Raw genomic sequence first — 225,866 nt, 5'->3', positions numbered from 1 at the left:
GACCGGCCACCGACGGCGAGCCGGCGCCGCTACGACGACACCTCCGCGCGCGCCTCGTGCGTCCGGTCCTTCCACAGCTTCGACGGCCACCAGATCCCGCGCCCGATGTCGTACGAGGCGGCCGGCACCAGCAGCGTCCGGACGATCACCGTGTCGAGCAGCACACCGAACGCGACGATGAACGCGATCTGCACCAGGAACAGGATGGGGATCACCGCGAGCGCCGCGAACGTCGCCGCCAGCACGACGCCGGCCGACGTGATGACGCTGCCGGTGAGGCCGAGCCCGCGCAGGATGCCGGGCCGCGTCCCGATGCGCAGCGACTCCTCCCGCACCCGGGTCATCAGGAAGATGTTGTAGTCCACTCCCAGTGCGACCAGGAACACGAACCCGAACAGCGGCACGGCCGCGTCGGCGCCCGGGAACCCGAAGACGTCGTTGAAGACGAGGGCGGAGACGCCGAGCGCGGCCGCGTACGACAGCACGACGCTGCCGATGAGCAGCACCGGCGCGAGGATGGACCGCAACAGCAGCATGAGGATCACCAGGATCACCGCGAGCACGATCGGGATGATCCTGGCCAGGTCGCTCTGCGCCGTCTCGTTCGTGTCCAGCGCGATCGCGGTGACGCCTCCCACCAGCACCGAGCCGTCCGTCGACAGCGAGCTGCGCAGGTCCTTGACGACCGCCTCGGCCTTGGCGGAGTCCGGCTCCGCCGCGAGCGTCGCCTGGATGAGCACGTGCCCGTCCTTCACGACGGGTTCCGCCTCCACCCCGGGCTGAGGGCGCCCGCCGCCGGTGTAGAAGTCGGCCGAGGCGATGCCGTCGGCCTCCTTGGTCGCAGCGAGCACGGCTTCCCCCTGTGCTTCGGGGGCGACGATCAGGACGGGAGATCCGGACCCGGCATCGAAGTGCTTCGCGACAACCGCCTGGCCGTCCACGGCGTCCGACTGCGACAGGATGACGTCCGTCTGCTGCACGCCGTTCGCCTTCAGCTGGGTCAGCCCCAGAGCGCAGGCGGCGAGGAGGACCAGGGAGACGATCCACGTGACCCGGGGACGGCGGGCGATGAGTCTGCCGATCCGCCTCCAGAGTCCGTGCACACCCTCGAGACCGGCGAGCGTCGCTCCGGTCTCGCGCGGGTGCGGCTTGCCGCCCACGACCGGACGGAACGGCCAGAACGCGGCGCGCCCGAAGATGCCGAGCAGGGCAGGCAGCAGGGTCAGCGCCGAGAGCAGGGAGAACACGATGCCGATCGCCGCGATCGGGCCGAGGCTCTTGTTGGAGTTCAGGTCCGAGAACAGCAGGCAGAGCAGGGCCAGAATGACCGTGGCACCGGAGGCGACGATCGGCTCGAGCGCCGCCTTCCACGCGCGCAGGATGGCGACCCACCGCGATTCCTCCTGCTCCAGCGCCTCGCGGTACCGGGCGACGAGCAGCAGCGAATAGTCGGTCGCGGCGCCGATCACGAGGATGGACAGGATGCCCTGGCTCTGGCCCGACAGCTTGATCCAGCCCCACAGCGCGAACAGGTAGACGATCAGGATCGCGGCGCACAGCGCGAAGATCGACGTGAACAGCACGAGGAACGGCAGGAGCAACGCCCGGTAGACCAGCAACAGGATGACGAACACGGCGGCGACGGCGACGAGGAGCAGGATGCCGTCGATTCCGCCGAAGGCGTTGACGAGGTCGGCGGTGAGCCCGGCCGGTCCGGTCACCCAGGCCTGCGTGCCCTCCGGGACGTTCTGGTCCACCACCGAGCGCAGGTTGGCGACGACCGTCTTCACCTCGTCCGTGTGGGAGATGGGGACGATGTACTCGATCGCGAGACCGTCCTGGGAGGGGATGGGCCCCGCCACGCTGGTGCTCGCGCCCTCCGCCGGCGCCTGGACGCCCTCCACCTCGCCGAGCTTGGTGCCGAGGTCGGCGTAGGTCGTGGCGAGCTCGCTCTTGGGGATCGCGGTCTCGGACTCCACCACAACGATCGCCGGGATGGACCCCGAGTCGGTGAAGCGCTTCTGCCAGTCCTGGACCTCGGTCGACTCAGCACTCGCGGGCAGGAAGGCCGCCTGATCGTTGCTCGAGACGCCGGAGAGCTTGCCGAACGTCGGTCCGCCGAGGCCGGCGAGCACGAGCCAGACGAGGACGAGCAGCGTGGGGATGAGGATGCGAAGCCAGCGGGCCGGTGGGCGGACCGTCTTCTGCTGGTCCCCGACGTTTCTCGACACTTCGCCTCCTGATTACTAGATGAGCTAGCAATCAGGATAGCCTGACCGGCGGAAGGCGTCCACGCCCCTCCTCGCCCGTGCGGCGTGGAACCAGGGCTCAGTCGACGAGCTCGGCTCCCGCCGCAGCCAGTTCCGCGAGAGCAGCGTCCGAGGTCTCCGGTGCCACCCCCGCGACAAGCCGTCGGAGCACGCGGACGCGCCGCCCGTCGGCCAGCGCGTCCAGGGCGGACGCCCGCACGCAGTAGTCGGTCGCGATGCCCGCCACATCCACCTCGGCGATGCCGTGACGATCGAGCACCTGCTGTACCGTGTCGCCCGAGCCGGTGCGGCCCTCGAACAGCGAGTAGGCCGGAACGCCCTGGCCCTTGTGGACGTGGTGGGTGACCCGCGAGGTGTCGAACGCCGGGTGGTAGTCCGCACCGGCGCTGCCGGCGACGCAGTGCACCGGCCAGCTGCTCTGGAAGTCGGGCTCGCCGTCCGCCGCGAAGTGGCCGCCGTTGTCGTTGTCGCCGTCGTGCCAGTCGCGGCTCGCCACGATCACGTCGTAGTCGTCCGCGTTGGCCGCGAGGTAGTCGCTGATCGCCTGCGCGACGGCGGCGCCTCCCGTGACCCCGAGCGCGCCTCCCTCGGTGAAGTCGTTCTGCACATCCACGACGAAGAGCGCCCTGCCCATGCTGTCCTTCCGATCGTCACGAGGGCCGGCCGTCCGGCTCAGCCGTTGGAGAGATTGTCTCCGCACTTGTAGAACCCGGCGACGAGGCTGTCGATCGCCTGCTTGGCGTTGTCGCCGACGTTCCCCAGGGCGAACACGGCGAACGTGAGCGGTGTTCCGTCCGCCGCGTTCACGATCCCGGACAGCGTGTACCCGTGGTCGATCCAGCCGGTCTTCGCGAACACCGCGCCCCGTGCGACGCTGCTCGACCCCGTGAAGCGGTTGTAGCCCGGCCCGAGCGTCCCCGACTTCCCGGCGACCGGCAGACCGTCGTAGACGACGCCGAGCCCGTTCTGGCGGTTCAGCACCTTGATGAAGAGCTGGGTGAGGTACGAGGGCGGAACCGCGTTGTCGGCGCTGAGCCCGGAACCGTCGGCGATGTGGATGCCCGAGGTGTCGATCCCGTAGCCCTTGAGGCCCGCGAGGACGCCGGCGTTCAGGGCGTCGAACGTGTTGCCCGCGCCGTTCTTGATCGCGACGAGGCGCGCCAGCTCCTCCATGATCGTGTTGTCGGAGACGCGCATGGCCTGGTCGATCAGGGTGGTGACCGGCTGCGACTGCACCACGCCCAGCTGGCGCGCGCCGGCCGGGGCGACCCCCTGGCTGACTCCCACGCTGGTGCCGAGGTACTGCTGGAAGTACTGCACCGCGCGCGACACCGGGTCGGTGCTCCGCGGCGACTCGACGGCCGTCGGGTCGTCCCGGTCGCCGTCGACCATCAGCGCCGTCATGTACGGGGTCGAACCCTCGACGACGCGCTCCTCGCGCTCGTCCCAGCTGGGCTGCCAGAACGGGGCGCCGAACAGGGTCGCGTCCACGACGATGGAGGTGATCGGCTGGCCGCCCATCGCCTGCTTCACCTGGTTGGCGAGGTCCTGGATCTTCGGTGCTCCGGTGTAGAAGGACGCCTGTCCGGCGGGCAGGCGCGACAGGGTCACGTCTCCGCCGCCGACGATCACGACCTGGCCCGGCGTGCTGCCGGCGACGACGGTCGTGGGGACGCGGTAGTCCGGCCCCAGGGTCGCCAGCGCCGCGGCCGACGTGAGCGTCTTCAGCACCGAGGCCGTCGGCCCCGGCTTCACGCCGTTGCGGTCGAAGAGGGTCTGGCCGGTCTTCGCGTTGACGACCTGCGCCTCCAGCGATCCGAGGCGTCCGTCGGCGGCCAGCCCTGCGACCGAGCAGGTGCGCACGCGGGTCGCCGCGGCCTGGTTGGCGGGGACCGGGCGCGCGGGATCGACGGTCGGCGTCGGGGTGGGCGTGGCCGACGCGGTGCGCGTGGGGGTCGGCGTGCCGGTCGGCGCGATGCCGACGGCGGCGGCGGGCGCCCCGATCGTGGCGCCCAGCGCGACGCTGCCGGTGCCCAGCAGGACGAACGCGACGGCTCCCGCCGCGGCGATCCACGTCTTCGGGTGCTTGCGGATGGCCGTCATCACACCCGCTCCGAATCCGGCGACACCCGCGGGCCGCGCGGCGGCGCGGCGACCGGACCCCGTGGTCGTCGGCGGCTCCGACGCGGCCGAGCTGTGGGCGGGCAGAGCCGAGCTGTCAGCGGGCGGAGTGGGAGGGATCGGCGTGGTGGACGGGTCGGGCCCGACGTCCGGCTGGTCCGATTCGTGCATCCGGGTATGTTACCCGGGCTTTCTGAATGCTGCTACGAGCGCTTCTTCTTGTGGAGCGCGTCCGGTTTGTGCACAGCCTCCTTGCCGCTCTTGTCGCTCTCCACGAGGTACTGCGGGTCGTCCTTCGACGCCTTCACCGTGCGTCCGGCCGCCTCGGTGTCCGAGGTGATCTTCTTCTCGACCTCGCCCGGCACATCGACCCCGTGCGAGGACCACTCGACGTGGTCGCCGCGCTTCAGTTCATCCGCCATGCCCGCAGCCAACCACGAGTCGGCAGCCGGCGCGAGGGATCACGGGACGGCGGAGACGAGGAAGTTGTCGAAGCGGACGGTCACCGGTGTGCTCGTCGCCGCTGCCGAGAGATAGGCGCGCAGGCCCGGGCTCCCAGCACTCTGCAGGCCCGCCGTGGAGTCGGTGGCCGTCACCTGCCATCCCGTCGGCTCGGCCTGCGTGGCCGACCACACCCGCGCCCGCAACGTCGTCGGCGAGGATCCGACGGCTTCCACGCGCAGCGCCAGTTGCTGGCCCGGAGCGTAGGTGAGCCCGCTCACGGTGACGGCCTGCAGCGCGGCTCCGTTCGCGAGCAGCTGGATCTGAACCGCTCCGCTCGACGTCAGGAGCACCCGCCCGTCGTACGTGACGGAGCCGACCTGCCGGGGAATCGCGGACACGAAGATCCCTCCGCCGGTCGCAGCCAGGTCCGTGGTGAACGTGACGGTCACATCCGACCGGCTCGTCGAGACCCCGGTGAGAGTCTGCGTCTTCGTCGACCCGGCCGGGTCGATGATGCGCCCGGTGCCCGAGGCGACGGCGTACGACGAGCCAGTGCCTGCGCCCGTCCACGCGCCGCCTGTCTCCGCCGTGCCCCATCCATTGCTCACGGTGCGCTCGAAACCGTCCTTCGCGAGCGTCGTCCCCGATGCCGCGGTCACGGTCACCGAGCGCGTGGTGGTGGCGGTCGCACCCCGGTTGTCGGTCACGACCAGGCTGACCGTGTAGGTCCCGGCGGTCGCGTAGGTGTGGCCCGCCGTCACGCCTGACGCCGTCCCTCCGTCGCCGAAGTTCCAGGCCCAGGATGCGATGGATCCGTCCGGATCGCGGGACGCGCTGCCGTCGACGGCGACGGCGAGGCCGTTCGCACCGACCGTGAACGAGGCGGTCGGCGGCTGGTTCGTGCCCCCTCCGGCGATGGTCACGCTGTTGCCGGTGCGTGTGATGGAGTTCCCATCGGGATCGGTGACCGTCAGCGTGTACGTGTGCGCACTGCCGCCCGCCAGCCCGCTGTCGGTGAACGACATCGCGGAGCGGCTCCAGAAGGTGGAGGTGCGCGTCACCGTCGAGATGGGATGCGCCGTGTCACCATCCCGGGCGAGGGCGTACCTGAGCGACACGTTGTCCTGGTCGTAGGTCGCCGTCCAGTTCACGGTGGCCTGACCGGCCGTCCCGGAGGTGGCATTGGGTGTGAGCGCGGTGTTGTTGTTGGGGCCGGTCGTGCTGCGGACGACGCTGTCGAATGCGAAGCGCGTCAGACCGTACTGGGCCGTACCGTTGACCACCGGGAACTCGCCGCCGACGACGAGATACCTGCTGTCGCCCGCCAGGCTCCATGCCGCTTGCCCCTGCCCGGTGTACGTACCGGTCGCGTAGTTCGGGAACCAGTTGAGGAGGGTGGGCGACGGCTGCCCGCGGAAGTTCGCGTAGGCGGTGTTGCCGTCGTTCGTGAGAGTTCCGGTGCGGGCCTTCGAGAAGGCGATGGTGTGGTGGAACGTGCGCGGGTTCGTCTCAGGGAATCCGCCGACGTTGCGGCAGTCGTGCGGATGGCCCGCCACATACAGGGCATCCCCGACTGGCGCGACGGAGTAGGTGTCACCGTGGCAGTCCTCGAGCCAGATGAGGGCACCGGTGACCCCGTCCGCGGCGAAGCTCCCCTCCAGGTTCCCTCCCGAGCCGAAGACGTAGCCCGACCCGTAGACCCGGTCGCTGGTCGCCTTGAGCGAGGTGATGCCCGCCTGTGTGCCGGCATCGCGGACGACGCTGTTCGCCGGGAACGGCAGGATGGAGCCGGTCGAGCCGGTCAGCATCGCCAGGCCGTAGTGAGCCGAGCCGTTGACGTTCTTGAACCGGCCACCCGCGTAGACCCGGGCACCGTCGGGGCTCACGGCCATCGCATCCACCACCGCGTCCGCCGACGCCGCCCACGACTGCACCAACGCGCCGTTCGACGGATCCAGACGGGCGAGGTATCCACGGGCCACGCCGTTCACGCTCGAGAAGGTGCCGCCGGCGTACACCGCGGTATTCGTCACCGCGATCGCGCGCACCTCGCTCTCCATGACGGGACGGAACGAGGAGATCGGCTGTCCGGTCGCGGTGCTGATCGCCACGATCCGGTAGTAGCTGGCCCCGCCGGCGGTCGTGAAGTCGCCGCCGACGTACACCCGCGTGCCGTCGGGCGAGGCGGCGATCGTCAACGCCTGCGCGTTGAGCGGGACGTTGAAGGTGGAGATCAGCGCACCGGTGGTGATGTTGTACGCGAGCAGATTGCTGCGCGGGGTCGTGTTCGCACCGGCGGGTGAACCCGCTGGGCGGGCCGTCCCGAACTTGCCGGCCACGTACACCGTGTCGCCCACGACGGTCTGCGCCCAGGCGACGCCGTCGATCTGCACCGTCGGCAGCGCGGTGGCGCCGACCGTCGGCGGCGAGGCGGGATTGGTCGGATCGGGCGGCATCGTATCCGCCGACGATGGTGCTGCCAGAGCCAGCGACGCCGCGATCAGCAGCAGCGCGGACAGTAGCGCGGTGAGCGGGCCGAACGCGTGCGCTCGACGGGATCGTGTCAATGCATCCATGACAGCCTCGGGCAGACTTGATTGATCCTCGACTTTTCGCCAGGCTACACCGGCGGCTCCCGGAGTGCACGGGATAACGCGTGTGCGGTTCGGAACAGTGCGTGTCCAGCACTGTAAAAGTCAGCCCGGATGGAGGCCGTCAGGCTGCGGGACGCAGACGATCCACCAGCTCGCCTCGGCTATGGACGCCCACCTTCGAGAAGATCGACTTGAGATGATCCTGGACCGTGTACGGCGAGATGAAGAGGCGATGACCGATCTCCAGGGTCGACCGCCCCGACGCCACCTCCCGGACGATGTCCCGCTCGCGGTCGGTCAGCCCGTAAGCCGCGAGGAGCACTGCGCCCACATCATCCGCCCCCGCTCCCGAGATGAGGACGGCGACCTCGGGTTCCGCCCCACCGACGAGCGGGCTCGCCTCGAGAACCGCCCACCTCGCGCGTCCGTCCCTCACCCGGACACGGTAGCGGTGACCGGTCGACTCCCGACTACCGACCCACATCAGTCGCATCAGCAGCTCGAACCGGTGCGGCGCGATGGCGTCGAAGCGTCCGCGCCAGGCCTGTGCCGCCGAAGTCGCGCTCCGCAGCTCGCCGTACCCACCCAGCACCACGATCGCCGGGGCCGTTCCGCCGTCGGGAAGGGCCGCCTCCCTCAGCGCGGCAAGCCGCGACACCGAGGCGATCGCCGGAGCGACGGCACGCAGGAACTCGAGCTCCCGTTCGTCGAAGTCGCGGCCGGAACGCACCATCCCGGCGGCGCCCCAGCACGCGCCGTCCGTCACGAACACCGTACGCGCTTCCTGATCGAGCCCCAGCGGACGCCACACCTCCCGAGCGCGCAGGCTGGCATCGCGCTCGTGCGCCGTCAGCTCGGACAGTTGAGCGACGCTGCGACGGCGCCGAGCCAGCTCCGCGAAGGTGTGCGGCTCGCTCGCCGAGCACTCCGCCTCGGCCAGCAGGGGCTCGTACTCGACCGGGATGCGGACCTCGCCGCTCACCATGGCACTGATCGTCAGGGTGTCCGGATCGATCGCGGCCCAGCACGTCAACTCGCTGCCGACGGTCCGGCCCACGACGGCGATGGCCTCGCCGTAGACCTGGCTCAGGCCGCAGTCGCCCGCTGCGAGATCGAGGATCTGGCAGCGCGCTCGGTGGGCACGTTCCTCCCACATGCACCCAGTATCGGGGTCGCGTGCCGATTCGTGAATCCCAGAATCGCGGGATGGAGTCCGCGCGAACCGGCCTCCTAGCCTGGCGTCGGAAGAAGGAGGCGGCAATGAGTGCGGCTCTGTGGATCGTATGGATCTTCGCGCTGCTCACCGCGGCGATCCACGTCATGGTGTTCGTGTGGGAGGCGCTGCTCATCCAGCGTCCGGCGATCCATCGGAAGATCTTCGGGCTCCACGCGGAGGACGTACCGGCGGTGCGTCTATGGGCGTTCGGCGTGGGCTTCTACAACCTGTTCCTCGCGTGCGGCCTGATCATCGGGGTCGTCTCGTGGTGGAACGGCCAGGAGACCGTGGGCCGCACGCTCGTCACCTACCTGTGCTGGATTCTATTCCTCGCCGGCATCGTGCTGCTCATCGCGGATCGGATCGGGCTCTACCGGGAACGCGGAAAAGGCATCATGGGTGGGATCAGCCAGGCCACGCCGCCTCTGGTGGCCTTGGTGGCGATGCTCTTCATCTGAGCTGGGAGGGAGTGGAGCCGCCCAAGGGAATCGAACCCTTGACCTTCTCATTACGAGTGAGATGCTCTGCCGACTGAGCTAGGGCGGCGTGGGCCGGGCTTCCGCCCGGCGCACAGTCAGATAGCTTACCCGATCCGGGGCGGCGTCACGAACAGTGGCGCCGAGCGTCTCAGCGGACCTGCGTGCCGAGCGCGGAGAGCTGCTCGAACGAGCTGCGGAGCCGGTCGGACAGCGGCTCGACGCCGCCGTGATCCGCCCAGCACGACCAGGCGTGCCGCATTCCGGCGAAGGCGACGTAGGTGACGAGCCGGGCGCGCTGGTGCAGCGTCTCCGGGTCGTCGACGAGTGACGGATCGTCGTGCGCGAGCCGGCGCTGCACCACTCCGCTGAGCGCATCCTCGAAGCTGTGCATGCTGGCCATGCGGAGGGCGAACAGCTCCGGGTTGTCCTTGAGTAGCGCCCGGCGGAGGGTGTGGAGGCGCTGCATGTTCTGCGCGTCGGCCAGGGTGTCGCTGCGGTCTCCGCCGCCCCCCACCCCGGCGTCGTCCACGTCGATCGCGGCGATGAGCAGCGTGCTGATGCCCTCGAGGATGGGCTCGTCGGGGCCGGCCGTGACGAAGCGCTCCACCGTCTCCGCGTCCGGGAGCTCGGGGAGCTCGCCGATGATGGCCGACTCCTTCGACGGGAAGTAGTTGAAGAACGTGCGCGGCGAGACGTTTGCCACATGGCTGATCTCGTCGATCGTGACGCGGTCGAAGCCGCGCTCCCCCGCGAGCTCGACGGCGGCGAGCTGGATGGCACGGCGGGTGGCGATGCGCTTGCGCTCGCGCAGTCCCAGCTCGCTCAGCGTGGTTTCGGGGGCCGCAGACACGATCACGATTATTTCACTCTCTGCAAAATTGCACCACTCGTCAGCAGGTCTTCCCCGTCTCGGGGAGAGTCCCCTTCACGAGGTAGTCGTCGACGGTGTCGTTGACGCACGAGTTGGACTTGTTGTAGGCGGTGTGCCCCTCGCCCTTGTAGGTGAGGAGGTGGCCGTTCTGCAACTCGGAGGCGAGGTTCTTCGCCCACACGTACGGCGTGGCCGGGTCGTTGGTGGTGCCGACGACGAGGATGGGCGCCGACCCGTCCGCCGAGATGGGTCCGCGCTGACCGGTGGCCTTGTACGGCCAGTTCGCACAGCCGATGTCGCCGTATGCCATGTACGGGCCGATCACCGGAGCGGCCTTGGCCAGTTCGGCGGCCTGCTGCCGCATCAGGGCCGGGTCGGCGTCGTAGGTGTAGTCGAGGCAGTTGATCGCGACGAAGGCTTCGGTGGAGTTGTCGGCGTACGTGCCGTCCGCCGACCGGTTGTTGTAGGTGTCGGCCAGGGTGAACGCCACCGAGGCGCTCCCCTTCATCACCGAGTCGAAGAGCTTGTCGAGGTACGACCACGCCGTGGCGTCGTACAGCGGGGTGATGATCGCGGTCACCAGGGTGTTGGCGCCGAGTTCGCGTCCGTCGGAGTTCTGGATGGGGCTCTTCTCGACGGCGGCGAGCAGCTGCGCGACCGTCGACATCGCGTCGTCGACGGTGCCGCTGAACGGGCAGGCCTTCTGCGTCAGGCAGTTCGTCAGGTAGGCGCGCAATGCGCTCTCGAAGCCCTTCGCCTGCACCTCGGTGACCTCGAAGTTCGTTGCCGCGGGGTCGAGCGCCCCGTCGAGCACCAGGCGGCCGGTCTTGCCCGGGTAGAGCCCCGCGTAGACGGCACCCAGGTAGGTGCCGTAGGAGTAGCCGAGGTAGTTCAGCTTCGTGTCGCCGAGGGTGGCGCGGAGCAGGTCGAGGTCGCGGGCGGCACTCACCGTATCGACCTTCGGCAACGGAGCACCGGTGTTCTTCTGGCAGGCTTCGCCGAAGTCCTTGGCCACGGTCGTGTTCTCGGCGATCCACTGGTCCGATCCCCGCGCCCCCGGCGTGATGCCGTAGAGGTACTGGTCCATCTGCTTGGCGTCGTAGCACTTGACGGCGGTCGACCGGCCGACACCGCGCGGGTCGAAGCCGACGATGTCGAAGTGGTCCTGGAGCGTGGCGTCGGCGACGTAGTCCACGGAATCCTTGACGAAGTCGAAGCCGGAGGCGCCCGGGCCGCCGGGGTTCGTCAGGAGCGACCCCTGCTTGGTGCCCTTGGCCGGCTGGCGGATGAGCGCGAGCTCGATCCTCCCGGCACCCGGGTCGTTCCAGTCGAGCGGAGCCTTCACCGTGGTGCACTGCTTGCCGCCGTCGCACGCCGTCCAGTGCAGCACCTGGCTGTAATAGGGCTGCAGCTCCGCCGAGACCTTGTCCGGAGCCGGCGTCGAGGTCGTGGGAGCCTTCGACGGCAGGAACCAGGTCACGCATCCGGTGAGGGTGAGGGCCACGACGGCCGCGACGGCCACGGCGACGGTCCGGATCGCTCGACGGTCGCGCGCTCCACGGGCGCCCGACCGGGCGGCGCCCGACCGGGCGGCGCCCGGCCGTCGGGTGCGGGTGATCACAGGTCGCTCCCCTTTCGCGCGTTCGCGCCGCGCAGGATCGTGGTCAGCATGGCCTCGAGGGCGAGGGCCGGGGCGACGTTGCCGTCGATCCGCTCCCGGGCGGTGGCGACGGCATCCATCGCCGCGAGCGTAGCGGCCGGAGTGGTGTGGGTGCTGAGAGCATCCAGCTCGCTCCGCAGCTCCTGGTTGACCAGTTCGCTGTCGCTCCCCAGCTGCAGCATCATCACGTCGCGGTAGAGCGAGAGGAGGTCGACGAGGATGCGGTCGATGCCGTCCCGGAGGCTGCGGGTGGCACGTCGCTTCTGGTCCTCCTCGAGCTGGCGGAGCTGTCCGCGGAGCGCCGGCGGGATGGTCCCCCCGGGCTCGATGCCGAGGGAGCGGAGCGCGTGCTCCCGCTCCTCCGCGTCTCGCTCCTCGGTGATCGCCTTGGCGTCGGCGCCCGCGATCTCCAGCAGGGTGGCCGCGGCGAGCACGGCGTCGGAGACCGAGCGGATGCCGAGCGCGAGCTCCAGCGTCTGCTCCCGGCGGCGGCGGGCCTCCTCGTGGGTGGCGAGGCGATGCGCCATCCCGATGTGGCTCTGCGCGTGACGCGCGGCACGCTCGGCGGTCTCGGCGTCGACGCCGTCGCGACGCCGGATCAGCTCGGCGACGTCGCCCACGCTGGGGACGCGCAGTCGCACCGTGCGGACGCGCGAACGGATGGTGGGGAGGAGGTCGGCGTCACTGGGCGCGCACAGGATCCACACGGTCCGCTCCGGCGGCTCTTCGAGCGCTTTCAGCAGCACGTTGGAGGTGCGCTCGGTCATCCGGTCGGCGTCTTCGATGATCATCACGCGGTACCGGCCGACCGACGGCGCGAACTGCGAGCTGGCCACCAGCGAGCGCACCTCGTCGATGGAGATGATGACGCGTTCGGTGCTGAGCACGGCGAGGTCCGGATGCGTGCGCGCTTCGACCTGGCGCCGGGTGGCGAGGTCGCCCTCCGGGGTGCCGGGGCTGAGCAGGGCGGTCGCGAACGCATAGGCGAGGTTGGAGCGGCCGGACCCGGGCGGACCCGTGATCAGCCACGAGTGGGTCATGCCGCGGCCGGTCGCCGACCCCGTGGATGTGGGCGCAGCCGAGCCCTCCGCGGCGGCGCGGACGACCTCGATCGCCTCGTCCTGCCCCGTGAGCTCGTCCCACACCGTCATGCGTCCAGGCTAACCGTCACCGGGGACACGCTCGTGCACCGTTCCGCCGCCTCGTGCCCGGTCAGACGCGGTCGGCGAGCCGGTCGCGGATCTCGGCCGCGATCTCGTCGACCGGCCGTGCGGCATCCACGACGAGGAACCGCTCGGGCTCCTCCTCGGCCAGCCGGAGGAACGCCGCGCGCACGCGCGCGTGGAACTCCGAGCGCTCCGCCTCCAGCCGGTCGTACCGGGTGCGCGAGGTGTCGAGCCGCGCGCGTGCCGAGTGCTCGTCGAGGTCGAGCAGGATGGTGACATCCGGGAGCAGTCCCTCGGTGGCCCACAGGGAGAGGTCGCGGATCTGGCCCGCGTCGAGCACCCGGCCGGCACCCTGATAGGCCACGGACGAGTCGATGTAGCGGTCCTGCAGGACGATCTCTCCGCGGGCGAGCGCGGGACGGACCACCGTGGCGACGTGGTGCGCCCGGTCGGCGGCGTACAGCAGCGCTTCGGCACGCGGGGCGATGTCCCCGCGGTGGTGGAGGACGATCTCGCGGATCTCGACGCCCGCGTCCGTCCCGCCCGGTTCGCGCGTGCGGACCACCGTGCGGCCGCGACCGGTCAGCCACTCCTCGAGGAGGGCGGCCTGGGTGGACTTGCCCACGCCGTCCCCGCCCTCGAGTGTGATGAAGAGGCCGCGGCTCACTCGGCCGACTTCTTCGCGGCCGAACGCGTGGCGGCCGGCTTCTTCGCGGCCGGCTTCTTGGCAGCCGTGGTCTTCGCCGCCGTCGTCTTGGCCGCCGTCGTCTTGGCCGCCGTGGTCTTGGCCGCGGTCTTCCGCGCCGGCTTCTTGGCCGGACCCTTCGCCCGCTTGTCGGCGAGCAGCTGGACGGCGCGGTCGAAGTCGACCTCGTCGACGGTCTCACCGCGCGGGATGGTCGCGTTCGTCTCGCCGTCCGTCACGTACGCGCCGAAGCGGCCGTCCTTGATGCGGATGGGCTTGCCGCTGACCGGGTCGGCGTCGAACTCCTTCAAGGCGCTGGACGCCCGGCGGTTGCCGTACTTCGGCTGGGCGAACAGCTCGAGCGCGCCGGGGAGGTCGACGTCGAAGATGTCGTCCTCGCTGGGCAGCGACCGCGTGTCCGTTCCCTTCTTGAGGTACGGGCCGTAGCGTCCGTTCTGCGCCTGGATCTCGTCGCCGGACTCCGGGTCCAGCCCGACCACGCGCGGCAGGTCGAGCAGCTTCAGCGCGGTGTCGAGGTCGATGGTCGCGAGGTCCATCGACTTGAACAGCGATGCGGTGCGCGGCTTGGCGGCTGCGGCCTTCTTGGTCTTCTTGGCCGGCTCCGCCACTTCGCCGGTGTTCGGGTCGACGGCGCCCTCGTCTTCGGGGTCCGCTTCGGTGACGTACGGGCCGAACCGGCCGTCCTTGGCCAGCACCAGCTTGCCGTTCTCCGGGTTGGTTCCGAGCACGCGGTCGGTCTGCACCGGGGCCTCGATGAGCTCGTGCGCCTTCGCGGGCGTGAGCTCGTCGGGTGCGAGCTCCGGCGGGATGTTGACGCGCCGGGGCGGAGCGTCCGGGCCCGCCGTCTCGTCGGGCACCTCGAGGTACGGACCGTACTTTCCGATCCGGAGCGTCACACCGTCGTCGATCGCGATCGAGTTGATGCTGCGCGCATCGATCTCGCCGAGATTGTCGATCACGCGGCGGAGTCCTTTGTGCTTGCCGCTGCCGAAGTAGAAGCTGTTGAGCCAGTCGACCCGCTCCGCCTCCCCGTCCGCGATGCGGTCGAGGTCGTCCTCCATCTCGGCGGTGAAGTCGTACTGCACCAGGTCGCCGAAGTAGTCCTCGAGCAGGCGCACGACGGAGAACGCGACCCAGCTCGGGACCAGCGCCTGTCCGCGCTGGGTGACGTAGCCACGGTCGATGATGGTCGAGATGATGCTGGCGAACGTCGACGGCCGGCCGATGCCGAGCTCTTCGAGCGTCTTGACCAGGCTGGCCTCCGTGTACCGCGGCGGAGGGGTGGTCTCGTGCCCGTCTGCCGCGACATCCTGGACGGTGAGCGGCTGCTTCTCGGTCAGCGGCGGGAGCTTCGCCTCCGCGGCGTCGGAGCTGTTGCGCTCCTCGTCCTTGCTCTCCTCGTAGGCGTTCAGGAACCCGCGGAAGGTGATGACCGTGCCGCTCGCGGTGAACTCCGCGACCGTCCCGTCGAGCGGACCCTCGGTGATGCGCGCCTCGACGGTCACGGAGGCGGTCTGCCCCTTCGCGTCGGCCATCTGCGAGGCGACGGTCCGCTTCCAGATGAGGTCGTAGAGCCGCAGCTCGGGACCGCGCAGCGAGCGCTCGAGTTCGGCGGGCGTGCGGAAGGTCTCGCCCGACGGGCGGATGGCCTCGTGCGCCTCCTGGGCGTTCTTGCTCTTCGACGCGTAGGTGCGCGGCTTGTCCGGCACGGTCTCCGGACCGTAGAGCTTCGCAGCCTGGGAGCGCGCCGCGTTGGTCGCCTGCTGCGAGAGCGAGGCGGAGTCGGTGCGCATATAGGTGATGTAGCCGTTCTCGTAGAGCGACTGCGCGACGCTCATCGTCTGCCGGGCGGAGAACCGCAGCTTGCGGGCCGCCTCCTGCTGCAGCGTGGAGGTGGTGAACGGAGCGGCCGGGCGGCGCGAGTACGGCTTGGAGTCGACCTTGGAGACCTGCACGTGCGTGCTGGTCTGACGGATCGCGTCGGCCAGGGTCGTCGCCGACGCCTCATCGAGGGTCCGCGCCTCAGAGGTGAGGCGACCGTGGTCGTCGAAGTCGCGTCCCGTGGCCACGCGGGTGCCGTCGAGCCGCGCCAGCCGCGCGTCGAAGGCAGACGCATCCTCGGGCGCGAGCTGAGCCGTCAGACCCCAGTACGACGCGGGCACGAAGGCCAGGCGCTCGCGCTCGCGATCCACGACCAGACGGGTCGCGGCGGACTGCACGCGACCGGCCGAGAGTCCTGGACCGACCTTCCGCCACAGGACCGGCGAGACCTCGTACCCGTAGAGGCGGTCGAGGATGCGGCGGGTCTCCTGGGCGTCGACCAGCGCGGTGTCGATCTCGCGGGTGTTGTCGCGCGCCTTCTCGATCGCCTCGCGGGTGATCTCGTGGAAGACCATCCGCTTGACCGGAACCTTCGGCTTCAGCACCTCGACGAGGTGCCACGCGATGGCTTCGCCCTCGCGGTCCTCATCCGTCGCGAGCAGGAGTTCGTCGGCGTTCTTGAGGGCGCGCTTGAGGTCGGCGACCGTCTTCTTCTTCTGATCGGAGACGACGTAATAGGGCTCGAACTCGTTCTCGACGTCGACGGAGAACTTGCCCAGCGAGCCCTTCTTGAGCTCCGGGGGCAGGTTCTTGGGCTCGATGAGGTCGCGGATGTGCCCGACCGAGGCCATGACCTCGTAGCCGTCGCCGAGATACTGGGCGATCGACTTCACCTTGTTCGGAGACTCGACGATGACGAGTTTCTTCGTGTCAGGCACCTGACTCCTCTTAATATGCACACGCTGTGTCGTCCACAGCTGTCTGTGTCGTCCATGACCGGACCGGCGTTGCGCGCTCCCCCGCGGCGACGCTGTCCCCGTGCGGGGCCGGTCGTCCGACAGGCAAACCATACACACCTTCGCCGCTTGTCCGCCTAATCCGTCCCACGACGTTCGCCGTGGGCGCAGGAACGCGATCGGCCTCGGGACCGCCGCGTGGCGCCGTCGCCGACCTTTGCCACCGCCCTCCTCGGGAGGACAATGACGGTATGTCAACGACGACGATGTACACCGCCAAACTGATCGACGGCCCCCTCGAAGGGAAGACGATCTCCACCGGTTTCCTCGACTCCGGGGACGCCCGGCCGCGCCTCGAGATCTCGGCACCGGCCGGCTCGAAGCACTACCTCTATGTCCGGGCATCCGGGGCCGAGGTGGAGTACGCCTCCGATGACGGACGGGGTTCGCAGCCGACCGCCGTCTCGTACCGCTATCTCGAGACGGTCTTCGACTGACGCACCCAGCCGCGCCGGCCACGGCGCCGCTCCCCGGCCGGATCATCCGCCCGGGCCGGGTCCGGCCCGGGCGGACGCGGCCGCGCCCAGGCCGAGCCACGGGCTGACGGCCGTCACGTCCACCGTCGCCCCGGACTGCGCGCAGGACGCGATCGCGGCGCCGTTCGCCCGTGCGACGTCGTCCGCCCTGTCGCAGGGGACGCCCGGTATCCGGCCGGACGCCGCGTCGGCCGCGGCGAGCGCCGCCAGATCGGCAGCGGCCGCAGCGCGCGCGTGCGCGGACACAGCGCCGACCGCCGTGAGCACCCCCGCCGCGACGGTCAGCATCGCGGCGACCATCCCGATCGCGAGGATGCTGCCGGAACCGCGCTCGGATCCGCGCTCGGAGCCGTGCTCGGATCCGTGCTCCGGGCCGCGCTCGGGTCCGCCGACCCGACGGACTCGTCGAGCGCGCAGGCGTGCGCCTCGAGCCGGATGCCCAGTCTCGCCAGCACCGTGCCGGCCGTGTCGGTCAGGGTCACGCATACCATCTCTCCCTCGTGGTCGATCGATCGAACGGCTCCCCCCGCTCCGATGGAGCCGGGGTCGTCGCCGCGACCGGCGAGCCGCGCGGCCGCCGACGCACTGCCGGCGAGCCCCACGTAGCGGGCGGCGCCGAACACCGCGCCCAGGCACAATGCAAGGCACACGACGACCGCCGGCAGCGCCACGGCGAACTCCGCCGTGACGCTTCCCCGCTCACCCTCCGGCGAGCGCACGATGCACCAGCTCCGACAGGATCGCCTTCACCTCGTCGCCCTTGAGCAGCGCGACCAGCACACCGGCGAATCCGACGGCCGCCAGGATCGTGATCGCGTACTCCGCCGTCGCCGCGCCTCGGTCGCTCGCGAGGCGTCGTCTCACCCGCGCGAGCGCTGACCTGAATGCACCGCTCGTGACCCTCTCCATGGGACGCTCCTTCCTTCCGAGTCCGCTCGACCCGTCGGTTCCATCCTTCGGCGGGGGCGTTCGTTGCGGGCGGGATCGCCCCGATCTGTGGAGAACTCACCGAAGCACCGCCGCTGTGGAGGAGACGAGAGAGAGCAGGAGAGGGACGACCGCCAGCAGAAGGAAGCTGGGCAACACACAGACACCGAGCGGCAGCATGAGCCGCACACCGAGCGCGGCAGCCGCCCGCCGCCGCTCCGCGCGGTCCGACCGCCGTCGCTGTCGAGCGGAAGCCGTCAGAAGCTCGGTCGCGGGCGCTCCAGCGGATTCCGCCAGCCGCAGGATGCGCAGCGCGGGACCGTCGCCGCCCCAGGGCAGCCCTGCAGCGTCCGACGCGCGCCGGGCCGCGGCCACCGACGCTTCGACGGACGAGCCTCCGGCCAGGCCGACCGCGATGAGCTCCTCGGCCAAGCCGGCCATCGGAACGCGGCGCAGCGCGCGACGCACGAGCCGACGCATCCACCAGCGGCCCAGCAGCATGAGCGTGGCCCCGGCGGCGAGCGTGCACGCCCCGGGGACACTGGCGACCGTCGCGGCGAGGTCGGTTCCGAGCGCGACGGCGAGCACGGCTCCGCCCGCCGGCAGCCACGACATCAGCCGCGCGGTCGCCCGGGGGCCGCTGAGCGCCACCTCCGCCTCGCGTTCGGCCTCTGCCGCCTCTCGAAGCGTCTCGGCGACCACCCTCAGGACATGGCCGAGAGGAGCGCCGGCGTCTTCGGCCACGCGCCAGGCGGCAGCGACGACGCGAAGGTCGTCCGACGAGGCGGCACGAGCGAGTGCACGAGCGCACGACGGGTCGGTCTTCAGGGAGGACGCGACCTCGGTCGCGACAGCGTGTCCGCCGTGCTGCGCGACCGCCTCCCATGCCGTGCGCGGCGGCAACCCCGCGTCGAGCAGGACCGCGACCGCCTCGACGACCGCCGCGACGGCGTCCGCGTTCCGATCGGGCGCCTCACGCCGATTCACGGCGCCTCACCCCGCGACCGCGCTTCGCGGCTCACGGCCATCCTCCGCTCCGCGGCATCCGCTCGATCACCAGCCGGCCGTCCGCGCCGCTATCGAGGCGCCCGAAGCCCGCGAGCCGCCGCATCCCCTCGACCCGCTCCAGATGCACCACCAGACCGATGGCGCTGACCGCCTGCCGCGCCAGCGCCCGGTCGCCCAGTCCGGCGAGCGCTCCCAGAGCTTCCAACCGCGCCGGAACGTCCTCCAGCGAGTTGGCGTGCAACGTGCCGGCACCCCCGTCGTGGCCGGTGTTCAGCGCCCCGAGCAGGTCACGCACCTCCTCACCCCGGCACTCGCCGAGCACGAGCCGGTCGGGACGCATCCGCAGGGCTTCGCGCACCAGCCGTCGCAGATCGACCCCGCCGACACCCTCGAGGTTCGGCTGCCGCGTCTCGAGGCCGACGACATGCGGATGCGGGATGCGCAGCTCGGCGACATCCTCGATCACGACGATGCGCTCGGTCGGCGGGGCGTTCGCCAGCAGGGCGGCGAGCAACGTGGTCTTGCCCGCTCCCCCGGCGCCCGTGATGAGCAGGTTGGTACGCGTCTCGACCGCTCGGATGAGCAGCGCGCGGTCCCCCTCCGACAGTGTTCCCGCTGCCACCAGCTCGCCCAGCGCCGGCTGACGGCGGGCCGGGATCCGGATCGACAGCAGCGCACCGCCCGTCGACACCGGAGGCAGGACCGCGTGGACCCGCACTCCGCCGCGGAGCCGGACGTCCACGAAGGGCGACGCCTCGTCGAGGTGCCGACCTCCGGCCGCGACGAGGCGGACCGCGAGCTCCCGTGCCCCGGCCCGGTCGGTCCGCCAGCCGTCCTCGCGCCGGAGCCCGTGGGGCGTGCCGTCGCTCCAGAGCTCTCCGTCTCCCAGCACGAACAGATCGCTCACCCCCGGCCGGAGAAGGTAGGGGGCCAGCGGCCCGAACGTGCGCCAGAGCCCCGGCTCGCTGCCGGCCGGAGAGGATGCGATGGCCTCAGAAGATTCGTCAGTCGTCATGACTCGACGGTAAGAAGCCGGACCGCTCCGCCGGGCGTCACCCGTCCGATCCGTGGACAACAGCGTCCAGGACCGATCGGTGGAGGAACGACCGGATCACGGGCGTCCCGCCGGTTAAAAAAGGGGGGCCGCACCTATTGGGGGGAACAGGTGCGGCCACTGCGGCGCAGGATTGGGGGGAATCGATTGCGCCGCACGCACGAATTTACATTCGGCCGGGCACCAGTTTACGCAGAATCGATGCAAACGCAAGTCTCCTGCAGGCGGCTCCCCGCCAGGTTGTAGAGTCAGGCAGTGTCGCGCCACGACCGTTTCGACCGCATCGCAAAGGAGCGAAGAGCCTCCCCATGAGCAACACCATCGACAACCTGCTCCACGAAGCCCGCCGATTCCCGCCGACCGAGGAGTTCGCCGCGCAGGCGATCGCCGATGCCGGCCTCTACGAGCGCGCTGCCGCGGACCGCCTGGGCTTCTGGGCGGACCAGTCGCGCGAGCTCCTGCACTGGCACACCCCGTTCACGCGGACTCTGGACTGGAGCGAGCCGCCCTTCGCCAAGTGGTTCGACGACGGCGAGCTCAACGTCGCGTTCAACTGCCTCGACCGGCACGTGCTCGCGGGCAACGGCGACCGGGTCGCGATCCACTGGGAGGGCGAGCCGGGCGATACCCGCACCATCACCTACGCCGAGCTCACCGCGGAGGTGAAGAAGGCGGCCAACCTGCTGACCAGCCTCGGCATCCGCGCCGGCGACCGCGTCGCGATCTACCTGCCGATGATCCCCGAGGCCGTCGTGGCGATGCTCGCGGTCGCGCGTATCGGCGCCATCCACTCGGTCGTGTTCGGCGGCTTCAGTGCCGAGAGCCTGCGCTCGCGCATCGACGACGCCGAGGCGAAGCTCGTCATCACGGCGGACGGCGGCTGGCGCAAGGGCCGCGTCTTCCCTCTGAAGGATGCGGTGGATGCGGCGCTCACCGGCGACGCGACCAGCGTCGAGCACGTGCTCGTCGTGAAGCGCGGAGAGAACGAGGTCGCCTGGACCGAGGGCCGCGACCTCTGGTGGCACGACGAGCTCGCGCTGGTCGACGCCGACCACGTGGCCAAGGCGTTCCCCGCCGAGCAGCCGCTGTTCATCCTGTACACCTCCGGCACCACCGGCAAGCCGAAGGGCATCCTGCACACCTCCGGCGGCTACCTCACCCAGGCCGCCTTCACCCACAAGAACGTCTTCGACCTGCACCCCGAGTCGGACGTCTACTGGTGCAGCGCCGACGTTGGCTGGATCACCGGGCACACCTATGTCGTGTACGGGCCTCTCGCGAACGGCGCGACCCAGGTGATGTACGAGGGGACCCCCGAGACGCCGCACCCCGGCCGCTGGTGGGAGCTGATCGAGAAGTACGGCGTCTCGATCTTCTACACCGCGCCCACGGCCATCCGGTCCTTCATGAAGCTCGGGCGCCAGCACCCCCAGAAGTTCGATCTCAGCAGCCTGCGCGTGCTCGGGTCGGTGGGCGAACCGATCAACCCGGAAGCGTGGATGTGGTACCGCGAGGTCATCGGCGGCGACACGACCCCGATCGTCGACACGTGGTGGCAGACGGAGACGGGCGCGATCATGATCTCGGGGCTCCCCGGCGTCACGACCCTGAAGCCCGGCAGCGCGCAGGTTCCGCTTCCCGGCATTTCCGTCGACATCCTCGATGAGGCGGGCACGCCCGTCGGCAAGGACCAGGGCGGTCTGCTGGTGGTCACCGAGCCGTGGCCGAGCATGCTCCGCGGCATCTGGGGCGACCCGGACCGCTTCCGCGAGACCTACTGGTCGAAGTTCGGCGACAAGTACTTCGCCGGCGACGGCGCGCGGTACGACAAGGACGGCGACATCTGGCTGCTGGGCCGCGTCGACGACGTCATGAACGTCTCCGGTCACCGCCTCTCCACGGCGGAGATCGAGTCGGCGCTGGTGGCGCATCCGTTCACGGCGGAGGCCGCTGTCGTCGGGGCCGCCGACGAGACCACCGGTCAGGCCGTGGTCGCGTTCGTCATCATCAAGCAGAACCAGCTGGAGCAGACCGAGGCGCTGGATGTGGCGGCCGAGCTGCGCAAGCACGTCGCCGAGCAGATCGGCGCCATCGCCCGGCCCCGCGACATCTTCATCGTGTCGGAGCTGCCGAAGACCCGGTCGGGAAAGATCATGCGGCGACTGCTGCGCGACGTCGCCGAGGGCCGCGAGGTGGGCGACACGACGACGCTGGCGGACACCGCGGTGATGAGCTCGATCCAGGCCAAGCTGTCCTGAATCCGTCCGTACGACGAAGGGGCGGTGCCGTGCGGCACCGCCCCTTCGCGCATCCTTACCTGGTTCAGTCGACGGCGAGGATGAGCTCCACCTCGACCGGAGAGTCGAGCGGCAGAACCGCGACTCCCACGGCGGACCGTGCGTGGACGCCGGCGTCGCCGAAGATGTCGCCGAGCACTTCGGAGGCACCGTTGATGACACCGGGTTGGCCGGTGAACGCGGGGTCGGAGGCCACGAAGCCGACGACCTTGACCACGCGGCGCACGCGGTCGAGCGAGCCGAGCACGCTCTTCGCGGCGGCGAGCGCGTTGAGCGCGCAGGTGCGTGCGTACTCCTTGGCATCCGCGGCGGGGACGAGCCCGTGGCCCTCGCCGACCTTTCCGGTCGCGGGGAGCGCTCCGGCCACCATCGGCAGCTGACCGGACGTGAAGACGTACTGCCCGTCGAGCACCGCCGGCGTGTAGGCGGCCACCGGCGGCACGACGGCGGGGAGCTCGATCCCGAGCTGCGCGAGACGCGCTTCGACGTCCGCCATCAGGCCTGCTCCTCGCCCTGCAGAGGCCGCTTGAGGTAGGCGACGAGGCCGCCCTCCGGACCGGTCACCACCTGCACCAGCTCCCATCCCTCGGACCCCCAGTTGTTCAGGATCGCGGCGGTGTTGTGGATCATCAGCGGGGTGGTCAGGTACTCCCAGCGCGGCATCGTGCTCCTCGTGTTGTGGGGTTTTCGCAGGTTCATCACCTAGCCTGATCCTATGTCTGCGCAAAAACCACAGGCTAGAGGTGTGCTCGGTGCCGCCGGTGCCTTCATCGGCATGAGCGTCGTGGCCGGTCTTCTGGTCACCGCCGCCGTCACGCCCGCGATCGCGGTCACGGGGATGGCCGCGAACAACAGCATCGGCGTCTTCGAGGGGCTCCCGGAGTACCTCAACGTCGACCAGCTGGCCCAGCCGACCACCATCTACGCCAAGAACGGCGACCAGGATGTTCCGCTGGCGACCTTCTACTCCCAGAACCGCCTCCCGGTGGCGTTCAACCAGATCTCCCAGGCCGCGAAGGATGCGGCGATCGCGGGTGAGGACCCGCGCTTCTACAGCCACGGCGGTGTCGACATCCAGGGCACCGTCCGCGGTGTGCTCTCCACGGTCGCCGGCGGCGGCGTGCAGGGCGGTTCCTCGATCACCCAGCAGTACGTGAAGAACGTGCTGCTGCAGAAGTGCGAGGCGCTCCCGGTCAAGACCAAGGAGCAGAAGACCAAGTACCAGGAGTGCGTCACCGACTCCACGGGCGTCTCCCCCGACCGCAAGGTCAAGGAGATGAAGTACGCGATCGGGATCGAGAAGAAGTACACCAAGGACCAGATCCTGGTCGGGTACCTCAACATCGCCGGTTTCGGCGGAACGGTCTACGGCATCGAGGCCGCGGCCAAGTACTACTACAACACCACCGCCGCCGCGCTCACCCCCGCCCAGGCGGCCAGCCTGGTGGCGATCGTGAACGAGCCGACCAGCCTGAAGATCGACGACCCGGAGTCGAAGACCAACGGCGCTGCGAACGGCTACGCGAAGAACAAGGAGCGCCGCGACTACATCCTGGGCAAGATGTACCAGTACAAGCGGCTGACGAAGGCGCAGTACCAGGAAGCGGTCAAGACCCCGATCCAGCCGGTGATCACGCCGTCCGTGCGCGGCTGCCAGACGGCAGGCGGCTCCGCATACTTCTGCGACTACGTCCAGAAGACCATCCTGAACGACCCGACCTTCGGCGCCGACGAGGACACCCGCGCATCCAACTTCAACCGCGGCGGGTACAAGATCTACACGAGCCTCGACCTGCAGCTGCAGCAGGTGGCGGAGTCGACCATCCAGTCGTATGTGCCGGCGTCGTACTCGCGGGCGGACATCGGCGGCGTGCTCACCGGCGTCCAGCCGGGTACGGGCCGCGTGCTGTACATGGCCCAGAACAAGAAGTACAGCCAGGACCCGGATGTGCTGAACACCAGCACGGACTACTCCTCGGTCAACCTCGCCACCGACCAGAAGTACGGCGGCTCCGGCGGCTTCCAGGTCGGCTCGACGTACAAGGTCTTCACCCTCGCCGAGTGGCTCAAGCAGGGTCACTCGCTCAACGAGTCGGTGAACGCGAACATCCGCACCTACCGGTCGTTCAAGGACTCCTGCACCGGAGGCTGGGGCGGCACCTACACGCCGCAGAACGACTCGCCGGGTGAGACGGGCATCCGCAACGCCCAGAGCGCGACCACGCTCTCCATCAACACCGCCTTCATCTCGATGGCCAGCCAGCTGGACCTGTGCGAGATCAAGAAGGACGCGGAGGCGTTCGGAGTCCACACCGCCAAGGGCGAGCCGCTCGACACCAACCCGTCGGCCGTGCTCGGCACCAACTACATCGCGCCGCTCACCATGGCGACCGCCTTCGCGGGCATCGCGAACAACGGCATGACCTGCACGCCCATCGTCATCGACAAGATCGTGGATGCGAGCGGCAAGGACGTGAAGCCGCCCGCGAGCACCTGCACCCAGTCCGTGGACCCCGCGGTGGCCAACACCATGGCGAAGGCCCTCAAGGGCCCGCTGCAGGGCGGCGGAACGGCCTCGGGCATGAACACGACCGGCAAGGACATGCTGGGCAAGACCGGTACCACCGAGTACAACGACCAGCTGTGGCTCGTCGCGGCGACCACCAAGGTCGCGGGCGCGTACTGGGTCGGCAACATCCAGGGCCACGTGGACTTCCGCAAGGTCTTCCCGACGCACGGCACCTCCCCCGCGAGCGCCCGCGTCTCGGTCATGCGCACCATGATGAGCGCCGCGGTCGGCAAGTACGGCGGGGACGACTTCCCCACCCCGCCGAGCAAGCTGACGCAGGGCATCCAGGTCGCCGTGCCGGACCTCACCGGCAAGTCGCCCGACGAGGCGAAGTCCATCCTGACCGGCCTGGGTCTCGACTCGGCCGACGGAGGACCGCAGGATTCGGTCGCCCCGGCCGGGACCATCGCGTCGACCAACCCGCCCGCCGGGTCGCAGGTCGGCAAGGGCAGCGTCATCACGCTCTTCACCAGCAACGGCAGCCTCGTCGCCGTGCCGAACGTCGTCGGGCAGAAGTTCTCCGACGCCGCCGCGGCGCTGCAGGCGGCCGGATTCACCGCCAAGAGCGCGGGTGGGAACAACCCCAACGGCATCGTGCAGGCACAGGATCCGGCCGCCGGGACGCCCGCGAAGCCAGGAACAGCGGTGACCCTCGCGCTGGCCGCCGCTGGACCGAGCGCCCCGCCGAGCCCGGGCGCCGGCGGCTAGTGGCCGGCCGAGCTCTGCGCCCCGCGGCGTCCGTCCTGGCCCTTCTGGCCGGCGCGGGCGCCGCGGCGTTCGCCTACGGATCCCTCGTCGAGCGCCGCGCGTACGTGCTGCGCGAGGTCAGCGTGCCGGTACTGCCGGCCGGGGCTCAGCCCATCCGGGTGCTCCACCTCTCCGACCTGCACATGGCGCCGTGGCAGCGCGACAAGCAGGAGTGGATCCGCTCTCTGGCGCGTCTGAAGCCGGACCTGATCGTCGAGACCGGAGACGTGCTCGGTCACACCGACGGCCTCGAGGGCGTGCGTGCTGCCTACGCGGGCTTCCAGGGCATCCCGGGCGTCTTCGTGCACGGCTCGAACGACTACTTCGGCCCTCAGGCGAAGAACCCGCTCAAGTACTTCCTCGGTCCGTCGTCGAAGCGGAAGCCGCCGACGGCGGCTCGGCTCGATACGCCGGCCTTGACGGCGTTCTTCCGCGACCTGGGCTGGGTCGACCTGGACAACCGGGCCGCCGCGATGGAGGTGCGCGGCACGCACCTCGAGTTCTTCGGCGTGAACGACCCGCACATCCGGTACGACCGCGTGGAGGCCATCCCGGGCGCGCTCGACGAGCTGCGCGAGAACGATCCGTTCTCCGACGACAACACCTGGCCCGACCAGGGCCCGCGCTCGGAGCGCCAGGCGGTCACCATCGGGGTGACGCACTCCCCGTACCGCCGCGTGCTCGACGCGTTCGTGACCTACGGCGCCGCCATGATCTTCGCCGGGCACACGCACGGCGGCCAGGTCTGTCTGCCCGGCTTCGGCGCCCTGGTCACGAACTGCGACATCCCCCGCTCGCAAGCCAAGGGGCTGAGCGTGTGGCGTCACGCCTTCCGTTCCGCCTACCTGAACGTCTCGGCGGGACTCGGCACCTCGATCTACGCGCCGGTGCGCTTCGCGTGCCGTCCTGAGGCGACGCTGATCACCCTGACCGCGGCTCCCTAGCCCGTGTGCGGCCGGGGCCGTGGTCATGAGCACCGCCCGGCTCGTGTATCCTGGATGAGGCCTTCGGGCCACCGGGGTGTGGCGCAGCTTGGTAGCGCGCTTCGTTCGGGACGAAGAGGCCGCAGGTTCAAATCCTGTCACCCCGACGCGGTCATGAAGAAGGGCCCCGCCAAGCTCGCGCAGCGAGCAAGGCGGGGCCCTTCTTCATGCCCGCTCGCGGTGACTATTGGGGTCCCCGCGCGCGAGGGGCCCCAGGCGACGCCCCGCGCGAAGCGCGGAGCGGCGTCTGGGGTAGCGCGTGGGGCGCACCCCGCAGCTTCAGTGGAGAAGCCGAGAGGGTCGCCTTCCGCGCTCGCGTCAGCGGCGCCGAATGGCGCGGCGCAGAACGCCCCTCCTAAAACGCATCCGGCCGCGCGAACTCCCGCGTGGCCAACCGCGCCTGCGGGTCGATGTTCGCCCGGATCAACGGCAGCGTCCGCGCCACCGCCGTGTCGATCCGCGCACGCAGGTCTTCCGACCGGATCTCGTAGTCGGCGAAGTCGTTCTCGCTGGCGTAGATGCCGAGCGGCACGGTGAGCGACTGGAAGAACCCGAACAGCGGCCGCATCTGGTGCTCCACGAGCAGCGCATGCCGGTCGCTGCCGCCTGTCGCGGTCAGCACCACCGGCTTGTCGATGAGGGCGTACTGGCCGATGTGGTCGAAGAACAGCTTGAACAGCCCGGTGTAGGTGGCCCGGTAGGCCGGCGAGCCGACGACGAGGATGTCCGCGCCTTCCACCGCCTCCAGCGCCTCCGTGACGATGGGGCTGAGGCTGTTGCGGAACGGCCCCGCCCCGAGCTCCGGGAGCAGCGGAGCGAGCTGGATGGTGCGGGAGACCCCTCCCGCCGCTTCCGCGTAGGAGCGCGCGACGTCGTCCACCAGCACGGTGGTGCGCGACGGGTGGGTGGGGCTTCCGCTCACTCCGACCACGGTGAGTGTGCGCGACATGGGTTCCGCCTTTGCCTCGGGGTCCGGGTTGAGGCCCAACGGTACCTCGCGTGGACGGCCACCGCGCGGGTGGCCGTCACGGTCCGTCATGCGGCGGGGTACAGCTCCCGCACGATCTCGAGCGAGCGGATGCGTCCCTCCACGGTCGCGGCTCCGGACGACACCATCAGCTCGTCGGTCTGGGTGGAGGCGAGGAGCGAGTCCAGGCGCGCCTTCACCTCGTCCGGCGTGCCGACCGCCTGGCGTGCGTTGCGGGAGGCGATGAACTCCTCCTCGAGCGGCGTGAACTCGTGCGCGAGGGCCTCCTCGATGCTCACCGGCTCGGGCTTGAGGCCGCGGCGCAGGCGGAGGAAGGAGAGCTGGCCGGGCAGCGACTGCGCGCGTACGGTCTCCGGGTCGTCGTCGGAGACCACGTTGACCGCGATCATGGTGTGCGGCTCGGTGAGGATGTCGCTGGGCTCGAAGCGCGACCGGTACAGGTCGAGCGCCGCCTCGGTGTTCTCGCCGGCGAAGTGGTGGGCGAAGGCGAACGGCAGACCGAGTGCCGCGGCGACCTGGGCGCTGAAGCCGCTCGATCCGAGCAGCCAGACCTGCGGGGCGTCGCCCAGCCCGGGCACCGCCGTGATGCCATGCAGCGGGTTGGCGTCGCTCATCCCGCCGTAGAAAAAGCCGAAGAGGTCGAGGAGCTGCTGCGGGAAGTCGTCGACCCCGAGCCCCTCGGGGCTCCGCCGCAGGGCCATCGCCGTCGCGCCGTCGGTGCCGGGGGCCCGGCCGATGCCGAGGTCGATCCGGTCGCCGTAGAGGGCGCGCAGCGTGCCGAACTGCTCCGCCACGACGAGCGGTGCGTGGTTGGGCAGCATGACGCCGCCGCTGCCGACGCGGATGCGCTCGGTCGCGGCCGCCACGCCGGCGATCAGCACGGCCGGCGCGCTGGAGGCGATGGCCGGCATCCCGTGGTGCTCGGCGACCCAGAATCGCCCGTAGCCGAGGCGTTCGGCCGCCTGCGCGAGCCTCACCGTGCCGGCGACGGCGTCGGCGTTGGTGCCGCCCGCGGGACGGCTGGCGAGATCGAGGACGTTGAGGGGGATGCTGGTGGCGCTCACCCTGACACTAACGCGGGCCCGTGCACGCCGATTCCCGGCCGGTCCTCAGAGGTCCGGCCGGGAATCGGCGCAGGGGGCGATATGGGGGTCAGGACGTGGTCTTCACCTTGCGGATCCAGGCCACGAGCGCCAGGGCGATCAGGCCGAGGACGATCAGCGAGCCGCCCATCCAGGCCGCCCAGGTCGCGACGACCGAGCCGGTGTGGGCGAGGCCGTCACTGCTGCCGGGGTCGACCACCGTGCTCGCCGCGTCGGCGGGCAGGACCGTCAGGGTGGCGGGGCACTCGTGCCCGCTGGTCTGGCCGTGCCCGACCACGCTGTACGTGCCGGAAGCGCTCGCGGGGAGCGTCACCGACAGCACATCGCTGCCGTCCGCGTTGGCGTGCTTGACGAAGTGGAGGCTGCTGTCCGCCGTGGCGAACGAGGCCAGCTTGAAGGAGGCGCCGTTCTGGCCCGTGACGGTCCAGTCGATCGCCTCACCCGGCGACCAGGTGCCCGGGATGCAGATGAGGGTGGCGGAGCCACCTGACTCGACGACGCTGACGTCGAAGGAGCACTGTGCACCGTTGGTGTAGTCGACGGCATTCGCAGCCGCCGGTGCCGCTACCAGCAGCCCCGCGGTCACAGCGATCGCCGCCAGTATCTTCTTGAACATCGGCCCGCCCTTTCAATTGGCGCCCCGGCTCACGTCGGGAGTTGAGTAATACTCACTTTACGACCGAAGCGCACTGCACGACAATGGGGCGAACGGCGTTGCGTGCCCCCAAGACGGGGGTGGTCCCGTCGCCGGGGAGGGTCGGCGTGGTCACCACGTCGAGGTTGGCCGCGGTCTGGCCGGCGTTCAGGAACTGGACCGAGACCGTTCGGGACTCCCCGGGCGCGAGCTCCACGGTGAACAGGCTCACCGGGCGCGTGGCGTCGACCCCGGCGACCGTCGCGTAGTTGGTTCCGTCGCTCTGCGTCGCGGCGAGGAAGCCGCCCGCGGGACCGTAGACGGCGACCCGGGTGCGGATGTTCCCCGGCGTCACGCCGTACGACCCGCCGCCGGTCACGTACTTCGGGAGCGAGGTGCCCGCATCCGCCGGCGCCCGGTTGGTGAGGGTGACGCTGACCATCGTCGATGGCTTCCCGTCCGCCCGGCAGACGGCGGCACCCGCTGCCACGGAGGTGCCCAGGTAGTAGTCCATCTTGGAGCCGGTCGCATCGTTGAAGTAGACGCCGATGCCCGCGGCGGACAGGTCGGAGCGCGGCAGGCCCCCGGCGAGCGTGGTGCGCCCGAGAATCTTCTGATCCGAGCCGTGCTCGCTCCAGATGAGCACGCGGCGGGACTCCCCCGCCGCCGCCAGGGCGGTGACCAGCTTCTTGCCGTCCACCCCGCCGCCGGACAGCCGCGCGAAGACCGCACTGGCGGCGGACGCGAAGAAGCCGTCCTGCTGAGCGGGATCGCTGTAGCGCTGATAGACATCGCTGAGCAGCAGCTTGACCGCATTGTCGGACGTCAGCCGGTCGCCGGTCGGGAGCGTGACCGGGCCGGTCGCGGACAGGAGGCCGCTGAGCACGACGGGGTCGACGGCCACGACGCCGTCCACGGTGCCCCCGTAGGTCGTGGTCCACATCCGGGCAGCCGTCGCAGCGGCAAGCGGGAAGTGGGGCGTGAGATTGACGTCCTGCAGGTAGCGCCCCACCAAGGGGCCGTAAAGACCCTGGGTGCTGAGCGGCACGTCAGCGACAGGTGTCTCCCACGGGCCGATCGCCGTTCCGGCCGACTGGCGCTGCAGCGAGACCGCTCCCTTGTCCGCGTGAACGAGCGCGACGGCGCCGATGAGCCCGCCGGTCGAGCGCAGTTCTGCCGGATTCTGAGCGACCAGGAGGTAATCGCGCGGTCCCGCCGCTCCGAGCATCGAGGGCAGCAACCGCACGGTGTTGTTGAGCGCCTCGACATCCGGGGCCGCCCGGTCGAGCACATCGTGCAGACGGTCGATGCCGCCTGCGACCGGGCTCACGAGAGCGCCGGTCTCGATGGATGCGACGCTCGCCCGCGCGGCCGAGAAGGCGACAGCGGCCTTGGCCACCGCCGGCTGCGCCTTGATGATCGGATCGAGGTCGATGCGGCCGTTGGTCATGGCGAGGGCGCGGAGATCCACGGCACCGCCCGCCGCGACGAGTGGCTGCACGACCTTTGCCGCGATGGCGTCCGATGCTGCGGCAGCCTCGCGCACCGCGGTGAGGTTGGGACCGATCCACGGAACGGCCTCCGCGGTCACCCAGATGGGGTCGGAGGTCAGCGCGGCTGCATCGGCCGTGCGCCGGTGCAGTGCGTCAGCGGCCCGGGCCGCCGCGGGGATGTCTCCCGAGCCGATCGCCGTCTTCACGGTCTCGGCCGATGGGACGGCGTCGTTGAGCGCGCGCTGCGCGAGATAGCCGCGGACGCCGATCCAGACGATGGCGAAGAGCAGCACGAAAGCGATCGCCGCCAGCACCGTCGTGCCGACAGGATGGCGCAGTGGACGCCTCCGCCGGACGCTCGGCGGCGTCGGGGTTGCGGGACGCGGCGGCGCGTCCGGCACGGTCAGACCTGTCGCCATGCGACAAATCTAACAAATCCTCACTTTTTTGGCGGCCCCCAAATCGGGGTGGCGTCGTAAAGCGGCCTCAGCGTGTTTCCCGCCTCAGCGGCCGAGACCCCGGTACGTCCATCCGGCGGCCCGCCAGCGCTCGGGATCCAGCGAGTTCCGGCCGTCGATGACGACGCGCTGCGCGACCAGCTCGCCGACCGCCTCGGGGTCCAGCCCGGTGAACTCCGGCCACTCGGTGATCAGCAGCACGACGTCCGCATCCCGCACAGCCTCCTCCGCCGAATCCGCGAAGGTCAGCTGCGGAGCGCGGCGCCGCGCATTCTCCACGGCCTGCGGGTCGGTGGCCGTCACGATCGCCCCGGCGTCGGCGAGCCGCATGGCGATCTCGAGCGCCGGGGAGTCGCGGATGTCGTCCGAGTGCGGCTTGAACGCCAGGCCCAGCACACCGACGCGCACACCGTCGAGCCCGCCGGAGATCTCGCGCACCAGGTCGACGACGCGTGCGCGCCGCCGGAGGTTGATCTTGTCCACCTCGTCGAGGAACTGCACGGCCTCACCGCGGCCGAGCTCCCGTGCCCGGGCGCTGAAGGCGCGGATGTCCTTCGGCAGGCAGCCGCCGCCGAATCCGACGCCCGCATTGAGGAACCGGCGGCCGATGCGCGCGTCGTGCCCGATGGCGTCCGCGAGCTTCGTCACGTCGGCACCGGTCACCTCGGCGATCTCGGCCATCGCGTTGATGAAGGAGATCTTGGTGGCCAGGAAGGCGTTCGCCGACACCTTCACCAGCTCCGCGGTCGCGTAGTCGGTGACGATCACCGGCGTGCCGGCCGCCACGGCGGACGCGTAGACCTCGTCGAGAAGCCGCGCGGCCCGCTCGCCGCGCTCGCCCTCGGGCACGCCGTAGACCAGGCGGTCCGGGCTGACCGTGTCCTTCACGGCGAAGCCCTCGCGCAGGAACTCGGGGTTCCAGGCCAGGGTCGCGCCGGGCTGCTTCGCGGCCACCGATTCGGCCAGCCGGGCGGCCGTGCCCACGGGCACGGTGCTCTTGCCGACGATCAGGTCGCCGTCCTTGGCGTGCTCCAGCAGCGACGCGAAGGCGGCGTCCACGAAGCGCATGTCCGCTGCGTCGCCGTCGGCGACCTGCGGAGTCCCCACGGCGACGAAGTGGATGTCCGCCTCCCGGGCAGCGGCGAGGTCGGTCGTGAAGCGCAGGCGGCCGGACCGGGTCCCCTCCTCGAGCACCTCGGGCAGGCCCGGCTCGAAGAACGGTGCACGGCCCGCGGAGAGCGCGGCGATCTTGGCCTCGTCGACGTCGATGCCGACCACGTCGTGGCCGAGGTGAGCCATCGCGGCCGCATGAACGGCCCCGAGGTAGCCGCAGCCGATCACGGAGATTCTCATGGTGTCCGGTTCCTTCGAGTGGAGGGGGCGCCTAGGTGAAGTCCGGGTCCGGTTCGTCCACGTACGCGGGCGCCGCATCCACGGGCCAGTGCCTGCGGCCGTTGTTGAGCACGCCGCGGCTTTCCTGAAGGTAGCAGTTGCCGCACAACGATTCGTAGGAGACCGATGCGCCGTCGATGGCGACCTGGTCGCCGTCGAAGACGAAGACGCCGTCGATCTTGCGCGCGTTGAAGATCGCCTTGCGGCCGCAGCGGCAGATCGTCTTGAGCTCCTCCAGGCTGTGCGCCACCTCCAGCAGACGGCGGCTGCCGGGGAAGGCGACGGTCTGGAAGTCGGTGCGGATGCCGTACGCGAGCACGGGGACGCCGTCGAGCAGCGCGATCCGCAGCAGGTCGTCCACCTGCGCCTCGGTCAGGAACTGGGCCTCGTCGACCAGCAGGGCGCTGACGTCGGTGCCGAAGCGCTTGACGGTGCGCTCACGATGCCGCTGGAACGCGCCGTATGCGTCGGTCTCCGGGGCGATCAGGAAGTCGACCTCCCGGGTCACACCGAGCCGCGACAGGATGCCGAGGTCGCCTTTGGTGTCGATGGACGGCTTGGTGAGGAGGACACGATGGCCGCGCTCTTCGTAGTTGTAGGCGGCCTGGAGCATGGCCGTGCTCTTGCCGCTGTTCATCGCGCCGTAGCGGAAATACAGTTTTGCCACGAACCGATCCTATGCGGCGCGCGGCATGCATCGCCGTGACGCCACGTCAGGTGAGGTAGCCGTCCTCGGCCGCGCGGCGGATCAGGTCGGCGCGCGAGCTGGTGGGACGCCCGGCCTTTCCGTACTTCTCGCGGACGCGGCGGAGGTACGTCTTGGCCGTCTCGTACTGGACATTCATCGCCTGGGCGACCTCGGACGTCGTCCTGCCGTCGGCGTAGAGCACGAGCGCCTGGCGCTCCCCGTCGCTGAGCCGCGGCCGCGCTGTCTCCGGGATGAGCGGCTTCGGCCGCCATGCGGGCGGCGAGGACGCGGCGCGGCCGGCGCCGCGTCCGGCGGCGGACAGAGCGGCCGCGACCAGTTCGGCCATCGGCTGCGACTTGGTGATGTACGCGACCGCGCCGGCCCCGAGGGCGGCCTCGCGGTCCTCCGGGGTGTCGACGGCGCTCAGCACGACCACCTTCGCCCCGGCCGCGCGACAGGTGCGGACGCGCGCGCCGATGGACACGGACTCCTTCAGCTGCAGGTCCATGATGACGACGTCGGTGGGGAACGCGTCGCTGTGGACGAGCTCGAGCCAGCTGCCGGCGCGCACGACGAGGTCGAACTCGGGAGCGTTGCGCTCGATCCAGGAAGCCAGGCTGTCCAGCAGGATCTCGTGGTCGTCGAGGATGGCGAGACGGATCGGCGGCTCGGCATGGCCGGGAGAGCCGCCGGTCGCGGTGGGGTCGTGGTGTGCGGATGTCATCGGCGTCTCCCTCCAGGGTAGGGGAACCCGGCCTCCGGGTACGCGAACCGGACGACCACCTCGCCGCCGCGGACCCGCATGGTGGCGCGCATGACGACCGCGTTGAGCGAGCTGACGAACGGCAGCAGGTCGCGGCGCAGCTCACCCCGGTGGCCGTCGACCCGGGCTCGCAGCACGAAGACGGGATGCTCGGGATCGCGGGCGGTGATGCTGAGGGATGCGGGGTCGAGGCCCGGGAAGCCGGCGACGGTGGCGATCAGCGCGCCGACGATCGCCCGCTGGTCGGAGGTCAGAACGCGCTCGAGGCGGTCCGGGTCGTCCACCCGGTCGGAGCCTCCGGCGAGGGGGCGCCTCGACGCCGCCAGCCGGGATCCGAGCGCCAGCTCGATCGTGTCCTCGAGCCACGGGCTCGCCACCGCCCGCACCGAGTCGGCGCGCAGCCGTTCGGCGATCGCCCGGGCCGTCTGCGCGTCCTCCGGCGTCACGGTGCCGCGCTGGATGAGTCCCGTGAGGAACGGGACCGCCTCGGCGTTGAGCGATGTCATGCGCTCCTGCGCGACCATCCGCTCGGCCGCCTGCCGGAGCTCGCCCTCGAGCCGCGCCTGGCCGTCCCGCGCCACCTCGCGCCACCGCAGCGTCTCGCCGGTCAGCGTCCAGGCGTACCCGGCGCCACCCGCGGCCAGTGCCAGGATCGGCGTCGCTGCCACGGTGGCGTACACCAGCGGCGAGTTCGCGATGGTGACCGAGTCCTCGGCCGCCGCCAGCGCACCCAGCACCAGCGCCGCCACGACCGCCGAGCCGGCCACTTCGCCGACCGGGCGGTACAGCGGCATCAGCACGAGCAGCAGCGCCACGGCGATCTGGCCCCAGTCGTCCTGGATGCGGTCGTTGTGCCCCCACACGGACGCCGTGAACAGGCATGCGGCGGTGACGACGGTCGCGATGATGCAGAAGTGCGACCACCGGCCGAACGGAGCGAACGCGGGATGCGTGCGGATGGAGACCACCACCACCGCGATCAGGAGCACGACGAGAGCGAGCACCGCCAGGGCCGGGTCGTGGATCCCGCGCGCGTGGCCGATGGTCGAGAACACGGCGTACACGACCGCGACGGTGCCGAGGAGGGGAACCAGGAGCCAGGCGGACTGCGCGCCGAGGGGGTCGAGCCGCTGCGGGGTGCGTTCCACGACCACCGAGCGTGCCCCGACGATCGTGCGGGGGCTGAGCGCGGTCATGCGGCTCCGCCCTCCCCTGCCGCCGCCCGCGGTCCGGTCGGCACGGTCAGGATCACCGTCGTCCCCACATCCGTCGTCGAATAGATGTCGACCGTCCCGCCGACGCGCGCGATCCGCTCGTGCACCGACTGGCGGAGGCCGAGCCGGTCGGCGGTGGGACCGGTCACCGGGAAGCCGCTGCCGCCGTCCACCACCATGACCGACAGCGAACCGGACCCGGCGGAGAGCGCGACCTCCGCGGTCGGGCTGCCCGAGTGGCGCACCACGTTGACCAGGCACTGCCGCACGGCGAGACCCACCGCCCGGCGGACGTCCTCGTCGAGTCGCACGAACGATGCGCGGTCCCCCGAGATGTCGACGGTGAGGCCCTCGTCGCGGGCGTCCTCGATGGCGCGGTGGAGCTCGCTGTCGTACCAGGGGTCGGCACCCGGCACGGCTGCCCCGGTCGTGCCCTGGTCGGTGCCTGCCGCGACGGCCCCGGGCCCCGCTTCCGCCCCGGACACCCGGGTGCCGAGCCCGTGCAGATCGGCCTCGATGCGCTTGGTGAGGCGGGCGTCGAGAGGGCCGGGTCGGGCCCCGGCCACGGCGATCAGCTCGCTGAGCACCGTGTCATGGAGATCGGCGGTCGCCTCCGCCAGGATCTCGCGTCGCAGGTCGACGAGCCGGGCGTCGCGCACCGCCCGGTGCAGGGTGGTCTGCGCGCGCGACCGGGTGCCACGGGTCAACCCGTCGTAGGCGAGGATGCCGACGAGCAGCAGGTAGGCGCCGAGTGAGATCGCGTCGGGGACGTAGATGCGATCGGTCGTCGCGGCGCCGAGGATGACCGCGGCCTCGGCGAGCGCGAACCCGAGGGTCGCCCAGAGGATGCCCGCGAGCGCGCCTGTGCCCGTTCCGCCCACCAGCGTCATGGCGACGACGGGGAGGGCGACGACGAACAGGTTGGTGTCGCGGTAGGCGGGCGTGCTGGTGAACAGGGTGACGACGTAGAGGTAGGTGCAGACGGCGCCGACGAGCAGGTACGCGACCGTCAGCGCCGCGGTGCGCCCGCGAGCGAGGAGCAGGAGGAGCCCGGCCATCGGGACGAGGACGAGCAGGGTGATCCACGAGGAGGGACGGTCGGAGCCGACGAGGGTCGTGGCGACGTTCACCGCCGCCGCGGCGAGGCAGACCAGGCCGGCCCAGCGGGCGGCCGCGGCGAGGGCGCGCGAATTCGCCGGTCGTGCCAGATGGCTGGGCAGACCGAGCGACATGAGTCCCGCCCTTCCGGATCCGAGCGCGCCTCGGTCCCTCCGGGATTATGGCACCCCGAGTCGCGGGAGTGTACCCCGCGGTGTGTACCCCTCGCCCGGACGTCACCCGGCGGCGATCAGAACAGCGTCGGTTGCACCCCCAGGCCGGTCAAGGACGCGGACACCAGCGATGCCGCGTCCGGAGTCTCCGTCGCACCCCCCGCTCGCACCGCCGAGCCGACGGTCTGACGCTCCCCCTCGTCGTCGCGCATCATCCCGAGCGCACTCGACCGCACGCCGCCCGTCAGCGGATCCTCCTGTCCGCGCTCGAGTCCGTGCGAGCGGATCAGCGGCTTGATGCGTGCCGCCAGCCACTTCCGGTACTCCTGCGGCGCATAGGTGCCCCGCCCGTACATCTGCCGGTACCGCGGGAGCAGTTCGGGATGCTCGCGACCGAGCCAGAGGTAGAACCACTCCTTCACGCCCGGCTTCAAATGCAGCGCCGAATAGAGGACGGACGTTGCGCCCGCCTCCTTGGCCTGTTTGAGCGCCTCGTCGAGATGGGCCCGCGTGTCCGTCAGATACGGGATGATCGGCATCAGGAACACGCTGCAGTCGAGCCCGTGCTCGCGCACCGCCGTCACGGTCGCGAGGCGCGCCTTCGTGGTCGGAGTGCCGGGCTCGACGGACTGCTGCAGTTCGTCGTCGTAGACCGCGATCGACATCGCGAGGTCGACGGGGACGCGCCGGTTCGCCTCGGCGAGCCGGTCGAGGTCGCGCCGCAGCAACGAGCCCTTGGTCAGGATGCTGAAGGGCGTGCCACTGTCGGCCAGCGCGTCGATGATGCCCGGCATGAGCGAATAGCGGCCCTCGGCCCGCTGATACGGGTCGGTGTTGGTTCCGAGAGCGACCGGATGGTGGCCCCAGCCCGGCTTGGAGAGCTCTTTGCGAAGCACCTCCGCCACGTTGACCTTCACGATGATCTCGTTGTCGAAGTCCTTGCCCGAGTCGAGGTCGAGGTAGGTGTGGGTGGGCCGCGCGAAGCAGTACACGCACGCGTGCGAACAGCCGCGGTAGGGGTTGATGGTCCAGCCGAACGGCATCGGCCCTCCCCCGCCGGGGATGCGGTTGAGCGCCGACTTCGCCAGCACCTCGTGGAACGTGATGCCGGCGAAGTCGGGCGTGCGCACCGAGCGCACCAGATTGTTCAGCCGGGCGAGACCCGGCAGAGCGGACGGCTCATCGGCCGACAGCTCCTGACCACTCCAACGCATGCCTCCATTCGAACATATGTTCGAACCTTAAGCAAGGTGCACGACGTCGCCCGTCCATCCCGACCGCAGCCAGCGGTCGTGGCTGGCCACCACGACCGCTCCCGGGTACGCGCCCAGCGCCTCCTCCAACTCGGTGGCGAGGGAGAGCGACAGGTGGTTCGTCGGCTCGTCGAGCAGGAACAGGTGCGGCGGCCTGGCGACGATCAGCGCGAGCGCGAGCCGGCGCTGCTGCCCGACCGAGAGTGCGCCGACGGGCCGGTCGACGTCGCGCGGAGCGATGATCCCGAGCGACGTGAGCGGCACCGCCTCGGCCCTGCGCTCCCCCACCGACGCCTGGTAGATGCGGCGGGGGGTGGAGTTCGGGTCGGCGAACCGCACGTCTTGCTCCAGCAGAGCGATCCGCACGCCTCGGCGGCGTTGCACCGCGCCCGACTCGGGGTCGAGCCGGCCGGCGAGCACCGCGAGCAGGGTCGATTTGCCCGCTCCGTTGGCGCCCGTCACGAGGATGCGAGCATTCGCGGGCACGGCGAACTCCGCCATGCTCAGGCGGCCCGGGATACGGATCCCGCGGGCGTGCACCAGCACGCCCGCATCGTCCCCGAGCGCCTGGAACCCCGACGGGATCCCGGCGAACGCGAGGTGGGCAGGCGGCTTCGCCACCTGGGATCCACGCAGATCGTCCAGGCGGCCCTCGGCGTTCCGGATGCGGCGGCTGATCTGCCGATCGAGCGCGTTGCCCTTCACCGACTTCACGAACTTGTCGTTGTCGCGCACCTTCCCGGACCAGGCGATGGAGCGCGCGGTGACGTCGACGGCGTGCTTCAGCTCCTTGAGCTCCTGCTGCTCGTCGGCGAACTGCTTCTCCCAGCGCGCCCGCTCGGCCGCCTTCTCCGCGAGGTACGCGCTGTAGCCGCCGCCGAACACGGTGGTCCCGGAGCGTGCCGGGTCGAGGTCCAGGAGTCCGGTGGCCACGGCGTCGAGGAAGGCGCGGTCGTGGCTGGCGAAGATCACCGGCCCCGCCCATCCCTTCAGCTGACGCTCCAGGAACGCGGCGGCCTCGTCGTCCAGGTGGTTGGTCGGCTCGTCGAGCAGGAGGGCGTCCGGCCGGCCGAGCAGCAGCGCCGCCAGGGCGAACCGGCTGCGCTGGCCGCCGGAGACCTCGCTGAGCCGCCGGGCCAGCGGGATGTCGCCGACGCCGAGGCCGGCGAGCAGCTCGTCCCGCCGTGCGTCGACGCTCCAGAGCTCCGCCCGCTCGGCGGCCGCCAGCGCCGCGTCGTACCGAGCGGCGGCGGACGGGTCGTCGCCGCCGAGCGCGACCGCGGCTTCCTCGAGCTCGCGCTCGATGGCGCGGACGTCGGCGAGCGCGTGCTCGAGAAGGGCAGCCAGCGTCTCCCCCGGCTCGAAGCGGACCTCCTGCCAGAGGAAGCCGGTGCGCTCGGGACGTGACAGCACGCCGCTGTCGGGGGTCTCGTTGCCGGAGAGGACGCGGAGCAGCGTCGACTTGCCCGCTCCGTTCTCGCCGATCAGGCCGAGACGGTGTCCCGGCGCAACGGTGAGCGAGACGTCGGTGAGCACCCGGCGAACGCCGTAGACGACCGAGACGCCGTCGGCGCGCAGGGGTGCGAGAGTGATGGTTGGCATGGGAACCGCCTTTCCGGGCGCTCCGATGAGGAGCAGGTTCCCGCCGGGCGATCTCCGTCGTGAGGTGCGCCGGAGCGCCCAGGTGCCTGACCGGGCAGCGCGCTAGACCAGTGGGTCCTCAACTCACATCGACGGCGCCTCAGGCGCGGGACGTCAGGAGATTCTCACTTCATAGCGGGGACGACGATAACAGGCCGCCCACGCGTTTGTCCAGCGTTCGACGCCGGTGCGTGCGCCTGTTACTGCTGCAGGTGCAGGGTCTCCGCCGTCGTGGCCAGCACCCGCTGCGCCTCCTCGGGGCGGTCGTTCAGCGTCGAGCCGACCGTGGGGATGAGCTCCTTGATCGTCGGCAGCCAGCCGGCGAACCGGTCCGGGAAGCAGTGCTTGAGCAGGTCGACCATGATCGGCACGGCGGTGGATGCGCCCGGCGAGGCGCCGAGCAGGCCCGCGATGGAGCCGTCCTCCGCGGCGACGACCTCGGTTCCGAACTGGAGCACGCCGCCCTTCTTCGGGTCCTTCTTCATGACCTGCACGCGCTGGCCGGCGGTGATCAGCTCCCAGTCCTTGCCGTCGGCCGTCGGCATGAACTCCTGCAGCGCCTTGAGCTTCTTGGCCCGGGAGGCGAGCAGCTCGCCGACCAGGTACTTGATGAGGTCGAAGTTGTCGCGAGCCACGGCCAGCATCGGGCCGAGATTGCCGGGGCGCACGGAGCCGGGCAGGTCGAACCACGAACCGGTCTTCAGGAACTTCGGGCTGAACCCGGCGTACGGGCCGAAGAGCAGCGAGGCCTGTCCGTCGACGACGCGGGTGTCGAGGTGCGGCACGGACATCGGCGGGGCGCCGACGGCGGCCTTGCCGTACACCTTCGCCTGGTGCTGCGCCACGATCTTCGGATCGGTGGTGCGCAGGAACTGACCGGAGATCGGGAACCCGCCGAAACCCTTGATCTCGGGGATGCCCGACTTCTGCAGCAGGTGGAGCGCACCGCCGCCGGCGCCGACGAAGACGAAGCGGGCGGTGGCGACGTGCGAGGTGCGACCGACGTCGTGGCGCACGCGGAGGCGCCACAGGCCGTCCTTGGTGCGCTTGATGCCGCGCACGCTGTGGTTGAGCGCCAGCTCCGCGCCGTTCTCGACCAGGTTGTCGATGAGCGCGCGCGTGAGCGCGCCGAAGTCGACGTCGGTGCCGGAGGTCTGGCGGGTGGCGGCGATGCGCTGCTTCGTGCTGCGCTTCTTAGTCAGCAGCGGGGTCCACTGGCCGATCACGGCCGGGTCCTCCGAGTACTCCATGCCGGCGAACAGCGGCTGGTCCTTGAGCGCCTCGTAGCGCTTGCGCAGGTAGCGAACGTTGTCGCGGCCGCGGACGAACGTCATGTGCGGCGTCGAGTTGATGAATGTGTTCGGCTCGGGCAGATCCCCGGCCTCCACCAGGCTCGCCCAGAACTGCCGGCTGAGCTGGAACTGCTCATTGATGCTGATCGCCTTAGCGGGGTCGACGGTGCCGTCGGACGCCTCGGGCATGTAGTTGAGCTCGCAGAGGGCGGCGTGACCGGTGCCGGCGTTGTTCCACGGGTTCGACGACTCCTGGGCCACTTCGCCCAGGCGTTCGTAGATCCGGATGCTCCAGTCGGGCTGCACGCGCTGGATCATGGCCCCCAGCGTGGCACTCATGATGCCGCCGCCGATGAGGACGACGTCGATGGGAGAATTGCTCACCCGTCAATCCTATGATGCGGGCACGCCGGACCCACCCCGCGGGTGCCCCCGATCTCTCGATATCGAGACATCGGGGGCCGCGGAGACGGGCCGGGAGTCAGACCGTGACGGGGTTGCCGAGGCGCTCGGCGACGAGCTCCGCGATCTGCACGGCGTTGAGCGCCGCGCCCTTGCGCAGGTTGTCGTTGCTCACGAAGAGTGCGATGCCGCGTCCCTGCGGGGCGCCCTCGTCGGCGCGGATGCGGCCTACGAAGCTGGGGTCGCTGCCCGCGGCCTGCAGCGGGGTCGGCACATCCGTCAGCTGAACGCCGGGGGCATCGGCGAGCAGCTCGGCCACGCGCTCCGGGCTGATCGGACGGGCGAACTCGGCGTTGATCGACAGCGAGTGGCCGGTGAAGACGGGGACGCGCACGCACGTGCCGCTGACCAGGAGCTCCGGCACGCCGAGGATCTTGCGCGACTCGTTGCGCAGCTTCTTCTCCTCGTCGGTCTCGTTCAGGCCGTCGTCGACGATGGAGCCGGCGAGCGGGATGACGTCGAACGCGATCGGGCGCACGTACTTGACCGGGTCGGGCATCGTCACGGCGGAGCCGTCGTGCACCAGGTCGAGCAGGTGCTCGTCGGCGACGGCGGCGCGCGCCTGCTCCGCCAGCTCCTCGGCGCCGGCGAGGCCGGAGCCGGAGACGGCCTGGTAGGTGCTGACCACGAGACGGGTCAGGCCGGCCTCGTCGTGCAGCGGCTTCAGGACGGGCATGGCCGCCATGGTGGTGCAGTTGGGGTTCGCGATGATGCCCTTGCGCGCCTCGGCGATGGCGTCGGGATTGACCTCCGAGACGACGAGCGGGACATCCGGGTCCATGCGCCAGCCGCTCGAGTTGTCGATCACGATCGCACCGGCCTCCGCGAAGCGGGGGGCGTGGGCCTTCGACCCGGTGGCTCCGGCCGAGAACAGGGCGATGTCGATGCCGGAGACGTCGGCCGTGGCGACATCCTCGACGGTGATCTCCTGGCCCTTGAACGGCAGCGTGGTGCCGGCCGAACGGGAGGAGGCGAAGAAGCGGATGCTCTTCACCGGGAAGTCGCGCTCCTCGAGCAGGCGGCGCATGACCGCGCCCACCTGGCCGGTCGCGCCGACGACGGCGATGTCGAAGCCCGTGCTGTCGGTATCGGTGAACTCGCTCATGTCAGCCCCTTCGGGTCGTTTGTGGAGTCAATGCCACGGTCGGCGCGGCTATTCCCTCCGGGTGGATCTGCGGTGGTCGTCTTCGGGTCAGCGGCCGGTGCCGGCGTAGACGATGGCCTTCTCGTCGCCGTCGAGGCCGAAGGCGGTGTGCACGACGCGAGCCGCCTCGGCGACCGTGTCGGCGCGCGTCACGACTGAGATGCGGATCTCGCTGGTGGAGATCATCTCGATGTTGATGCCGGCGTCGTACAGGGCCTCGAACAGCTTCGCCGAGACTCCGGAGTTGGTGCGCATCCCGGCGCCGACGAGGGCCAGCTTGCCGATCTGGTCGTCGTACTGGAGCGACTGGTAGCCGACCTCGTCGCGCTCCGCGGTGAGGGCGGTGAGCACGCGCTGGCCCTCCGACTTGGGCAGCGTGAAGGAGATGTCGGTGAGGCTGGTCGCCGCGGCGGACACGTTCTGCACGATCATGTCGACGTTGGCGTTGGCCTTCGCGACGATCTTGAAGATCTGCGCGGCCTTGCCCGGCACGTCCGGAACGCCGACGACGGTGATCTTGGCCTCGCTCAGGTCGGTGGCGACGCCGGAGATGATGGGCTCTTCCACGGTTCCATCCTTCTGGGCGGCTTCGGCCGCCGCTGCTTCGTTGAGGACGTAGGTGCCCTCCTTGTTCGAGAACGACGAGCGCACGTGCAGCGTCACGTTGTGCCGGCGCGCATACTCCACGGCGCGGATGTGCAGCACCTTGGCGCCCGCGGCGGCGAGCTCGAGCATCTCCTCGCTGGTGATGCGGTCGATCTTGCGGGCCAGCGGCACCTGCCGCGGGTCGGAGGTGAAGATCCCGTCGACGTCGGTGTAGATCTCGCACACCTCCGCCTGGAGCGCGGCGGCGAGAGCGACCGCGGTCGTGTCCGAGCCGCCCCGGCCGAGGGTCGTGATGTCGCGGGATTCGCGGCTGAAGCCCTGGAAGCCGGCGACGATCGCGATGGCGCCCTCGCTCAGCGCATCCTGGATGCGGCCGGGCGTGACGTCGACGATGCGCGCGGCACCGTGCTGGGCGTCGGTGATCATGCCGGCCTGGCTGCCGGTGAACGACCGGGCGTCGTATCCCATGCTCTTGATGGCCATCGCGAGCAGCGCCATCGAGATGCGCTCGCCCGCGGTGAGGAGCATGTCGAGTTCGCGCGGCTCGGGGATCGGGGTGACCTCGTGCGCCAGATCGATGAGCTCGTCGGTGGTGTCGCCCATGGCCGAGACCGCCACGACGACCTCGTTGCCCGCCTTGCGCGTCTCGACGATGCGCTTCGCGACGCGCTTGATGCTCTCAGCGGTCGCGACGGACGATCCGCCGAACTTCTGGACGATGAGGGCCACAGACACTCCTGAACTCACGGGTTTCCCATCCTACCGGCCGCGATATGTCGGTTCCCTTATGTGACAGCGCCTGTGGACAACCCGCCTCCTGTGGACGATGATGCCCCGCTCACGGCGCGAAGCCGGTGAAGATTTGTGCCAAATCGTGGGAAAGGCCGCCCGATAACCGCGATTTGTGCCAAATCGTGGAAGCGGGTGGTGGGCGGGTCAGGAGACCTGGCGGCGGCCCTCGAACGCGCGGCCCAGGGTGACCTCGTCGGCGTACTCCAGGTCGCCTCCGACGGGGAGGCCGGAGGCCAGGCGGGTGACCCGGATCTCGAGCGTCGTGAGCAGGCGGCTGAGGTAGGTGGCGGTCGCCTCGCCCTCGAGATTCGGGTCGGTCGCGATGATGACCTCCTGAACCGTGCCGTCGGCCAGGCGCTGCATGAGCTGGCGGATGCGGAGGTCGTCCGGTCCGACGCCGTCGATCGGGCTGATCGCCCCGCCGAGCACGTGGTACAGCCCGCGGAACTCGCGGGTGCGCTCGATCGCGACGACGTCCTTCGCCTCCTCCACGACGCAGATCAGCGTCGGCGTGCGGCGCGGGTCGCGGCAGATCGAGCAGGTCTCCTGCTCGGACACGTTGCCGCAGATCTCGCAGAACCGGACCTTGTCGCGCACCTCGAGCAGCACCTCCGCCAGCCGGGTGACGTCGAACGTCTCGGTCTGCAGGATGTGGAACGCGATGCGCTGGGCGGACTTCGGGCCGATGCCCGGCAGCCGCCCGAGCTCGTCGATCAGCTCCTGGACGATGCCTTCGTACACCGGTTACCTCATCCCCGGGGTCGGAGGCGCGGGCTGCTCCTCGATGAAGGTGGCGCCGAGGATCTCGCGCACCACCGCCTCGCCGTAGCGCTGCGGCTGCTGGAAGGTCGGGGTGCGCGACCCCGCGGCGGGGGCCGAGGCCGGGCGCGCGCCGCGGGCGCCGGCGGCGGAGCGGTCCGCGGAGGACGGCGACGCAGGAGCGGAGGGCGACGAGGCGGGCGGCGCGGCGGCAGCCGGGCCGGCGGACGGCGTCGCGCCGGGCGTCGGGGCGGCGGCCCAGTCGCCGGCGGGCTCCTCCGGCACCGGCGGTTCGAACGGCGGCTCGGTCTCCGGCGGCGGGACGTCGTCGAAGGGTGGCTCGTCGGCGGACGGCGCACGGGTGGGCGCGACGGCGGGCGTCGGCGTCGTCGTCGCAGCCGGAGCGGGGGCGACGACCGCGGGTGCGGCGGCCGGCGCGGGGCGCTCGAGCGTCACGACGGCCGCGGTCGTCGCGATGGCCGTCTGCGCCTCGTCGGCGGCCGACGACGGGATGGCGACCGTCGCCCACTCGGTGACGACGGCGGCCTCGACCGGGGCGGACCCGGCGGCGGAAGCCGGAGTCGCGACCGAAGGAGTCGCGACCGAAGGAGTCGCGGCCGCAGGCGCCGCGGCCGCGCGATCCGCACCGCGCGACGGGGCGGAGCCGGACGCGGCACGAGCGGCTCCCGCGGGCGCAGGTGCGGCGGTGGGAGTACCGGACGGCGCAGGCGCAGCCGACGACGGCGCGGCGGCCGGCGCCGCTGCGTCGGCGCCCGGCCAGGTCTCGGCGGTCGGAGCGGAGGGCGCACCGGCAGACGGACGCGGCGAACCGCCGGATCCCGGAGCCGAGTCGGCGCGCGCGATGAACTTGACGCGGATGCCGAGCACCTCGACGATCGCCTGGCGCAGGTACTCGCTGACACCGGGCGCTCCGCCCGCGTCGGGCTGCCGGAAGCTCTGCACGTCGTTGTCGCTCGGGAACGACAGCGTGAGCACGTCGTCGTTGAGCGAGCGCACCTGAGCGGTGAAGACGACCATCCACGCGCTGCGCTTGGCCTTCTGGACGGCGTCGAGGATCTGCGGCCACGAGTCCTTGACCTGCTGCGTGGTCACCGGCCCGACCGGCGCGGCGGCGGCGCGTGCGGCCTCCGCGGCGCGGACGACGTCGGCGGTCGCTGCCGGCTCGGAATCGCGTGATGTGTCGGACCCCGCACCCTCTGCGGGACCGGCGTTCGGCGCGGTTGCAGCGGGCGAAGGCGCATCGGCAGCCGGCGCGACGGCAGGCGCGCTCGCACGCTCGGCCGCGGCGGCAGGCTCTGCGGGAGCAGCCGGAGCAGACGGAGCGGCCGCTGCCGGCCGTGCGGCGGCCGGACGCTCCGGCGCCCGCGCAGGGACCGCGCGCTCGGCGGGCGCAGCCGCCCGCTCGGCGCGCTCCACACCCGCCGCACGCTCGGCGCCGACCGCGTCGCTGACGCCGACCCGGCGCTCCAGCCGCTCGACGCGGGCTAGCGCGCCGCGCTCGCTCTCGTCGCTCGACGGGACGAGCACGCGGGCGATCATGAGTTCGAGGTGGAGGCGCGGCGACGTGGCGCCGGTCATCTCCGTGAGGGCGGCGTTGACGATGTCGGCCGAACGGCTCAGCTCGGCGGCGCCGAACTTCATGGCCTGCACGCCCATCCGGTCGAGCTCGTCCTGCGGGACCCCGCGCAGCACCGCCGCGGCCCCTTCGACGCTGGTCGCCGCCACGACGATGAGGTCGCGCAGCCGCTCGAGCAGGTCTTCGACGAAGCGCCGCGGGTCCTGTCCGGTCTGGATGACGCGGTCGACCGCCGCGAACGCGCCCGCTGCATCCCGTGCCGCGATCGCGTCGATGACCTCGTCGAGCAGGGCGGCGTGGGTATAGCCGAGGAGGGCGACCGCACGCTCGTACTCGATCGCGCTGCCCTCGGAGCCGGCCATCAGTTGGTCGAGAAGCGACAGGGTGTCGCGGGGCGAGCCGCCGCCCGCGCGGACGACGAGCGGGAGCACTCCGGGCGCGACCGTCATGCCCTCGCTGTCGCACAGGCTCTGCACGTACTCGAGCATCTGCGCGGGGGGCACCAGCCGGAACGGGTAGTGGTGGGTGCGCGACCGGATGGTGCCGATCACCTTCTCGGGCTCGGTGGTCGCGAAGATGAACTTCACGTGCTCCGGCGGCTCCTCCACGATCTTGAGCAGAGCGTTGAAGCCCTGCGGCGTGACCATGTGCGCCTCGTCGAGGATGAAGATCTTGTAGCGGTCGCGGGCCGGGGCGAAGATCGCCCGCTCGCGGATGTCGCGCGCGTCGTCGACGCCGTTGTGGCTGGCCGCGTCGATCTCGACGACGTCGAGCGAGCCCCCGCCGTCGCGGCTGAGCTCGATGCAGCTCGCGCACTTCCCGCAGGGGGTGTCGGTCGGGCCCTCGGCGCAGTTGAGGCAGCGCGCCAGGATGCGGGCGGACGTCGTCTTGCCGCAGCCGCGCGGACCCGAGAAAAGATAGGCGTGGTTGACCCGATTGGTGCGCAGCGCGGTCATCAGCGGCTCCGTCACCTGGGACTGGCCGATCATCTCGGCGAAGGTGTCGGGCCGATAGCGGCGATACAGGGCGGTTACCACTCACACATGCTACTTGTCGCCGCCGACATTCGGGTGGGAGCGGACGCTCAGGGACCGCGTACGTCCAAGGCCCGCGCGATGGCCGACCACAGCGTCACCCGGGCGTCCTCCGTCGCCTGCGCCGCGGGCGGCGGAGGCAGGTACAGCGGGGTGTACGGCGGCACGTAGAACAGGTGGGTCGCATCCGGGGCCCGCACGTAGGCGTCGCCCCCGTGCGGCGGCCGCACCTCGGCCGCCGCGTCCATCCACTCGCACGCGTCGTCGAGCTGCTCGTCCTGCCCGGCGCAGCCGAGCACGACCGGTCCGCGGATGCGGGTGAGATCGAGCACGGAGGCCGCCGTCGGGTCCCGCGTGCCGCTCACGCACGGCACCCAGGCGCCGCCGACCGTGACCGCCGGTCCCGGCACGGGCGACGGGCAGACCAGGCCGGTGGTCCCGGCGGGGGCGATCGCCCCGTAGACGAGTTCGGGATGCGCCACGGCGGTCCACAGTGCCAGCTGCGCCCCACGGGACGTGCCGAAGACCGTCACGCGCCGTCCGTCGACGCCCGGCTGCGACCGCAGCCAGTTGAGGGCCGCCACCACGCGCTCGGCGGGCAGGGTGCGGACGACGTTCAGCTCGCCCGCCGACCCGTAGGTCGAGAAGGCGAGTGCCGGGTAGCCCATCGCGGCCAGGGTGGATGCGGCGAGCACGCCGGTCGGGGCGCCCGGGTCGGTGCCGTCGAGCACCAGCACCGCGGGCCGCGGAGCCGGCGACGACCGGCGCGGCTCGAAGAAGTCTCCCGTGATCCCGTCGTCGAAGACGGCGCGCGACGGCGCGACGGAGGTGAGGCCGACGCGGTGGATGCGGCGCGCCGCCACACGCCGGCCGTCGACGAGGGCGTCGAGGTCGATGGACACGCTGGCGCCGCCCCACTGCTGCGACGAGGTCGCCGACGCCCCGGAGGCGGTGCCGAGCGACCAGAACAGCCCCATCCCGTCCGGTCCGGTGAACGGCGCCTCGATCGGCGCCTCGGTGTCGAGGTCGACGATCCCCGAGGCGGGGACGAGGTACGTCGCCTGCGACGTCCAGTCGGCGCCCACCTGCGCCGCCGCGCGGACCGTCACCCGCGCCCCGGGCGGGAGTGCGACGACGCGCACGTGGATGGGCTCCCAGACCCCGCTGGGCTCCTCGCTGATCTGGAACCGGGGACCGACGGCGGTGGGCGTCTGACCGCACCCCACCAGGGCGCCGAGCACCATCGCCAGCGCCGCGAGCACAGCCGCTGCCCGCCTCATGGGCGGATCGCCCCCGCCAGCTTGCCCACGATCAGCGTCCAGAACGCCACGCGGGCCCGCTCCGTCGCCTGGGCGACGCCCGGAGACTGGTCGCTCAGCCCGATGGGCAGCAGCGGCGGCGTGGCCACGTCGTGCCCGGCGCCGTCCGCGTAGAGGAAGGCGTCGCCGTCCACGCTGCCGCGGACCGACTCGCCCGCGCGCGCCCAATCGCACGCCGTCGGCAGCAGGCGGTCCGCCGTCCCGCAGGCGAGCACCAACGGACCGGGGATGCGCTGCAGCGGCAGGATGTCCGTCCCCGCGATGGTCCGCTCCGGGTTGGCGCACGGCAGCGCACGTCCGTGCTCGATCAGCAGCGGGCTGCCCGCCGCGGAGGTGCACTGCAGCGCGGTCGCGCCGCTCGCGGCGAAGGCGCCGTGGATGCGGGAGGGGTCGTTCGCCGCGAACCAGAGGGCCAGCGACGACGCCCGGCCCGTGCCGTAGACGAAGATGCGGTCCTCGTCGACGGTCGGCAGGGTCGAGAACCAGCTCAGGACCGCGTCGAAGGTCTCCACGGACAGGGCGGCGGAGCCGGGGATCTGCCCGGCCGGCACGAACGCCGGGAGCACGACCACCGGGAAGCCCGCCGAGGCGATCGTCCGCGCGGCGAACGGGCCTGCCGCTCCCCCGTCGTCCCCGTCGATCACGATGACGCCCGGGCGCAGATCCACCGGCGTCGGCACCGGCTCGACCAGGGCGCCGACGCGGGCGGTCGGGGCGATGGCGGAGGCGTCGGGGTCGCCCGAGCCGATGAGGTCGCTTCCGAGCACGTCCCGGTCGATGGTCCCCGCGGCGAGCGCGGCCCGGTGCAGGGGCGCCGACGCGACGGGACGGCCGTCCTGCTCCGCCGTGAACTGCACCTCCATGCCGCGGTACACCCACTGCTGCTCCAGCTGCTGCTGGCTCATGGACGGACCGGTCAGGCTCCAGAGCAGCCCGGTCCCGTCGGCCTGCGGGAACGGCGCGGCGAGCGGCTCCTGCGACCACAGGCGCACCCGTCCGTCCGGCGGGACGGCGTAGACGGCCTGTGACGAGTACCAGCCCGTGACCGTGCGGGCGCTGGCTGTCACGACGACCGGATGCCCGGGCTCGAGGCCGGCGAGCTGGATGGCGACCGGCGCGGTGACCGCGTCCCCGCTGCGGCTGAAGACGAACCGCGCCCCGCCGCGGGTGGCGCCCGCGCTGCACGCCGACACCAGGAGCGCCGCCGCGACCGCCACGGCGACGGTGCGGACCAGGCGGGCGACGCCGCGGCCGGTCATCCGAGGTCCGCCTGGAGCAGCGCACGGCCGACCGCGTTCCAGAACGCGATGCGGCCCTTCTCGGTCGGCTGGCCGCCGGCCGCGGGCAGGCCGATCGGGAGCCCCGGAGGGACGGAGACGGCATGCCCGGCGCCGCCCGCGTAGACCACCGCGTCGCCCGGCCGCGCGAGGCGGGTCGCGGCGAGCACGCGCTGCCAGTCGCAGGCGCTGGGGAGGACGGTGTCGCTCTCTCCGCACGCCATCACGACCGGGCCCTCCACGCCGTCGAGCGGAGGGACGGTCGACGGGACGACGGTGCGGGCGTCGTCCAGGCACGGCAGCCCGGCCGAACCCTCGAACGCCGGCGGCACGCGGGTGCCGGGAAGGCAGAGCAGCGCGGGGGTGCCTGCCGCCACGAACACGCCGTGCACGCGCGACGGGAACCGGGTCGCAGCCCAGACCGCCAGCTGCTCGCCCGCCCCGGTGCCGTAGACGAACACGCGGTTTCGCTGGATGTCGGGACGCTGCGCCATCCAGTCGAAGACGGCCTGGACGGTCGCGGCCGAGATGATGCCCGTCGAGCGGATGCCGTCGCTGGCGGGCGTCACCGGGATGCGGAGTACCGACGCGCCGAACTGCGCCATCAGCGGCGCCGCGTACTCGGCGGACGCCCCTGGAGTCGCGTCGTCGAACATGAGCACGGCCGGGGTCTTCGGATGCTCCAGCGTCGCCGCGCTGAAGAAGGTGCCGAGGGCCACGTCCTCGTGCGTCTGGTGCGGAAGGCGGGGATCGATCAGCGGGCGGAGGTCACGCGTGTAGAGCGTCCGCACCGACTGGGCGGCGGCCAGCCCCTGGAGCTCGAAGCGGCGGGAGGCCACGACGCGTTCGCCGTCGGAGGCGGTGAGCGTGAGGTGGAGGGTGTCGAGCATCCACTGCCGGGCGGCGTCGTCGGCGGGGATGCGCGGCCCCCGCAGCGACCAGAACAGCCCGGCGGAGTCCGGCTCGGTGAAGGGCGCGAACTGCGGCTTCGCCCGGGCGAGGTCGAGCGTCCCGGTCGGCGGGACGGTGTAGGTTGCCGCCGACGTCCAGGTGCCGTGTCTGGTCACCAGCCGTGCGGTCAGGCGCAGCCGGGCTCCGGGCTCCGCACCGACCAGCTGGAGCGGCACCGGCCAGAGGACCGCGCTGTACCGCACGAGCGGTGGGGTGACGAAGTGGGCGCCGGCGCCGCTCACCGGAGCCGTGCATCCCGTGAGCGCGGAGACGACCAGCAGCGGGAGCGCGACGAGCGCCGCCAGCATCGCGCGGAGGGAGGCGCGGCGGGCGCGATGGAACCGGTGCAGCGCCCGCTGCATCCCGCCCTCGCCGCGTCGTCGCCGCATGGCACGCTCCTGTCAGCTCCCGGTCGACTCCCGGACGGCCTGCAGCGACTGCCGGGAGATCTCCAGCTCCTCGTCGGTGGGCACCACCAGCACGGTGACCCGGGAGTCGTCGGCCGAGATGACGCGCGCCTCGCGTGAGGCGCTCGCATTGCGTTCGGGGTCCAGCCGGATGCCGAGCACCTCGAGCCCGGTGAGCACCTCCGCGCGCAGCGCCGCGTCGTTCTCTCCGACGCCGGCGGTGAACGTCAGCACGTCGAGGCCGCCGAGCAGCGCGGTGTAGGCGCCGATGTAGTGCTTGAGCCGGTGCACGGTCACGTCCAGAGCGAGGCGGGCCCGCTCGTCACCGCGCCCCGCGGCCTGCCGAACGTCGCGCATGTCACCGCGGCCGGAGAGGCCGAGCAGGCCGCTGCGGCGGTTGAGGAGCTCGTCCAGGTCGTCTGTCGACAGCTGGGCGCGGCGCGCAAGATGCACGAGGACGGCGGGGTCGAGGTCGCCGGACCGCGTCCCCATCACCAGTCCCTCGAGAGGCGTCATGCCCATCGACGTCTCCACCGAGCGGCCGCCGTCGATCGCGCAGGCGGACGCCCCGTTTCCCAGGTGCAGCACGATCTGGCGCAGGTCGGAGAGCGGACGGCCGAGGAACGCCGCGGCGGTCTCCGAGACGTACTTGTGCGAGGTGCCGTGGAACCCGTAGCGCCGAACCCGGTGCCGCTCCGCGAGACCCGCGTCGATCGCGTAGGTGTAGGCCTCGGGCGCGAGGGTCTGGTGGAAGGCGGTGTCGAAGACGGCCACGTGCGGCACGTCCGGGAACGCCTTCTTCGCGGCGCGGATGCCCTGCAGGTTGGCCGGGTTGTGCAGCGGCGCCAAGTCGGAGAGGTCCTCGATGTTGATCTCCACGAGAGGCGTCACGATGGTCGGCTCGAAGAAGCGCTTGCCGCCGTGCACCACCCGGTGGCCCACCGCATCCAGCGGGTTCTCGTCGAGGCTCGGCCCCTCGGCGGCGAAGGCGTCCAGCATGGCGCGGAAGCCGGCCGTGTGGTCGGGGATCTCCAGGGTGCGTTCCGTGGTGCCGTTCGGCCCGCGGTGGGTCGTCCGACCGTTCTGCTCCCCGATCCGCTCCACCAGGCCGGAGGCCAGCGACTCCTCGCTCTCGCTGTCGATCAGCTGGTACTTGAACGACGACGAGCCGCTGTTGACGACCAGGACGGCGCTCATGAGAGGGCCGCCTGGATCGCTGTGATGGCCACCGTGTTCACGATGTCGTCGACCGTCGCTCCTCGGGAGAGGTCGTTGATCGGCTTGCGGAGGCCCTGCAGCACCGGCCCGATCGCCACCGCGCCGGCGCTCCGCTGCACCGCCTTGTACGTGTTGTTGCCGGTGTTGAGGTCCGGGAAGATGAACACGGTCGCCCGGCCGGCCACCTCCGACCCGGGCATCTTGGCCGCGCCGACCGCCGCATCCGCCGCCGCGTCGTACTGGATGGGCCCGGCCACAGCGAGCTCCGGCGCCCGCTCGCGCACGAGCTCCGTCGCGGTCCGCACCTTCTCCACATCCGCGCCCGCCCCCGAGTCGCCGGTCGAGTAGGACAGCATCGCGACCCGCGGGTCGATGCCGAACTGCTGCGCGGTCATGGCCGAGGAGATCGCGATGTCGGCGAGCTGCTCGGACGTCGGGTCCGGGATGACGGCGCAGTCGCCGTAGACGAGCACCCGGTCGGCGAGCGCCATCAGGAAGACGCTGGACACGACGGAGACGCCGGGGGTCGTCTTGATGATCTCGAATGCCGGGCGGATGGTGTGCGCGGTCGTGTGCGCGGCGCCCGACACCATCCCGTCGGCCAGCCCCAGGTGCACCATCATCGTGCCGAAGTAGGACGCGTCGGTGACCGTGTCCGCGGCCTGGTCGACGGTGATGCCCTTGTGCGACCGCAGCCGCGCGTACTCCTCCGCGAACCGCAGCCGCAGCACGTCGTCGAACGGGCTCAGCACCTCGGCGCCGGAGAGGTCGAGCCCCAGCTCGATCGCCCGCGACCGCACCTCGAACGGCTCCCCCAGGATGGTCAGCCGCGCGACACCGCGCGACAGCAGGGTGTGAGCGGCGCGCAGGATGCGGTCGTCCTCCCCCTCCGGGAGCACGATGTGCTTCTTGGCGGCGCGCGCACGCTCGATCAGGTCGTACTCGAACATGAGCGGCGTGACGACGTCGTGCCGCGAGACGTTCAGCCGCGCGAGCAGCGCGTCCGCATCCACATGCCGTTCGAACAGGGCGAGCGCGGTGTCGTACTTGCGCTGCGAGTCGGCGGCGAGCCGTCCGCGCGCGTGGGTGATCCGCACGACGGTGTCGTACGTGTCGAGCCGGGTGCGCACGATCGGCAGCGGCGAGCGCAGGCCGGCGAGCAGGCGCTCGATCGGCTCGGGGAGCTCGAAGCCGCCGTTCAGCACGATGCCCGCGATGGACGGGAACGTGCCGGACGCATTCGCCATGAGCACGGCGAGCAGCACCTCCGTGCGGTCGCCGGGGACGACGACCACGGCTCCGTCGACCAGCCGGGGCAGGACGTTGTTCATCGACATTCCCGCGACCACGACGCCGAGCGCCTCACGGGCCAGCAGCGCCTCCTCGCCCGCGATCAGGCTGCCGTCGGTCTGCTCCATGATCGAGCGGATGCTCGGCGCGACCAGGAACGGATCCTCCGGGATCGCCCACACCGGCGGACGGTCGCTGCTGCCGGCGGCGACGGCCGCGGCGCCGACGGCCGAGCCGACCGCGGCGACGATCTCGTCGAGCCGGGACGCATCCGCCCGGTTCGCCACCACCGCGAGGAGGCCGGCATGCTCGGCCCGCAGCTCGGCGACGGCGAGCTCGGCGAGCTGGCGGAGCTCCTCCGGCGAGCGCGGGTCGGCCTGCCCCAGGCGCTCCCCGAAGCCCTGGCCGATCCGCCCGCCGAGCACGAGCAGGACGGGCGCGCCCAGGTTGGCGGAGATCCGCGCGTTGTAGGCGAGCTCCGTGGGGCTGCCGACGTCGGTGTAGTCGGAGCCGAGGATGACCACCGTGTCGCAGCGCGCCTCCACCGCCCGGAACCGTTGCACGATCTCCGCCAGCGCCGCATCCGCGTCGGCATGGACGTCGTCGTAGCCGACGCCGACGGCCTCGTCGTAGGTGAGGTCGACCGTCGTGCGCTGCAGCAGCAGCTCGAGCACGTAGTCGCGCTCCTCGGTCGACCGGGCGATCGGGCGGAACACCCCGACGCGGCCCACCGAGTGCCGGAGCGCCTCGAGCACGCCCAGCGCGACCGTCGACTTGCCCGTGTGACCCTCCGCGGAGGTGATGTAGATCGAGCGCGCCACGTCAGCCGATCCGCTCGATGGCGGGAGCGGCCCAGCGGCCGTCCATCACCTCGTCGCCCGGGGCGTAGAGCCGCAGCACGGGCCGGAAGGCTCCGGCGGGCGTCGGCAGCCAATTGGCCGCCGCCCTCTCGTCGGTGGGTCGGGTGGCGCTCATCGTGATGGTCAGTCCTCCGTCGTCGTCGTACACGAGTCCGCGGGTCCGGTCGCCGATCGAGTAGCGCTCGATCGGGTTGCGGACGAGGTAGAAGTTCGGGACGTCGTACATGGTGATCGACCAGAACGCCCCCACCGGCGGAAGCGGGTGGAGCCGCAGCCGGTAGGAGTGCTCGCCGGAGAGCGGCTCGCCGTCCTGGTCCTCGTACGTCATCAGATAGGCGGCCTCGTAGGCGTGGTTGCCCCAGAGTCCGCCGAGCGCGGCGGCCGCGCGGTGCGCATACCGCGTCCGCGGTTCGGGCAGCGTCCACTCGGGCCCGTCGAGCGTCCCCAGCTCGAAGAAGTCGAGGTTGTAGTCGAACATGTGCAGGTTGGCCTGCCAGTGGTCGACCAGCGCGATCGCCGTGCTCAGGGACGACTCCAGGGCCTCCTTGCCGAGCGCGTAGCCCGCGGCCAGCGCATCGCGCACGCCCTCCGGCTGTTCGGCGATCGGGTAGGGGCTCACCAGCCCGAGCGGCGCGTACGAGTCGAGCGCGGGACGGTCGCGCTCCGCCGGCGGGAACGCCTGCGACCAGACCCGCAGCTTCTCGAAGAAGTCGAGTGCCTCCCCCTGGCCGGTCGCGACCACCGGGACGCCCTGCGCCGGAGCGAGGCTCTCGCGCACCTGGGTCAGCGTCAGCGCATCCTGAAGGGCGTGCACGGCGGGGAGGTCGTCGTCGCCGTCCACCGCCCAGCGGCCGACGATCGTCGCGACGCGCGTGGGGAAGCGGATGGCGGGGATGCCCGCCTCGGCTCCGGCGTCCGGGTCGCCCTCGCTCTCGGGCGGCAGGAGCAGGTACTCGCCGCCCGCTCCGCCGGTCGCGCGGGTGCCGATGTAGGCGAAGTTGTTGGTCCACGCATCCACGAACTGCAGCACGTGGTAGCGGTCGCCGGCGGCGGGGACGCTGAGCCGGAGCGGCCCGACGCTCAGGTCGATCTGGGCGATGGAGTAGACGGTGTCGTTGTTGACGGAGACGAACGCGTCATCGGGCCCGGCCAGCCGGCGGGCGTGCCCGAACACGTTGTACGGCGTCGCGGGGATGCTGCCGATGCCCTCCTCGGTGAAGCGGACGACCTGCTCGAGGTCGAACACCAGCGGAAAGCCCACGACGAAGGCCTCCGTCGCCAGTTCGGTCAGCTCCTCGGTCACCTGCTGCACCCGTCCCTCCATCGCTCCACGGAAGACACGGGTCATTCTACAGGGCGTAGAAGACCCGGCACTGCTGGGGTCAATATACGCGGAGCCGGTGACGGCGGGCTGACAAAAAAAGACCCCCCACGCACCCGCCAGAGCCCGGTTACCCTTGCTGCGTTTCCGCCCTGGGGGAGTTGGCCTGGATGGCGCCACGTGGGGAGCCGGGAACCAGTGTAGCGGGTCGCGCTGGAAGGCGTGTGCGTCGGGGGGTCCGCGGATCAAGTAAGATACTGTGAGCCGCCGGCCGCGAGAGCGGAAGGCAGCGCCAGGAGAATTCGCCTAGTGGCCTATGGCGCACGCTTGGAAAGCGTGTTGGGTGCAAGCCCTCGGGGGTTCGAATCCCCCATTCTCCGCCATACAAGATCCGCGACGGGTGCGCGCCCGGACGGATTGCTCAGACTTCCCGGCCTAGCACCTCTTCGGTGACGCTCCACGAGCCCAGGGGAGCCGCGAAGAGCGCCGCGCGGATACCGGCCCGCTCGAAGGCCCGTTCCGTTTCGGCGGGCCCGTCCGCGAAGTGCGCCCACCCGTCCTGATGCGCGACCACCACATGGCGTGCGTCGAGGACCTCCGCGGCGGCGGCCGCGCGTTCTGCCGTGAACGTCAGGGGCCGATCGTCGTACTTCGCGGGCACATGAGCCGCTCCCGCGTTCAGCAGGGCGACGTCGATGCCGGGGAACCTCCGGGCGACCTCCGCGACCGCCCTGAGCGAAGCATTGTCGCCGCCGACGTACACCGATGGCGCATCGGGGGCCTCGATGACGAATCCGCTCACCTCGCAGTTGACGTAACCCTCGGGGGTCACCTCGTCCGCCGGGCCATGAAGAGCCGGTGTCGCCGTGATCCGCACGCCCGCCGGGTGGGAGAAGCGCTCCCAGGCGACCAGGCCTCGCGCCGTTGCTCCCAGCTCCGACGCGCTGCTCGGAGTGGTGAGCACCAGCGGCGACTCGAGGGCGACTCGGCGACCACCGGCATCCAGGTTGTCAGGATGCTGCGCGTGACTGACCAGCACCACATCGATGCCGCCGAGCGCTTCGGCGGCGATCGCCGGGCCGGCCGTCTTCTGCAGATAGCCGTAGTCGCCGGGTGGGTCGAAGGTCGGGTCCACGACGATCCGCAGCCCGTGGACGTCGATCACCGTCGTCGGCCCGCCGATCACGCCGACGCCGAAGCGCCTCCGATCCGCCGAGATCCGCGTCATGAGGTCCTCACCAGACGGTAGCCGGCAGCGTGAAGTGTCTCTGCCATGTGCCGGGCGTACCACTCCGGCCACTGCTCGTCGAACACTCCGCCCAGATCCTCCCTCTCATGGATCCCATGCGCGTCAGCCGCTTGCCGCAGATGGTCCAGGATGACGGCGACGGTGTCGTCCGCCTTCCCTCCGGTCGTCGCGCTCATCGTCCGGGCAGCCGCTTCTTGATCTCCTGAAGGATCCACCCGTTGCCGTCGGGGTCCTCGAAGGAGGCGAACGTCGAGTAGTCGGCGCGGTCCGGGTGCGGCCCGGGCACCCGGCCGGCGGTGCCCGCGTGGTGGAAGATGCCGGTCTCGTCGTGGAAGAGTTCCGAGACGCCGACGCCTGCAGCCAGCAAGGCGTCACGGGCTTCCTCGATGTCGTAGACCGTCAGCTGCAGACCCTGGACGGATCCCGAGGGCACGTTCGTCACGCCGGTGCCGAAGATGATCGACGCCTCGGATCCGGGCGGGGTGAACTGCACCACCCGGTACCCCTCATCGATGGTGAAGTCCGCATCCTCCCGCCAGCCGAGCGATTGGTAGAACGCTTTGGCGCGATCCACGTCGCTGACCGGCAGCACCACGACTTCCAGTTTCATGTCCATTCTCAGTGCCTCATCTTCTTCTCTACGGTCTGGTCGATTCATCGCCAGTTCGAGTATCGGTCGGCGGGGCCGCCCGCTACAGGTTCGAAGGACACGTCCTCCGCGTCGACGGCGCGTCCGTCCGAGTCGATGAAGGCCACATCGATCTGCTCCCCCGTCGCGGTGTTCCGCCGGACGACCGTCGGCCCGTCGCTCCGCGGCGCGTACGTGTCGCCCCACTGCTGAAGCGCACCCAGGACGAGTTTCAGGCCGGCGCCCTTCGGGGTCAGGTGATAGGAGGCGCGCGAACGTGCGCCGTCATCCCGGTACTCGCGCTTGACGAGGATTCCCGCCTCCACCAGGGAGGTGAGACGGGCGGTCAGGATGTTCGGTGCGATTCCCAGCAGGTCCCGGAAGTCCGCGAACCGGGTGACTCCGTTGTGCGCTTCGCGCAGTATCAGGAACGACCAGCGGTCGCCCACCAGTTCCAGCGTGCGGGCGATCGAGCAGTTGGGCTCGGGGCGGACCGTCGATGGCATCTAGCTCTCCCGTCTAGTTGCGCGACCGACTGTACCGGCCAGCACGAGTGCGCCGGTTGCCAGGACGCCGATCACGATCGCGCCCACGAACAGCGCAGCGCCGAGACTAACCGCTGTGGCGATGCCGCCGAGGCTGAACGCGATCACTCCTTGGAACACGTAGGCGACGAGGTAGACCGCGGAGATCGTCCCGCCTCGATGCCGCTGGGGGGCGTGCGTCGCGATCAGACCGAGCCCTCCCGAGAACAGGAGGCCGTATCCGGCGCCGCTGAACACCGTGGTGATCATGAACAGCGGCAGCGAGTGGAACTGCGCCGACAGCACGAGCAGCACCAGGTCGACCAGGGTCAGGCCCGCTCCGCCGATCACGAGACGGCCCGGGGCGAAGCGCCGGCCTAGCACCGCACTAACCCCGATCATGACCGACATGATGGCGAGCACCGAACCGGTGACCAGGACGTTCGTCGAGCCGATCAGATCCTTCGCGACATCCGCGCCCAGTGCCAGGAAGACCGACCCGAAGGCGTAGGCGCCGGTGACCGCCGAGGCGGCTGCCACGTACAGCAGGCGGATCCCCCGGGGGATGCTGATGGGCCGCGGCCGCCACGTCCCCGCTGACGACCGAGCGCGGTTCCGGGGGAGGAAGTAGACGAGTCCGAGCACCGCTGTGACGGCGACGAGCAGCACCCAGTAGTCGAGGTGGAGCGGCAGCGGTGCGTATTGGATGAGCCCGCCGCCGACGACCGTGGCGAGGGCCAGCCCCGCTGCCGTCGCGGCGGTGACGGTGGACGAGGCACGGCTTTCCCGGCCGCGGGGGCTGAACTCGACGGCTGCTGCTGTCGCCGGTGCCAGGGCGAGCGCCACGCCCGCCCCCATGAACGCCCGGCCGGCGAAGACCCAGCCGACGGAGGGGGCGATCGCGAACAGCAGAACGCCGACGAACAGGGCGCCGACCCCGATCAGCATGGCGTTCCGGCGGCCGATGAAGTCGGAGACCTGACCGAAGATCAGCAGGAACACCACGAGAACGATCGGGTAGACCGCGAAGATGGCGGTGGTCACGGCAGAGGTCAGGTGCCACGTGCTCGCATAGAGCGGGTAGCTGGTCGTCGGCGCGGCGCTGGTCCACAGCGCGAGCCCGGCGACGGCGGCGGCCGTCCAGAACCGGGCCCGGGCCGGGAGCGTCAGCGGCGCGGTCCTGCGGGCCGGAACGGCCAGTGCGCCAGTATCCACGGTCATGTCTTCTCTCACATCTCGGTTCTGGCGGCGTGACCGGAGTCAGGCCGGCTCAATGGTGATCGCTCAGACCATACCCGCCTGAGTATTGTTTTGCAACCCAGGTCGGGCGTCATCCATTCCCGCTCTAACGACGGCGACTTCGCCCCAGGGAATAGATCGCGACGGGCTCAGTTAAGTGACATGTCAATTACTTGATTGACACGTCAATCAATCGGCCGCCATCGCACGGCCCGGTTCGACCCGAGAGTTCAGAGAGGCCAAGTGCCATGCAATTCGGAATCTTCAGCGTCGGCGACATCGCACCCGATCCGACCACTGGTCACACGCAGTCCGAGGCGGAGCGCATCAGCAACATCGCGCGCATCGCGGTTCGGGCCGATGAGGTCGGGCTCGACGTCTTCGCGCTGGGCGAGCACCACAACCCGCCGTTCGTCCCGTCCTCCCCGACGACCCTGCTCGGCTACATCGCGGGTCTCACCCGCCAGATCACGCTGAGCACCGCCGTTACCCTGATCACCACCAACGATCCCGTCAAGATCGCCGAAGACTACGCGATGCTCCAGCATGTGGCGGGCGGAAGGCTCGACCTGATGATCGGCCGCGGCAACACGGTTCCCGTGTACCCGTGGTTCGGCAAGGACATCCGCGAGGGGGTCGCCCTCGCACTCGAGAACTACAACCTCCTGCATCGCCTCTGGCGTGAGGACGTCGTGGACTGGGAGGGAAGGTTCCGCACCCCGCTTCAGGGATTCACCTCCACCCCGCGACCGCTGGACGATGTGCCTCCCTTCGTCTGGCACGGCTCCATCCGCACCCCGGAGATCGCCGAGCAGGCCGCCTACTACGGCAACGGATACTTCGCCAACAACGTGCTGGCCCCCAACCTCCACTTCAAGCCGCTCGTCGACTTCTATCGCGAGCGATTCGAGCACTACGGCCACGGCACGCGGGAGCAGGCCATCGTCGGACTCGGCGGACAGGCGTTCATCGCGCGACGATCGCAGGACGCGTGGACGCGCTTCCGCCCGTACTTCGAGAACTATCCGCTGTTCCGCGGCAGCTCGCTCGACGACTACGTCAAGAGCACCCCCCTGAGCGTCGGGAGCCCCCAAGAGGTGATCGACAAGACGCTGACCTTCCAGGAGGGATTCGGCGACTACCAGCGGCAGCTGTTCGCGCTCGATGGTCTCGCTCTTCCGGTCGAGGTCGCACTCGAGCAGGTGGAGCTCCTCGGCACCGAGGTGGTGCCCGTCCTCCGCAAGGAGATGGCTGCGCGACGATCGGCAGGTGCGGCGGCAGCGCCGACGCACACCGACCTCGTCGCACGCAAGTACGGAGACTCCGAGCCCCGACAGCCGCGGCCGAACCCGAATCGCGGAGACAACCTCTCCGGCACGTCCCCCTATCAGGACAGCGACCCGTCGACCGAAGCACGGTTCCCGCTCGCCACCCGATCGTAAGGAGCAGTCATGAACACCCGTGGAACCACCCCGAGCGAAGGCGACGTGCGGCCGCCGGTGCAGCTCGTGATCGTGAGCGCCGGCGTGAGCGACCCGTCGTCCACCCGGCTGCTGGCGGACCGTGTCGCTCAGAAGAGCGCCGACCTGGTGCGGCGATCCGGAAGGGAGGCGAGGATCGCGGTCATCGAACTGGGCGCGATCGCGGTCGATGTCGCTCAGACGATCGTGTCGGGGTTCCCGAACGAGCGCGTTCAGGCGGCGATTCAGCTCCTCGCCACGGCGGATGGCGTGATCGTCAGCACACCGGTCTACAAGGCCGGGATCAGCGGACTGCTCAAGTCGTTCGCCGATGTGCTGGACAACGACCTCCTCATCGCCAAGCCCGTCGTGCTCGCCGCCACGGCAGGGACCGCGCGCCACGCCATGGTGGTGGACGATCATCTGCGCCCGCTGTTCGCCTTCCTCCGAGCCCTTCCGGTCCCGTCCTCGATCTTCGCGGCACCCGAGGATTGGGGGTCCTCGGCCCTCAGCACACGCATCACGCGTGCGGCGCAGGAGCTCGTCCACCTGATCGGAAGCAACGTGACCGCGGCCATCACCGACACCGCGTGGGCGGACTACAACCACCAGTTCTCGGGGAACGCCGCCCTCGCTCAGAGAACCGCGTCGGACGTGGACTTCACCACCGACCTGATGCGTCTGGCGGCGGGCGGGGCGGCCCGGGCGGACTGACAGCCTCCAGCCGTCACCGGTGCAACCGCGCTTCGCATCGACGGATCACAACAGCGCCGAGATGCCCGTCGCGACGGTGTAGATCGCGAGGCCGGCCAGCGCGCCGACCACCGTGCCGTTGATGCGGATGAACTGGAGGTCGCGGCCCACCTGGGTCTCGATCTTCTCGGTGGTCTCGGCCGGGTCCCACGCCTGCACCGTCTCGGTGATGACGTGGGAGATGTCGCTGCGGTAGCTCGTGACGAGGTGCATCGCCGCTCCGGTCAGGCGCGCGTTGAGGGATGCGCGGAGCTCGTCGTCCGCCAGGACGCGGCGGGCCACGTCGGCCACGAACGCTTCGGCGCGGCGGCCCAGCTCGCCCTCCTCGTCGGCGAGCGCATCCATCGCCGCGGTGCGGGCGGCCGTCCAGGCGGACGCGGCCAGCTCGCGGATCCGCGGGTCGTCGAACGCGCGGCCCTTCGCCGCCTCCAGCCGTTCGATGGTCGCGTCGTCGTGCTGCAGCCGGTCGGCGAACTGGGCGAGGTACTCGTCGAGCGAACGGCGGAGGCGGTGGTCGGGGTCGTCGCGCATCTCCCGGACGAAGCGCCGCGCCTCCGAGTGCAGGCGCTCGTCGATGACGCGGTCCACGAACGACGGCATCCACGACGGGAGGCGCCGCGACACCACCGGGCCGAACACGTCGGGGTTGGCCGCGAGCCACTCGTCCAAACGGTCGAGCAGCAGGTCGACGGCCTCCTGGTGACCGCCCGAGCTGAGCACCCGTTCGCCGAGCCGGCCGAGCGGCGGTCCCCAGAGGGGCGCCACGAGGTGCGTGCGCACGACCGCCTCGATCGCCTCCCGCATCCGATCGTCGTCGAGCAGGTCGGCGAGCCCGGTCACGCCGCGGAACGTCTCCCTCACCACCCGGCGCGAGTTCTGCGGCTCCGAGAGCCAGTCGGCCGCCGCCCCGGCGAGGTCGATGGTCGCGAGCTTGCCGGCGACCACCTCGTCGGAGAGGAAGTTGGTCTCCACGAACTCGCCGAGGCTGGCGCCGATCTCGTCCTTGCGGGTCGGGATGATCGCGGTGTGCGGGATGCGCAGCCCGAGCGGATGACGGAACAGCGCGGTCACCGCGAACCAGTCCGCGAGGGCGCCCACCATCGCACCCTCGGCGGCGGCGCGCACGAATCCGAGCCAGGGATAGCGGTCCTGCAGCGCGTACGCGACCGCGAACACCACTGCGGCCGCGGCGAGCAGGCTCGTCGCGAGGGCCTTCATCCGCCGCAGGGCGAGGCGGCGCTCGGCGTCGGTCGGGAGGACGGTCACGCGACGAGGGTGGGCCGGTGGCCGGCGTGGAGCCGCGGTGCGCCTGCACGATCGGCGGCGACGGTGTTCTGGATGCGCACTCCGAACCTCCCCGGGACGTGTGTCGAGCGATGTCCACCGTACTCGCGCGGTGCCGGGCGCATCCCGAGATCGATCGTCGGAGAAGTGTGCCGGAATCTCCGACGCAACGCTCTGGGGAGGGAGATCCGGACGGTTTCGGGCGAAATCTCCGACGAACGGCGACGGATCTCCGACGATCGATAGAGAACGCAAGGTGCGGCGGCGGAGGCGAGCAGTTTCGGAGAAGCGCGACCGGGGTCGCCGGGCCTAGCCTCGGACGCATGACGAAGAACAGCGGCACCACTGACACCACCACCGGCTCCGCGGCGTTCACCGACGAGGAGCGCGCCGCCATGAAGGAGCGCTCCACCGAGGTCAAACGCGCCCGGCGCGGCAAGACCACGCGCGAGGACGATACGCGCGACCTCCTGGAGAAGGTCTCGGCACTCCCCGAGCACGATCGCCGGCTGGCGGAGCGCATCCACGCCATCGTCACCGAGAGCGTCCCCGACGTCTGGCCCAAGCTCTGGTACGGGCAGCCGGCGTACGCGCTCGGCGGCAAGACGTTCTGCTTCTTCCAGCCTGCCTCCAAGTTCGGGACGCGCTACTCCACGCTCGGGTTCAACGACCCGGCCCGGCTCGACGACGGGACGATGTGGCCGGTCGCGTTCGCGATCCTCGACCTGACCGACGCGGACGAGCAGCGCATCCGGGAACTGGTCACCGCTGCGGCGGGATGACCCGCCGGCAGCGGGGACACCCCTGTACGGGTGTCCCCCAAAATGCCGCTACCGGAACGATTGCGAATCGGCAAGGCTCGATGGGTGAGTGAGCAGACCGACGTGGACCGGGAGGCGGCGATGGCCCGCGAGACCGTCCTGCGCCCGCACCGTCACCTGTTCCTGCGGGGAATCGTCGCGGTGCTCGCCCTCACGACCCCGGTCTTCGCCGTCCTCTACTGGCTGACGATCCCCGGGCCGGGCTGGCCGTACGTGCTCGTCGCTCACCTCGTCGTCATCGGGGCCACGGTGGTCGGTGTCGCGTCGTTCCTCAACACCACCATCGTGCTGCGGCCCGACGGAGTGCGAGAGCGTGGCTTCTTCGGCCGCACCGTGCACGTGGCGCCGGGTGAGGCCGGCGCGGTGATCCTCGTGCACGTGTACGAGAGCAGCACCCTGGAGGCGCTCCCCCAGCTCTTCGTCGCGACCGGACAGGGGCGCCTCCTCATCCGGATGCGCGGCCAGTTCTGGTCGCAGGCCGATATGGAGCGGGTCGCCGAAGAGCTCGATGTGCCCGTCACGCGGCCTGAGGAGCCCATGACGATGAACCAGCTGCGCCGGGCCTGGCCGCGGCTGCTCTACTGGTTCGAGCGCCTGCGCTTCGCCCGCTGACGGTAACGCTCCGCATCCACCGCACCGCGCATCCGGCCCGCGCCACAGTGCCGCACCGCGTGCCAGGATGACGGGGTGACCGCGCGCACCGACGTCGAACCGCGCAGCAAGGGGCTGCTGACCCCGAGCCGCGAGGCCGGTCCTGTCGCGATCGAGCGACGCGCAGCCGACGGACGGGCAGCGCTGTTCGTGCGCCACTACTGGCTGCCGCGCTGGTCCCTGCCGCCGGGCGACTCGCTTCGGCAGGAGGTGCTCGAGTACCCGACGGCGAACCTCGTGGTGGAGCCCGCATCCGCCGGTCTGTTCCGCGCCTCGCGCGGGCTGAGCGTGCGCACGCTCACCGGGACGGGCTGGGCGTTCGGGGTGCTGCTGCACCCGGGAACCGCACGCGGGTGGACCGGCGCATCGCTGCGCGGATTGCCGCCGGTCGTTCCGCTCGACCGCCTCGCCGCGCCCGGCGCGTCCGGGATGGATGCGGCCGTGCGGGAGGCGATGGCCGGCGGCGACGCTGATGCGGCGATCGCCGCCTTCGAGAACTGGCTGGACCCGCTGCCGGAGCCGGACCAGGATGCCCGGCTGGTGGGCCGCATCGTCTCGGCCGTCGAAGAGGACCGCGGCCTGCTGCGGGTCGAGCAGCTCGCCGAACGGTTCGGGATGGGCGTGCGGCGGCTCCAGCGGCTGGTCGCCGGGCACATCGGGTTCGGGCCCAAGTGGCTGATCCAGCGCTACCGGCTGCAGGAGGCGGCGGCCGCGCTGCGGGCGGCCGACGCGCCGTCCCTCGCACTGCTCGCCGCCGAGCTCGGCTACGCGGACCAGGCGCACTTCGGCCGGGAGTTCGCCGCCGTGATCGGATCGACTCCCGGCGCGTACGCGGCGACCCACGGAGACGCCGGGCGCAAGGCGCGCTAGCGGCGCTTGCGCGTGCCGAAGATCCCCTCGACCACGCTGCCCAGGATGTCGCGTGTGGCCTTCGAGCCGAGCACCTGCTCCAGCACGGTCTGCTGCGACCGCGACGAGCTCCGCCGCGTCGTCGTGCGCGGGGAAGTCTGGCGCAGGATGCGCTCGTACTCCTTCTGCGCGGCCTTGGCTGCAGCATCCTGCGCCTTCGCGTCGGCCTTCGCCTGCGCCTCGGCAGCCTTCTGCGCCTCCGCCGCGGCCTTCGCGGCTGCAGCTTCGGCCTCGGCCTGCGCCGCCGCGGTGGCGGCCGCGTCGAGCTTGCGGCCGAGCATCTCCCGCGCGGAGTCGCGGTCGAGCGCGGCGCCGTACTTCGCCTGCAACGGTGAACCGGCGATGGCGGCCTGCACCTGGTCGGCCGGCGCCGGCGACATCGAGCCCTGCGGGGCGCGGAGCCGCGTCCATGCGACCGGCGTCGGTGCGCCCTTCTCGTTCATCACCGTCACGACCGCCTCGCCGGTGCCCAGCGATGTGAGCACCTGCGCGAGGTCGTAGCCGGAGGTCGGGTAGGTCGACACCGTCGCCTTCAGCGCCTTCGCGTCGTCGGGGGTGAAGGCGCGCAGCTGGTGCTGGATGCGGGAGCCGAGCTGCGCGAGCACGTCCGACGGCACGTCCTTCGGCGTCTGAGTCACGAAGAAGATCCCGACGCCCTTCGAGCGGATCAACCGCACGGTCTGGGTGATGGATGCCAGGAAGTCCTTCGACGCATCCCGGAACAGCAGGTGCGCCTCGTCGAAGAAGAACACCAGCTTCGGCTTGTACAGGTCGCCCACCTCGGGCAGGTCGTTGAAGAGGTCGGCGAGCAGCCACATCAGGAAGGTGGAGAACAGCGCGGGCTTGTCCTGCACGCCCGGCACCTCGAGCAGGCTGACGATCCCGGACCCGTCCGGCGCCAGCCGCAGGAACTCGGCCGTGTCGATCTCCGGCTCGCCGAAGAAGGCGTCGGCGCCCTGGTCCGCGAAGGCGATCAGCTCGCGCAGGATGACGCCGACCGTGGCACTCGACAGTCCGCCGAGTCCGACCAGCTCGTCCTTGCCCTCGTCGCTCGTCAGATAGGTGAGCACCGCGCGCAGGTCCGCCAGATCGAGCAGCGGCAGCCCGGCCTGCTCGGCGTAATGGAACACGAGCCCGAGGCTGGACTCCTGCGTGGCGTTGAGCCCGAGGACCTTCGCGAGCAGCAGCGGACCGAAGCCCGCGACCGTCGCACGGACGGGGACGCCGGAGCCCACGCCGCCGAGCGAGAAGAACTCCGTCGTCGCGGCGTGCGGCGCCCAGTCCTGGCCGATGCCCCTGGCGCGCTCGAGCAGCTTGTCGTTCGGCTCCCCGGGCGCGGCGATACCCGAGAGGTCACCCTTGATGTCGGCCGCGAACACGGGGACGCCGGCGGCCGACAGCTGCTCGGCCATCACCTGGAGGGTCTTGGTCTTGCCCGTCCCGGTCGCGCCGGCCACGAGGCCGTGCCGGTTGGTCATCGCGAGCGGGATGCGGACGGGCACGTCCGGACGCGGATCGCCGTTGACGAGGGCCCCGAGCTCCAGGGCGGGTCCGTCGAAGCCGTAGCCGGCACGGACGGCGTCCACCTCGGCCGGGTCGAGAGGGCCGGTGGCCGGGGAAGCGGGTTCCGCCGCCTGCGCCTGTTCCGCCGCCTGCGCCTGCTCAGCCGCCGCGCGGAGTGCCGCCGCCCGCGCCTCGGCCGCCGCGGACGCCTCCTGGGCCTTGCGCACCGCCTCCGCCGCCTCGGCCTGCAGCCGCTCCGCCTCGTCCGCCGCCGCCCGGGCCTCTGCCTGCGCCGTCGCCAGCGCCTCCGCGTCGCTCATGCGGCACACTCTACTGGCGCGACTGCTCCTGTCGAGCCGCCTCCTGCGGCGACCGCGCCAGGAAGAACGGATGCGGTTTCGTCGCCTCGATCGCGAGCCTGTGCGCGAGCGGCGTCCAGACGATGACGGCCACGCCCGCCCCGAGCAGCAGTCCGCCGATGGTGTCGCTGATCCAGTGCGCTCCGAGGTAGGTGCGGCTCATCGCCATCAGCAGCGCCCATGCGACGCCCAGGCACCAGACCCACACCCGGGGGAACAGGATGCCGAGCACGACGACCATCGTGGCCGCATTCGCGGTGTGCCCGGAGGGGAAGGAGCCGGTGTCCGCGTTCACCAGGATCTCCGTCGGGCGAGCCCGCCCGACCGTGTGCTTGATGAGCTGCACGCAGACCACCGAGAGCACGCTGGCGACGGCGAAGAAGGTCGCGCCCCAGGGCCTTCGGAAGGCCAGCAGCAGCAGGAAGATGACGACGGGGACGACGACCGATCCGACGATCCCGCCCCCGGCGTAGTTGAAGAACAGCGCGGGCCCCAGCCACAGCGGCGAGCGGTGCTCGACGATCTCGCCCATCCACTCGGTGTCGATCCCGAACGGCAGCCGCGGGCGCAGCGCGATGATGATGCCGAGCACGACCACCAGCCCGACCGCGACGGACGCGGAGACGACCGGCCAGCGCCGGGCGACCCGGGCGGCCTTGACGACGTCGTGGCCTTCCGCATCCGCCTTCGGGCCCGGGACGTCGTCTGCACTCATGCCGCCACCGTACCCGCGCCCGGCGGGACGTCGATCGTCAGGTCAGTGCGCCAGTTCGGGAACCGTACGGGGGCGCACCACGAGCCAGAGCGACGCGATGGAGACGAGCGCGCAGACCGCCATCACCGCACCCATCGGGGCGGCGCTGCCGACACCGAGGATGCCCACGATGGGCGACACGATGCCCGCGATGCCGAAGTTGAGCGCGCCGAGAAGGCTCGCGGCGGTGCCGGCCTCATGGCCGTGGCCGTTGAGCGCGAGCACCTGGACGCAGGGGAAGCCGAACCCGCACGCCGCGATGAAGAACCAGAGCGGGATGACCGTGCCCCACAGGCCGACGTGCGCCTGGTCGAGCACGACGATCGTCACCGACGCGGCGAGCATCACCACGGTCGAGCAGGCCAGGATCCACTGGGGACCGACGTACTTGGTGAGCCGCGCGGAGGACTGCACGCCGATGATGATGCCGATCGAGTTCACGGCGAAGAGCAGGCCGTATTCCTGCGCGTTGAACTGGTAGATCTCCTGGAAGATGAAGGAGCTCGACGACAGGTACGAGAACAGCCCGGTGAAGTTGGCGGCGCCGACGATCGCGATGCCGACGAACACTCGGTCGCTGAGCACGGCCTTGTAGCGCTGGCCGACGGTCGAGTGCCCGGCGTCCTGACGGCGCGCCTTCGGCAGCGTCTCGACGATCCACAGGGCGACGCAGGTGACCACGAACAGCCCGTAGACGGCGAGCACCACGAAGATGCCGCGCCACGGCATCACGAGGAGCAGCCACGACCCGAGCACCGGCGCGAGCACCGGGGCCAGGCCGTTCACGAGAGCGAGGCGGCTGAGCATCCGCACCAGGGGGCGTCCGCCGAACAGGTCGCGCACCATGGCCATCGCGACCACACCGCCGGCCGCTGCCCCGATCCCCTGCAGCGCGCGGGCGACGCCGAGCAGCTCCACGTTCGGCGCGATGGCGGCGGCCAGGCAGGCGATGATGTGGACGCCGGTCGCGACCATCAGCGGGACGCGGCGCCCGATCTTGTCGGACCACGGCCCCACCAGCAGCTGGCCGACGCCGAAGCCGATGGTGGTCGCCGTCAGCGTCAGCTGGATCATCGCGGTCGAGACGCCGAAGTCGTTCTGCAGCGTCGGAAGGGCGGGGAGGTAGGTGTCGATCGTGAAGGGGCCGAGTGCGGTCAGGGCGCCCAGGATCAGGATGTAGGCGAGGCGCTGGCGGCCGGAGAGCGAGTCTCCGGGATGCACGACGGTGGTCACGAGGGAAGTCCTTGGCGAGTCGAGAGGTGGATGGACCGCGCCCGCCGTTGGACGCAATGAGAACAGCACCGCGGATCACGCGGTGCCGGGGAGCCGATTCGGAGCCGATTTCGAATCGATTCGATCGATCGGATGAGATCGATTCTATCCCCAAGAAGACGGGAATGTGAACGTGCGCATCGCATTCCGGACACGAGGGATGTTCGTTCGGGGAACGCATCCCCCGCACGCCCTGCCTCAGGAGGCCGGCGACGCCAGCAGCGGGCGGAACGCGAGTTCGGCCGCGCCGATCATCAAGATGTCCGAGCCGAGCGCGGCGCGCACGATGGACAGCCGCTCCGCGCTCGCCGACAGCGCCTGCGCGGCCACCAGCGACTGCAGCCGCGCGGGGTCGATCGCGTGCAGGGCCCCGAGGAACCCGCCGAGGACGATGAGCTGCGGGTCGAACACGTTCGTGGCGTTGCGCAGGGCCGTCGCCAGGAATCCGATCTGCCTGTCGACCTCGGCCACGACGTCCGCGTCCCCACGCGTGACGGCCGCCAGGAGGCTGCGCTCCAGCTCGTCGGCGTCGGCCGCGTCCATCCCGAGCACGCGCAGCAGCGCGCCCTGGCTCACCTCGGTCTCCAGGCACCCGATCGCGCCGCAGTGGCAGCGCACGCCGGACGAGTTGACGAGCGTGTGGCCGAGCTCCCCCGCGTAGCCGCTGATGCCCGTCAGCGGCCGGCCGCCGACGATCACCCCGGCGCCGATGCCCGACGCGCCGCCGTTCAGGTAGACGAGGTCGCTGGCGCCGCGACCGGCGCCGAAGAGCCGTTCGGCGTCCGCGCCGAGGCTGGCGTCGTTCGCCGCCAGGACCGGGTAGCCGGTGGCGTCCGCGAGCGCCGCCGCGAACGGCTCCTCCGACCAGCGCAGGTGCGGCGCGAGGCGCACGACGCCGTCCTCCTCGCGCACCAGACCGGGAACCGCGACGCCGATACCGACGACGCGCGAGGCGGCTCCGAGGTCCGGGCGCAGCCCCTCGATGACGGCCGCCGCGATCGAGGCGGCCTCGGCGGCGGAGGGGATGCGGCCGGTCGGGTACCGCACGCGGCGGTGGACCGTGGCGTCGAGGCCGACCACGCCGACCGTCACGGCGTCGATCTCCGGGTTCACGGCGAGCGCGACGACGCGCCCGTCCGCCGCGATCACGGGAGACGGACGCCCGACGCGGTTGCTGACCTGGGGCTCGCGCTCCTGCACCAGCCCGAGGTCGGCCAGCTCGGCGACGAGCGCGCCGACGGTGGACCGGTTCAAGCCGGTGGCCTGGGTGAGCAGGGACCGCGAGAGCGGCCCCTCCCGGTGCACCAGCCCGAGCACGGTGGCGAGGTTGTGCCGCCGCACCGTGTCGAGGTTGGTCCCTGCTGTCGCGCCGTTCATTTTCCCCGTAACTGTACCGTCAGGCCGGCACGGCGACGCGTCCTCAGCCGAGCGATGCCGTGCCGTCCGCCGATGCGGTCTCCCGGCCGGTGGCCGCATCCCGCAGCGTGAACGCGTGGCCCTCGGGTCCGCTCGCCGTGAGCGCTCCGCCGCGGCGGGTCACTGTGTACTCGGCGACCTCCCCGGCGGGCGTGGTCACCGTCACGGTGCGGGTCCCGTCGGGGCCCGGGTAGGCGACCAGCGTGAGCCCGTCGCGGTAGTCGTAGTCCGGCCGGTCGTCGCGGGCGCCGATCGGCAGCACCGCGCCTTGGCGCACGTACAGCGGGAGGCTGTCGAAGCCGTGCCGCTGCCTCATCCACCGGCCGCCGGAGACCGCGAGCCCGGAGAAGTACTCGGTCCAGGTGCCCGACGGGAGGTAGAACTCCACCTCCGACGGCGAGAAGACGGGCGCGACGAGGAGGTCGGCCCCCAGCATGTACTGCCGGTCGAGGTAGTCGACGGCCGGGTCGCCGGGGAACTCGAGCTGCATCGGCCGCATCACCGGCGTGCCGGAGGTGTGGGCCTCCTGCCCGGCCGCGAAGAGGTACGGCATGAGCCGCAGCTTCAGCTTCGTGAACCGGCGCGTGACCTCGACGGCCTCGTCGTCGAACGCCCACGGCACCCGGTACGAGTCGCTGCCGTGCAGGCGGGAGTGGCTCGACAGCAGGCCGAACGCGGTCCAGCGCTTGAAGACGCCCGGGTCCGGGGTGCCCTCGAACCCGCCGATGTCGTGGCTCCAGAAACCGAACCCGCTCAGCGCCAGCGACAGCCCGCCGCGGAGGGTCTCGGCCATCGACTCGTAACTGGACGTGTTGTCGCCGCCCCAGTGGACCGGCAGCTGCTGGCCTCCCGCCGTCGCGGACCGCGCGAACAGCACCGCCTCGCCGACGCCCCGGGCCTCCTGCAGCACCTCGAAGACGGCCTCGTTGTAGAGCTGCGTGTAGAGGTTGTGCATGCGCTCGGGCGACGAGCCGTCGAAGTAATCCACCTCGAGCGGGATGCGCTCGCCGAAGTCGGTCTTGAAGCAGTCGACGCCCTGCGCCACGAGCCCGCGGAGCTTGTCCTGGTACCACCGGGTCGCATCCGGATTCGTGAAGTCGACCAGGCCCATCCCGGCCTGCCACAGGTCCCACTGCCAGACGTCGCCGTTGGGACGCTTCACCAGGTACCCGGCCTCGGCCGCCTCCGCGAACAACGGAGACCGCTGCCCGATGTACGGGTTGAGCCACACGCAGACGCGGAGGTCCTTGTCGTGCAGCCGCGCGAGCATCCCCTCCGGGTCGGGGAAGGTGCGCGGGTCCCACTCGAAGTCGCACCAGTTGAACTCGCGCATCCAGAAGCAGTCGAAATGGAAGACCGACAGCGGGAGGTCGCGCTCGGCCATCCCGTCGATGAACGAGGTCACCGTCTCCTCGTCGTAGTCGGTGGTGAAGCTGGTCGACAGCCACAGGCCGTACGACCACGCGGGCACCGATGCCGGGCGGCCCGTCAGCGCGGTGTACCGCTCCAGGATCTCCTTCGGCGTCGGGCCGTAGACGACGTAGTACTCCAGGCTCTCGCCGGGCACCGAGAACTGGACCCGCTCGACGGCCTCCGAGCCGATCTCGTACGAGACGTGACCCGGGTGGTTCACGAGCACGCCGTAGCCGCGGTTGGTGAGATAGAAGGGGATGTTCTTGTAGGCCTGCTCGCTGGAGGTGCCGCCGTCGGCGTTCCAGACGTCGACCACCTGCCCGTTCTTCACGAGCGGGCCGAACCGCTCCCCCAGCCCGTAGACGAGTTCGCCGACGCCGAGCGACAGCTGCTCGTGCACGAACGCGCCCTCGCCCTCCACCGTCATGTACCCGAGCGACTTGTGGCCGCTCGACGTGAGCATCCGGTCGCCCGCCGAGAAGGCCAGCGACCACGGTGCGCCGCGCTTCACCGTCGCGGTCAGCCCGCCGCTGGTGAGCACGCCCGCCGCGCCGTCGACCGACACCTGCGCGTGGCCCTCCTCGACGTGCAGGTCGAAGCCCCGCTCCGGGCGCGTGCCCTGCCAGTGGTCGACGCGGACCCCGACGACGCCGGGCAGCGGCGAGCTGAGGGTGACGGTCAGGGTCGGGCGGTTGAGCGTGTCGCCACGCCGCTCGATGACCTTGCCGGGCGCGGTGATCGTCAGGGTGCCGTCGCCGGCGACCACGTCGTACGCCTCCTGGGCGTAGACGGGAGTGACGCCGTCGCGCAGCATCCAGAAACCATCGGTGAACTTCATGCGGTGACTGCTCCGGTTACTTGACCGCGCCGGCGGTGATGCCGCGGGTCAGGGTGCGCTGGAAGATGAGGAAGAAGACGAGCGTGGGGATGAGGCCCAGCAGCGCCGACGCGGACGTGGTGGTCACATCCATCAGCCGATCGCCCTGCAGGGCGCTGATCGCCACGGGGACCGTCTGGTTGTCGTTCGACACCAGGAAGGTCAGCGGGATCAGGAACTCGTTCCACGTCCAGATGAAGAAGAAGATGAGCAGGACGCTCAGCGTCGGGCGCGAGATCGGCACGACGACCCGCCACAGGATGCGCCAGCGGCCCGCGCCGTCGAGCGACGCGGCCTCCAGCACCTCCTTCGGGAAGGTGCCGTACACGCTCGACAGCAGGTAGGTGCCGAACGCGCTCTGGATGACGGTGAAGATGATGATGACCGACCACGGATTGTCGTACAGGCCGACCTGCTTGAACATGAAGTACAGCGGGTAGAGCAGCGACTCCTGGGGCAGCATGTTCGCCAGCAGGAACAGGACGATGATCCAGGTGCGGGCCTTCACCCGGCCGATGCCGAGCGCATACGCGTTCAGCACGGAGAGGACCACCGACAGGACGGCGACCATCCCGGAGATGAAGAACGAGTTCCAGAGCTTCTCCGGGAAGTCGACCCGGTTCCAGAAGTTCACGATCCCGTCGGTGTAGAACGACGTCGGCAGCTGCAGCGGACCGCCCGCGTTGTAGTCGGCGGGGCTCTTGAACGAGTTGATCAGGATGAGCAGGAACGGGAAGGCGATGCCGATCCCGACCAGGATCGCGACGACCAGGATGACCCAGTCGGTCGCTGTCTTGCGGGGCTTCTGCCGCTTGAGCCGGCGCGGCTCGGCGGGTGCCGTGCCGGTGCGCGGACGCTCGATGGTGGTCGACATCAGATCTGGTTCTCCCTGCGCTCCGCGCGGTTCTGCGCGACGATGAAGAGGATGGACACGGCGACGATGACCACGGTGAGCGCGGTCGCGATCGTGGCGCCGTATCCCACCTGCTGGCTCTGGAAGAACTCGCTGTAGGAGTAGTAGCTGGGCACCATCGTCGCGGTGCCGGGGCCGCCGCGGGTCAGCGTGTACACCGGGCCGAACACCTTCAGCGCCGCGATCGTGCAGGTCAGGGTGACCACGAAGATCTCCGGCCGGATGATGGACACGGTGATCGAGCGGAAGCGCTGGAACCAGTTCGCGCCGTCCAGTTCCGCCGCCTCGTACAGCTCGGGGTCGACGCGCTGGAGGGCGGCCATGAAGATCACGACCGGGTAGCCGATCTGCACCCAGACCATCACCGCCATGATCGACGCGAGCGCCGTGTCCGGGCTCCCCAGCCAGTTGTGGGCGAGGCCGCCGAGCCCGACGGTCTGCAGCATGGTGTTCAGCGCGCCGTTGTCGGGGCGCAGGATCCAGCCGATCACGATCGCCGCGATCACGACGGGCAGGATCTGCGGCAGGTAGTACGTGGCGCGGAGGAAGCTGGCGACCTTGCCGCCGAACTTCTTGCCGACCAGGTCGAACAGCATGGCCGCGAGGATCAGGCCGACCAGCGTCGGGATGACCACCATCGCGACGATCATCGCGATCGAGTTGCCGAAGGATGTCCAGAACTTGTCGTCGCCGAGCAGGCGGACCCAGTTGTTCAGCCCGATGAACTTCGGCGGCCGGATGCCCCGGTAGCTGGTGAAGCTGAGGTAGATGTTCCAGACCAGCGGGACGAGGACGATCACCGTCAGCAGGACGAAGCCCGGCAGCAGGTACCACCAGAACCGTCCGTGCCCGCGGCCCGGCACCAGTGCTTCGCTGCGCGCCTTCTGCGTGCGCCTTCCCGGCGCCCGCGCACTCACGTCGACCATGCGTGCTCTCCTTTGCATGCCCTGCCCCTCCCCACCATCGGTTCCTCACTTAATCCGCCGACACGCCGTGCCGGAGCGGATTAACCGAGGAACCGATGGGTGGGGAGAGGGGTCAGGGGGTGGTTACTGGTTGACGATCTGGTCGACGCCGTCCTGGTACTCGGAGCCGAGCTCCTTGTTTACGGCGGTCGGAGTCTTGGTGCCGTTGATGAGCTCCTGCAGACCGGCGTTCAGCTGGTCGTAGAAGGTCGGCGTGGGCCAGTCGGGGTAGTACGCGATGCCGTCCTCACCCGTGAGGGTGTTGAAGTTCGCGATCAGCTCCTTCGACTTCTCGTCGGTGATGTCGCTCGTCTTCGCGGCCACCGGCACGCCGCCGTTGTTGCCGATCAGCGCCTGGATCTTCGGGGTCATCGTGATGTCGATGAACTTCTCCGCGAGGCCCTTGTTCTTCGCCTTCTCGGGGATCACCCACATGTTGCCCGCCGATCCCGGCGAGAGCTTGGTGCCCGGGAACAGGAACGTGCCCCACTGGTAGTCCTTGATCTCGGTCTGGAAGCGGCCGTACCACCAGCTCCCCGAGAAGAAGATCGGGTACTTGCCGGAGATGAACGCGGTGCCGGCGTCCTCGGCCTTGAGGCCTGAGGCGTCCTTGGAGATGTAGCCCTTCTGCACCCAGTCGTCGACGGTCTTGGTGGCGGAGAGCAGCTCGCTGCCCTGCCAGTTCACCTTGCCCTTGTAGAGCTGGTAGTCGTCCACGAAGGAGCGGTCCGCCTTGGTGAGGGCGAGCTGGTACCAGAGCTGCCCGAGCGGGTACTCGGCGGCCGACTCGGCGAGCGGGGTGACCCCCGCGTCCTTGAACTTCTGCAGCGCGGCGACGAACTCGTCCTGGCTCTTGGGGACCTCGATGCCGTACTTCGCGAACATGTCCTTGTTGTAGTAGACCTCGACGTACTCGCCGTAGTTCGGGATGCCGTACCAGGAGCCGGAGCCCATGATGCCCTTGTCGTCGTAGCGCGAGGTGGTCTGGAGGCTCGGTGCGAGCTTCTTGTCCCAGCCGTACTTCTTGACGGCGTCGTCGAGGTTGCTGAGCAGGCCCTGGCTGGCGAGGAGGCCGGCGGTCGCGTTGCCCTTGTTGTACTCGAGGATGTCGGGTGCCTGGTCCGAGTTCAGGACCTGGGATGCCGTGGAGCGGATCTGCTCGAAGGCCTTGGCCTCGAACTTGACCTTCGCGCCGGTCTCGGCCTCGAACTCCTTGATGGCCTCGTTCCACGCCTTGCCCATCGCGGAGTCTTCGCTCTCGAAGTGCCAGAGGGTGAGGGTCTTGCCCTTCCCGTCGGTGCTGTCGGACGACGAACCGCTCGTGCCGGAGCACCCGGCGAGCATCAGGGCACCGGCGGCCAGAACGGCGCCGATTGCGAGGTGCCTCTTGCGCATCTGTTACCTCCTTGTAGTGGAGTGGACGCGCGTGTGCAGGCCTCGCAGCCACTCCGATGCATTTTGTTGGTGAACACAACATAAGCGACGCAAGCGGCGGGATGCAAGTTCTTTCTCGTGGATAGAAGCCGAGATTGCGGGACAGAACGGTTAGTTCTCGTCAACAACATAGGCGCGCTAGCGGCACCGTATGACCCGGAACGGCGGGAATCTCAGGCCGCAGCGAGGGCGCGCGCCGGGTCCGCGATGAGGTCGGCCAGCACGAGTTCCGCCGCCCCGATCAGCAGCTGGTCGGCGCCCAGCTGGGCCTCGACCACGGTCACGCCCTCGCGGGCCGAGTGCACCACGTCGCCGAGGAGGTCGGGGGCGCCGTGGGCGCGGCCGCCGCGATAGAGGGCGGCGAGGAAGCCGCCGAGCACGAGCACCGAGGGGTTGAACACGTTCACGGCGTTCCGCGCGGCGATCGACAGCAGGCCGTAGTCGCGCTCGATGACGGCGAGGGCGGCCGGGTCGTCGGTCTCCACGAGCCGGTCGGCGAGGAAGGCCGCGTCCGCCGACGCGAGACCCACCGACGCGAGCAGCTCCGCCTGGGTCACCTCGGCTTCGAGGCAGCCGCGGGACCCGCACGAGCAGTCCCGCCCGTGCGACTGCACGAACGTGTGGCCGAACTCTCCCGCGTACCCGGCGGAACCGGTCAGCAGCCGTCCGCCGCCGACCGCGCCCCCGCCGATCCCGGACGCTCCGCCGATCATGTACACCAGGTCGTCGACGCCGCGCCCCGCCCCGAAGGCGCTCTCCGCCCTCAGACCGAGGACGGCGGCGTTCGCCGCCCAGACGCGGTACCCGGTCGCGGCCGCGAGCATTTCCGCGAGCGGCTCGTCCACCCAGCCGAAGTGGGTCGCCTCCCGGACCATGCCGTCCGACAGCCGCACCTGGCCAGGGACCGCCACTCCGATCCCGGCGACGCGCACGCGCGACTCCCCCGCGAGCATGCCGGCGATCCCGGCGGAGGCGAGCGTCACGGTCTCGGCCGCCGACCGGACGGACGGGGTCTCGATCCGGATGCGCTTCAGCACCCGGCCGCCGAGCCCGACCAGGCCGACGATGACCGCATCCACCTCGGGGTTCACGGCGACGGCGGCGACGCTGCCCGACACCCGGACCACCGGGCTCGGCCGGCCGGCCCGACCACCGCCGGGCGTCTCGTCCACCTCGACCAGGTCGAGCGCGGCCAGCTCGGCCACAAGGTCGCCGACGGTCGACCGGTTCAGACCGGTGAGCCGCGTCAGGTCGCTCCGCGACAGGGCGCCGTCGCGATGCACCAGGCCGAGCACGGTCGCGAGGTTGCTGCGGCGCAGCACGTCCGTGGCGCCGCCCGACGACGGGCGCACGGTGCTCAGGTCGGATGCGGACATGGAATGACCATAACGCCCGGCGCACGGCCACCCGGCCAGCGCATCCCGCCGGTCACCACGTCTCGGGGCGCGCCCCCAGCGGCACGGGAGCGGGACGCTCGACAGTCGAGTTGAGCTCGACGACGGTGTGCGTCTCTCCGGCGCGTAGCACCGCCTCCATGATCTCGAGCACGTGGAACGCCAGCTCCCCCGACGCCCGGTGCGGCCGATCGGTCTCGATCGCGCGCGCCATGTCGGCGAGGCCGTAGCCGCGCCCGGCGTCCGCGTATCCCGCCGCGGGCGGCACGTCGCGGAACTCCCGGTCGTCGGCGGTCGCGATCCGGACCGTATCCGAGAACATGTTCGGGTCCGGCACCGCGATGGTGCCCGCGGTGCCGTACACCTCGAACTTCGGGCTCTCCGTCGCCCACACGTCGAACGACACCGTCACCGTCGAGATGACGCCGGAGACGTGCTCCAGGATGGCGGTGACGTGCGTGTCCACGTCGACGGGGATGCTCGACCCGGCCAGCGGGCCGGTCGCGACGGTGCGCTCGCGCGACGAGCGCCGGGTCGCGCCGGACACCCGGGCGACCGGACCGAAGAACGTGACGAGGCTGGTCAGGTAGTACGGACCCATGTCGAACAGCGGTCCGCCGCCCGGCTGGTAGTAGAACGCGGGGGCGGGATGCCACAGTTCGTGCCCCGGCGCGCTCCACGCGACGGCGGCCGCGACCGGGTCGCCGATCCGGCCGTCGTCGAGCAGCGCGCGGGCGGTCTGGACGCCGGTGCCGAGCACGGTGTCGGGGGCGCTGCCGATCCGCAGGCCCAGCGCGTTCGCGCGCTCCAGCACGGGAGCCGCCTCCTCCGTGGAGAGGGCGAGCGGCTTCTCGCCGTACACGTGCTTCCCCGCGGCGAGGGCGCGCAGGGCGACCTCCGCGTGCGCCTGCGGGATGGTCAGGTTGAGCACCGCATCCACGTCGGGATGCGCGAGCAGCTCGTCGACCGACAGGCCGAGCACGCCCTGTTCGGCGGCCACGGTCGCGGCGCGGTCGACGTCGAGGTCGGCGACGGCCGTGAGGCGCAGGTTCGGCAGGTGGAGGAAGTGCTCGAAGTACTGGCGGCTGATGACGCCGACACCGATGACTCCGACGTTCAACGGGACGCCCACAGCAGACCCCTCTCGATGATGGTGCGGACGGGCTGGCTCTCGACGATCTCCAGGCGGTGGCCGGGCGCCGAGACGAAGATGCGGCCCTTGCCCCACTGCCGGGTCCAGATCGCGGGCGACGTGACCGGACGGTTCCACGCGTCCCAGGGGCGGACCTCCTGGGTCGTCGTGGCCAGCACGTCGTTGTACTCGTCGCTGAGCACCCAGTACTGCTCGGTCACCAGGTCGAAGTCGTCGATGCCCTGGGTGATCGGATGCGTGCGGCCGAGCTCGGTGATGTGCACCGTGTACGGGATGTAGTTGTCGGACTGGTCGCCGACGCGCTCGGCCGGGTCCTTGCCCGCGTGGTGCGCGAACTGGCCGCCGATCATGTGCAGGTAGTCCGCGTTGTCCCGGTAGGAGTCGGCGATGCCGCCGTGCCAGCCGGCCATGCCGGTGCCGTTCAGGACGGCCTGGCGCAGTCCGCGGAACTCGGCGTCCTCGATCCGGTTCATGGTGTTGACCTGCACGATCAGGTCGACCGTCTCCATGTAGGCCTCGTCGGCGTAGACCGTCGTGCCCTCCTCGATGCGGACGTCGAACCCGTTGTCGCGGAGGAACGGGACGAACAGCTCCGTCGTCTCGACGGGCATGTGCCCGTCCCATCCGCCGCGCACCACCAGTGCGTTCTTGCTCATGCGTCCTCCTCGGTCGCGTCGATCGGCGTCCACGCGCTGCCGTCGGCGGCGCTGCGCTCGACGGCGTCGAGGACGCGCTGGATGTGCAGGCCGTCGGCGAACGACGGCTCCGGGTCGGTGCCCGTGGCGATGGCCGTCACGAAGTCGACCACCTCGTGGCTGAAGGCATGCTCGTAGCCGATGGCGTGTCCCGTCGGCCACCAGTTCGCCATGTAGGGATGCTCGGGCTCGGTCACGATGATGCGGGTGAACCCCTGCTCCCCGGCCGGGGCGGTGGCGTCGTAGAACTGCAGCTCGTTCATCGACTCGAGGTCGAAGGCGATGGCGCCGCGCGAGCCGCTGAGCTCGATCCGGAGGGCGTTCTTGCGGCCGGTCGCGTAGCGCGTCGCCTCGAAGGCGCCGATCGCTCCCGCGGCCGCGCCGCCGCTGAGCCGGGCGGTGAACCAGGCGGCGTCGTCGACGGTCACACGTCCGCGCTCGGTGGATGCTGTGCCGGACAGCCCGACGGTCTCCCCGAGCAGCGGGCGCTCCTCGACGAAGGTGGCGAGCGTCCCGGAGACGCCGCTCAGGCGGGAGCCGGTCAGGTGCTCGACCAGGTCGACCGCGTGCGCGCCGATGTCGCCGAGCGAGCCGGAGCCGGCCGCGGCCTTGTCGAGCCGCCAGGTCATCGGGCCCTCCTCGTCGCGCAGCCAGTCCTGCAGGTAGAGGGCGCGGACCTGGCGGATCTCGCCCAGGCGCCCCTCCTGCACCAGGTTGCGGGCGAAGCCGATCGCGGGAACGCGCCGGTAGCTGAAGCCGACCATCGAGCGGACTCCGTCGGCGGCGGCGCGCTCGGCCGCCTCCGTCATCGCCTCGGCCTCCGCGACCGTGTTGGCGAGCGGCTTCTCGCAGAGCACGTGCTTGCCGGCCTGCAGCGCGGCGATCGCGATCTCGGCGTGGCTCTCGCCGGGGGTGCAGATGTCGATCACGTCGATGTCCGGGTCCTCAACGGCCGCGCGCCAGTCGGTGACGGCGTTCTGCCAGCCGAAACGGCGGCGCGCATCCTCGACCCGGGCGGCGTCGCGGCCGACGATCGTCGCCATCACCGGCTCCGCCGGAAGGTCGAAGAAGCGCGGGGCGGTGCGCCAGCCCTGGGAGTGCGCCGCGCCCATGAACCCGTAGCCGATCATGGCCACGCGGAGCTCTGGGGTGTCGGTCATCGTCGGCCTCCTTGTCGTGCGAACGCGCGTCGTACCCGTGCGACGCTAGATCGCCTCCGCCCCGAGGGACAAGTTTCCGCGTCGGGTTGGAAAACTTTCGCTGGGCACGATGCGATGCTGCTCCCGGCTCAGCGGCGCGGCGGAGCCGTCGAGCCGCGCTCCACCAGGGAGGTCGCCAGCTCCAGCCGCGTGTTGTCGACGTCGGCGGTGCGCAGCCGGAGCGCCAGGCGGGTCGCCTCCTCCGCCATCTCCTGCAGCGGCTGGCGGATGGTCGTCAGCGGCGGACGCGCCCACGACGCCGACGGGGCGTCGTCGAAACCGACGACCGACACATCCCCCGGCACGTCGAGGCCGAGCGAGAAGGCGGCGTCGTAGACGCCGAGCGCCTGCATGTCGTTCGCGCACACGATGGCGGTCGGCCGGTCGTCGCCACTGAGCAGGCGACGGGCGGCGCGCTCCCCGTCCTCGCGGGCGAACCCGCCGCTCTCCACGCCCGGGACCGGCAGCCCCGCCTCCTGCATCGCCGCCTGGTAGCCCGCGACCCGCGCCCGCGAGCACAGCAGTTCGACGGGGCCGCCGATCGCCGCGATGCGCCGGTGACCGAGCGCAAGCAGGTGGCGGGTGGCGGCCAGTCCGCCCGCCCAGTTGGTGGCTCCGATCGCCGGGACGTCCGCGGGAGGGTCGCCGGCGGGGTCCACGACCACGAAGGGGATGTTGCGGGTGCGCAGCTGACGGCGGTGGTCGGCGGTGAGGTTCGAGAACTGCAGCACGATCGCGACGGGCTTCCGCCGCAGCACGCCGGTGATGAGCTCATCCCCGACCGCGTGGTAGTCGCCGATCGTCGACAGCGTCATCGCGAGGCCGTTCTCGCGTGCGGCCCGCTCGACGCCGCGGATCACCTCCACGGACCACTCGCTGGCCAGGTTCTCGATCACGAGCTCCACCGCATCCCCGCGCTCGGTGTCGACGCCGCGCCGGGCGTACCCCGAGTCGTGCAGCAGGTCCTCGACGCGGCGGCGGGTCGAGGGCGCCACACCGGGGCGCCCGTTCAGCACCTTGGACACGGTGGCCAGCGACACGGACGCCTCGCGGGCGATCGCCTCCAGGGTGGGTCGGGTGGGACCGGGCATGCAGCCACTGTCGCATATCGGTCGCACGGTCGAGCTGTGCCAAAATGTCCGCCACGCGCCCGTGCCGACCCGTGGTGCTTCGAAAACCGTGCCGAAAGCGAGACCGATGCCGCTCACCGACCTGACCCACGCCGAACTGCTCGCCTTCCGCCCGGAGGTGCAGGAGCCCGCCGACTTCGACGCGTTCTGGAGGCGCACGATCGCCGAGGCGCGGGCCGCCGGCGGCACCGCGGAGCTGACGCCGGCGGACACGCCGGTCACGCAGCTGATCGTCGAGGACCTCGTCTTCCCCGGGTTCGGCGGCGAGCCGGTCCGCGCCTGGGTCTCACGCCCGCTGCACGCCGACGGCCCACTGCCCGCGGTCGTCCAGTTCCAGGGCTACGGCGGAGGGCGCGGCCTCGCCGGCGAGAACGTGGCCTGGGCGCTGGCCGGGTACGTCCACGTCTTCGTCGACACCCGCGGCCAGGGCAGCGGATGGGGCAGCGGGGGCGACACGCCCGACCCGCACGGCTCCGGGCCTGCCACACCTGGCGTCATGACCCGCGGCATCCACTCGCCGGAGACCTACTACTACCGCCGGGTGTACACGGACGCGGTGCGCGCGGTGGATGCGACGCGCGACCTGCCGTTCGTCGACGCCTCCCGGATCGCCGTGACCGGCGGCAGCCAGGGCGGCGGGATCGCGCTGGCCGCCGCCGCGCTGTCGGACGGTGTCGCGGCGGCGATGCCCGATGTGGCGTTCCTCTGCGCGTTCCGGCGCGGCGTCGAGGTCGCAGGTGGCGGGCCCTACCTGGAGCTCGCCACCTACCTGTCGGTGCACCGCGACGAGGTCGCGGACGTGTTCCGGACGGTGTCATACTTCGACGGGGTCAACTTCGCCCGCCGCATCCACGTGCCGACGCTGTTCTCGGTGGCACTGATGGACACGGTGGTGCCGCCGTCGACGACGTTCGCGGCCTACAACCACCTCGCCGCCGAGGACCGCGCGATCGAGGTCTACCCGTTCAACGACCACGAGGGCGGCGGCGCGGCGCAGTGGCGCGCGCAGGCCGGGTGGCTGGCGGCGCGCTTCGGCGCCTGACCGGCGCTCGCGCGCATCCCGACGCGCCCTCGCGGTGCGCGATTTGCGCCAAATCGCGGTAATGGCGCGCCCGTAACCACGATTTGGCACAAATCGTATGCGCCGCCGCGACGACATTCGTGCCGAATGTTGGTTCTCGCGCCTCGCTAGCCGCCATTCGTGACGAATGTCCCTCAAGCGCTGAGACGACATTCGTGCCGAATGTTGGTTCTGGCGACCTGCAAGGCACCATTCGTGAGGAATGTCGCCCGGGGCGGGACGAGAATTGTGCCAAATCGTGGGATTGGCGGCGCCATAACCGCGATTTGGCACAAATCGTGTGCAAGAACAGCAGCGCGGGGCGCGTCAGGCGGGAGGCGCCGTCGTTCCTCGGCGGACGAGCCTCGTGGGCAGGCGGAGGTGGGTGCGCTCGGGCGTCTCGCCGCTCATCATCGCGGTGAGCAGGTCGGCGGCCGCCGCGCCGAGGCCCTGCATCGGCTGGCGGACGGTCGTGAGCGGCGGGGTGTACTGGGATGCCTCCGGCACGTCGTCGAAGCCGATCACCGACAGTTCGCGGGGCACATCCAGGCCGATCTCCGCCGCCACCTCGATCACCGCGAGCGCCGAGACGTCGTTGGCGGCGAAGACGGCCGTCGGGCGGTCCGGACGCGTGAGCAGCGGCAGCGCCACCTCGCGGACCGTGTTGTGCTCATAGCGGCCCACTGCGACCAGCGACGGGTCGAAGGGGATGCCCGCCTCGCCCAGCGCGTGGCGGTAGCCGGCGTCGCGGAGGTTCGACGAGCGGAGGTCGGGACGTCCGGCCACGAAGGCGATGCGCCGGTGGCCCAGCCCGATCAGGTAGGCGGTCGCGTTGCGTGCGCCGCCGAAGCTGTCCGACTCCACGGTCGGCACGTCGGCGCGGCCGGTGTGGGGGTCGATGGCCACCATCGGCACGTCGGCGTTCGCGTTCACGACGGTCGGGGTCACCATGATGACGCCGTCGATGAGCGTGCCGCTGAGCCGGCTCAGCGAGCGGCGCTCCCAGCCCTCGCTCGACGGCTGGCGGGATCCGCTGTAGGCGAGGAGGTCGTAGCGGGAGTCGTGCAGGGCCGCGCCGACGCCCTTGAGCACCTCGGCGGAGAACGGCTCGAAGTCCGCGACGAGCACCCCGATCACGCCGGTGCGCCGCGACCGCATCGAGCTGGCGACCAGGCTCGACTCGTAGCCGAGCTCCTGCACGACCTGCAGGACGCGCTCCACGGTCTCGACCGCGACCCCGTACCGACCGTTGACCGCTTTGGACACGGTGGCGACGGAGACGCCGGCCGCTTCGGCCACATCGTTGATCGTCGGACGCCGTCCCATGCCACCGGAGCCTAGCGTAGAAAAGGTTTTCGAAAACGTTTGACACTCTCAGCTCGGCTTGCGACACTTCCCTCGTCCCCACCTCAACGAAGAGAACAGGTTGGAATCACATGAAAGGCACCAAGCTCCTCACCGGGGCCGCCGTCGTGATGGCCGGCGCGCTCGCCCTCACCGGGTGCAGCGGCGGCTCCGACAGCTCCAGCAGCAACGGCAAGGTCAGCATGACCCTCTGGCAGAACTCGACGACCGGTCCCGGTCAGAAGTTCTGGAAAGACGCCGTCGCCGCTTTCGAGAAGGCGAACCCCAACGTCACCATCAAGGTCCAGTCCATCCAGAACGAGGACCTCGACGGCAAGCTCCAGACGGCGCTCAACTCCGGCGACGCTCCCGACATCTTCCTGCAGCGAGGCGGCGGCAAGATGGCGGCGATGGTCAACGCGGGTCAGCTGATGGACATCACCGACAAGGTCTCGTCCGAGACCAAGAAGAACATCTCCGAGGGATCCTTCAAGGCGGAGACCTACCAGGACAAGGTGTGGGCGATGCCCATCGCCGTGCTGCCGGGCGGGCTCTTCCACAGCCAGGACCTGTTCAAGGCCGCCGGCATCACCGAGGCACCGAAGACGATCGACGACCTCAACGAAGACGTCACGAAGCTGAAGGCCACCGGGGTCGCCCCGATCGCCCTCGGCGCCAAGGACGCCTGGCCGGCCGCCCACTGGTTCTACTGGTTCGCGCTCCGCGAGTGCGCCGGTTCGACCATGGAGAAGACCGCCGACTCCAAGTCGTTCAGCGATGGATGCTGGCTGAAGGCCGCCGAGGACCTGCAGAAGTTCTCGGACACCAAGCCCTTCAACGACGGCTTCCTCACCACCTCCGCCCAGCAGGGCGCGGGCAGCTCGGCCGGCCTCGTCGCGAACCACAAGGCCGCGATGGAGCTCATGGGCGCCTGGGACCCGGGAGTGATCGCATCGCTCACCCCCGACCAGAAGCCCCTCCCCGACCTCGGCTTCTACCCCTTCCCGGAGGTCTCCGGCGGTAAGGGCGAGCCCGGCTCGATCATGGGTGGCGTCGACGGCTACTCGTGCTCCGTCAAGGCCCCCAAGGAGTGCGCCGACTTCCTCAACTTCGTCGCCACCACGGACCAGCAGGAGGCCTACTACAAGGCCTTCAACGCCCCGCCGGTGAACGCCGAGGCGCAGAAGGTCGTCACCGAGCCCTACCTGAAGGATGTGCTGGCCGCCTACAACAAGGCGCCGTACGTCTCGCAGTGGCTGGACACGGTCCTCGGGCAGAACGTCGGCAACGCGCTCAACGTCGCGGTCGTCGACATGCTGGCCGGCAAGAGCGACCCGAAGCAGCTCATCCAGGCGGCCAACGACGCCGCCAAGAAGGGCTGAGGACAAAGCTCGTGAGCAACACCCGCGAGAACACCACCACCGGCCTCCTGCCGAAGTCGGGTCTCGCGCAGCACGGCGGGAGCGGCGCGGTCGCGTCGCTCCCGTCGCCGCGGCGCCGCCGGCGGACCGGCTGGGCCATGCGCCTCGAGATCCTGCTGCTGGCCGGACCCGCGGCGATCATCTTCCTGGCGTTCGTCATCTTCCCGGTCGTCATCGCCGCCTACTACGGCTTCTTCCGGTGGCAGGGATACGGTCCGGCGACGGACTTCATCGGCCTGCAGAACTACGTCACCATCCTCCAGGACTCGGCCTTCCAGCAGGCTCTGATGCACAACGGGCTGATCGTGATCGGCTCGCTCGTGCTGCAGGGGCCGGTGGCGATCCTGTTGGCCCTCCTGCTCAACCGCAAGATGCGCGGCCAGTCCGTCATCCGCGTGCTGATCTTCGTGCCCTATGTGATCGCCGAGGTCGTGGTCGGCACCGGGTGGAGCCTGATGCTCGCCACCAACGGGGCGTTGAACGGCTTCCTCAAGAACGTCGGTCTCGGCTTCCTCGCCAACGACTGGCTGTCCAACCCGAGCATCGCGATCTGGACCCTGCTGGCCATCCTGACCTGGAAGTACGTCGGCTTCGCCGTCATCCTCTTCCTCGCCGGCCTCCAGGGCATCCCGGAGGAGCTGTACGAAGCGGCCGCCCTCGACGGCGCCTCCTACTGGCAGATCCAGCGCAGGATCTCGCTGCCGCTGCTCGGCCCGACGCTGCGGATCTGGGCGTTCCTGTCGATCATCGGCGCACTGCAGCTGTTCGACCTCGTCTACATCATCTGGGGCCAGTACGTGGCCTCGACCGCCGGCACCTCGACCATGGCGACCTACATGGTCGCCAACGGCCGCAACGCCGGCAACTTCGGCTACGGAAACGCCGTCGCCGTCGTCATCTTCCTGATCTCCCTGATCGTCGCGCTGTTCTACCAGCGGTTCGTGCTCCGTCGCGACACCGAGGGCGCGATCACGGGTGACAGGCGCACCGGAAGGAAGAAGCGATGAGCGCGATGGTCGTCATCCCGGACGCTCCCGACGCCCCCGGCGTGCTGGATGCGCCGAGCCGCAAGACGGCGAAGAACCTGCCCTGGGGCTCCCCCAGCGTCTACTTCATCGCCCTCGTGGTGATCGCGCTGATGCTGACCCCGATCGTGTACATCGTGCTCGGCGGCTTCCGCACCAACTCCCAGATCACCGTCGACCCCGCCGGGTTCCCCAACCCGTGGAACGTGCAGAACTACATCGGCGTCCTCACCGGCGGCACGTTCTGGGCCGAGGTCGGCAACTCGACGATCGTCGCGGTCGTCACCACCGTCGGCGTGATCGTGCTCGGCCTCATGGCCAGCTACGTGCTCGCCCGGTACAGCTTCCGCGGCCGCGGTCTGCTCTACGCGCTCTTCGCCGCTGGTCTGATGTTCCCGATCACGGTCGCCATCACGCCGCTCTACATCGTGGTGCGCAACCTGGGGCTGATGAACTCGCTGGTCGGCGTCATCCTGCCCCAGATCGCGTTCGCCCTGCCGACGACGATCATCATCCTCGTCCCGTTCCTGCGGGCGATCCCGGATGAGATCCAGGAGGCGGCGTTCATCGACGGCTGCAGCCGGCTCGGCTTCTTCTGGCGGATGGTGCTGCGGCTCTCGATGCCCGGCGTCATCACCGTCGGCATCCTCGCCTTCATCGCCAGCTGGAACAGCTACCTGCTGCCCCTGTTCCTCCTCAACAACGAGGCGACGTTCACGCTGCCGCTCGGAGTGCAGGCGTTCTCGTCGCAGTACTCCGTCGACACCGCCAAGGTGCTCGCGTTCACGTCGCTGTCCATGATCCCGGCGCTGATCTTCTTCAGCCTGTTCGAACGACGCATCGTCGGCGGGCTGACCGGCGCCGTCAAGGGCTGACGCCCGACCATCTCGAGAAGTGTGAGATCGACATGACCGAATCCCTTCCGCGCTCATCCGCGCCCTCCGAGCGCGTGCGGGAGCTCCTCGCCTCCATGACGCTGGACGAGAAGCTCGCCCAGCTGGTCGGCTACTGGGTCGACAAGGGCGACGAACTCGTGGCTCCGATGGCCGGCGAGATGGGCAACCCGGGCGCCTATGCGGATGTCACCGCGAACGGCCTCGGGCAGCTCACCCGCGTCTACGGCACGCGCCCGGTCGAACCGGTCGAGCGCGCGGCGTGGCTGTGGGCGGAGCAGCGGCGACTGAAGGAGGAGACCCGGCTCGGCATCCCCGCGCTGGTGCACGAGGAGTGCCTGACGGGCCTGGCGGCCTGGAAGGCGGCGACGTTCCCCACCCCGCTCGCCTGGGGCGCCTCCTTCGACCCGGAGCTGGTGGAGGAGATGGCCGGGCTGATCGGTCTGTCGATGCGCGAGCTCGGCATCCACCAGGGCCTGGCGCCCGTGCTGGATGTGATCCGCGACCCGCGCTGGGGACGCGTCGACGAGTGCATCGCCGAGGACCCGTACGTCGTCGGCACCATCGGCACCGCGTACGTGCGGGGGCTGCAGGACGCGGGCGTCCACGCTACGCTCAAGCACTTCGTCGGATACTCGGCGTCGCAGGCGGGCCGCAACCACGCCCCGGTGCACGCCGGGCCGCGCGAGATCCGCGACACCCTGCTGCAGCCGTTCGAGATGGCGGTCCGCGACGGCGGGGTGCGGTCGGTCATGAACTCGTACGCCGAGCTCGACGGCGTGCCCGTCGCGGCGAGCGCCGAGTACCTGACCGGTGTCCTGCGGGACGAGTGGGGCTTCGACGGGACGGTCGTCTCCGACTACTTCTCCGTCGCCTTCCTGCACACCATGCACGGCGTGGCCGCCGACCTCGGCGAGGCCGCGGCGCTCGCCCTGGCCGCCGGCATCGACGTCGAGCTGCCGACCGGCGACGCGTTCCTGGAGCCGCTCGCCGCGCGCATCCGCTCGGGCGAGACCGACGAGGCACTCGTCGACCGCGCGGTGCTCCGCGTGCTCGCGCAGAAGGAGGAGCTCGGCCTGCTCGACGCCACCTTCGACGCACCGCCCACCGCCATCGACCTCGACACCCCCGCCCATCGGGATGTCGCCCTGCGGCTCGCCGAGGAGTCGCTGGTGCTGCTCACCAACGACGGCGCGCTCCCGCTGGCCGGTCCCCCCGCACGCATCGCCGTGCTCGGGCCGAACGCGGACGCGCCGGAGGCGCTGATGGGCTGCTACTCGTTCGCGAACCACGTGCTGGCCCACCACCCGGAGGTCCCGCTCGGGTTCGGGCTGCCGTCGGTGCTGGACGCCGTCCGCGGCGAGTTCTCCTCGGCCTCGGTCGTGCACGAGCGCGGCTGCGACGTGGAGGGCGACGACCGCTCCGGCATCCCCGCCGCCGTCGCCGCCGCGAGCACCGCGGATGTGGCCGTCGTCGTGGTCGGCGACCGCGCTGGCCTGTTCGGCCGCGGAACGGTCGGCGAGGGCAACGACGTCGAGAGCCTCGAGCTGCCGGGCATCCAGCGCGAGCTGGTCGAGCGGGTCGTCGCGACCGGCACCCCCGTGGTGCTGGTCGTGCTCTCCGGCCGCCCCTATGCGATCGGCTGGGCCGTGGAGGGCGTGACCGCCCCGGCGGCCGTGCTGCAGGCGTTCTTCCCCGGCGAGGAGGGCGGGACCGCCATCGCCGCCGTGCTCTCCGGCCGGGTGTCTCCCTCCGGACACCTCCCCGTCTCGCTCCCCCGCTCGGCGGGCGCGCAGCCGTACTCGTACCTGCACCCGCTGCTCGGCGGCCCGAACGAGATCACCAGTGCCGACAGCACCCCGGTGCTCCCGTTCGGCCACGGCCTCTCGTACACCACGTTCGAGCGGTCCGAGCTGACCGTCGACCCGGAGGTGCAGGCCGGTGGAGCGTTCACCGCCGCGCTGCGCATCCGGAACACGGGCGAGCGCGCGGGCACCGACCTCGTGCAGCTGTACGCGCGGGATGTGCACGCGAGCGTCACGCGCCCGGTCGCGCAGTTGCTCGGCTACCGCCGTGTTGAACTGCAGCCGGGCGAGGAGGCCGTCGTGCGGCTCACCGTGCCGACGACGCGGCTCGCGTTCTCGGACCCGGGGATGCGCCGCATCGTGGAGCCGGGCGCCATCGACCTGTGGGTCGGCCCGTCGTGCGACGTCCGCGAGGCGTCGGCGAGCCTGACGATCACCGGACCCGTGCACGAGGTCACCGCCGCCGATGCGCGGCTGGTGACGTCCGAGGTCGAGGCGGCTACCGTGGGTGCCGTCTTCACCGACGCGCTCTGAACGCGGTTTCTCACCTCCCGCACTCGCGCCGCACCCCCGTGATGCGGTATAAGTTTATCGAAACAACAAATCACCGACGACGCTGAAGGAACATCATGAGCCTCACCCCCACCCGTGCCGACAAGTTCTCGTTCGGACTGTGGACCATCGGCTACAACGGCACCGACCCGTTCGGCGGCCCGACCCGCCCGCAGCTCGACGTGGTCGAGGCGGTGCACAAGCTCGACGAGCTCGGCGCCTACGGCCTCACCTTCCACGACGACGACCTGTTCGCGTTCGGCTCGACCGACGCCGAGCGCCAGACGCAGATCGACCGCCTCAAGCAGGCGCTCAGCGACACCGGCATCATCGTGCCGATGGTGACCACCAACCTGTTCTCGGCCCCGGTCTTCAAGGACGGCGGCTTCACCTCCAACGACCGCGCCGTGCGCCGCTTCGCGCTGCGCAAGGTGCTCCGCAACATCGACCTGGCCGCCGAGCTCGGCGCCAAGACGTTCGTGATGTGGGGCGGCCGCGAGGGCGCCGAGTACGACGCCGCCAAGGACATCCGCTCTGCGCTCGAGCGCTACCGCGAGGCCGTCAACCTGCTCGGCGACTACGTCACCGACAAGGGCTACGACATCCGCTTCGCCATCGAGCCGAAGCCGAACGAGCCGCGCGGCGACATCCTGCTGCCGACCGTCGGCCACGCGCTCGCCTTCATCAACTCGCTGGAGCGCCCGGAGCTCGTCGGCCTCAACCCCGAGGTCGGCCACGAGCAGATGGCGGGCCTCAACTTCGCCGCCGGCATCGCTCAGGCGCTGTATCACGGCAAGCTCTACCACATCGACCTCAACGGGCAGCGCGGCATCAAGTACGACCAGGACCTCGTCTTCGGTCACGGCGACCTGCAGAACGCGTTCGCGCTGGTCGACCTGCTCGAGAACGGCGGCCCCGACGGCGGCCCGGCCTACGACGGCCCGCGCCACTTCGACTACAAGCCGTCCCGCACCGAGGACATCACCGGTGTCTGGGACTCGGCGGCCGCGAACATGCGCACCTACCTCCTGCTGAAGGAGCGGGCGCAGGCGTTCCGTGCCGACCCCGAGGTGCAGGAGCAGCTGGAGGCGTCGCGCGTGATCGAGCTGTCGCGTCCGACCCTCGGCGACGGCGAGTCGTACGACGACCTGCTCGCCGACCGCAGCGCGTACGAGGACTTCGACCCGAGCGCGTACTTCGGCGGCAAGGGCTTCGGCTTCGTCCGGCTGCAGCAGCTCGCGCTCGAGCACCTGCTCGGCGCGCGCTGACCCTCCCTCCCTCCCTCCCCCCTCTTCCGCTTCGCTGAGGTGCACGTAGTTGCGAACCCGACCGGCGTGTCGACCGCAACGACGTGCACCTCAGCGGCATGAAAGGAGACCGGCGTGACTCTCGTCGCCGGCGTCGACTCCTCGACGCAGAGCTGCAAGGTGGTCGTGCGCGACCTCGAGACCGGCGAGCTGGTGCGCTCGGGGCGCGCCGCGCATCCCGACGGCACCGAGGTCGACCCGGCCGCCTGGTGGGCCGCGCTTCAGGAGGCGCTGGCGGCGGCGGGCGGGCTGGACGACGTCGACGCCATCTCGATCGCCGGCCAGCAGCACGGCATGGTGGTGCTGGATGCGGAGGGCCGCGTCATCCGCGACGCCCTGCTGTGGAACGACACCCGGTCGGCGCAGGCCGCCCGCGACCTGATCGACGAGGTCGGCGCCGAGGAGTACGCGGCGCGCGTCGGCGTGGTCCCGGTCGCCTCCTTCACGGCGACGAAGCTTCGCTGGCTGCGGGATGCGGAGCCCGCGAACGCGGCGCGCGTCGCCGCGGTGGCGCTCCCCCACGACTGGCTGACCTGGCGCCTGCTCGGCTACGGGCCGGCGGACGAGAGCGAGCTCGGACCGGACCTGGAGGCGCTGACCACGGATCGCTCGGACGCCAGCGGCACCGCATACTGGGGCGCCGCGAGCGGGGCGTACGACCTGGAGCTGTTCGAGCGGGCGCTCGGGCGTCCGGGGCGCGAGGCGGCGGGAGCGGGTGCGGAGGGTGTTTCCGGTGCTTCCGGTGACGGCTCTCTCGTGGTGCTGCCGCGCGTGCTGGGCCCCTCGGAGGCCGCCGGACGGACATCGTCCGGCCTGCTCGTCGGCCCGGGAGCGGGCGACAACGCCGGCGCCGCCCTCGGGCTCGGCGCCGGAGAGGGAGACGTCGTCGTCTCGATCGGCACGTCCGGCACCGTCTTCGCCGTGACGGATGCGTCCATCGCCGATCCGTCGGGAACCGTCGCCGGCTTCGCCGACGCGTCCGGGCTCTCCCTCCCCCTCATCGCGACCCTCAACGCGGCACGGGTGCTCGGCTCGATCGCCGGGCTGCTGTCCGTCGACCACGACGGGCTCTCGTCCCTCGCGCTCTCGGCCGAGCCCGGTGCGGGCGGCGTCGTGCTCGTGCCGTACTTCGAGGGCGAGCGGACCCCCAACCTGCCGGACGCGAAGGCCAGCATCCACGGCCTCACCCTCGCCTCGACGACCCCGGCCAACCTGGCACGGGCCGCGATCGAGGGGATGCTGTGCGGGCTCGCCGACGGACTCGACGCCGTGCGCGCGGCCGGGGTGCGCGAGCGGCGCATCCTGCTGATCGGCGGCGCCGCCCAGAACCCGGCGGTCGCGCAGGTGGCCGCGCAGGTATTCGACGCCCCGATCGAGGTTCCCGCCCCCGGCGAGTACGTCGCCGACGGCGGAGCCGTCCAGGCCGCGTGGGCCCTCACCGGCACCCGCCCCGCCTGGAGCGTCGACACCGCCGCCGCCCTCCCCGTCGACACGCGTCCCGCCATCCGCGCCCAGTACGCCGCCGCGCGCCCCTGACCCGAAGCCCCTCTCCGCCCTCCGTCGAGTACACGATTAGTGCACGCCCTCGCGGCGTGTCGCGTGCACTTTTCGTGTACTCGACGGAGGGGGGCCGGGGGCCGGAGTTAGAGGCGGCGGGCGAGGGCGGCGCCGGCGGCGCGCGCCCAGCGGGCGGGGTCCGCGATCGCGGCGGAGGGCGAGCCGGCGAGGTCGGCGAGCGCGACGGCAGCCGCGAAGTCGTGGGTCGGCGCCTGGATGCTGCCCGCCGCGAGCATGACCCGCGCGCCGGCGCGGCGCGCGAGCCCCGACACGTAGGCCGGGACCTTGCCGGAGGCGGACTGGCTGTCGAAGCGGCCCTCCCCCGTGATGACGACATCCGCCGACGCGATGGTGGCCGGCAGCCCGAGGGCCTCGCCGACAGCCTCTGCTCCGGGCGCCATCCGCGCGCCCCACAGCAGCAGGCCGAATCCCGTTCCCCCGGCGGCGCCCGCGCCGGGAGCGTCCGGGTCGGTCGTCGCGCCGGCCGCACCGACGACCTCGGCGAAGCGCCGCAGGGACGCCTCCAGCGCCGGGACATCGCCCTCGGTCGCGCCCTTCTGCGGCCCGAACACCGCGGCGGCACCCGACGGACCGAGCAGCGGGCTCGTCACATCGCTCAGGATGCGGGCACCGCCCGGCGGCAGCGGAGCCAGTCTCGAAAGGTCGGCCGTCGCGACGGCGGCGAGGCCTGCGTTGCCCGGCGGGATGTCGCGACCGTCGGCATCCAGGAATCGCGCGCCGAGCGCCGTGAGTGCGCCCGCGCCGCCGTCCGTCGATGAACTCCCGCCGATCGCGAGGAGCAGACCGGTGGCGTCTGCGGCGAGCGCGTCGGCGATCGCCAGTCCGAAGCCGACGGTGTGCGCCGCGAACGGCGCCGGCGACGTGAGGCGCCCGAGTCCGCTCGTCTCGGCCAGCTCGACGAGAGCCGTGCCCCCCGGCAGCATGAGCCACGTCGCGTCGACGGGCTCCCCGGTCGGGCCGGGAACCCGGACCGGATGCCGCACGGCGCCGGGCACCGCAGCCTCGAACGCGTCCAGCGTCCCTTCGCCCCCGTCGGCCATCGGGACCGGCACGATCCGGTCGGCCGGACGCTCATCCTGCCAGCCTGCTGCGAGCGCGGCGGCGATCTCTGCTGCGGACGCGGACCCTTTGAACGAGTCGGGCGCGACGACGACGACGCTCACGAGACCACCTTCGCATGGATGCCGCGCCCGGGCCGGTCACACGGCGCGCCGGAGGCCTGCGCCCTGGACGCCTGCGCCCGGGTCACCGCGCCGCCGGAGCCGTCGCCCCGACGCAGCGCTCGAACGCCTCGGCCGTCCGAGCGACGACGCTCGCCGGATCCTCCGCCCAGATGGACTCGTTGAAGATCTCCACCTCGATGTCGCCCGTGTACCCGGCCTCCGCGACCGCGGCCGTGATCGGGGCGAAGTCGATGTGGCCGTCGCCCATCATCCCCCGCGCGAGCAGCACGTCCGCGGGCAGCGGGGTGACCCAGTCGCAGACCTGGTAGCTCGCGATCCGGCCACCGGCGCCTGCGCGGGCGATCTGTCGGAGCAGGTCGGGATCCCACCACACGTGGAAGGTGTCGACGACGACGCCGACCGACGCGGCGGGGAATCGCTCCGCGATGTCCAGCGCCTGGCCGAGCGTTGAGACGACGGCACGGTCGGCCGCGTACATCGGGTGCAGCGGCTCGACCGCCAGCGCGACGCCGGCGGCGCTCGCCTCGGGCTCCAGCTCGGCGAGCGCATCGACGACGCGCTCGCGCGCACCCACCAGATCGCGCGAGTCCGCGGGAAGTCCGCCCGCGACGAGCACCAGCACCGCCGCGGACCCCTCCGCGCCGGCGGCCGCCAGCGTCGCGGTCTCCTCGATCGCGCGCCGGTTCGCATCCAGCGCCGCCCGCCGCTCCGCGCCCTCCGGGGCCGTGAAGAAGCCGCCACGGCAGAGGCTCGAGAAGCGCAGACCGGAGTCGGCCAGCATCCGCGCCGCCCGGTCGAGCCCGACCTCGGCGACCGGTTCGCGCCAGAGGCCGATGCTCTGCATACCGGAGTCGCTCATCACGCGAAGCGCGTCGGCGAGCGACGCGTACTTGATCGTCGCCTGGTTGATCGACAGGCGCGGGTCGGGCCGACTCACGCGTCCACTCCGTTCAGGCGGAGGAGCGACGTCCAGCGCTCGGCGGCGAGGTCCGGGCGCTCGAGGGCGCCGCTGCGCGCGGCGAGCCGCACGATCTCGGAGAGGTGCGGCAGGCTCCGCGCCGAGTGGAGGCCGCCGACCATGGCGAAGGCGTCCTGGTGGCCGTTCAGCCAGGACAGGAAGGCCACCCCGGTCTTGTAGTAGAAGGTGGGCCCGGCGAAGATCTGCCGGGACAGCTCCTGCGTCGGCGTGAGGATGCTGCGGTAGCGGTCGTGGTCGCCCTGGTCGAGGGCCTGCAGTGCCGCGGATGCGGCGGGACCGATCGCGGCGAACGCGCCCAGCAGCGCATCCGAGTGCGCGGGTGCGCCGGCCTCGCCTCCCGTGTCCTCGCCCTCGTCGTCGATCAGCTCGACGTAGTTGAAGTCGTCGCCGGTGAACATCCGCACGCCCTCCGGCAGCCGCGACCGCAGCGAGCGCTCGGCGTCGGCGTCGAGCAGGCTCATCTTGATGCCGGACACCCGGCCGTCGGCCGCCTCGATGATCCGCAGCACCGTGTCGGCGGCCGGCCCGAAGCCGGCCGATCCGAAGTACCCGGCGAGGGCAGGGTCGAACGCGGGCCCGAGCCAGTGCAGGACCACCGGCGCCGACGCGGCCCCGATCACGGCACCGTAGACGCGCTCGTAGTCGGCGGCCGACTCCGCCGCCCGGGCCAGATGCCGGCTGGCCATGAGCACGACGCCGGCCCCGGCGTCCTCGGTGGCGTGGAGCTGCCGTGTGTAGGCGTCGATCACCGCATCCAGCGGGATGACGTCATCGTCGACGTGGTCGGTGTTCACCCCGGCGACGACCGAGCCGCCGACGGCGCGGGCATCCGCCGCGCTGCGTGCGATGAGCTCGCGCGTCGCCGCCGCGTCGAGCCCCATGTTGCGCTGGGCGGTGTCCATCGCGTCCGCGACGCCGAGCCCCCACGAGTAGAGGTGGCGCCGGAAGGCGAGCGTCGCATCCCAGTCGATGTCGGCCGGGGCGCCGGGGACGTTCTCGGCCCACGGCTTGGGGATGACGTGAGCCGCCGCGTAGGCGACCCGCGACCGCAGCGGCGCGGTGGGGCGGCGGAACGCGGGGGCGGTTCCGAGGTCGGTGGTGGAGGTGGTGCCGTCGGCGTGCAGGAGGGTGACGGGCGTGGAGGGGGGTGCCGCGGTCGCGCCGGTAGAGGTGGGAACGGCTGTCGCAGTCGGGCCGCTCATCGGGCCGCCGCCTGCAGGTCGGCGGACGCGGGGACCGGCGTGCTGTCGAGCGTCACCGGCGGCAGCTCGATGCGGCGGCCCTCGCGGGAGGAGCGGAGGCCCAGCTCTGCGAGCTGCACGCCGCGGGCGCCCGCCAGGAAGTCGAACCGGTGAGGCGCATCCTCGAGCACATGCCGGAGGAAGTCCTCCCACTGGGTCTTGAACCCGTTCTCGAACACCTCGTTCGCCGGGGACTCGATCCAGTCGGAGGCGTAGTCGTGGTCGTCGGCGAGGTCGGGGTTCCACACCGGCTTCGGGGTGGCGTTCCGGGGCTGGATCTTGCACCCGAAGAGGCCGACGACCGCGCTGCCGAGGGTGCCGTCCACCTGGAACTCGACCAGCTCATCCCGGTTCACCCTCGTCGTCCAGCTGGAGTTGAGCTGGGCCGTGATGCCGCCCTCCAGCTGGAAGATCGCGTAGGCGGCATCATCGGCCGTCGCGGCGTACGGCTCGCCGCGCTCGTCGACCCGCTCGGGGATCTCGGTGGCGGCCTGCGCGTAAACGGACTGGACGCGGCCGAACAGGTTCTCGAGCACGTAGCTCCAGTGCGGGAACATGTCGACCACGATGCCGCCGCCGTCCTCGGCCCGGTAGTTCCAGCTCGGACGCTGCGCCTCCTGCCAGTCGCCCTCGAACACCCAGTAGCCGAACTCGCCGCGCACCGACAGGATGCGGCCGAAGAAGCCGGAGTCGATGAGCCGCTTCAGCTTGCGCATCCCGGGCAGGTAAAGCTTGTCGTGGACGACGCCGTTCTTGACGCCCGCGTCGTCCGCGAGCCTGGCCAGCTCGAGCGCCTCGGCGAAGCTGTCCGCGGTCGGCTTCTCCGTGTAGATGGCCTTCCCGGCGGCGATCGCCTTGCGGATGGCGGCCGACCGCGCCTGCGTGACCAGGAAGTCGGCGTAGATCTGCCAGCGGTCGTCCGCGAGCGCGGCGTCGAGGTCGGTGGTGTAGTCGGCGATGTCGTGCCGCTTCGCCAGCTCGGCGAGTTTCTCCTCGTTGCGGCCGACGAGGAGCGGCACGACCTGCACGCGCCGGCCGTCCGACAGCTCGACGCCGCCCTGCTCGCGGATGGCCAGGATCGACCGCACCAGGTGCTGGCGGTAACCCATGCGCCCGGAGACGCCGTTCATGATGATGCCGATCGACGACACGTGTACTCCTTTGTAGTGGTGCGGGTGGGGTGGGGTGCGTGTGCGGCCGTGGTGCGGGTGGAGGTCGTAGTGCGGGTGGAGCAGTAGTGCAGGTGGAGGGCGGGGCGCAGCGAGTGCGTCATGCTTCCAACTTGGAAAGCGCTTACCGAAAGAGTAGGCGGTCATGCCTGGAATGTCAACGCGGGGGCCTCCGCATCGCACCGCACGATCGTCGGTGGAAAGCGCATACATCTCCGACGGAACACTCCCCCGGCGGAGATCCGACCCGATCCGGGCCGAATCTCCGCCGTTGGGTGCCGAATCTCCTTCAATCCGGGCCAGATCTCCACCGCTGGGGGCCGCATCTCCATCGATCCGCGCCAGCCGTCCACCGACGAGAGCACCCGCTTCATTCGTGCCGAATGCGCGCATCCCGCCTGGGATTCCGAGGATTCGTGCCGAATGAGCCCCCGACCGACCTCACTCATTCGTGCCGAATGTGGGCCAAACGGCGGGGATTCCCACGATTCGTGACGAATGTGCGCCACGCCGCGAGGCCCCGCCGCCGCGTGAGCGACGGTCACGCGCTCAGCGCCGGGCACGCCCACGCCCGGGCGCACACAGCGCCCACGCGTCAGCGCCGCGCGCGCACCGCCGGCTCTGCCGCGGGCGTCGCCGCGTCGGCGCGGGTGAAGTCGATCCCGTGCGCCTGCTTGCCGAACGCCGTCAGCAGGATGACCGCGATCGCCGCGATTCCGACCGTCGACGCCATCGCCCAGCCGTAGCCGAGCTGCGGCGCCAGCGCCTGCTGGATGGGCAGGTTGAAGGCGGCGATCACGTTGCCGAGCTGGTACGTGACGCCGGGGTAGAACCCGCGGATCGCGTTCGGCGACATCTCGTTCAGGTGGGCGGGGATCGCTCCCCAGGCACCCTGGGTGGTGAACTGGATGAGCGCGGATCCCAGGCACAGCAGCCCGGCCGTCTGCGAGAAGGCGAAGATCGGGATGATCGGGATGGTCAGCGCCGCGCCCAGGATGATCGTCGCCTTGCGGCCCCACCGGTCGGAGAGCGATCCGAGCACGATGCAGCCGACGATGGCCCCGATGTTGTAGACGACGGCGATCCAGCCGGCCGTCGCGGCATCCAGCCCCGCACCCCCGTTCTCGGTGGACTTCAGGAACGTCGGATAGATGTCCTGCGTGCCGTGGCTCATCCAGTTGAACGCCGCCATCAACAGCACCAGGTAGACGAAGCGGCGCAGCACCTTGCCGTCGAAGAAGACGCGGCGGATGGACGTGTCGGCCTTGCGCATCTTCTCGCGGGTGTTCTCCCACACCTCCGACTCCTTCACCCGGGAGCGGATGATGAGCGTGATCAGGGCGGGCAGGATTGCTGAGCGCGAACATCCAGCGCCAGTTGAGGCCGAAGACCGAGTGAACCAGCAGGAAGGCGAGCGAAGCCAGGAGGTATCCGGCCGAGTAGCCGGCCTGCAGGATGCCCGAGTACAGACCACGACGGGTGCGCGGCACCTTCTCCATCGTGAGGGCTGCGCCGAGTCCCCACTCGCCGCCATGCCGATGCCGTAGAGCAGCCGCAGGATGAAGAGCACCGTGAAGTTGGGGGCGAACGCGCACAGGAACCCGACGATCGCGTAGAAGCACACGTCGGCCATCAACGGGATGCGACGGCCGACCCGGTCCGCCCACAGGCCGAACAGGTAGGCGCCGACGGGCCGCATGATCAGGGTGACGGTGGTCAGGTACGCCATCTGCTGGAGCGGGACGCCGAACTCCGCGCCGATGTCCGCGTAGACCAGGACGATGATGAAGTAGTCGAAGGCGTCCATCATCCAGCCGAGCAGCGACGCGATGAACGCGTTGCGCTGGTCGGGGTTGAGGCGGGTGGAGCCGAGAGCGGTGTCTGTCACGGGGGTCCTTTCCGATCGACGGTGATCGGCCGGCGCGAGAAAGCGCTTACCAGGCCTCAACGATAGTCGGTCGCCGAGATCTGTCAAGCGGACGGTTGAGCGCGTGTCCGCCGGTCAGCGCCGCGGCGTCGAGGCCCGCAAACGCACCTCGGCGGCGACCGGGGCCGCGTCCTCCGTGCCGCCGTCGTCGGAGAGGGCGAGCTCGAGGGCGCGTGCGCCGATGTCGGCCAGCGGCAGCGCGACGGACGTCAGCGCCGGGGTCACGTCGGCCACCAATGGGATGTCGTCGAAGCCGGCGACGGCGATGTCCTCCCCCGGGCGGATGCCCGCCTCCCGCAATGCGGCCATGGCGCCGATGGCCATCACGTCGCTCACCGCGAAGACGCACTCGGGCCGCGCGCCCGAGGCGAGGAGCGCGGACATGGCGCGGCGGCCGCCGTCGCGTGAGAACTCGGCGTGCTCGACCGGCACCTCGCCCGCCACCGAACGGAACCCGTCGACCCGGTCGCGCACGGTGACCAGCTCCTCCGGTCCGGCGATCACCGCGAAATCCGCATAGCCCAGGGAGCGCAACTCGTGCGCGAGCCGGGCCGCGCCCCCGGTGTTGTCCACGGACACGGTCCGCAGGCCCGGAGCGCCCGAGCCGACGACGGCGACCCGCTCGCGCCCGGTCGTCGGCGGCTCAGCGCCGACGACGCGGCTCCCGGCGAGCACGACGGCTCGGGGACGCTGCCCGCGGAGCGCGGTCAGCGCCGCCTGCTCCCGCTCGACCGACGCTGCTCCCGCGTACAGCCCCGTGGCGGTGATGGTGACGATGAGGCCGCGCTCGTCCGCGACGCGCACGACGCCCGACGCGATGGATGCGAAGTACGGGTCCGCGATGTCGCCGACGACGAGTGCGACGACGTTGGTGGTGCCGCGCGCGACCGCCTGGGCCTGCACGTTGGCGCTGTACCCGAGGGCGCTCGCCGAGGCGAGCACCCGCTCCTGCAGGGCCGGGTTGACCGTGCGGGCGCTGCCGTTGAGGGCGCGCGACGCGGTCGCCAGCGAGACGCCCGCGTGCGCGGCGACGTCGGACAGCGTGGGGACGTTCTCGCTCACACGCCCAACCTACCGGCGCGCCATGCGACCGCGCTGCTCAGCGCGCCGCACGCACCGCCCGCCGGCGCCCGCCTCGTCCGCCCGCGCTGCTCAGCGCGGCGCACTCCCCAGCGCGCACCGCCCGCCGACGCCCGCCTCGTCCGCCCGCGCTGCTCAGCGCCGCCGCCCCCGCCGGCACGCACCGCCCGCCGGCGCCCGCCCCACTCAGCCGCGCCGCACCAACCGCGACCCGATCACCCAGGACAGCCCGCACAGCACCGCCGTGACCGCGAACGCCCCGGCGAACGGCCACCCGCCCGGCAGCCCACGCATGGCCGCGAAGACGATCGCCGTCGCCGCGAGGGCGACGGCCGAGCCGGTCGAGTCCGCGATCGACAGCGCCGAGCTGTTGAAGCCCTGGTCGTCCTTCGTCGAGTACTGCAGCGTCAGCACGCCCAGCCGCGGGTACAGGAAGCCCATGCCCGCTCCCGCGAAGGCCCAGCCGACGACCACGACCAGCGGATCGAGGTGCAGGATCGCGGTCGCGATGAGCGACGCGAGCGCGATGCTGAGTCCGCCGGCGGCCAGGCGCGCTGCCGCCTGGTGGCCCAGCTGCGGGAACCTCCCCTGCCACCAGGACGCCGCCGCCCAGCTCAGCCCGGCCGCCGTCAGCGCGAGCCCCGCGATCGCGGCGGACACGCCGTACTCGGTCACCATGAGCAGCGGCACGTAGACCTCGGTCGCGAAGAAGGTCGCCGCGACGATCGCCCGCATCAGGATGACGCTGGGCAGCCCGCGACGGGCGAGCAGCGTTCCGCGCGGAACGAGCGGCCGGATCGCGAGGCCGGCGGCCACGGCGGCCACCACCGGCACGACCCACTGCACCGGGCCTCTCGCCTCTGCGGCCAGGGTGAGCGCGAGCACGGCCGCCGCGAGCAGCACTGCCCAGAGCAGCCGGGACACCCGGAACGGCGCCGGCTCGCCGGGCGCCCGCAGCACGCCCCGCATCACCGGAACCACCATCAGCATGGCGAGCCCGGTCAGCGCCACCACGCCGAGGAACACCCAGCGCCAGCCGACCGTCTCGGTCAGCACCCCGGCGATGAAGGGACCGATCAGCGACGGGATCACCCAGGCCGCGGCGAAGCCGGCGAAGATCCGCGGGTGGAGGCGCGGCGGATACACGCGGGCGACGATCACGTAGAGCACCACCGTGAGCGCGCCGCCGCCGAGCCCGTGCACCAGCCGGCCGATGACGAACAGCCCCATCGTCGGGGCGAGCCCGGCGGTGAGCAGACCGGCGACGAAGAGGGCGACGGATGCGATCAGCGCCGAGCGCGGATTGCCGCGGTCCGCCCACGCGCCGGCGGCCACCATCCCGACCACGCCGACCGCCAGCGGACCCGCGAACGCGAAGGCGTACAGGGCGGCGCCATCGAGTTCCCGGCTCACCGCCGGCATGATCGTGGTCACCGCCAGCGCCTCGAACGCCGCGAGCGTGACGAGGAGGCACATCCCGATGCTCGTCCACCGGTAGGGGCGGCTCAGCACACCGCCGACAGCCTCGGCATCGCGGGGTGCGGCGGTGGCCGACACCGCATCCACGTCGCGCGAGCTCATCACCTCAGACTAGGCCGACCCGCCGACGTCCGGGGAGGCGTGCAGTCCGGCGCCCGCAGAGCCGACCGGTGCGGTGGATGCCCGCACGACCAGGTCCGGCATCAGGCTGACGGCGGTCGGCTCCGCGCCGCCTTCGATCTCCGCCACCAGGTTCTCGACGCTCCGGCGGCCGAGCTGGGTGAAGTCCTGCAACACGGTCGTGAGGGGCGGCCAGTAGTGCGCAGCCTCCGGGATGTCGTCGAATCCGATGACGCTCACGTCTTCCGGGATGCGCCGCCCCAGCTCGTGTGCCGCGTGGTAGACGCCGAGGGCCATCTGGTCGTTGGAGGCGAACACCGCCGTGACCTCGGGATCCGTGAGCGCCGCGAGCGCGAGGCGGTACCCGGACTCCGCGGTCCACGCGCCTTCGGGCGCCGGCAGGGGCTCGAGTCCGGCGCTCTCGAGTTCGGCACGGTAGCCCTGCACGCGCGCCTGCGCCTCGAACCAGTCGAGCGGCCCCGAGAGGTGCACGATGCGGCGGTGCCCGGCCGAGACCAGGTGCCGGGTGGCCGCCCGCGCGCCCGCGACCTGGTCGACGGAGAGCTCGCGCGCGGTGGACGACGGACCGCCGAGCAGGGTGACGTACGGCACGTCCAGGCGTGCGCGCTCCAGCTGCTCGAGCACGACCTCCTGCGGCGCGATCACGATGAGGCCCTCGACGGACTGCGCGAGCAGGTGGTCGAGACCGGCGGCGATGGATGCCGGGGTCAGGTCGGAGAGCTGGGCGACGGCGATGTAGTACCCGGCCGTGCGCCCCGCATCCTGGATCGCCCCGATGCTCGAGACCGGCCCGTACAGGGCAGCGGCCGACGTCGAAAGGATGCCGATGGTGCGCGACCGGGACGTCACGAGCGCGCGGGCAGCCCGGTTCGGGCGGTAGTGCAGCTGCTGCATCGCATCGAGCACCCGCAGCCGGGTCGACTCCCGGATGCTCGGATGCCCGTTGATGACCCGCGACACCGTCTGGTGCGAGACGCCGGCCAGTGCGGCCACGTCGCGCATGCCCGGGGCGCGCGGGTGCTCGGTCATGGGGCGCCCGCTCCGGTCGCACGACCCCGCGCCCGGCGGGAGACCGCTCCGACGCCCACGGCGATGACCGCGGCGACCAGGGGGAAGACCAGGTGCCAGCCGGCGAGCACGAGCAGTCCGGCGGCCAGCACGCACGAGATCACGGCCATCCACCAGCCGAGCGACCGCGCCGGCAGCAGGCGGACCGCTGAGGCGACGCCCAGGCCGTACACGGCGGCCGCGATGCTGGTGTGGATGAGGATGAACGGCTGCAGATCACCGCTCGACAGCACGATGACCGAGTACACGGCCATGACCACCGCCGAGAGCAGCAGCCCGCGCCGGGCCACCGCGCCGTTCTCGACCCCGCGGCCGAACCACGCCGGGAGGTCGCCGTCGCGGCCCATCGCCGCGCCCAGTTTGCTGAAGGCGGCGAGGTACGCGTTGAACACACCGGTCACGACGATCGCCGCGATCACGGCGACCACCACGCCGCCGCCCGCTCCGGTCGCCACCCGCACCAGGTCGAGCAGCGGCACGTCGCTCGTGGCGGCGTCCCCACCGAGCACGACGACCGTGACCGTCTGGATGGCCAGGTAGGCGACCGAGACGATGACGAGCGCGAGGGCCGTCGCGCGAGGGATGTCGCGCCGCGGGTTGCGGAACTCGCCGCCGATCCCGGCCACCGCCTCCCATCCCGCGAACGCCCAGATGTACAGGCTCATGGCGAGCCCGACGCCCGCCCAGCCGTGCGGGAGCAGCGGCTGGAGGTTCTCGGGTCGCGCGTGCGGGGCGGCGGCCGCGAGCACGAAAACCAGAACCGCCACGAGAGCGCCGGAGAGCACCAGCTGTACGGAGGCGGCGAAGCGGACGCCGAAGGCGGTCACCACGACCGGGATGACCATCAGGCCGACGGCGATCAGGGTCGCGGTCCGTGCGTCGCCGCCGATCACCGCGACGACGTAGCGCGCCGTCATCAGCGCGGCGATCGGGGCGCCGATCGGCGTGCCGAAGAAGAACCAGTAGCTGATGACCCGTGCGGCTCCCGGCCCGAAGGCGCGGCGCGCGAAGGTCGCCACGCCTCCCGCGTCCGGATGCCGGCGGGCGAGGGCGGCGAAGGTGCTCGCGAGCGGCACCGAGATGAGCGCGAGCGCCGCGACCGCAAGGATGGCGCCCGGACCGGCGGCCGCCGCGGCGAGCGCCGGAAGCACCAGGATGCCTGTCCCGAGGACCGCGGCGATGTACAGGGCCGTCCCGCCTGCGACGCCGAGGCGCCCGTGCGGCGGCGCGGGCACCCGCGGGTCGGGCAGCTCGGGCTCCGCACCGCGGGCGCGCGTGGTCGAGGGCCCGCGTTCCGTCATGTCCCCATGATGGCGCGGACCCCCGACACCCGTCGAGTCGTCTCCTGGGGACTTTCTATGCGCTCACTCTCAGCCGCCCGACGGTTCCGCCGGGGCGCCCGGCGCGGGAGGATGACGCAGGAGGTCCCGTGCTCGCACTCGAACTGCTCGTCGTGATCGGCGTCATCATCCTGCTCTCGCGGGTGATCGCCGGCCGCATCGGCGTCGCCCAGCCGCTGCTGCTGGTCGCCTTCGGCGTCGTCATCGGCCTGGTGCCGCTGTTCCGCGGGGTCGAGCTCGCGCCCGAGGTGGTGCTGTTCCTGTTCCTGCCGGCGATCCTGTACTGGGAGAGCCTCACGACCTCGCTCCGCGAGATCCGGTCCAACCTGCGCACCATCATCCCGATGAGCACGGCGCTCGTCGTGGCCACCGCCGCCGCCGTCGCGGTGCTGGCGCACACCATGGGCCTCGGCTGGGGACCGTCGTGGGTGCTCGGCGCCGCGATCGCCCCGACGGACGCCACCGCCATGACGTCGTTCACGCGCGAGCTGCCGCGGCGCAACGTGACGATCCTGCGGGCCGAGAGCCTGATCAACGACGGCACGGCGCTCGTACTCTGGTCGATCGCCGTCGGCTTCACCGTCGGCGACGCCGACGTCAGCTTCGGCGCGATCACGGTCACCTTCCTCTTCGCCTACCTGGCTGCGGCGGCCGTCGGCGCCCTGGTCGCCTGGCTCGCGATCCTGGCGCGCCGGCGCCTCCGCGACGCGATCACGCAGAACATCGCGATGCTGCTCACCCCGTTCACCGCCTATCTGGTGGCCGAGGTCATCCATGCGTCGGGTGTGCTGGCGGTCGTCGTCGCCGGGCTCATCATCAGCCAGGCCGGCCCGCGCATCGGCGTCGCGGAGGGACGGCGGCAGTCCGACGCGTTCTGGTCGTTCTCGACCTTCCTGCTCAACGCGAGCCTCTTCGTCCTGGTCGGCATCGAGCTTCCGCGCTCGGTCGGCGAGCTGGCCACCCGCGACCTCGGGATGGGGCTGGTCGCCATCGTCGCGGTCACGGTCGTGATCGTCGCCGTGCGGTTCGTGTTCCAGTTCATCACCGTGTTCCTCATCCGCACGCTCGACCGCCGCCCGGAGCAGAAGGCGCGGCGGATGAGCAACCGCTGGAGGGTCGTCAGCAGCCTCTCCGGCTTCCGCGGCGCGGTGTCGCTCGCCGCGGCGCTCGCCGTGCCGGCCACCATCGGGTCCGGGCAGCCGTTCCCCAGCCGCGACTTCATCGTCTTCGTCACGACCGGCGTCATCATCGTGACGTTGGTGGTGCAGGGCCTCGTGCTCCCGGCGGTCGTGCGCTGGGCGAACCTCCCGTCGGACGAAGCGGTCGGCCACGAGATCCGCCTCGCCGAGACGAACGCCACCCGCGCGGCTCTCGACGAGCTCCCGCAGCTGGTGCGCAGGCTGCAGGTCGATCCCGAGATCGGCGAGCGCATCCAGACGGAGTTCGAGGAGCACCTGGAGCTGCTCGAGGCGGAGGACGAGTCCGAGGGCGGCGAGGATGCGGTGGAGCGCAGCCGCCAGGACAGGGAGCTGCGGCTGGCGCTGCTCGCCTGCAAGCGCGAGGAGGTCGTCCGCCTGCGCGACGAGGGCGAGATCGACGACATCGTGCTGCGGGACGTGCAGCGGCGCCTCGATCTGGAGGAGGTGCGGCTCACCGGCCGCGAGCCCGGCGAGTGAGCGGCCCTCGGGCGACCGGGGCCTTCTGCGGGCGCCGTCACCCGTCTACGATCGCGCTCAGAAGCATCCACGAAAGGGGTCCGTCATGTCCGACGCCAAGGAGAACTGGCCGGAGACGCCCTCGGGCGAGCCGATCGACACCGACGCCATCGCCGAGGGCGGCGACGAGGGTCCCTACGACGCCGACGGCGTCTTCGAGCCCGAGCACGACGAGTTCGACCCGCTGGAGGACGACAGCGGCAACTGAGCGTCCGCGGGTCTTGTCCCCCGGTCCTGTACCCCGCTAGGGTCGGTGGTGAACAGGCGGCACAAGGGGGAGGGGTGCAGCGTGACGACACTGGACGCGCCGATCGGGAACGTTCCGAAGCCGGGGCAGGATGTGCACCTCGTGCGCTGGATCCGCTCCGCCGACGGCTGGACGAGCGAGACTCTGCTCTGCACGTACCTGGCCTGCACGCCGGAGTCGTGGATCGTGGATTCGCGGGGCGAACGGATGTCGCTGGCGCGCGACGAATGGGCGCAGTTCGCCTTCTGAGGTCCATGCGCAGGCATAGACTCCCAGCAGGAGTGCGCCGGCCATGCCGTGAGGATGCGCTCGGCGAGGAGCCCGATGCCCGGCACGTTCTTCACCCGTGACGAGGCGGCGGATCCCGAATCGGCCGAGGAGCTGCTCCGGCGCAGCTACGGCGACGTGTCGTTCGGCTCCGACGTGCGCACGAGCGGGTTGACCTACCTCGAGGAGCTCCGCGGGGACGAGCGGATGCTGCTCGGCCGGCACCGCTTCGGCGGCGACCTCTCGCTGTCGTTCGATCTGCCGTTCATCGCGGTCGGCCTCGCGCGCGGCCGCTACCGCTGGCGCTCCGGCGGCGACGAGGGCGACCTGGCGGCCGCTCCCGCGCTGTTCCAGCCCGAGGCCGGGGCCCATGGAGTCATGGACCACGCGGGCGTCACGGTCGTCGCCTTCGACGTTCGGGCGCTCGCCCGCACCGCCCGCGCGCAGTTCGGCGACGAGGTGGGGGCGCTGGAGTTCGTCTCCGCCTCGTCCGTCTCCGCCCACGCCGCCCGGCACTGGCGCGCGGTGCACGATCACGCCTGGCGGCAGGTCGCCGCCGGCGCCTTCGACCACCCGCTGCAGCGCGCCTCCCTCTTCCGCCAGCTGGCGGTCGCGACCCTCGAGACCTTCCCTCTTGCGGGCGACCACGAGGCGCGGCGGACGACGGTCGCCGCCCGAGCCGCCGCCTTCAAGCGCGCGGTCGCGTACATCGACGAGCACGCCTCCCTGCCGATCACCGCCGACGACATCGCCCTCGCCGCCGGGACGTCGGTGCCGGAGCTGACGCGCGCGTTCGACATGCACCTGCCCTTCGCGCCGCTGGACTACCTGCGGAGCGTCCGGTTGAACGCGGCACACCGCGACCTCATCGACCCGCAAGGTGACGACGATGCTCCCCTGACGGTCGCGGACGTGGCCGCGCGGTGGGGCTTCCCCGACGAGGCGACCTTCGGACGGCTCTACCGCGAGCGGTTCGGCGTGGCACCGGAGGTCCAGCTGCGCCGCAGCGTCGGCTGACGGCCGCTAGAGTCCCGCCTGCCCCGCCAGGATCTCGACCGCCACACGCCAGTCGCGCGCCGGGATGCCCTCGCCGGCCTCCTCCTCGCCCGGAAGCCGCGCGACGAACGCGGGCCAGAGCTCGCCGGTGCTGTGCAGCTCCTCGATCAGCCCGAGGTACTCGCCGCCGTAGTAGACCTCCCATGCCGCCGTCGCGGTGGGGCTGTACATCAGGGTCAGCGGCAGCGAGCCGTAACTGTAGACGGCGTGCTGGTGCGCGAGCTCCTTCTCCGTCATGACCGCAGAATAGGCGCGATCGTGAGCGCACGGAAGAGCAGGTGACGCCGCGTGGACGACTCTCAGGCGACCACCAGGTCGTCGTCCTCCGACTGCTCGTGGGTGGCGACTACGGCGTGGGCCACGACGTCCCGGATGCGGCCCCGGCGCTCGAACGCCGCCCGCTGCCGGCCGGCCCCTCCCCCGGTCGCGTGGATGCGCGCGATGCCCCGCTGCACGAACGCGAGGTCGCCGTTCGCGGCGAGTGCCGCCGCGGTGTGGTTGACCAGAGCCTGGACCGCGTCGACGGCCGACGCCTCCCGCCAGGTGACCGGATGCGGCAGCGATCCGGCGACGCCGGTGAGCGCGGCCTGCCACTCGGCGAGGCGGAGCGCGGCGGACGGCACGGCCGCGGGCTCGACCCCGGCGTGCCACTCCGTGACGGCGGTGTCGACCAGAGCACGGACGATCGCCGCGATCACGGCGGCGTCGCGCGCGTCGAGGCACACGTCGGCCACGCGGATCTCGACCGTGGGATGCTTCCGTGACACGCGCGCATCCAGATAGAGCATGCCCGTGTCGAGGATGACGCCGGTGTCGACGAGGAACCGCTCGAACCGGTCGTACGCCTCGACCGACCCGAACACGTCGGTCGGTCCGGCGCTCTGCCACTGGTGCCACGCGACGAAGCGGTAGCTGGCGTGCCCGGTGTCCGCGCTGCCGAAGAACGGGGAGTTGGCGCTCAGCGCGAGCAGGGTCGGCAGCCAGGTGCGGATGCGGTCCAGCACCGCGACGCCCTCCTCGCGCGACTCGATGCCCACGTGCACGTGGGATCCGCAGACCAGGGTTCCGCGGGCCGTCAGTCCGTAGCGCTCGATCATGGTCGCGTAGCGCGGATCCTCGGTCACGTGCGGGCGCAGCCGCATCGGCGACATGGCCACCGCGATCGCGCGCGCGCCGTGCCGCTGTGCGAGGCCGTCGGCGAGCTCCCGCCCGGCGATGATGTCGAGCAGCAGCTCGCTCGTCAGCAGCTGGGGACGCGTCTGCGTCTCGATCATCTCCTGCTGGATCTCGGCGCTGACCGAGGGCCCGTCGATGACCGGCGGGGCGTCGGCGAGCACCAGCGGCGCCACCGGCGATGCGGTACCGCGCGCGTCGACCAGGAGGAGCTCCTCCTCCACCCCGAAAGTCCTCACCTCTCAACTATCGGTGGCATCCGGCGCCCGAACAAGACCCACTTCCCCGCGCCGCAACACGGCGACGCGGGGTGGATCCGTTGCATCGACGGGTCGCTCCGCGATCGATCGCGTCGTATACCATTTGTCGCCCGCCGGGCTCTGCCCTATAACGGACGGAGCGATGCGACGATCCGCCGTCGCGGAGGCCGAGCGCGAGGAGTCGCCATGTGGGACACCACGACCCGGGTGCCGTTCAGCGCGTCCCTCCTCGGCGAGCGCAGCGACGCGGACGGCAGGCGCCGACTGCTCGCCCTCATCGCCGAGTGCCCGGGCATCACGGTCGACGAGCTCGCGGCCCTCGGCCTGCCCAGCCTGTTCTCCGACCTCCGGTCCTTCCACCGCGACGGGCTCATCGCGACCGAGCCGTCGCCGCCGCGCTTCTTCGAGCGCGCCACGCGCGTGTACCCGGCGCCCGCCTGACGGCATGGCTTCCCGCGGCGCGCCTCAGCCGACGGTGAGCGTCCCGTCAGCCGCCAGCGTCCAGCCCGGGTTGTACGCGACCTCCCAGACGTGACCGTCCGGGTCCGCGAAGTACCCCGAGTAGCCGCCCCAGAACACGCGCTCCGCGGGCTTCAGGATGCGCGCGCCCGCCGCCTCCGCCGCCGCGAGGACGCCGTCGACGTCCTCCTCCGATCGCTGGTTGCACGCGAGCGTGATGCCGCTGAACGTCCCGTCGACCGGATGCCGGGCATCGGCTGCCAGCTCGTCGCGCCCGAACAGCGCGAACGCCATCCCGGGCAGCTGGTAGAAGACGACGCCTTCGGGGGCGTCGGCGGGCGTCCAGCCCAGCCCCTCCTCGTAGAAGGCCCGGCTCCGCGCCAGGTCGGCCACACCGAGCGTCACGAGACTGATGCGCTGATCCATGGTGCCGACGCTAGCGCGGGCTACCGACGGAGCGCCTGCTCCACATCCTCGAGCAGGTCGTCGACGTCCTCGATGCCGACCGACAGGCGCACGATGTTGTCGGGCACCTCGAGCGCGGTGCCGCGCACCGAGGCGTGCGTCATCTCCGACGGGTAGCCGATCAGCGACTCCACGCCGCCGAGCGACTCCGCCAGCTGGAAGACCTGCGTCGACTCGGCGAACCGGCGTGCGGCCGGGGCCCCGCCCGCGAGCGCGACCGACAGCATCCCGCCGAAACCGCTCATCTGGCGCGCGGCCAGCTCGTGCCCGGGGTGGTCGGGAAGGCCCGGGTAGTAGACCGCGTCCACGCCGTCGTGCCCGACGAGCGCCTCCGCGATGGCCTGGGCGTTCGCACTGTGCTGGCGCACGCGCACGTCCAGCGTCTTGATGCCGCGGGTCGTGAGCCACGCATCCATCGGGGACGACACGGCGCCTGCCGCGAACTGGATGAACTGCGCCTTCTCGGCGAGCTCCTCGTCGGCGAAGACCAGCGCGCCGCCGATCACATCGGAGTGGCCGCCCAGGTACTTCGTGGTCGAGTGCACGACGACGTCCGCGCCGAACTCCAGCGGCTGCTGCAGCGCGGGAGAGGCGAACGTGTTGTCCACGACGACGACGGCTCCGACCGCGTGACCGAGCTCGACGAGCGCGGCGATGTCGCTGATCTTCATGAGCGGGTTGCTGGGCGTCTCGATCCACAGCATCCGGGTGCCGTCGGTGCCGAGCGCCGTCCGGACCGCGTCGAGGTCGGCCAGGTCGACGGTGGTGTTCCGGATGCCCCACTCGCTGTGGATGCGGTCGATCAGCCGGTGCGTGCCGCCGTAGGCGTCGTTGCCGAGCACGATGTGGTCGCCCGGGCGGAGCGCGGAGCGAAGCAGCGCGTCCTCGGCGGCGAGGCCCGACGCGAACGACAGGGCGCGCACGCCGCCCTCGAGCGAGGCGAGCAGGGTCTCGAGCGACGTCCGGGTGGGGTTGCCGGCGCGGCCGTACTCGTAGCCGTTTCGGAGGCCGCCGATGCCGTCCTGCACGAACGTCGAGGTCTGGTAGATCGGCGGGATGATCGCGCCGGTGGTGGGGTCGAACTCCTGACCCTCGTGGATGGCGCGCGTGGCGAAGCCGTGTGTCATGGTTCCCTTTTCCTGAATGGAGCGGCCCGGTACGGGTCAGTCGCTGAAGTAGTTGAGGAGGTCCTGCCGGGTGAGCACCGCGACGGGCTTGCCGCCGTCGGTGACCAGCAGTGCGCTCGCGGTGGCGAGGGCGGCGCGGGCCGCGGTCACCGACTCGTTCACGCCGATGAGCGGCAGCGGCTCGCCGAGGTGGGTGCCCACGGAGTCGCTCATCTCGGCCTGGCCGCTGAACACGGCGTCAACGAGCGAGCGCTCGTCCAACGCGCCGGCCACCTCGCCCATCATGACGGGCGGCTCGGCCGTCAGCACGACGAGCTGCGAGACGCCGTAGGTGTTCATCGTCTGGATGGCGTCGCGCACCGTCTCGGAGGGGTGCGTGTGCACCAGGTCGGGGAGGTCGCCTCGCTTGGTCTTGACGATGTCGTGCACCGTCGCCTCGTGCGGCACCTCGCTGAAGCCGTAGGACTGCATCCACCGGTCGTTAAAGATCTTGGCCAGGTAGCCGCGTCCGCCGTCCGGGAGGATGACGACGACGATGTCGTCGGGACCGAGATCCTTCGCGGCCCGGAGCGCGGCCACGACGGCCATGCCGCTCGACCCGCCGACGAGGATGCCCTCCTCGCGCGCCAGCCGCCGCGTCATCCGGAACGCGTCGGCGTCGCTCACCGCGATCACCTCGTCGACGACCTCCGGGTCGTAGGCGCCCGGCCAGAAGTCCTCGCCGACGCCCTCCACCAGGTAGGGACGGCCGGTGCCGCCCGAGTAGACGGAGCCCTCGGGGTCGGCGCCGATGATGCGGACGCGGCCGTCCGACACCTCGCGCAGGTAGCGTCCGGTCCCGGTGATCGTCCCGCCCGTGCCGACGCCGGCCACCAGGTGGGTGACCCGTCCGTCGGTGTCGCGCCAGATCTCCGGACCCGTGGTCTCGTAGTGGCTGCGCGGGCCGTTGGGGTTGAAGTACTGATTGGGCTTGAAGGCGCCCGGGATCTCGGCGGCCAGGCGGTCCGACACCGAGTAATAGGAGTCGGGATGCTCGGGCGGCACCGAGGTCGGCGTCACCACCACCTCCGCTCCGTAGGCGGTGAGGACGTTGATCTTGTCCTCCCCCACCTTGTCGGGGAGCACGAACACGCACCGGTACCCGCGCTGCTGCGCGACCAGGGCGAGCCCGACTCCGGTGTTGCCGCTCGTCGGTTCCACGATGGTGCCGCCGGGCTTCAGAAGCCCTTCCTGCTCCGCAGCGTCGATGATGCGGGAGGCGATGCGGTCCTTCGACGAACCTCCGGGGTTCAGGTACTCGAGTTTGACGAGCACCGTCGCCGCGATCCCGTCGGTCAGCCTGTTGAGCTTCACGAGCGGGGTGTCGCCGACCAAGTCGATGATGGTCTGTGCGTACTTCACCCGACCCACCTTAACAGCGCGGCTCCGCCCGGACGAGCCTGTGACGCCCGCCCTAGAATCGCTTCATGCCCGTGTCCGACCTGTCGCCCGTCGCACAGGACTACCTGAAGATCATCTGGTCGGCGACCGAGTGGTCGGACGAGCCGGTCACCGTGAAGCAGCTGGCCGAGCGGATGGGCGTGCGCGCGGCGACCGTGTCCGACGGCATCCGGCGGCTCGGCGAGCAGGGTCTCGTGGCGCACGAACGGTACGGCGGCGTCGAGCTCACCGAGGCGGGCCGGCGGCACGCCGTGGCGATGGTGCGCCGGCACCGGCTGATCGAGACGTTCCTGGTCGAGGAGCTCGGCTACGGCTGGGACGAGGTGCACGACGAGGCCGAGGTGCTGGAGCACGCGGTCTCCGACGAGCTGGTCGAGCGGCTGGACCGCCGCCTCGGCCACCCCGCGCGCGACCCGCACGGCGACCCGATCCCGACGGCGGACGGCACGCCGCGCCGCCCGGACGCGGTCCCGCTGCTCGACGCGCCGGACGGGGCGCGGCTCACCGTCGTGCGCATCTCCGACGCCGACCCCGCCGTCCTCCGCTACCTCGGCGAGCGCGGCATCGGCCTCGACACCGCCCTGACGGTCGACGAGCACCGCCCGTTCGCGGGCGACATCACGGTCGACGTCGCCGGCGAGCGCGTGGTGCTCGGCGCGACGGCGGCGTCCGCCGTCTGGGTGGCGGCGCACCCGCGTCCGTAGCGCCGCCGAGCGTCTGCCGCGGTTCGGAACGTCTGCCGCCGGTCGAGCAGGCGCAGACGTTACGCGGCGCAGCAGTCACCGCGTGCGGCGGTCAGGCGCCCGCGACCGTCAGGCCGACCAGCAGCAGGTTCAGCACCACCACGAGACCGGCGACCGCACCGCCCAGGATGCGCACCCAGAGCCGGTCGGCCGACTCCCCCATCACCGCACGCGAGCCGGTCAGCCGCAGCAGCGGGATCATCGCGAACGGGATGCCGAGGCTCAGGAACACCTGCGACAGCACCAGCGCCCAGGTCGGGTCGGCCCCGAGGGCGAGGATGACGACGGCGGGGACGAGCGTGGCGATCCGGCGGGCGAGCAGCGGGATGCGGAGCTTCAGGAGGCCGCCCATGATGGTCGCACCGGCGTAGCTGCCGACCGACGAGGAGGCGAGCCCCGACGCGAGCAGTCCCACGGCGAAGATGACGCCGATCGCCGGTCCGAGCGCCGACGAAATGGCATGGTAGGCGCCCTCGATGGTGTCGGTCCCGTCCACGCCGCCGAGGGCGGACGCCGCGACGAGCAGCATCGCGATGTTCACCGCGCCCGCCAGCACCAGGGCGAGCGCCACATCCACCCGGGTCGCGTGCAGCAGCGTCCGCACCCGTCCGGGGTCGCCGGGAGGGCCGTGCCGGTCGCGCGCCAGCGCGGAGTGCAGGTAGATGGCGTGCGGCATCACGGTGGCCCCGAGCATGCCCGCCGCGAGGAGCACGGTCTCGGCGCCGTCGAAGCGCGGGACCAGGCCGCCCACGGCCGCGCCCCAGTCCACGGGGCTCACGAACAGTCCCGCGAGGAACCCGACCGCGATCACGCCGAGCAGCCCGAGGATGACCGCCTCGAACGGCCGCTGCCCCCGGCGCGACTGGATGGCGAGGATGCCGATGGCGACGATCCCGACGACCAGACCGCCGATCGGGAGCGGGAGCCCGAACAGCAGGTTGAGGGCGATCGCGCCGCCGATCACCTCCGCGATGTCGGTCGCCGCCGCCACGAGCTCCGCTTGCACCCAGTAGGCGCGTCGCGTCCCGGTCCCGAGCCGCTCCCCCAGGAGCTCCGGCAGGCTGCGTCCCGTGACGATGCCGAGCTTTGCGGACTGGTACTGCACGAAGACCGCGATCGCGTTCGCGGCGACGAGCACCCACACCAGCAGGTAGCCGTACCGCGCGCCGGCCGTCAGGTTGGCGGCGACGTTGCCGGGATCGACGTAGGCGATCGCCGCGACGAACGCCGGGCCGAGCAGCAGGAGGACGCGCGCGCCGACCGCCGGGCGCACCCGTGCCGTCGTCGCCTCACGTTCCCGGACCCGTGCCACCCCCGAACTCTACGCCAGCGCGAACGGAAAAGTTAGCCCGGGCTAACTCCGCCGCCGCCTGTGCCCCGAGAACGGCGCGTCAGGCGAGCAGCGTGCGCAGCGCGACGATGCGATCGTCGCGCACCTCGATGACGTCGATCCCGCGGGCGACCGGCGCCCCCTCCGGCCCGAACGTCCAGGCGAGCGCACCGCTCGACGGCCCGAGGTACACGGGACCGTCTTCCGCGAAGGCGAACGACTCCGGCGCTCCCGCGAGCAGCCCCGCGGCCTTCGCCTCCAGTGCATCCCACCCGGTGACCGCGCCCTCCGGATCGGTGAACACCACGTCCTCGGCGTACACGCGCTCGATCGCGGCGCGGCGTGAGGCGGCGTCGCGGTTGCCGAAGACTTCGCGCAGGTTGGCGGACAGCAGTTCGGTGGTCGTGGGCACGGGGTTCCTCTCGCCGATGGATGGGCGCCCGTCCGGGGCGCCCGGGGGGCGCTACTCCTCGAGCACGCTGCTCTCGGTCTGCTCGCGGTAGAGCCGCGAGTACACGCCGCCGAGGTCGAGCAGCTCGCGATGCGTGCCCTGCTCGACCACCTGGCCGTGGTCGATGACGAAGATGACGTCCGCGGAGACGATCGTGGAGAGCCGGTGCGCGATCGCGATCGTCGTGCGCCCGCTGGAGGCCGCATCCAGCGCCTGCTGCACGACCCGCTCCGAGATCGTGTCGAGCGCGCTGGTCGCCTCGTCGAGGATGAGCACCTCGGGGTCCTTCAGCAGCACCCGGGCGATCGCGATGCGCTGCTTCTCGCCGCCGGAGAGGCGGTAGCCGCGCTCGCCGACGATGGTCCGGTAGCCGTCGGGGAACCCCGCGATCGTGTCGTGGATGTTCGCCTGCCGGGCGGCCTGCTCCAGCTCCTCGTCGGTCGCGTCCGGCCGCGCGTAGCGGAGGTTCTCGGCGATCGTCGCGTGGAAGAGGTAGGTCTCCTGGCTGACGACGCCGATATGCGACACCAGCGACTCCTGCTGCAGGTCGCGCACGTCCGTGTCGCCGAAGCGGATGCTGCCGCTGGTGGCGTCGTAGAACCGCGGGATCAGGTACGAGACCGTCGTCTTGCCCGCGCCGCTCGGGCCGACGAAGGCCGCGAACTCGCCCGGCCGGATGACGAAGGAGACGTCGTCGAGCGTGTTGCGCTCGCCCTCGCGCGCGTCCGGGTAGCGGAACACGACGTGGTCGAACTCGATCCGCCCGAGGTCGCGCGCCGGGTCGACCGGGGCGGCGTCGGGGCGGTCGGCGATGGCCGGCTTCAGGTCGAGGTACTCGAAGATGCGCGCGAACAAGGCCCCGGAGGTCTGCAGGTCGAGCGCGACGCGCATCAGCGCGAGCAGCGGGAAGAGCAGCCGGGCCTGCACCGTGGTGAAGGCGACGATGGTTCCCGCGGTGATGTCGGGCGCACCGCCCAGGATCAGCCAGCCCGACACGAGGTAGACGATCGCCGGGATCGCGGAGAGGAACACGTTGACCATCGCGAAGAACCACTGGCCGCTCATCGCCTGCGACACCTGCAGCCGGATCTGGTTGCGGTTCTCGTCGGAGTAGCGCTCGACCTCGGCCGCCTGGCGGTTGAAGCTCTTCGACAGCAGGATGCCGGAGACGCTCAGCGTCTCCTGCGTGATCGCCGTCATGTCCGACAGCGACTCCTGCGTCTTGGTGGCGATGCGGGCGCGCACCTGCCCGACCCGGCGCTGCGCGATCACCAGGATCGGCATGAGCACGACGGCCACGATGGTCAGCTGCCAGTTGAGCAGCAGCATCGCCACCAGTGCGGCGATCACCGTGACGGTGTTGCCCAGGATGCTCGACATCGTGTTGGTGAGCACGCTCGCCACCCCGCCGACGTCGTTCTGCAGGCGCGACTGGATGATGCCCGTCTTGGTGCGCGTGAAGAAGCTCAGCTCCATCGCCTGCAGGTGCGAGAACAGGCGGACGCGCAGCGCACCCATCACCTTGTTGCCGACCGACGCGGTCAGGTACGTCTGCCAGACGCCGAGCAGCGCCGACGCCACGTACACGACGAGCATGAGGACGACGATCTCGACCAGCACGGGGAGGTTCGGCGTGCCGCCGGGCGGGAACAGCCCGTGGTCGAAAGCCCGCTCGGTGAGCAGCGGCGGGATGACGGTCAGCGCGGCCCCGACGAGCACGAGGACGATGGTGACGCCGATCGCCATCCGGTGCGGCGCGAACAGTTCGACGATGCGCCGGAAGAGGTGCGGGATCTTCGGAGCGGTGGCGTTGAGCGCCCGCTGCGCGTCGGCGTCCCCGCCGCCGAGGCGGGGACGGCCGCCCGGTCCGCCGCCGCCCGCCATCCCGCGCATCCCGCTCATGGATTCAGCGTAACCCTCTTGCGGGGGCCGCCCGACGTGACGGAACCGTGATGCAAGCGCTTGACGTAAACGCTTGCATGTCGCTGGAGGGTCGGGGTACGGTGAGGCCGGGCGCACCCGCGCCCAGCACCAAGAGCTCAACGAGGAGTGAAATGAAAGCAGCACGTCTCTCCGTGATCGCCGGTGTGGCCCTGGTGGGTCTGACACTGGCCGGATGCACCGGTGGCGGCGGTTCGGGAAGCGGCGGCGGCGACGCCGGCGCCAACACCGACAGCAAGGGCCCGATCACCTACGTGCAGGGCAAGGACAACTCCAACGTCGTCCGGCCGCTGATCGAGAAGTGGAACAAGGCTCACCCGAACGAGAAGGTCACGTTCAAGGAGCAGACCGACCAGGCCGACCAGCAGCACGACGACCTCGTGCAGCACTTCCAGGCCAAGGACCCCAACTACGACGTCGTCGACGTCGACGTGGTGTGGACCGGCGAGTTCGCGGCCAAGGGCTGGCTCCAGCCGCTGACCGGCACGTTCAAGATGGACAACTCGTCCCTGCTGGCCCCGACCGTCAAGTCGGGCACCTACAACGGCACGCAGTACGCGGCGCCGCAGACCTCGGACGGCGGCATCCTGTACTACCGCAAGGACCTGGTCCCGACCCCGCCGAAGACGTGGGACGACATGCTCAAGGACTGCGACATCGCCAAGGCGAAGGGCATCGGCTGCTACGCCGGTCAGTTCGCTCAGTACGAGGGCCTGACCGTGAACGTCGCCGAGGCGATCAACACCAACGGCGGCACGATCGTCGGTGAGGACGGCAAGAAGGTCACCGTCGACAGCAGCGAGGCGAAGGAGGGCCTCGGCCGCCTGGTGGACGGCTTCAAGAACGGGCAGATCCCGGCCGAGGCGATCACCTACCAGGAGGAGCAGGGCCGGCAGGCGTTCGAGGCCGGCAAGCTGATGTTCCTGCGCAACTGGCCGTACGTGTACAACCTGGCCAAGACCGACGGCTCGTCGACGGTCAAGGACACCTTCGGGATCGCGCCGCTTCCGGGCGTCTCCGCGGACAAGCCGGGCGTCTCCAGCCTGGGCGGCCACAACGCGGCGATCAGCGTGTACTCGAAGCACAAGGCGACCGCGTTCGAGTTCCTGAAGTTCCTGCAGAGCGAAGAGACCCAGAAGTTCTTCGTGACCCAGGGCTCGCTCGCTCCGGTGGTCGCGTCGCTGTACGACGACGCCGCGCTGAACAGCCAGCTGCCGTACCTGTCCACCCTGAAGACGTCGATCGAGAACGCCGTGCCGCGTCCCGTCTCGCCGTTCTACCCGGCGATCACCAAGGCCGTTCAGGACAACGCGTACGCAGCCCTGAAGGGCGACAAGACGGTCGACCAGGCGCTGAAGGACATGTCCTCGGCGATCCAGACCGCAACCGCAGGCTGATCGAAGCCTGAAACGGTCGCCGGGCGGCGGGAACCACTCCCGCCGCCCGGCCCCACACCTACTTGAGACTCCTCCGGAGGCACACATGTCAACGTCGAACGTCGTCGCCCCCTCATCCACGAAGGCCGGTCGCAACGGAACACCGCCGGTCCGCGCCGGTGTGAAGAAGAACCGCCAACAGCAGAGCCGCTGGGCGTTCTACCTCATCATCCCCACGCTGGTCCTCCTCGCCATCGTCATCGGCTACCCGGTGGTCAGCGCCATCGTCATGTCCTTCCAGAAGGACGCCGGCCTCGACCCGGCGACCGGCCTGTTCGTGCAGGGCGGTTTCGCGGGCTTCCAGAACTACGCGCACTGGCTGTTCCAGCAGTGCATGGGCCCGAACGGCACCACCATCAGCTGCCCGCCCGGCAACCTGGGCTCCAGCTTCTGGAGCGCCGTCTTCGTCACCTTCTTCTTCACCGTGACGACCGTGGTCCTCGAGACGCTGCTGGGCCTCTGGTTCGCGCTGATCATGAACCGCGCGTTCCGCGGCCGCGGCTTCGTCCGCGCGGCGATCCTCATCCCGTGGGCCATCCCGACCGCCGTCACCGCCAAGCTGTGGTTCTTCATCTTCTCGGTCGCGGGTGTCGCCAACGCCGTCATCGGCGCGCACATCCTCTGGACCAGCGACGAGTGGGCCTCCCGGTTCGCGGTCATCATCGCCGACACCTGGAAGACGACGCCGTTCATGGCGCTGCTCATCCTCGCCGGCCTGCAGGTGATCCCCGAGGATGTCTACGAGGCGGCGAAGGTCGACGGCGCCGGCACCCTGCAGCGGTTCTGGCGCGTGACGCTCCCGCTGCTCAAGCCCGCGCTGATGGTCGCCATCCTGTTCCGCGTGCTCGACGCGCTCCGCATCTACGACCTGCCGCAGATCCTCACCGGAGGCGGTGGTGGAACAGGCCATGCCACCACGACCCTGTCGATCCTGGTCGTCGACCAGATCAGGCAGGGCTTCAACAGCGCAGCGGCGCTCTCGACCATCACGTTCATCATCATCTTCCTGGTCGCCTTCATCTTCGTCCGATTGCTCGGCACGAACGTGGTCCGAACGCAGGAGACTCAGCAGAAGGGGGCGAAGTGATGACCGCCGTCGCCGGACAGGCAGCAGCGACCGCCGAGGCGGGCGCGCTCCCCCGTACCCAGACCAAGAACCGCTCGAAGCGGCGCCGCCGCAATGCGAGCGCCCGCACGGGCATCCAGGCCATCGTCATCGTCATCTGGTGCCTGCTGCCGTTCTACTGGATGGTCGTGACCTCGTTCCGCGAGGTCGGCTACACGAGCGACAACACCCCGTGGTTCACCCACGTGACGCTCGACAACTACGTGACGGCCCTCTCGACGAAGCTCGGCAACAACCTGCCGGGCGCGCTGCTGAACTCGCTGTTCATCGGCGTCTGCGTCACGGCCATCTCGCTGGTCGTCGGCATCTTCGCCTCCTATGCGCTGGCCCGCCTGGACTTCAAGTTCAAGGGCGTCGTGCTCGGCATCATCCTGGCGGCTTCGATGTTCCCGGGCGTCGCGCTGATCACGCCGCTGTTCCAGCTGTTCACCAACATCGGCTGGATGGGCACCTACCAGGCGCTGATCATCCCGGAGATCTCGTTCGCACTGCCGCTGACGGTGTACACGCTGAACTCGTTCTTCCGGGAGATGCCGTGGGACCTCGAGGAGGCCGCCCGGATCGACGGCTGCACGCAGGCGCAGGCCTTCCGCAAGGTGATCCTGCCGCTGGCGGCCCCCGCCGTGTTCACCACGGCCATCCTGGCGTTCATCTCGTCGTGGAACGAGTTCCTGATCTCCAGCCAGCTCTCCAGCGACGCGACCCAGCCCGTCACCGTGGCCATCGCCTCCTTCACCGGCAGCCAGCCGCACCAGGAGCCGTACACCGCCGTCATGGCGGCCGGGACGATCGTCACGGTCCCGCTGATCATCCTGGTGCTGATCTTCCAGCGCCGGATCGTCGCGGGTCTGACCGCCGGTGGCGTGAAGGGCTGATCTCATGCGGTTCAGCGACTCCCGGGAACTGGTCGACGTCGGTCTCGGCTTCGTCGGGTTCTTCGCCGTCGCGTTCCTGGGGATCACCGTCTTCTGCGAGCTGACCGGCGAGCCGGCGCTCGGGTGGGCGCTGACCCTGCTGGTTCTCGTGCTGGCCTTCATCGGCCTCCTGCAGTTGCGCCGACGCATCCTGGCGCGGCGGCAGGAGGCCGAGGAGGCGCGGCTGCGCGAGACCCAGGACAGCTGAGCGGAGCACGCCGATGCCGGGTATCGAGGAGGTCGCGCGCGCGACCGGGGTCTCGACGGCCACCGTCTCCCGCGCGCTGCGCGGCCTGCCGAACGTGTCGGACAAGACCCGCGCGGCCGTCCGCCGCGCCGCGGACGAGCTCGGCTACGTCGCGTCGTCGAGCGCGTCCGGGCTCGCCAGCGGACGGACGCTCGCGATGGGCGTGGTGGTCCCCTCGGTGAGCCGGTGGTTCTACACGCAGGTGCTGGAGGGGGTGGATGCGGAGCTCCGGTCGGCGAGCTACGACATGATCCTGTTCAACCTCGGCGGCCACCGCGGCGACCGGGAGCGGGTCTTCCACCGCAGCATCCTGCGCAAGCGCACGGACGCGCTCCTCGCGCTGTGCCTCGACTTCACCACCGAGGAGCGCGAGCAGCTCTCGACGCTCGGTCACCCCACCATGGTGGTCGGCGGCCCGGTGAAGGGACTGCGCAGCGTCGGCATCGACGAGACGTCGACCGCGTACACCGCCACCTCGCACCTGATCGCCCTCGGTCACACCGACATCGCGCATCTCGGCGGCGAGGACGAGGAGGGCCTCAACAGCCAGGTGCCGATCGGGCGCCTGCACGGCTTCAAGGATGCGATGCGCGACGCGGGCCTGCCGGTGCGGCCCGAGTGGGTCATCCCGGGCGGGTTCTCGCTGCCGGAGAGCCGCGCGGCGATGAACCGGCTGCTGGACCGGCCCGGCCCGCGGCCCACCGCCGTGTTCGCGGGCTCCGACGAGATGGCGTTCGGCGCCATCCTCGCCGCCGGCGACCGCGGCCTGCGCGTGCCGGAGGACCTGTCCGTGATCGGGATCGACGACCACGACTACGCGGCGGGCTTCGGCCTCACCACGATGGCGCAGGATCCGTTCGAGCAGGGCGCGACGGCCGCGCGCATCCTGCTCGACGAGCTGGCGGGCGCGGAGCCGCGGGCGACGTCGGTGCGCTCCCCGGTGAGCCTGGTGGTCCGTTCGTCGACCGCACCGCCGCGCTGATGGCGACCGGTCGCGCTGCCGTCTGAGACAATGGAAGCGCGATCATCCAGTCGAGCGCGCCTTTCGGGTAGGCACGACCGATCAATGGGGTCGCCCGTCGGGCTTTCGGGGCCCGGATGACGGGAAGAGCCGCCCTGGCTAGGTCAGGGCGGCTCTTCGCGTTTCTGTGGGATCGTTCCCGGCCAGGAGGCGTCGTCAGTCGGCGTCGGCGAGGGCGAGGACCTCCGCCTCCTGCTGCACCGACTCGTGGGGCGCATCCACACGCTTCAGGTGCTTGTGGCCGATCATGATCAGCGCGGCGGCGACGAGCACCGAGATCCCTCCGGCGTAGAACGGCATGGCCGGGCTCACGGTGTCGGCGAGCAGGGTCGCCGCGGGCGGCGCGATGGCCCCACCGAGGAAGCGCACGCCCGAGTACGCGCTCGACGCGACCGACCGCGGCAGGTCCGTGGCCTCCATGACGCACTCGGTGAGCACCGTGTTCAGGATGCCGAGCAGCAGGCCGCCGACGACGACGCAGACGATCAGGGCGACGAGCGACCGCACGAACAGGCCGGCGGCGAGCAGGTCGAGCGCGAGCAGCGGCATCACCAGCCACAGCACCCGAGTGCGCGGGAGACGCGCGGTGAGCAGCGGTGCGACCCACACCGACGTGATCGCGAGGGCGACGCCCCAGCCGAAGAAGATCAGGCCGAGCGAGATGGCGTCCTCGACGCCCAGCGGCACGAGCGCGAACGGCGTGTACGCCAGCAGCACGAAGAAGCCGATGTTGTAGAACAGGGCGGCCGCGGCGAGGAACCCGAGCGCCGGGCGTCCGAGCGCACGGAACGGCGCGGACAGGCGGGTCGGCTCCGGCTTCTCGGGGTTCTTCTTGAGCAGCGAGACGATGGCGATGAAGCCGATCGCCATCAGCGTGGCCGTTCCGAAGAACGGACCGCGCCAGCTCCAGCTGCCGAGCAGGCCGCCGAGCAGAGGGCCGATCGCGATGCCCAGTCCCAGGGCCGCCTCGTAGAGGATGATCGCCGAGCTGGTTCCGCCCGAGGCGGCACCGACGATGGTCGCGAGCGCGGTGGAGATGAAGAGCGCGTTGCCGAGGCCCCATCCGGCGCGGAACCCGATGATCGACTCGACGTTCTGCGAGAGCCCGGCGGCGAGCGCGAAGACCACGATCAGCGCCAGGCCGATCAGCAGCGTCTTCTTGGCGCCGATGCGGCTGGAGATCCAGCTGCTGAAGAACATCGCGATGCCCGTGATCAGCAGGTAGCTCGTGAAGAGCATCTCCGTCTCGGTCGGCGTCGCCTGCAGGCTCTTCGCGATCGCCGGCAGGATCGGGTCGACGAGACCGATGCCCATGAAGGCGATGACGGAGGCGAAGGCCACGGCCCAGACGGCGGTGGGCTGTTTCAGGATGCTGGTGGGGCGTTCATGCGACATGGAGGTGTGTCGACTCCTTGGGGTCGTGAGGTGGTGGGAGGAGGATCGTGCGGGTCAGCGGCTGCCGGCCAGAGCGGCCGAGGCGGCGTTCGAGAGGTCGACGCGCGACCCGATGATCTGCACGGTGGACCGCATGGCCGCGAGCTCGTCGTCGCTGAGGTCGGAGAACATCGGCACGAGGGCGGCGGACAGCTCGTCGCGCCACTCCTGCAGCGCCTGCGCCCCCTTGTCGGTCACGGCGATCTGCCAGGCGCGCGCGTCGTCGGTGTCGGCGATGCGCTTGACCCACTCCGCGTCGACGAGGTTGCGGACGATCTTGGTCATCGTCGGCTGCGAGACCCGGCTCTGCGTGGCGAGCTCGCCGAGGCGCATGGGGCCGCTGGTCTGGAGGACGCTGAGCGTGCGCCACGTGGCGGGCGACTCGGTGCTGCCGGTGACGCGGGCGGCGAGCCGGGTGAGACGGTGCGCGGCGACCACGAGGTCGCCGAGGATCTGGTGGAGTTCGGGGGTCTCGGGCATGAGAACAATTATATATAGCTTGCCTATGTTTATCAAGCGGCGGCCGCCGCCAGAGCGCGGGCTAGCGGATGCGGCGGGCGAGCACGTACCCCTGCGGCGACTTCTCCGGCGCGACGGGCTCGCGGATCAGCTCCGCGACCGTCTCGAACCCCGCCTCCTGCAGCCGCTGCCGCACCCGTTCCGGGTCCTGCCGGCGGGTGCGCAGGTCGATGTCGTGACCGTACGCGTGCGTCAGGTGCACGACGTCCTCCCCCACCTGGAACGCGAGCAGCAGCAGCCCGCCCGGCCGCACCGCCCGGGCGAACTCGCCGTAGAGCTCCGGCTGTCGCTCCTCGGGGGTGTGGATGACGGAGTACCAGGCCAGCGCGCCCGCGAGGGATCCGTCCGCGAACGGCAGCGCCGCCATCGACCCGACCTCGAAGCGCAGACCGGGATGCTCACGCCGCGCGACCGCGACCATCGCCGGCGAGAGGTCGACCCCCACGACCTCCAGCCCGAGGCCGGCGAGGTGCCCGGCGATCCGTCCGGGACCGCAGCCCAGGTCCCCGACGAGGCCGCCGCCGAGCGCGCGGACCTCTTCCGCGAACACCCCGAGCATCGCCCGGTCGAACGGACTGCCCGCCAACTGATCGCGCAGCAGCTCGGCGTAGTCCTCGGCGACGGTGTCGTACGCGACTCGCGTCTCCGTCACATCAGCGGGCTCGGTCACGCGAATCATCGTAGGGCGTGAGACCGCCGCCGTCCGGGGCGTCCGCGAGCTCCCGGACGAAATCGGACCAGCCGAGGCGGCCGCGCGTCGCCGCGGCACCCGCGAGGTTGTCGCCCGCCCGGTACGCGCGCCCGACGGCACCCGGGATCCGGACGGGGAGCACGCGCCTGCGCCGTCCGCTGTATCGGCGCACCAGCTCGGGCACGTCGAGCACCTCCGGCCCGGCGAGGTCGGGGACCCGTCCGGCCGGCGCCGACAACGTCAGCTCGGCGAGGCGCTCGGCGACCTCCGCCCGATGCACCGGCTCGAACCGCAGACCCCGCGGCGCCGGGGTGAACGGAAGCCGGGACAGGCCGCGGATCATCGGCAGCAGGAACTCGTGAAGCTGGGACACCGCCAGGATGGTCCACCCGACGCCCGAGGCGGCGACCACCCTCTCAGCCTCGGCCTTCGCCCGGAAATAGCCGATCGGCATCCGGGCTGCCCCGACCACGGAGATGAGGAGCAGGTGCTCGACCCCGGAGCGGCGTGCCGCCTCCGCGACATTGCGGGCCGCCCGGTCGTCGCCTCTCGCTCCTCCGGCCAAATGGAGCACGGTGTGCGCTCCCGCGAAGGCCCGGTCGAGCCCTCGCCCCTCGACGGTGTCCGCGCCCACCTGAGTGATCCGCGGATCTGTGGCGGATGCGGCCTCCGGATGCCGGCTCAGCACGCGGACCTCCCGCCCCGCAGCGCAGAGCAGAGGGACCACGCTGCGCCCGATCCTGCCGGTCCCACCGGTCACCACGACGATGTCATCCATGTCGGTTCTCCTGTCGACGTGTCACACGGGCCGTCTGCGACCCGTCGATAAGGTGACGATCGAGAGACGGAGAACGTGACATGACCGACGCACGCGCGCTCGCGCAGCACTTCGAGGAGGAGCGGCCCCGGCTCACCGCCATGGCCGCGCGGCTGCTGTCGTCGCACGCCGAGGCCGAGGACGCCGTGCAGGAGACCTGGCTGCGGCTGAGCCGGGCCGACACCGCGCTCATCGAGAACATCGACGCCTGGCTCACCACCGTCCTCTCCCGGGTGTGTCTCGACCAGCTGCGATCGCCCCGGCGTTCGCGCGAGCGGTCCTGGGAAGCGGCCCCCTGGTCGGAGGAGCCGATATCGGGCCGCGGCGACCCCGCGGCGGAGGCGGAGGCCGGCGATCGCATCGCCGCGGCGCTGCTGGTCGTGCTCGACCAGCTCAGCCCCGCCGAACGCATCGCGTTCGTCCTGCACGACGTCTTCGGCCGTCCGTTCGACGAGGTGGCGGCCGCGCTGGATCGCTCCCCGCAGGCCGCACGGCAGCTGGCCTCCCGCGCGCGCCGCCGGCTGCACGGCTCTCCGGACGGGGGCCGGAGCGACGTGCGGCGCGCGCGTCCACTCGTCGACGCCTGGCTCGCTGCGGCTCAGCAGGGGGATGTGCGCCGCCTCCTGGACCTTCTCGACGACGACGCAGTCCTCGACGCGGACTACGGCACGAGCCGGCAGCACCTTGCCGGCGCTCAGGAGATCGCCGCTCAAGCGGTCATCGCCGCCCGGCTCGCCGCGCACTCGACACCGGTCCTCCTGGGAGGGCGGCCGGGCGTCGCGGCGGTGATCGGCGGCCGGGTCGTCTCGGTGATGGCGTTCGAGATCGCCGGTGACCGCATCGTCCGGCTCGACGTGCTGGCGGACCCTGCACGTCTGGCGCGACTCGACATCGCGGGCGCGCTGGGACTCCATTGACGACGAAGCGCCCCCGGCCGGTGGCCGAGGGCGCTTCAGAGAGGTGTTACCGCAGGTACCTGTCGTAGAGCAGGGTCCTGCGGCACAGATCCGGCGGGTGACAACCGCTGTCGCGGTCCTCACCGTGGAGCATCGCGTGACCGAAGTCACGCAGGCGCGAGGCGTATGCACGCCACGAACTGGTATTCATCGTGGTTCTTCTTCCGGTAGTGCGTCCTTGCACACCGATGCACGCTGGCGGGCGCGATCGGACGCGGGGATGGGTGAGCATCCGCGTCCGTGCGCCGCTTAACGCACGGAGGGCGTCGCCCCGTTACGGGGGCGACGCCCTCCGCAACGCGGACACTCTCTATAAAGGGGGAGTCCGCGTCACGCAGCGACGGTCAGCCGTCAGTAAGAAGAGCCCCGATGGGGCGCTGATTACTTGAGGGTGACGGTGGCGCCAGCCTCTTCGAGCTGGGCCTTCGCCTTGTCGGCGGTCTCCTTGTTGGCGCCCTCGAGCACGGTGCTCGGTGCGCCGTCGACGAGGGCCTTCGCCTCACCGAGGCCGAGGCTGGTGAGGGCGCGCACCTCCTTGATGACCTGGATCTTCTTGTCACCGGCGGCCTCGAGGACGACGTCGAAGGAGTCCTTCTCCTCGACCTCTTCGGCAGCGGCGCCCGCACCACCGGCGGCCGGGGCGGCCACGGCGACGGGGGCGGCGGCGGTGACCTCGAAGGTCTCCTCGAACTTCTTCACGAACTCGCTCAGCTCGATGAGCGTGAGCTCCTTGAACGCGTCGAGCAGCTCGTCAGTCGACAGCTTTGCCATTGTTCTCTCCTTAGTGTGTGTGGTTACTCACCGCTGGCCTGGTCCTTGCGGACTCAGGCAGCGGACTCCTGCTTCTCACGCAGCGCGTCGACCGTGCGAACGGCCTTCGAGAGCGGTGCGTTGAACAGATATGCGGCTCCGAACAGCGAGGCCTTGAAGGCGCCGGCCAGCTTGGCCAGCAGAACCTCACGGGACTCGAGGTCGGCGAGCTTGCCTACCTCTTCTGCGGTCAGGGCGTTACCGTCGAAGTAACCGCCCTTGACCACCAGCAGAGGGTTTGCCTTGGCGAAGTCACGCAGCGACTTCGCGACGGCGACAGGGTCACCGTGCACGAAGGCGATCGCGGACGGCCCCGCGAGCTCGTCGTCGAACGACGAAATGCCCGCGTTGTTGGCCGCGATCTTGGTCAGCGTGTTCTTCACCACGGCGTAGGTCGCGTGCTCACTGATGGACTTGCGCAGCGTCTTGAGCTGAGCAACAGTGAGACCGCGGTACTCGGTCAGCAGAACGGCGGTCGAGCTCTCGAACAGTCCTTCGAGCTCGGCAACCGTGGCTTCCTTGTTCGCCATGGCCTACTCCTCAATCATCTTCGTCGCACATCGCGGGAGCGATGTGCCCGCCAGAGGCCGCTGGGCAAAGAAAAAAGCTCCGGCGCAAGGGCACGGAGCTGGCGACGCAGAGGACTGCGGAACTTGCTTCACACACCTGCGCGGGCGCCCACCTGAGTGGATCTTCGGTCGTGCACGCACGACGACCAGCGGTCTTTGGCTCCGACAAGAGTACGGGATGGTCGGCCCCGCACGCAAATCGGCTCAGCCCACGGGCACAGGAGCGAGCGGCAGCGTGACGGTGAACACGGTACGGCCCGGTTCGCTCGCGACGGTCACCTCTCCCCCGTGCGCCTGAACGACGGCCTGCACGATCGCCAGACCCAGACCGGTCGAACCGGTGGCGCGGTTGCGGGAGCCGTCCCCGCGGGCGAAGCGCTCGAAGAGCGTCGTCTGCAGGGCTTCCGGGATGCCCGGTCCGTCATCGGCGACCGTGATGACGGCGGTCCCCGCTTCGGTGTCGGCGCGGAGGCCGGCCGTCACGGTGGTGCCCTCCGGGGTGTGGACGCGCGCATTCGCCAGGAGGTTCATCAGCACCTGGTGCAGCCGGGGCGCGTCGCCGATCACCTCGACCGGCTCCTCGGGCAGATCGAGGACCCACTCGTGGTCGGGCCCGGCGGCGTGCGCGTCGCTCAGCGCATCCACCAGCAGTAGGGTCACATCCACCGGGTCGCGGTCGAGCTCGCGGCCCTCGTCGAGCCGGGCGAGCAGGAGCAGGTCCTCGACGAGCGACGTCATGCGGGTCGCCTCGGACTCGATGCGGCCGAGCGATCGCGTCACATCGGGCGGGAGCTCGTGCGGAGCGCGCCTGGTCAGTTCCGCGTAGCCGCGGATCGAGGCGAGGGGCGTGCGCAACTCGTGGCTCGCGTCGGCGACGAACTGGCGCACCTTCTGCTCGCTGGCCTGCCGCGCGGTCAGCGCCGAGGCGATGTGGCCGAGCATCCGGTTGAGGGCGAAGCCGACCTTTCCCACTTCGGTGTGCTGGTCGGTGTCGGCGTCGGGGACGCGGACGGAGAGCGCGACATCGCCGCGATCGAGTGGCAGCGACGCGACCTGCTCGGCCGTGCCCGCGACCCGCTCCAGCGGGCGCATGGCGAGCCGGACCACAAAGTTGGCGATGAGGAACGCGAACACGAGTCCGGCCAGCGTGACCAGCGCGATCACCAGGGCGAGCCGCGCGACTGTCGCGTTCACATCGCTGAGCGGGAGGCCGATGATCACGCTGTCGCCGTTGGACAGCTGCGCCGCGGCCACGCGGTACGAGCCGAGGGTCTCGCCGAGGTCGACCGTCCGCGGATGCTGGTCGGCGGGGACGCTCAGCAGCGCGAGACCATCGATGGTGACCGGCTTGGGAGCGAGCGGCTGGTTCGTCTGGGAGGTCGGCCGGTCCGCCAGGATGACGGGCGGGAACAGCAGGCCGCCCTCCGCACTCCGCACCGCCCCGAGCGTTCCCGTCGGCTGTCCGGGCGTCTGCACGACGCCGGCAGCCTCGGGCACGGTGGGACCGCCCGCGTTGATGCGGTCGGCGGCGTGCTGGCCGCGCTCGAGCGCGGAGGTGAGCTGCCCATCCAATCGCTGCATCAGGTAGTTCTGCAGCGCGAAGACGCTGACCGTCCCGATCACGGCGCCGAGCACGGCGAGCATCGCCACGACGACGAGCACGACGCGGCTCCGCAGCGTCCACGAGCGGAACGGTCGGATGCGCGGAGAACGGCGGGTCGCACCGCCGTGCGGTTCCGCGACCCGCGGGGCGCCCGCGACGCGGGCTGAGGTCATTGCGCGGCCTTCACCATGTAGCCGGCGCCGCGGACCGTGTGGATCATCGGGGCACGTCCCGCGTCGATCTTCTTGCGGAGGTAGGAGATGTAGAGCTCCACCACGCTCGACGAACCGCCGAAGTCGTAGCTCCACACCCGGTCGAGGATCTGCGCCTTGCTGAGCACGCGGCGCGGGTTGCGCATGAGGAAACGGAGCAGCTCGAACTCGGTGGCGGTGAGCTGGATGAGCTGACCGTCGCGGTGCACCTCGTAGCTGTCCTCGTCGAGCACCAGGTCGCCGACGATCAGCACCGGGTCCTCGTGGTCCGCGACCGCGGCCCGGGAGCGGCGCAGCAGCCCGCGCAGGCGGGCGACCAGCTCCTCCAGGCTGAACGGCTTGGTGACGTAGTCGTCCCCGCCCGCGGTGAGACCGGCGATCCGGTCGTCGAGGGAGTCTTTCGCGGTGAGGAAGAGCACCGGCGCCTCGTTGCCGTCCGCGCGCATCCGGGAGAGCACCTGCATCCCGTCGATGTCGGGGAGCATGATGTCGAGCACCACGACGTCCGGCTTGAACTCGCGCGAGAGCTGAAGCGCCTGCTGTCCGGTGGAGGCGGTCTTGACCTCCCAGTCCTCGTAGTGGAGGGCCATGGCGAGCAGATCGGTGAGGGTCGCCTCGTCGTCGACGACGAGGACCCGGATGGCGCTGCCGTCCGCACGGCGCAGCAGGCTACGGGACTGGCTGGAGGGGCCGGAGGCGGCGCGAGTGTTCATGGTCACCTTTCTCATTATGAGGAGGGCGATGGATGCGGTCTTTGCACAACCTATGAACTGTCTGAGCGCGCCCCGGCCCGACCTCAGCGAAGGGACAGCGGCAGCTCCTCCCCGAGCCACGAGAGCTTCTGCGGGTTGCGGACGATGTAGAGCTCGGTGATCCGCCCGTCCTGGACCCGCGCCGTCAGCACCCCGTCGAACTCGCCCGACACGTGGAGGGCCAGGGCCGGGTTGCCGTTGACGACCGCCGGCTCGATCGCGAAGTCCGGAGCCTTGCGGATCCCGCCGGCGATGAAGCGCGTCACCTTGTCGGCGCCGATGACCGGCCGGAGCGCGGCCTGCTTGAGGCCGCCGCCGTCGCTGATCAGCACCACGTCGGGGGCGAGCACGTCGAGGATCGCCTGCACATCGCCGGTCTCGACGGCGACGCGGAAGGCGTCCAGCGCCGCCCGCGCCTCATCCGCCGTGACGCTGACGCGCGGGCGTCGCGCCTCCACGTGCTGCCGCGCACGGTGGGCGATCTGCCGGACGGTCGCGGGCGACTTCTCGACTGTCGCCGCGATCTCGTCGAACTCGAAGCCGAAGATCTCGCGCATCACGAACACCGCGCGCTCGGTCGGCCCGAGCGTCTCCAGCACCACCATGAGCGCCATCGAGACGCTCTCCGCGAGCTCGGCGTCGTCCGCGACATCGGGCGAGGTGAGCAGCGGTTCCGGCAGCCACGGACCCACGTACGCCTCGCGGCGCCGCTGGGCGCTCCGCAGGCGGTTCAGTGCGAGCCGCGTCGCGATCCGCACGAGATAGGCCCGGGGCTCCCGCACCTCCGCCTGGTCGACGGCGCTCCACCGGAGCCAGGTCTCCTGCAGCACGTCCTCCGCGTCCGCCGCCGAGCCGAGCATCTCGTACGCGACCGTGAAGAGGAGGTTCCGGTGCGCCACGAACAGCGATGTCGCCGTGTCCGACCGATGCGAGTTCATGCACCCTCCCGTCCGCGATTCGCGCCTGCGCCGACGGCGTCCGACGCGTCCACAGCGAGCATACGGCGGCGCTCCCGGTCGCCGAAGGCGGCGGGGAGCCGGGTCGCTCCCGGATGCCGTGCCTCGAGGACGAGCTGCTGCACGGTTCCCCGGCACACCAGCTCCTTGACCGCCGCGCCGGCGCGCCCGCCGATGTGCGCCCGGGTCGCCGTGTCGTTCCTGTGCTCGAACTGGAAGATCCCGTGACGGCGGCCGAGGCTGATGCAGAGTCCGACGAACGCCATCACGAACGGCTCGGGCTGCCGTCCGTCGACCCGGCGGAGCACCGTGTCGGCCGCGTGGCCGCCGAGCGGTTCGGCGGCCTGGCAGCTCATCCGCAGCGGGAGCCCGGACGGTGCGGCGGAGTCGCCCGCCGCGACGATGCGGTCGTCGTCGATGCTGGTCAGCGTCTCATCGGTGAGGAGGCGGCCGGCGGCATCGGTGGTGAGCCCGCTGAGCCGGGCGAGGTCGGGTGCCACGAAACCGGCAGCCCAGATGGTGAGCGCGGTGGAGCGTGTGCTTCCGTCCGCCAGGACGACCGCATCCCGCTCGACCGCCGCCACCCGCGACGCGGGGCCGTCCACGACGGCGACGCCCAGTGCGTCCAGGCGCCGGGCGACCGATCGCCGGCCTCGCGGATGCAGCGACGGCCCGAGCGGTCCGCCGCAGTACAGCGTGACGGAGCGGCCCTGCTCGGCGAGCTCCGAGGCGACCTCGATGCCGAGCGGACCGCCGCCCACGACGGCGATGGGGGCCGTGGGGGCGAGCGCGGCGAGCTCCTCCCGCAGCCGGTCCGCGTCGCCGAGCTGCGCGATCGCGAGGGTGTGCTCGGCGGCGCCCGGAACGCCGGCCGGCGCACGGACACTGCCCGCGGCGTAGACGAGGTGGTCGTAGCCGAGCCGGTCCCCGGAGGCGAGCTCCAGCCGCCGGGCCGGTGCGTCGATGCGCTCGACGACGTCGACGACGAGGCGGACCGACGGCGCCAGAACCTTTCCGAACTCCACGAGGGCGTCGTCGGTGCCCGCCGCCAGCTGGTGGAGCCGGATGCGCTCGACGAACACCGGTCGTGAGTTCACCAGGGTCACGGACACGCCGGGGTGCCCGCTGAGCCGGTTGGCCGCGGCGACACCCGCGTACCCGCCTCCGATAACCACGACCTGGGCCTGCTGCTGCATGGGATTCCTCCTTCTCATGTGCTTCAGCCATAGGACACAGGAGGGCCGGAGGATGTGACATCGCACAGGAAGATCGGCACTCGGCGGATGCATAGCTTCGCCATAGCGCGCCGAAAACGCCGGTCCTTAACCTCCCGCAAGAAGTTCATCCGACAGCACAGTTTGGAAGCCAATGTTCGGGACCTACCTGCGGCGCGAGCTGCTCAACCGCCGCAAGCAGACGATCATCATCGCGATCGGGATGGCCCTCGCGATCGCCCTGGTCATCATCGTCAACGCCGTGTCCGCCGGCGTCCGGCAGGCGCAGGAGAGCGTGCTGCAGTCCGTCTACGGCGTCGGCACGGACATCACGGTCAGCCAGCCGGCCACCACGCAGAACGCCACCGCCGAGCAGGGCCAGGGCGGCGGACCGCGATTCGACTTCGGCGCGCAGGCGGGGACCGACACGGGCACGGCCCGGCAGGTCAACACCTCGCGGCTGCAGACGACGCGCGGCGCGACCGTGATGGACGCGTCCACGCTGACCACGGTGAAGGGCGTCAAGAACGTCGCGTCCGCGGCGTCGGTGCTGTCGCTGACCAACACGAGCTTCAGCGGCACGCTGCCGAACTTCCAGCAGCTGCGGCAGGAGCGGGAGAGCGGTCAGGCGGCCGCCCCCACCGCGCCGCCCACGGGGGGCGCGGACGGCGCCGGCGGCAGCTCGTTCACCGTCGACTCGTTCTCCGTGCTCGGTCTGGACCCGGCCGGCAAGTCCGTCGGACCGCTCGCCTCGGTCACGCTGACCGGCGGGCGCAGCTTCACCGCGGCCGACGCGGGCAAGGATGTGGTGGTGCTCGACGCGAGCTACGCCAAGACGGCGAGCAAAGCCGTCGGCGACACCGTCACGATCGGCGGGACGGACTTCTCCGTGATCGGGATCGTCGCGGCCACGGGCTCCGACGCCACCACCGCGGCCAACGCCTACATCCCGCTGGATGTCGCCCAGACCCTCTCCGGGCAGACCGGCAAGATCTCGTCCGTCTACGTGAAGGCGGCATCCTCGGGCGACATCGACCAGATCAAGACCGACATCAGCAAGGCGGTCTCCGGCGCGACCGTGAGCACCCAGGCCGACCTCGCGTCCACGGTCTCCGGCTCACTCGGCAGCGCCGGGGAGCTCATCGCGAACCTCGGAACCTGGCTCTCGGTCATCGTGCTCGCGGCGGCGTTCCTGATCGCCATCCTGTTCACGATCTCGGGCGTCACCCGGCGCACCCGCGAGTTCGGCACGCTGAAGGCGATCGGGTGGTCCAACGGCCGCATCGTCGGCCAGGTGGCCGGCGAGTCAGTGGTGCAGGGCGTCATCGGAGGGGTGATCGGCGTGGCCATCGGCCTCCTCGGCGTGCTCATCGTCAACGTCATCTCGCCCACCCTCACCGGCAGCGTCGCCCGCGGCACCACGAACGCGGCGCGCACCGGATTCGGCGGCGCGGGCGGGGCCGGGACGGGCGGGACCGGGACGAGCGGAGCAGCGGAACGCGGCTTCGGCGGCGCCTTCGGAGCGGCGCGCGAGGCGGCCACCACCTCCGCGAACATCGCCCTCCACGCACCCGTGACCCTCTGGGTCATCGTCGGAGCGGTCGCCCTCGCGGTGCTCGGCGGCCTGCTCGCCGGCGCGATCGGCGGCTGGCGTGCCTCCCGCCTCCGCCCCGCCGCCGCCCTGCGCTCGGTCGCCTGACCGCCCCTTCGACCCCAAGGAGTCACGATGTACACCCTCACCGACGTCACGAAGAAGTACAGCCAGTCCAAGCGCCAGGTCGTCGCCCTCGACGACGTGAGCCTGGAGATCCCGGACGGCCAGCTCGTCGCCATCCAGGGCCCGACCGGCGGCGGCAAGTCGACGCTGCTGCAGATGCTGGGAGCGCTCGACCGGCCCACCGCCGGCTCCGTGCAGCTCGGCGCCGACAGCCTCTCGAAGCAGCGGGACGGCAGGCTGGCGAAGATCCGGGCGAAGGAGATCGGCTTCGTCTTCCAGGGCTTCAACCTGATCCCCACCCTGACCGCGCAGGAGAACGTGGAGACGGCGCTCGCGCCGCTGAAGGTGAGCGGCGCCGAGCGCAAACGCCGCGCGGCGGAGGCGCTGGCCTCGGTAGGGCTCGCGGACCGCGGCAACCACCTGCCGTCGGAGCTGTCCGGCGGCCAGCAGCAGCGCGTCGCCATCGCGCGCGCCCTGGTCAAGAACCCGGAGGTGCTCCTCGCCGACGAGCCCACCGGCAACCTGGACGAGGAGACCCGCGACGAGATCATGGACCTGCTGGAGGGGCTGTGGCGCGATCGCGGCCTGACCGTGGTGATCGTCACGCACGACTCTGCCGTGGCCAAGCGGGCTCAGCGCCGGCTGCACATCAAGCACGGGCGGGTCGACGAGGTGGCCTGAGCCACCGGCTCAGCCGAGGGGGACGACCACCATCCCGAGCGCCTCGGCGAGCACGACGGCCTGGCGTTCGTCGATCACGGTCCCGCGCAGCACGACGTCCGACGGGTCGACGCCGGTCACATCGCTTCCCGCGATGCTGGCGGCGGTCAGGTCGGCGCCGGTGATGAGCGCGGCACTGAGGTCGCATCCCTCGAACCGCGCCTCCTGGCAGCGGGCCTCCGAGAGGTCGGCCTCGCGCAGCCGGACGCCCTCGAAGGTCGCCCCGCGCAGTTCCGCGCGGCGCAGGCTGACGAACGACCAGTTGCCGCCCTCCACCTTCAGCAGCGGGAACTCGCAGTGGTGGAAGGTGCTCCCGGTCAGCTTGCACCGGCGGAACGTGCTGTCGAAGAAGTTGCACGACTCGAACCGGCAGTTCACGAACGCCGACTCGTCGTGCTCGCTGACGTTGAAGCGAACGGTGCGGAACACGCACTCGGTGAACGTGGCGCCGGTGCTCCGGAGCTCGGTCATGTCCACGTTGTCGAACACCATCCCGGTGAACTCGACGCCGTCGAGGTCGCGCCCGTACCAGTCCTCGCCTGTGATGGTCTCGCCCGCGCTGGTCACGGGGCGAGCCTAGCCTGTGCCCGGGATGCCGCGCGGAGTAGCATCCTGCCCACAGAAGGGGGCACGATGACGACTCTCGACGGGCGGAACGCGACGGCGCTGCTGGTGATCGACGTGCAGAACGGGGTGATCGGCGAGGCGTACCGGCGGGACGAGATCGTGGAGAGGATCCGCGGCCTGGTGGATCGGGCGCGCGAGGAGTCCGTGCCGGTGGTGTGGATCCAGCACTCGGACGAGAACCTGCCCTACGGCAGCGAGGCCTGGGAGTACGTCGCGGAGCTGCGTCGCGCCGACGACGAGCCGCTCGTGCCCAAGCAGTACGCGGACGCGTTCGAGGACACGACCCTGGAGGCGGTGCTGGCGGATGCGGGCGTCGGACGGATCGTCGTGACGGGCTCGCAGACCGACGAATGCATCCGCGGGACGATCCACGGCGCGGTCGTCCGCGGTTACGACGTCACCCTGGTGGGCGACGCGCACACGACCGAGGACCTCTCGCCCTGGGGTGCGCCGCCTCCCGAGCTGGTGATCGCCCACACGAATCTGTACTGGTCGAACCACCGCGCTCCCGGCCGGACCGCCGAGGTGGTGGACGCGGCGGAGGTCGCCTTCGGCTGAGCGCCGCCATCGTCACCCGCTCCCGGTTCGGGTCCGGGCTCGCCCGGTACCCTCGGAGCATGGCCAACGACCTCGCGAACTTCTTCGGCGATGTGGGGCCGTTGGTGTTCTACCTGGCCGTCTGGGGGCTGGTCTTCGCCGGGACGGCGCTGTTCGTCGGGGTGTTCATCCCGTTCATCACCGGTGACTCGCTGCTGTTCGGCGCGGGCATCCTCACCGGGACGAACCCGGAGCTGTCCATCTGGGTGCTCGCCATCGGCGTCGGGGTGGCCGCGGTGCTCGGCGACCAGGTCGGCTTCTGGCTCGGCCGCCGGTTCGGCCGTCCGTACCTGACCCGCCGCGGCGGGCGCTGGGTGCAGGCGGGCGTGCGCCGGGCGGAGCGCTTCTACGAGCTCTTCGGCTGGTGGTCGGTGGTCATCAGCAGGTACATCCCGTGGGGACGCGTCTTCATCCCTCCGATCGCCGGCATCAGCGCGATGCGGTACTGGCGCTTCCTCACCGCGAACATCGTCGGAGCACTCAGCTGGGGCGTGCTGATCACCGTGATCGGGTACTTCGCCGCCGTGAACCCGAGCGTGCGCCCGCTCGCCTACGTGGTCGCCGGGGTGGTCATCCTGGCCTCGATCGTCGCGGGCGTGCGCGCCTGGCTGCTCGATCGCCGGGCGCGCCGCCGCGTCAGTCCTGGTTGCTGAAGGCCGCGTCGAACGACGCTGTCGGCTGCTTCCACAGCAGGGAGCGGATGTAGCCCACCGCCTCCTTCGCGCCGTGGAGGCGGTCCATCCCGGCGTCCTCCCACTCGATGGAGATCGGACCGGTGTAGCCGATGGACTCGAGCGCCCGGAACGCGTCCTCCCACGGCACGTCGCCGTGCCCGGTGGAGACGAAGTCCCAGCCGCGGCGCGGGTCGCCCCACGGGAGGTGCGAACCGAGCACCCCGGCCCGGCCGTTCTTCGGCCGCAGACGCGTGTCCTTGCAGTCCACGTGGTAGATGCGGTCCTGGAAGTCGACGATGAAGCCCACGGGGTCGATGTCCTGCCACATCATGTGGCTGGGGTCCCAGTTGAAGCCGAACGCCTCGCGGTGGTCGATCGCCTCGAGCGTCCGCACGCTGGTCCAGTAGTCGTAGGCGATCTCGGACGGGTGCACTTCGTGCGCGAACCGCACGCCCTCGCCGTCGAACACGTCGAGGATGGGGTTCCAGCGGTCGGCGAAGTCCTGGTAGCCGCGGTCGAACACCTCGGCCGGGACGGGCGGGAACTGGGCGACGTAGGGCCAGATGCTGGAGCCGGTGAAGCCGACGACCGTGTCCACGCCCAGCTTGCGGGCGACCTTGGCGGTCAGCTTGAGCTCCTCGGCCGCGCGCTGGCGGACGCCCTCGGGGTCGCCGTCGCCCCACACCTTGGAGCCGACGATCGCCTGGTGGCGGAAGTCGATCGGGTCGTCGCAGACGGCCTGACCCTTGAGGTGGTTGGAGATGGCCCACACCTTCAGCCCGTACCGATCGAGCAGATCGAGGCGCTCCTGCAGGTAGGCGTCGTCCTCCGCGGCGCGCCAGACGTCGAGGTGCTCGCCGGAGCAGGCGATCTCGAGGCCGTCGTAGCCCCACTCGGAGGCGTACTTCGCGACCTCCTCCAGCGTGAGGTCGGCCCACTGCCCGGTGAACAGGGTGACCGGGTGCGTCCGCCCCGACTCCGTCGCGGGGGCTTCACGTGTCTCGTCCGTCATGGGTTCGTTCCCCTCGTTGTCGTTCTCGTGTCTACTGTGCGATGTCGACCCAGGCGCCCGACTCGGCCGAGTCGATCACCGCGTCGGTGACCCGCACGGCCCGCAGGCCGTCGGCGAAGCGCGGGAGGCCGTCGGGGCTCTCGCCCGCGACGGCGGCGTACGTGTCCGCCACGAACGCGTTGAACGCGTCCTGGTATCCCTGCGGGTGCCCGGACGGGACCACGCACAGGCGCGCCGCGTCCTCGCTGAGCTGGTCGGCGTCGCGCGGCACGATCAGGCTGCCCTTCCGCCGGCCGATCCACAGCGTCTCCGGCTGCTCCTGGTCGAAGGCGACGCTCTCGGCGCTTCCGGCGATCTCGAGCCAGAGCCGGTTCTTACGGCCCGGCGCGACCTGCGACACCAGCAGGGTGCCGAGTGCGCCGGAGTGCGTCTCGACCACGACGGCGACCGCGTCCTCCGTGGTGATCCCGCTGTGCGAGGCCCGCTCGGCGAACACCGTGCGCTTCGTCGCGGACACCCGGCTGACGCGGTCGCCGCTGACGAACTCGACCAGGTCGACGAGGTGCGACCCGATGTCGGCGAACGCCCGGGAGCGACCGCCCTGGCGCGCATCCACCCGCCAGTTGTCATCGCTCTCGCCGAGCAGCCAGTCCTGGAGGTAGGACGCGTTGATGCTGAGCACGCGGCCAGCCTCACCGGAGGCGAACCGCGAGCGCGCTTCACGCACCATCGGGTGGAAGCGGTACACGAAGGGCACCGTGGCCGTGCGTCCCTCCGCCGCGGCCACGAGGCCTTCGGCGTCGGCGACCGTCGTCGCCAGCGGCTTCTCGCACACCACATCCTTGCCCGCGGCGAGCACGGCGGCGGCCTGCTCCGCGTGCAGGGCGTTGGGCGTGGTGACGTGCACCAGGTCGATGGTGTCGTCGGACAGCACCTCCTCGAGCGAGGAGTACGCCCGGCCGATTCCGAGCCGTTCCGCCGCCGCCACCGAACGCTCCGGCGTGGAGGAGACGATGCCCGCCACGTCGGCCCGTGCGGCGCGGGCGGCGCGGGAGTGCACCTCCGCCATGAAGCCGCCACCCACGATCGCGACGCGGAGGTTCGCGCCCGCCGCGGTTCCGTCCCGGCGGGTCAGCCCGCCGTTCGTCGCCGCCGTCGCCATGGCGGTCGGCTCGTTCCCGTCCGTACCCTCGCTCATACCGTCAGCCTCACGCCAGGGTCGCCGCGCGCGGGTCCCAGTCCTCCGGCAGGGCGGGAGCGACCTCGACGGTGCTCTCCACCTCGACCGGCGTCCGCGACTCCCCCGCCTCGATGGTCGACACCATGATGTCGAGCACGTGGTACGCCTGCTCGCCGGACGCCCGCTCGGGCACGCCGGCCCGGATGGCCCGGGCGAGCTCCACCACACCGATGCCACGCGTGGCGGTGGTTCCGGTCGACGGAACCGTGTTCACGCCGTCGGCGTCGTGCACCAGCAGCTCGCCTTCGAAGGTGTTCGGGTCGGGAACGACGACCGTGCCGTCGATCCCCGCGACCTCGAACTGGGTGCGGCCGAGCTTCGAATCGAAGCTGAACACGGCCTGCGCCGTCTGCCCGCTCTCGAACTCGTACAGGGCGCTGACGTGGGTCGGGACCGTGACGGCGAACTCCTCGCCGGCGCGCGGACCCGATCCGATGATGCGGCTCTCCCGCGCCTTCGACGCGACGGCGCTGACCCGTGCGACCGGTCCGAAGAGCTGCACGAGCGCGGTCAGGTAGTACGGGCCGATGTCGAACAGCGGCCCCGCGCCCTCCTGGAACAGGAAGTCGGGGTTCGGGTGCCACGACTCCGGCCCCGGGCTCTGCATGAGCGTGAGCGCGGTGAGCGGCGCTCCGATGTCGCCGTGCTCGATCAGTCGCCGGGCGGACTGGATGCCGGAACCGAGGAACGTGTCGGGCGCGGTCGCGACCCGGAGGCCCTTGGCGTGGCCCGCCTCAAGCAGTTCGCGTCCGCTCGCGCGGTCGAGGGCGAACGGCTTCTCGCTCCAGACGTTCTTGCCCGCGGCGAGCGCCTGCAGGGCGACGTCGACATGCACCTTCGGAATGGTCAGGTTGACGACGATCTCGATGGCGTCGTCGGCGAGCAGCTCCTCGACCGTCCCGGACCCGGGGACGCCGTACTTCTCGGCCTGCGCCTGTGCGCGCTCGAGGTCGATGTCGGCGACGAACCGCACGTCGAGGTCGGGGAACGAAGTGAGGTTGCCGAGGTACTCGTTGCTGATGACACCGGCGCCGATGACGCCGACTCCGACGCGCCCGGCGCTCACGCGAGGCCCTTCGAGGTGAGGAAGGCGAAGCTGTCGGCGACGGCCTGGAAGCGGTCGCCGCGCGAGTCGTCGAGTTCGATCACGCGGAGCGCCTCAGGGGCCGCGGCGATGATCTGCTCGATCGGCAGCGAGCCCTGGCCGACGGCGACCTGGTCCTTCGTCTCGTGCGTGCCGGGGCCGTCCTTGATGTGCAGCGCGACCACGCGGTCGCCCAGCTTCGGCAGGAAGGACACCGGGTCCGCGCCGCCCACGGCGACCCAGTACGTGTCGACCTCGAGGACGACCTCGGGCGCGAGCCGGCCGGCGAAGAACTCGAGCGCCGTGACGCCGTCGATGGTGCTGGAGATCTCGTGATCGTGGTTGTGGTACCCCACGCGGATGCCGTACCTGGCGGCGACCTCGGCGGCGGCGTTGAGCTGCTCCGCCGTCTTCGCGACGTCGTCGGCGCTCTGCCACTTGTCGGGAGCGACGAACGGGTCGATGACCGTCTGGATGCCGAGGGCCTTCGCCGACTCGAACACCCGGTCGAGGTCGCCCCCGATGAAGCCCTGGTGCGTGGTCGGCGCGGAGAGACCAGCCTCGGCCAGGCCGTCGCGAAGCGCGTCACCGAAGTCGAGGAAGGCGAACGGCTCCACCTGGGTGAACCCGATGTCGGCGATGCGCTTCAGGGTTCCGACCGTGTCTTCGGTCAGGAGTTCGCGGACCGTGTACAGCTGCACGGAGACTTTTGACGTCGACACTGTTCTCCTCGTCGAGTTCTTGGGTGAAGGCTTCTTGGGATGGAAGCTTCTGGGGTGGAGGCGCCGAAGGGGCGCGGGAACCATTCAATCGGCACTTCTGCCGGATGTCAAACAAAAGTCGACGTATGCGTGCATGACTTTGAGCACCGCGCCGTCACTGTGGTTCAATACCCTCATGACCGACAGCGCGCGAGACTCGGTGCTCGTCGCCGCAGACGCCGCGGAGCTGCTGGCGATCCTGCGCGACGGCATCCCGCGCACCCGCGCGCAGCTCGCCGAGCTGACCGGGATGGCGCGGTCGACCATCGCGTCGCGGATCGACACCTTGACCGGAGCGGGCCTCGTCGCGCCCGCCGGCGACGACGTGTCGTCGGGCGGCCGCCCTCCGGCGCGCATCCGCTTCAACCCCGACTCCCGCGTCATCGTCGCGATCGATCTGGGCGCCACCCACGGCGTCGTCGCCCTGGCGAACCTCGCCGGCACGATCGTGGCCAGCGAGTCGCGCCGCCTCCGCATCGCCGAGGGGCCGGAGGTCATCCTCGACTGGGCGCTCGAGACGGCGAGCGAGCTGTACATCGCCTCCGGCCGCCAGCCCGAGGAGCTCATCGGCGTCGGCGTGGGCGTCCCCGGCCCGGTCGAGCACTCGACCGGGCTGCCGGTCAACCCGCCGATCATGCCCGGATGGGACCGGTTCGACATCCCCGCCTACATCCGCCGGGTGTTCGACGTGCCCGTGCTCGTCGACAACGACGTCAACCTGCTGGCGCTGGGCGAGCAGGCGCTCATGTACCCGGACGAGACCGACCTCCTGTTCGTGAAGGTGGCGACGGGCGTCGGCGCCGGCATCATCAGCGGCGGCCGCCTGCAGCGCGGGGCCCTCGGCTCCGCCGGCGACCTAGGCCACGTCCGCGTCCCCTTCGGCACCGACACACCCAGCCACGGCGAGCAGGACGCCGACCTGGAGTCCCTGGTGAGCGGACCGGCCATCGCCCGGTCGCTCGCGGCGGCCGGCTTCCCCGCCGCGACCAGCGACGACGTCGTCGAGCTGGCACGCAGCGGCAACCCCGCCGTGCACAACGCGATCCGTCAGGCGGGCCGCGACCTCGGAGCCGTGGTCGCGACCTGCGTGAACCTCCTCAACCCGTCGACCATCGTGGTCGGCGGGAGCCTCTCCCGCGTCGGCGAGCAGCTGCTCGCCGGGATGCGCGAGGTCGTCTACCAGCGGTCGACACCGCTCGCGACGCAGCATCTCACCATCACGCAATCGCGCTCCGGCGAGACCGGCGGCGTCATCGGCGCCGCCATCATGGTCGTCCAGCGGGCGCTCGATCCCGAGGCGGGCATCCCGCGCACCCTCTTCCGCTGACACGCGGGAGCGGACGGGCGGAACGCCGCAGCACCGCATCCTGAACACACTCGAATCGATTCGAAGACGAAGACGCAGCACAATGACCACCGAACAGCACACACCATCTGAAAGGAGTGCCGTGAGCACCCGCAGCGAAACCTCCGGCCGCCCCCTCCGCGCCGGCGTCGTCGGCCTCGGCTGGGCCGGCCAGCAGCACATGGCCGCCTACGACGCCCTCCCCGGCGTCGAGCTCGTCGCCATCGCCGGGATGGAGGACGGCCCCCGCGCCGAGCTCGGCGAGCAGTACGGCCTCGAGCGGCTCTACCGCGACTGGAAGGATCTCGTCGCCGACGGCGACCTCGACGTCGTCAGCGTCGCCGTGCCGACCTTCCTGCACGCCCCGATCGCCGTGGGCGCGCTGGACGCGGGCATCCACGTCCTCAGCGAGAAGCCGATCGCCCGCACCGCGGCCGAGGCGGAGACGATGGTGGATGCGGCGCACCGCGCCGGCCGCGTGCTGGAGGTCGCCTTCAACCACCGGCGCCGTGGCGACATCCAGGCGCTCAAGGCAGCGATCGACGCCGGCCAGATCGGCCGGCCGTACCACGCTCGCGCCGTCTGGCTGCGCCGGGCGGGTATCCCTGCGCTCGGCAGCTGGTTCACCAACCGCGAGATGGCCGGCGGCGGTCCGCTGATCGACATCGGCGTGCACGTGCTCGACTACGCGCTGCACCTGTTCGGCGAGCCGCGGGTCGTCGCGGTCTCCGCGGTCACCCACTCCGAGCTCGGCGTGCGCGGCCGCGGCGGTGCGACCGCGTCGAAGCAGCACGTCGGCTCGGCCTACGAGGTCGAAGACCTCGCGAGCCTGCTGCTCCGCCTCGAGGGCGGCGGCTCGATCGTGCTCGAGACCAGCTGGGCGGCGTACCGTCCGGCCGGCGACGAGTTCGGCATCACGCTGTACGGCACGGAGGGCGGCGCGGACCTGCGCGTCGTCGACTACGCGCCCTCCGGCGAGCTCACCATCTTCACCGGCGACGGCGAGCAGATCGAGGACATCAGCGTCACCGCCGACCCCGGCCGCGGCCACCTGGCCGTCGTCGAGACGTTCCTCGAGCACGTCGCCGACCCGTCCGGCTGGGCGAACTGGGACGGCGCCCTCGCCCTCGAGCGGGCGCGCGTCATCGACGCCGCCTACGAGTCCGCGCGGATCGGCGCCGAGGTCCGGCTCGCCCCCTCCCACGCCGCGACCGCCCCGGCGCAGCCGGATCGTGCCGCAGCCGGCGCCACCACGAAAGGAGCATGACCATGACCCTGCGCGTCACCGTCTGGAATGAGGGCGTCCACGAGGCGACCCAGCCCGAGATCGCCGCGATCTACCCGCACGGCATCCACGGCGCCATCGCCGAGGGCCTGCGCGACCTCCTCGGCGACGATGTCGTCGTGCGGACGGCCACGCTCGACGACCCCGAGCACGGGCTCGACGAGCAGTCCCTCGCCGAGACCGATGTGCTGCTGTGGTGGGGGCACATCGCTCACGACCGCGTCTCGGACGAGGTCGTGGAGCGGGTCCGGCAGCACGTGCTCGGCGGGATGGGCCTGATCGTGCTGCACTCCGGCCACTTCTCGAAGATCTTCATCCGGATGCTCGGCACGACGTGCTCGCTGCGCTGGCGCAACCCGGAGGGCGGCGAGCGCGAGCTCGTGTGGTCGGTCAACCCGACCCATCCGATCGCCGAGGGTGTGGACCAGCCGATCGTCATCGAGGCGCAGGAGATGTACGGCGAGTTCTTCGACATCCCCACGCCCGACGACCTCGTTTTCATCAGCTCGTTCACCGGGGGCGAGGTCTTCCGTTCCGGCGTCACGTTCACGCGCGGGCGCGGCAAGATCTTCTACTTCAGCCCGGGCGACCAGGAGTATCCGGTGTACTTCCACCCGCAGGTCCGCCGGGTGCTCGCCAACGGCGTCCGGTGGGCGGCTCCGGTCCCGAGTGCGCGCCAGGCGCCCGAGGTGTCGAACCCCCAGCCGGTCTGAGCCCGTCCGCCCGACCCCGCCATCCCGACCATCGCCACACCGAGGAGACGAGCCCCATGACCGACGCCCTCGCGACGCTCCCCGAGCCGCGCCACCCCGACCCCGCGGACGCCCCGCCGCTGCGCTGGGGCGTGCTCGGCCCCGGCGGCATCGCCGCCGACTTCACCGACGCGCTCCACCGGCACACCCGGCAGCGGGTCGTCGCGGCCGGGTCCCGCTCGGCCGAACGTGCGGCGGCGTTCGCGGCGGCACACGGCGCCGAGCGCTCCTACGGCTCGTACGAGGCCCTGGTCGCTGACCCGGACGTCGACGTGGTCTACGTCGCGACCCCGCACAGCGAGCACCTGGAGCACTCCCTCCTGGCCATCGCCGCAGGGAAGCACGTGCTCATCGAGAAGCCGATGGCCGTCACGGCCGAGCAGGCGCGCCGGATCGTCGCCGCGGCGCGCGAGGCCGGCGTCTTCGCCATGGAGGCGATGTGGACCCGCTACCTGCCGCAGACGGACATCGTCCGGCAGCTGCTGGAGCGCGACGCCCTCGGCGAGCTGCGCGTCGTGACGGCCGACTTCGGCGGCCGGGCGGCGTTCGACCCCACGAGCCGGCTCTGGGATCCAGCGCTCGCGGGCGGCGCCCTCCTCGACCTCGGCGTCTACACCGTCTCGTGGGCGTCGTTCGCACTGGGCGCCCCGGCCGGCATCATCGCGACGGGCGCCCTGGCGGAGACCGGGGTGGATGCGCAGGCCGCGCTGCTGCTGTCGTCCGCCGACGGCGCCCAGGCGCTGCTGAGCACGAGCCTTCTCGCCGGCACGCCGTCCCTCGCCACGATCTGCGGCAGCGACGGCCGGGTCGAGACCGACAGCCCGTTCTGGGGGCCGAGCGGCCTCCGTGTGTTCCGGGCCGACGGCACGCTCGCCGCGCACTGGCGCGACCCGTACGGCCGCCCGCATCGGGACGGGATGGCCTACGAGGCCGCCGCCCTCGCGCGCTTCGTGGCGGAGGGACGGACCGAGTCGCCGCTGCACCCGCTCGCGGAGGCCGTCGACACGCTGGCGACCATCGACGAGGCCCGGAGGCAACTCGGCGCGACGCGCGTGGAGTGACGGCGAGGGTCGGCGGGACGCGGCACAATGGAGAGGTGCTCGACTCCGCTCCGTACCGCACCGCCGACCTGTACCGGCCGGCCGTCCTGGCGGATCTGAGCCCGGCGCGTCCGGCCCCTGTCCCTGTGGTTCCGGCCGTTCCCGGTCAGACCGGGCATCTGGCGCGCGTGGTGGCGCGATCGAGCGACCGCGTCGGCTGGCTGCGGGCACGCAGCCGCGGCATCACCGCCACCGACGTCGCCAAGCTGTCGAGCCCCCGCTCCATCCGCGCCGCGGCCTACGACAAGCTCCACGGCACCGGATTCAGCGGCAACGTCTTCACGCAGCACGGACGCTCCCGCGAGCCCGAGATCGCCGCGTGGGTGGCCGCGACGCACGGCATCGAGCCGTCCGAGCTGCTCTTCCACGCCGAGCGCGACCGCCGGCACCTGGCCACACCGGACGGGCTGATCCTCCGCACGGGCGGACGCATCGAGCTGGCCGAGATCAAGACGACCAACAAGCCGTTCCGCAGCATCCCGCGCCCCTACCTCCGCCAGATCTGGTGGCAGCAGTACGTGCTCGGCGCCGAGCGCACCCTCTTCGTCTGGGAGCAGCACGACGGCTTCGTGCCGCTCCGCGACGAGCCGGAGTGCCGCTGGGTGGACCGCGACGACGCGGAGATCGCCAAGCTGGTCGCGCTGGCCGCCGACCTCATCGAGGTGCTGCGTCAGGCGACCTCGGCGCGTCCGCCTGCCGCTCCCACCACCGGGTCCGCCTCGGTCCCCGCAGCGACCTCCGTCGGGACGGCGACGGCACCGACCGGGATGCGCGTCAGCGCCACGGCGTAGACGGCGATCCACGCGACCGCCACTGTCGTGCCGATCAGCTCCAGCCAGGCGCCGACGTCCGCGCCGACGCGCACGATCGCCAGCAGCCCGCCGACGATGGTGATCACGGCGACCGCGGCGCAGCTGATCCGTGAGAGGCGCGAGATCCGCGGGAGGCTGCGGCTGAAGCCGACCTGCAGCATCGCGAAGCACGCCGCCGCGAATCCGAGCACCGCCGAGACGGTGTGGATGAGGTCCTGCGGCGTCGACCGCGGATCGGCGAGCGGCACCGGGCAGTACGCCGAGCAGGTGATCTGCGAGGCGAGCACGAAGCACAGCGCGGCGAAGCCGAGGCTGAGCGCAGGCGACCAGCGCCCCAGCAGCGGGGCCGTCGACCGCACATGGCCGCTCGCCAGCGCGATCGTGAAACCGCCCGCCGCGATGAGCAGGAGCGCGACGGCGAACGGGCCGGCCGTGGCCGCGCCCCGGGCGCCGAGCTCGCTGACGTACACCGGGTACGGCACCGTCAGGCGCGCGGCCCAGATGATGGTCAGCCCGCCCAGGACGCAGAAGGTGCCGATGGCGAGCAGGATCGGGACGGCGCGCTGCCAGCCCCGCGCGAACGCCGGGACGGCGAACGGCTCGCGGGCGATCCGCAGCAGTCGTCGCACGGGGCCTCCTCGGTCCGGGGTCGATGAATCCTACCCGGCGCACCGCTGGGAACGTACTGGGGGTATCCGAAACAGATTGTTCACATGCGGTGACCCGTCCGTAACACCGGTGACGCATGGCCGGGATTGACTGGACGGACACCGCCCGGCGCGGCGGCACACGGATGAGGGGATGACGAATGCCGAAGACGATGCGGGCGGCGCTGCTCGACGAGGCCGGTGGGCCCGACACCCTGCGCATCGGCGACACCGCCTACCCGGACAAGGTGAACTCCGAGTTCCTCGTCAAGGTCGTCGCCTCGAGCGTCAACCCGATCGACGCGAAGACGCGCGCCGGACGCGGAGTGTTCGACGCCATCCACAGCTTCCCCGCCGTGCTCGGTCACGACTTCAGCGGCGTCGTCGTGGAGTCGCCGTACAGCGCGCATCCCATCCGTCCGGGCGACGAGGTGTTCGGGATGGTGATGGTGCCGCGCTACGGCGGCAGCTACGCCGAGTACCTGTCCGTGCCCTCGCTCAGCGTGGTGCGCAAACCTGCCACGCTCTCGCACATCGAGGCGGCGGCCGCCCCGCTCGCGGCGCTCACCGCGTGGGGCATGGTCGTGGAGGTGGCGAAGGCCCACGAGGGTCAGCGGATGCTCATCCACGCCGGCAGCGGCGGTGTCGGGCACTTCGCGGTGCAGTTCGCCTCGTACTTCGGCGCCCACGTGATCGCGACCGCGTCGGGCAGCAAGGCGTCCTGGCTGCGCTCGCTCGGCGCCGCGGAGGTCGTGGACTACACGACCACCCGCTTCGAGGAGGTGGTGCACGACGCCGACGTCGTGATCGACCTCGTCGGCAACGTCCACGACGACACCGGCACGCGATCGCTCTCGGTCGTGCGGCCCGGCGGGCTCATCATCAACGTCCCCACCGGCAGCTGGCCCACGTTCATGGAGGACGTGGCCGGCGCCGGGCTGCGCGGCACCCACTACAAGGTGGCTCCGGACGGCAACACCCTGGCCGTCATCGCGCGACTGCTCGAGGCGGGCAATGTCCGGGTGCACGTCGACCAGATCTTCCCGCTCGAGCGGATCGCAGAGGCGCACGAGGCGATCGAGGCGGGCCACACCCGCGGCAAGGTGGTCGTGAAGATCGCCGAGGGTTAACCGGCGACCGGCTCGAGCGGCCGCTCCATCACCCAGTCGTCCTCGTACCGGTCCCCGACCAGGAAGCGCTTCGACCCCACCCGCTCGAAGCCGTGCTTGCCGTAGAACCGGTGCGCGCGGTCGTTCTCCTCGTTGACGCCCAGCCAGATGCCGGCGGCGCCCGCCTCGGCGGCGACGCGGAGGCTCTCCGTCATCAGCCGGCCGGCGACGCCATGACCGTGGTGGCCCGGCATCACGTAGCACTTGCTGAGCTCGGCGCTGGGCCGCAGGCGGATGCTGCCCCGCACATCCTCATCGCTCGGCTCACCGAGGTTCACCATCGTGTAGCCGATCGCGCCGCTCTCGTCCTCGGCGAGCAGCAGCCGTCTCGCCGGGTCAGCCAGGTACTCGGCGAAGCGCTCCTCGGAGAGCACGGCGGCGATGAACGCCGCCTTCGCCTCCTCGGTGGTGTGCGGCGGACAGGCGAGCGGGAAGGTCACGGCGGCGACGGCGGCCAGGGCGGCCTCGTCACCGGCGGAGGCCGGGCGGATGGTGATGGTCACCCCTCCAGCCTAGACAGCGGAACGGCCGCCTCCCGAGCGGGAGACGGCCGTTCCGGGCGGGATGCGGCTAGTGCCGGCCCTGGGCGACCCAGCTGAGCAGGTCGAAGGAGACGCCGCCGAGTCCGGTGACGTCGTCGTAGCCCTTCGCGGTCTTCAGCGAGGTGTCCTGGTCCAGCGTCACCAGGTAGGTGTTGCCGCTGATCTTGCTGGTGTAGACCAGCGCCTGCGGCGGGTTCTGCGGCAGCACGTCGCGGAACGCGTTCGGCAGGATGCGCTTCACGCCGTACAGCGTCGGGTTGGCGAACCCGATCGTCGTGCGCGTCGCCTGCTGCACGATCGCGATCTGGGCGGCGACGATCGGCGAGGCCAGCGACGTTCCGCCGTAGGTCTCGTTGATGTAGTCGCCGGTCGCGAGCGTCGTGTCGTCCACGATGGGCCGGATCCCGATCGAGAAGCCGGTGTACGGGTCGGCCAGCGCCGCGACGTCGGGCGAGACGCGCTTGCCCTGGGCGAGAGCGGCGGGGACGATGCCGCGTTGGTAGTCGGGCTGCGCGAAGACCGCGCTCACCCCACCGCCGGCGCCGCCCACGAACCGGGTGCCCGGCAGGGGCTGGGCGTAGCTCAGGGTGCCGTCCGCGTTCTTGACGATCTGGTCGAACTGGTCGCCCCAGCCGGTCTCCCACGCGATCTTGCCGTTCTTGTCGATCCCGGTGCTGGTGCCGCCGACCGAGGTCACCCACGGGGAGGACGCCGGGAAGTCCGGAGACGCGTAGCCGAGGTTCGCGACCTCGTCGCCGTTGTCACCGCTCGAGAAGTACAGGCCGATTCCTTCGCCGGCCGCCTGCAGCTGCAGGTTGACCTCACCCTGGATCACATCCGACGGCACAGCCTCGCCGAGGTTGCCGTAGCTGTTGCTGACGATGTTCGCGAGCTTGTTGTCGAGGATCTTCGACATCGCGATGTCCAGGCCGCCCGAGCAGTCGGTGCCGCCGACGTAGAGGATGCGCGCACCCGGTGCGATGCCGTGGACGGACTCGACGTCGAGCGTCTGCTCGCCCTGCCATCCGCTCGGCTGCTGGCAGAGGTCCTGGTCGGTGAACTCGCTCGGCTTGGGGACGAGCTGCTGGTAGCTGGAGTTCGTGAGGCCCGGCTCGCCGTTCTGCTGCGAGTACGTGTTGACGTCCTTCAGGATGCTGGGGCTCGCGTAGGCGTCGATGATCGCCACAGTCTGCCCGGTGCCGTTGATGCCCTTCGCGGCGAGGTCGTTCAGCCCGTAGGCGCTGCGCAGCTGCTTCGGCGTGTAGCCGCAGTTGTTGGTGCTGTACTGCGTCTGGCCGTTGTACGCGGGCGGGACGGTCACCGTGTGCTCGCCGATGTAGTTCGAGCACGGGGCGTCGATGACCGGCGCCGCGGCGGCCAGCTTGCGCGAGACCTGCGGGTCACCGGTCGCGCCGAGATCGCCCTGCTTGATCGAGTCGGGGCGCGTGGTCGTGCGCGACTGCTCGACGCTGATCGCCGAGACCTTCGCCGCGATCGACGCCGGCACCGACGGGGCGGAGGCCGGAGCGATCAGCTCGCGGTCGCCGTGCTTGAACGAGTGCAGCGACGTGCCGAAGACGGACCCGAGCTGGTCGGGCGTCCCCCGGAAGACGACGTACTGACGGCTGTCCGGGACGCCCTGGATGGTGAGCCCCGCGGCCTTGATGAAGTTGACCACCGAGTCGAAGTCCGCCTTGGTCGGCGAGAACCGGTTGATCCACTGCTGCGGCGACAGCGCCTTGCGGTAGCCGCGGTCGAGCGGGCTGGAGACCGCCTTGGCGAGCGCCTCCGCGCCCTTCTGGTCGCGCAGCGGGAGGTAGATCTCGCCCTGCACCGTGGTGTCGGCGGGAGCCGCCCCGGCGTCGTTCGCCGCAGTGGCCCACGCGGGGACGGAGCCGGCGTAACTCACCCGGTCGGCGGCGCCGGCCGCGGATGCCCCCGCCAATGACAAAGCCACCACGGCGGACGTGGTGGCGACGATCCCGAGCGCCCTCTTGTGGAGGGATCGAGTGGTGCGACGTGTCATGTATGTCATCCTTCGATTCGGACGGGCTCTTCGATGAGCCGCCGCGCGACGCGCGACAGGAGCGACCCTAAACCCGCTCGTTCTACCGCCACAAGAGGGGGTAGAAGAGTCTGTCGAAACGGTTGAGGTGGATGAAGGATTCTCACTGCGCAAATATCCCTGACCCGGCCGGAAAACGGCGACGGGGCCGGGGCCGATAAGCGGCCCCGACCCCGTCGGGAAGTTCGTGGAACGAACTCAGATGGCGTTGACGTCCAGCGGGATGCCCGGGCCGAACGTGGTCGACACGGCGCCCTTCTGGATGTAACGGCCCTTCGCGGCGGACGGCTTGAGACGCACGACCTCCTCGAGGGCGGTGGTGATGTTGTCGTTCAGCTGCTCGGCGGTGAAGCCGGCCTTGCCGACGACGAAGTGCACGTTCGCGTGCTTGTCGACGCGGAACTCGATCTTTCCGCCCTTGATGTCGGAGACGGCCTTCGCCACATCCGGGGTGACCGTGCCCGTCTTCGGGTTCGGCATGAGGCCGCGCGGGCCCAGCACCTTGCCGAGCCGGCCGACCTGGCCCATGAGCTCCGGCGTCGAGACGGCCGCGTCGAAGTCGGTGTAACCGCCGGCGACCTTCTCGATCAGGTCGGCGCCGCCGACCTCGTCCGCACCGGCCGCGATGGCCGCCTCGGCCGCGGGGCCGGTGGCGAACACGATGACGCGGGCGGTCTTACCCGTACCGTGAGGAAGAATGACGGTACCGCGGACCATCTGGTCCGCCTTGCGCGGGTCCACGCCGAGCTTCAGCGCGACCTCGACGGTCGAGTTGAACTTGGCGGAACCGGTCTCCTTCGCCAGGGCGACGGCCTCGGCGGGGGTGTAGAACTTTCCGGCCTCGATCTTCTCGGCCGCGGCCCGGTAGGCCTTGGACTTCTGTGCCATGTGATTTCTCCTAACGAGAATGTGGTGCGAGCCTGGCCGGCTCTTCCACGAGATGTCTGTGGGGGTGCGGGGCTTACGCCTCGACCGTGATGCCCATCGAACGGGCGGTGCCTGCGATGATCTTCGACGCCGCGTCGATGTCGTTGGCGTTGAGGTCGACCATCTTCTGCTCGGCGATCTGGCGCACCTGCTCCTGGGTCAGCTTGCCGACCTTGGTGGTGTGCGGCACGCCGGAGCCCTTGGGGACGCCCGCAGCCTTCTTGATCAGCTCGGCGGCCGGCGGGGTCTTCAGGACGAACGTGAACGAGCGGTCCTCGTACACGGTGATCTCGACCGGGATGACGTTGCCGCGCTGCGACTCGGTGGCCGCGTTGTACGCCTTGCAGAACTCCATGATGTTCACGCCGTGCTGACCCAGAGCCGGGCCGATCGGCGGGGCGGGGTTGGCGGCGCCGGCGTTGATCTGAAGCTTGATCAGACCGGTGACCTTCTTCTTCGGTGCCATGTCTCTTCCTTCTTTGTGTGTTCGAGCGGGTCAGGCCGCAGCCCTCGTCGCTCTCCCGGTGTCTCGGCCCTTCCGAGACCCGGTGTTCTGAAAAACAGTGGGGAGGCTCTGAATGTTCCCTAGAGCTTCGTGACCTGGTCGAAGCTGAGCTCGACCGGCGTCTCGCGCTCGAACAGGGACACGAGCACGGTGAGCTTGCCGCTCTCCGGCTTGATCTCGCTGATCGAGCCCGGCAGGCCCGCGAACGAGCCCTCCTTGATGGTGATGGTCTCGCCGATCTCGAAGTCGACCTCGGCGGGGATGACGCGCGCAGCGGACTTCTGACCCTTGGCGGCGCCCTTGGCCGGAGCGGCCTCGACCTGCACGAGGCTCTTCAGCATCGAGAAGGCCTCCTCGAAGCGCAGCGGCGTGGGGTTGTGCGCGTTGCCGACGAAGCCGGTGACACCCGGCGTGTGGCGGACGACGGACCAGCTGTCCTCGTTGAGGTCCATGCGGACGAGCACGTAACCGGGGATGCGGACCCGGTTGACCATCTTGCGCTGGCCGTTCTTGATCTCGACCACGTCCTCCATCGGGACCTGGACCTCGTAGATGTAGTCCTCCATGTTCATCGAGACCATGCGGTTCTCGATGTTGGACTTCACGCGGCGCTCGAAGCCCGCGTACGAGTGGATGACGTACCACTTGCCGATCTTGGAGCGCAGCTCCGTGCGGAACGCCTCGTAGGGGTCGGCGACAGCCTCCTCCTCCTCGTCCTCGACGGCGTCGGCGGCCGCCTCGGCCTCGTCCGCGCTGTCGACCTCGAGGGCCTCGTCCACGATGCGGTCGGCCTCGGGGTCGACCGCTTCCGCCATCGCGTCGAGCACGGCGTCGAGGTCGACCTCGGTGCCGTCGTCGGCGACGACGTGCAGCGCCTCGTGCTCGGCCGCGTCGGACGCCTCGTCCTCGCTGGCGAGGACGTTGCCGGTCTGCGCCTCGTCGTCTTCGGAGGACTGCTCCGCAGCGGGGGCCCAGTCCACGTCGTCGCGATTCGTCTCAGACACTGAATTCATTCCATTTCTTGTCGGGGAGGCCGTGCGGCCTGATCGACGTCGTCTACTTCGGGTTTCCGAAGACCCAGACGACACCCATGCCGAACACCCAGTCAAGGAGGGACACGAGAGCCATCATGATGATCACGAAAACGAGCACCACGCCGGTGTAGCTGAAGAGCTCCTTGCGGGTCGGAGTGACGACCTTCTTGAGCTCGCCGATGACCTGGCGGATGAACAGGGCGATCCGCGCGAAGGGGTTGCGCCGCTCAGCGCGATCCTTCTTCGCGTTGGCGACGATCTCCTCGCTCGGCTCGTCGATTACCTTTCGGGCCACCTCGTTACACCTTTCGTGGATCGGCACAGGTGCCGACTTGCAGGGCGGACAGGAATCGAACCTGCAACCTGCGGTTTTGGAGACCGCTGCTCTGCCAATTGAGCTACCGCCCTAGGAAAGCGAATCGCCAGACCTCACGTCGCCACCTCATCCAGGCTAGCCGATCGAACATCCGAACGTGCTGCTGATACCCCGGACGACCCGGCAGTGCTGCCGTCGCCGCACCGGGAAAAGGGCGCAGAAAAGCTTGGCAGATTCAACCACCGCGTCAAGTGTACGGGACGCCGGGGGTACCCGCAAAAGCGGCCAGGCCGCGGCGGCGCGATCAGAGCAGCTTGCGCTCCAGCGCCCAGGCGGTGAGCTCGTGGCGCGACGACAGCTGGAGCTTGCGGAGCACGGCCGACACGTGGGTCTCGACCGTCTTGATGGAGATGAACAACTCGGCGGCCACCTCCTTGTAGGCGTAGCCGCGCGCGATCAGCCGCATCACCTCGCGCTCGCGCGCCGAGAGGCGGTCCAGCTCGTCCGTCGTCTCCGCCTGCTCCCCCGACGCCGCTCCGAACGCGTCGAGGACGAACCCGGCCAGGCGCGGCGAGAAGACCGCGTCGCCGCCGGCCACGGCGAGGACGGCGTCGCTCACCTGACGCCCGGAGCTGCCCTTGGTGAGGTACCCACGCGCGCCGGCGCGGATGACGCCGACCACGTCCTCCGCGGCGTCGGAGACGCTGAGCGCCAGGAAGCGGCTGGCGCCCCCCTGCTCCACGACCAGTCGGATCACCTCGGCGCCGCCGCCGCCCGCACCACCGGGCAGGTGGACGTCGAGCAGCACCACATCCGGCCGCGACCCGACGATGGCGGCGACCGCCGCATCCACATCGGCCGCCTCCCCCACCACGCGCAGGCGCTCGTCCAGGTCGGCGCGGAGCCCGGAACGGAAGATGGAGTGGTCGTCGACCACCACGACCGTGACCGGTCGCGCGGTGCCGTCTGTCTCGCTCATGTCGCCTCTCACGTCGTCCCGGTCGCCTCGCCGGGGAGGTCGATGCTCAGCTGGATCTCGGTGCCGGAGTCCCGCGGCGCGACCGTCGCGCGCCCGCCCGCACGGCGCATCCGGCCGATGATCGATTCTCTGACGCCGAGGCGGCCTTCGGGAAGCGCATCCACGTCGAACCCCGGTCCGCGGTCGCGCACGAACACGTCGACCCGCTCCCCCGCGTGCTCGATGTAGACGGACACCTCGCCGCCCGCGTGCCGGGCCGCGTTGAGCATCGCCTCGCGCGCGGCCGCCCCCAGCTCGGACGGCGCAGTGCGCACCGGCTCCCCGACCGAGACGACGTCGAAGTGCACCGCGTGGTCCACCTCGAGGGCCGCGGCGACCTCCCGCAGCTCGCCGGCGAGGTCGCGCTCGGCGCCGGAGGGTGCCGCGGCAGCATCGGCGTAGAGCCACTCGCGCAGCTCCCGCTCCTGCGCCCGCGCGATCCGGCCCACCTCGCTCGACGCGCCGGCCCGGTTCTGGATCAGCGCCAGCGTCTGCAGGACGGAGTCGTGGAGGTGCGCGGCCATCTCGGCACGCTGCTCCTCCTTGATGCGGGCCGTGCGCTCGGAGATCAGCTCGCGCCACAGCCGCAGCCCCCACGGCGCCACCAGCACGGCCGCACCGGCGAGCACGGTGATCAGGATGCCGAGCCAGAGCACGCCGGGGCCGCCCGCGTCCTGCGTCACGGCGAGCGCCAGCGCGACGACGACCAGGAACGCACCGCACGAGATGCGGAACACCGTCGGGGTCAGCGGCGCGAAGGCGGCGGGCTCCTCGTCCGCCAGCTGCTCCCACGCGACGGCGAAGACCAGGAGCAGGGCGCAGGCGGCCAGCGCGCCGAAGCCCGCGCCGAGCGCGCCGCCCGCGGCGAGCACGATCGCCGAGATGCCGGCGACGGCGCCCGCCCCGGCGAGCACCCACGGCACGTTGACCCGGCGCCGCACGCCGTCCGCCGGGTCCGCGGCTCCGGCGGGGCGCAGGGGCGTCAGCGCCCACAGCCACAGATAGAGCAGGATCCCACCGCCGCCCAGGAAGGTCAGACCGACGAACGCCCACCGCACGGCGGCGAGCGGCCAGCCGAGATGATCGGCCAGGGCGACGCTCACCCCGCCCACCACGCAGGTGCGCGGACGCGCCAGCGGCGGGCGCCCGGCGCGCGTGCGCGGTCCGGCGGGAGCAGTGGAGGACATAGCCAGCATCCAATCAGACCCCCGGGGACCCCGCACCCGCCCGGGGCGAGGATCAGGGTGCGCTCAGGGGTTCACCCGATACCCGGCGTCCGGACGCGACGGCAGGATGTGGAGCATGTCACAGAACGAATCGACCCGGCCGGTGGGGACCCCCGGCAACCCGTACGGAGGACCGCGGACCGGCTTCTCCGGCCGCGGCACCCGGTTCTTCGACTGGATGCGCGGCCTCGGCGTGGTCCGGTCCGACGGCTGGCTCGGCGGCGTCTGCGCCGGGATCGCCTACCGGCTGGGCATCGACCCGCTGATCGTGCGCGGCATCGTCGTGGTCGCCGGCATCCTCGGCGCCCCGGTGCTGCTGCTCTACGCGGCCGCCTGGGCGCTCCTCCCGGACCGCGACGGCCGCATCCACCTGCAGAGCCTGTTCGAGGGCGACTTCGAGCCGCCCATCGTCGCGATCGGCGTGATGCTGCTGCTCTCCCTGCTCCCCTGGACGAGCGGCTTCTGGTGGGCGCACGGCGCCTTCTGGGACGTCTCCGCCTGGGGAGACCTCGTCGGCAGGCTGGTGTGGACGCTCGTCGTGATCGGCGCGGTCGTCGCGCTGATCGTCGTGGCGGTGCGGGCGTCGGAGTCGCGGTCGGCAGGCGGCGCCCCGCAGGCTGCGTGGGCCGCCGGCGCGGCGAGTACGACGACGCCGACCGGCCCTGCGGCGGACACCGCGGCACCGGCTGAGGCGGCCTCTTCGGAGCCGTCGCCCGACACCGCGGAGTCGGACACGATCCAGCTGGACGTCGCCGCAGAGCCCACTCCTCCGCCCGCCCCGGTCCCGGGCGCCTCTCCCACCGACCTCGCCGACTGGCAGCAGCGCCAGGCGCAGTGGCGGGCGGAGCACGCCGCGTGGAAGCAGCGCCTCGCCGCCGACATGCGGGCCGTGAAGGCGCAGCGCTCCGCCGAGCTCCGCGCCCAGGTGGCCGTGGCGTCCGCCGACGCCGCCGCCCGCCGTGAGGCGTACCGCGCCGCGAACCCGCGGGTCGGGGCGGCCGTCGGCTGGCTCGCGGTGGGGCTCGCCCTCGTCGCGGGCTCGCTCGTCGCGATCGTCTGGCCGCAGCTGGCCGGTGTCGCGCGGTTCACGACGGCTGCCGGATTCGCAGCCGCGACCCTCGTGGTCGGCGTGGTGGTGCTCATCGCCGGTCTGGCCCGCCGCCGGAGCGGGTTCCTCATCTTCCTGGGGATCCTGCTCGCGGTCCTCACGGGAGTCGCCCTTCTCCTCGCGGGCGACGGCGTCGCCGGCTTCCGCATCACGGGCGAGGGCCTCCCCGTCCTGCTCCAGCACTGACCACGGACCGACAGGAGACCCCGAGATGACCGAACCGCAGAACACCACGCCGTACCCCACCGAGTCGCTCACCGACGCGACGACGCCCCTCGCACCGCCGCCCGCACCGTTCCCGCCGGCCGCCACCGCCGTCAGCGCTCCCATCCGCTGGGGCGGGGTGGTCTGGGGCGCGCTGCTGACCGTGTTCGCCGCCCTCACCCTGTGGATCGTCTCCTCGTCGGAGCGGGCGGCCGAGACGGCGAACTGGATCTCGGCCCTGACGCCCGGATCGGCATGGGCGCTCGGCGCCGCCGTCGTCGGCCTCATCATCGTGGTGTCGGCCCTGCTGGGCGGCCTGCGCGCGTCCCAGCGCCGGCGCCTGACCGGCCGGGGCTGAACTCGTCCACAACCTGGAGTGCGGACATCCTCTCCACGGATGTCCGCACTCGCGCGTCCACCGTCGGCCGTCCCTGACACGATGGCTGCATGACCACAGCGACCGACGCCCTCCTCCGCCTCCGCACGCTCGTCGGCCGGCCGGACGCCGACTTCCACGACGGGCAGTTCGAGGCGATCAGCGCCCTGGTCGACGACCGGCGGCGGGCGCTGGTCGTCCAGCGCACCGGGTGGGGCAAGTCAGCGGTCTACTTCGTGGCCACGATGCTGCTCCGGGGTCGCGGCGCCGGGCCGACCATCCTCGTCTCGCCGCTGCTCGCACTGATGCGCGACCAGGTCGCCGCCGCCGAACGCGCGGGTGTGCGAGCCGTCACGATCAATTCGGCCAACCGGCACGAGTGGGAGGACGTCGCCGCGCGGCTGCGCGACGACTCGGTGGATGTGCTGCTCGTCTCGCCGGAGCGGCTCAACAACCCCGAGTTCCGCGACACGCAACTGCCGGCCCTCGTCGAGCGCAGCGGACTCCTGGTGGTCGACGAGGCGCACTGCATCTCCGACTGGGGCCACGACTTCCGGCCCGACTACCGTCGCCTGCGCGACCTCATCGCGCTCCTGCCGGACGACGTACCCGTGCTCGCCACCACCGCGACAGCCAACGAACGCGTGGTGGCCGACGTGGTCGAACAGCTCGGTTCCGGGCGCGAGGCCGAGGTGCTGACCATCCGCGGCCCGCTCGCGCGGCGCTCGCTCCGGCTCGGGGTGCTCCCCCTCCCGGATGCCACCACCCGGCTCGCGTGGCTCGCCGGCCATCTCGACGACCTGCCGGGGAGCGGCATCGTCTACACGCTGACGGTCTCGGCCGCAGAGGACACCGCTCGTGTCCTCCGTCGCGCTGGGCACGAGGCGCACGCGTACACCGGGCAGACGGACACGGCGGAGCGCGAAGACCTCGAAGGTCGGCTGAAGCGCAACGAGGTGAAGGCGCTCGTCGCGACGAGCGCGCTGGGCATGGGCTTCGACAAGCCCGACCTGGGCTTCGTCGTGCACTTGGGCGCACCCTCCTCGCCGGTCGCGTACTACCAGCAGGTCGGTCGCGCCGGGCGCGCGACGGAGAACGCCGACGTGCTGCTCCTGCCCGGCCCGGAGGACCAGGCGATCTGGCAGTACTTCGCCACGGCGTCCATGCCGTCCCGCGAGAAGGCCGCCGCGGTTCTCGACGCTCTCGACGGCCAGCCGCAGTCGACGCGGGTGCTCGAGAGCCGGGTCGACCTCCGTGCCTCGACGCTCGAGCTGTTGCTCAAGGTGCTCGATGTCGACGGCGCAGTCCGGCGCGTGAGCGGTGGCTGGGTCTCGACCGGCGCTCCGTGGGAGTACGACGAGGAACGCTACGCGCGGATCGCTGCGGCTCGCGAGGCCGAACAGCGGTCGATGCTGGAGTACGAGTCGACGACGGGCTGCCGCATGGAGTTCCTCCAGCGCGCTCTCGACGATCCGGCCGCAGGCCCGTGCGGGCGCTGCGACAACTGCGCGGGCGTCTGGTACCCGAACGACGTGGATGATGCCGCGGCAGGCGAGGTCGGCTCGCTGCTCGACCGCGTCGGGGTGGAGATCGAACCGCGCAAGCTCTGGCCCACCGGGGCCGACCGGCTCGGCGTCGCGGTGAAGGGCAAGCTGCGCCCGGAACAGCAATTGCAGCCGGGGCGCGCGCTGGCGCGGCTCACCGATCTCGGCTGGGGCGGCCGGCTGCGCGAGCTGCTCGCCGACGGCGCACCCGACCAGCAGGTGCCTCCGGCCGTGCTCGACGCCTGCGTCCGCGTCCTCGCGGATTGGGACTGGGAGGCGCGTCCGGCAGCCGTCGCCGCGATGCCCTCCCGACGGCGACCGCTCTTCGTGGAGTCTCTCGCACGGGGCCTGGCGGGCGTCGGCCGGCTCCCGTTCGCCGGGACGCTCGGCTGGCGCGGCGCTCCCCCGTCGGGAGCGCCGGGTGGGAACAGCGCGTTCCGGCTGGCCGCAGTGTGGGATCGATTCACGGCGGACGGCCTGGAGATCCCGCCCGGGGCGCCGGTCCTGCTCGTGGACGACCTGGTCGACAGCCGCTGGACGATCACCGTCGCGGGGCAGGAGCTCCTGCGCACCGGCGCGTCGGCCGTGCTGCCGTTCGCCGCCGCCGTCCGCAGCTGAGCGGGAGCACTCGCGATGCCCCCGCTCGCGGGCGGGTCAGATGAAGTCGCCCCCGCCGAAGTCGCCCCCGCCGAAGTCGCCACCGCCGCCGAAGCCGCCCCAGTCGCCGCCTCCGCCCCAGTCGCCACCGCCCTGGTCGCCGCCCCAGCCGCCGGCGTCGGCGCCGGATGCGTCGCCGCCGCCGTCCCAGCCGGCCGCCTGCACGTCGCCGCCCGAGGCGTCGCCGCCGGAACCGCCGTCGCCCGAGCCGCCGTCGCCGGAGCCGTTGTCACCGGAGCCGTTGTCGCCGCCCTGGTCGTTCGTGTTCTGGTTGTCGCCGTTCTGGTTGTCGCCGTTCTGGTCGCCCGATCCACCGTCGGCCTGCATGTCCATCGGCGGCAGGAACGCGCTGACCAGCGCCGACCCGATGACGTAGCCGGCGACACTTCCGAGCAGGGAGCTCGCGAACATGCTGCCGAAGCCCATGCCGCCGTAGCCCGGCCCGCGTCCACCGCCCAGAGCGCGCTCGAGCGTCCCCGGCTGGCGCAGCTCGGAACGGGTGGCCGACTGGGCGAGCGAGCGAGGATCGTCGCCACGCGGCTGCTCGCCGGCCGGAGCGCTCTCGCTGAGCTGCTGAAACAGCAGCCGTCGCTGGTCCGGGCTGAGCTTGGCGAACGCCTCCTCGTGCACCTGCTCGATGGTCTCCGGCGGCGCGGTGCGCAGCAGGTAGCGGTAGCGCTCGACGGCGATCTCGTCCTCGCTGCGGGCCTGGCCCGAGGAGGCCTGGGCCGCCGGGGCCGCGTTCGGTGCGGCAGCTCCCTGTTGCGGAGCGGGAGCGCCGTACTGCGGGGAACGGTTCGGCGTCGGTTCTTCACGTCCGAGCAGGCGGTCAAGGAATCCCATGTCGTTCCCCTTCAGTCCACGACGGCGCCGGTGCGCCGGGGTGCGTCCAGCCTATGGAGCCGGTCGTGAGAATACTCTCAGAGATCGTCGGGTGTCAGCCCTGCGAATGCCGTGGGAGCGCCCCGCTCAGAGCGAGATGCCCACCATGACGGGTTCCGGCTGCAGCAGCACTCCGAACTCCGCCTGCACCCGGGACTGGATGAAGTCGGCGAGCTGCACGACGTCGGCGGCCGTCCCTCCTCCGCGGTTGACGATGGCGAGCGTGTGCTTCGAGGAGATGCCGGCGCCCGAGCCGGGCAGCGCGAACCCGCGGTGGATGCCCGCGTTCTCGATGAGCCACGCCGCGCTGAGCTTGACCGTGTACTCGCCCGTCGCGAGCGGCGGCACGTCGAGCGGGTGCAGACCTCCGGGCGGCAGCCCGATGACGGCGTCCGGCTCCGCCGGCTCCTGCGGCCACCGCGGGGCGTTGCGGGGCAGCGAGCGGGCGAAGCTCTCCGAGACGATGGGGTTGGTGAAGAACGACCCGGAGCTCACGGAGTCGGGGTCGGCAGGGTCGAGCACCATGCCCTTGGACGAGCGCAGGGCGAGCACGGCGCGGCGCAGTTCGGCGACGGGGACGCGCGCCCCGAGCGGCACCGCGAGCGCGTCCGCCAGCTGCGCGTACGCGACGGGCGCGCTCAACGGAGCGCCCACGCCGTCGGAGGCGGTGGTGTCATCCAGCTCCAGGTCCACGGAGAGGACGACGCCGCGACGCCCGCGCTTCAGCACGGACGTGCGGTACCCCAGACCGAGCTCGTCCCGGCGGAGGTACAGGACGTCGCCGGTCTCCTCGTCGAGGAACTCGACACCGACGAGGGCGGATTCGAGCTCCTGGCCGTACGCGCCGATGTTCTGCACGGGAGCGGCGCCGGTCGAGCCGGGGATGCCGGAGAGCGCCTCGATGCCCGACCAGCCGTTGCGCACGGTCAGGGCGACGAGGTCGTCCCAGGGCTCGCCCGCCTGCACCCGGATGCGGATCCGGCCGTCGGATGCGGACAACCTCTCCACGCCGCGCGTGCGCACGTGGATCACGGTGCCGTCGAACCCGTCGTCCGCGACCACGAGGTTCGACCCGCCGCCGAGGACCAGCCAGTCCTCGCCGGAGGTCACGGCGTCTCGGACGGCACGGACGAGGGTGTCGCGGTCGTCCGCCGGGACGAACGCCGCGGGCGCGCCGCCGACGCGGATCGTGGTGAGCTCGGCGAGTGCCGGGATGCGGTCCGTGGAGGCGTCCGTCGCAGAGTCGGTCATGCGAATCGGACGCGCACCTGCGCCTTGCCGAGGACCGTCTCGCCGGCGAACGTCGTGGTCAGGTCGATGCGGGCGATCCGGGACTCCGTGTCGAGCTGGCCCACCTTCGCCGTCACCGTCACCTCGGCGCCGTCGTCCGGGTCCACCACCACCGGGCGGGTGAAACGCACCTGGAAGTCGGCGATCAGAGCCGGATCGCCGGCCCAGTCGACGACCGGCTGCACGGCGAGTCCCATGGTCAGCATCCCGTGGGCGATCACACCGGGGAGGCCGACCGCCGTCGCGACGTCGTCGCGGTAGTGGATCGGGTTGAAGTCGCCGGAGGCGCCGGCGTAGCGCACCAGCGAGTCGCGGCTCACCGCGAACGTCCGCTCGGCGACCACGTCGCCCACGGTCAGCGCGTCGAAGTCGGGGGTCGTGCCGGATGTCGTCATCACTCGTCTCCTCGCACGACCAGGGTGGATGTGGCGGTCACCACGTGTGCGCCGTCCGCGTCGACGATGGTGGACTCGGCGGTGACCATCGAGTGCGCGCCGAGCGTCTTCACGGAGGTCACGCGGAGCGTCGCCGTGAGCTCGTCGCCCGCGAAGACGGGCCGGCTGAAGCTGAAGCGCTGATCGCCGTGGACGACGCGGGTGAAGTCGATCCCGGCGTCCGGTTCCGCGAGCAGCTGGGCGAGGGTCGACTCCTGCACGACGACCGGGAACGTGGGCGGCGCCACCAGGTCGCGGTGGCCGGCGGCACGCGCCGCATCCACGTCGAAGCTGATGGGGTCGGTAGCGAAGACGGCGCGGGCGAACTCGCGCACCTTCTCCCGCCCCACGAGGTACGGCCGGGTCGGCGGGAACTCCCGCCCCTGCAGCTCTGGATTCACTGGCACCCGACGATTCTAACGACGGCGCCTGCCCGCCTCCCGAACGCAGAAGACCCCGGAGGCCAGTGGCCTCCGGGGTCTCCGAAGCTCGGTGCTAGCGCCTTACTGGCAGCTGTCGCACTGCAGCAGGTCCATGGGGTCGACGGGAACCGAGTAGCCGCCAACGCTGTCGTTTTCGTAGTCCATGATGGCCTCCCCTAGAAGTCGTGGTTTCCCGCGTTCCCGCGGTGTTCACCCACTATATAACCCGAATGACACGATTGTCATTCCACTACATGTTGTGTTTTGGGGTTTTTTTCTCGCTGCCCCCAGATTAGGGGCAACCACCGACATCGGGGCCGCTCCCGTGCACTCGGGAGCCGCCGGCCGATGCGCGCGAACTGGCCAGATCAGGCGGGAAATCGCGTCCGCCGGACCCGTCCGGCGTGCCGCATGGGCGCCCGCACCACACCGCCGCTGGGCAGGCGCGGTCCCGGCGTGTCGCGATGATCCGGCGTGTCGCCGTGCCGCACACGCCCGGTACTACATTGTGTCGGTGACCACTGCGACGCCGCTGCTGCTCGGACCCAACCAGCCCCTCGACCGGCCGTATCGCGGGGGCGCGGGGATCGCCCGGTTCCGCGGGACGCCGCAGCCCAGTCCCTTCACCCCGGAGGATTTCGTCGCGTCGACCACCGAGGTGTTCGCCGGCGGCGGGATCGGGCTCACCGTGCTTCCCGACGGCAGGACGCTGCGGGATGCGGTCGCCGACGATCCGGTCCGCTTCCTCGGCGAGGACCACGTCGCCCGCTTCGGCGCGCGCACCATGCTGCTGGTCAAGCTGCTCGACACCGCCGAGCGGCTGTTCGTGCACTACCACCCGGACGATGCGTTCGCGGCGCGCCACCTGGGGAGCCCCCTAGGCAAGACGGAGGCCTGGGCCGTGATCGAGGCGGCACCGGACGCCTACGCGGCGCTGGGCTTCCGCCGCGCCGTGACGCCGGACGAGGTGCGGGACTGGTGGAGCGGCCAGGATGCGGACGCCATGCTCGACGCGATGAACACCGTCCCGCTCGCGGCGGGCGACACGCTGCTCGTCCCGGCCGGCCTCGCGCACGCCATCGGCCCCGGCGTGACGCTCGTCGAGCTGCAGCAGCCGACGGACCTGTCGGTACTGCTGGAGCGGCGGATGCTCTCCGAGAGGGAGGCGCTGCTCGGCCTCGACCTCGACACGGCGATCGACGGGCTGGTCCGCGAGGCCACCCCGGAGGAGCGCATCTCGGCGCTGCGCCAGGACCGCGGCGCCGAGACGCTGTTCCCGGCCGACGCCGACCCCTTCTTCTCGGCCGAGCGGATCCGGGTGACGGGGTCGCGGGAGCTGGAGCCGTCCTTCTCGGTCGTCGTGGTCCTCGACGGCGAGGGGACGCTGCAGCCGGCGGACGACCGCGCGAGCGGCGCACCGGTCCCCGTCCGGAGGGGTTCTACCGTGCTCACCGCCCACGGGGACGGGCCGATCGGGCTCAGCGGCGACCTCCACCTGATCCGCTGCCGGCCGCCACGCTGACCCTGTCGGAGGCTGCGGCTAGCCTCGCCCCATGGACACCGTCTGCGCGCTGTGCGAGCGGCCCGCGCATCCGGGCTCGTCCCTCCGGCTCTGCCTGACGCATCTGCTGGAGGCGCACGACGAGGTGGATGCGGAGTTCGGCGTGACGGATCTGCTGCCGTCGCCGTGCGCGTTCTGCGGTTCGCGGCTGGGCGTCCGCTATCCGTCGGGCTGGCTCTGCGCGGTCTGCGAGTGGCGGGTGGGCGAGCCGCCACCCGACGATGCGAGGACGGCACGGGTGGACGTCGTCTACTACCTGCGCTTCCGCGACCGCATCAAGATCGGGACGACGGCCAACCCGGCGCAGCGAATCTCGGCCCTCCCCCACGACGAAGTGCTCGCCTTCGAGCGGGGCGACCGCCTGCTGGAGCACCGGCGGCACGAACAGTTCGCGCACCTCCGCATCCCGGGCACGGAGTGGTTCGAGACCGACGCGGCCCTGCTCGACCACGTCGGTCTCGTGGCGGCCGGCGCGCCCGACCCGTGGATGCTCCTCGCCCGCTGGCGCAGCGAGGCGGCAGCCGTCCACGGGTGACGCGCGACCGCCGTCCTCAGGCGACCTCGAGGGTCTCCGCGGGGCGGAGACGGCGGGTGTCGCCGTCGCGCTCCACCTTGGCGGCGAGGCGCGCCATCTCTGCGGCCTCGCGGATCGCCGCCTCCGGCAGCAGGGAGAGCTCGCCGGCGGCCTCGACGTCCGCAGTGGCGACGACGCCGACCGGCGCGTCGGCCGCGACGACGTCCGCAGCAGCAGACGCCTCGACCCTCGCCGAGCGCACCCGGGCCGACCGCATGATCCCCGCGGCGACCACGGTCACCACGCCCGCGGCGAGCGCGAGCGCTCCGGCGGTGGCGAACCCCTCGGTGTAGCCGCTCTCGGCGGGCAGGCCGTCCGGCGCGATCGCACCGGTCACCAGCGCCGTCATGACGGCCGCCCCGACGGCGGAGCCCACCGTGCGCAGGTTCGCGTTCATGCCGCTGGCGATGCCGGTCTGGGTCGGCGGCACGCTCTGCACCACGACGCTGGTGATGGCCGCGTAGATGAGCCCGAGGCCGATGCCGAAGACACCGGACGCCGCAGCGACCGAGACGAGCGACCCGTGGAGGAAGGCCAGCGACAGGCTCGCAGCGCCCATGATCGCCGCCGACAGCACGATCTGCGCGCGGAAGCCGACCCAGCGCGCCAGCGGTCCGCTGAGGAAGCCGGTCACGGCCATCGTCACGAGCATGGGGAGCATCAGCATCCCGGACTCCGCGACCGACGCACCGAGCCCGTACCCGGTCGAGGCGGGCGTCTGCACGAAGCGGGGGAAGAAGGCGAACACGGCGAACATCGACGCTCCGATGAAGACGGCGGCGGCGTTCATCGACCAGACGCCCGGCTCCCGCATGAGACGCATGTCGACCAGCGGGCTGCGGGAGCGGAGCTCGACGATCACCCAGGCGGCGAGCAGCAGCGCTGCGGCGATGAAGAGGCCGATGACGGCCGGCGACGACCATCCCCACTGCGCGCCCGTGCTGAGCGGCAGCAGCAGCGCGATCAGCCAGCCGGACAGCAGGACGGCCGCCCACGGGTTGACGCGTCCGGTCGCGCGGGTCGGCGACTCCGGGATGAAGATCAGTGCGAGCACCGCGGCGGAGCCGGTGAGGGCGACCGGGAGCAGGAACAGCCCGCGCCAGCTGAGCGCGGCCGCGAGCGGTCCCGCGAGGACGGTGCCCAGGCCGCTGCCGATGGCGATGATGGAGGCGATGGCGCCGATCGCGGAGGGGAGGCGACGAGCGGGGAACTCGTCGCGGATGATGCCGAACGCGAGCGGGAACATCGCCCCGCCGAGGCCCTGGATGACGCGGCCGGCGATGACGCCGCCGATGGTCGGCGCCACGCCCGCGACCACGCTTCCGACGCCGACGGCGAGCAAAGCGAGGACGAGGATGCGGCGCTTGCCGACGAGGTCGCCCACCCGCCCGAGGAGCGGCGTGGCGACGGCGGCGGCGATGAGCCAGGCGGTCATGGTCCAGGTCACGCCCGCGGTGGTGGTGTGCAGGTCGGACTGGATGACGGGCAGGACGGGGACGACGAGGGACTGGAGTGTGGCGAACGAGCCGACGCTCAACGCCAGGATGGCGAAGGTCAGGCCGGGGTGGGATCGAGACATGTCGGGGTTTTCCGTTTCTCGAGGAGATGCCCGAAAAGGGCTACAATTGGAGGGAGGCTCCGTTCGGAGGGTTCCTCCGGTTACCTGATAGACATTACCGGAGGGTGCCTCCGTTTCGCAAGCCCCTTCGACGACCTTCATCGCCGACACCTGAGAGGATCGACCCCGTGACCGGCACCCAGACCCCCGAACTCGGCGTCGCGCGCCCTCAGCGGGCCGACGCGCGCCGCAACTTCGACGCGCTCCTCGCGGCGGCGCGGGAGGCGTTCGCCGAGCAGGGCGCGGGGGCTCCCCTCGAGGACATCGCCCGCCGTGCCGGGGTCGGCATCGGCACCCTCTACCGCAACTTCCCCACGCGCGACGCGCTGGTCGAGGCCGTCTACATCGACGAGGTGGCCGCGGTCGTCCAGGCCGCGGACGACGCCTCGGGCCTCGAGCCCTGGGAGGCGGTCGAGGCATGGCTGCGCCGCTTCGTCGCGTACGTCGGCACCAAGCACGCCCTGATCGCGGGGCTCAACAAGGACTCCCCCGTCCTGCTGAGCTGCCGCACCTCGCTCTACGACGCGGGCGAACCGCTCGTTAAGCGCGCCCAGTCGGCCGGCGAGCTGCGTCCCGACGCGACCATCGGCGACGTGATCCGCATGGTCTCGGGAATCGCCGGCGTGGCGTTCGAGGACGACGCCCAGCGCGACCGCGTGATCGCGATGGCGGTCGACGGCCTGCGCACCCGTCCGGCGAGCGACCGCTGACCACTTCCACGCCGTTACGGCGCGGATTCGACCGACCCGCGGCCGCGACCTCCCCGTACCCTGAGTAGATGGAGCTGGGCGTCTATGCGGTGATCGCTGTGGCGGTCATCGTCGGCATGGCCGCTTTCGCCCGGCGGCTCGGCGTCGCGGCCCCGATCGTCCTCGTCATCGTCGGCGTGGTGCTCTCGTTCCTGCCCGGCGTTCCCGAAATCGAGGTCCCGCCGGAGATCATCCTCGACGGTCTGCTCCCGCCCATCCTGTACGCCGCAGCGATCAGCGTCCCGCTCACCGACTTCCGCCGCAATCTCGCCCCGATCGCCGGGCTCTCCGTCGTGCTGGTCGTCATCACGGCGTTCGCCTCCGGGTTCGTGCTGTTCACGATGCTGCCGGACCTGAGCCTGGCGGCGGCGATCGCCCTCGGCGCGATCATCAGCCCGCCGGATGCCGTCGCCGCCACCTCGATCGGGCGCAAGCTCGGGCTGCCCCCGCGGCTGCTCACCGTGCTCGAAGGCGAGGGTCTCGTCAACGACGCCACCGCCCTCGTGCTGCTGCGCACCGCCCTCGCGGCGGCGCTCGGCACACTGACGACCCCGTGGGCCGGCGTGGTGGACTTCCTCTCGGCCGTGGTGATCGCCGCCGTCGTCGGCCTGGTCGTCGGATTCGTCTCGGTGTGGGTGCGGTCCAAGCTCACGGACCCGGTGCTCGACACCGCGCTCTCGGTGGTCGTGCCGTTCGCCGCCTTCGCGCCGACGGAGGCGCTGCACGGCTCCGGCGTTCTGGCCGTCGTGATCACCGGGCTGTACACCGGCCACGCCGCCCCCCGGCAGTTCAGCGCTCAAGCGCGCATCAGCGACGCGATCAACTGGCGGACCATCCAGTTCCTGCTCGAGAACGGCGTGTTCCTGCTGATCGGGCTCGAGCTGCGGACGCTGGTGGCAGACGTTGAGAACCCGGAGGTCCTCAGCGTCTGGGATGCGATCGGCCTCGGCCTCATCGCCGTGCTCTCGCTCATCGTGATCCGGTTCGTGCTGATCGTGCCGCTCATCCTGTACCTGCGAAGACGGGCGGAGCGCGCCGAGCGCTCCGTGCTGCGGGAGTGGCTGATGATCAGCTACTTCCGCGATCACCCGGTGCGCTACCGCTGGCAGGCGCTGCGGAAGCAGCGGGCGGAGCAGCGCTACGAACGCCATCGCAGCGACCTGGAGGAGTACCGCCAGGAGGCGATCGACTGGAAGGGCGGCGTCGTACTCGGCTGGGCGGGGATGCGCGGGGTCGTCACGCTCGCGGCCGCACAGTCGCTGCCCACGAGCATCCCGTACCGTCCCCAGCTGATCCTCATCGCCTTCACCGTCGCCTTCGTCAGCCTGGTGCTGCAGGGCGGCACGCTTCCGCTCCTCATCCGCACGCTCGGCCTGCAGGGGGCGGATGCCGGGGCCGACCGGCGCCTCCTGGCCCAGCTGCTCGACGACCTGAGCGAGGCCGGGCTCGCCGTGCTGGACGACCCGGAGACGGCGGCGGGGGCCACCACGACGGTCGACCCCGAGGTGGTCGAGCGGGTGCGCCAGTCCTCCTACCTCCGGGCCGAATCGGCCTGGGAGCGCACTCTCGCGGTCGACGGGCCGCACGAGGACCGGCCGCATCACGTGTACCGCACGCTCCGGCTCGCCGTGGTGGATGCGGAACGCACCCGGCTGCTGCTCGAGCGGGCGCGCGGATCGTATCCGTCGCGCGTCCTCACCGAGGCTCAGTCCCTGCTCGACCTGGAGGAGACGCGCCTGCGGACGCGCTCGCGCTGAGTGGACTGCCGACTGCCGTCGCCGGCTGTCGGCCGCACGGAAACTCGGTCGCGGCGGTCAATGCACCACGACCTTGAGCGCCACCACGGCGAGACCCACCAGGGCCGTGATCACGGCACCCCAGAGGCGTCGCGGCGGCGACAGCCCCGCTCGCGCGAGGGACACGTAGCCGAGCGCGGCCAGCGCGAACGCCGCCCACACCTGCGTCCCGATGACGGCGGGGATGGCGTCGACGACGCCCGCGACGCCGAGCCAGAGCAGCACGAGCGGCACGACGGAGGCGATCAGGAGGCCGAGCGACGCGAGCAGGGCGTGCCCGAGGGCGGCGCGGAGCGGTTCCCTCGAGGCCCCGGTGCCGCCCGCGTGGGCCACCGTGGCCGCGAAGACGTGGGCCGCCCAGACCACGAGCATGCCCAGCGAGACGGTGCGCACGAGCTCCGCCGGTGTCGTGATGTAGACGCCTTCGATGACGATGAGTCCGGTCACGAGGACCGTTCCGTAGATCGCGGCCTCTCCGGTCGCATGGCGGACGACGGTCTTGATGGTCCTGCCACCCCCTCCAGGTTGCTCCTACCCGGGCAGACGAGGTGGAGCGGCGGAACGTGACGGGAATCCGACGCCATCGTCGTCACGAAGGGCGGACAGCCCCGTCTACATCCATAACAGGCGAACAACGTCGTCTACGTCCTCGGCGGGGGGTCGACAGCTCCGTCCGGCGGTCCACGAAAGGCAGGCAGATGGAACTGACGGTGATCCGGGTGGCCGATCAGCGGCGCATGGTCGTGGCCATCGACGCGCGGAACGAGAGCGAAGCCCTTCGCGCCATCCGCAATGCCGTCGGGGCCGTCACCCTCGCACCGCAGCAGGTGCTTCCCCGCAGCGCGCCCGCCGCACCGCCCCGGCGCCACGCCCGGCATTCGTCGTATTTTTAGTTATTCAAAACATCCGGCTAGGGTCGAGGTATGGAGACGGGAGAGCCGGAGGACGCATTGCGGGCCGCCGGCCTCAAGGTCACGAGAGGCCGCGTGGCGGTGCTTCACGCGCTCGAGGGTCTGCCCCACGCGGACGCCGAGTCGGTGTTCCGCGCGCTGCAGCCCGTGCTTCCGGAGACGTCCATCCAGAACGTGCACAACGTCCTGGGCGATCTGCATCGCACGGGCCTCGTCCGGCGCATCGAGCCCGCGGGCTCGCCGGCACGCTACGAGCGGCGCACCGGGGACAACCACCACCACGTGGTGTGCACATCCTGCGGCGCCGTCGCCGATGTCGACTGCGTCGTCGGTCACGCGCCCTGCCTGCACCCGTCGGACGCGGGCGGCTTCGCCATCGACACGGCAGAGGTCACCTTCTGGGGGCTCTGCCCGTCCTGCCAGGAGCGCACCGACCGCGCTCCGCACCACTGAGCACCCGCACGCCGGGCGCTCGACGACACCGAGGAGAAGAATGTCGGACGACTACACCACCACTCAGACCGGAACGCCGGTCGCCAGCGACGCGCACTCGCTGACGGCGGGACGGGACGGCGTCACCGCCCTGCACGACCGCTACCTCGTCGAGAAGCTCGCCCAGTTCAACCGCGAGCGGATCCCGGAGCGCATCGTGCACGCGAAGGGAGGCGGTGCGTTCGGCGAGTTCGTCGTCACGGGAGATGTCAGCGCCTACACCAAGGCGGCGGTCTTCCAGCCGGGCACCAGCACCCGCACCCTCCAGCGCTTCTCGTCGGTCGCCGGCGAGCAGGGATCGCCGGACACCTGGCGCGACGTGCGGGGCTTCTCGGTGAAGTTCTACACGACCGAGGGCAACTACGACATCGTCGGCAACAACACCCCCGTCTTCTTCATCCGCGACGGCATCAAGTTCCCCGACTTCATCCACTCGCAGAAGCGCCTGCCGGGCTCCGGGCTGCGCGACGCCGACATGCAGTGGGACTTCTGGACCCTCTCCCCCGAGTCGGCCCACCAGGTCACCTACCTGATGGGCGACCGCGGACTCCCCCGCTCGTGGCGGACCATGCCGGGCTACGGGTCGCACACCTACCAGTGGATCAACGCGGCCGGTGAGCGCTTCTGGGTCAAGTACCACTTCCACTCGCTGCAGGGCAACGAGGAGATCACCGGCGTCGAGGCCGAGCAGCTGGCCGGAGCGGACGCGGACTACTACCGCCGCGACCTCTACGAGGCGATCCAGCGCGGCGACTACCCGGCCTGGCGCGTCTCGGTGCAGGTCATGCCGTACGAGGACGCCAAGACCTACCGCTTCAACCCGTTCGACCTCACCAAGGTGTGGCCGCACAGCGACTACCCGCTGATCGAGGTCGGCATCCACACCCTGAACGAGAACCCGCAGAACTTCTTCGCGGAGATCGAGCAGGCCGCGTTCTCGCCCGCCAACACGGTTCCGGGCATCGACATCAGCCCGGACAAGATGCTCATGGCGCGCGTGTTCTCCTACCCGGACGCTCAGCGCTACCGCGTCGGCACGAACTACAACGAGCTGCCGGTCAACCGCCCGGTCGCGCCGGTCAACAACTACTCGCAGGACGGCGCGGCCCGCCACGGCTTCAAGCCCGCCGACGCTCCCGTCTACGCCCCGAACTCGTTCGGCGGCCCGTCGGCCCAGCCGGAGCGCGCGGGCGAGGGCTCGTGGGAGTCGGACGGCGCACTCGTGCGGTCCGCGGCGACCCTGCACGCGGAGGACGACGACTTCGGCCAGGCGGGAACGCTCTACCGTGAGGTGTTCGACGACGCGGCGAAGGCCCGCTTCCTCGACACCATCGCCGGGGCCGTGGGCGGCGTGACCCGCGAGGCCATCCGCGAGCGCGCCATCCAGTACTGGACGAACGTGGATGCGTCGCTCGGCCGCGCACTCCGCGACCGTCTCGAGTCGGGCTTCGAGACGCCCGACGAGGCCGCCGAGTACGTGGGCGTCGCCGAGTAGCCGCGACCCGGATAACGACGCGACAGGCCGCCATCCCAACGGGGTGGCGGCCTTTGCGTGTCGAAACTCCATCAACCCGTCGCCGGATTGATGGAACCGCCCGCGACGAGCTGGACACTACAGGTTATGGACGACGAACCCACCGACGAGGAGCTGCTGCACCAGGCCGCCGCCGGCGATGGTGAAGCGTTCGCATGGCTATTCCGACGGCACCGGGACCGCGTGTTCCGCCACGTGCTGCGGCTGGCCAGTACCCCGTCGGATGCGGAGGATCTGGTGGCCCTCACGTTCGCCGAAGCGTGGCGGAAGCGCAACCGCGTCCACATCTCGGGGTCGTCACTTCTGCCGTGGCTGCTCGTCACGGCATCCCATCTTGCTCGCAACAACACCCGCGCCTTCCGTCGGCATCAAGCCCTCCTGTCGAAGATGCCGCCCCCCGAGCCAGTGTCGGACCACAGCGACCACGTCCTGGAACGCCTGGATCACAACGACATCGCCAATCGCGTCCGCCGGTCGTTCGAGCGACTCACCGACCGCGATCGAGAGATCCTCAGCCTCTGCGTCCTCGAGGACCTGAGCACCAACCAAGTGGCGACTCTCCTCCGGGTACCTCCAGGGACAGTGAAGTCCCGGCTCTCTCGCGCCCGCAGCCGACTTGCGGAGATCGTGGCCGCAGACCTCTCGCCCGAAGAAATCAGGAGCATGCAATGAACGTGGACTTCGATTCGCGGCGGAGCGCGGTTCTTGAATCAGCACTCGCAGATCAGGTCCGTGCCGACACGAGCCCGGCACGGGTGCGGCAGCGCACGCGGCGCCATTGGTTCATCGGCGGCGTCGTCGCCGCGGCTGCCGCCGCGAGCATCGCTGCCTCGGCGATCATCGTCGGAGCACCGGGATGGGTCGCCCTTCCCGCGTCCGGCCCGAGCACGTCGCCGTCGTTCGCGCCGATTCCGAACTGGCCGAAGAACGACCACGGTCAGACTTACGGCGCTCAGGGCTCCAGCCCGATCGCGCCGGATCTGGTCCTCGTGGAGGGACAGGACGACGCCGGAAACCCGGTCACGGGTTATGTCCTCAGCCGCGACCTGGCCGAAGCCGAGTTCGGCGGCCCGGAGCCGACCAGTCCCGCGCAGGCGATCAAGCAGCAGGAAGAACGACTGAAGAAGTACCCTGACGGCCAGTGGCTGCCCGTCTACAAGAGCGACGGCGAAACCAGAGTCGGCCGGTTCCTTGTCGGTCCTGGGCAATGACCGCGGTGAACCTCCCCCGAGCTCCAGCCAACGAGCCCGGCTACAGCGTCGCCTCGATGGTGCGGTCGTACACCGTGGTGCCGCCGACGCGGATGCGGCCGTCGCCGAGCGGCTCGGTAGCGAGCTGAGATCCCTCGCCCTGCAGAATGCTGAGCGGCCGTCCGAGGCGCGCGGTGAGCGCGATCGCGGCGGCGCCGGTCGCCTCGTCCTCGATGATGCCCATCTCGGGCGCGAACATCCGGGAGCGGAGGGTGCCGGCCTGCTCGTCGATCCAGGCGTAGGCGTAGTGCTGACCGGACGTGAACGCGAACGGGTCCAGCGCATCCACATCCTCGGGCGACGCGAGCTCGTGCCATTCGAAGGTCGGCGTCCACTCGGCGCGGGCGGTGACCCAGGCGGTGTCGTCATCCACCTCGACCTCGACGTCGCCGGCGGCCTCGCGAAGAACGTCGACGGGGGTCCGCCGGTCGGACAGCCACCACGCCGTCCCCACGCTGGGGTGGCCCGCGAACGGCAGCTCCTTCGCCGGGGTGAAGATGCGGATCGTCGCGGCGCGGCCGCCCTCGTCCACCCCGTCCACGAACACGGTCTCGCTGAACCCGAGCGCATTGGCGATGTCCTGCTCGCGGGCCGTGGTGGCCTCGGAGCTCGTGATGATGCCGAGCTCGTTGCCGTTCCGGCCGCTCTCGTTCGTGAACACGCGAACGACGACTACTTCGATGGTCTCATCCATGGCATCAGCCTGGCAGAAGCCCTCCGCTTCGTTAACCCGGCGGCTGCATAATCGCGCCATGACGATCGACGACCGCCAGAACGAGAACGACGAGGACCTCGCCGTCGAGCACGCCGCGGAGCGTCTCGCCGACCGCTTCCCCGAGGTGCCGCGCGAGCACATCGAAGAGCTGGTGGAGAAGCGCCACGAGGAGTTCGACGGTGCCCCGGTGCGCGACTTCGTGCCGGTGCTCATCGAGCACGACGTGAAGCAGGAGCTGAACGCGGAGGAGCGCGCCGACTGATCGTCCGTCGGCGCGCTCCTGCGTGCGGTCCCGGTCAGGCCGGGATCAGGGTGTACTTGGTGCTCAGGTACTCCTGGATGCCCTCGAGGCCGCCCTCGCGGCCGAGCCCGGACTGCTTGACCCCGCCGAACGGCGCCGCCGCGTTGGAGACGAGGCCCGTGTTCAGGCCCATCATGCCGGTGTCGATGCGGTCGATCATCCGCTGGCCGCGGGCGAGGTCCTGCGTGAAGGCGTAGCCGATCAGGCCGTACTCGGTGTCGTTCGCGGCGGCGACCGCCTCGTCCTCGGTGGAGAACGTGGTGATCGCGAGGATCGGGCCGAAGATCTCCTCCCGGAGGATGTCGCTCCCCGGCTGCACGTCCACGAGCACGGTCGGCTCGAAGAAGTAGCCGTCGCCCTCCGGCGCGCTGCCGCCGGTGAGGACGCGCGCGCCCCGGCTGACGGCATCCTCGACGAGGGCAGCCATCGACGCGACCGCACGGTCGTCGATGAGCGGGCCGATCGTCACGCCGTCCTCGGTGCCACGGCCGATCCGGAGCGCCTGGACGCGCTCGGTCACCCGGCGCGCGAACTCGTCGGCGACCGCCTCGTGCACGATGAAGCGGTTCGCGGCCGTGCACGCCTGTCCGATGTTCCGGAACTTGGCGAGCATGGCTCCGTCGACCGCCTTGTCCAGGTCCGCGTCCTCGAACACCACGAAGGGGGCGTTGCCGCCGAGCTCCATCGAGGTGCGCAGCACGTTCTGGCCGGCCTGCGCGAGCAGCGAGCGACCGACGGGGGTCGAGCCGGTGAACGACAGCTTGCGGAGTCGCGGGTCGGCGATGATCGGGCTGGACACATCCCGTGCCGTGCTGGTCTGCACCACGTTGACGACCCCGGCGGGGACGCCCGCGTCGGCCAGCAGCTGGGCGAAGAACAGCGTCGTCAGCGGCGTGAGCTCGGCCGGCTTCACCACGACGGTGCAGCCCGCGGCGAGCGCCGGGGCGATCTTCCGCGTCGCCATCGCGAGCGGGAAGTTCCACGGCGTGATGAGGAAGCACGGGCCCACCGGGCGCTGGGTGACGACCATGGTCCCGGTGCCCTCGGGGCTCTGGCCGAAGCGGCCGGAGATGCGCACCGCCTCCTCGGAGAACCAGCGGAGGAACTCGCCGCCGTAGGTGACCTCGCCGTTCGCCTCGGCGAGTGGCTTGCCCATCTCCAGGGTCATGAGCAGCGCGAAGTCCTCACGCCGCTCCTGCAGGAGGTCGAAGGCGCGGCGCAGGATCTCGCCGCGCACGCGGGGCGGGGTCGCGGCCCAGGCGTCCGCGGCGGCGGCCGCCGCGTCGAGGGCGCGCATGCCGTCCTCCGGCGTCGCGTTGGCGATTCGCTTGATGACGCGGCCGGTCGCCGGGTCCTGCACCTCGATGGGCTCGCGGGTGCCGGCCTCCCAGTTTCCGAGGATGAACAGCCCGTCCGGCACGCGGTCGAGCAGGTCGGTCTCGCGGGCGGAGAGCTCGGTCACGGTGTCGACGATGGTCATGCGCCCGCCACCGCCTCCGCGACGACGTCCAGCCCCTCGATGAGGAGGTGGTCCGGGATGCTGAGCGGCGGGAGGAAGCGGATCACGTTCCCGTAGGTGCCGCAGGTGAGCAGCACGATGCCGGCGGCGTGGGAGGCCGCGGCGACGCGGGCGGTGAGCGCCGCATCCGGCTCACCCGTCACCGGGTCGACGAGCTCGATGGCGACCATCGCGCCGCGACCGCGGACCTCCGCGACGCGGGGGTCGGCGTCGCGGAGGGCGCCGAGCTTCTCGAACAGGATGTCGCCGATCTCGCGGGCGCGAGCCGCCAGGTCCTCGGTCTCGTACGTCTCGATCGCGGCGAGCGCCGCCACGCAGGCGAGCGGGTTGCCGCCGTAGGTGCCGCCGAGGCCGCCGACCTGAGGCGCATCCATGATCTCGGCACGGCCGGTGACCGCGGAGAGCGGGAGGCCGCCGGCGATGCCCTTGGCCGTGACGATCAGGTCGGGGACGATGCCGAACTGCTCGGAGGCGAACATGGTGCCCGTGCGGGCGAAGCCGGTCTGCACCTCGTCCGCGATGAAGACCACGCCGTTGGCGTTCGCCCACTGCTGGAGTGCGGGGAGGAAGCCGTCGGCGGGAACGATGAAGCCGCCCTCGCCCTGGATGGGCTCGATGATCAGCGCGGCCAGGTTGGCGGCGCCGATCTGCTTCTCGATCATCGTGATGGCGCGCGTGGCCGCCTCGGCGCCGCTCAGGCCGCCGTCGCGCAGCGGGTAGCTGAGCGGGGCGCGGTAGATCTCGGGCGCGAACGGGCCGAAGCCGTTCTTGTAGGGCTGGTTCTTGGCGGTCAGGCCCATCGTGAGGTTCGTGCGGCCGTGGTAGGCGTGGTCGAACGCGACGACGGCCTGCTTGCCGGTGTAGTGGCGGGCGATCTTGACCGCGTTCTCCACGGCCTCGGCGCCGGAGTTGAACAGTGCGCTGCGCTTGGCGAAGTCGCCCGGGGTGAGGCGGTTGAGCGCCTCCGCCACGTCCACGTAGGAGTCGTACGGAGCGACGGTGAAGCAGGTGTGCGTGAAGGCGGCGACCTGGGCGGTGACGGCGTCCACGACGCGCGGGGCAGCATTGCCCACGCCCGTGACGGCGATGCCGGAGCCGAAGTCGATCAGGGAGTTGCCGTCCACATCCACCAGCACGCCGCCGCCGGCAGCGACGGTGTAGACGGGGATGGTCGCACCGACGCCGGCGGCGACGGCCTGAGCCTTGCGCTCGGCGCGCTTGCGCGACTCGGGACCGGGGATCGGGGTGACGAGCCGGCGCTCCTGCGGGAGCGAGGGTCCGCCGACGGGGATGTCAGTGGCGGTGTCGAGGATGGTCATGTCCCGAATCGTAAGAAGCGGACGCGACCCACCGCCTGGACGCGACGTACAATCGGTTCACCGCCGATAGACACCCTGGCGCATCCGCCCCGGATGAACCGGCGCCCCGGCAGATGGAGACCCATGCCCGCGACCCTCACCCAGCTCCTCGCGCGGCCCGAGCTGGGCCTCCGGCCGCTCACCGCTTCGACGGTCGGCGACCCGGACGCGCCGCTCGCCTGGGCGCACAGCTCCGACCTTCCGGACCCGACGCCGTTCCTGGCGCCCGGGCAGGTGCTCCTGGTGACGCAACCGCCGGAGGATGCGGACCCGTACGTGGAACGCCTGGTCGCGCACGGCATCGCCGCCCTCGGCTTCGGCACCGAGGTCGTGCGCGACGGCACGCCCGCCGCACTGGTCGAGGCCTGCGAACGGCACGGCCTCCCGCTCTTCGAGGTGCCGTACCGCACCCCGTTCATCGCCGTCGCCCGCTTCGTCGCCGACCGGGTCGCCGCGGACGCCTACGCCCGCAGCACCTGGGCGCTCCGCGCATCCCGGGCCATCTCGCTCGCCGCCCTGCGCCCAGACGCGCTGGGCGCGGTGCTCTCCGAGCTGTCCCGGCAGATCGAGCGCCCGGTCGCGCTCGTCGGACCGGACGGCGCGGTGAGCCGGAGCTTCCCGTCGGGGGCGTTGGATGCGCGGGCACGGCGAGCCCTGTCGGACGCGGCGGAGCCCCTGCTCCGCAGCGGGCGGCGCGCTGCGGGGACCGTGGGCACGGACGCCGGACCGTTCGCCGTCCAGACGCTGGGCGCGGCCGGCCGGTTGCGCGGCGTGCTCGCGGTCGGCTCCGAGGGACTCGATGCGGCCGCTCAGCAGGTGGTCACCGGAGTCGTCGCCCTCGCGGGGCTTGCCCTCGAGCAGTCGCGCGCCGCCGACGCGGCCCGCGCGCGACTGCGGACCGCGGTGTGGCGGGCGCTGGTGGCGGGGGATGCCGCGGTCGCCGCATCCATCGCCGAGCCGGTGCTCGGTCCGCTGCCGGAAGCGCCCGTGCGGGTGACCATGATGCAGGGTGCCGCGCTGGCCGCCGCGGCCGACTGGCTGGAGTCGAACGCGGACGGCTTCTTCGCCCGGGACGCGCACGACCTCGTGCTCATCGGCGACGAGAGCACGGCGGTGGAGGTCGCGACGACCCTCGCCGTGCGATTCGACCTGCGGGGCGGTGTGTCCTCCGGCACGACGCTGGATGCGCTGCCCGCGGCGGTCGCGCAAGCGCAGACCGCGCGCAATCGGGCGACGGCGGACGACCCGGTCGCGGCCTTCGACGACGTGGCCGGCGCCGGGATGCTCGCCCTGCTGCACACCCCCGACGCGCGGGCGGTGGCGGAGACGTCGCTGCGGCCGCTCGTGGCCGCCGACCCGTCCCTCCCGGACGTGCTGCGGACCTGGCTCGACGCCGACGGCGTCTACGACGTGGCCGCCCGCCGGCTGGGCATGCACCGGCACACGCTGCGGTCCCGCGTCGCGGAGGCGGAGCGCCTGCTCGGCCGCGACCTGTCCTCGTTCGCGGCGCGGGCCGACCTCTACGCCGCGCTCCGCGCCTCCGCCTGACCCGCGCTCGCCCTCGCGCCCCTTCGCCCCCGCGCCCCTCCGCCCTCCGCCCTCCGTCGAGTACACGAAAAGTGCACGCTTTCACCCCCGAAACCGTGCACTTTTCGTGTACTCGACGGGGGGGTGGGAGGGGTGGACGGGCCGGGGCACTCGACGGTGGGTGGGCGGGTTGGAGAGAATGGGCGGATGAGCACACCCATCTCCGGAACCCACTTCGGCCTCACGGCGGGCGACTACCACGCGACGATCGCGTCGGTCGGGGCGTCGCTGCGCACGCTGGAGTTCGACGGCCGCCCCCTGGTGGTCCCGTTCGACGCGGACGAGGTGCGCCCCGCCTTCCGAGGCGCGACCCTGGCGCCGTGGCCGAACCGCGTCGTGGACGGCCGCTACACCTTCGACGGCGTGGAGCAGCAGCTCCCGCTCACGGAGCCGAACCGGGGGCACGCGCTGCACGGCCTCGCCGCCTGGCTCGACTTCGACGCCGTGGACCGGTCGGCCAGCTCGGTCGTGTTCGCCGCGACCATTCAGGCGCAAGCCGGGTACCCGCACCGCGTCGACGTCAGCGTCGCCTTCGAGCTGGACGAGGAGGGGCTGCACACCACCGTGACGGGCACCAACACCGGCCCCTCACGCGCGCCGTGGGGCACCGGACCGCACCCGTACCTGGTCGCCGGCGAGGGCCGCGTCGACGCGTGGACGCTGACCCTCCCGGCGGATGAGGTGCTCACCGTGACCGAGGACCGCCTGATCCCGACCGGGCTGGAAGACGTCGCGACCGCGGAGGGCGGCGTGTGGGACTTCCGGACCGCGCGGACGATCGGCGACACCTTCATCGACCACGCCTTCACCGGGCTGGGCCGCTCCGCAGACGGGCTCGCGACCGTCCGGCTGACCGCGCCGGAGGGCACGGGCGTCGAGCTCACCTGGGGTAACGACTGCCCGTGGGTGCAGATCCACACCGCCGATCAGCCGGTGCCGGAGCTCGACCGTCTCGGCCTCGCCGTCGAGCCCATGACCTGCCCGCCCGACGCCTACAACTCCGGCACCGACCTGATCGTGCTGGAGCCCGGGGAGTCGGCCACGGCGTCCTGGACGATCCGCGCGGTGCAGCCCCTCTGAGCCGAGCGAGCGGGTAGCTCCGCGCGGGGCGGGACAGTCCGGCCCGCGAGAACGAAGATGCGCGCGGCCCTCCACGACGGGCCGCGCGCAAGCCGATGCTACGGGGCGTCCGTCATCCGCCGACGTGTACGCCGTGTCGAGGGGCCCCGCCCGCAGTCGACAGCACGTCGTTGCGGCGCACGGCACACCCGGACGACGAAGGGCGCAGGGTCCACGACCCTGCGCCCTTCGCTCCGCGAACCGATCAGCCCTGGCGGGCCTTCATCCGCGGGTTCTTCTTGTTGATGACGAACGTCCGGCCCCGGCGGCGTACCACCTGGGCGCCGGGCATCGTCTTGAGCGAGCTCAACGAATTGCGTACCTTCATGACGGACCTCCCTTATGAAACCTATTCTCAATAACAATGGAGGCCGCGATTTGTTCCCGCGAACGGGTCAGAGCCCGAACGTCGCCAGCCAGGCGTCGACCACCGGGATATCGACACGCTGGTAACCACCCAGGTAGCGGCAGTTGTCCGTATAGCCGTAGCTGGTCACGGCGACCAGCTGGTCACCGAGGAACACCGGGCCGCCCGAGTCGCCGAAGCAGGTCCCACCGGTCCCTCTCGTGTCGTTCGGATTGCCGTTGGTCTGCAGGATCTGCGGAGTCAGCTTCTGGCCGGGCATGTCCACGTAACGCCGGATGAGCGGGTAGCTCATCGGCTGCGGCTTCTGCGGTCCGGACTCCGGCTTGCGGACCTCGGTGCCGTATCCCACTGCCGTGAACAGCGTCTTCGACAGATCGCTCTTCGGGATGGTGTCCAGCGTGCCGACCGGCGCGATCTGCGGGTAGCCGCCGCCGAACGACGCCACGGGCTGGTCGAGCACGATCACGCCGACGTCGTTCCAGTTCGCGGTGTCGGTGAAGTCCGAGTAGTCGGGATGGGTGTAGGCCGTCCCAGACAGGTAGCCGGCAGCGGAGATCTCGGCGGCGGTGTATCCGGCGCTCGGGTCGGCGGCGACCGGGAACGGGGCGGGCGGCTGCTCGGCGATCACCGAGTCGAAGGTGACGAGCGTCTTGCCGAGTGTTCCGGAGGTGCAGTGCGCGGCGGTGAGCACGACCGTCGGCGACACCAGCGTCGCCGAGCACCGGAAACGCCCGTCGGCGTCGTAGAACAGGATGAGGCCGACGTCGGGATGCTTGTTCCCGTCGGCGGTCCCGCCGGTGCTGGCGACAGCGGGTGTGCCGACGGCCAGTCCGGCGAATGCGGCCAACGCGATAGCGGCGGCCAGGATTCTCTTGCGCATGGATCCCCCTTTGGATCTCGAAGCGGTTTCGATCCTCCGAGTATGCCCATCCCCCGGACAGGGGCCAAGGGCCAGGATGCTGGAGCGGCCGTCCCGTGTTCGCTGAGCCCCGGCCGCGCCGGAAAGAACGGGCTCCCCGCGGGCCGCCCCGCGCAGTACCCTTCCGCCATGTCAGCGACCCCTCTCCCCTCCTCCGGAGCCTCCCCGCTCGACGGACCGCGGACGTGCGACGCCAGCGGGATGATCGACATCCACCGGCTGTTCCGCCACTCGTTCGACGAAGCGCCGTCGCTGGTCCAGGGCGTCCGGGACGGCGACACCGCCCACGCCGACGCCGTCGCCGGGCACCTCGGACTGATCTCCTCGTCCCTCCACTCGCACCACGAGGGCGAGGACGCCAAGCTGTGGCCGGCGCTGGACGAGCGTGCGCCCTCCTGCGCCGTGCACATCGAGCGGATGCGCGAGCAGCACGCCGCGATGCTCGTGCAGCTGAACGCGCTCGACGCCGCGGTGCCGGCGTGGCGCGCCGCCCCGTCCGCCGCGACCGCCGCGCCCGTGCTCACGGCGCTGGACGGCATCCAGGCGGCGCTGACCGTCCACCTGCCCGACGAGGAGGGCACGGTCGTGCCCCTGATGGAGCACGTGCTCACGAAGGACGAGGTCGAGTGGTTCGCCAAGCACGGCCGCAGTTCGACCCCCAAGGGTCAGACGTGGAACATGCTCGGCGGCATCCTGGACGCCCAGCCCGACGGCGGGGATGCGTGGCTGAAGAAGAACATGCCGGGGCCGGTGGCCCTCGTCTGGCGTTGGCGCGGCAAGCCGAGCTACGCCCGGTACCGCGCCACGCTGGAGGGACGACCGACCTCCTGACCGCGCGCGACCCGCGCCCGGGCCGCGCTGCCGCATCCCCTACAGTGTGGATGTGGAGGAGACGGGACGCGCACCGGGCGTGCGCGAGGTGGCCGCGGCCGCCGGGGTGTCGCGCCAGACCGTCTCCCGGGTGCTCAACGACCACCCCAGCATCCGGCCGGAGACGCGCGAGCGGGTGCTGGCGGCGATGGTCGAGCTCAATTTCCGTCCGAACCGCGCCGCGCGGATGCTCACCACCGCCCGCTCCACCACCATCGGGGTCCTGGTCGCATCGCCCTCGTCGCTGTTCGGCCCGGCATCCAGCATCGACGCCATCGAGCGGGCGGCCCGCGAGGCGGGGTACTTCGTGACCGTCGCGCACGCCGCCTCGCTCGACGCGGCCGCGGTCGAGGCGGCCCTGGAGCAGCTGAGCGCGCAGGCCGTGGAGGGCATCGTCGTCGTGGCGCCGCAGCAGCGCATCCAGGATGCGATGGACGCGGTGTCGGTGCGCGTGCCGTCCATCACGCTGCACGGCGCGGGGACGGCCGGCGACCACGGCGTCTTCGTCGACCAGGTGCGCGGAGCGCGGCTCGCCACCCGGCACCTGCTCGACCGCGGGCACGTGCGCATCGCGCACCTCGCCGGCCCGGCCGACTGGTCGGAGGCGCGGGCGCGTCGCGAGGGATTCCTGGAGGAGATGGCCGCCGCCGGGGCGGACCCCGTCGTTTCCCGCGAGGGCGACTGGACGGCCGCGTCCGGGGCCGAGATCGGCGCCGAGCTGCTGGCCGATCCGGGCATCACCGCCGTCTTCTCGTCCAACGACCAGATGGCGCTCGGCGCGCTCTTCGCGGCGCACGCGGCGGGCCGGTCGGTGCCGGGAGACCTCGCCGTCGTCGGATTCGACGACATCCCGGAGGCGGCGTTCCTCATCCCGCCGCTCACCACCGTGCGGCAGGACTTCGCCGAGCTGGGCCGCCGCGCCGTCGCCCGGCTGATCGCGCAGATCGAGGGCGAGTCGCTGGACTTCGCCGAGCCGGTCGCCCCGGTGCTCGTGCCCCGCGCGTCCGCCTGAGTCCGGCCGCCTCTTCGCGCTGCGTGTCGGTCTGGGCTCGCCCACTGTGGCGAGTGGAGACATGATGCGGCAACCCGCTGCGGATAGGAGCATCAACTCACAGTTCGCGCGGCGCGGGAGCGCGGGGGCGCGCGGGCGGCGTTCGCTCGGCGCGGGGGCGGGGCGCGCGGGCGCGGGGCGACGGGATGCGTGCCCCGGCTGCGGGCCCCGGGTTGCAGCCTCCGGGCAGCGCAACGTATGCTCGTCCGTGTGATGTGACCGGTCACAATGACGTGAGGAGCAGCATGACCGCGCCGGAAACCCGCCTCCGCGACGCCATCGCGTCGGGACGCACCGCCCTCGGCATCGAGCTCGGCTCGACGCGCATCAAGGCCTGCCTGGTGGATGCGGACGACCCGTCGGTCGTCCTCGCCGTCGGCACGCACGAGTGGGAGAACGAGTACGTCGACCGCCGCTGGACCTACTCCCTCGACGCCGTCTGGACCGGGCTGCAGGAGGCGTACGCCGGCCTGATCGCCGACGCCGAAGCGCGCCACGGCGTCGCGCCGACGTCGTTCGGCGCGATCGGGGTCTCGGCCATGATGCACGGGTACCTCCCGTTCGACGCCGACGGCGAGCTCCTCGTCCCCTTCCGCACCTGGCGCAACACCAGTACGGGGCCGGCAGCGGCAGAGCTCACCGCCGCCTTCGGCGTCAACATCCCGTTGCGCTGGTCCATCGCCCACCTGCACCAGGCCGTGATCGACGCCGAGCCGCACATCCCGGACCTCGCGTTCTTCACCACGCTGGCCGGTTACGTGCACTGGAAGCTGACCGGCCGCACCGTGCTGGGCGTCGGCGACGCGTCGGGCATGTTCCCGATCGATCCGGCCACCCGCACCTACGACGCCGAACTCCTGCGCCGCTACGCGGGCCTCGACTCCGCCCATGGCATCGACCTCCCGTCCTTGCTCCCCGAGGTGCTCGTCGCGGGCGACGACGCGGGCGCGCTCACCGCCGACGGCGCCGCGCTGCTCGACCCGACCGGACGGCTGCAGCCGGGCGTCCCGTTCTGCCCGCCGGAGGGCGACGCGGGCACCGGTATGGTCGCGACCTCCTCCGTCGCGCCGCGCACCGGTAATGTCTCCGCCGGCACGAGCATCTTCGCGATGGTCGTGCTGGAGCGTCCGCTCTCCGCCGTCCACCACGAGCTCGACCTGGTGACCACCCCGGCCGGCGACCTCGTCGCGATGGTGCACTGCAACAACGGTGCGAGCGAGCTCGCGGCGTGGGCCGGGATGTTCGGCCGGTTCGCCGAGGCTGCCGGTACTCCGCTCTCGACCGACGCGGTGTACGAGACGCTGTTCCGGGAAGCCCTGTCCGGCGCCCCGGACGCGGGCGGCCTCGTCGCCTACAACCACCTGGCCGGCGAGCCCATCGCCGACCTCCCCGAGGGACGCCCGCTGGTCGTCCGCACGCCGGACAGCCGGCTCACCCTCGCCAACTTCGTCCGCGCCCAGTTGTACAGCGTCTTCGGCACGCTGGCCCTCGGGATGCGCGTCCTCTCCGACGAGGGGGTGACCCTCGACCGGATGTATGCCCACGGCGGCATGTTCCGCACGGCGGGCGTCGCGCAGCGGTTCCTGGCGGGCGCGATCGACGCTCCGGTCTCGGTGGCGGAGACGGCCTCCGAGGGCGGTGCCTGGGGCATCGCGGTGCTCGCCGCCTACCGCGCAGCCGCCGGCACCGCGAACCGCGCCGCCGACGACGCCGCCCCGGCCGACCTCGACACGTACCTCCGCACCAAGGTGTTCGGCGGATCCGTCGCCGAGACCACCACCCCGCATCCCGACGACGTCGCCGGCTTCGCGCGCTTCCTGGAGCGGTACCAGACCGGCCTCGCCGTGGAGCGCGCCGCCGTCGACGCCCTGCCCGTGGAAGGAGCCACCGCATGACCAGCGATCTCGAGACCCCGACCGTCCGCGCGGTCCGCGAGCGCGTCGCCGCGCTGCACTCCGAACTGGTCCGCTACGGACTCGTCGTCTGGACCGGCGGCAACGTCTCCGAGCGCGTACCCGGCGAGGACCTCTTCGTCATCAAGCCGAGCGGCGTCGACTACGACGACCTGACGCCCGAGAACATGATCCTCTGCACGCTCGACGGGGAGGTCGTCCCCGGGTCCCACGGCAGCGACCGGTCCCCCTCCTCCGACACCGCGGCGCACGCCTACGTGTACCGCGAGATGCCGGAGGTCGGCGGAGTCGTGCACACCCACTCCACCTACGCGACCGCGTGGGCGGCGCGCGCCGAGCCCATCCCGTGCGTCATCACCGCGATGGCGGACGAGTTCGGCGGCGACATCCCGGTCGGCCCGTTCGCGATCATCGGCGACGACTCGATCGGCCGCGGCATCGTCGCGACCCTGAGCGGTCACCGCAGCCGCGCCGTCCTGATGCAGAACCACGGCGTGTTCACGATCGGCCGCGACGCGCGCGACGCCGTCAAGGCCGCCGTGATGGCGGAGGACGTCGCCCGCACCGTCCACATCGCCAAGCAGGGCGGCCCCCTCGTCCCCATCCCCGCCGAGGCGATCGACCGCCTCTTCGATCGCTACCAGAACGTCTACGGACAGTCCCCGGAAGGATCCGCCTGATGCCGAAGCTCACCACCTCCCTCGACCACTACGAGGTCTGGTTCCTCACGGGCAGCCAGCACCTCTACGGGCCGGAGACCCTCGCGCAGGTCGCCGAGCAGTCCCGGGCGATCGCCGACCAGCTGGGCGCCGGATCCGACGTGCCGGTGCGCGTGGTGTGGAAGCCGGTGCTCACCGACTCCGACGCCATCCGCCGCGTCATGCTGGAGGCCAACGCGGACGACGCCGTGATCGGCCTGGTCGCGTGGATGCACACCTTCAGCCCCGCGAAGATGTGGATCTCGGGCCTCGACGCGCTGCAGAAGCCGCTGCTCCACTTCCACACGCAGGCGAACGTCGAGCTGCCCTGGGGCGAGATCGACTTCGACTTCATGAACCTCAACCAGGCGGCGCACGGCGACCGCGAGTTCGGCTACATCCAGACCCGGCTGAGCGTCCCGCGCACGACCGTCGTCGGCCACGTCAGCGACCCCGCCGTGACGGCACGCATCGGCACGTGGATGCGCGCTGCAGCCGGCTGGGCGGCCACCCACTCGCTGAAGCTCGCCCGCTTCGGCGACAACATGCGCTTCGTCGCCGTCACCGAGGGCGACAAGACCGAGGCCGAGCTGGTGTTCGGCGTGCAGGTGAACACGTGGGGTGTCAACGAGCTCGCCGAGGCCGTCGCCGCCGCGTCGGACTCCGACGTGGATGCGCTGGTCGCCGAGTACGAGGAGCTCTACGACGTCGTCCCCGAGCTCCGCCGGGGCGGCGAGCGGCACCAGTCGCTGCGCGACGGCGCCGCGATCGAGCTGGGCCTGCGGTCGTTCCTCGAGGAGGGCGGCTTCGGCGCCTTCACCACCAGCTTCGAAGACCTCGGCGCGCTGAAGCAGCTGCCGGGTCTGGCCGTGCAACGGCTGATGGCCGAGGGCTACGGCTTCGGCGCCGAGGGCGACTGGAAGACCGCCGTGCTGGTGCGGGCCGCGAACGTCATGGGCGCGGGCCTGCCGGGCGGCGCATCCCTCATGGAGGACTACACGTACGACCTCACGCCGGGCGACGAGCGCATCCTCGGCGCCCACATGCTCGAGGTCGCTCCGTCGCTCACGAGCGCACGGCCGACCCTGGAGGTGCACCCGCTGGGTATCGGCGGCAAGGACGACCCCGTGCGGCTCGTCTTCACGGCGGACCCGGGTCCCGCGGTCGTCGTCGCGCTGTCGGACATGCGCGACCGGTTCCGCCTGGTGGCGAACGTCGTCGAGGTGGTCGAGCCGACCGCTCCCCTGCCGAAGCTGCCGGTCGGTCGCGCGGTGTGGAAGCCGGCCCCCGACTTCACCACGTCGGCGACGGCGTGGCTCGAGGCCGGCGCCGCGCACCATACGGTGATGAGCACGGCGGTCGGCGTGGACGCGTTCGCGGATTTCGCCCGGATGGCGCGCACCGAGCTCCTGATCATCGACGAGACGACCACGCTGCGCGACTTCCAGCGCGAGCTCGCCTGGAACGCCGCCTACTACCGCCTCGCCCGCGGCCTCTGACCCGCGCTCGCGCTCCGCGCCCCGCGCTCCGCGCCCATCCCATCCCCCGTCGAGTACACGAATAGTGCACGCGAAACGCCGTGCGGGCGTGCACTTTTCGTGTACTCGACGGAGGGCGGAGGGGCCGGGGTGCGCAGGGCGCAGGGTCAGGAGTTCACGCGGATGATCTCGTGCTGGTAGGGGGCGATGACGTCGCCGGAGATGCGGAGGTCGAGGACGAGGAACGGGCGCTCGTCGGCGGGGCGCGCTGTCCAGTCGGCGAGAACGTCGAGGTCCTCGGGGGTGCGGATGACGACGCCCTCGGCGCCGACCGCACGGCCCAGCGCGGCGAAGTCGACCTCGGGGATCCGCATCGGCCCCTGCGCGAGCCCCTTCAGCCCGTACAGGTTCACCTCGGCGCCGTAGGCGGCGTCGTTCCAGACCACGGCCATCCCGCGTCCCCGTGCAACACGGACCGCCGACTCGAGGTCGGCGAGCGCCATCAGGCCGCCGCCGTCGCCGGTGGTCAGCACGATCGTCGACTCGGGATGCGCGAGCGCGGCGCCGGGGACGCTCGGCCAGCCGAGGCCGATCGACTGGTACGCCGTGCCGACCATGATCATCCGGTCGGGCGAGGCGACCGGCCAGTACATGTTGGCCCACCCGATGAAGTGCCCGCCGTCGGAGACGACCACCCGGTCCTCGGGCAGCAGCTCACCGATCCGCGCGGCGGCCGTGCGCGGGTCGAGCCGGCCGTCGGCGGCGAGCCCGTCGCCGCGCGGGTGCGCCCGATGCGCGGCCGGATCGACAGATTCGCGCCAGCCGGACGGTGACGCACCGGTCTCCGTCAGGCGCTCGGCCATGGCCTCCGCGACCAGGCGCGCGTCGCCGCGCAGGTACGAGCCGACGTGGGGATGCGTCGCCGCCGGACGGGTGTCGACCTGGATGATGCGCGTGCCCGGCGCGAACAGCTCGCCGAACCGCATCGTGAACTGGTTGAGGGACGCGCCGAACACCACGGCCACGTCGGCCGAGCGGATCAGCTCCATGGCCCCCTCGGCGCCGAAGCCGCCGGTGACACCGAGGTCGTAGCGGTCGTCCGGGAATACGCCGCGGCCGAGGGCGGTGGATGCGGTGAGCGCGCCGGTCGCGTCGGCGAGCGCACCGAGGGCCCGGCCGGCCCCCGAGATCCACGCGCCCCGGCCGGCGAGGAGCAGCGGACGCTCGGCGGCGGCGAGCGCGTCGGCGGCCGCCTCGATCCCCGCACGGGAGAAGGGGTCGACCGGCGCCTGCGGGGCGGGGACCACCGGCTCGGGCGCCTCCGGCACCGGCCCGGCGTCGCGGGTCGCGACGTCGTACGGGATCGCGATCACGGTCGGAACGCGATAGGTCAGCGCGTGCTCCACGGCGATGGCCGCGGTTGCCGCGGCATCCGCCCGTCCCACCGTGTAGGTGCGTGCGCCGACCGCGGCGGCCAGCGCGATCTGGTCGACGTCCCAGGGCCGAGGCCCGGACGTCGGCTCATCCCCGACGACGAGGATGAGCGGGATGTGCGCCTGCACCGCCTCCGCGAGCGCGGTGAGCGTGTTGGTGAAGCCGGCGCCGTAGGTGGCCGTGGCGGCGGCGAGCCGGCCGGATGCGCGGAAGTACGCGTCGGCGGCGACCACTGCCCCGGCCTCGTGCCGCATGGCGCAGTACTCGCCGCCGCGCTGGCGCTCGAGCGCGTCGAGGAAGTGGGCGTTCCCGTTCCCCATCACACCGAACACGTGGTCGATGTGGCGGGCGAGGGTGGCGGCGACGTGGGCGGAGACGGAGGGCATGGCGAAGCCTTTCGAGACGAACGGAGCTGAACGATTCCGTATGTGTCTCGCCGTCGCGGCCCCGCGGGCGGCTTCGTGCCCATTTTTCGAGCACCGGCGATCGACGCCGCCGGACGTTCTCAGTGTATAGAGGGGTGGCGGCGCGAGGTAGCGGCCCGGCCCTCAGTGGGCGGCTCGCTCCAGACGGGCGAACTCGAGCAGCCGTTCCTGCGAGTCGGCGTAGGACGTCGCGCCCGGCATCGGCCGTCCCTCGCGTGCCGCGACCGCCACCTCCACCGCCGCGTCGACGGCGACCCGGTACGGCAGCGACCCGGTGCTGACCCGGCGCACGCCGAGCCCTCCCAGCTCCGCCACGGTCATCCCCGGCACCACCAGCACGTTGAGCGGCAGCGGGCTGGATGCCGCCAGCTGCGAGATCGTCGCGGGATCGGCGGCCCCCGGCACGAACACGCCGTCGGCACCGGCTTCGGCGTACGCTGCCGCCCGCGCGGCAACCGCGTCGACGGTGTCGTCCTCGTGGAACCAGTACGAGTCGACGCGGGCGTTGACGAAGACGTCGGGCGCGGCCGCCTTGATGGCCGCGATCTTGGCCGCGGGGAAGGCCGGGTCGACCAGCCGTCCTCCCCGGGAGTCCTCGAGGTTCACCCCGGCGACGCCGAGCCCGGCCACCAGATCCGCGACCTCCGCCGGGTCGTCGCTGAACCCGTCCTCGATGTCGGCCGTCACGTACACCGGCAGGACGGCGAGGCGCCGGACCAGGGCTACCGTCGCCTCCCGGCTCGCCCCCTCGGCGTCGGGATGCCCGGTCGCCGCGTTCACGCCGAAGCTCGTCGTGCCGATCGCCGGGAACCCGGCGGCCGCGAAGCCGAGCGCCGAGCCGATGTCCCACGCGTTGGGGAGCAGTAGCGGTTCGTCGCCGTGGTGCAGGTCGTGGAACGTCATTGCGGTCCCTTCCACCGGAAGGGTAGCGCCGGCCGGGGCGCGGAGGCAGCCCCGGCCGGCGCGGAGGGTCAGGCCCCGACCGAGCGGCGCTTGTTGTACACGTCGAAGGCCACCGCGGCGAGCAGCACGAGGCCCTTGATCAGCAGCTGGTAGTCGCTGTCGATGCCGAGGATCGACATGCCGTTGTTCAGCACACCGATGATCAGACCACCGATGATCGCGCCGGTGACCGTGCCGATGCCGCCGGTCACGGCCGCGCCTCCGATGAAGACGGCCGAGATCGCATCCAGCTCGAAGCCGGTTCCGGCGCTCGGGCTCGCCAGGTTGAGGCCGGCGGTGAACACGAGGCCGGCGACCGCGGAGAGCACGCCCATGTTGACGAACAGCAGGAACGTGACGCGCTTGGTCTTCACACCCGAGAGCGCGGCCGCGGCGAGGTTGCCGCCGATGGCGTAGATGTGACGGCCGAACACCGAGCGGTTCATGATCGCCGAGTAGCCGACCACCAGCACCGCCAGGATGATCAGCACGATCGGGGTGCCGTTGTAGCTGGCGAGCAGGACGGTCATCACGAGCACCAGTGCCACCAGGAACACCAGCTTGACGACGAACCACCACAGCGGCTCGTCCTCGAGGTCGTACTTGCGGCGCACCGCCCGCTGCCGGATCGACGAGGCCAGGATGGCGATGCTCGCGAGCACGCCGAGGATCATCGTCAGCGGCTCGTACCCGGTCGTGCCGAACGCGGGCAGGAAGCCCGAGCCGATCGCCCGGAACTCCTTCGGGAAGAACGAGATCTGCTGGTTGCCGAGCGCGATCTGCGCGGCCCCGCGGAACGCGAGCATGCCGGCCAGCGTGACGATGAACGCGGGGATGCCGAAATACGCGATCCAGAACCCCTGCCAGGCGCCGACGAGCGCGCCGAGCACGAGGCAGAACACGATGGCGAGCGGCCACGGCAGGTGCCAGTTCGAGATGAAGACGCCGGCCATGGCTCCGATGAACGCCACCACACTGCCGACGGAGAGGTCGATGTGGCCCGCGATGATCACCATCACCATGCCGATCGCCAGGATCAGGATGTAGCTGTTCTGCACGATCAGGTTCGAGACGTTGATCGGCGCCAGCGTGATGCCGCCCGTCGCGATCTGGAAGAACACGACGATGGCGATCAGGGTGATGAACAGACCGATCTGGCGCAGCTGCCCGGTCAGGTAGTTCAGGGCTTTGGTGAGCGGTTTCATGCGGTGTTCTTCTCGCGTTCCTGGGTCATGAATTGCATGAGGTATTCGGCGGTGGCCTTCTCGCGCGGGACGTCCGCGGTGATGCGACCCTCGCTGAGGGTGTAGATGCGGTCGCAGATGCCGAGCAGCTCCGGCAGCTCGGAGGAGATGACGATGATGCCCTTCCCCTGGTCGGCGAGCCGGTCGATGATCGTGTAGATCTCGTACTTGGCTCCGACGTCGATGCCGCGCGTGGGCTCGTCGAGGATGAGCACCTCCGGGTCGGAGTACATCCACTTCGACAGCACGACCTTCTGCTGGTTGCCGCCGGAGAGCTTGCCGGTGACCGTCAGGACGTTCGGCGTCTTGATGTTCATCGATTTCCGGTACTCCTCGGCGACCAGCGACTCGCGCTGCTCGTTGACGAACTTGAACCAGTTCACGAGCTTGTCGAGGGCCGCGATGGAGATGTTGCGCTGGATGTTGTCGATCAGGTTCAGCCCGAAGTGCTTGCGGTCCTCGGTCGAGTACGCGATGCCGTTGGCGATGGCCTTGGACACCGTGCTCACCGAGATCGGCTTGCCGCGCTTGTAGACCTGTCCGCTGATCCCGACGCCGTAGCTGCGGCCGAAGATGCTCATGGCGAGCTCGGTGCGCCCGGCCCCCATCAGCCCTGCGATGCCGACGATCTCGCCGGCGCGGACGTGGAAGCTGACATCGTCGACGACCGTGCGGTTGCGGTCGAGCGGGTGGTGGACGGTCCAGTTCTCGACACGGAGCAGCTCCTCGCCGATGTGGGGCACGTGGTCCGGGAAGCGGCTGGCCACGTCGCGGCCGACCATCCCCTTGATGATGCGCTCCTCGCTGGTGCCCTCCTTGCCCATCTCCAGCGTCTCGATCGTGCGGCCGTCGCGGATGATGGTCACCCGGTCCGCGATCGCTTTGATCTCGTTGAGCTTGTGACTGATGATGATCGACGTGATGCCGTGCTGCTGCAGCTGACGGATCAGCTCGAGCAGGTGCGCGGAGTCGTCGTCGTTGAGGGCGGCGGTGGGCTCGTCGAGGATGAGGATCTTGACCTCTTTCGAGAGCGCCTTGGCGATCTCGACGAGTTGCTGCTTGCCGACCCCGATGTCCTTGATCTTGGTGATCGGGTTGTCGTGCAGCCCCACCCGGGCGAGCAGCTTCGCCGCCTCCAGGTTGGTCTCGTTCCAGTCGATGAACCCGTGCCGCTGCCGCTCGTTGCCGAGGTAGATGTTCTCGGCGATCGAGAGGTACGGCGACAGCGCCAGCTCCTGGTGGATGATGACGATCCCCGCCGCCTCCGAGTCGTTGATCGACCGGAACTCGACGGGCTCGCCGCGCATGACGATCTCGCCCTCGAACGTGCCGTGCGGGTACACGCCCGACAGCACCTTCATCAGCGTCGACTTGCCGGCGCCGTTCTCGCCGCAGATCGCGTGGACCGATCCCTCCTCGATGCTGATCGAGACGTCTTGCAGCGCCTTGACCCCCGGGAAGGACTTCGAGATGTTCCGCATCTCGAGAATCGTGTTGGCCATGGTCTCCCTTGCTCGCATGGAGGTCCGGGCGGGCCGCCTGAAGCGCGCGCCCGCCCGGACCGTCGGCCCGGCCTACTTGAGGTCGGATTCCTTGTAGTAGCCGCTGTCGACCAGGATCTTCTGGTAGTTGTCCTTGGTCACGACGACCGGCTGGAACAGGTAGCTCGGGACGACCTTGACCTTGTTGTCGTAGCTCTTGGTGTCGTTCACCTCGGGCTTCTTGCCGGAGAGCAGGTCGTTCGCCATCTTCGCGGCCTCGTTCGCCAGCTGGCGGGTGTCCTTGTAGATGGTCGAGTACTGGGTGCCCGCGATGATCTGCTTCACGCTGGCGACCTCGGCGTCCTGGCCCGTGATGATCGGGAGCTTCTTGCCGCCCGACCCGTAGCCCGCACCCTCGAGCGCGCTCAGGATGCCGTCGGAGAGACCGTCGTACGGCGAGAGGACGCCCTGCACCGCGGCGCCGGTCGAGTACGACTTGGCGACGAGGTCCTGCATGCGGGCCTTGGCGGTCGCCGGGTCCCAGCGCAGGATGGCGACCTGGTTGAAGTTGGTCTGGCCGCTCTTGACGACCAGGGTGCCGTCCGAGATGTACGGCTTCAGCGTGTCCATCGCGCCGTTGTAGAAGAACGTCGCGTTGTTGTCGTCCGGGCTGCCCGCGAAGACCTCGATGTTGAACGGGCCCTTCTGGCCGGTCGGCTTGCCGTCGGCGTCGAGCACTCCGAGGCCGGTGAGCAGCGACTTCGCCTGGTAGACGCCGACCTTGTAGTTGTCGAAGGAGACGTAGTAGTCGACGTTCTTGTCACCGGTGAGGAGGCGGTCGTACGAGATCACCTTGATGCCGGCCTTGGCCGCGGCGTCCAGCTGGTCGGTGAGCGACCCTCCGTCGATGGAGGCGATGATCAGCACCTTCGCGCCCTTGGTGATCATCGTGTTGACCTGCTGCACCTGGGTCGGGATGTCGTTGTTGGCGTACTCGAGGTCGACCTTGTAGCCGTTCTTCTCGAGGTCCGACTTGACCGCGTTGCCGTCGGCGATCCAGCGCTCGGACACCTTGGTCGGCATGGCGACGCCCACGAGCGCGCCCTTGTTGTCCTCCGTGCCGGATCCGCTGCCGCCTCCGCGGCCTCCGGAGCAGGCGGCGAGTGCGACCGCGACGCCGAGTGCGGCGGCGGCGAGTGCGACTTTCCTGAACTTCACTGTGATTCCCTTCGAGCGGTGAGGCGACCGGCGCGCCCAGTGCGCCCCGGTTCGCCGGGCTCGGAACTGTCACGCCTCCGGCGATCAGCGTTCGACGGGGTCATGCGGCGGCCGTCGCTCCCGTGCGATCCGGCTGCTGTCATTGCGACTCCCTCGTCGTATGCTGGTGCCCGAGCCGATATATGTGACCGGTCCCAGAACGGGTTAGACGCTATGACCGGAAGCCGTCGGCAGTCAAGTGCTTCGCAGAAAAATATGATGAGCACGTTCCCGGGTGGCAGTGCTGCCGCCCCCGACGACGAGACAGGATCCATGGACAGACGCGGACCCGACGAGCAGCGCGCCCTCTCCATCCGGGACATCGCCCGGCTGGCCGGTGTGTCGCGGCAGACGGTGTCGCGCGTCCTCAACGGCGAGCGCTACATCAAGCCGTCCACCGAGGCGCAGGTGCGCAAGGTGATCGAGGAGAACTCGTGGCGCCCGAACAGCGCCGCCCGGGCGCTCGCCACCTCCCGGTCCAAGACCATCGGCCTGCTCGTCTCCGCCCGGTCGCACTACGGCCCGTTCACCGCGGCCACGGCGATCGACGAGGCCGCCCGTGCGCGTGGGTACGCCATCCTGTCGGCGACGCTGGCACGGGAGGACGACGCCACGATCTCGGAGGCGCTCGACGCCTTCGCGGCCCAGGGTGTCGACGGCGTCGTGGTGATCGCCCCGCAGCAGCGGGCGCACGAGGCGCTGCAGCGCGTCGCCGTGCGCATCCCGTTCGTGAGCCTGCACTGGAAGGACGCGGGCGAGGGTCGTGTCGCCGCCTTCGACCAGGTCGCGGGCGCCCGTCTCGCCACCCGGCACCTGATCGAGCTCGGCCACACGCGCATCCGCCATCTCGCCGGGCCGCAGGACTGGAACGAGGCGGAGGACCGCATGAACGGCTTCCTCGCCGAGCTCGACGAGCACGATCTGGCGGTGACCGCCCCGGTCCTCGGTGACTGGTCCGCCGACCTGGGGTACGAGGTCGGGCTCCGGATCCTAAACCACCCGGACTTCACGGCGATCTTCGCCTCCAACGACCAGATGGCCCTGGGTCTCATGCACGCCGCCGCCCAGCTCGGGCTGTCCGTGCCGCACGACATGAGCATCGTCGGGTTCGACGACATCCCGGAGGCCAAGCACTTCGCTCCCCCGCTGACCACCATCCGTCAGGACTTCGGCCTGCTCGGGGCGCAGGCGATCGACGTGCTGCTCGCCCAGATCGAGGGCGACGAGTCCCCGGGGGCGACGGAGTACGCGGTGCCGGAACTCGTGGTGCGGCAGAGCACCGCGCCGCCGAGCCGCCCGTGAGGCGAGCGGACCCGGGCAAGCGCCCGCACGCCGCGAGGCCGGGCTGCGACGGATGCGATATAACGGTCACGCCCGTCCCGATGGCGATCCCGGACCCGACACCGGCGCCGCCGACCGAGGGACGCGGCGCCCGCGCTACCCGTCCCGAGGGCATCCCATGAGCGAAGAGACCTGGCGCGCCGCGTTCGTGCACCCCCAGCACCCGTGGCGCGACTTCCAACGCACGCTGCCGGTCTGCGGCGAGGTGCCGCCTGCCGCCATCCGCCGGCCCGGCTCCCTGGCCGGCATGCCGGCGTTCGACGTCTACCTGCTGAGCGACTCGTCGCCGTGGCCGGCGGCCTCCACGTACACCTACACGCAGTCGGTGCTGGGAGACCTGCGCGATCACCGTCCGCCGGAGTTCTCCATCGACCTCGAGGACGACGCCGTCGTCTCCGGCTCCGCCGAGTAGGTCGTCCGGCCCGCGAGGATCGTCTCGACCACCCGCGCCTCCAGGAGGGAGGACGGCGGCCCCGCGAACACGTCCGCATCCAGCACGACCAGGTCGGCGGCCTGGCCGGCAGCGATGCGCCCCCGCCAGTCGCCGTCGCCCACCGATGCGGCCGCATCCCGGGTGGCGTGCGCGATCGCCCGGTCGAGGGGCAGAGCGTGCTGCGGCTGCGCGGCCGGGATGGACGGAACCAGCGCCGAGGCGCGGGTCGACGCGACGTACATGTTGGCGAGCGCCAGGTGCGGCGCCGTCGGGGAGTCGGTCGAGAAGGCGAGGAGAGCGCCGGCGTCCTCGTACTCCGGCCACGGGAAGGCGCGCTCCACCCGCTCGTCGCCGAGCATCGCGACCCAGTTGTCGAAGATGGCCGGGTCGGCGTGGACGGGCTGCATCGACGCGGTGACGCCGAGGCGCGCCATCCGCTCGGCCGTCCCGGGCGCCGCGTACTCCAGGTGCTCGATACGGTGCCGTCGCGGGCGGTCGCCGTTCTGAGCGACGGCCGCCTCGATCGCGTCGAGGGCGATCCCGCTCGCGAAGTCGCCGATCGCGTGCATGGCGATCTGCAGCCCCGCGGCGTCGGCCGCCGCGACCACCGGCGCGAGCCGCTCCAGCGGCCAGATCGGGTCGGCGTTGGAACCATCCGCGTACGGCTGGCGCATCGCCGCGGTGCACGCGTCGATCACGCCGTCGAGGATGAGCTTGATGCCGACGACCCGCAGCCACGGGGTCCCGGGCTCCGCGGCCAGGCGGGCGGCGTGCTCCACCTGCGCGAGGTTGGCCGCGTCGTCGCCCGTGTTGGTCACCAGCCAGTGGGCCGCGACGCGGACCGGCAGCTCGCCGCCCCGGCGCTCCTGCGCCCGCCGGAGCGCCGCCAGCCCGAACTCGTCGAGGGCCATGTCGACGGCGCCCGTGACACCGGTCGCGACGTAGGCCGCGAGGGTGCGCTCCACGTCCGCGTCACGGTCCGCGTCGGTGGCGGAGGCGTCCCGCTGGGCCCAGGCGTACTGCGTCGCGGCCGTCTCCAGCAGCAGACCGGTCGCCTCGCCCTCGGCGTCGCGCACGATCTCACCGCCGATCGGGTCGGGGGTGTCGCTCGTGATGCCCAGCTCGGCGAGCGCGGCGGTGTTGACCCAGCAGGAGTGGTAGTCGTTCGCATCCAGGTAGACCGGGATGTCGTCGATCACCGCGTCGATCATGGCCGCGGTCGGCGCGCCGCCCGGGACGGCGTCGAACAGCCAGCCGCGCCCGCGGAGCTCGCGCGCCTCCGGGTCCGCGGCGCGGGCCTCCAGGAGGGACTGCCGGATGTCGTCCAGGCTCCGCGCGTCCGTCAGGTACACCTGGCCCAGCGCCGACCCCATCATCAGCAGGTGGGTGTGCGCGTCCGTGAACCCCGGAAGCACCAGGCGGCCGCCGAGGTCCACGACGCGGTCGGCCGCCGGCTCCTCGTCGCCGTCCCGGCCCACCCACGAGATCGTCGCGCCGGTCACCGCGAACGCGTCGGCCCAGGTCGATGCGGGGTCCGGTTCCGCGGTGAAGACGCGGCCGTTCCGGAACAGGGTGGTGGTCTCGGGGTCGGTCACAGCCGTCCCTCCTTTCCTGCGACGGGAGCGCTCAGCGCAGCGTCGCCGTCGAATGCGGGGATGCGGTTGAGCAGTGCGTACGCGAGGGCGGCCACGGCCATCCCGAGCGGCACCGAGAGGTCGATGAAGCCCAGCGCCTGCGCGATCGGGCCCGCCCAGACATCGGTCGAGAGGCACAGCGCCGTGATGAGGCCGCCCAGCAGCAGCGCCGTGATGCCCGGGATGCTCCACCCGCCGGTGTACCAGAACCGCCCGCCGCGCCGATCGTCGAACAGGTCGACGCCGTCGTAGACGTTGCGCCGCCGCACGACGTCGACGACGTAGATCGCCATCGCCGGGCCGGACACGATCACGAGGAACTGCAGCAGCAGGTTCGCCGCCTCCAGCAGGCTCGACGACAGCACCAGGTAGATCGTCAGCGCGGTGCCCACCAGCCCGACGATGATCGCGGCCGGGATTCGGCGCAGCCGGAACCCGATGGCCTGCAGCGCCATGCTCGACGAGTAGGTGGTCATGGCGTTGAGCGCGATCGTGTTCACGATGACGCCGACCACCAGGAGCGGCCCCATCCACACCGGCAGCAGGTCGAACAGCGCACGATCGATGCCCGCGTCGAAGGCGGACGCCTTGAGCCCGGTGGCCAGGAGCACTCCGACGATGGTGAAGACGATGAACGGCACCGCTCCCCCGAGCGCGGTCGCCGCCGCGATGTGCGTCGGCTTCGTGGAGCGCGGCAGGTAGCGCGCGATGTCCGGGCTGTTGATGAACGACAGCGGCGTGGACGCGAGGATCGTGAAGCCGATCGAGACCGCCGACCAGAGCCCGGCCCCGGAGAGCGGCTCCTGCGGATGGTAGCCCCAGTCGACCGTCGGCAGGACGAACGCGGCGACCAGCACGAAGATGACGAACAGCACGATGGCCATCGCCGGGTAGATCCGCAGGATCAGCCCGTGCCCGAAGATCGCCACGAGGATCGTGACGGCCGACACCACGATGGTGACGCCGATCGGGACCCAGACCGGGTCGTCCAGGCCGACCCGGCGCAGCAGGTCCGCGCCCATGAAACTGGAGGCGAGCCAGGTGAGCGACAGGAACACCGCGCCGATGAACCAGCCGACGAACGCCACGAACAGCTTGTTGCCGACGATCCCGTACATCGCGCGCGTGATGACCGACCCCGAGGTGCCCGCCGCCGGCCCGCTCGCGGCGATCGCACCCGGGAACACCCAGAGCAGGGAGGCTGCCAGGATGACGGCGACCGCCTGCCAGATCTCGAGGCCCAGCAGGATCAGGGTCGCGCCGATGGTGAAGTTCAGGATGCTGACGCCGGGAGCAGCCCAGACGAAGAAGAGGTCGCGGGCGCGGCCGTGACGCTCGGCGTCGCCGATGACCTCGATCCCCCGGGTCTCCGGCTGGGTGGAGGCGTCGACGAACTGTTCGGTGCCGGTCCGCGCTTCGGACATGGGTTCCTCTCTCGCCAACGGCTTCCTTGCTGTTGGTCATGTGCCCAATAGGGTGTTGGTCAGACATTCAATAGCATGGGGACCATGGAGTCAAGCGCGCCGCCTCCCCGCACCCGGAAGCAGCCGGAGGAGCGCCGCGAGGAGATCCTCGCGGCGGCGGCCGCGATCGCCCTCGACGAGGGGCTGGAGCGGATCACCCTGCGCGCGGTCGCCACCCGCCTCGGCGTCCGCCCCGGCCTGATCTCGCACTACTTCCCGGCGGCCGAAGACCTCGTCGACGAGGCGTTCGCGCGCGCCGCGACCATCGAGCGGGAGCGCTTCTTCCCCACCGAGGGCGATGCGACCCACCGGCTGGCGCACTTCGTCGAGCACATCCGCAGCGGGGCGTCCCTGCCGCTCGCGCGGCTCTGGCTCAACGCCCGGCACCTCTCCCGGTTCACCCCGTCCCTCGACGAGACCCTGGTCGAGCAGGACGCCCTCGACCGCTCCCGGCTGCGCGCCATCATCGAGGACGGCATCCGGACAGGCGAGTTCGCGCCGGTGGATGCGGAGGCCGCGAGCATCCGCATCCTCATCGCCGTCGACGGAGGGGGCTCCTACGTCAACAGCACCGGCGACCTCACGCACCCGGCGCATGTCCGCTTCGTGTCCGACGTGGCCGAGTGGACCCTGGGGCTGGAGCCCGGGACGCTGCAGCGGGCGGTCGCCCGCCGAACGCGGGGATGACGCGGTTCGACATGGAACGCGCGCGCGGGGCGCGCGCGTGTACGATGAGAGCGTCCGGCGCCTGAAAGAGCTTCTGCATCGGGCGTGAAAGGAAGAAGAACGATGGCACAAGGCACCGTCAAATGGTTCAACTCGGAGAAGGGGTACGGCTTCATCGCCCCGGATGACGGCAGCGCCGACGTCTTCGCTCACTACAGCGAGATCGCCGCTCAGGGCTTCCGCAACCTCGAAGAGAACCAGAAGGTCGAGTACGACCTGGCCCAGGGCCCCAAAGGTCCGCAGGCCGCCAACATCCGCCCGCTCTGACGGTTCCGGTGCCCGGCTCTCCGGCCGGGCCCGCGTCCGTCGCGTCTCCGGGGTACGGTGACGCACGTGGGTGATGTGCGTGTAGGTCCGAGAAAGGCCGCCGCCGCGGGCGGTGGCCACGGGACCGGTCATGGGACCGGCCGCGGGCAGAAGGTCGTCTTCGGTGCCGCCCTGGCCGCGCTCGGCGTGGTCTTCGGTGACATCGGCACCAGTCCGCTGTACGCACTCAAGACGGTGTTCCTCCTCGACGGAGGCGCCGTGCGTCCCGTGCAGGACGACGTCTTCGGCGTGATCTCGCTGATGTTCTGGAGCATCACGATCATCGTGTCGATCAAGTACCTCGGCATCCTGATGCGCGCGGACAACGACGGCGAAGGCGGCGTCATGGCCCTGGCCGCGCTCGCGCAGCGCCTCTACGCCGGCAAGGCGAAGAAGGCGGGCATCCTGCTCGTGGTCGGCATCGTCGGCGTCTCGCTGTTCTACGGCGACTCGATCATCACTCCCGCGATCAGCGTCCTCTCCGCGGTCGAAGGTCTGCACGTCACCCTTCCCGCGGTCTCGCACATGGTGATCCCCATCGCCGCGGTCATCCTCATCGCGCTCTTCGTGGTGCAGCGCTACGGCACCGGACGCGTCGGCGTGCTCTTCGGCCCCGTCATGGTGCTGTGGTTCGCCGTGCTGGCCGCCGCCGGGCTCGCCATGGTGATCCAGTACCCCGCCGTGCTGCTCGGGCTCTCGCCGACGTACGCCATCGGCTTCATCGTCGCGCACCCGACGATCTCGTTCATCGCGCTGGGCGCGGTGGTGCTGGTGATCACCGGCGCCGAGGCGCTCTACGCCGACATGGGGCACTTCGGCCGCTCCCCCATCCGTCGCGCCTGGTTCTTCCTGGTCTTCCCTGCGCTGACGATCAACTACCTCGGCCAGGCGGCGCTGATCCTTCACAATCCGGCCGCACGCGCCAATCCCTTCTTCCTCCTCATCCCGGAGTGGGGTCGACTCCCCGTGGTGGTGCTCGCGACGGCCGCCACGGTCATCGCCAGCCAGGCCGTCATCTCCGGCGCCTTCTCGCTCACACGCCAGGCGGTGCAGCTGGGACTGCTCCCGCCGCTGACGATCCGGCAGACCTCCAAGCGCGAGGGCGGTCAGATCTATCTCCCGGCGATCAACACCCTGCTGTTCATCGGGGTCATGGCGATCATGCTCGCCTTCGGCTCCTCCGACCGGCTGTCCACGGCGTACGGCATCTCGGTCACCGGCGCGCTCGTCGTCGACACCGCTCTGCTGCTCCTCGTCGCGCGCCCGCTGTGGAACTGGGCGCCGTGGAAGATCATCCTCGCCGCGGTCGCGTTCGGCGGGCTGGAGCTGGCCTTCCTCGCCGGCAACCTCTCCAAGATCGTCAACGGCGGCTGGGTGCCGCTGCTGATCGCGGCCGCGGTCATCCTGGTGATGACGACGTGGCGCCGCGGACGGCAGCTCGTGCAGCAGGACCGGAAGCGCAAGGAGGGGTCGCTCGCCGACTTCATCGAGGAGGTGCGCAAGCAGAACCTCCCCCGCGTCCCGGGCATCGCGATCTTCCCGCACCCGAACAAGGACACGACCCCGCTCGCTCTCCGCGCCAACGTGAAGCACAACCACATCCTTCACGAGCACGTGATCATCGTGTCGATCTCGACCGCGCAGGTGCCGCACGTCCCGCCCGCGGAGGCCTTCGCCTACGACGACCTCGGCTACGCCGACGACGGCATCGAGCACCTCAGCATCCGCTTCGGCTTCTCGGACAAGCCGGACATCCCCCGCGCCCTCCGTGCCGCCTGCCGTGCGGGAGCCCTGCCCCTGGATGCGGCCAACTTCAAGCAGGCGTCCTACTTCATCTCGCGCGGCGCCATCCGCACGACGCGCAGGAACAGCATGGTGCCGTGGCGCCGGTCGCTGTTCGTCGGCCTGGCGCACAACGCCGCCGACCCGGCCGCACGCTTCGGCCTGCCGGCCCTCCGCACGGTCACGATGGGCAGCGACGTCGAGATCTGACGCCGGGCCCACCTAGCAGCCCTACCGCTGATCGAGGCGGTCGATCCACGGGTGGTCGGGATGCGCGGTGCGGAGCGCATCGCCCAGCCAGCGGAGATCGGCCGCAGCGAGCACGGGAAGACAGCGCTCGAAGTCCTCCTCGTCCTTCGCTCGCACATTCCCGGCCTTCAGGAGCAGTTGCACCTCCGGCCGGAGATAGGTCACACCCCGGTGCGCCCACAGGCACTCGTCGAGCGGCCGTGCGATGCGGACGTCACGCTTGTACATCCACGTGGCACCTTCGACGGATTCCAGCATCACGTCGTATTCCCAGGGGTCTGCCCCACTCGCCCGCAACCACAGGTTGCCGACCGATTCGGGCAGTCGCAGCTCGGATCCGCGGAAGACGGGCGTCAGACTTCCCGCCGCCGCCCAGACATCCAGCCCGGGCGAGACGAAGTCGACGAACTCCGCAGCCGACCCCCGGGGTATCCCGATGTCGAGGTCACCGTGCTCGCGATCCGAGCCCACGAAGGCATCGATCGCCCAGCCCCCGGCGACCCACCACCGCCCGCTGTAGCCCGCGAACCGGGCCGTCGCATCGCTCGGCGTGCGGCGCACCCAGGGACCGTAGAGGCGAACGACCTCGTGATGATCGAGCACGCTGACATCGTAGGGGCGGGCGGCAGCCGTGCGGGCTCACCCCCGGCCATCCGGCGGCTTTAGTCAGTCGGCGACCGGACCATCCGGATCTCGCGGACGCCGTCCTCGGTCTTGACCGTCCCGTCGGCCCGGAATCCGTGTTTGCGGTAGAAAGCCTGTGCCCGAGGATTCGGGTCCGCCACCCACAGGAACGCCGATTGCGACGGATCGACCACGGCGTCCAGCAGCGCGGCTCCCGCTCCTGTGCCGTGAACCGCCGCGAAGGTGTACAGGACGAACAGCTGCCTCGCCCCGCCTGCGTCAGGGTCGCGCGCCGGCCCGGACATCGCCAGGCCCACCAGGTCGCCCGACCGCACTGCGACCGCCGTGGTGTGGGCGGAGAATCGAGGATCGGAGAGCACCGTAGTCCAGAAGTGGCGCCGCCGCTGTACGAACTCCGGGTCGTCCAAGATGGAGTCGGGCATCAACCCTCGATACGTCTCGCGCCAGGTCTCGACGTGGACCGTCGCCATCCGCTCGACATCCCCGAGACGGGCCGGCCTGACTGTGATCTGCGGACTCATGCTCACCAGCCGTGGGTGTTGAACCACTCGCGGGCGTGCGCCCGTTCGTCGTCGGTCTCGTCGGGGTCGGACGTATCGTGCTCGACCAGGCCGCCGTCCGCGTCCAGCGGGACGAATCGGAGGCACTGCGGGCAGAGCGCCCGCCCGCCTGGGAAGCCGTCGTCGAGTGTCGCCGCCGGTGCGCCCGGCTCGCCGGAGCCGGGGCAGTGCAGCGGGTCCGCGCCGGCGTCCGACCACATCGCGCCCTGACGGCGGTGCAGCCCGGGGTGACCGAGCGGGCGGGTGCAGCGGACGCCGTTGCGGCGGCTGGTGCAGGAGCGCACGGGATCCGGAGCGGGCATGCTCCGAATCTATCCCGCGGTCAGGCCGGGACCACCGCCGCGAGGATCGCCGCCGCCGTCTCGCGACCCACCCGGATCGCACCGTCGACGTGCTGGTAGCCCTTGCCCGCCATGTCGCTGCAGGAGAAGTGGATGGGTCCGACCGGCTTGCGCAGGTCGGCGCCGTACCGGGCGAGGCCGCCCATGTCGAAGCTCGCGGCGTACGCGCCGCGCGTCCACTCCTCGCTGCCCCAGTCGCTCTCGTAGTACACGACCGGGTTCAGCGCCTGCTCGCCGTAGTAGTGCGACAGCGACTCGAGGATGCGCTGCTTGCGCTCCTCGGGGCTCAGCTCGAAGACGCCGTCGGCGTTCTCGTCCGAGACGAAGCCGACGAGCGTGCCACGCGGATCGCCGTCGTAGCTGTTGTCGTACGCCTCGTGCACCAGCTCGTAGGGGCTGAAGGCGGTGCCGCTGTAGCCGAGGTCGCGCCAGAACGGCGTCTCGTACACGGCGTGCACCTTGATGACGAAGCCCATCGACAGGTGCTGGTGAAGCTGCTGCTGGCGGCGCGGCAGCGGCGGCTCGTACGAGATACGGCTGATGAGTACCGGCGGGACGGCCAGGATGGCGAACCGCGCGTGCACCTCGACGCCGTCGGCGATCGCGGTCACGCCGTTCTCGTCCCAGCGGAGCGTGCGGACCGGCGCGTTCAGGTGCACGTCGTCGCCCAGCCGCTCGGCCAGGAGCAGCGGCACCTGCTGCAGCCCGCCCTTGACCCGCTTGTCGAGGATGAAGTCGGCGTCGACCAGGTTCGAGAAGCTGCCCGCGCTTGCCGCCATCAGCAACGCCTGCAGCGCCGAGAACGCGTGCGCCGGCTTCGTGAGCATCGCGCCGGCGATGAACATGCCGATGTTCTTGCGCGCCTCCTCGTCGTCGGTCTGCGTCTCCAGCCACCGGCGGAACGAGATCTCGTCCAGCTCCTTGGCGCGCGGGTGCGCCCACGGGCGCTCCGGGTCGATCTCGGCGACCAGCGCATCCAACCGGTCGATGAGGGCGACGATCTCCTTCTCGGTGGACTGCGCGACCGGGAAGATGTCGCCCTCGAAGGTGCGGCGCTCGCCGTTCTCACCGAGGTAGATGTTGATCCCGTCGCGGTACCGGGAGTACGTCTCGAGCCCCAGGTCGGCCAGCGTCTCGATCAGCGCATCCTGATCCGGGGAGACCCACTGGCCGCCGATCTCGAGGGTCGCGCCGTCGATGTCGTCGGTCCACAGTCGTCCGCCGACGCGGTCGCGGGCCTCCAGGACGGCGACCGTGAGGCCCGCCTTGGTCAGTTCCGTGGCGGCCGTCAGGCCAGAGGCGCCCGCGCCGATGACGACGACGTCGCGTTCGATGCTGCTCATGGGTATCAGCTCCGTGGAGGTTGGGGTGAACGAAGGGCACACTACCGGAATCGTCTGCGAAATGGGAGTTTCGCGACTGGATTGTTAGTGAAATCCCCGTTTCACCCCTGTGATCCGTTGCGCTGGATTCGGATTTCGCACTTCGCCGGGTTTAGGATGGCGCGATCCCGATAGAGCGAAGGAGCTCGCGTGTCCACCACCCCCGCATCCACCTCCCTGCGGCGATCCACGTCCCTGCGGCGATCGCTGGGCCTCTGGGCGATCGTCGGACTTGGCCTCGGCTACATGACACCCATGACGGTCTTCGACACATTCGGAATCGTCACGGGCGAGACGAACGGGGTCGTCCCGTCCGCGTACCTGGTCGCCCTCGTCGCGATGGTCTTCACCGCGATCAGCTACGGACGCATGACGCGGGTGTTCCCCTCGGCGGGTTCGGCCTACACGTACGCGTCGGAGACCATCCACCCGAACGTCGGCTTCCTCGTCGGCTGGTCGTCGCTGCTCGACTACCTGCTGCTGCCCCTGGTGAACGCCCTCATCGTGCGGCTGTATCTGGAGTCGTTCTTCCCCGCGGTGCCGGGGTGGATCTGGGTGGTCGGCTACGTGGCCGTCATCACCGCGATGAACCTGTTCAGCATGTCGTCGACCTCGCGCGTGAACGGCATCCTGGTCGTGTTCCAGATCGTGCTGATCGCCGTGTTCGTGGTGCTCACGTGGACCGCACTCAACGCCGGCGCGGGCAACGGCACGCCGTTCAGCCTGACGCCGCTGCTCCACTCGGGTGTGCACCTGGGCGCGGTCATCGGCGGCGCGACGGTCGTCTGCTTCTCGTTCATCGGCTTCGACGCCATCACCATGTACACCGAGGAGGCGAAGGACACCCGCACGGTGCCGCGCGCGATCGTGCTCGCGCTGCTGATCGGCGGTGCGATCTTCTTCGTCGCCGCCTGGTTCGCGCAGTCGCGGTTCCCGACCCTCGCCGGCTTCCACTTCACCGACGACACCCTCCCCGAGATCGCTCTGAAGACCGGCGGATTGCTGTTCCAGATCCTGTTCATCTCCGCCGCGGTGGCCGCGGCGGTCGCCTCCAGCCTCGCCTCGCACGCCAGCGTCTCGCGGATGATCTACGTGATGGCGCGGAACGGCAACGGCCGCGTCTCGCGGACGCTCTCCTACATCCACCCGCGGTTCCGGACGCCCGCCACGGCCGTGGTGCTGGTCGGCGCGGTCTCCCTGCTGGCCGCAGCCTTCACGCTCGAATTCGTCTCGTCGATGATCAACTTCGGCGCGCTCATCGCGTTCACCGTCGTCAACGCGACGGTCATCATCCACTTCGCCCTGCGGCGGAAGGAACGCCGCGGAGCCCGCCAGATCGTGCGCAACATCGTGCTCCCGGGCGTCGGGATGCTGTTGACCGGCGTGCTCTGGGCCAACCTGCACCTGGACGCACTGACCTACGGCATCGTCTGGCTGGGCATCGGCATCATCACGCTGCTCGTCGTGACCCGGGCGTTCCGCAAGCCGCTGGGCGTGAAGCTGGACGAGGACGGCGACGCCGCGATCATCACACGCGAGGGCGCGCCGTCCGACGCTGTTCGCTGAGCTCCCGCGACTCGTGCGCGGCAACGTGGCCGAGCACGGCCGCGCCCGCGCTGATCACCGCGGCGAGCCCCAGCGGCACCGCGATGTGGATGCGCAGCAGCGCCGCGCCGACCAGCGCACCGAGCGCGATCAGCGCGACCGCACCGGCGCGGCGCGCCCACGGCTGACCGGACCCGCCGGCGAGCCGGGAATCGGCGGCGAGTCCGGTCAGGGTGGACGTCACGACGACGGTGGTCACGTCCTTCACGGCGAGGTGACGCGCGACGGCGGCCTGGAAGCCCATGGTGGCGGCCAGCAGCGTGGTGATCGCGAGCTCCCAGGGCGCAGGCGGTACGCCGCCCGTGACCACGGTCGTCAGCGTGAGGGCGGCCAGAGCGACCGCGACCGCGGTGAACGACCAGCTCGTGCGGGTGTTCCAGCCGGTGGACTCCCGCCGCAGCGTCCGGCCGCCGATCGCCGCCCCGGCCATGAACGCGAACAGTGCGATGAGCGGTCCCACCCAGGGCAGCCCCTCGGCGCCCGCGAGGGCCATGCCGAGCACGACCACGTTGCCCGTCATGTTGCCGGCGAACACCTTGTCGAGCCCCAGGTACCCGACCGCATCGACGATCCCCGTCGAGAAGGTGAGCGCGAGCATGAGCATCAGCGTCAGGTCCCGCCGCCGTCCGGTTTGCGCGTTCATCGTGTCTCCTCACCGGGCGTCCCGCCCCTACCAGGTTCGCATCCGGCGGCGGGAACCCCCGAATCGGGCGCCCGCCGCCTACCAGGTACGGCGGGGATCGTCGCCGATCAACTGCCGCAGCGTGCTGCGCGCGACCGCCAGTGGCGGATAGTCCGGATGGAGGCTGGCGAGCAACGACAGCATGCCGTTGAGCCGGTGCTTCAGCGCGACGTCGAGCAAGTTGTCGTGATGCGCGACCCGGTTCCGGAGGCGGCGCAGGCGGTCGAGTTGATCTCCGATGGCAACGCGGCTGTCGTCACCGGATGGAGCGTGGGGGAACGCGTGCGACACCGCCGCGGCCCAGAGGAACTGCTGCCGTGAGGGAGACTCGGTCGGCGACAGGGGCCGGACGATCTTGACCCAGGTGCCGAACATCAGCTGAGCGACGACGTCACTCGCCGCATTCCATTCCGCGAGCCGCTCGTCGATCGCGTTGCGGACCGCGATCTCGACGAAGGAGAGCTGCGCGTGCAAGGCGCCCGATACGTGACTCGCCCACAGATAAAGGTCGGTCGCACGGCGAGGATCTCCCCCTGCTGCGGAGAGATACGTCGCCAGTCTCGCCCTTCCGGCCAGCCGGTGCAGCGGCGGTTGACGAGGCGGCGTGCGGGCCTGTAGCGTGCTCTCGAGCGCCGGGCTTGGACTGGCGTGCATATCTCAGAAACCCCTCGCGCAGCGGGGGGTTTCTTGCATGATCGGCCGGTCGGCGTGACCCCGCCACGATGGTCAATCCTCCCCGGGGAGAAATCGCAGTGTCAAAGAATGCGCCCCCTATGAAGGCATTGTTGGGAGCCCCATCCGTACCTCCTGGCAATCGGCCCGGCCGGGTCGCGCGGTGTCGGTGGGCGCGGCCAGACTAGTGGAACACCCTCCGGTTGATGTGAAGGCTCGTTCGGCAGCGACTGCTTCGCCACCATCCGGACCGATCCAGGAGGGCACCACTATCGGCTTCCTCAGTTACGAGAACCACGAGTTCGAGATCGACGACCGTACGCTCGCGCACCTGCACGTCGTCATCGTCAACAAGCTCCGGCACGGGCAGAGCTTCGCCATGTCCTGGAGGGACAGGAGCTCCGCCGGCGGCGGGCGGACCAGCATCTGGATCCACCCGGCCAGCAGCCTGCGCTTCCACTTCGACGGGTCCCGCACACCCGCGCTCAACCGGGAGTGGCTCGCCCTCCTCGCGGAGTCGGCCGGCAGCTCCCGCGGTCTCGTCGTCGAGACCGAACAGCAGTCGTTCGCGACCGAACCGGCGCCCGCCTGAGAGACTTCCGGGTGCACGGACGGCAATCCCGTGTAGTCTGGGGGCGGTTCGCGCGTTCGAGTGTCCTCGTCCGCCGGATCTGATCATGCGTTTCTGATCGTGTGACGAGATGGTCCCGCATCAGAACCGGTTTCCCATCCGGGTGTCGCGTGCGGGGCCGTCTTCTCACATCGATGTGCCGGCCCGAACGACACGCTCACCCCTTCTCATCACCACGATCCCCGTCCTCCCGCGTACCGACCGGGAGCAGCGATCGTCCGCCCCGACCGGGGCGAAAGGACTCACCATCATCACCGACTCGCGGCCCCAGGCCGCACTGGTCTGGCGCCGAGCTGACGACACCGTCTGGGTCGCCACGGCCGACGACGAATACGCCGGCGTCGCCCTCCTCGAAGAGGGTGCGTTCCGCGTCCTCGACGGCCGTTCGCTCAACCTCGGCACAGCACCCACGATCGCCGGAGCCCAGGCTCTGCTGCGACACCCCACGACCGACCGCCGCACACTCCGCGGCGGCCCACGACGTCCACGCCCGATCGGGCGCGGCGAGCGGAGCCGATCATCCGGCTCCCACAACATGAAAAAGGAAAAAACGATGGCTCAAGGCACCGTCAAATGGTTCAACTCGGAAAAGGGCTTCGGCTTCATCGCCCCGGATGACGGCAGCGCCGACGTCTTCGCCCACTACAGCGAGATCGCCTCCACCGGCGGCTTCCGCAACCTCGACGAGAACCAGAAGGTCGAGTATGACGTGGCCCAGGGACCCAAGGGTCCCCAGGCTGCGAACATCCGCCCTCTCTGATGGCCGCGGTGCCCGGCCGGAAACGGTCGGGCACCTCGCCGCCAACACCCAGCAAGCGAGCATACGCTTGCATCATCTCGGGCGTTTTGCCCATACCTCGGCTGTGAAGTCGGCTCGACACAGCGGAGGAATACATGACCACTGCCACCCTCGGTCCCGTGCGACGCACGCAAGCGCGAACGGGAGACCGACCCTCTGTCACCAGCACCTACAACGAGCTGCTCGGCCGCGTCCGCGCCGAGGGTCTGCTCGAGCGTCGCCGCGGTTTCTACATCACGGTGTTCGCGCTGCTCGTGGCAGGGCTCATCGGCGCCGGCGTCGGGTTCGTCCTCCTGGGCGACTCCTGGTTCCAGCTGCTGATCGCCGCGGTCTTCGGCCTGCTCTTCACCCAGCTCGCCTTCCTCGGCCACGAGGCCTCGCACCGCCAGGTCTTCTCCTCCGGCCCGACCAACGATCGGGCGGGACGCTTCATCGTCACCTGGCTGGTCGGCATGAGCTACCAGTGGTGGATGACGAAGCACACGCGCCACCACGCCAATCCGAACACGGTCGGCAAAGACCCCGACATCGCGTTCGACACCATCTCCTTCGTCGAGGAGGACGCCGCACGGCAGCGCGGCCTGATGGCCGCCATCACCCGGCGCCAGGGCTACCTCTTCTTCCCCCTCCTCCTGCTGGAGGGCGTCAACCTCCACATCACGTCCGTGCGATCGCTCCTGGCCCGTGGGCCGGTCGAGCGTCGCACCGGTGAGCTGGTCGCGATCGCGGTCCGCCTGAGCGTGTATGTGGGCATCGTCTTCCTGATGCTCCCGCTGGGCATGGCGTTCGCCTTCCTCGGCGTGCAGCTCGCCGTCTTCGGCCTCTACATGGGCGCGTCGTTCGCCCCCAACCACAAGGGCATGCCGATCCTCCCCGCGGGGACCCGGGTCGACTTCCTGAACAAGCAGGTCCTCACCTCGCGCAACATCCGCGGCGGCTGGTCGATGAGCGCCCTCATGGGCGGCCTCAACCACCAGGTCGAGCACCACCTGTTCCCGAGCATGCCGCGTCCGCACCTGGCCCGCGCCCGCGTCCTCGTGCGCGAGCACTGCGCCGCGCACGACATCCCGTACACCGAGACCGGCCTCGTGAACTCGTACCGCATCGTCGTCCGGTACCTCAACCGCGTCGGCCTCGCCGCGCGGGATCCCTTCGACTGCCCGGCGGCGCAGCAGTTCCGGCGAGCGTGAACGTCCCCGTCTACGCGGTCGTACTCCCGGACGACTTGACCCCGGAGGTCGTCGGCGTGTTCTTCGAACTCGCCGACGCCGAGGCCGCGGCCGAGGAGGCGGATGGGCCGGCGGTCGTCGACCGCTCGGTCCTGCACGCCTGACCCGTCCGCCAGGGATCAGAATTTCCCCTGTTTTGACCCCCGTATGGGTGTCCGCACTTTCGCGGACACGGTCCTATGCTGGGGACAACCCGCTGGAACCCGAAACTCCGGCGGGCGTTGTGCCACCTCGTCACCCCGCAGGGGGCGACGCACCTTACCCGTATATTGGTTGCGTTCGGTGGCGCGTTGGGGGGAACCGTGCCCGCGCGCGCGGACGCCGTGTGGAAAGTACCCGAACTTCCATGTTGCGAAAGCTCAGTCCTGTCATTTCCGGCCAGCTACTCACCGCTTTGAACGATGTTCCGGCGGGCGGCTGGATCGCCATCACCTCTCGCGCGCTGCCGCCGCAGCCGCGCCTCGTCCAGACCAGCGCCTCGCTCGAGGTCATGGCCGAGGCCCTGTTCGAGTCCGTCCCGGTCAGCGACCGCACCGCCACCCCGCTCGTGGGCTGGCTGGCGGACGCCGACGACGAGGACGCCCTCGACGCGTTCTTCACCGTGCAGGGTTCGGCGCGCGACGCCGAGCGCCGTGCGCTCGAGATGGGGCGGGTCGCCGACCTGCCCGACGACCCGTGGAGCGACGTCAGCGCGATCGTCGCCGTCGCCGCCCCCGTCGAGTTCGTCTTCTACGTGTGCGTCGGCCAGGGCGAGCACGTCGCGGCCCCGCTGTTCACGGCGGCGGCGCAGCTCGCCGCTTGACCGCTGCGGGAGCCGCGCCTAGCGCTTCTCGGCAGGAGGCGTCGGCTCCCCCAGCGACAGCATCAGGCGGTTCGCCCAGTTGAAGAAGGCGGCGCCGTTGATGGCGTCGATGATCGCCACGTCGTCCAGCCCGGCGTCACGCAGCGCGCGCACGTGCTCCGGACCGAACTCGTCCGGGATGCGCGTCAGCGCGACCGAGGCGTCGATGACGGCGCGCCACTGCGGGTCGTCCTGCCGCGCCGAGGTTCCCTCGTCGAGGAGGCGCTGCACGTCCTCGGGCCGCTTCGACTTGTGGCTGGCGAAGCGCGAGTGGACGGACGCGCAGAAGATGCAGCCGTTGGTGCGCGAGGCGGCCGTGGCGGACAGCTCACGAAGTGCCCGCGTCAGGCCGCCCTTCTCGTTGTAGAAGATGTCGTTGTCCGTGCGCGTCCGCGCCCCCAGGATGTCGGGGTCGCGCACCAGCAGGCGGAAGTACGGGCTGTTGGCGCGCCCGCGGTCGACCAGGCCGTCGTAGTGCCGGTCCGTCAGCTCCTCGAGCGGCAGCGGCGGGAGCCACGCCTCCCAGCCGAGCTCCTCCTGCGTGAATACGTTGGGCGCCTCGAACGTGTGCTGGATGACGGTCTCGCTCATGCGAGCTCTCCTTTCAAGACGGTGAGGCCCGCGACCACGCGGAGCTGGAAGCTGAGGAAGGCGACGAGCTGCGACAGCGTGACGATCCCGTCGACCGACCACCCGGCGTCGAGCAGGGCCTGGATCGCGGCCGGCGACGAGTCCCGCGGCCGGTAGACCAGGAGGTGCGTGTGGGCGAGCGCGGCGGCGAGCCTGTCCCCGACGGCGGCCGCGAGTGCCGCATCCGGCTGCCAGATCGGGCCGGCGACATCCTCGACGCTCAGCGGTCCCTCCGGGTACGAGCCGTAGGGGCCGCTGGTCACCGCGCCGGGCAGCGCCGACTCCAGCGCCTGCAGCAGAGGCGCGTCCTCGGCGGCCAGCAGGTCGCGGTAGTACGCGGACGTCGGCGACTGGGACAGCGCCACGGTCCAGTAGGCGACGGCGAGGCGTTCCCGCTGGGCCACGTGCGCCAGCTCGTCCGCGTGGAACAGCGCGTCGTAGCTGGCCTGGGCGTTCGCCCGGGCGCTGGGCCGCTGGTCGCGAAGGGTGTCGAGGGCGTCGCCGGGGGCGATGCCGACGAGCCGGTCGATGACGTCGGTCATGGTGATCCTTTCGATCGGGGACGGTCGGGTCAGGGGCGCTCGGGCGACCAGCCGAGGAGTTCGGGCGCGACGCGCGTCGCGAGGAGTTCCAGCGATCGCAGCACCGCGTCGTGCGACGGGTCGATGGGATGCGGCTGGAACGCGACGTCGGTGGCGCGACGGAGCACGGTGTCCGTCCGCAGTGAGGCCAGCACCTGCTCCGGCGTCCCCACGTGCACGTCGAGCCAGGCCAGCAGCTCGGTGTCGGACACGCCGTCCGGCACCTCGATGCGCTGCGACCGCAGGTAGCCGGCGCTGCGCTCGATGCCGCGCTGGATCCAGCGCGCCGCCTCCTCCTCGGTGTCGACGACGAGCGCCGACCGGGAGGCCAGGATGCGCGGGGCGGTACCGTTCGGCAGGGCGGCGAGGTACGCATCCACGATGGCCTCCTGCAGCTCGGGCGACGACGGCCCGTCCCACTGCGGGCGCGGCTGGGTGCGGGAGAGCATGAGTCCGTTGCCCCGGCGACCGATCCGCTCGGCGCCGGCCGCGGAGAACGTCGCCTCCCAGATCACGCCGAGGAGGTCCGGGGCGGACGGGTACAGCGTGCCGCCGTCCGTGGTGAGAACGTCGCCGCGGAGGGCGTCCTCGAGGATTCCGCGGTGGCGGTCGTAGATGGCCGCGCGGTCCGCCGAGTCGTACCCGAAGGGCGGGAACGACGAGGGCGTTCCGCCGGAGCCGATGCCCAGCTCCACCCGGCCGTCCGACAGCAGCTGCAGCACCGCCGCATCCTCCGCCACCCGCAGCGGCGCCTCGAGCGGCAACGTCACGATCCCCGTTGCGAGCCGGATGCGCGAGGTGCGCGCCGCCGCCTGCGCGAGCAGCACGAACGGGGACGGGAGGCCGCCCTCGTCCTCATGGAAGTGGTGCTGCGCCACCCACACGGAATCGAACCCGAGCTCCTCGGCGCGGACGAATTGGTCGAGCGCGTTGCGGTACCGCTGCTGCGCGGTGCCGTCGTCGAGGAGCCGGGTGAAGAATCCGAGCCGCGTCCGTCCGCTCGAAGGGGTGGTCACTGTCTACACTGCCTTTCCGAGGTACGCCTCTTGGATCTGCGGGTCGTCGAGCAGCTCGCGCGCGGTCCCCTGCAGCACGATCGCGCCGGTCGCCAGCACGTACCCGCGCGAAGCGATCGACAGCGCGAGCTCGGCCTGCTGCTCGACGAACAGCACGGCCACGCCGAGCTCGCGGTTGATGCGCACGATCTCGTCGAGCACCTGGTCGACCAGCTTCGGCGAGAGGCCCATCGTCGGCTCGTCCATGCAGACGAGTCGCGGCCGGCTCATCAGGGCCCGGGCGAACGCGAGCATCTGCTGCTCGCCGCCGGACAGCGTCCCCGCCTGCTGCTTGCGACGCTCGGCGAGCCGCGGGAAGTGGGTGCGCATCCGGTCGAGGTCCTCGGCGATGCCCGCCTTGTCGCGGCGGGTGTAGGCGCCCGCGATCAGGTTCTCGTCCACGGTCATCTCGGGGAACACGCGACGCGCTTCGGGCACCGAGGCGATCCCCGCCCGCACCCGGCGGCGGGTGGAGGCCTGCGTGATGTCCTCCCCGGCGAACCGGACCGTGCCCGTGCGCGGCCGCACCAGGCCCAGGATGGTCTTCATCGTCGTGGACTTGCCGCTCGCGTTGCCGCCGAGCAGCGAGACGATCTCCCCCTCCCCCACGGTCAGGGTGTTGCCGCGGAGGGCGTGGAACGGTCCGTAGTAGACGTTCACGTCGTCGAGGGCGAGCAGCTCGGTCATACCAGGTCCACCCCTCCGAGCCCGCGGCGGCGGCCCAGGTACGCCTCGACGACCGCCGTGTCGCGGCGGACCTCTTCCGGCCGGCCCTGCGCGATGATGCGGCCGCCGTCCATCACGATCACGCGGTCGGACACGGTCATCACGAGGTCGAGCTTGTGCTCCACCAGCAGGATGGTCTGCCCCGCCGCCTTCAGCTCGAGCAGCTGCTGGAGCACCTCGGCGGTCTCGGACTGGTTCATACCGGCGGTCGGCTCGTCGAGCACGAGCAGCTTGGGGTCGAGGGCGAGCGCGCGGGCGATCTCCGTGCGACGCCGGTTGGCGTAGCTGAGCGAGTACGCCGGGTCGTCGCGGCGGGGCCCGAGGCGCGCCTCGAAGCGGTCGATCTCGGCTGCGATCACCTCGTCGATCCTGCGCTGCTCCCGGCGGGAGGCGGGAGTGCCGACGATCGCGATGTACAGCTCCGCGAGCAGCGGGACCCAGCGCAGCAGGAAGAGGTTCGAGAGCCTCCGGAACGGCCGGTTCGCCCGGAGGGTCGAGTGGAGGCCGACCTCGATGTTGTCGGCGACCGACAGCGTCGCGAAGACCCGCCCGTTCTGGAAGGTCCGCGCGATCCCGTGCTCGGCGATCTTCGCGCTGTCCGCGCGGTCGATCCGCTCGCCGTCCAGCGCGATGGTCCCGCCGTTCGGCCGGAGGGCGCCGGTCACGAGGTTCAGCGTCGTGGTCTTCCCCGAGCCGTTCGGCCCGATGATCGACACGACCTCGCCGCGTCCGACCGTGAACGAGATCCCGTCGACCGCGGCCAGGCCCTCGAAGTGACGCTCCAGGTCGCGCACGTCCAGCAGCACGTCGCTCATGCGTTCCTCACCAGGACCCCTCCCGGCCGGAACCGCACCACGAGGATGAGGACCAGGCCGTAGACGATGATGCGCAGCTCCGGCGTGAACCGGAGCAGCTCCATCGCACCGATCAGCACGATGGCGCCGACGACGGCGCCGTACGGAAGGTTGATGCCGCCCAGGATGACGATGGTCACGACCAGCAGCGACATCAGCATGGTGAAGATCGTCGGGTCGATGTACGTGTACTGGTGGGCGAGCAGCGAACCGCCGATCCCGGCGAAGAAGCCGGAGACCGCGAAGGCGAGCGCCTTGTAGTTGCGCCCGCGGACGCCGGACGCCAGCGCCGCGACCTCGTCGGAGCCCACCGACGAGATGACCTTCCCGAGGTGCGACGAGCGCAGCCGCCACATGACGAGCAGCGTGAACGCCAGCACCACGAAGTCGATCAGGTAGTACGCCTGCGGGGTGTTCAGCGGCGTCCCGAACCACTCCGGGACCGGGATGTTGTAGAGCCCCTGCGGTAGCACCAGCTGGATCACGGCGACGATGGCGATGCCGAGACCGAGCGTCGCGATCGAGATGTAGTGGCCCTTCACGCCCCAGATCGGCGAGGCGAGGATGGACGCGACGACCGCCGCCGCGATGCCCGCCAGCGGGAGCGCGACCCAGAACGGGACGTGCACGTACAGGGTGAGCAGCGCCGACGCGTACGCGCCGATCGCGATCGGGCCCGCCTGTCCGAGAGCGAGCACGCCCGCCTGTCCGGCGGTGACCGTGAAGCCCGCGGCGATGATCGCGTAGATGAGCACCTGCGTCCCGGTGGTCAGCAGGTAGCCGTTCCCGAACAGCGGGACGGCGACGCCCGCGACCACGAAGGCCACGAGCCACACCCAGCGCGGGATGCGGATCGGGCGCCCCTTGCCGAGGAACGTGCCGGTCAGTGGCTCCGTCGAGATCAGCGGAACCTTGCCGAGCAGGCCGCCCGGGCGCACGATGAGCACCACGATCAGGATGACGAAGACCACGATCTCGCGCGCGGTGTCGCCGAAGAAGTGGATGCCGAACGCCTCCAGGATGCCGAGCACGAAGCCGCCGATCACCGCGCCGGCGAGCGACCCGAGACCGCCGAGCGTCGCCGCGACGAACGCCGTGAGCCCGACATCCAGGCCGGAGTTCGGATTCGCGACGCCGACGTAGAGGGCGATGAACACTCCGGCCAGTCCGCCCAGCGCGGAGGCGATCACGAACGACACGTGCTGCACCTGGCCGACCGGGATGCCCATCTGCAGGGCGGCCTCCTGGTCCTGCGCGGTGGCGCGGATCGCCCGGCCGATCTTCCCGTACTTCAGGAAGAGCGTCATCACGACCATGATCACGGCCGTGGTGCCCAGCATGACCAGGTCGGAGGTGCCGAACCGCATGTTGCCGATGTGCAGGTTCGACGTGGGCAGCACATCCGGGAACACGCGGAACTGCGCCGTGAACGCGATCTGCGACGCGTTGTCGAGGATCAGCGAGATGGCATAGGTGGAGAGCATCGCCGCGAGCGGCAGGAACTTCGCCAGCGGACGCACCACGGTGACGTTGATCAGCAGCCCGAGCAGACCGCACACCACCAGCACGGCGACGAGCGCCAGCCAGAACGGCAGCCCGAGCTTGACGATGAAGAACCACGACAGCATCGCGCCCAGGCCGAAGAAGGAGAACTGGGCGAAGTTGACGACGTTCATGACGCCGAAGACGAGCGAGATGCCGACCGCTCCGAGGGCGTAGACGTTCCCTCGGAGCAGGCCGGCGATCAGAGTGTCGAGCATGATGTGCGTGTGGACGGCGGGTCAGCCGTTGTACGCGACCCACTTCCCGTCGCGCAGGATGCTCGGGGTCAGCTGGGGCGAGGCCACGCGGCGCGTGGACTGGTCGAAGGTGATCTTCCCGTAAACGACGCTCGGCACATCCTTCACCTTCTTGAACCCGGCGAGGATGCCTGCGCGGTCCGTCCCGCCGATCTTCGCGGCAGCGACGGCGACGTTGAGCGCGTCGTAGGCGCCGGCCTCGAAGCCGGTGACCTCGGCCTCCTGCGGGTATTTCTTCTTGAAGGCCTTCACGAACGCCTGCACCTCGGGCGCCGGGTTCGAGGACAGGAACTCGGCGCCGTTGATCGCGCCCTCCGCATCCTTCGTGCCGTCGAACGACTGCTCGTCCTGGCCGCCGTAGAAGGTCCCGTCGTAGCCGATCGCCCGCAGCTGCGTGACGATCTTGGCGGCGTCGGGGCCGTAGCCGATGTGCACGAAGGCCTTGGGCTTGCCCGCGACCGCCTTGGTCAGCGACGGACGGTAGTCGTCGGAGGTGTCCAGGACGCCCTCGGCGTCGGTGATCTTGAGTCCGACTTTCTTCGCCTCCGCCTTGAAGGCGTTGAACGCGGGGATGCCCCAGTCGGCCGTGTTCAGGTAGCTGACGCCGACGGAGTCGATGCCCTGCTTCTTGATGTAGTCGGCGGTCCAGGTGTAGGTCGCGCTCGTGGTGATCGAGGTGGACCACTGGTACTGGGTGCCCTTGGCGGTGAAGTCGGGGTTGGAGTTGTTGAAGCCGTACTGCACCAGCTTCCCGGCGGTGTAGATCGGCGAGGCCGGGATGGACGCTGCCGACGAGTAGTCGCCGAACACGAGGCTGACGCTGTCGTCGCCGACGAACTTCTGGGCGACGGCGACCGACTGCTTGGGGTCGGACTGCGAGTCCTCGTACTTGAGCTGGACGGGGTGGCCGTTGATGCCGCCCTTCGCGTTGACCTGCTCGACAGCGAGGTCGAACGCTTCCTTGAACTGCTCGCCGTACTGGGCGTACTGGCCGGTGGTGGCGGACGAGACGCCGAAGTAGACGGGGCTCTTCGAGGACGAGTCGCCGGAGGCTGCGGAGCCGCCGGCGCAGGCGGCGAGGCCGGTGACGGCGAGGGCGGCGACGGACGCGAGTGCGGCGCCCCGGAGGAGAGTCTTCATGCTGTGTCCTTCACATCGGGCTGCGGAGACGGGTGATGGGTGCCTCGCCGACGTTAGAACCGCACCGGACACGACGCATCCCCGGCCGTCACATTCGGTAGCGATGCTCAACGAGCGTCATAAAGGTTGCGCGCGGAGGCGCCGCGCGCTAACGGGCCGTGCCGTTACGGCAGGAGGTCGGCCTCGCGGGTGGGGCCGGGCCAGATGTAGGGGAGGTCGTCGGGGACGTCGGGGAAGAGCGGGCGGTAGAACTCGGGGTCCTTGCGCACCAGGTTGGACTGGTGGCTCAGGTGGAACGCCGGGTCGCCGATCCACGGGGGCAGGTCGAGCTCGTCCTGCGGGAGGTCCGCCACCTCGGGGGCGAACGCCAGCACCTGCGGGCGCACGGTGTCGGCGTGGCCCAGCTCGATCCAGGCGTCCGTCGACTCGAGGGCGTACTTCGTGAGCGCGGGCAGGTAGCCGCGCCACATCTTCGCCACCGGGTGGTGGCGCCAGCCGTATCCGGGCACGGTGATGGCGCGCAGCACCTGCAGCGCCTCGACGCGCTGCTTGCCCATCCGGGCGCGGTCCAGCACGCGGACGCTGCGGGCGAACGACGGATAGGGCAGGAACGTCTGCACCTCCGCCACCGTACGCCGGGTCAGACGGCCTCCACGCTCAGCAGCCAGACGCGGTCCGGGAACGAGAGCGGCGCCTGAAGGCCGGTGCGGCGGAGGGCTCGCCCGCTCAGCTCGATCCCCGTGGGAGCGGGGGTGTCACGGCCGGCACGGCCACCGAGCGGGCGGGAGAGCGGCGTGACGCCGTCCGCCGCCGTCGGGGTGTCGTCACGTCCTGCGAAGAACCACGGGGGCACCCCCTGGCTGCCGGCGGGGTCGCCGAGGGTCAGCGGCACCACGCGGTAGCGGGTCTCATCGTCCAGCCCGCGCAGCGTGAACCGGCCGAGCGGGGCCGCGTCCGACCGGCCCAGGAAGGCGAGGGAGAACAGGGCACGGCGCTGATCCGGCGAGACGACTCCGCTCACCCAGAAGGTGGGGTCGAGCTCGTCCATGCGCACCAGGTCGCCGTGGTGCAGGAGGTCGCGGTGCTCGCGGTGGAACGCGATCCACTCCCCCAGCTGGGCGAGGTCGGCGTCGGATGCGGACGTCAGGTCCCACTCGACGCCGAAGTGCCCGAAGAGGGCCGAGCCGGCGCGGAAGCCGAGGTCGTGGTGGCGGTGGGTGGTGTGCGAGTACGCCGACGCGACGTGGGCGCCGAGGAGCTCCGGCGGGAGGAGCTGCTGGGTCCACCGCATCATGCCCTGCCGCTCCAGGGGGTCGATGCAGTCCGAGACCCACACCCGGTCGGTGTGCTCGATCACGCCGAGGTCCACCCGCGAGCCGCCGGAGCTGCACGATTCGATCTCGAGGCCGGGGAAGCGCTCCTTCAGCTCGGCCATCAGCCGGTAGGCGGCCAGGGTCTGCTCGTGCACGCCGGGTGCGCCGCCGGGGGCGGTCCCCGCATCCACCAGGTCGCGGTTGTGGTCCCACTTGATGTAGGCGATGTCGTTCGTTGCGAGGATGTCGGCCATGCGGTCGCGGACGTACGCGTACGCCTCGGGGATGCCGAGATTCAGCACCTGCTGGTGCCGGGACTCCACGGGCAGCCGGCCGCCGGTCTGCATGATCCACTCGGGATGCGCGCGCGCCAGGTCGGAGTCGGGATTCACCATCTCGGGCTCGAACCAGAGGCCGAACTCCATACCGAGACCGCGCACGTGGTCGATCAGCGGCGTGAGACCGTCCGGCCAGACGTCCTCGTCCACGTACCAGTCGCCGAGGCCGGCGTGGTCGTTCCGCCGGTGCCGGAACCAGCCGTCGTCGAGCACGAAGCGCTCGATCCCGACCGATGCGGCGCGGTCGGCGAGCGCGGTGAGCTTGGCGAGGTCGTGGTCGAAGTAGACGGCCTCCCACACGTTGAGCGTGACCGGACGCGGGCGACGTGGATGCTGCGCCCGCGCACGCAGGTGACGGTGCAGCCGATGCGCCTGGTCGTCGAGCCCGTCGCCGTAGACGCCGTAAACCCACGGAGTGCGGTAGCTCTCGCCGCGGCCCAGTCGGATCTCGCCCGGCAGCAGCAGCTCGCCGCCGCCGATGACCTGCTCGCCGCCGGACAGGCGCTCGGCGTAGTGGCGGTGGTTGCCGCTGAACGCGGTGTGGACTCCCCAGACCTCGCCCTGGGCGAAACCGAACCCGGGCTCGCCGGCGATGAGCAGGGTCGCGGCATCCGAGCCGGTGCGGCCCCGCCGTCCCTCCCGCACGTGCGCGCCGACCGTGAGCGGACGCCGTTGCGGCGTGCGCTCCTTGGCCCAGCGTCCGGCGAAGTCGAGCACTTCGCGGGCGCGGGCCGGGATCGGGTACGCGATCCCGAGGTCGTCGAGGCGGTAGGTGTCGCCGTCGTTCCGGAGCGTGGCAGCCGACCGCAGCACCCCGGCCGCCGACAGTTCGACGTCGAGCGTGAGCTGCAGAGCCGCGGTCGCATCCCGGGCGACGATGGACACGCCTCCGCCTGCGGGCAGGGTGAGGAGCTCGCCGTCCAGCCCGGACTCGCCGTCGCCGACGGTCACCTCCGCCACCCGGAAGTACGGCGACCAGTCGGCGCCGTCACGGCTGCCGCTGAGACCCGGCCGGCCGAGCCACCCGGTGCGCTGCTCGGGCAGGATGGCGACCCGCGCCGGTTCGTCGGGCGCATTCGGGGCCACCGGCCGCACGTCGCTCACCGCGATGGCGGCGGCCTCCGCAGCATCCACCGGCCCGAGCGCCGCTCCCCAGTGCGGGATGGTCGGCAGCTGGCCCCCACGGAGGTCGAGCAGGACGCTGACACCGGCGGCGGTGAGATGGATGAGCTCGGGGCGCATGCGCTCCAGGCTATCCGTGACGGTGCCAGTCCGCGTGATCGCTGTGGATCGCGTCCGCCTCCCTGGCGCGTGCGCCCCCGGGGAGCGATGATGAGCCTGTGGATGACACCGAGCGTTCACTGATCACCGGCCTCCAGACCGGTGACGTGAACGCGATCGAGCGGCTGTACCAGCGCTGGGGCCGGCTGGTCTACACGCTCGCGCTGCGCTCGCTCGGCGATGTCGCCGACGCCGAGGACGTCACGCAGCAGGTGTTCGTCGCCGCCTGGCAGGGACGGGCCGGCTTCGACCCGGAGCGCGCCAAGCTCAGCACCTGGCTGATGGCGATCACCCGCCACAAGATCGTGGACGCCTACGAGGCCCGCGCGAAGCGGCAACGCGAACTGCAGGCCCTGATGGAGAGCGTCTACCTGCAGTCGCTGACCTGGACGGACGAGATCGCCGACAGCGTCACGATGAGTCAGGAGCTCGAGCTGCTCGAGCCCATCCCGCAGCAGATCATGCGCCTGGCCTTCTACGACCGGCTCACCCATAGCCAGATCGCAGCCAAACTGGACCTTCCGCTGGGTACGGTCAAGAGTCACATCCGGCGCAGCCTGCTCAGGCTCCGAGCACGATTGGAGGACGCCGATGACGCATAGCGATCCCGATGTGCTCGCGATGCTGGCACTCGGCGACCCGGACGTCGACGAGGCCGACGTCGAGCACGTGCTCAACTGCGCCGAGTGCCGCAGCGAGCTCGACCGGCTGACCCGCGTCACGCGGGCCGCCCGCGAGAACGGGCCGGTCGACTTCCCGCTCCAGGACCCGTCTCCTCAGGTGTGGGAGCGGATCAGCGCGCAGCTGACCCTCGAACCGCCCCTCATCGAGACCTCCGTCGACCGATCGACGGTGCCTGCTTCGACATCCTCGGCGACGCCCGGCGGCCGTTCCGGCGACGTCGTCCCCCGCAGAGGGCGCCGCGGCCGCCGCCGCTGGCCGGCGCTGGTCGCCTCCGCCGCCGTGCTCGTGGTCGCAGCTCTCGTCGCCGTGTTCGTCTTCGTCCGCCCCGCCGCGCCTCAGGTCGAGGCGCAGGCGACGCTCGCCGGCCTCCCCGCCTGGTCGACGTCGAACGGGAAGGCGACGATGGAACGCGAGCCGGACGGAACGACTGTGCTGGCCGTGAAGCTGGACTCGCCGGCGGTCGACTCCGACGGGTCGGACTTCCGCGAGGTCTGGCTGATGAACTCTGACCTCACCAAGTCGATCAGCGTCGGACTGCTGGACGGCGGCAGCGGGCGGTTCGTGATGCCCCCGAACATCGCCGCGGCGGACTACCCCGTGGTCGACATCTCCCAGCAGCCCCTCAACGGCGACCCGGCGCACTCGGGCGACAGCATCGTCCGCGGAAGGCTCTCGGCGACCGGCTGACGACAGCGGCACGGCTCTCCGACCGGGCCGGGCTACCTCCGGTCTTCCTGGCAGATCCCGGCCGGGTGCATCCGATCTCCCTCTCATCCGGAAGGTATGGGCATGCGGCGCGAAACGACGCCCGCCCTACCGAGGAGGATCGATGAAGATCAGAGCACTATCCGCAACCGCCGTGGTGGTCGCCGCGCTGGCGTGGGCCGTCGGCGCAGCGCCCGCGACGGCAGCCGGGTCCGACGCCCAGCTCTCCGTCATCCACGGAGTGCCCGGCACACCGGTCGATGTCTGGGTGAACGGCACGGACACCATTAAGAACTTCCAGCCGGGCACCATGGCCGGCCCGCTGACCCTGCCCGCCGGGACGTACAGCGTCTCGATCACCAAGGTCGGCGCGGCATCCGCGACGGACAGCCCGGTCATCGGCCCGATCGACCTGCCGCTCACCGCCGGGGGCGACTTCTCGGCGGTCGCGCACCTCGACGCGTCGGGCAAGCCGACGGCGACGCTGTTCACCAACGACACGTCGGCGACGGCGGCCGGACAGGGACGCCTCACGGTCCGTCACGTGGCAGCGGCCCCCGCGGTGGATGTGGTGGTCGGCGGCAAGCCGATCGTCAGCAACCTGACCAACCCGAACGAGCAGAAGCTCGACCTGCCCGCGACGACCGTCTCGGCCTCCGTGACCGCCGCCGGCACGACCGACCCCGCGCTCATCGGGCCGGCCGACGTGACGGTCAAGGACGGCACGAACACCATCGTGTACGCCTACGGGAGCGCCACCGACAAGAACCTCGCCCTCATGATCCAGACCGTCGACGGGCTGGGGACTCCGCCGAACGGTGTGCAGGCGGGAACCACCGGTGCGGCCTTCCGCGCCGAGCAGGCAGCCGCCACACAGCAGACCGCCCTCTGGATCGGCGCCCTGGCGCTGCTCCTCGGAGGAGCACTGACCGGCGGGCTGGTCGTCCGGCGGAAGCGTGCGGAGTCCGCCCGGGGATGATGCACCCATCCCCTCACCACGCGAGGGCGGCTGCCGTACTCGGCGCCGCCCTCGCGCTGGTGTCCCTCTCGGGATGCGCGGCGGGGTCGCCCGAAGACCGCGCCGCCACCCGGAGCGCCGCCGCCCCCACGCCGTCGGCGAGCGCCACGGCCACACCGGTGCCCGGCATCCCCGACAGCGTCCCCCGCACCGACATCGACAGCCGGGCCGCCCCGCAGGGTGCTCCGGCTGAGCCGCCGTCGCGGGTGAGCGTGCCCTCCCTCGGCATCGACATGCCGGTCGAGCCCGTCGGGCTCGCCCCCGGCGGCGACGTCAGCATCCCGTCCGCATCCCACACCGCCGGCTGGTACCGCTACTCGTCGGGGATGCTCGACCGGTCCGGCTCGATCGTCGTGGTGGCCCACATCGACGCGTGGGACGGCATCGGACCGTTCAGCAAGCTCACGGATGCGAGCGCAGGCACGGTCGTCGAGCTGCGGGGCGACGCAGGGATGCGGACGTTCCGCGTGGACGGCAAAGCCCAGCCGCAGAAGGCGCCCGGCTCGCTGACCAGCTTCTTCGTCGCGACGGGACCCGCGCGGCTGGTGCTCATCACCTGCGGCGGCACCTTCGACGAGTCGACCGGCCACTACCGCGACAACGTCATCGTCACGGCCACGCCGATCGACGGGTGACGGGCGCCTGGCGCGCTGAGCGCATCCATTCGTCGTCGCACGCGCCGTCGTCGTACGTGCCGTCGTCGTACGCGGCGTCGTCGTCCGCGGCGGAGGCGCCGGTCAGCTGGCCAGTGCTTCGCTGCCGCTCTCCAGGTCGGCCAGGCGCTCGAAGAAGAGCGCCAGCACGGCGCGCTCCCGCCGGCTGAGCTGAGCGGTCAGCCGGGCGACCTGCTCGGCCGTCGGCGCGGTGCTCAGCGCCTCGGCGAGATCGCCGAGTGCGGCCGCGATGTCGTCCGCAGTCCAGTTCATCGGTTCGTCCCCTCGTCATGGGTAGATGGTTCGTTCGCGCTCTGCGGCCGGGGAACGGCACGCAGAAGCAGCCGGGTGCTCCCGCAGTCGCACTGCAGGAACGCCAGGCGGCCCGGGATGCACGAGATCAGCGCGCCCTCGCGGCTGACGCACACGCGCCGGAGTGCCGAGCGGAGGCTGGTGAGCTCGTCCTCGACCAGGCCGTCCTTGACCAGGACGCAACCGTCCGGCGCACCGAGGGACACCAGCAGGTCGTACAGCTCGCCGTCGCTCAGCCCGTCGACCGGTGTGCAGAACTCTCGCTTCACCTCGACCGGACCGCTCAACCGGCGGCGGAAATCCTCGCGGCCCCGGGTGGAGACCCGGCCGGCGAGGAAGAGGGACCAGCGGCCGTCGAAGAAGGCGTGGACCGTCGCTCCCACATGTCGCTCTACGACGCGCATCGCAGTCCGGTCCTCCTCCCCCGGGCGTGACGGGGCCGCGGGCCTCCGCCGCACGCGACCCCGTCACGGGTCATCGGTGAATCATCCAGGGGACGGTGAGCAGGCCGCCCTGACGCAGCGACTGCACGGCCACGGTCAGATTCCCCGCCGCGGCGCTGCCCCAGGCGTAGACGATCGTGTCGGTCCGCGCCTTCACCGGCACGGCCGCCGGGCCGATCACCGGCTGGGTGGTTCCGGCCAGCGCGACGGCGGCGTTCACGGAGCCCTGCGGAAGGACGAGCGCGGCCTGGTTCGGATTGGTGAGCCCACGGATCACGGGCGTCCCACCGGCCAGGACGTCCACGGCCGGAGCGGCCGCGGTGTGCCGGACGACGAGCCGTCCGGTCCCGTAGGGAGTCGTCGAGATGTCGTTGGTGAACACCGTCGCCGTCGGCGCCCCGGACGCGGTCAGGTGAGCGGCGACCGTGTAGCTGGTGTTGCGGTTGAAGGTCACCGACACCGGGCCGATCACCGGGTTGCGGTCGTTGCGCGCATCCGCCGCCGTGATGGCCAGGCGGTACGTGCCCGACGGCAGGAGGTAGGGACCGGTGACCGTGCCCGGCTGGAAGTCGTTGAGGACCCGGAGGCCGTCGACGTAGACATCCACCGGCGTGTTCGGCACGCCGTGGAACACGGAGACCTGCGCGATCCCGAACGACCGCCAGGCCGGCGCGGGTGCTGCGTTCGCCGGCGTGACACCGACCAGCGTCAGCGCTGCCGCCACGGCCACGGCGCCGAAACGCCACCACCACTTTCTCTTCATCAGGGAACCCCTTCGTCCTGTCGGAGGAGCCGAACGGATCCTCCCGTGATGCTTTCTGCATCCGGAGGCCATTCGGATGCACTAGGGGCTGGAAAAGTGTGCGGATCGGTGGAAATCATGGGATATGGAGAAGTTGTATTACGCCGGGGGGCACATCTTCCTCGACGACGATGTCTGCGACGCACTCGTCCAGTACGCGCGAGCCCTGGCGGATGTGGGCAAATCGGACCTGGTGACGGTGCCCGCCCTCTCCGACGAGGGGATGCAGGGCCGCACCCGGCTGCTCATCGGACCGGCCAGTCAGCTGTTCGCGGCCCCGGCTCTCGACCGCGGCGTCGATCTGACGGACGCGGAGGCCACGGAGTCGATGCGCGACAAGACGGCACGGCTGCAACCGTCGCGACCGGTGTTCGAGGAGAACCCCGAGTTCTCGAGCGAGCACTACCCGGACTAGCTACGAGGAGCCGGGACGATGGGAACCCTCTTCTACGGCGCCGGGCGGCTGGCCATTGCCTTCGAGGACCGCGTGCTCGCCCACCTGCAGCTCGCCGTGGCCACGAAGCTCCGCCGCCAGGAGTCGTTCATGCTGAACTGGCGCGACAACGAAAGCGTCGGCGACGGCCGCAGCGCGGTCTGGATCGGGCCGCACACCGACCTGCACTTCAAGTACTCCGGCAGTCGGTTCCCGGAGATCAACGCGGACTGGGTGAGCGCGCTGGTGGTGTCGGCGTCCACACCGCTGGGGCTGCAGCTCCTCGACGAGGGCAGCCTCGACGTGCCGCCGAGCCCGCGGGGTCGGACCGG

At 71.0% G+C, this 225,866-nt stretch carries 212 protein-coding genes, 4 tRNA genes, 1 other RNA gene and 1 pseudogene (1 of these 218 running past the window's edge); 78 read left to right on the top strand and 140 right to left on the bottom strand.

What is annotated here, in order from left to right:
• Positions 1-29: 29 nt before the first annotated feature.
• From J2W45_RS17565 to J2W45_RS17540, 6 genes are all read right to left on the bottom strand, one after another.
• Positions 30-2,231, bottom strand: coding sequence for an MMPL family transporter (locus J2W45_RS17565; protein ID WP_310134474.1), 2,202 nt, complete (start codon positions 2,229-2,231; stop codon positions 30-32).
• A 97-nt stretch (positions 2,232-2,328) separates the two neighbouring features.
• A complete protein-coding gene (locus J2W45_RS17560; protein ID WP_310134471.1) occupies positions 2,329-2,904 on the bottom strand; it encodes an isochorismatase family protein in 576 nt (191 codons plus the stop codon).
• A gap of 38 nt (positions 2,905-2,942) precedes the next feature.
• Positions 2,943-4,562 (bottom strand): D-alanyl-D-alanine carboxypeptidase/D-alanyl-D-alanine-endopeptidase, encoded by a 1,620-nt coding sequence (locus tag J2W45_RS17555; protein WP_310134468.1) that lies wholly within the window; start codon positions 4,560-4,562, stop codon positions 2,943-2,945.
• A 32-nt stretch (positions 4,563-4,594) separates the two neighbouring features.
• Complete coding sequence (locus tag J2W45_RS17550; RefSeq protein WP_310134465.1) at positions 4,595-4,813, bottom strand: hypervirulence associated TUDOR domain-containing protein; 219 nt, start codon at positions 4,811-4,813, stop codon at positions 4,595-4,597.
• Between the two features lie 39 nt (positions 4,814-4,852).
• Positions 4,853-7,411 carry a PKD domain-containing protein gene (locus J2W45_RS17545; protein ID WP_310134463.1) on the bottom strand — a complete coding sequence of 853 codons (2,559 nt, stop codon included), beginning with the start codon at positions 7,409-7,411 and terminating at the stop codon, positions 4,853-4,855.
• Positions 7,412-7,550: 139 nt separating this feature from the next.
• Positions 7,551-8,585 (bottom strand): helix-turn-helix transcriptional regulator, encoded by a 1,035-nt coding sequence (locus tag J2W45_RS17540; protein ID WP_310134462.1) that lies wholly within the window; start codon positions 8,583-8,585, stop codon positions 7,551-7,553.
• 104 nt (positions 8,586-8,689) lie between these two features.
• Here J2W45_RS17540 and J2W45_RS17535 point away from each other — a divergent pair, with 104 nt between their 5' ends.
• On the top strand, positions 8,690-9,103 hold the full coding sequence (locus J2W45_RS17535; RefSeq protein ID WP_310134460.1) for a DUF1304 domain-containing protein: 414 nt from the start codon (positions 8,690-8,692) through the stop codon (positions 9,101-9,103).
• Between the two features lie 12 nt (positions 9,104-9,115).
• Here the strand turns inward: J2W45_RS17535 and J2W45_RS17530 are convergent.
• The 6 genes from J2W45_RS17530 to topA form a co-directional block, all read right to left on the bottom strand.
• Positions 9,116-9,191: transfer RNA gene (locus tag J2W45_RS17530), tRNA-Thr, on the bottom strand.
• 81 nt (positions 9,192-9,272) lie between these two features.
• Entirely contained in the window at positions 9,273-9,974 is a 702-nt protein-coding gene (locus tag J2W45_RS17525; protein ID WP_310134457.1) for a TetR family transcriptional regulator, read from the bottom strand.
• 40 nt (positions 9,975-10,014) lie between these two features.
• Positions 10,015-11,616 (bottom strand): alpha/beta hydrolase, encoded by a 1,602-nt coding sequence (locus tag J2W45_RS17520; RefSeq protein ID WP_310134455.1) that lies wholly within the window; start codon positions 11,614-11,616, stop codon positions 10,015-10,017.
• Positions 11,613-12,806 carry a DNA polymerase III subunit delta' gene (locus J2W45_RS17515; protein WP_310134452.1) on the bottom strand — a complete coding sequence of 398 codons (1,194 nt, stop codon included), beginning with the start codon at positions 12,804-12,806 and terminating at the stop codon, positions 11,613-11,615. The genes J2W45_RS17520 and J2W45_RS17515 overlap by 4 nt, the downstream gene beginning before the upstream one ends.
• 61 nt (positions 12,807-12,867) lie before the next feature.
• Positions 12,868-13,488 carry a dTMP kinase gene (gene tmk / locus J2W45_RS17510; RefSeq protein WP_310134450.1) on the bottom strand — a complete coding sequence of 207 codons (621 nt, stop codon included), beginning with the start codon at positions 13,486-13,488 and terminating at the stop codon, positions 12,868-12,870.
• Positions 13,485-16,286 carry a type I DNA topoisomerase gene (gene topA / locus J2W45_RS17505; protein ID WP_310134449.1) on the bottom strand — a complete coding sequence of 934 codons (2,802 nt, stop codon included), beginning with the start codon at positions 16,284-16,286 and terminating at the stop codon, positions 13,485-13,487. Before topA ends, tmk begins: the two co-directional genes overlap by 4 nt.
• Before the next feature lie 269 nt (positions 16,287-16,555).
• Between topA and J2W45_RS17500 the strand changes: the two genes are divergently transcribed.
• Entirely contained in the window at positions 16,556-16,801 is a 246-nt protein-coding gene (locus J2W45_RS17500) for a hypothetical protein (RefSeq protein ID WP_310134448.1), read from the top strand.
• A gap of 42 nt (positions 16,802-16,843) precedes the next feature.
• Here J2W45_RS17500 and J2W45_RS17495 read toward each other — a convergent pair whose 3' ends face one another.
• From J2W45_RS17495 to J2W45_RS17475, 5 genes are all read right to left on the bottom strand, one after another.
• The gene (locus J2W45_RS17495; protein ID WP_310134446.1) at positions 16,844-17,128 is read right to left on the bottom strand and encodes an Rv3654c family TadE-like protein; all 285 of its coding nucleotides are present in this window, start codon (positions 17,126-17,128) and stop codon (positions 16,844-16,846) included.
• Positions 17,122-17,559 carry a hypothetical protein gene (locus J2W45_RS17490; RefSeq protein ID WP_310134445.1) on the bottom strand — a complete coding sequence of 146 codons (438 nt, stop codon included), beginning with the start codon at positions 17,557-17,559 and terminating at the stop codon, positions 17,122-17,124. Before J2W45_RS17490 ends, J2W45_RS17495 begins: the two co-directional genes overlap by 7 nt.
• The gene (locus J2W45_RS17485; protein ID WP_310134443.1) at positions 17,540-17,749 is read right to left on the bottom strand and encodes a DUF4244 domain-containing protein; all 210 of its coding nucleotides are present in this window, start codon (positions 17,747-17,749) and stop codon (positions 17,540-17,542) included. The genes J2W45_RS17490 and J2W45_RS17485 overlap by 20 nt, the downstream gene beginning before the upstream one ends.
• A 96-nt stretch (positions 17,750-17,845) precedes the next feature.
• Positions 17,846-18,754: a type II secretion system F family protein gene (locus J2W45_RS17480; protein ID WP_310134441.1), complete on the bottom strand. Its 909-nt coding sequence runs from the start codon at positions 18,752-18,754 to the stop codon at positions 17,846-17,848.
• Between the two features lie 31 nt (positions 18,755-18,785).
• Positions 18,786-19,790, bottom strand: coding sequence for a TadA family conjugal transfer-associated ATPase (locus J2W45_RS17475; RefSeq protein WP_310134438.1), 1,005 nt, complete (start codon positions 19,788-19,790; stop codon positions 18,786-18,788).
• A 347-nt stretch (positions 19,791-20,137) separates the two neighbouring features.
• Here J2W45_RS17475 and acs point away from each other — a divergent pair, with 347 nt between their 5' ends.
• Positions 20,138-22,087 (top strand): acetate--CoA ligase, encoded by a 1,950-nt coding sequence (gene acs / locus J2W45_RS17470; RefSeq protein ID WP_310134436.1) that lies wholly within the window; start codon positions 20,138-20,140, stop codon positions 22,085-22,087.
• Positions 22,088-22,151: 64 nt separating this feature from the next.
• Here acs and J2W45_RS17465 read toward each other — a convergent pair whose 3' ends face one another.
• Positions 22,152-22,622: a RidA family protein gene (locus J2W45_RS17465; RefSeq protein WP_310134434.1), complete on the bottom strand. Its 471-nt coding sequence runs from the start codon at positions 22,620-22,622 to the stop codon at positions 22,152-22,154.
• Positions 22,622-22,789 (bottom strand): DUF4177 domain-containing protein, encoded by a 168-nt coding sequence (locus J2W45_RS17460; RefSeq protein WP_310134432.1) that lies wholly within the window; start codon positions 22,787-22,789, stop codon positions 22,622-22,624. Before J2W45_RS17460 ends, J2W45_RS17465 begins: the two co-directional genes overlap by 1 nt.
• Positions 22,790-22,871: 82 nt before the next feature.
• Between J2W45_RS17460 and J2W45_RS17455 the strand changes: the two genes are divergently transcribed.
• The 3 genes from J2W45_RS17455 (at position 22,872) to J2W45_RS17445 (ending at position 26,532) form a co-directional block, all read left to right on the top strand.
• Positions 22,872-25,403, top strand: a complete 2,532-nt coding sequence (locus J2W45_RS17455; RefSeq protein ID WP_310134429.1) for a transglycosylase domain-containing protein — start codon at positions 22,872-22,874, stop codon at positions 25,401-25,403.
• Positions 25,403-26,386, top strand: a complete 984-nt coding sequence (locus J2W45_RS17450) for a metallophosphoesterase (protein ID WP_310134426.1) — start codon at positions 25,403-25,405, stop codon at positions 26,384-26,386. The genes J2W45_RS17455 and J2W45_RS17450 overlap by 1 nt, the downstream gene beginning before the upstream one ends.
• 72 nt (positions 26,387-26,458) lie before the next feature.
• Positions 26,459-26,532: transfer RNA gene (locus J2W45_RS17445), tRNA-Pro, on the top strand.
• A 248-nt stretch (positions 26,533-26,780) separates the two neighbouring features.
• On the opposite strand, the gene msuE is transcribed toward J2W45_RS17445, so the two are convergent.
• The 23 genes from msuE to ffs form a co-directional block, all read right to left on the bottom strand.
• A complete protein-coding gene (gene msuE / locus J2W45_RS17440) occupies positions 26,781-27,374 on the bottom strand; it encodes an FMN reductase (RefSeq protein ID WP_310134423.1) in 594 nt (197 codons plus the stop codon).
• 86 nt (positions 27,375-27,460) lie between these two features.
• Entirely contained in the window at positions 27,461-28,477 is a 1,017-nt protein-coding gene (locus J2W45_RS17435; RefSeq protein ID WP_310134420.1) for an LLM class flavin-dependent oxidoreductase, read from the bottom strand.
• An 88-nt stretch (positions 28,478-28,565) separates the two neighbouring features.
• Positions 28,566-29,132 (bottom strand): hypothetical protein, encoded by a 567-nt coding sequence (locus tag J2W45_RS17430; RefSeq protein ID WP_310134416.1) that lies wholly within the window; start codon positions 29,130-29,132, stop codon positions 28,566-28,568.
• A gap of 52 nt (positions 29,133-29,184) precedes the next feature.
• Entirely contained in the window at positions 29,185-31,062 is a 1,878-nt protein-coding gene (locus J2W45_RS17425; RefSeq protein WP_310134414.1) for a DUF4012 domain-containing protein, read from the bottom strand.
• Positions 31,063-31,146: 84 nt separating this feature from the next.
• A complete protein-coding gene (locus tag J2W45_RS17420; RefSeq protein ID WP_310134412.1) occupies positions 31,147-32,454 on the bottom strand; it encodes a UDP-glucose dehydrogenase family protein in 1,308 nt (435 codons plus the stop codon).
• A gap of 31 nt (positions 32,455-32,485) precedes the next feature.
• Positions 32,486-33,160, bottom strand: a complete 675-nt coding sequence (locus J2W45_RS17415) for a thymidine kinase (RefSeq protein ID WP_310134410.1) — start codon at positions 33,158-33,160, stop codon at positions 32,486-32,488.
• Between the two features lie 46 nt (positions 33,161-33,206).
• Positions 33,207-33,905, bottom strand: a complete 699-nt coding sequence (locus J2W45_RS17410) for a response regulator transcription factor (protein WP_310134408.1) — start codon at positions 33,903-33,905, stop codon at positions 33,207-33,209.
• On the bottom strand, positions 33,902-35,140 hold the full coding sequence (locus J2W45_RS17405) for a hypothetical protein (protein WP_310134406.1): 1,239 nt from the start codon (positions 35,138-35,140) through the stop codon (positions 33,902-33,904). The genes J2W45_RS17410 and J2W45_RS17405 overlap by 4 nt, the downstream gene beginning before the upstream one ends.
• Positions 35,137-36,390 (bottom strand): sensor histidine kinase, encoded by a 1,254-nt coding sequence (locus J2W45_RS17400; RefSeq protein ID WP_310134404.1) that lies wholly within the window; start codon positions 36,388-36,390, stop codon positions 35,137-35,139. Before J2W45_RS17400 ends, J2W45_RS17405 begins: the two co-directional genes overlap by 4 nt.
• A 116-nt stretch (positions 36,391-36,506) precedes the next feature.
• Entirely contained in the window at positions 36,507-37,643 is a 1,137-nt protein-coding gene (locus J2W45_RS17395) for an Rv2578c family radical SAM protein (RefSeq protein ID WP_310134401.1), read from the bottom strand.
• Positions 37,644-37,670: 27 nt separating this feature from the next.
• Positions 37,671-39,284, bottom strand: a complete 1,614-nt coding sequence (locus J2W45_RS17390; RefSeq protein WP_310134399.1) for an ABC-F family ATP-binding cassette domain-containing protein — start codon at positions 39,282-39,284, stop codon at positions 37,671-37,673.
• 239 nt (positions 39,285-39,523) lie between these two features.
• A complete protein-coding gene (locus tag J2W45_RS17385; RefSeq protein ID WP_310134397.1) occupies positions 39,524-40,999 on the bottom strand; it encodes a malate:quinone oxidoreductase in 1,476 nt (491 codons plus the stop codon).
• A 97-nt stretch (positions 41,000-41,096) separates the two neighbouring features.
• Positions 41,097-42,182, bottom strand: coding sequence for an aspartate-semialdehyde dehydrogenase (locus J2W45_RS17380; protein ID WP_310134395.1), 1,086 nt, complete (start codon positions 42,180-42,182; stop codon positions 41,097-41,099).
• Between the two features lie 87 nt (positions 42,183-42,269).
• A complete protein-coding gene (locus J2W45_RS17375; RefSeq protein WP_310135079.1) occupies positions 42,270-43,556 on the bottom strand; it encodes an aspartate kinase in 1,287 nt (428 codons plus the stop codon).
• A 207-nt stretch (positions 43,557-43,763) separates the two neighbouring features.
• The gene (recR, locus tag J2W45_RS17370; RefSeq protein WP_310134393.1) at positions 43,764-44,360 is read right to left on the bottom strand and encodes a recombination mediator RecR; all 597 of its coding nucleotides are present in this window, start codon (positions 44,358-44,360) and stop codon (positions 43,764-43,766) included.
• A 3-nt stretch (positions 44,361-44,363) separates the two neighbouring features.
• Positions 44,364-47,012, bottom strand: a complete 2,649-nt coding sequence (locus J2W45_RS17365; RefSeq protein ID WP_310134392.1) for a DNA polymerase III subunit gamma and tau — start codon at positions 47,010-47,012, stop codon at positions 44,364-44,366.
• Positions 47,013-47,059: 47 nt separating this feature from the next.
• Positions 47,060-48,289, bottom strand: coding sequence for an acyl-CoA thioesterase/BAAT N-terminal domain-containing protein (locus tag J2W45_RS17360; protein WP_310134387.1), 1,230 nt, complete (start codon positions 48,287-48,289; stop codon positions 47,060-47,062).
• Complete coding sequence (locus tag J2W45_RS17355; protein WP_310134385.1) at positions 48,286-49,587, bottom strand: acyl-CoA thioesterase/bile acid-CoA:amino acid N-acyltransferase family protein; 1,302 nt, start codon at positions 49,585-49,587, stop codon at positions 48,286-48,288. Before J2W45_RS17355 ends, J2W45_RS17360 begins: the two co-directional genes overlap by 4 nt.
• Positions 49,584-50,945 (bottom strand): acyl-CoA thioesterase/bile acid-CoA:amino acid N-acyltransferase family protein, encoded by a 1,362-nt coding sequence (locus J2W45_RS17350; RefSeq protein ID WP_310134383.1) that lies wholly within the window; start codon positions 50,943-50,945, stop codon positions 49,584-49,586. Before J2W45_RS17350 ends, J2W45_RS17355 begins: the two co-directional genes overlap by 4 nt.
• 12 nt (positions 50,946-50,957) lie before the next feature.
• Positions 50,958-52,160 (bottom strand): acetate/propionate family kinase, encoded by a 1,203-nt coding sequence (locus tag J2W45_RS17345; RefSeq protein ID WP_310134379.1) that lies wholly within the window; start codon positions 52,158-52,160, stop codon positions 50,958-50,960.
• Positions 52,157-54,292, bottom strand: a complete 2,136-nt coding sequence (gene pta, locus J2W45_RS17340) for a phosphate acetyltransferase (RefSeq protein WP_310134378.1) — start codon at positions 54,290-54,292, stop codon at positions 52,157-52,159. The genes J2W45_RS17345 and pta overlap by 4 nt, the downstream gene beginning before the upstream one ends.
• Position 54,293: 1 nt before the next feature.
• Positions 54,294-55,679, bottom strand: coding sequence for a DUF1254 domain-containing protein (locus J2W45_RS17335; RefSeq protein ID WP_310134377.1), 1,386 nt, complete (start codon positions 55,677-55,679; stop codon positions 54,294-54,296).
• 69 nt (positions 55,680-55,748) lie between these two features.
• Positions 55,749-55,845, bottom strand: an RNA gene (ffs, locus tag J2W45_RS17330) — signal recognition particle sRNA small type.
• Positions 55,846-55,947: 102 nt separating this feature from the next.
• Here ffs and J2W45_RS17325 point away from each other — a divergent pair.
• Positions 55,948-56,035, top strand: a tRNA-Ser gene (locus J2W45_RS17325).
• 38 nt (positions 56,036-56,073) lie between these two features.
• Here J2W45_RS17325 and J2W45_RS17320 read toward each other — a convergent pair.
• From J2W45_RS17320 to J2W45_RS17300, 5 genes are read right to left on the bottom strand one after another with little or no spacing between them, the layout of a single operon-like run.
• Positions 56,074-56,880, bottom strand: coding sequence for an MBL fold metallo-hydrolase (locus J2W45_RS17320; protein WP_310134376.1), 807 nt, complete (start codon positions 56,878-56,880; stop codon positions 56,074-56,076).
• A complete protein-coding gene (locus J2W45_RS17315) occupies positions 56,877-57,077 on the bottom strand; it encodes a hypothetical protein (RefSeq protein ID WP_310134375.1) in 201 nt (66 codons plus the stop codon). The genes J2W45_RS17320 and J2W45_RS17315 overlap by 4 nt, the downstream gene beginning before the upstream one ends.
• Positions 57,074-57,511: a VOC family protein gene (locus tag J2W45_RS17310; protein ID WP_310134373.1), complete on the bottom strand. Its 438-nt coding sequence runs from the start codon at positions 57,509-57,511 to the stop codon at positions 57,074-57,076. The genes J2W45_RS17315 and J2W45_RS17310 overlap by 4 nt, the downstream gene beginning before the upstream one ends.
• 44 nt (positions 57,512-57,555) lie before the next feature.
• Positions 57,556-58,035 (bottom strand): winged helix-turn-helix transcriptional regulator, encoded by a 480-nt coding sequence (locus J2W45_RS17305; protein ID WP_310134371.1) that lies wholly within the window; start codon positions 58,033-58,035, stop codon positions 57,556-57,558.
• The gene (locus J2W45_RS17300; RefSeq protein WP_310134369.1) at positions 58,036-59,274 is read right to left on the bottom strand and encodes an MFS transporter; all 1,239 of its coding nucleotides are present in this window, start codon (positions 59,272-59,274) and stop codon (positions 58,036-58,038) included. It lies immediately after the preceding gene.
• 266 nt (positions 59,275-59,540) lie between these two features.
• On the opposite strand from J2W45_RS17300, the gene J2W45_RS17295 reads away from it, so the two are divergent.
• Positions 59,541-60,734 (top strand): CE1758 family FMN-dependent luciferase-like monooxygenase, encoded by a 1,194-nt coding sequence (locus tag J2W45_RS17295; RefSeq protein ID WP_310134367.1) that lies wholly within the window; start codon positions 59,541-59,543, stop codon positions 60,732-60,734.
• Positions 60,735-60,743: 9 nt separating this feature from the next.
• A complete protein-coding gene (locus tag J2W45_RS17290) occupies positions 60,744-61,466 on the top strand; it encodes a CE1759 family FMN reductase (protein WP_310134365.1) in 723 nt (240 codons plus the stop codon).
• Positions 61,467-61,511: 45 nt separating this feature from the next.
• Here J2W45_RS17290 and J2W45_RS17285 read toward each other — a convergent pair whose 3' ends face one another.
• The gene (locus tag J2W45_RS17285; RefSeq protein ID WP_396427126.1) at positions 61,512-62,723 is read right to left on the bottom strand and encodes a DUF445 domain-containing protein; all 1,212 of its coding nucleotides are present in this window, start codon (positions 62,721-62,723) and stop codon (positions 61,512-61,514) included.
• 389 nt (positions 62,724-63,112) lie between these two features.
• Between J2W45_RS17285 and J2W45_RS17280 the strand changes: the two genes are divergently transcribed.
• The 3 genes from J2W45_RS17280 (at position 63,113) to J2W45_RS17270 (ending at position 65,131) form a co-directional block, all read left to right on the top strand.
• On the top strand, positions 63,113-63,571 hold the full coding sequence (locus J2W45_RS17280) for an iron chaperone (RefSeq protein WP_310134361.1): 459 nt from the start codon (positions 63,113-63,115) through the stop codon (positions 63,569-63,571).
• Between the two features lie 84 nt (positions 63,572-63,655).
• A complete protein-coding gene (locus tag J2W45_RS17275) occupies positions 63,656-64,222 on the top strand; it encodes a hypothetical protein (RefSeq protein WP_310134360.1) in 567 nt (188 codons plus the stop codon).
• Positions 64,223-64,297: 75 nt separating this feature from the next.
• The gene (locus J2W45_RS17270; protein ID WP_310134359.1) at positions 64,298-65,131 is read left to right on the top strand and encodes an AraC family transcriptional regulator; all 834 of its coding nucleotides are present in this window, start codon (positions 64,298-64,300) and stop codon (positions 65,129-65,131) included.
• Here J2W45_RS17270 and J2W45_RS17265 read toward each other — a convergent pair.
• The 13 genes from J2W45_RS17265 to J2W45_RS17205 all read right to left on the bottom strand — a co-directional run bounded on the left by J2W45_RS17265 (position 65,128) and on the right by J2W45_RS17205 (position 81,608).
• On the bottom strand, positions 65,128-66,993 hold the full coding sequence (locus J2W45_RS17265; protein WP_310134358.1) for a helicase HerA-like domain-containing protein: 1,866 nt from the start codon (positions 66,991-66,993) through the stop codon (positions 65,128-65,130). The genes J2W45_RS17270 and J2W45_RS17265 overlap by 4 nt on opposite strands.
• 10 nt (positions 66,994-67,003) lie before the next feature.
• The gene (locus tag J2W45_RS17260) at positions 67,004-67,747 is read right to left on the bottom strand and encodes a phosphatase PAP2 family protein (RefSeq protein ID WP_310134357.1); all 744 of its coding nucleotides are present in this window, start codon (positions 67,745-67,747) and stop codon (positions 67,004-67,006) included.
• A gap of 42 nt (positions 67,748-67,789) precedes the next feature.
• Entirely contained in the window at positions 67,790-69,019 is a 1,230-nt protein-coding gene (locus J2W45_RS17255; RefSeq protein ID WP_310134356.1) for a multidrug effflux MFS transporter, read from the bottom strand.
• Between the two features lie 237 nt (positions 69,020-69,256).
• Positions 69,257-70,435: an ROK family transcriptional regulator gene (locus J2W45_RS17250; RefSeq protein ID WP_310134355.1), complete on the bottom strand. Its 1,179-nt coding sequence runs from the start codon at positions 70,433-70,435 to the stop codon at positions 69,257-69,259.
• 43 nt (positions 70,436-70,478) lie between these two features.
• Complete coding sequence (gene yicI, locus J2W45_RS17245; RefSeq protein ID WP_310134353.1) at positions 70,479-72,725, bottom strand: alpha-xylosidase; 2,247 nt, start codon at positions 72,723-72,725, stop codon at positions 70,479-70,481.
• Between the two features lie 16 nt (positions 72,726-72,741).
• The gene (locus J2W45_RS17240; protein WP_310134351.1) at positions 72,742-73,638 is read right to left on the bottom strand and encodes a carbohydrate ABC transporter permease; all 897 of its coding nucleotides are present in this window, start codon (positions 73,636-73,638) and stop codon (positions 72,742-72,744) included.
• Positions 73,638-74,603: a carbohydrate ABC transporter permease gene (locus J2W45_RS17235; protein ID WP_310134347.1), complete on the bottom strand. Its 966-nt coding sequence runs from the start codon at positions 74,601-74,603 to the stop codon at positions 73,638-73,640. The genes J2W45_RS17240 and J2W45_RS17235 overlap by 1 nt, the downstream gene beginning before the upstream one ends.
• A gap of 123 nt (positions 74,604-74,726) precedes the next feature.
• Positions 74,727-76,037: an ABC transporter substrate-binding protein gene (locus J2W45_RS17230; RefSeq protein WP_310134345.1), complete on the bottom strand. Its 1,311-nt coding sequence runs from the start codon at positions 76,035-76,037 to the stop codon at positions 74,727-74,729.
• Positions 76,038-76,249: 212 nt separating this feature from the next.
• The gene (locus tag J2W45_RS17225; RefSeq protein WP_310134342.1) at positions 76,250-77,452 is read right to left on the bottom strand and encodes an ROK family transcriptional regulator; all 1,203 of its coding nucleotides are present in this window, start codon (positions 77,450-77,452) and stop codon (positions 76,250-76,252) included.
• Positions 77,453-77,504: 52 nt separating this feature from the next.
• Entirely contained in the window at positions 77,505-78,602 is a 1,098-nt protein-coding gene (locus J2W45_RS17220) for a Gfo/Idh/MocA family protein (protein ID WP_310134339.1), read from the bottom strand.
• Positions 78,587-79,279, bottom strand: coding sequence for a ThuA domain-containing protein (locus tag J2W45_RS17215; protein ID WP_310134337.1), 693 nt, complete (start codon positions 79,277-79,279; stop codon positions 78,587-78,589). Before J2W45_RS17215 ends, J2W45_RS17220 begins: the two co-directional genes overlap by 16 nt.
• Positions 79,276-80,478, bottom strand: coding sequence for a Gfo/Idh/MocA family protein (locus J2W45_RS17210; RefSeq protein WP_310134336.1), 1,203 nt, complete (start codon positions 80,476-80,478; stop codon positions 79,276-79,278). Before J2W45_RS17210 ends, J2W45_RS17215 begins: the two co-directional genes overlap by 4 nt.
• Positions 80,479-80,606: 128 nt before the next feature.
• Entirely contained in the window at positions 80,607-81,608 is a 1,002-nt protein-coding gene (locus J2W45_RS17205; RefSeq protein ID WP_310134334.1) for a LacI family DNA-binding transcriptional regulator, read from the bottom strand.
• 106 nt (positions 81,609-81,714) lie between these two features.
• On the opposite strand from J2W45_RS17205, the gene J2W45_RS17200 reads away from it, so the two are divergent.
• Positions 81,715-82,689, top strand: a complete 975-nt coding sequence (locus J2W45_RS17200; protein WP_310134331.1) for an acetylxylan esterase — start codon at positions 81,715-81,717, stop codon at positions 82,687-82,689.
• A gap of 345 nt (positions 82,690-83,034) precedes the next feature.
• On the opposite strand, the gene J2W45_RS17195 is transcribed toward J2W45_RS17200, so the two are convergent.
• Positions 83,035-84,033 (bottom strand): LacI family DNA-binding transcriptional regulator, encoded by a 999-nt coding sequence (locus J2W45_RS17195; RefSeq protein WP_310134329.1) that lies wholly within the window; start codon positions 84,031-84,033, stop codon positions 83,035-83,037.
• Between the two features lie 110 nt (positions 84,034-84,143).
• Here J2W45_RS17195 and J2W45_RS17190 point away from each other — a divergent pair, with 110 nt between their 5' ends.
• The 6 genes from J2W45_RS17190 (at position 84,144) to J2W45_RS17165 (ending at position 92,590) form a co-directional block, all read left to right on the top strand.
• Positions 84,144-85,433 carry an extracellular solute-binding protein gene (locus tag J2W45_RS17190; protein ID WP_310134327.1) on the top strand — a complete coding sequence of 430 codons (1,290 nt, stop codon included), beginning with the start codon at positions 84,144-84,146 and terminating at the stop codon, positions 85,431-85,433.
• Positions 85,434-85,480: 47 nt separating this feature from the next.
• The gene (locus J2W45_RS17185; RefSeq protein WP_396427125.1) at positions 85,481-86,479 is read left to right on the top strand and encodes a carbohydrate ABC transporter permease; all 999 of its coding nucleotides are present in this window, start codon (positions 85,481-85,483) and stop codon (positions 86,477-86,479) included.
• Positions 86,476-87,372, top strand: a complete 897-nt coding sequence (locus J2W45_RS17180; RefSeq protein ID WP_310134322.1) for a carbohydrate ABC transporter permease — start codon at positions 86,476-86,478, stop codon at positions 87,370-87,372. The genes J2W45_RS17185 and J2W45_RS17180 overlap by 4 nt, the downstream gene beginning before the upstream one ends.
• 32 nt (positions 87,373-87,404) lie before the next feature.
• Positions 87,405-89,729 (top strand): beta-xylosidase/alpha-l-arabinosidase, encoded by a 2,325-nt coding sequence (locus J2W45_RS17175; RefSeq protein WP_310134320.1) that lies wholly within the window; start codon positions 87,405-87,407, stop codon positions 89,727-89,729.
• Between the two features lie 95 nt (positions 89,730-89,824).
• A complete protein-coding gene (gene xylA / locus J2W45_RS17170; protein ID WP_310134318.1) occupies positions 89,825-91,015 on the top strand; it encodes a xylose isomerase in 1,191 nt (396 codons plus the stop codon).
• A 114-nt stretch (positions 91,016-91,129) separates the two neighbouring features.
• On the top strand, positions 91,130-92,590 hold the full coding sequence (locus J2W45_RS17165; RefSeq protein ID WP_310134317.1) for a xylulokinase: 1,461 nt from the start codon (positions 91,130-91,132) through the stop codon (positions 92,588-92,590).
• 107 nt (positions 92,591-92,697) lie between these two features.
• On the opposite strand, the gene J2W45_RS17160 is transcribed toward J2W45_RS17165, so the two are convergent.
• From J2W45_RS17160 to J2W45_RS17120, 9 genes are all read right to left on the bottom strand, one after another.
• Complete coding sequence (locus J2W45_RS17160; protein ID WP_310134316.1) at positions 92,698-93,795, bottom strand: glycerate kinase; 1,098 nt, start codon at positions 93,793-93,795, stop codon at positions 92,698-92,700.
• A gap of 82 nt (positions 93,796-93,877) precedes the next feature.
• Positions 93,878-94,753, bottom strand: coding sequence for a sugar phosphate isomerase/epimerase family protein (locus J2W45_RS17155; protein ID WP_310134315.1), 876 nt, complete (start codon positions 94,751-94,753; stop codon positions 93,878-93,880).
• Positions 94,750-95,997: a dihydrodipicolinate synthase family protein gene (locus J2W45_RS17150; RefSeq protein WP_310134312.1), complete on the bottom strand. Its 1,248-nt coding sequence runs from the start codon at positions 95,995-95,997 to the stop codon at positions 94,750-94,752. Before J2W45_RS17150 ends, J2W45_RS17155 begins: the two co-directional genes overlap by 4 nt.
• On the bottom strand, positions 95,994-97,187 hold the full coding sequence (locus J2W45_RS17145) for a Gfo/Idh/MocA family protein (protein ID WP_310134310.1): 1,194 nt from the start codon (positions 97,185-97,187) through the stop codon (positions 95,994-95,996). Before J2W45_RS17145 ends, J2W45_RS17150 begins: the two co-directional genes overlap by 4 nt.
• A 613-nt stretch (positions 97,188-97,800) precedes the next feature.
• A complete protein-coding gene (locus tag J2W45_RS17140) occupies positions 97,801-99,093 on the bottom strand; it encodes an MFS transporter (RefSeq protein WP_310134309.1) in 1,293 nt (430 codons plus the stop codon).
• 114 nt (positions 99,094-99,207) lie between these two features.
• Positions 99,208-100,194: a LacI family DNA-binding transcriptional regulator gene (locus tag J2W45_RS17135; protein ID WP_310134308.1), complete on the bottom strand. Its 987-nt coding sequence runs from the start codon at positions 100,192-100,194 to the stop codon at positions 99,208-99,210.
• 204 nt (positions 100,195-100,398) lie between these two features.
• Positions 100,399-101,793, bottom strand: a complete 1,395-nt coding sequence (locus tag J2W45_RS17130; RefSeq protein WP_310134306.1) for an MFS transporter — start codon at positions 101,791-101,793, stop codon at positions 100,399-100,401.
• Between the two features lie 9 nt (positions 101,794-101,802).
• On the bottom strand, positions 101,803-102,861 hold the full coding sequence (locus tag J2W45_RS17125; RefSeq protein WP_310134305.1) for a LacI family DNA-binding transcriptional regulator: 1,059 nt from the start codon (positions 102,859-102,861) through the stop codon (positions 101,803-101,805).
• Positions 102,858-104,201, bottom strand: coding sequence for an APC family permease (locus J2W45_RS17120; protein WP_310134303.1), 1,344 nt, complete (start codon positions 104,199-104,201; stop codon positions 102,858-102,860). Before J2W45_RS17120 ends, J2W45_RS17125 begins: the two co-directional genes overlap by 4 nt.
• Positions 104,202-104,329: 128 nt before the next feature.
• Here J2W45_RS17120 and J2W45_RS17115 point away from each other — a divergent pair, with 128 nt between their 5' ends.
• From J2W45_RS17115 to J2W45_RS17100, 4 genes are all read left to right on the top strand, one after another.
• The gene (locus tag J2W45_RS17115) at positions 104,330-105,916 is read left to right on the top strand and encodes a Na+/H+ antiporter (RefSeq protein WP_310134302.1); all 1,587 of its coding nucleotides are present in this window, start codon (positions 104,330-104,332) and stop codon (positions 105,914-105,916) included.
• Positions 105,917-106,001: 85 nt separating this feature from the next.
• On the top strand, positions 106,002-106,163 hold the full coding sequence (locus tag J2W45_RS17110; RefSeq protein WP_310134300.1) for a hypothetical protein: 162 nt from the start codon (positions 106,002-106,004) through the stop codon (positions 106,161-106,163).
• Between the two features lie 81 nt (positions 106,164-106,244).
• On the top strand, positions 106,245-106,451 hold the full coding sequence (locus J2W45_RS17105; protein WP_310134298.1) for a hypothetical protein: 207 nt from the start codon (positions 106,245-106,247) through the stop codon (positions 106,449-106,451).
• A gap of 75 nt (positions 106,452-106,526) precedes the next feature.
• Positions 106,527-107,486, top strand: coding sequence for a helix-turn-helix transcriptional regulator (locus J2W45_RS17100; protein WP_310134297.1), 960 nt, complete (start codon positions 106,527-106,529; stop codon positions 107,484-107,486).
• Between the two features lie 6 nt (positions 107,487-107,492).
• Here the strand turns inward: J2W45_RS17100 and J2W45_RS17095 are convergent, their stop codons facing one another.
• Both J2W45_RS17095 and J2W45_RS17090 read right to left on the bottom strand, forming a co-directional pair.
• Positions 107,493-107,762 carry a hypothetical protein gene (locus J2W45_RS17095; RefSeq protein WP_310134296.1) on the bottom strand — a complete coding sequence of 90 codons (270 nt, stop codon included), beginning with the start codon at positions 107,760-107,762 and terminating at the stop codon, positions 107,493-107,495.
• A 62-nt stretch (positions 107,763-107,824) separates the two neighbouring features.
• The gene (locus tag J2W45_RS17090; RefSeq protein WP_310134294.1) at positions 107,825-108,937 is read right to left on the bottom strand and encodes a glutamate--cysteine ligase; all 1,113 of its coding nucleotides are present in this window, start codon (positions 108,935-108,937) and stop codon (positions 107,825-107,827) included.
• Positions 108,938-109,144: 207 nt separating this feature from the next.
• Between J2W45_RS17090 and J2W45_RS17085 the strand changes: the two genes are divergently transcribed.
• Positions 109,145-109,399, top strand: coding sequence for a hypothetical protein (locus tag J2W45_RS17085; RefSeq protein WP_310134293.1), 255 nt, complete (start codon positions 109,145-109,147; stop codon positions 109,397-109,399).
• A gap of 24 nt (positions 109,400-109,423) precedes the next feature.
• On the opposite strand, the gene J2W45_RS17080 is transcribed toward J2W45_RS17085, so the two are convergent.
• The 3 genes from J2W45_RS17080 to J2W45_RS17070 are packed head-to-tail and all read right to left on the bottom strand — an operon-like array spanning position 109,424 to position 112,410.
• Positions 109,424-109,843, bottom strand: a complete 420-nt coding sequence (locus J2W45_RS17080) for a VOC family protein (RefSeq protein ID WP_310134292.1) — start codon at positions 109,841-109,843, stop codon at positions 109,424-109,426.
• 20 nt (positions 109,844-109,863) lie between these two features.
• Positions 109,864-111,009 (bottom strand): cystathionine gamma-synthase, encoded by a 1,146-nt coding sequence (locus J2W45_RS17075; protein ID WP_310134291.1) that lies wholly within the window; start codon positions 111,007-111,009, stop codon positions 109,864-109,866.
• A 36-nt stretch (positions 111,010-111,045) separates the two neighbouring features.
• Positions 111,046-112,410 carry a cystathionine beta-synthase gene (locus J2W45_RS17070; RefSeq protein WP_310134289.1) on the bottom strand — a complete coding sequence of 455 codons (1,365 nt, stop codon included), beginning with the start codon at positions 112,408-112,410 and terminating at the stop codon, positions 111,046-111,048.
• 65 nt (positions 112,411-112,475) lie between these two features.
• On the opposite strand from J2W45_RS17070, the gene J2W45_RS17065 reads away from it, so the two are divergent.
• A complete protein-coding gene (locus J2W45_RS17065) occupies positions 112,476-113,153 on the top strand; it encodes a metal-dependent transcriptional regulator (protein ID WP_310134288.1) in 678 nt (225 codons plus the stop codon).
• Between the two features lie 91 nt (positions 113,154-113,244).
• On the opposite strand, the gene J2W45_RS17060 is transcribed toward J2W45_RS17065, so the two are convergent.
• From J2W45_RS17060 to J2W45_RS17050, 3 genes are all read right to left on the bottom strand, one after another.
• Positions 113,245-114,504 (bottom strand): Nramp family divalent metal transporter, encoded by a 1,260-nt coding sequence (locus J2W45_RS17060; RefSeq protein ID WP_310134286.1) that lies wholly within the window; start codon positions 114,502-114,504, stop codon positions 113,245-113,247.
• A 79-nt stretch (positions 114,505-114,583) separates the two neighbouring features.
• The gene (locus J2W45_RS17055) at positions 114,584-114,934 is read right to left on the bottom strand and encodes a nuclear transport factor 2 family protein (RefSeq protein ID WP_310134282.1); all 351 of its coding nucleotides are present in this window, start codon (positions 114,932-114,934) and stop codon (positions 114,584-114,586) included.
• 51 nt (positions 114,935-114,985) lie between these two features.
• Positions 114,986-116,875, bottom strand: coding sequence for an ABC transporter ATP-binding protein (locus J2W45_RS17050; RefSeq protein WP_310134281.1), 1,890 nt, complete (start codon positions 116,873-116,875; stop codon positions 114,986-114,988).
• Between the two features lie 152 nt (positions 116,876-117,027).
• On the opposite strand from J2W45_RS17050, the gene J2W45_RS17045 reads away from it, so the two are divergent.
• From J2W45_RS17045 to J2W45_RS17025, 5 genes are all read left to right on the top strand, one after another.
• Positions 117,028-118,311 carry an ABC transporter substrate-binding protein gene (locus J2W45_RS17045; RefSeq protein ID WP_310134280.1) on the top strand — a complete coding sequence of 428 codons (1,284 nt, stop codon included), beginning with the start codon at positions 117,028-117,030 and terminating at the stop codon, positions 118,309-118,311.
• An 85-nt stretch (positions 118,312-118,396) separates the two neighbouring features.
• A complete protein-coding gene (locus J2W45_RS17040) occupies positions 118,397-119,437 on the top strand; it encodes a carbohydrate ABC transporter permease (protein WP_310134279.1) in 1,041 nt (346 codons plus the stop codon).
• Positions 119,437-120,351: a carbohydrate ABC transporter permease gene (locus J2W45_RS17035; RefSeq protein ID WP_310134277.1), complete on the top strand. Its 915-nt coding sequence runs from the start codon at positions 119,437-119,439 to the stop codon at positions 120,349-120,351. The genes J2W45_RS17040 and J2W45_RS17035 overlap by 1 nt, the downstream gene beginning before the upstream one ends.
• Before the next feature lie 4 nt (positions 120,352-120,355).
• Positions 120,356-120,598 (top strand): hypothetical protein, encoded by a 243-nt coding sequence (locus J2W45_RS17030; RefSeq protein ID WP_310134275.1) that lies wholly within the window; start codon positions 120,356-120,358, stop codon positions 120,596-120,598.
• A gap of 13 nt (positions 120,599-120,611) precedes the next feature.
• Positions 120,612-121,619 (top strand): LacI family DNA-binding transcriptional regulator, encoded by a 1,008-nt coding sequence (locus J2W45_RS17025; protein WP_310134273.1) that lies wholly within the window; start codon positions 120,612-120,614, stop codon positions 121,617-121,619.
• A gap of 195 nt (positions 121,620-121,814) precedes the next feature.
• Here J2W45_RS17025 and J2W45_RS17020 read toward each other — a convergent pair whose 3' ends face one another.
• From J2W45_RS17020 to J2W45_RS17005, 4 genes are all read right to left on the bottom strand, one after another.
• Positions 121,815-123,053: an MFS transporter gene (locus tag J2W45_RS17020; RefSeq protein WP_310134271.1), complete on the bottom strand. Its 1,239-nt coding sequence runs from the start codon at positions 123,051-123,053 to the stop codon at positions 121,815-121,817.
• 54 nt (positions 123,054-123,107) lie between these two features.
• Entirely contained in the window at positions 123,108-123,572 is a 465-nt protein-coding gene (locus tag J2W45_RS17015; protein ID WP_310134267.1) for a MarR family winged helix-turn-helix transcriptional regulator, read from the bottom strand.
• Between the two features lie 61 nt (positions 123,573-123,633).
• Positions 123,634-124,281, bottom strand: coding sequence for a class I SAM-dependent methyltransferase (locus J2W45_RS17010; RefSeq protein ID WP_310134265.1), 648 nt, complete (start codon positions 124,279-124,281; stop codon positions 123,634-123,636).
• Positions 124,265-125,080 carry an SDR family oxidoreductase gene (locus tag J2W45_RS17005; protein WP_310134263.1) on the bottom strand — a complete coding sequence of 272 codons (816 nt, stop codon included), beginning with the start codon at positions 125,078-125,080 and terminating at the stop codon, positions 124,265-124,267. Before J2W45_RS17005 ends, J2W45_RS17010 begins: the two co-directional genes overlap by 17 nt.
• Positions 125,081-125,160: 80 nt before the next feature.
• Between J2W45_RS17005 and J2W45_RS17000 the strand changes: the two genes are divergently transcribed.
• A complete protein-coding gene (locus J2W45_RS17000; protein ID WP_310134261.1) occupies positions 125,161-126,036 on the top strand; it encodes a sigma-70 family RNA polymerase sigma factor in 876 nt (291 codons plus the stop codon).
• Between the two features lie 420 nt (positions 126,037-126,456).
• Here the strand turns inward: J2W45_RS17000 and rplL are convergent, their stop codons facing one another.
• The 6 genes from rplL to J2W45_RS16970 all read right to left on the bottom strand — a co-directional run bounded on the left by rplL (position 126,457) and on the right by J2W45_RS16970 (position 132,173).
• Positions 126,457-126,846 (bottom strand): 50S ribosomal protein L7/L12, encoded by a 390-nt coding sequence (gene rplL, locus J2W45_RS16995; RefSeq protein WP_064110997.1) that lies wholly within the window; start codon positions 126,844-126,846, stop codon positions 126,457-126,459.
• A gap of 53 nt (positions 126,847-126,899) precedes the next feature.
• A complete protein-coding gene (rplJ, locus tag J2W45_RS16990; protein WP_310134259.1) occupies positions 126,900-127,415 on the bottom strand; it encodes a 50S ribosomal protein L10 in 516 nt (171 codons plus the stop codon).
• Between the two features lie 243 nt (positions 127,416-127,658).
• Positions 127,659-129,230, bottom strand: coding sequence for a sensor histidine kinase (locus tag J2W45_RS16985; RefSeq protein ID WP_310134258.1), 1,572 nt, complete (start codon positions 129,228-129,230; stop codon positions 127,659-127,661).
• Complete coding sequence (locus J2W45_RS16980; RefSeq protein WP_310135077.1) at positions 129,227-129,982, bottom strand: response regulator transcription factor; 756 nt, start codon at positions 129,980-129,982, stop codon at positions 129,227-129,229. The genes J2W45_RS16985 and J2W45_RS16980 overlap by 4 nt, the downstream gene beginning before the upstream one ends.
• 83 nt (positions 129,983-130,065) lie before the next feature.
• Positions 130,066-130,959 (bottom strand): RNA polymerase sigma-70 factor, encoded by an 894-nt coding sequence (locus J2W45_RS16975; RefSeq protein WP_310134256.1) that lies wholly within the window; start codon positions 130,957-130,959, stop codon positions 130,066-130,068.
• Complete coding sequence (locus J2W45_RS16970; protein ID WP_310134254.1) at positions 130,956-132,173, bottom strand: NAD(P)/FAD-dependent oxidoreductase; 1,218 nt, start codon at positions 132,171-132,173, stop codon at positions 130,956-130,958. The genes J2W45_RS16975 and J2W45_RS16970 overlap by 4 nt, the downstream gene beginning before the upstream one ends.
• A gap of 172 nt (positions 132,174-132,345) precedes the next feature.
• Here J2W45_RS16970 and J2W45_RS16965 point away from each other — a divergent pair, with 172 nt between their 5' ends.
• Complete coding sequence (locus J2W45_RS16965) at positions 132,346-133,890, top strand: ABC transporter permease (protein ID WP_310134252.1); 1,545 nt, start codon at positions 132,346-132,348, stop codon at positions 133,888-133,890.
• A gap of 27 nt (positions 133,891-133,917) precedes the next feature.
• Positions 133,918-134,589: an ABC transporter ATP-binding protein gene (locus J2W45_RS16960; RefSeq protein WP_310134250.1), complete on the top strand. Its 672-nt coding sequence runs from the start codon at positions 133,918-133,920 to the stop codon at positions 134,587-134,589.
• A 9-nt stretch (positions 134,590-134,598) separates the two neighbouring features.
• Here the strand turns inward: J2W45_RS16960 and J2W45_RS16955 are convergent, their stop codons facing one another.
• Positions 134,599-135,195 carry a pentapeptide repeat-containing protein gene (locus tag J2W45_RS16955; RefSeq protein ID WP_310134247.1) on the bottom strand — a complete coding sequence of 199 codons (597 nt, stop codon included), beginning with the start codon at positions 135,193-135,195 and terminating at the stop codon, positions 134,599-134,601.
• Between the two features lie 66 nt (positions 135,196-135,261).
• Between J2W45_RS16955 and J2W45_RS16950 the strand changes: the two genes are divergently transcribed.
• Positions 135,262-135,813 carry an isochorismatase family protein gene (locus tag J2W45_RS16950; protein ID WP_310134244.1) on the top strand — a complete coding sequence of 184 codons (552 nt, stop codon included), beginning with the start codon at positions 135,262-135,264 and terminating at the stop codon, positions 135,811-135,813.
• A 59-nt stretch (positions 135,814-135,872) separates the two neighbouring features.
• Entirely contained in the window at positions 135,873-136,505 is a 633-nt protein-coding gene (locus J2W45_RS16945; protein ID WP_310134241.1) for a DedA family protein, read from the top strand.
• Here the strand turns inward: J2W45_RS16945 and J2W45_RS16940 are convergent.
• Genes J2W45_RS16940 through J2W45_RS16925 form a run of 4 tightly spaced genes read right to left on the bottom strand, consistent with a single transcriptional unit; the run spans position 136,489 to position 140,563 of the window.
• Positions 136,489-137,538 carry a sugar phosphate isomerase/epimerase family protein gene (locus tag J2W45_RS16940; protein WP_310134238.1) on the bottom strand — a complete coding sequence of 350 codons (1,050 nt, stop codon included), beginning with the start codon at positions 137,536-137,538 and terminating at the stop codon, positions 136,489-136,491. The genes J2W45_RS16945 and J2W45_RS16940 overlap by 17 nt on opposite strands.
• 31 nt (positions 137,539-137,569) lie before the next feature.
• Positions 137,570-138,736: a Gfo/Idh/MocA family protein gene (locus J2W45_RS16935; RefSeq protein ID WP_310134236.1), complete on the bottom strand. Its 1,167-nt coding sequence runs from the start codon at positions 138,734-138,736 to the stop codon at positions 137,570-137,572.
• A 10-nt stretch (positions 138,737-138,746) separates the two neighbouring features.
• Positions 138,747-139,844, bottom strand: a complete 1,098-nt coding sequence (locus J2W45_RS16930) for a Gfo/Idh/MocA family protein (RefSeq protein ID WP_310134233.1) — start codon at positions 139,842-139,844, stop codon at positions 138,747-138,749.
• Positions 139,841-140,563: a sugar phosphate isomerase/epimerase family protein gene (locus tag J2W45_RS16925; RefSeq protein WP_310135075.1), complete on the bottom strand. Its 723-nt coding sequence runs from the start codon at positions 140,561-140,563 to the stop codon at positions 139,841-139,843. Before J2W45_RS16925 ends, J2W45_RS16930 begins: the two co-directional genes overlap by 4 nt.
• 196 nt (positions 140,564-140,759) lie before the next feature.
• Here J2W45_RS16925 and J2W45_RS16920 point away from each other — a divergent pair, with 196 nt between their 5' ends.
• The 5 genes from J2W45_RS16920 to J2W45_RS16900 all read left to right on the top strand — a co-directional run bounded on the left by J2W45_RS16920 (position 140,760) and on the right by J2W45_RS16900 (position 145,896).
• Positions 140,760-141,950, top strand: coding sequence for an ROK family transcriptional regulator (locus tag J2W45_RS16920; protein ID WP_310134229.1), 1,191 nt, complete (start codon positions 140,760-140,762; stop codon positions 141,948-141,950).
• Between the two features lie 121 nt (positions 141,951-142,071).
• Positions 142,072-143,235, top strand: a complete 1,164-nt coding sequence (locus J2W45_RS16915; protein ID WP_310134225.1) for a Gfo/Idh/MocA family protein — start codon at positions 142,072-142,074, stop codon at positions 143,233-143,235.
• The gene (locus J2W45_RS16910) at positions 143,232-143,966 is read left to right on the top strand and encodes a ThuA domain-containing protein (protein ID WP_310134222.1); all 735 of its coding nucleotides are present in this window, start codon (positions 143,232-143,234) and stop codon (positions 143,964-143,966) included. The genes J2W45_RS16915 and J2W45_RS16910 overlap by 4 nt, the downstream gene beginning before the upstream one ends.
• Positions 143,967-144,022: 56 nt before the next feature.
• Positions 144,023-145,066 carry a Gfo/Idh/MocA family protein gene (locus tag J2W45_RS16905; RefSeq protein ID WP_310134219.1) on the top strand — a complete coding sequence of 348 codons (1,044 nt, stop codon included), beginning with the start codon at positions 144,023-144,025 and terminating at the stop codon, positions 145,064-145,066.
• Positions 145,063-145,896 carry a YqaJ viral recombinase family protein gene (locus J2W45_RS16900; protein ID WP_310134217.1) on the top strand — a complete coding sequence of 278 codons (834 nt, stop codon included), beginning with the start codon at positions 145,063-145,065 and terminating at the stop codon, positions 145,894-145,896. The genes J2W45_RS16905 and J2W45_RS16900 overlap by 4 nt, the downstream gene beginning before the upstream one ends.
• Before the next feature lie 50 nt (positions 145,897-145,946).
• Here J2W45_RS16900 and J2W45_RS16895 read toward each other — a convergent pair.
• Positions 145,947-146,387, bottom strand: a pseudogene (locus tag J2W45_RS16895) (DUF998 domain-containing protein); the annotation flags it as partial.
• A gap of 338 nt (positions 146,388-146,725) precedes the next feature.
• Here J2W45_RS16895 and J2W45_RS16890 point away from each other — a divergent pair.
• Positions 146,726-147,694 carry an NADP-dependent oxidoreductase gene (locus tag J2W45_RS16890; RefSeq protein WP_310134215.1) on the top strand — a complete coding sequence of 323 codons (969 nt, stop codon included), beginning with the start codon at positions 146,726-146,728 and terminating at the stop codon, positions 147,692-147,694.
• Here the strand turns inward: J2W45_RS16890 and J2W45_RS16885 are convergent.
• From J2W45_RS16885 to J2W45_RS16845, 9 genes are all read right to left on the bottom strand, one after another.
• Positions 147,691-148,236: a GNAT family N-acetyltransferase gene (locus tag J2W45_RS16885; protein ID WP_310134212.1), complete on the bottom strand. Its 546-nt coding sequence runs from the start codon at positions 148,234-148,236 to the stop codon at positions 147,691-147,693. The two genes, J2W45_RS16890 and J2W45_RS16885, sit on opposite strands and share 4 nt — an antisense overlap.
• A 67-nt stretch (positions 148,237-148,303) precedes the next feature.
• Positions 148,304-150,301 (bottom strand): S53 family peptidase, encoded by a 1,998-nt coding sequence (locus J2W45_RS16880; RefSeq protein ID WP_310134209.1) that lies wholly within the window; start codon positions 150,299-150,301, stop codon positions 148,304-148,306.
• Positions 150,302-150,538: 237 nt separating this feature from the next.
• Positions 150,539-151,228: a 50S ribosomal protein L1 gene (gene rplA, locus J2W45_RS16875; RefSeq protein ID WP_310134207.1), complete on the bottom strand. Its 690-nt coding sequence runs from the start codon at positions 151,226-151,228 to the stop codon at positions 150,539-150,541.
• A gap of 73 nt (positions 151,229-151,301) precedes the next feature.
• Positions 151,302-151,733: a 50S ribosomal protein L11 gene (gene rplK / locus J2W45_RS16870; protein ID WP_175335715.1), complete on the bottom strand. Its 432-nt coding sequence runs from the start codon at positions 151,731-151,733 to the stop codon at positions 151,302-151,304.
• A 119-nt stretch (positions 151,734-151,852) separates the two neighbouring features.
• A complete protein-coding gene (nusG, locus tag J2W45_RS16865; RefSeq protein ID WP_310134204.1) occupies positions 151,853-152,776 on the bottom strand; it encodes a transcription termination/antitermination protein NusG in 924 nt (307 codons plus the stop codon).
• Positions 152,777-152,828: 52 nt separating this feature from the next.
• Positions 152,829-153,101: a preprotein translocase subunit SecE gene (gene secE, locus J2W45_RS16860; protein ID WP_121259228.1), complete on the bottom strand. Its 273-nt coding sequence runs from the start codon at positions 153,099-153,101 to the stop codon at positions 152,829-152,831.
• 40 nt (positions 153,102-153,141) lie between these two features.
• Positions 153,142-153,214 (bottom strand) — tRNA-Trp (locus J2W45_RS16855).
• A 212-nt stretch (positions 153,215-153,426) separates the two neighbouring features.
• A complete protein-coding gene (locus J2W45_RS16850) occupies positions 153,427-154,101 on the bottom strand; it encodes a response regulator transcription factor (RefSeq protein ID WP_310134197.1) in 675 nt (224 codons plus the stop codon).
• An 8-nt stretch (positions 154,102-154,109) separates the two neighbouring features.
• Entirely contained in the window at positions 154,110-155,327 is a 1,218-nt protein-coding gene (locus J2W45_RS16845; RefSeq protein ID WP_310134194.1) for a sensor histidine kinase, read from the bottom strand.
• Positions 155,328-155,442: 115 nt separating this feature from the next.
• Here J2W45_RS16845 and J2W45_RS16840 point away from each other — a divergent pair, with 115 nt between their 5' ends.
• The 3 genes from J2W45_RS16840 to J2W45_RS16830 all read left to right on the top strand — a co-directional run bounded on the left by J2W45_RS16840 (position 155,443) and on the right by J2W45_RS16830 (position 159,216).
• Entirely contained in the window at positions 155,443-156,660 is a 1,218-nt protein-coding gene (locus J2W45_RS16840; RefSeq protein WP_310134191.1) for a PspC domain-containing protein, read from the top strand.
• Positions 156,661-156,685: 25 nt separating this feature from the next.
• On the top strand, positions 156,686-157,036 hold the full coding sequence (locus tag J2W45_RS16835) for a hypothetical protein (protein ID WP_310134188.1): 351 nt from the start codon (positions 156,686-156,688) through the stop codon (positions 157,034-157,036).
• A gap of 89 nt (positions 157,037-157,125) precedes the next feature.
• Entirely contained in the window at positions 157,126-159,216 is a 2,091-nt protein-coding gene (locus J2W45_RS16830) for a RecQ family ATP-dependent DNA helicase (protein WP_310134185.1), read from the top strand.
• A gap of 36 nt (positions 159,217-159,252) precedes the next feature.
• On the opposite strand, the gene J2W45_RS16825 is transcribed toward J2W45_RS16830, so the two are convergent.
• From J2W45_RS16825 to J2W45_RS16810, 4 genes are all read right to left on the bottom strand, one after another.
• Entirely contained in the window at positions 159,253-160,098 is an 846-nt protein-coding gene (locus tag J2W45_RS16825) for a hypothetical protein (protein ID WP_310134182.1), read from the bottom strand.
• A 126-nt stretch (positions 160,099-160,224) separates the two neighbouring features.
• The gene (locus tag J2W45_RS16820; RefSeq protein ID WP_310134179.1) at positions 160,225-161,388 is read right to left on the bottom strand and encodes a UDP-N-acetylmuramate dehydrogenase; all 1,164 of its coding nucleotides are present in this window, start codon (positions 161,386-161,388) and stop codon (positions 160,225-160,227) included.
• On the bottom strand, positions 161,385-161,822 hold the full coding sequence (locus J2W45_RS16815) for a MaoC family dehydratase (protein ID WP_310134176.1): 438 nt from the start codon (positions 161,820-161,822) through the stop codon (positions 161,385-161,387). Before J2W45_RS16815 ends, J2W45_RS16820 begins: the two co-directional genes overlap by 4 nt.
• On the bottom strand, positions 161,822-162,268 hold the full coding sequence (locus tag J2W45_RS16810) for a MaoC family dehydratase N-terminal domain-containing protein (protein ID WP_310134173.1): 447 nt from the start codon (positions 162,266-162,268) through the stop codon (positions 161,822-161,824). Before J2W45_RS16810 ends, J2W45_RS16815 begins: the two co-directional genes overlap by 1 nt.
• A 529-nt stretch (positions 162,269-162,797) precedes the next feature.
• Between J2W45_RS16810 and J2W45_RS16805 the strand changes: the two genes are divergently transcribed.
• Positions 162,798-163,805, top strand: coding sequence for a class I mannose-6-phosphate isomerase (locus J2W45_RS16805; protein ID WP_310134169.1), 1,008 nt, complete (start codon positions 162,798-162,800; stop codon positions 163,803-163,805).
• 31 nt (positions 163,806-163,836) lie between these two features.
• The gene (locus J2W45_RS16800; RefSeq protein WP_310134167.1) at positions 163,837-164,379 is read left to right on the top strand and encodes a GIY-YIG nuclease family protein; all 543 of its coding nucleotides are present in this window, start codon (positions 163,837-163,839) and stop codon (positions 164,377-164,379) included.
• Between the two features lie 16 nt (positions 164,380-164,395).
• Here J2W45_RS16800 and J2W45_RS16795 read toward each other — a convergent pair whose 3' ends face one another.
• Positions 164,396-165,997 (bottom strand): MFS transporter, encoded by a 1,602-nt coding sequence (locus J2W45_RS16795; protein ID WP_310134165.1) that lies wholly within the window; start codon positions 165,995-165,997, stop codon positions 164,396-164,398.
• Positions 165,998-166,164: 167 nt separating this feature from the next.
• Between J2W45_RS16795 and J2W45_RS16790 the strand changes: the two genes are divergently transcribed.
• Together J2W45_RS16790 and J2W45_RS16785 are read left to right on the top strand one after the other, a co-directional pair.
• Complete coding sequence (locus tag J2W45_RS16790; protein WP_310134163.1) at positions 166,165-166,746, top strand: TetR/AcrR family transcriptional regulator; 582 nt, start codon at positions 166,165-166,167, stop codon at positions 166,744-166,746.
• A 68-nt stretch (positions 166,747-166,814) separates the two neighbouring features.
• On the top strand, positions 166,815-168,542 hold the full coding sequence (locus J2W45_RS16785) for a cation:proton antiporter (protein ID WP_310134161.1): 1,728 nt from the start codon (positions 166,815-166,817) through the stop codon (positions 168,540-168,542).
• Positions 168,543-168,599: 57 nt separating this feature from the next.
• Here the strand turns inward: J2W45_RS16785 and J2W45_RS16780 are convergent, their stop codons facing one another.
• Positions 168,600-169,028 (bottom strand): hypothetical protein, encoded by a 429-nt coding sequence (locus J2W45_RS16780; RefSeq protein ID WP_310134158.1) that lies wholly within the window; start codon positions 169,026-169,028, stop codon positions 168,600-168,602.
• A 251-nt stretch (positions 169,029-169,279) separates the two neighbouring features.
• Between J2W45_RS16780 and J2W45_RS16775 the strand changes: the two genes are divergently transcribed.
• From J2W45_RS16775 to J2W45_RS16755, 5 genes are all read left to right on the top strand, one after another.
• Positions 169,280-169,474 (top strand): hypothetical protein, encoded by a 195-nt coding sequence (locus J2W45_RS16775; protein WP_310134155.1) that lies wholly within the window; start codon positions 169,280-169,282, stop codon positions 169,472-169,474.
• 30 nt (positions 169,475-169,504) lie between these two features.
• Positions 169,505-169,945, top strand: a complete 441-nt coding sequence (locus J2W45_RS16770; RefSeq protein ID WP_310134153.1) for a Fur family transcriptional regulator — start codon at positions 169,505-169,507, stop codon at positions 169,943-169,945.
• A 40-nt stretch (positions 169,946-169,985) separates the two neighbouring features.
• Complete coding sequence (locus J2W45_RS16765; protein ID WP_310134150.1) at positions 169,986-171,479, top strand: catalase; 1,494 nt, start codon at positions 169,986-169,988, stop codon at positions 171,477-171,479.
• Positions 171,480-171,605: 126 nt separating this feature from the next.
• A complete protein-coding gene (locus J2W45_RS16760) occupies positions 171,606-172,190 on the top strand; it encodes an RNA polymerase sigma factor (RefSeq protein ID WP_310134146.1) in 585 nt (194 codons plus the stop codon).
• A complete protein-coding gene (locus J2W45_RS16755) occupies positions 172,187-172,729 on the top strand; it encodes a hypothetical protein (protein ID WP_310134144.1) in 543 nt (180 codons plus the stop codon). The genes J2W45_RS16760 and J2W45_RS16755 overlap by 4 nt, the downstream gene beginning before the upstream one ends.
• 40 nt (positions 172,730-172,769) lie before the next feature.
• Here the strand turns inward: J2W45_RS16755 and J2W45_RS16750 are convergent, their stop codons facing one another.
• The gene (locus J2W45_RS16750; protein ID WP_310134143.1) at positions 172,770-173,462 is read right to left on the bottom strand and encodes a PhzF family phenazine biosynthesis protein; all 693 of its coding nucleotides are present in this window, start codon (positions 173,460-173,462) and stop codon (positions 172,770-172,772) included.
• 58 nt (positions 173,463-173,520) lie between these two features.
• On the opposite strand from J2W45_RS16750, the gene J2W45_RS16745 reads away from it, so the two are divergent.
• Positions 173,521-173,745, top strand: a complete 225-nt coding sequence (locus J2W45_RS16745) for a three-helix bundle dimerization domain-containing protein (RefSeq protein ID WP_310134141.1) — start codon at positions 173,521-173,523, stop codon at positions 173,743-173,745.
• Positions 173,746-173,779: 34 nt separating this feature from the next.
• Here the strand turns inward: J2W45_RS16745 and J2W45_RS16740 are convergent, their stop codons facing one another.
• Together J2W45_RS16740 and gabT are read right to left on the bottom strand one after the other, a co-directional pair.
• Positions 173,780-175,264, bottom strand: a complete 1,485-nt coding sequence (locus tag J2W45_RS16740; protein WP_310134139.1) for an NAD-dependent succinate-semialdehyde dehydrogenase — start codon at positions 175,262-175,264, stop codon at positions 173,780-173,782.
• Positions 175,261-176,622: a 4-aminobutyrate--2-oxoglutarate transaminase gene (gene gabT, locus J2W45_RS16735; protein ID WP_310134136.1), complete on the bottom strand. Its 1,362-nt coding sequence runs from the start codon at positions 176,620-176,622 to the stop codon at positions 175,261-175,263. The genes J2W45_RS16740 and gabT overlap by 4 nt, the downstream gene beginning before the upstream one ends.
• A gap of 123 nt (positions 176,623-176,745) precedes the next feature.
• On the opposite strand from gabT, the gene J2W45_RS16730 reads away from it, so the two are divergent.
• Positions 176,746-178,209, top strand: a complete 1,464-nt coding sequence (locus J2W45_RS16730) for a PucR family transcriptional regulator (protein ID WP_310134134.1) — start codon at positions 176,746-176,748, stop codon at positions 178,207-178,209.
• A gap of 186 nt (positions 178,210-178,395) precedes the next feature.
• Positions 178,396-179,328: an aldose 1-epimerase family protein gene (locus J2W45_RS16725; RefSeq protein WP_310134131.1), complete on the top strand. Its 933-nt coding sequence runs from the start codon at positions 178,396-178,398 to the stop codon at positions 179,326-179,328.
• Between the two features lie 244 nt (positions 179,329-179,572).
• Here the strand turns inward: J2W45_RS16725 and ykgO are convergent, their stop codons facing one another.
• Complete coding sequence (gene ykgO, locus J2W45_RS16720) at positions 179,573-179,695, bottom strand: type B 50S ribosomal protein L36 (protein ID WP_310134129.1); 123 nt, start codon at positions 179,693-179,695, stop codon at positions 179,573-179,575.
• A 67-nt stretch (positions 179,696-179,762) separates the two neighbouring features.
• Entirely contained in the window at positions 179,763-180,614 is an 852-nt protein-coding gene (locus tag J2W45_RS16715) for a trypsin-like serine protease (RefSeq protein ID WP_310134128.1), read from the bottom strand.
• Between the two features lie 168 nt (positions 180,615-180,782).
• Here J2W45_RS16715 and J2W45_RS16710 point away from each other — a divergent pair, with 168 nt between their 5' ends.
• The 5 genes from J2W45_RS16710 to araA all read left to right on the top strand — a co-directional run bounded on the left by J2W45_RS16710 (position 180,783) and on the right by araA (position 186,684).
• Positions 180,783-181,484, top strand: coding sequence for a hemerythrin domain-containing protein (locus J2W45_RS16710; protein WP_310134125.1), 702 nt, complete (start codon positions 180,783-180,785; stop codon positions 181,482-181,484).
• A 52-nt stretch (positions 181,485-181,536) separates the two neighbouring features.
• Entirely contained in the window at positions 181,537-182,535 is a 999-nt protein-coding gene (locus tag J2W45_RS16705) for a LacI family DNA-binding transcriptional regulator (RefSeq protein WP_310134123.1), read from the top strand.
• Positions 182,536-182,819: 284 nt separating this feature from the next.
• Positions 182,820-184,469 carry a xylulokinase gene (locus J2W45_RS16700; protein ID WP_310134120.1) on the top strand — a complete coding sequence of 550 codons (1,650 nt, stop codon included), beginning with the start codon at positions 182,820-182,822 and terminating at the stop codon, positions 184,467-184,469.
• Positions 184,466-185,167 (top strand): L-ribulose-5-phosphate 4-epimerase, encoded by a 702-nt coding sequence (locus tag J2W45_RS16695; protein ID WP_310134118.1) that lies wholly within the window; start codon positions 184,466-184,468, stop codon positions 185,165-185,167. Before J2W45_RS16700 ends, J2W45_RS16695 begins: the two co-directional genes overlap by 4 nt.
• On the top strand, positions 185,167-186,684 hold the full coding sequence (araA, locus tag J2W45_RS16690; RefSeq protein WP_310134117.1) for an L-arabinose isomerase: 1,518 nt from the start codon (positions 185,167-185,169) through the stop codon (positions 186,682-186,684). The genes J2W45_RS16695 and araA overlap by 1 nt, the downstream gene beginning before the upstream one ends.
• Before the next feature lie 146 nt (positions 186,685-186,830).
• Here the strand turns inward: araA and J2W45_RS16685 are convergent, their stop codons facing one another.
• The 5 genes from J2W45_RS16685 to chvE all read right to left on the bottom strand — a co-directional run bounded on the left by J2W45_RS16685 (position 186,831) and on the right by chvE (position 193,407).
• Entirely contained in the window at positions 186,831-188,483 is a 1,653-nt protein-coding gene (locus tag J2W45_RS16685; protein ID WP_310134114.1) for a thiamine pyrophosphate-binding protein, read from the bottom strand.
• A 162-nt stretch (positions 188,484-188,645) separates the two neighbouring features.
• A complete protein-coding gene (locus J2W45_RS16680; protein ID WP_310134111.1) occupies positions 188,646-189,425 on the bottom strand; it encodes an isocitrate lyase/PEP mutase family protein in 780 nt (259 codons plus the stop codon).
• 68 nt (positions 189,426-189,493) lie between these two features.
• Positions 189,494-190,669 (bottom strand): multiple monosaccharide ABC transporter permease, encoded by a 1,176-nt coding sequence (gene mmsB / locus J2W45_RS16675; protein WP_310134108.1) that lies wholly within the window; start codon positions 190,667-190,669, stop codon positions 189,494-189,496.
• Positions 190,666-192,210 (bottom strand): multiple monosaccharide ABC transporter ATP-binding protein, encoded by a 1,545-nt coding sequence (gene mmsA, locus J2W45_RS16670; RefSeq protein WP_310134106.1) that lies wholly within the window; start codon positions 192,208-192,210, stop codon positions 190,666-190,668. The genes mmsB and mmsA overlap by 4 nt, the downstream gene beginning before the upstream one ends.
• A gap of 72 nt (positions 192,211-192,282) precedes the next feature.
• A complete protein-coding gene (gene chvE, locus J2W45_RS16665) occupies positions 192,283-193,407 on the bottom strand; it encodes a multiple monosaccharide ABC transporter substrate-binding protein (RefSeq protein WP_310134104.1) in 1,125 nt (374 codons plus the stop codon).
• A gap of 312 nt (positions 193,408-193,719) precedes the next feature.
• Between chvE and J2W45_RS16660 the strand changes: the two genes are divergently transcribed.
• Positions 193,720-194,748, top strand: coding sequence for a LacI family DNA-binding transcriptional regulator (locus tag J2W45_RS16660; protein WP_310134102.1), 1,029 nt, complete (start codon positions 193,720-193,722; stop codon positions 194,746-194,748).
• A 157-nt stretch (positions 194,749-194,905) separates the two neighbouring features.
• Positions 194,906-195,199: a hypothetical protein gene (locus J2W45_RS16655; protein ID WP_310134100.1), complete on the top strand. Its 294-nt coding sequence runs from the start codon at positions 194,906-194,908 to the stop codon at positions 195,197-195,199.
• Here J2W45_RS16655 and J2W45_RS16650 read toward each other — a convergent pair.
• Together J2W45_RS16650 and J2W45_RS16645 are read right to left on the bottom strand one after the other, a co-directional pair.
• Positions 195,133-196,815 carry an amidohydrolase gene (locus J2W45_RS16650; RefSeq protein WP_310134097.1) on the bottom strand — a complete coding sequence of 561 codons (1,683 nt, stop codon included), beginning with the start codon at positions 196,813-196,815 and terminating at the stop codon, positions 195,133-195,135. The two genes, J2W45_RS16655 and J2W45_RS16650, sit on opposite strands and share 67 nt — an antisense overlap.
• Positions 196,812-198,278, bottom strand: coding sequence for a purine-cytosine permease family protein (locus tag J2W45_RS16645; RefSeq protein WP_310134094.1), 1,467 nt, complete (start codon positions 198,276-198,278; stop codon positions 196,812-196,814). Before J2W45_RS16645 ends, J2W45_RS16650 begins: the two co-directional genes overlap by 4 nt.
• 84 nt (positions 198,279-198,362) lie before the next feature.
• On the opposite strand from J2W45_RS16645, the gene J2W45_RS16640 reads away from it, so the two are divergent.
• The 3 genes from J2W45_RS16640 to J2W45_RS16630 all read left to right on the top strand — a co-directional run bounded on the left by J2W45_RS16640 (position 198,363) and on the right by J2W45_RS16630 (position 201,341).
• Complete coding sequence (locus J2W45_RS16640) at positions 198,363-199,004, top strand: TetR/AcrR family transcriptional regulator (RefSeq protein ID WP_310134092.1); 642 nt, start codon at positions 198,363-198,365, stop codon at positions 199,002-199,004.
• A 102-nt stretch (positions 199,005-199,106) separates the two neighbouring features.
• Positions 199,107-199,310 (top strand): cold-shock protein, encoded by a 204-nt coding sequence (locus tag J2W45_RS16635; RefSeq protein ID WP_310134090.1) that lies wholly within the window; start codon positions 199,107-199,109, stop codon positions 199,308-199,310.
• Positions 199,311-199,376: 66 nt separating this feature from the next.
• The gene (locus J2W45_RS16630) at positions 199,377-201,341 is read left to right on the top strand and encodes a potassium transporter Kup (RefSeq protein ID WP_310134088.1); all 1,965 of its coding nucleotides are present in this window, start codon (positions 199,377-199,379) and stop codon (positions 201,339-201,341) included.
• Positions 201,342-201,362: 21 nt separating this feature from the next.
• On the opposite strand, the gene J2W45_RS16625 is transcribed toward J2W45_RS16630, so the two are convergent.
• The 4 genes from J2W45_RS16625 to J2W45_RS16610 form a co-directional block, all read right to left on the bottom strand.
• Entirely contained in the window at positions 201,363-201,983 is a 621-nt protein-coding gene (locus J2W45_RS16625) for a nucleotidyltransferase domain-containing protein (protein ID WP_310134087.1), read from the bottom strand.
• 59 nt (positions 201,984-202,042) lie between these two features.
• The gene (locus tag J2W45_RS16620; RefSeq protein WP_310134085.1) at positions 202,043-202,447 is read right to left on the bottom strand and encodes a GNAT family N-acetyltransferase; all 405 of its coding nucleotides are present in this window, start codon (positions 202,445-202,447) and stop codon (positions 202,043-202,045) included.
• Between the two features lie 101 nt (positions 202,448-202,548).
• Positions 202,549-202,887, bottom strand: coding sequence for a hypothetical protein (locus J2W45_RS16615; protein ID WP_310134082.1), 339 nt, complete (start codon positions 202,885-202,887; stop codon positions 202,549-202,551).
• Between the two features lie 20 nt (positions 202,888-202,907).
• Positions 202,908-204,275: a flavin monoamine oxidase family protein gene (locus J2W45_RS16610; protein ID WP_396427124.1), complete on the bottom strand. Its 1,368-nt coding sequence runs from the start codon at positions 204,273-204,275 to the stop codon at positions 202,908-202,910.
• Between the two features lie 183 nt (positions 204,276-204,458).
• Here J2W45_RS16610 and J2W45_RS16605 point away from each other — a divergent pair, with 183 nt between their 5' ends.
• Positions 204,459-205,874 (top strand): APC family permease, encoded by a 1,416-nt coding sequence (locus J2W45_RS16605; protein ID WP_310134077.1) that lies wholly within the window; start codon positions 204,459-204,461, stop codon positions 205,872-205,874.
• On the opposite strand, the gene J2W45_RS16600 is transcribed toward J2W45_RS16605, so the two are convergent.
• Both J2W45_RS16600 and J2W45_RS16595 read right to left on the bottom strand, forming a co-directional pair.
• Complete coding sequence (locus J2W45_RS16600; protein WP_310134076.1) at positions 205,837-206,556, bottom strand: YoaK family protein; 720 nt, start codon at positions 206,554-206,556, stop codon at positions 205,837-205,839. The genes J2W45_RS16605 and J2W45_RS16600 overlap by 38 nt on opposite strands.
• 78 nt (positions 206,557-206,634) lie before the next feature.
• Positions 206,635-207,069: a hypothetical protein gene (locus tag J2W45_RS16595; RefSeq protein ID WP_310134074.1), complete on the bottom strand. Its 435-nt coding sequence runs from the start codon at positions 207,067-207,069 to the stop codon at positions 206,635-206,637.
• Between the two features lie 406 nt (positions 207,070-207,475).
• Here J2W45_RS16595 and J2W45_RS16590 point away from each other — a divergent pair, with 406 nt between their 5' ends.
• From J2W45_RS16590 to J2W45_RS16570, 5 genes are all read left to right on the top strand, one after another.
• The gene (locus tag J2W45_RS16590; RefSeq protein WP_310134073.1) at positions 207,476-207,859 is read left to right on the top strand and encodes a DUF7882 family protein; all 384 of its coding nucleotides are present in this window, start codon (positions 207,476-207,478) and stop codon (positions 207,857-207,859) included.
• Between the two features lie 592 nt (positions 207,860-208,451).
• Complete coding sequence (locus tag J2W45_RS16585) at positions 208,452-208,658, top strand: cold-shock protein (RefSeq protein WP_310134070.1); 207 nt, start codon at positions 208,452-208,454, stop codon at positions 208,656-208,658.
• A 134-nt stretch (positions 208,659-208,792) separates the two neighbouring features.
• Positions 208,793-209,887: a fatty acid desaturase family protein gene (locus J2W45_RS16580; protein WP_310134067.1), complete on the top strand. Its 1,095-nt coding sequence runs from the start codon at positions 208,793-208,795 to the stop codon at positions 209,885-209,887.
• A complete protein-coding gene (locus tag J2W45_RS16575; protein ID WP_310134066.1) occupies positions 209,884-210,030 on the top strand; it encodes a hypothetical protein in 147 nt (48 codons plus the stop codon). Before J2W45_RS16580 ends, J2W45_RS16575 begins: the two co-directional genes overlap by 4 nt.
• A gap of 290 nt (positions 210,031-210,320) precedes the next feature.
• Entirely contained in the window at positions 210,321-210,728 is a 408-nt protein-coding gene (locus J2W45_RS16570) for a hypothetical protein (RefSeq protein ID WP_310134063.1), read from the top strand.
• Positions 210,729-210,746: 18 nt separating this feature from the next.
• Here J2W45_RS16570 and J2W45_RS16565 read toward each other — a convergent pair whose 3' ends face one another.
• The 9 genes from J2W45_RS16565 to J2W45_RS16525 form a co-directional block, all read right to left on the bottom strand.
• Positions 210,747-211,358: an alkylhydroperoxidase domain protein gene (locus tag J2W45_RS16565; protein WP_310134061.1), complete on the bottom strand. Its 612-nt coding sequence runs from the start codon at positions 211,356-211,358 to the stop codon at positions 210,747-210,749.
• Positions 211,355-211,939, bottom strand: a complete 585-nt coding sequence (locus J2W45_RS16560; protein ID WP_310134058.1) for a CMD domain protein — start codon at positions 211,937-211,939, stop codon at positions 211,355-211,357. Before J2W45_RS16560 ends, J2W45_RS16565 begins: the two co-directional genes overlap by 4 nt.
• 29 nt (positions 211,940-211,968) lie before the next feature.
• Complete coding sequence (locus J2W45_RS16555) at positions 211,969-212,994, bottom strand: putative FMN-dependent luciferase-like monooxygenase (RefSeq protein WP_310134055.1); 1,026 nt, start codon at positions 212,992-212,994, stop codon at positions 211,969-211,971.
• Positions 212,995-212,997: 3 nt separating this feature from the next.
• Entirely contained in the window at positions 212,998-213,720 is a 723-nt protein-coding gene (locus J2W45_RS16550; protein WP_310134053.1) for an ABC transporter ATP-binding protein, read from the bottom strand.
• Positions 213,717-214,574, bottom strand: a complete 858-nt coding sequence (locus J2W45_RS16545) for an ABC transporter ATP-binding protein (protein ID WP_310134052.1) — start codon at positions 214,572-214,574, stop codon at positions 213,717-213,719. Before J2W45_RS16545 ends, J2W45_RS16550 begins: the two co-directional genes overlap by 4 nt.
• On the bottom strand, positions 214,571-216,373 hold the full coding sequence (locus J2W45_RS16540; RefSeq protein ID WP_310134049.1) for an ABC transporter permease: 1,803 nt from the start codon (positions 216,371-216,373) through the stop codon (positions 214,571-214,573). The genes J2W45_RS16545 and J2W45_RS16540 overlap by 4 nt, the downstream gene beginning before the upstream one ends.
• Before the next feature lie 21 nt (positions 216,374-216,394).
• On the bottom strand, positions 216,395-217,552 hold the full coding sequence (locus J2W45_RS16535) for an ABC transporter substrate-binding protein (RefSeq protein WP_310134046.1): 1,158 nt from the start codon (positions 217,550-217,552) through the stop codon (positions 216,395-216,397).
• Positions 217,553-217,716: 164 nt separating this feature from the next.
• Entirely contained in the window at positions 217,717-218,172 is a 456-nt protein-coding gene (locus J2W45_RS16530; protein ID WP_310134043.1) for an MSMEG_6728 family protein, read from the bottom strand.
• 20 nt (positions 218,173-218,192) lie between these two features.
• Entirely contained in the window at positions 218,193-220,445 is a 2,253-nt protein-coding gene (locus J2W45_RS16525; protein WP_310134040.1) for an alpha-galactosidase, read from the bottom strand.
• Positions 220,446-220,543: 98 nt separating this feature from the next.
• Here J2W45_RS16525 and J2W45_RS16520 point away from each other — a divergent pair, with 98 nt between their 5' ends.
• The 4 genes from J2W45_RS16520 (at position 220,544) to J2W45_RS16505 (ending at position 223,526) form a co-directional block, all read left to right on the top strand.
• The gene (locus J2W45_RS16520; RefSeq protein WP_310134037.1) at positions 220,544-221,086 is read left to right on the top strand and encodes a sigma-70 family RNA polymerase sigma factor; all 543 of its coding nucleotides are present in this window, start codon (positions 220,544-220,546) and stop codon (positions 221,084-221,086) included.
• Positions 221,076-221,855, top strand: coding sequence for an anti-sigma factor (locus J2W45_RS16515; RefSeq protein WP_310134035.1), 780 nt, complete (start codon positions 221,076-221,078; stop codon positions 221,853-221,855). The genes J2W45_RS16520 and J2W45_RS16515 overlap by 11 nt, the downstream gene beginning before the upstream one ends.
• A 142-nt stretch (positions 221,856-221,997) precedes the next feature.
• Positions 221,998-222,852, top strand: coding sequence for a DUF4397 domain-containing protein (locus tag J2W45_RS16510; RefSeq protein WP_310134034.1), 855 nt, complete (start codon positions 221,998-222,000; stop codon positions 222,850-222,852).
• The gene (locus J2W45_RS16505) at positions 222,852-223,526 is read left to right on the top strand and encodes a class F sortase (RefSeq protein WP_310134033.1); all 675 of its coding nucleotides are present in this window, start codon (positions 222,852-222,854) and stop codon (positions 223,524-223,526) included. Before J2W45_RS16510 ends, J2W45_RS16505 begins: the two co-directional genes overlap by 1 nt.
• Positions 223,527-223,628: 102 nt before the next feature.
• On the opposite strand, the gene J2W45_RS16500 is transcribed toward J2W45_RS16505, so the two are convergent.
• The 3 genes from J2W45_RS16500 to J2W45_RS16490 form a co-directional block, all read right to left on the bottom strand.
• On the bottom strand, positions 223,629-223,817 hold the full coding sequence (locus J2W45_RS16500) for a hypothetical protein (protein ID WP_310134030.1): 189 nt from the start codon (positions 223,815-223,817) through the stop codon (positions 223,629-223,631).
• Entirely contained in the window at positions 223,814-224,239 is a 426-nt protein-coding gene (locus J2W45_RS16495) for a hypothetical protein (RefSeq protein ID WP_310134028.1), read from the bottom strand. Before J2W45_RS16495 ends, J2W45_RS16500 begins: the two co-directional genes overlap by 4 nt.
• A gap of 91 nt (positions 224,240-224,330) precedes the next feature.
• Positions 224,331-225,062: a DUF4397 domain-containing protein gene (locus tag J2W45_RS16490; protein ID WP_310134026.1), complete on the bottom strand. Its 732-nt coding sequence runs from the start codon at positions 225,060-225,062 to the stop codon at positions 224,331-224,333.
• A 124-nt stretch (positions 225,063-225,186) separates the two neighbouring features.
• Here J2W45_RS16490 and J2W45_RS16485 point away from each other — a divergent pair, with 124 nt between their 5' ends.
• Both J2W45_RS16485 and J2W45_RS16480 read left to right on the top strand, forming a co-directional pair.
• The gene (locus J2W45_RS16485; protein WP_310134023.1) at positions 225,187-225,516 is read left to right on the top strand and encodes a hypothetical protein; all 330 of its coding nucleotides are present in this window, start codon (positions 225,187-225,189) and stop codon (positions 225,514-225,516) included.
• Positions 225,517-225,534: 18 nt separating this feature from the next.
• A protein-coding gene (locus J2W45_RS16480; RefSeq protein ID WP_310134022.1) for a DUF7882 family protein crosses the window boundary here: on the top strand, positions 225,535-225,866 show its 5' portion. 22 nt of this gene lie beyond the right edge of the window; the window shows 332 of its 354 coding nt (coding positions 1-332); the start codon lies at positions 225,535-225,537; its stop codon lies off the right edge, out of view.

The organism is Leifsonia shinshuensis (genome assembly GCF_031456835.1).
Classification (GTDB): Bacteria; Actinomycetota; Actinomycetes; order Actinomycetales; family Microbacteriaceae; genus Leifsonia; species Leifsonia shinshuensis_C.
Note: the sequence above shows the minus strand (reverse complement) of the source record. Positions and strands in the feature narration are given on the sequence as shown.

Coding starts and splice junctions, on each gene's coding strand:
- J2W45_RS17235 (WP_310134347.1), bottom strand. CDS start 74,603: ATGGTCGACGTGAGTGCGCGGGCGCCGGGAAGGCGCACGCAGAAGGCG.
- J2W45_RS17485 (WP_310134443.1), bottom strand. CDS start 17,749: ATGGAGAGGGTCACGAGCGGTGCATTCAGGTCAGCGCTCGCGCGGGTG.
- J2W45_RS17460 (WP_310134432.1), bottom strand. CDS start 22,789: ATGCCGCGCTGGGAGTACCTGACCACCCCGCTGATGATCCACAACACC.
- J2W45_RS17030 (WP_310134275.1), top strand. CDS start 120,356: ATGCGGTTCAGCGACTCCCGGGAACTGGTCGACGTCGGTCTCGGCTTC.
- J2W45_RS17085 (WP_310134293.1), top strand. CDS start 109,145: ATGTGGGACACCACGACCCGGGTGCCGTTCAGCGCGTCCCTCCTCGGC.
- J2W45_RS16935 (WP_310134236.1), bottom strand. CDS start 138,736: ATGAGCGAGGGTACGGACGGGAACGAGCCGACCGCCATGGCGACGGCG.
- J2W45_RS17250 (WP_310134355.1), bottom strand. CDS start 70,435: ATGAACGGCGCGACAGCAGGGACCAACCTCGACACGGTGCGGCGGCAC.
- rplL (WP_064110997.1), bottom strand. CDS start 126,846: ATGGCAAAGCTGTCGACTGACGAGCTGCTCGACGCGTTCAAGGAGCTC.
- J2W45_RS16950 (WP_310134244.1), top strand. CDS start 135,262: ATGACGACTCTCGACGGGCGGAACGCGACGGCGCTGCTGGTGATCGAC.
- J2W45_RS17515 (WP_310134452.1), bottom strand. CDS start 12,806: ATGACGGTGTGGGACGAGCTCACGGGGCAGGACGAGGCGATCGAGGTC.
- J2W45_RS16850 (WP_310134197.1), bottom strand. CDS start 154,101: ATGAGCGAGACAGACGGCACCGCGCGACCGGTCACGGTCGTGGTGGTC.
- J2W45_RS16685 (WP_310134114.1), bottom strand. CDS start 188,483: ATGCCCTCCGTCTCCGCCCACGTCGCCGCCACCCTCGCCCGCCACATC.
- J2W45_RS17290 (WP_310134365.1), top strand. CDS start 60,744: ATGAACACCCGTGGAACCACCCCGAGCGAAGGCGACGTGCGGCCGCCG.
- J2W45_RS16505 (WP_310134033.1), top strand. CDS start 222,852: ATGCACCCATCCCCTCACCACGCGAGGGCGGCTGCCGTACTCGGCGCC.
- J2W45_RS16760 (WP_310134146.1), top strand. CDS start 171,606: ATGGACGACGAACCCACCGACGAGGAGCTGCTGCACCAGGCCGCCGCC.
- rplK (WP_175335715.1), bottom strand. CDS start 151,733: ATGGCACCGAAGAAGAAGGTCACCGGTCTGATCAAGCTTCAGATCAAC.
- msuE (WP_310134423.1), bottom strand. CDS start 27,374: ATGTCGCGCACACTCACCGTGGTCGGAGTGAGCGGAAGCCCCACCCAC.
- J2W45_RS17040 (WP_310134279.1), top strand. CDS start 118,397: ATGTCAACGTCGAACGTCGTCGCCCCCTCATCCACGAAGGCCGGTCGC.
- J2W45_RS16770 (WP_310134153.1), top strand. CDS start 169,505: ATGGAGACGGGAGAGCCGGAGGACGCATTGCGGGCCGCCGGCCTCAAG.
- J2W45_RS17000 (WP_310134261.1), top strand. CDS start 125,161: ATGACCGACGCACGCGCGCTCGCGCAGCACTTCGAGGAGGAGCGGCCC.
- mmsB (WP_310134108.1), bottom strand. CDS start 190,669: ATGAAACCGCTCACCAAAGCCCTGAACTACCTGACCGGGCAGCTGCGC.
- J2W45_RS17280 (WP_310134361.1), top strand. CDS start 63,113: ATGACGAAGAACAGCGGCACCACTGACACCACCACCGGCTCCGCGGCG.
- J2W45_RS17475 (WP_310134438.1), bottom strand. CDS start 19,790: ATGACGACTGACGAATCTTCTGAGGCCATCGCATCCTCTCCGGCCGGC.
- J2W45_RS17020 (WP_310134271.1), bottom strand. CDS start 123,053: ATGTCGCATGAACGCCCCACCAGCATCCTGAAACAGCCCACCGCCGTC.
- J2W45_RS16660 (WP_310134102.1), top strand. CDS start 193,720: ATGGACAGACGCGGACCCGACGAGCAGCGCGCCCTCTCCATCCGGGAC.
- J2W45_RS17425 (WP_310134414.1), bottom strand. CDS start 31,062: ATGGCGACAGGTCTGACCGTGCCGGACGCGCCGCCGCGTCCCGCAACC.
- J2W45_RS17180 (WP_310134322.1), top strand. CDS start 86,476: ATGAGCGCGATGGTCGTCATCCCGGACGCTCCCGACGCCCCCGGCGTG.
- J2W45_RS17345 (WP_310134379.1), bottom strand. CDS start 52,160: ATGAGCGCCGTCCTGGTCGTCAACAGCGGCTCGTCGTCGTTCAAGTAC.
- J2W45_RS17065 (WP_310134288.1), top strand. CDS start 112,476: ATGCCCGTGTCCGACCTGTCGCCCGTCGCACAGGACTACCTGAAGATC.
- J2W45_RS17265 (WP_310134358.1), bottom strand. CDS start 66,993: ATGAGCGACGCGGAGGCGCTGGCGACGGCGCAGGCAGAGGCCCGGGCG.
- J2W45_RS16560 (WP_310134058.1), bottom strand. CDS start 211,939: ATGACCGACGTCATCGACCGGCTCGTCGGCATCGCCCCCGGCGACGCC.
- J2W45_RS16645 (WP_310134094.1), bottom strand. CDS start 198,278: ATGTCCGAAGCGCGGACCGGCACCGAACAGTTCGTCGACGCCTCCACC.
- J2W45_RS16820 (WP_310134179.1), bottom strand. CDS start 161,388: ATGACCGACTCTGCGACGGACGCCTCCACGGACCGCATCCCGGCACTC.
- rplJ (WP_310134259.1), bottom strand. CDS start 127,415: ATGGCGAACAAGGAAGCCACGGTTGCCGAGCTCGAAGGACTGTTCGAG.
- J2W45_RS17025 (WP_310134273.1), top strand. CDS start 120,612: ATGCCGGGTATCGAGGAGGTCGCGCGCGCGACCGGGGTCTCGACGGCC.
- J2W45_RS17200 (WP_310134331.1), top strand. CDS start 81,715: ATGCCGCTCACCGACCTGACCCACGCCGAACTGCTCGCCTTCCGCCCG.
- J2W45_RS16970 (WP_310134254.1), bottom strand. CDS start 132,173: ATGCAGCAGCAGGCCCAGGTCGTGGTTATCGGAGGCGGGTACGCGGGT.
- J2W45_RS17295 (WP_310134367.1), top strand. CDS start 59,541: ATGCAATTCGGAATCTTCAGCGTCGGCGACATCGCACCCGATCCGACC.
- gabT (WP_310134136.1), bottom strand. CDS start 176,622: ATGACCATCCTCGACACCGCCACTGACATCCCCGTCGGCGGACCCTCG.
- J2W45_RS17540 (WP_310134462.1), bottom strand. CDS start 8,585: ATGTGGGAGGAACGTGCCCACCGAGCGCGCTGCCAGATCCTCGATCTC.
- yicI (WP_310134353.1), bottom strand. CDS start 72,725: ATGAAGTTCACCGATGGTTTCTGGATGCTGCGCGACGGCGTCACTCCC.
- ykgO (WP_310134129.1), bottom strand. CDS start 179,695: ATGAAGGTACGCAATTCGTTGAGCTCGCTCAAGACGATGCCCGGCGCC.
- J2W45_RS17405 (WP_310134406.1), bottom strand. CDS start 35,140: ATGACCGCGCTCAGCCCCCGCACGATCGTCGGGGCACGCTCGGTGGTC.
- J2W45_RS16730 (WP_310134134.1), top strand. CDS start 176,746: ATGCCCGCGACCCTCACCCAGCTCCTCGCGCGGCCCGAGCTGGGCCTC.
- J2W45_RS16920 (WP_310134229.1), top strand. CDS start 140,760: ATGACCGACAGCGCGCGAGACTCGGTGCTCGTCGCCGCAGACGCCGCG.
- J2W45_RS16825 (WP_310134182.1), bottom strand. CDS start 160,098: ATGGGATTCCTTGACCGCCTGCTCGGACGTGAAGAACCGACGCCGAAC.
- acs (WP_310134436.1), top strand. CDS start 20,138: ATGAGCAACACCATCGACAACCTGCTCCACGAAGCCCGCCGATTCCCG.
- J2W45_RS17300 (WP_310134369.1), bottom strand. CDS start 59,274: ATGACCGTGGATACTGGCGCACTGGCCGTTCCGGCCCGCAGGACCGCG.
- xylA (WP_310134318.1), top strand. CDS start 89,825: ATGAGCCTCACCCCCACCCGTGCCGACAAGTTCTCGTTCGGACTGTGG.
- J2W45_RS17015 (WP_310134267.1), bottom strand. CDS start 123,572: ATGCCCGAGACCCCCGAACTCCACCAGATCCTCGGCGACCTCGTGGTC.
- J2W45_RS17230 (WP_310134345.1), bottom strand. CDS start 76,037: ATGCGCAAGAGGCACCTCGCAATCGGCGCCGTTCTGGCCGCCGGTGCC.
- J2W45_RS16765 (WP_310134150.1), top strand. CDS start 169,986: ATGTCGGACGACTACACCACCACTCAGACCGGAACGCCGGTCGCCAGC.
- J2W45_RS17430 (WP_310134416.1), bottom strand. CDS start 29,132: ATGTTCAAGAAGATACTGGCGGCGATCGCTGTGACCGCGGGGCTGCTG.
- J2W45_RS17545 (WP_310134463.1), bottom strand. CDS start 7,411: ATGGATGCATTGACACGATCCCGTCGAGCGCACGCGTTCGGCCCGCTC.
- J2W45_RS16965 (WP_310134252.1), top strand. CDS start 132,346: ATGTTCGGGACCTACCTGCGGCGCGAGCTGCTCAACCGCCGCAAGCAG.
- J2W45_RS17075 (WP_310134291.1), bottom strand. CDS start 111,009: ATGACACACGGCTTCGCCACGCGCGCCATCCACGAGGGTCAGGAGTTC.
- J2W45_RS17175 (WP_310134320.1), top strand. CDS start 87,405: ATGACCGAATCCCTTCCGCGCTCATCCGCGCCCTCCGAGCGCGTGCGG.
- J2W45_RS16635 (WP_310134090.1), top strand. CDS start 199,107: ATGGCACAAGGCACCGTCAAATGGTTCAACTCGGAGAAGGGGTACGGC.
- J2W45_RS16620 (WP_310134085.1), bottom strand. CDS start 202,447: ATGCCCGACTCCATCTTGGACGACCCGGAGTTCGTACAGCGGCGGCGC.
- J2W45_RS17410 (WP_310134408.1), bottom strand. CDS start 33,905: ATGACATCCGCACACCACGACCCCACCGCGACCGGCGGCTCTCCCGGC.
- J2W45_RS17390 (WP_310134399.1), bottom strand. CDS start 39,284: ATGCCAACCATCACTCTCGCACCCCTGCGCGCCGACGGCGTCTCGGTC.
- J2W45_RS16490 (WP_310134026.1), bottom strand. CDS start 225,062: ATGAAGAGAAAGTGGTGGTGGCGTTTCGGCGCCGTGGCCGTGGCGGCA.
- J2W45_RS17315 (WP_310134375.1), bottom strand. CDS start 57,077: ATGAGCGCGACGACCGGAGGGAAGGCGGACGACACCGTCGCCGTCATC.
- J2W45_RS16890 (WP_310134215.1), top strand. CDS start 146,726: ATGCCGAAGACGATGCGGGCGGCGCTGCTCGACGAGGCCGGTGGGCCC.
- J2W45_RS16800 (WP_310134167.1), top strand. CDS start 163,837: ATGGACACCGTCTGCGCGCTGTGCGAGCGGCCCGCGCATCCGGGCTCG.
- J2W45_RS16500 (WP_310134030.1), bottom strand. CDS start 223,817: ATGAACTGGACTGCGGACGACATCGCGGCCGCACTCGGCGATCTCGCC.
- J2W45_RS17360 (WP_310134387.1), bottom strand. CDS start 48,289: ATGAGGCGGGCAGCGGCTGTGCTCGCGGCGCTGGCGATGGTGCTCGGC.
- J2W45_RS16745 (WP_310134141.1), top strand. CDS start 173,521: ATGACGATCGACGACCGCCAGAACGAGAACGACGAGGACCTCGCCGTC.
- J2W45_RS17420 (WP_310134412.1), bottom strand. CDS start 32,454: ATGAGAATCTCCGTGATCGGCTGCGGCTACCTCGGGGCCGTTCATGCG.
- J2W45_RS17210 (WP_310134336.1), bottom strand. CDS start 80,478: ATGACCGACACCCCAGAGCTCCGCGTGGCCATGATCGGCTACGGGTTC.
- J2W45_RS16845 (WP_310134194.1), bottom strand. CDS start 155,327: ATGTCCTCCACTGCTCCCGCCGGACCGCGCACGCGCGCCGGGCGCCCG.
- J2W45_RS16615 (WP_310134082.1), bottom strand. CDS start 202,887: ATGCCCGCTCCGGATCCCGTGCGCTCCTGCACCAGCCGCCGCAACGGC.
- J2W45_RS16755 (WP_310134144.1), top strand. CDS start 172,187: ATGAACGTGGACTTCGATTCGCGGCGGAGCGCGGTTCTTGAATCAGCA.
- J2W45_RS16640 (WP_310134092.1), top strand. CDS start 198,363: ATGGAGTCAAGCGCGCCGCCTCCCCGCACCCGGAAGCAGCCGGAGGAG.
- J2W45_RS16815 (WP_310134176.1), bottom strand. CDS start 161,822: ATGACGACATCCGGCACGACCCCCGACTTCGACGCGCTGACCGTGGGC.
- J2W45_RS16535 (WP_310134046.1), bottom strand. CDS start 217,552: ATGAAGACTCTCCTCCGGGGCGCCGCACTCGCGTCCGTCGCCGCCCTC.
- J2W45_RS16550 (WP_310134053.1), bottom strand. CDS start 213,720: ATGACCGAGCTGCTCGCCCTCGACGACGTGAACGTCTACTACGGACCG.
- J2W45_RS16905 (WP_310134219.1), top strand. CDS start 144,023: ATGACCGACGCCCTCGCGACGCTCCCCGAGCCGCGCCACCCCGACCCC.
- J2W45_RS16985 (WP_310134258.1), bottom strand. CDS start 129,230: ATGACCTCAGCCCGCGTCGCGGGCGCCCCGCGGGTCGCGGAACCGCAC.
- J2W45_RS17380 (WP_310134395.1), bottom strand. CDS start 42,182: ATGAGCGAGTTCACCGATACCGACAGCACGGGCTTCGACATCGCCGTC.
- J2W45_RS17240 (WP_310134351.1), bottom strand. CDS start 73,638: ATGTCGACCACCATCGAGCGTCCGCGCACCGGCACGGCACCCGCCGAG.
- J2W45_RS17125 (WP_310134305.1), bottom strand. CDS start 102,861: ATGACCGAGCACCCGCGCGCCCCGGGCATGCGCGACGTGGCCGCACTG.
- J2W45_RS16545 (WP_310134052.1), bottom strand. CDS start 214,574: ATGAGCGACGTGCTGCTGGACGTGCGCGACCTGGAGCGTCACTTCGAG.
- J2W45_RS16840 (WP_310134191.1), top strand. CDS start 155,443: ATGTCACAGAACGAATCGACCCGGCCGGTGGGGACCCCCGGCAACCCG.
- J2W45_RS17005 (WP_310134263.1), bottom strand. CDS start 125,080: ATGGATGACATCGTCGTGGTGACCGGTGGGACCGGCAGGATCGGGCGC.
- J2W45_RS16830 (WP_310134185.1), top strand. CDS start 157,126: ATGACCACAGCGACCGACGCCCTCCTCCGCCTCCGCACGCTCGTCGGC.
- J2W45_RS16700 (WP_310134120.1), top strand. CDS start 182,820: ATGACCGCGCCGGAAACCCGCCTCCGCGACGCCATCGCGTCGGGACGC.
- J2W45_RS16980 (WP_310135077.1), bottom strand. CDS start 129,982: ATGAACACTCGCGCCGCCTCCGGCCCCTCCAGCCAGTCCCGTAGCCTG.
- J2W45_RS17050 (WP_310134281.1), bottom strand. CDS start 116,875: ATGAGCGGGATGCGCGGGATGGCGGGCGGCGGCGGACCGGGCGGCCGT.
- J2W45_RS17130 (WP_310134306.1), bottom strand. CDS start 101,793: ATGAGCTCGCGCGACGTGGATGCGGTGTCGGCCACCGCCGCACCCCGC.
- J2W45_RS16725 (WP_310134131.1), top strand. CDS start 178,396: ATGAGCACACCCATCTCCGGAACCCACTTCGGCCTCACGGCGGGCGAC.
- J2W45_RS17550 (WP_310134465.1), bottom strand. CDS start 4,813: ATGGCGGATGAACTGAAGCGCGGCGACCACGTCGAGTGGTCCTCGCAC.
- J2W45_RS17095 (WP_310134296.1), bottom strand. CDS start 107,762: ATGACGGAGAAGGAGCTCGCGCACCAGCACGCCGTCTACAGTTACGGC.
- J2W45_RS17495 (WP_310134446.1), bottom strand. CDS start 17,128: ATGCTGACCGTCGCGGCGGGGGTGCTCACGGCGGTCGGCGCTGTGTCC.
- J2W45_RS17100 (WP_310134297.1), top strand. CDS start 106,527: ATGCCCGGCACGTTCTTCACCCGTGACGAGGCGGCGGATCCCGAATCG.
- J2W45_RS17305 (WP_310134371.1), bottom strand. CDS start 58,035: ATGCCATCGACGGTCCGCCCCGAGCCCAACTGCTCGATCGCCCGCACG.
- J2W45_RS17215 (WP_310134337.1), bottom strand. CDS start 79,279: ATGAGCAAGAACGCACTGGTGGTGCGCGGCGGATGGGACGGGCACATG.
- J2W45_RS17335 (WP_310134377.1), bottom strand. CDS start 55,679: ATGACCCGTGTCTTCCGTGGAGCGATGGAGGGACGGGTGCAGCAGGTG.
- J2W45_RS16715 (WP_310134128.1), bottom strand. CDS start 180,614: ATGCGCAAGAGAATCCTGGCCGCCGCTATCGCGTTGGCCGCATTCGCC.
- J2W45_RS16655 (WP_310134100.1), top strand. CDS start 194,906: ATGAGCGAAGAGACCTGGCGCGCCGCGTTCGTGCACCCCCAGCACCCG.
- J2W45_RS17465 (WP_310134434.1), bottom strand. CDS start 22,622: ATGGCGGACGTCGAAGCGCGTCTCGCGCAGCTCGGGATCGAGCTCCCC.
- J2W45_RS16515 (WP_310134035.1), top strand. CDS start 221,076: ATGACGCATAGCGATCCCGATGTGCTCGCGATGCTGGCACTCGGCGAC.
- J2W45_RS17045 (WP_310134280.1), top strand. CDS start 117,028: ATGAAAGCAGCACGTCTCTCCGTGATCGCCGGTGTGGCCCTGGTGGGT.
- J2W45_RS17225 (WP_310134342.1), bottom strand. CDS start 77,452: ATGTCCGCATCCGACCTGAGCACCGTGCGCCCGTCGTCGGGCGGCGCC.
- J2W45_RS16580 (WP_310134067.1), top strand. CDS start 208,793: ATGACCACTGCCACCCTCGGTCCCGTGCGACGCACGCAAGCGCGAACG.
- rplA (WP_310134207.1), bottom strand. CDS start 151,228: ATGGCACAGAAGTCCAAGGCCTACCGGGCCGCGGCCGAGAAGATCGAG.
- J2W45_RS17395 (WP_310134401.1), bottom strand. CDS start 37,643: ATGCGTTGGAGTGGTCAGGAGCTGTCGGCCGATGAGCCGTCCGCTCTG.
- J2W45_RS17500 (WP_310134448.1), top strand. CDS start 16,556: ATGTCAACGACGACGATGTACACCGCCAAACTGATCGACGGCCCCCTC.
- J2W45_RS17190 (WP_310134327.1), top strand. CDS start 84,144: ATGAAAGGCACCAAGCTCCTCACCGGGGCCGCCGTCGTGATGGCCGGC.
- J2W45_RS17320 (WP_310134376.1), bottom strand. CDS start 56,880: ATGACGCGGATCTCGGCGGATCGGAGGCGCTTCGGCGTCGGCGTGATC.
- J2W45_RS16940 (WP_310134238.1), bottom strand. CDS start 137,538: ATGACGGACGAGACACGTGAAGCCCCCGCGACGGAGTCGGGGCGGACG.
- J2W45_RS17560 (WP_310134471.1), bottom strand. CDS start 2,904: ATGGGCAGGGCGCTCTTCGTCGTGGATGTGCAGAACGACTTCACCGAG.
- J2W45_RS16680 (WP_310134111.1), bottom strand. CDS start 189,425: ATGACGTTCCACGACCTGCACCACGGCGACGAACCGCTACTGCTCCCC.
- J2W45_RS16795 (WP_310134165.1), bottom strand. CDS start 165,997: ATGTCTCGATCCCACCCCGGCCTGACCTTCGCCATCCTGGCGTTGAGC.
- J2W45_RS16750 (WP_310134143.1), bottom strand. CDS start 173,462: ATGGATGAGACCATCGAAGTAGTCGTCGTTCGCGTGTTCACGAACGAG.
- J2W45_RS16910 (WP_310134222.1), top strand. CDS start 143,232: ATGACCATGACCCTGCGCGTCACCGTCTGGAATGAGGGCGTCCACGAG.
- J2W45_RS17260 (WP_310134357.1), bottom strand. CDS start 67,747: ATGAGTGCAGACGACGTCCCGGGCCCGAAGGCGGATGCGGAAGGCCAC.
- J2W45_RS17150 (WP_310134312.1), bottom strand. CDS start 95,997: ATGAGCGGCCCGACTGCGACAGCCGTTCCCACCTCTACCGGCGCGACC.
- J2W45_RS17350 (WP_310134383.1), bottom strand. CDS start 50,945: ATGCGGCGACGACGCGGCGAGGGCGGGATGCAGCGGGCGCTGCACCGG.
- J2W45_RS17535 (WP_310134460.1), top strand. CDS start 8,690: ATGAGTGCGGCTCTGTGGATCGTATGGATCTTCGCGCTGCTCACCGCG.
- J2W45_RS17400 (WP_310134404.1), bottom strand. CDS start 36,390: ATGTCGCTCGGTCTGCCCAGCCATCTGGCACGACCGGCGAATTCGCGC.
- J2W45_RS16945 (WP_310134241.1), top strand. CDS start 135,873: ATGGCCAACGACCTCGCGAACTTCTTCGGCGATGTGGGGCCGTTGGTG.
- J2W45_RS17195 (WP_310134329.1), bottom strand. CDS start 84,033: ATGGGACGGCGTCCGACGATCAACGATGTGGCCGAAGCGGCCGGCGTC.
- J2W45_RS16540 (WP_310134049.1), bottom strand. CDS start 216,373: ATGCTCGACACTCTGATCGCCGGCCTGCTCCGAGGGAACGTCTACGCC.
- J2W45_RS16775 (WP_310134155.1), top strand. CDS start 169,280: ATGGAACTGACGGTGATCCGGGTGGCCGATCAGCGGCGCATGGTCGTG.
- J2W45_RS17120 (WP_310134303.1), bottom strand. CDS start 104,201: ATGACGGAACGCGGGCCCTCGACCACGCGCGCCCGCGGTGCGGAGCCC.
- J2W45_RS17285 (WP_396427126.1), bottom strand. CDS start 62,723: ATGAAGGCCCTCGCGACGAGCCTGCTCGCCGCGGCCGCAGTGGTGTTC.
- J2W45_RS16485 (WP_310134023.1), top strand. CDS start 225,187: ATGGAGAAGTTGTATTACGCCGGGGGGCACATCTTCCTCGACGACGAT.
- J2W45_RS17205 (WP_310134334.1), bottom strand. CDS start 81,608: ATGCCCGGTCCCACCCGACCCACCCTGGAGGCGATCGCCCGCGAGGCG.
- J2W45_RS16695 (WP_310134118.1), top strand. CDS start 184,466: ATGACCAGCGATCTCGAGACCCCGACCGTCCGCGCGGTCCGCGAGCGC.
- J2W45_RS17310 (WP_310134373.1), bottom strand. CDS start 57,511: ATGAAACTGGAAGTCGTGGTGCTGCCGGTCAGCGACGTGGATCGCGCC.
- J2W45_RS17080 (WP_310134292.1), bottom strand. CDS start 109,843: ATGGATCAGCGCATCAGTCTCGTGACGCTCGGTGTGGCCGACCTGGCG.
- J2W45_RS17110 (WP_310134300.1), top strand. CDS start 106,002: ATGTCCGACGCCAAGGAGAACTGGCCGGAGACGCCCTCGGGCGAGCCG.
- J2W45_RS16510 (WP_310134034.1), top strand. CDS start 221,998: ATGAAGATCAGAGCACTATCCGCAACCGCCGTGGTGGTCGCCGCGCTG.
- J2W45_RS16740 (WP_310134139.1), bottom strand. CDS start 175,264: ATGACCATCGTCGACACCGTGACCGAGCTCTCCGCCCGCGAGACCGAC.
- J2W45_RS17555 (WP_310134468.1), bottom strand. CDS start 4,562: ATGCACGAATCGGACCAGCCGGACGTCGGGCCCGACCCGTCCACCACG.
- J2W45_RS16880 (WP_310134209.1), bottom strand. CDS start 150,301: ATGACACGTCGCACCACTCGATCCCTCCACAAGAGGGCGCTCGGGATC.
- J2W45_RS16835 (WP_310134188.1), top strand. CDS start 156,686: ATGACCGAACCGCAGAACACCACGCCGTACCCCACCGAGTCGCTCACC.
- J2W45_RS16525 (WP_310134040.1), bottom strand. CDS start 220,445: ATGCGCCCCGAGCTCATCCATCTCACCGCCGCCGGTGTCAGCGTCCTG.
- mmsA (WP_310134106.1), bottom strand. CDS start 192,210: ATGGCCAACACGATTCTCGAGATGCGGAACATCTCGAAGTCCTTCCCG.
- J2W45_RS16565 (WP_310134061.1), bottom strand. CDS start 211,358: ATGAGCGAGACCGTCATCCAGCACACGTTCGAGGCGCCCAACGTATTC.
- araA (WP_310134117.1), top strand. CDS start 185,167: ATGCCGAAGCTCACCACCTCCCTCGACCACTACGAGGTCTGGTTCCTC.
- J2W45_RS17355 (WP_310134385.1), bottom strand. CDS start 49,587: ATGACCGGCCGCGGCGTCGCCCGCCTGGTCCGCACCGTCGCCGTGGCG.
- J2W45_RS16585 (WP_310134070.1), top strand. CDS start 208,452: ATGGCTCAAGGCACCGTCAAATGGTTCAACTCGGAAAAGGGCTTCGGC.
- J2W45_RS16960 (WP_310134250.1), top strand. CDS start 133,918: ATGTACACCCTCACCGACGTCACGAAGAAGTACAGCCAGTCCAAGCGC.
- J2W45_RS16785 (WP_310134161.1), top strand. CDS start 166,815: ATGGAGCTGGGCGTCTATGCGGTGATCGCTGTGGCGGTCATCGTCGGC.
- J2W45_RS16600 (WP_310134076.1), bottom strand. CDS start 206,556: ATGAACGCGCAAACCGGACGGCGGCGGGACCTGACGCTGATGCTCATG.
- J2W45_RS17035 (WP_310134277.1), top strand. CDS start 119,437: ATGACCGCCGTCGCCGGACAGGCAGCAGCGACCGCCGAGGCGGGCGCG.
- J2W45_RS16710 (WP_310134125.1), top strand. CDS start 180,783: ATGTCAGCGACCCCTCTCCCCTCCTCCGGAGCCTCCCCGCTCGACGGA.
- J2W45_RS16975 (WP_310134256.1), bottom strand. CDS start 130,959: ATGAACTCGCATCGGTCGGACACGGCGACATCGCTGTTCGTGGCGCAC.